The sequence below is a fragment of the Streptosporangium sp. NBC_01469 genome, from assembly GCF_036227305.1.
In the GTDB taxonomy this organism is placed as follows: domain Bacteria; phylum Actinomycetota; class Actinomycetes; order Streptosporangiales; family Streptosporangiaceae; genus Streptosporangium.
In genome coordinates, this window is record NZ_CP109465.1 from 9,134,092 (window position 1) to 9,364,091 (window position 230,000).

Below are 230,000 nucleotides of genomic sequence, written 5' to 3' on the forward strand. Positions count from 1 at the left end.
TCCGCCAACAGGGACGTGGTGCCCCTGCTCGACAAGGTCGTGCAGTCCGGCAGGCCGCTGCTGGTCATCGCCGAGGACGTCGAGGGCGAGGCCCTGGCCACCCTGGTCGTCAACAAGATGAAGGCCGTCTTCCGGTCGGTCGCGGTCAAGGCGCCGGGCTTCGGTGACCGCCGCAAGGCGATGCTGGGCGACATCGCGATCCTGACCGGCGGTCAGGTCATCGCCGAGGAGGTCGGTCTCAAGCTGGAGAACGCCACCCTCGACCTGCTCGGCCGGGCCCGCAAGGTCGTGGTCACCAAGGACGAGACCACCATCGTCGACGGTGCCGGTGACCCCGAGCAGATCGCCGGCCGGGTCAACCAGATCCGCGCCGAGATCGAGAACACCGACTCCGACTACGACCGCGAGAAGCTCCAGGAGCGTCTGGCCAAGCTGGCCGGCGGCGTGGCCGTCATCAAGGCCGGCGCGGCGACCGAGGTCGAGCTCAAGGAGCGCAAGCACCGCATCGAGGACGCCGTTCGCAACGCGAAGGCGGCCGTCGAGGAGGGCATCGTCCCCGGCGGCGGCGTGGCGCTGCTGCAGGCCGGCGCCAAGGCGTTCGACAAGCTGGAGCTCTTCGGCGACGAGGCCACCGGTGCCGCGATCGTCAGGAAGGCTCTGGAGGAGCCGCTGAAGCAGATCGCCGTGAACGCCGGCCTCGAGGGCGGCGTCGTCGTGGAGAAGGTGCGCAACCTTCCCCCGGGTGAGGGCCTCAACGCCGCCACCGGCGAGTACGTCAACCTGTTCGAGACGGGCATCATCGACCCGGCCAAGGTGACGCGTTCGGCGCTGCAGAACGCGGCGTCCATCGCGGCGCTGTTCCTCACCACCGAGGCCGTCATCGCCGAGAAGCCCGAGAAGGCCGGAGCCGCCCCCGCCATGCCCGGCGGCGGCGACATGGACTTCTAGTCTCATCTTCGGCCTGTGCGTCGCGAACACGGGCCGGCGGACGTTCCGGTCCCCGGGGCTGGAATCGGCCGGGCGGTAGCGCGGTGACGGGACACCCGGCCGCCCTGTTCGAGCCCGGAACCTCTCAGCCCCGGTGTCCACCCGCACGGTCGACAGACAATTGGCCCATTCCCGGGAGAATCACCTGATTCTCGTCGGGGAATAACGCCCCCATCAGGAAAGCGACGGGGCCGGCCGGGGCGGCGGGATGGAGGCAGGGCATGAATTCTGTCGAAGAACCGGCCGTCGGATTGCAAGAGGATGTGGCCGCGCGGGTAGCCGACAGGAGCGAGCAGCGCCGACGGAAGATCGCCGTACTCGCCGAGCCGGGTGGGATCGTCCGAGCCGATGAGCCGGTGCGGGTGGCCGCCCGCATCGATCGGCTCAGCCGCCACTACCGAGACATCCGCCCGATCGATCCCACAGCGATAGCCGCAGCGCAACCGACGGCCGTGACAGCGGCGGCGGCGGTGCTGGAACGGATCATCCAAACCAACGACCTGCTGCCTGTCGGCTACCTGGAAGGCGGGGCGGCGGCGGCGCGGGCGGTCGGGCGCGTGATCGTCCGTGACGCGCGCGGGCGGCTGGCCGGCTACGGCACCGGATCGCTGGTCTCCCCGGACCTGCTGCTCACCAACCACCACGTGCTCACCGATGCCCACACGGCCGGCCGCAGTGGCGTCGAGTTCGACTACCAGGACGGCATCGACGGACGGCCACTCCCGCTGCAGGGCTTCTCCCTGGATCCGGGCCGGTTCTTCTTCGCCGACCAAGAGCTGGACTTCGCGCTGGTGGCGGTGAAGGCCGGCACAGGCGAGCTGGCCCGGTTCGGGTTCAACCGGCTGGTGGCCGCCGAGGGCAAAGCCATCGTCGGCGACTTCGTCACGATCATCCAGCATCCGGGCGGGGAGAAGAAACAGGTCGCCCTGCGGGAAAACCGGATCGTCGACATCCTGGAGTCGTTCCTGCACTACCAAACCGACACCGAGCCCGGATCCTCCGGCTCCCCGGTCTTCAACGACCAGTGGGAGATCGTGGCTTTGCACCACGCCGGCGTCCCCGCCCCCGACCACGACGCGTTCGGCGGCGTCATCAACGAAGGGGTACGGGTCAGCCGGCTGCTGACCTTCCTGCGCGGCCAGCCGTTCCCATCGGCCCAGCAGACCCTGGTCGACCGGTTGTTCACCGAACGCATCAGCCTCCCGCCCGCCTCGGCGACCCTGACCGCTCCGGCCGACCGGTCGCTCATCCGACCCGTCGAGCCCGCCGAACGGCTGGAGCCGGTGGGGCGGCCGACCGCCGGGCAGGTGACGCTGACGCTGACGGTCCCCTTCGACATCCGACTCCGCAGCGAACCGGTCGACGCCACCGGCCCGGCCGCGGCGGCGCCGGAGGCGATCCAGATCGATCCGGACTACGCCGGCCGCCGCGGCTATGACCCGGACTTCCTGCCGGGCGGGCATCGGGTGCCACTACCCGCCCTTTCCCCCGATCTTGTCCCGCTGGCGGCGCTCAACCGGCACGCCGGCGACGGGCAGGCGCACGTGCTGAACTATCACCACTTCAGCGTGGTGATGAACCGGCAGCGGCGGCTCGCCCTCTTCACCGCGGTCAACATCGACGGCGCGACCAGCCGGCGCATCCGCCGCGACCCCGACCGCTGGATCTTCGACCCCCGCCTGCCCGACAGCGAACAGGCCGGGGAGGAGGTCTACCGCGACAACCCCCTAGACCGCGGCCACCTGGTGCGCCGCCTGGATCCGGCGTGGGGGGCCGGTCAGGCGGTGGCCAAGGCCGGTAACGACGACACCTTCCACTTCACCAACTGCACCCCGCAGCACAAGGACTTCAACCAGAACCAGACCACCTGGGCCGGGCTGGAGGACTACATCCTGGACAACGCCGACACTCGCGACCTGAAAGCCACCGTCTTCACCGGCCCGGTCCTGGCCGACGACGACGACCCCTACCGCGGCGTCCAGTTGCCCCGCCAGTACTGGAAAGTCGTGGCGATGACCAAACAGAACGGTGAGCTGTCGGCCACCGGCTACCTGCTCAGTCAAGACCACCTCATCGACGGCCTGGAGGCCGCCCCCGCCGAGTTCTCCTACGGCGCCTACAAGACCTACCAGGTCCCGATCCGGCGCATCGAAGACCTCACCCGACTGTCGTTCGGCACCCTCGCCGACGCCGACCCCCTGGCCCGTATGGAGGCGGCGGCCACCACGGCCCGGGAGATCACCCGCCCCCGCCAGCTCGCCCTCTGACAACCGTCGAGCGGGCGCTCACGTGTTCAGGCCGGGCGAAATAGCCCCGACAAACGCACCATCCGGCCGAAATATGGAGAACCGGTATCTCCTCAAGCCCGGTAGCCGATGCTCATCTGAAGGTGTTCTCCTTCCCGAATGTGAGGAGTCACCCACGATGAAGATCCGCCGATTACATTCCGCTGTACTCGCCATGGCGCTGGGCGCCGGTGTCCTGGCCGGTACCGCACCCGCCTTCGCCGCCACCCAGACCAGCGCGGCCGTGGCCGCCGGGATGTGGCCGGCACAGGACTGGTACCTGCAGGGCCCCTACCAGACCCTGGCCGCCTGCGACCTCGCCTACGAGGACGCTGCGCAGACCGGTTACTACACCGGGCTCGTCTACTGTCACTGGTTCCGCGGGGGTGGCCCTTGGCTGCCGGGCTTCTACTACGAGGTGTACATCCCCTGAACCTCAACAGGACGGCTACGTCCCGCGACCGAATCGATCGCGGGACGCTTCCGGGATCATGCGTCATGATCTCGGTTTAACAGGGGTGATCATGGGTTTCGACGAAACACCACCTGCCGCGTTTTCCCAGGTAGACGCCTAGACCGTCTCACTGACCAGGTGAGCCACGCACTCCACATGGTGGGTCATCGGGAAGGCGTCGAAGGCGCGCAGGTCGGCGAGGCGGTAGCCCCGCTCGGCGAACCAGGCCAGGTCCCGGGCGAGGGTCGCCGGGTCGCAGGAGACGTACACGATCCGGGTCGCCTGGAGAGTGGCCACCTTGTCGACGACGTCGCGGCCCAGGCCCGCCCTGGGCGGGTCGACGACGACCAGGTCCGCGCGCTCGATGCCGAAGCGGTCGAGGGCGTTCTCCACGCGCCCCCTGGCGAAACGGGCCTGGGGCAGGTCGCGGAGGTTGCGCTCCGCGTCCCTGACCGCCACGGACTCGGACTCGACGCCGAACACGGCTCCCTCGGGACCGACCGCCTCGGCCAGCCCGGCGGCGAACAGGCCGACGCCGCAGTAGAGGTCGAGGGCCCACTCGCCCGGCTGCGGGGCGGCGAACTCCAGGACGGCGTCCAGCAGGGTCGCGGCGGCGCCGGGGTGCACCTGCCAGAAGCCGCTTCCGGTGACCTGGAAGTCACGGTCGGCGACGCGCTCGACGAGATGGTTGCGGCCGTGGACGACGCGGCTGCGGCCCTTGCCCTCGTCGACGAAGACGGCCACGCTCGCGTCCAGGTCGGGTACGGCCACCGTGCGCCGGGGCTTGGGAGCGACCACGACCGCCTGGTCACCGGTGCTGGAGGCGATGACCTCCACCGAGGAGGCGTTGCGCCAGTTCATGACCTCGGCGCCGACGTTCTCCACCTCGGGGTGGGCGATCAGGCAGGCGTCCACCGGCTCGACGTCGTGGGAGCGGTGGCGGCGCAGGCCCAGGCCGCCCTCGCGGTCGACGGCGAACTGGACGCGGGTGCGCCAGCCGAGCCCGTCCGGGGCTCCGGGGACCTCCTCGACGGTGCCCTTCCAGTCGATCGAGGCCAGGCGCTTGAGCTGCTCGGCCACCACGTCGGCCTTCAGGCGGCGCTGGGCGTCGAGGGAGGCGTGCTGCCAGTCGCAGCCGCCGCAGCGGCCGGGGCCCGCGAACGGGCACGGCGGGGTCACCCGGTCGGCGGAGGGCTCCAGGATCTCGACCGCGTCGGCCCGCAGGAACCGGGTGGTCTCCTCGGTGATCTCGGCGACGACGCGCTCGCCGGGCAGCGCGTGCCGCACGAAGACGACCCGGCCGTCATGGCGGGCGACGCACCAGCCACCGTGTGCAACCGGTCCTACCGTCAGTTCGATGGCCATGGTCGTTGCCCCCAAGGGAAATTCCGTCGTCGGTCGAGCCTCCTCGCGTCAGGAGCGCATACGAAAGGTTATGCCTTGACGTCCTCGTTCCGTGCCGCCTCCTGGCGCGGACGGCGTACGGCGCCCGGCGCGAAGGGCTCGGGGCGGCCCTTGAGCCGGTCGGAGGAGTGCAGCTGCCAGGGCACGCTGATGACCATCACGCCTGGCTGGAACAGTAGGCGGCCCTTCAGGCGCAGCGCGCTCTGGTTGTGCAGGATGTGCTCCCACCAGTGGCCGACGACATATTCGGGAATGTAGACGCTCACCACGTCCCGGGGGGAACGGCGGCGCAGCGACTTGACGTACTCCAGGATCGGCCGGGTGATCTCGCGGTAGGGCGAGTCGAGCATCTTCAGCGGCACCGGGATGCCGCGCCGCTCCCACTCCTCCTGCAGCGCCCTGGCCTCCGGGCCCTCCACCCCCACAGTGATCGCCTCCAGCGTGGAGGGGCGGGTGGCGCGGGCGTAGGCGAGGGCGCGCAGGGTCGGCTTGTGGATCTTGGAGACCAGGACGATGGCGTGGTTGCGCGCGGGCAGCATCGACTCGTCCACCTGGGAGTCCTCGGCGACGGCGAGCTCGGCCGCCACGTTCTCGTAGTGGCGGTGGATGCCCTTCATCATCAGGAACAGCACCGGCATGGCCACGCAGACGATCCACGCCCCGTGGGTGAACTTGGTGAGCAGCACCACCACCAGCACCACGCCTGTCATGACGCCGCCGAAGAAGTTGATGGTCCGCGAGCGGTACATCTGGTGCCGGACCTTCGGGTCGCTCTCGGTTCTCAGGTGCCGGGTCCAGTGCCGGACCATGCCGATCTGGCTCAGCGTGAACGACACGAAGACGCCCACGATGTAAAGGTTGAGCAGGCGGCTGACGTCGGCGTCGAAGCCCCACAGCAGCAGGCAGGCCGCGGCGGCGAGGATCACGATGCCGTTGGAGAAGGCGAGCCGGTCGCCCCGGGTGTGCAGCTGGCGGGGCAGGTAGCGGTCCTGGGCCAGGATCGAGCCGAGCACCGGAAAGCCGTTGAAGGCGGTGTTGGCGGCCAGGAACAGGATCAGCGCGGTGACGGCGGCGATGAAGAAGAAGGGGAGCGAGTTGTTCCCGAAGACCGCGTCGGCCACCTGGGCGATGATCGGCTGCTGGTAGTAGCCGGGGCCCGCCGGACTGCCGTTGATGAGGACGTCGCGGTGGGCGACGGCGGGGTCGGCGACCTTGACGCCCGAGGCCAGGCCGAGGGTGATGATGCCGACGAACATGGTCACCGAGACCAGGCCCATCATCAGCAGGGTGTTCGCGGCGTTCTTGCTCTTGGGCTTGCGGAAGGCGGGCACGCCGTTGCTGATCGCCTCGACGCCGGTGAGCGCGGCGCAGCCGGAGGAGAAGGCGCGCAGGATCAGGAAGGCCGCCGCGAAGGAGGTCAGGTTGGACTGCTCGGCGACGATCTGGTATCCGGAGGTGGGGGCGTGCAGCTCGTCGCCGAGGACGAGGACGCGGAAGCCGCCCCACGCGACCAGGCCGAGGACGGCGAACATGAAGGCGTAGGTGGGGATCGCGAAGGCCGCGCCCGACTCGCGGATGCCGCGCAGGTTCACCAGGGTGAGCAGCACGACGATGACGATCGCGACCAGCGGCTTGTGCTCGGCGACGTACGGGATGGTGGCACCCACGTAGTCGACGCCGTTGGCGACCGACACCGCGACGGTCAGCACGTAGTCGACCATCAGGGCGCTGGCGACGGTCAGACCGGCGTTCGGGCCGAGGTTGACGGTGGCGACCTCGTAGTCGCCGCCCCCGCTGGGGTAGGCGTGCACGTTCTGCCGGTACGACGCCACGACGGTGAGCATCACCACGACGACGGCGAGGGCGACCCAGGGGCTGAAGTGGTAGAAGGAGACTCCCGCGAGCGAGAGGATGACCAGGATCTCCTGCGGGGCGTAGGCCACGGAGGAGAGGGCGTCACTCGCGAAAACGGGCAGCGCGATGCGCTTGGGGAGCAGCTGCTCGTGCAGCTGCGTGCTGCGCAGCGCCCGCCCGATGAACAGGCGTTTGACAAGGTCCGTCACCTTCGACACGTCTGCAGATGCTAGTCGTTATTACTCGGCCCCACTCACGCGGCACTCCTGGGGCGGTCCATACTGGCTGAATACATCGGGAACAAGATCCGCCTCACAGCGACCGGCGGGGGAGCATGCATATCGTGATCATGGGGTGTGGCCGGGTCGGTTCGACCCTGGCGCACATCCTTGAGGACAGCGGCCACTCGGTCGCGATCATCGACCGTGACCCGCAGGCGTTCCGCCGTCTGCGGGCGGGTTTCAGGGGTCGCAGGGTGACCGGGATCGGCTTCGACCGGGATGTCCTGGAGGAGGCCGGCATCGAGGCCGCGGGCGCCTACGTGGCGGTGAGCAGCGGCGACAACTCGAACATCATCTCCGCCAGGGTCGCCCGCGAGACATTCGGCGTGGACAACGTCGTGGCCAGGATCTACGACTCCCGGCGTGCCGAGGTCTACCAGCGGCTGGGCATCCCCACCGTGGCCACGGTCCGCTGGACCGCCGACCAGATCCTGCGCCGCGTCCTGCCCGAGGGCGCCGAGCCGCTCTGGCGCGACCCCAGCGGGTGCGTGGTGCTGGCCGAGGTGGCCTACCACCCCGGCTGGGTCGGCACCCCGACGAGGGACCTGGAGGCCGCGGCGGGCACCCGCCTGGCGTTCATCAACCGTATCGGCGACACCCTGCTGCCCAGGAACGACTCGGTGGTGCAGGAGGGCGACGTGCTGCACGTCATGGCGGTCGAGGCCGACATGGACCGCATCAACAAGGTGCTGTCCGGGGCGCCGAGGGAGGAGCACTGATGCGCGTCACCATCGCGGGCGCGGGAGCGGTCGGCCGGTCGATCGCCGCCGAGCTCCTGGAGAACGGCCACGAGGTCCTGCTCGTCGACATCGACCCCAAGGCCATCAAGATCGATACCGTGCCGCGGGCGGAGTGGCTGCTCGCCGACGCCTGCGAGATCTCCTCGCTGGACGAGGCCGGCCTGGCCGAGTGCCACGTGGTCGTCGCCGCCAGCGGCGACGACAAGGTCAACCTCGTGGTGTCGCTGCTCGCCAAGACGGAGTACGGCGTGCCGCGCGTGGTCGCCAGGATCAACCACCCCAAGAACGAGTGGCTGTTCAACGAGTCGTGGGGCGTCGACGTGGCCGTCTCGACCCCGCGCCTGCTGAGCGCGCTGGTCGAGGAGGCGGTCAGCGTCGGCGACCTGGTGCGGCTGATGACCTTCCGTCAGGGCCAGGCCAACCTGGTCGAGCTCACCCTGCCCGAGGACGCGCCGGTCGTCGGCCAGCGCGCCGGCTCGGTGCCGTGGCCCAACGACACCGCCCTGGTCGCGATCCTGCGCGAGGGCCGGGTGCTGGTGCCCACCGCCGACGACCCGCTGGAGGCCGGTGACGAGCTGATGTTCGTGGCCAGCCAGGAGGTCGAGGAGGAGCTGGCCGAGCTCCTGTCCCCGCACCGCACGCCCCGCTGAGCCGGTTCTCCCGCACCGCGCGCCCGGTGGGCCGGCTTCCGGACGGACCGGCCTCCGGGTGAACGGAAAGCCCTCCGCGAAGGCGCGGAGGGCTGCGGGGATGGGCGGGGACCCGGGGCCGGGCCCGCCGGTCAGGAGACCGCGGGCCGCACCGGGGTTCTACCGCGGGCCAGGAGCCACACCATGGCGGCGAGTGCCGCGACCTGGAGCGGCCAGCCCATCGCGATCTTGAGGATGCCCAGCTCGGCGACCGCGTCGTCCCGGCCGATCAGGTAGACGGGGAGCTGCACCACCACCCGGACCACGCACGGGATCATCAGCAGCCAGGTGAGCCTGGTGCACAGCCTCACCACGGCCGGATCCGCGCGCCACGCGGTCGGGTCGCCGGTGACGGATCCGATGAGGAAGCCCACCACCGGCCATCGGGTGACGATCGACAGCAGCATCACCACGGAGTAGCCGGCGTTGTAGAGGATGCCCGGCAGGAAGACGTCCTCCGCCTGGCCGGTACGGGAGGCGAAGAACGCGCCGATGCCGATGCCGATCAGGCTGTTGATCACGAACTGTGGCGTCGAGCGCTGCAGCAGCCGCACGACGAGCAGCAGCACCGCGGCCGAGATGCTGACGATCAGGGACTGCTTCAGGTCCGAGGTGGTGATCCACATGCCGGTGAAGGCGATGGTGGGCACGGCGGCCTCAATGACGCCCCGCACTCCGCCGAAGGCCTTGGCAAGCTGGCTGCGGATCGCGGCCTCGACCGTGTCGTGCGCGGCGGTCTCGCCGGTGGTGGTCATCTTCTCGCTCACCGTCTCGGGATCGTCAATCACTCACGCACCGCCCGCTGGGCGCAGTTCGTAGCGCGGATTGAACATGACTTTGCGGCCATCCTGCACGCTGACGAGCCCTTCCGCCAGCACCAGGCGCCCCGGCTCGATACCCGCGATCTTCCTGCGGCCCAGCCATATCAGGTCGATCACATCGGAACCATCGTAAAGCTCCGCCTCCAGCGCCGGAGCGCCCCCGCGAGGACGCAGCGTCACCGTCCGCAGGGTGCCGGTCACGCAGAAGCGACGACGCGCGCCACACGAGACGATGGGCGTGGCGCCGTGACGATCGAGATCCTGTTGGAGCTCGTCGGCCTCCAGCTCGGCCTGACCGGCGGTCAGCCGGCGGAAGAATCCCCGCAAACCGCCTTGTTTATGCGGCTCCTGAGAACCCACGGACCTCTCCTTCACACCCGAGTCGAACCAGCGTACGCGATCCGGTCCGTCAGCGAATCTCGGCGATCTCCGGACCCCGGTCGAACGGGTTGAGATCGGGCACCTCGCCCCCGGCGGCCTGCTGCTCCGCGGCCTGCTTGGCCTCGGGCGGCAGCCGGAGTTCGATCGCCTCCTTGGGGGCCATCGGCTCGTCGCCGCGTACCACGACTATGTCCCGGACGACACCCTCCAGCGTCGCGGCGACCTCGGCGTCCTCCGCGGCCTTGCCGCTGATCACCGCGCGCAGGAACCAGCGCGGCCCGTCCACCCCGATGTAGCGGACCGGCTGCTCGCCGCCCTCGGCCGGGATCCTGGCGGCCAGCTCGACGCCGAACGTCCCCTCCCGCTCCTCGGCGGTGCCCCCGGCGCTCTTGACCCCCTCGGCCAGCTCGGCCCTGACCTCGTCCCAGATCCCGCTCCGCTTGGGCGCCGCGAAGGCGTGCATCTGCAGGGCGCTCCCGTCCAACAGGATCACGGCGCCGACGATCTGGTCGCCGGCCAGGTTGAGCTGCACCTCGAAACCGGCGTCGACCGGCAGGCGCATGCCTCCGAGGTCGACCCGCTCCCGCTCGGGGTGGGGCTCGTCCGCGTCCCACGGGCCCGACTCCCGGGACGGGACCCGCTCGACCTCTTCCACCACGGCCTTGGCGGCCGGGGACTTCTCACGACGGCTACGTCCGAACACTTTCCTCACGCTCCTTGAAGATTCACTGGTCACTCGTTCCCCACCGGGCGGGGCGGGCGGGCCGTGGGGCCGGAGGCGCGCTCCGGTCCCGGGTCACCGCCGGCCACCCCGTCCACCTCGCCGGGGTCACTCCCTGTCAGCGGCCGGTGGACCCGAACCCGCCGGCGCCCCGCGCCGAACCCGGCAACCGGTCCACCTCGTGGAACGCCGCCTTCTCCACCTTCTGGATCACCAGCTGCGCGATGCGGTCTCCCCTGCGCAACCGTACGGCGCTCTTGGTGTCGGTGTTGATCAGCGTCACCTTGATCTCGCCCCGGTATCCCGCGTCGACGGTGCCGGGCGCGTTGACGAGCGTCACGCCGTGCCTGACGGCCAGGCCCGAGCGCGGGTGGACGAACGCGGCGTACCCGTCGGGCAGGGCGATCGCCAGCCCGGTGCCGACCACGGCCCGCTCTCCGGGGAGGAGCTCGACGTCCTCGGCGGCGTGGAGATCCGCGCCCGCGTCGCCCGGGTGGGCGTACGAAGGCGGCGGCAGGTCGGCGTCGAGCCGGTGGATCAACACCTCGACGGTGTGGGTCACGGGTTCACCTCGTACTCGTGGTGCTCGTCGGCGATCTTCTGGATGTCGCCGTGCCTGGCGAAATGCTCCATGCCCACCTCGACGAAGAGCGCTGCGGCCCGCACGGCGACCGGGCCGTCCGGGGAACCGATCCGGCCCTCAGCCTCAAGGTACGCCTTCCTGCCGGACATGCCGTTGCACCAGGCGCGCAGGTGCAGGACGGTGCCGACCGGAACCGGCGCGAGATAGTCGGTCTCCAGCCGGCCGGTGACGTAGGGGCGCTGGAAGAGCCACACGGACATGCCGATGACCTCGTCCATCGCCGCGGCGAGCACGCCACCGTGCGCCAGGCCCGGCGCTCCCTGGTGGGTCTCCTCCACGGTGAACTCGGCGACCACCGTGATCCCGTCGGGGGTGAGGGCGGTCAGGCGCAGGCCGGTCGGGTGTTCGTCACCGCAGCCGAAGCAGCGGCTGTAGTGGGGGCCGAGCGGGGTGCCGGGCGCGGGCGCGCCGGGAAGCGGTCCCGGGCGGGTCGCGTCCGGCGGGGGGGTGGTCAGGGCGGAACGGGTCACGGGGCAGAACGTTACCCCCTGGGCTGCGGTGATTCCTCATTCACCGGCTTTCCCGCCGCACCGGCCGGCTCCGGCCCGCCGGGACCGGCGCCCGGACCGCCGGGACCGGGAGGCCCGCCGGGGTCGGGAGGCTCACCGGGATCGGGACCACCTGGGCCGGGGTGCGGTGGAGCCGGTGGCAGGGCCGGATGGACGTCACCCCTGAGCTCCGGCAGCGCACGGTAGATCACCGCGGCCACCGGCACCGCCACGGCGGCCCCGGCGATGCCCGCCAGGATGCCGCCCACCGCCAGCACCAGGATGATCGCCAGCGGGTGGAAGTGCAGCACCCTGCCGACGATCAGCGGCTGGAGCACGTGGTTCTCCAGCTGCTGCTCCACCAGCAGGATGCCGAGGAAGATCAGCGCGTAGATCGGGCCCTTGGCGCCGAGGGTGACCAGGATGGCCACCGCACCGGCGAAGAAGATGCCGACGATGGGGATGAAGCTGGCCAGGAAGATCAGCACCGCGAGCGGCGCCCAGAGCGGCACGCCCATCCCCGCGAGCACGATGCCCATGATCACGCCGTGCACGGCGGCCACCGCGACCGTGCCCTGCACGTAGTGCGAGAGCGTCACCCAGGCGGCCCGGCCGGCCCTGTCGACGCGGGGCGCGACCCCGCCGAAGCCCTTCAGGAACCACGACCAGATCCGGTCGCCGTCCTTGAGCAGGAAGAACGTCACGAACAGCAGCAACACGATGGAGGCCAGCACCTCCAGCGCCACCGTGGCGCCGGTGAGGACCGTCTGGGTGATCTGGTTGCGCTGGGTGGTGATCTGCCGGCCGATCTCGTCGACCCAGCTGGTGATCTGGGTCGGCTTCAGGTGCAGGGGCCCGGTGTAGAGCCAGTTCTCGACGGTCTTGGCCGTCGCGCGCACCTGGTCGACGAGACCGGGGAACTCGTCGTTGGCACGCACCCCGATGATCCAGCCGGTGCCGCCGAGCACGGCGAGCGCGATGATCATCGTGAGCCAGGTCGCGTAGATGGGCCGCATACCCATCTTGCCGAACCGCCGGGTGAGCGGGAACAGCAGCGCGGTCAGCAGGAGCGCGATGGCCACCGGCAGCACCACGATGCGCAACGTCGCGATGAACTGGGCGAAGTAGAAGACCGCCCAGCCGATGATGATCAGGCAGAGGCTCCACATCGCGATGCGCAGCAACGTGCGAGGCACCAGGCTGGTCAGGCGTTCCCGGTCGGAGATCACATATTCAGACTGTCACGCCGGGAAAGGAAATGCGCGGGGGTTGTCGACGGGACACGGAAAGCGGTGGCCCGGTCGTACGGCCGGGCCACCCGGCGTGCCTCGAGGGCCGGCGCCCACTACTTGGAGGCGGTCGCCCACCCACCGGTACGAGCGTTCGCCCCGCCGGGAATCGGCGCCCGCCCGGTCACGGGCCGGCTCTCACCCGGCCGAGGTCAGCGCTCGTCCGGCGGGCGGGAGATCACCCTGTCTTCGAGGTAGCAGCTGCAGTTGCCACATCCTGGCGGCATGCCTGTCCTCCTCTCACCTGTACTGCCTCGACCGTACGGCAGGATCCCCCGACGGGAAGGACAGATTCGCGTGCGCGCCCGGAGTCAGATGAGGGCGACCTCCACGAGCAGGTCTCCCTCGCCCTCGTGGAGCACGAACTCGTCGATGACGCCCGCGCCGCACAGGTCGTCCTGCGCCCGGCGCACGAGGGCGGCCCGAGCCCCGGTGACGGTGAGCCGGGCGACCTCCGCGCGCATGGAGAGGCGGGCGTCGGACTTGGCCTTGCGGACCCGGCCGAGGACGGCGGCCACCACGGGCAGCAGCTCGGGATCGCCGCCGCGCTCGCGCGCCTGGGGCCAGGCGGCCCGGTGCACCGAACCCTCACGCCACCAGGACCAGACCTCCTCGGTGACGAAGGGCAGGAAGGGGGCGAACAGCCGGAGCATGACGTCGAGCGCCTCGCGCAGCGCCGCGTGCGCCGAACGCGCCGCCGCCGTGCTCTCGTCGTTCCCGCCGCCTCCGTTCGCGGCGTTCGCGTCGTCGTAGGCCCTGGCCTTGACCAGCTCCAGGTAGTCGTCGCAGAACTCCCAGAAGAACCGCTCGGTCCGCTCCAGCGCGCGGGTGTAGTCGTAGCCCTCGAACGCCTCGGTGGCCTCGTGGACCACTTCCGACAGCCGGGCCAGCATCGACAGGTCGATCGGCTCGGTGACCTCCCCGCCGCCCTCGCCCAGGCCCAGGACGAACCTGGAGGCGTTCAGGATCTTGATGGCCAGCCGGCGGCCGACCTTGATCTGGCCGGTGTCGAACGCCGTGTCGGTGCCGGGACGGCCGTTGGCCGCCCAGTAGCGGACCGCGTCGGAGCCGTACTGCTCCAGCAGGCCGAGCGGAGTGACCACGTTGCCCTGGGACTTGGACATCTTCTTGCGGTCGGGGTCGAGGATCCACCCGGAGATCGCGACGTCGCTCCAGGGCAGGGTGCCCCCCTCCAGGTGGGCGCGGACCACGGTGGAGAACAGCCAGGTCCGGATGATCTCGTGGGCCTGCGGGCGCAGGTTCATCGGGAAGACCCGCTCGAACAGGTCCCGGTCGCGCTCCCAGCCCCCGGCGATCTGCGGCGTCAGCGAGGAGGTCGCCCAGGTGTCCATGACGTCCTGGTCTCCGATGAAACCGCCAGGCTTGCCGCGCTGGTCCTCGGTGTAGCCGGGCGGGACGTCGGCGGACGGGTCGATCGGCAGCGCGGACTCCGGCGGCGCGATCGGCGCGGAGCGGTCGGGCTCGCCCTCGTCGTCCAGCGGGTACCACACCGGGATGGGCACGCCGAAGAACCTCTGCCGGGAGATCAGCCAGTCGCCCGCCAGGCCCTGCACCCAGCTGTCGTAGCGGACCCGCATGTGCGGCGGGTGCCAGGACAGCTCCGCGCCGCGCGTCAGGAGCGCGTCGCGCAGGGCGAGGTCGCGCCCGCCGTTGCGGATGTACCACTGGCGGGTGGTGACGATCTCCAGGGGCCGGTCGCCCTTCTCGTAGAACTTCACCGCGCGCCTCACCGCCCGCGGCTCGCCCTCCATGCCCCCCGACGCACGCAGCAGCTCCACGATCCGCTCGCGGGCGCCGTGCACGGTCCTGCCCGCCAGCTCCGCGTACGGCTCCCACGGCACGCCCTCGGGGGCGTCCGGCAGCAGCCTGCCGTCCCAGCCGATGACGGCGCGGGTGGGCAGGTCGAGCTCGCGCCACCAGACGACGTCGGTGACGTCGCCGAAGGTGCAGATCATCGCGATGCCCGAGCCCTTGTCGGGCTCGGCCAGGTGGTGGGCCAGCACCGGCACCTCGACGCCGAACAGCGGCGTCCTGACCGTGGTGCCGAACAGTGGCCGGTAACGCTCGTCGTCGGGGTGGGCGACGAGCGCGACGCAGGCGGGCAGCAGCTCGGGGCGGGTCGTCTCGATCCAGACCCGGTCGCCGAACCCCCTGGCCCGCTGCTCCTCCGACAGGCCGAAGCCCAGCCGGTGGAAGGCGCCGGGCCACTCGCGGTCCTCCAGCTCGGCCTGGGCGACGGCGGTGCGGAAGGTGACGTCCCACAGCGTGGGCGCCTGTGCCACGTACGCCTCCCCCCTGGCCAGGTTGCGCAGGAAGGCGCGCTGGGAGGCGGCCCGCGCGGCGTCGCCGATGGTGGCGTACGTCAGCGACCAGTCGACCGACAGGCCCAGGCGGCGCCAGAGCTCCTCGAACACCTTCTCGTCCTCGACGGTGAGCCGCTCGCACAGCTCGATGAAGTTTGCGCGCGAGATCGGGATCTGCCGCTTGGGGTCGGGCCTGGCCGGGGGCTCGAACGAGGGGTCGTAGGCGATGGAGGGGTCGCAGCGCACGCCGAAGTGGTTCTGCACCCGGCGCTCGGTGGGCAGGCCGTTGTCGTCCCAGCCCATGGGGTAGAAGACCTCGCGCCCGCGCATGCGCTGGAAGCGGGCGACGGTGTCGGTGTGGGTATAGGAGAAGACGTGGCCGACGTGGAGGGAACCGGAGACGGTCGGCGGCGGGGTGTCGATCGAGTAGATCTCCTCGCGCGTGCGCGACCTGTCGAAACGGTAGGTCCCCTCGGTCTCCCAGCGGCCCGACCATACGGCTTCCAGGCCATCGAGAGTCGGTTTCTCGGGCATGGGCGCAGGGCGCGGTCGCTGTTGTGTCATGCCTCCCTATGGTATGGCTTCACGCGATGCGACGCTCGGGGAGACTAGTGTTCTTGGGGCGAACCGCAAACGGGAGGACCACATGGCCGACAAGACCGAGAAGCAGGACATGGCGTGGAGGGCCATCGGCGGCCTCCTGGGCCTCGTCACCGCGTGGGGGGCGAAGAAGGCCATCGGGTTCGCCTGGGAGAAGACCACCGGCAGGAAGCCGCCCGTCGACAACGAGTCCCTGGAGATCAGCCTCGGCGAGGCGATCGGCTACGCCGTGGTGATGGGGGTCGGCATGCAGGTGACGCAGATCGTGGTCGCCCGCACCGCCAAGAAGCGCTACAACGCGTGGAAGGCCGTGAAGGACGCGGCCAGGGACGCCACCACCTGACGGCGAGGGTCGCGCCCCGCCGCCGGAACCCCCGCGTCACGTCCGCACGGTGGTCCCGGTCGCACGGGTGGCGCGGAAGACGATGTCCGGCGGGGCTCCCCCGGGACCGCCCCTGACGGGCGGCACCGGGGATGCCGGTGTCAGGAGGACCCTGAGGAACCGGGAGCCTCCAGGGATTCCTGAGATTCCTGGGAACTCTGGGACACCTGGGACATTTGGGACCCCGAGGACTCCAGCGAGGTGAGGAACTCCTTGGCCCAGCGGTCCACGTCGTAGGTGGACACCCTGCGGCGCAGCGACCGCATCCGGCGCGACAGGTCGTGCGGGGTGGCCCGCATCGCGGTGAGCATCGCCCGTTTGAGGCCGTCGACGTCGTAGGGGTTGACCATGAACGCCTGGCGCAGCTCGTCGGCCGCCCCGGCGAACTCGCTGAGCACCAGCGCGCCGCGCAGGTCGTTACGGCAGGCGATGTACTCCTTGGCGACCAGGTTCATCCCGTCGCGCAGCGGCGTCACCACCATCACGTCCGCCGCGAGATAGAGCGCGGCGAGCTCGTCCCTGCCGTACGACTGGTGCATGTACTGCACGGGCTGCTGGCCGAGTTCCCCCTGCTCGCCGTTGATCCGGCCGACCTGGAGCTCGATCGAGTCGCGCAGCCGCATGTACTCCTCGACGCGTTCCCTGCTCGGCGTGGCGATCTGTACGAACGCCGCCTCGCCCGGCTTGATCGCCCCCTCGGAGAGCAGCTCGCCGAACGCCTTCAGGCGCTGGCCGATGCCCTTGGTGTAGTCGAGCCTGTCGACGCCGAGCAGCAGGCACTCCGGGTCACCCAGCTCCGCGCGGATCTCCCTGGCCCTGGAGATGATGTGCGGCTCCCTGACCAGGGAGTCGAGCTCACCGAAGTCGACGGAGATGGGGAACGCCCCGGCGCGCACCACCCGGTCCCCCACGTGGATCTCGTGCTTGTGGTGCTGGAGGCCGAGCAGGCGGCGGCAGAGCCGGATGAAGTTGGACGCGCCACCGGGGCGCTGGAACCCCACCATGTCCGCGCCGAGCAGGCCCTCGACGATCTCGCGCCGCCACGGCAACTGGGAGAACAGCTCGACCGGCGGGAAGGGGATGTGCAGGAAGAAGCCGATGCGCAGGTCGGGGCGGAGCTTGCGCAGCATGGCCGGGACCAGCTGGAGCTGGTAGTCCTGGATCCACACGACGGCGTTCTCCGCGGCCTCCTCCGCGGCGGCCTCGGCGAAGCGCTCGTTGACGGTGCGGTAGGCCTCCCAGGTGACGCGGGAGTAGGCGGGAGCGGCGACCACGTCATGGTAAAGAGGCCAGAGGGTGGCGTTGGAGAAGCCCTCGTAGTAGAGCTCGACCTCGGATTCGGACAGCGGGACGGGGACGAGCTGCATCCCGTCGTGTTCGAAGGGTTCGAGGCTCTCGCCGGGGGCGCCGTGCCAGCCGATCCAGGCTCCCTCCCTGCGCTGCAGGACGGGGGCGATCGCGGTGACGAGGCCGCCGGGGCTACGCCGCCACATGTCCTCCCCGACTCGGTCGACGGGGAGACGGTTGGCGACGATCACAAATGCGCTGCGGCCCAGCACAGATTCCTCCAGGTAGTCGGGGGCTTACTGAATTAACTACCCGTTTGAGAGGTTTCTATGACTTACCAGGCGGGAGGGCACGGTGGACCCTCAGATCGGCCCGTACGACCTCGCCGAGCTTCTTCGTGGCGACCCGGTTGAGGAACCCTCCGGCCACGGCGCCCGTGAGGAACGGGCCGAAGGTGGTGAGGTGGCGCCCGAGGGTGCGCATCAGCCTGTTGCGCAGGGCGGTCTTGGCCGCGGTGCCCAGGGCGACGGTCATCGTCCCGGGGGCCATGGGGTCGACACCGCGCTGCTTGGACCAGGCCATCGCGAAGGCCATGGCCCGCTGGGAGCCGGTGCCCGGCACCTGGATCCCGTACACCTCGTGGAGCTCGGCGATGAGCTTGACCTCGATCGCGGCCACGACGAGGGTCTCGGCCACGAGCTGGGCGGGGGCGGAGAGCAGGAGAGGGGGAGCGGCGAACTCGGCGGCGGCGACGGCCCCGCCGATGGCCCCGACCGCCATGGTCGCCTTGGTCGCGGTGCGCACCAGATCGTCGGCGAGCGCCTCGGAGGTGAGGCCGTGGTGATGCTCGGAAAGGGTCCGCAGGTCGCGGATGGGGATGCGGGGCGCCACGGCCATGAACACGTCGGTCAGCCAGCGGCCCCGGTTCTCTCCCGACGCCCTGGCCCTCTTCGCCCCTCGCGCCAGTGACCGCGTGAGACGGCCGAGCAGCCGTCGCCGCTCGGCCCCGTCCATGTCGCCCGGCTCGGCGAGCCTGCCGACGATCTCGGCCACTTCCCGATCGGACCCGCTCGCGGCCACCTCCCGGCCGGAGCCGCCGTCCACGGCCGCTCCGTGATCGGAGCCACCCCCCGGGGCCACCTTGTGATCAAGACCACCGTCCGGGGCCACCACGCGATCGGAGCCGCCGCCCGCGGCCGTCTCCCGGCCGGACCCGCCGTCGGCGGCCACCTTGTGATCAGGCGCGCCGTCCGACTCCTCGGCCGTGGAGTCGTCCGGCGCGGCACCGGTCCGCCTGTTCTCTGACGTCATGTCTCGGAACCTCCTCAAGGCTGTCCTGAGGCCCTACCCATACCTGGAAGAGCACACCTCGGACAGGCCATCGGAATCATCTCAAGCCGCGCATTCCCGGCAGATCTGCTGGCCGTTCTTCTCAACGGCGAGTTGACTGCGGTGGTGCACCAGGAAGCAGCGCGCACAGGTGAACTCGTCGGCCTGACGAGGAATCACCCGGAGCGAGAGCTCCTCATTTGACAGGTCCGCGCCCGGCAGTTCGAGCGACTCGGCGAGATCCGTCTCGTCGATGTCGATGCTGCCCGAGGACTTGTCGGTACGGCGGGCCTGCAGTTCCTGAAGACTGTCCTCGCTGAGGTCGTCGTCGGTCTTGCGTGGGCTGTCGTAATCGGTAGCCATCGGTCTGCTCCATCCCCCTCATCTATCTGTCTGCGCTAACTTGCGCGTGTGTAACGTTCGAGAGGCACGACTTGTGCCCGATCCGCCAGAGAGATTCCTGCTTCGGTACCCCGCCGGAATGGTCACTGAACCTCCCTACACGTGAGGGACGTACTGCCAATGGCCACGGTTAGCCAAATATGGCGTAAACCACAGCATCGGCGGCATGCACCACCGTGTTCGACGGCACATCCAACCACATGTACGGCGTGAACGAGACGCCCCCCGCCGGATCAGCGTGACTGAAGTCGCACGGTGACCACCAGACCTCCTCCGTCCCTGGGTATGGCGGTCACGTTGCCCCCGTGGGCACGCACGACCGCGCGGACGATGGACAGGCCGAGCCCCGCCCCCTTGTCGGAGTCGACCCGGTCGGCGTTGAGCCGCCGGAACGGCTCGAAAAGACTGTTCACCTCGTACGCGGGCACATGCGGCCCCGTGTTGGCCACCTGAACAACCAACGCACCCTCCACCATTCCCGTCCTGACCCATAGACGTCCGGAATCGGAGAGATTGTGTTTTATAGCGTTCTCCACCAGGTTGGCCACGCACCGCTCGAGCAGCACCGGATCGCCGACGGTCTCGGCACCGCGGAGCTCGGGAATCACGGTGACCCCGGCCTCCTCGGCCCGTGCGGCGAGCTGGTCGACGACGGTCTCGGCCACGTCCTTCATGTCCACCGGCTTGCGCACGCTCAGCTCGCGCTCGCTGCGGGCCAGCAGCAGCAGGCCCTCGATCAGACGCTCGTTGCGGGCGTTGACCTCCAGGAGCGTGCGGCCCAGCGCCTTCAGGTCACCCGACGCCTCCGGATCGCCCAGGGCGATCTCCAGGACCGTCCGGTTGATCGTCAGGGGGGTGCGGAGCTCGTGCGAGGCGTTGGCCACGAATCTTCGTTGTGTGTCGAAGGCCACATTGAGCCTGGTGAGCATCGCGTCGAAGGTGTCGGCCAGCTCCTTCAGCTCGTCGTCGGGCCCCTTGAGGTCGATCCGCTCGTGGGCGAGCGTGGTGCCCGACAGCTTGCGGGCCGTGGCGGTCATCTGCTGGATCGGCTTGAGCGCCCGGTCGGCGACGATGTAGCCGATGATGACGGCCAGGATGCCGACCCCCAGCAGGGCCAGCAGGGCGCGGGCCAGCAGTTCCCGCTGCGCACCGGAGATCGCGGTGTGCTGCTGCCAGTACCACTGCTGCTTGAAGATGGCCGCCGCCTCGGGCCCCACGAGCTCCCTCAGCTCGTCGTACGGGAAAGGCGGCCACGCCGCGTAGAGCGCCCAGCCCACCATCAGGTAGATCACGGCCATCAGCAGGGCACCGGCCATGAAGAACAGCACGGCGTAGGTGATGGTCAGCCGCCACCGGATGCTGAGCCGGTCCATGATCGCCCGCAGCCGGTCCAGCGGGGTCCGCGGGACCGGGGCGGCGCCCACCGGAGGCGGGCCGTCCCACGCGGGCGGGCCGGTCGGCGGCGGGGGCCGCTCGCCCGGTTTCCCCTCATCGGCGGGCCCGGACTCCAGCCGCTCGCTCTTCCAGGCGCCCCGCTCGGAGTGGGGGCTGATCATCGGGTGGGTCGGCACGGACTCGCGGTTCTCCCCCACCGGGACGAACGTCGGGCGTTCCTCCCCCCCGCCTGCCGGACTGCTCACAACTTGTACCCGACCCCTGGCACCGTCTCGATCACCTGAGGCTCGCCCAGTTTCTTCCTCAGCGTCATCATGGTGACGCGCACCACGTTGGTGAACGGGTCGATGTTCTCGTCCCACGCCTTGTCCAGCAGGTCCTCCTGGCTGACGACCGCGCCCTCGGCGCGCATCAGCTCCTCCAGGACCGCGAACTCCTTCTTGGTGAGCGCGATCTCCCCGCCGTCCCTGGTCACCAGCCGCTTGCCCGGATCGAGACGGACCCCAGAGCGCTCCAGCACCGGCGGCAGCGCCGGGGCGGACCGGCGGCCGAGCGCCCGGACCCGCGCCACCAGCTCGATGAACACGAAGGGTTTGGCCAGGTAGTCGTCGGCGCCCAGCCCGAGCCCCTCCACCTTGTCGTCGACGTCGCCGGACGCGGTCAGCATGAGGATCCTGGACGCGGTGCGGGAGGCCACCAGGCGGCGGCAGACCTCGTCGCCGTGGACCTTGGGCAGGTCCCGGTCCAGAACGATCACGTCGTAGTCGATGTAACCCGTCCGCTCCAGCGCCCCCGCGCCGTCGTAGGCCACGTCCACGGCCATCGCCTCGCGCCGGAGCCCGGTCGCGATCGCGTCGGCGAGCACCCGCTCATCCTCAACCACAAGCACTCGCACGGCCTATGGCACCTCCCGTCACATTCTCTGAGCAGCCGCTTGGACGGCTCCCCATTCTCCCCTCACCACCTGTAAGCACACGGTAAGGCCCTCACGAGAGCGGGCACTCCGTGTGATGTCGGAAACACACAGGTTTAGCTCCTGGTTCACCCTGGGTACAGCCGGTTCCAGTCTCTATCGCGGTATCTTCCGTCCCCACGAGCCCGTGAGAAAGAAGGTGATGATGGGCGAGTTCACCGCCACAATCGAACACCGCCTCGACCAGGCATACCGGAACTTGCAGGAGGCCAGGTCCTCCGGCGACGACTACCTCGCCGACACCTTCACCGCCGAGATCGAGGATCTCCACCGTCTAGCCACAGACAACGGCGTTCCCATTCAGCGCTGATGGGAAGGAGCCCCCCGGCCGACCGCCGGGGGGCTCCTTCGTGCCGGGGCCACGCACGGCCGAACGCGTGGCGCGGCCCCCGGCTCCTTCGTGCCCGCGCCCCCGTCCCCCTCGTGCGAGGGGGACGGGGGCGCGGGGGGACGGGCTCCGCGAAGGTCAGGCGTCGCGTTCCGGGTCGAGCGGGAGCAGCAGGTCGTGCAGCTCCTCGAACAGGCCGGGGGCCGCGCACAGGACGAGGCCCGGATTGGCCGGCCTGCCCTCCAGCCCGCCGACCCTGGCCCCGGCCTCCGCGGCGACGAGGCCACCGGCCCCGTAGTCCCAGTACTGGGGACCGCGCTCGTAGTAGCCGTCCACCCGCCCCGCCGCCACCGCGCACAGGTCGGAGGCCGCCGAGCCGCCCCTGCGGATGTCGCGTACGCGCGGCAGCACATGGCGGAGCACCTCCGCCTGTACCGCGCGCCGCCCGCTCTCGTAGCCGAACCCGGTGGCGATCAGTGCCCGCTCCAGCGGTACGCCGGTGTTGCAGCTCAGCCGTTCCCCGGCCAGCCACGCTCCCCCGCCCCTGACCGCGGTGAACACCTCGCCGCGAGGCACGACGTTGACCACTCCCGCGATCACCTCGCCGTCCACCTCGACCGCGATGCTGACCGCCCACTCGGGCACCCCGTACAGGAAGTTGACCGTCCCGTCGATCGGGTCGACGATCCAGCGGACCCTGCCCTCGCCGGTGGAGCCGCCCTCCTCGCCGAGGATCGCGTCGTCGGGCCTGACCGCCTTGATCCTGTCGCGGATGAGCTCCTCCGAGGCCCGGTCGAGGGCGGTCACCACGTCGGTGGGGCTGGACTTGGTGACCAGCACCTCGGGCCGGGCCGGCCGCTTGGCCAGCAGCATCTCACCGGCCTCCCTGGCGATCTCCTCCGCCAGCCGCCCGAAGGTCACGGCGCTGTCCACGATCCCCTCACCACTCCTCGCTCGTTCCGGCGGGCCCACGACGGCGCCCGCCCTCCCCCATGCCCGGCCGGACGTACGGCGGTCCCCGCCCGTCCCACCGGCCCTCGGGTCCTTCCTCTCCGCTCCCGGCCCACGGCGATTCCCGCTCGCCGCGCCGGGCTCACGACAGCGACTCCGGACGCTTCCACTCGCGCCCGAGGACATGCTGGTCGAGGAAGGCCAGAACGGTCTCGTACCAGACGACCGCGTTGCCCGGCTTGAGCACCCAGTGGTTCTCGTCGGGGAAGTACAGGAACTTCGACTCCACCTCCGAGCGCTGCAGGTCCCACCACAGGCGCAGCGCCTCCCCGATGGGGACCCGGTAGTCCTTGTCGCCGTGGACGACCAGCATCGGGGTGGAGATGTTCTCCAGCGACAGGTGCGGGGAGAGCTTCGAGTACAGGACGGTGCCCGGGGAGCCGAACTCGCGCTGCCAGTACATGGACGCGTCGGTGGTCCCGGCGAACTGGTCGAGGTTCCAGAGCGAGGCGTGGGTGACGATCGCACTGAACCTGCCGGTGTGCCCGGCGACCCAGTTGGCCATGTAGCCGCCGAACGAGCCGCCCATGGCGGCGGTCCTGGCGGGGTCGACCTCGGGTAGCTCCAGGGCGGCGTCGGTGATCGCCATCAGGTCGGCGTGGGTACGCGGGCCCCAGTCGGCCCAGCCGCGCCGGATCATGTCCGGCCCGTAACCGGTGGACATGCACGGATCCGGCAGCAGCACGGCGTAACCGTGCTGGGCCATGATCCACGGGTTCCAGCGCCAGGACCAGTCGTTCCAGCTGGACAGCGGGCCGCCGTGGATCCACAGCAGGAGCGGGGCGGGGTTCGCCGCGGAGGCCCCCTCCGGCAGCGCCAGCCAGGCCCTGATCTCCGCGCCGTCGTCGGCGGTCACGGTGACCTCGGTGAGCGTGCCTGGCAGTTCCAGGTCGGGGACGGGAGAGATCAGCTTCTCCACCGTACCGTCCGGTGCCACCCTGACCGGGGCCGCGGGCGCGTCCACGGCGCTGCGCAGCGCGTAGACGGCGCCGTCGGGCGCGACGTTGAGCGAGCCGTACGCGGCGTCGTCGGGGGTGAGCCGCTCCGGCGCGGACCCGTCGGCCGGGACCCGGAAGATCGGGCGGCGGCCGTGGTCGTCGGCGACCACGAACAGCGAGCGGGAGTCGGGCGCCCAGACGATGTCGGACGGCCAGAGCCCGCCGCCCGCCGGGTGGCCCGCTCCGGTGTCCAGGTCGACGATCCACAGGGTGCTCTCGGGGATCAGGTCGATGTCGGCGTGGTTGTTCCTGACGCACGCGACCAGGCGCCCGTCGGGGGAGATCCTGACCGGTCCGTCGAAGTCGTGGTCGTCGGCGGCGGCCAGGACGCGCCGGGCGCCGCCGTCGGCCGTGTCGATGGCGACCAGCTCGAAGCGGAGCTCGCCCTGCGGCATCGACACACCCCAGGTGGTCACGACCGTGGAGCCGTCCGGCGTCACGTCGCACGCGCTGTGGCTCGACAGCGCCTTGCCCGGCTGCGGGGTGAGATCCCTGACCTCGGTCAGCCGCTCGCCGTCGCCCAGGGTGCCCGCGAACAGCCGGGGCTCTCCGGGACCGAGGTCGTGATCCCAGTAGCGCACCGGGTAACTCTCGTGCAGGATCGCGCTGATCCCCGCGTCCTTGCGCGTCCTGCGCCGCTCGGCCTCGCCCGCCTCGTCGCCGGGGAGCACGTCGGAGCAGAAGACCACGGTCCTGCCGCCGGTCACGAATCCGGCGATGCCCCCCGGTCTGGAGGCGATCTGCCGGGCCTCGCCTCCCGTCGCGGGCAGCAGCCAGAGCGCGGGAACCTCCTCGTCCGCCTCCTTGACGGTCGGGTCGGGGCGGCGCGAGCCGAAGAGCAGGTCGCCGTCTTGCGTGAACTCGGCCCCGGCCTCGCCCTTGACGGATCTGGTCAGCCGGTACGGCCGGCGGCCGTCGAGAGGGATCTCCCACAGGGAGGTCCCGTAGGATCTTCCGTCGGGATTAAGCGCCTGCACCACGCTGACCAGGCGCGCTCCATCGGGGGATAGCCGCAGGGATGCCACCCGCGGCACGCCGACATAATCGCGGATGTCGTTAAATGGGGTCACGGTTTCGAACTTACCCCGGCGATCGTCTCCGAACATGCATCCGAACATGCATCCACAAACCTTGTTGATAACGAACTACTCAAGGTGGCCGTGCGAGAGGACACCCGGGCATGCGGTTTGATAAATGTCATGGGGAATTACGACGCACTTCTCGTCGTCTCGTTCGGGGGACCGGAGAAACCAGACGACGTGATGCCGTTCCTGGAGAACGTGGTCCGGGGCAGGGGGATCCCGCGCGAGCGGCTGCTGGAGGTCGAGGCGCACTACCAGCGCTTCGGCGGGGCCAGCCCGATCAACCGGCAGTGCCGCGACCTGATCGCGGCCGTGGAGCCGACCATCGACCTCCCGGTCTACTGGGGCAACCGCAACTGGCACCCCTACCTGGAGGACACGCTCCACCGGATGGCGTCGGACGGCGTGCGCAGGGCCGCCGCCTTCGTCACCTCCGCCTACAGCTCGTACTCGGCCTGCCGCCAGTACATCGACGACATCGCGTTCGCCAGGGCCGCGGTCGAGGGTGCCCCGGAGGTCGTCAAGCTCCGGCACTACTTCGACCACCCCGGGTTCGTCGCGGCGATGGCCGACCACACCCGCGAGGCCCTGGGCCGGCTGCCCGCCGGGCTCGGAGACTCCGCGCGGCTGGTCTTCACCGCTCACAGCATCCCGACCTCGATGGCCGCGACGGCCGGCCCCGGCGGCGGCGCGTACGAGGCGCAGCTGCGCCGGGCGGCGGCGCTGGTCACCGCCGAGGTGGGTGGCGACGGCGACAGGGCGTGGGACCTGGTCTGGCAGAGCCGGAGCGGCGCCCCGCACATCCCTTGGCTGGAGCCCGACGTCTGCGACCACCTGCTCGAGGTCGACGCCCCGGCGGTGGTCCTGGTGCCGATCGGCTTCGTCTCCGACCACATGGAGGTCGTCTACGACCTCGACGTGGAGGCCGCGGAGACGGCTAAGAAGATCGGCCTGCCGCTGGTCAGGGCCGCCACGGCCGGGACCCACCCGCGGTTCGTCTCGATGGTCGGGGAGCTGCTCGCCGAGCCGGAGCCCGTCGCGTGTGCGGCCACCTGCTGCCCGGCACCGCCGCGCCGTCGCGGGTGATCACGGGTCCGCGACCGGCCTCGAGGTCACGGGTGATCACAGGTGCGGGCGGCCTCGGGGGATCACGGGTGCCTCAGGGGTAGGTGGCGGCGTAGCCGCGGGAGATGCCCATGACCTTGGCGACGTACGACCAGGAGTGGTTGTAGAACCAGATGGCCTTCTCCAGCTTCTTGCCGCCCCGGCCCGCCCCGTTGGCGCACAGGTAGTTGGCCGCGCCGGGGACCGCGTCGTACGGGTTCCAGATGTCGGCGACGCCGTCGCCGTCGCCGTCCACGCCGTAGGCCTTCCAGGTGGCGGGCATGAACTGCATCGGTCCCAGCGCTCCCGCGGAGGACGGGCCGTTGTTGCGCCCGTGCGAGCTCTCCACCTGGCCGATCGCGGCCAGGACCGTCCAGGAGAGCCCCGGGCAGACCTCGGCCGCCTTTCGGTAGAGCTCCAGATAGCTGCCGGGCCTGCCGACCGTGACCCGCCGCACCCGGCCGGTCCCCGTCGTCCCGCCGGTGGTGGCCTTCACCGTGGGCTTCAGGGTGGGCTTCGCCGTACGGGCACCGACGGCGACCACCTGGGAACCCGGGCTCAGCAGCCTGCCCACCCGTGTCCTGAGGACCGTGGCGGCCTTCTCCGGGCTGTGCACGAGCAGCGCCACCCCCGGCAGCAGGCCCAGCCTGCGGCCGGTCTCCTCCCCCACGACGCCGTCCACGCCGGGCAGGCCGAACGCGGCGGAGGCCGCGGCCCGCAGCCGGGGGCCGCCGTCCACCTGGTACTCCGAGCCGAGAACCAGCCCGAGGCGGCGTGCCGCCGAGTTGTCGGCGACGAACTCCCCCCTGTCGAGGGCGTCCCAGATTCTCTGCTGGTCGGCGACGGCCCTGGGGGCCCACGCGCGGAAGCGATCCGGGTCGACCGCGATGAGGTTGAGCCCGACCCCGGACACCTTGACCGCCCCGCCGTCGAAGGAGTCGATCTTCTGGACGTACTTGAGCCGGGAGATGTCCTCCTTGGTCTGCTCGGTCAGCGTCGAGGGGGAGATGACCAGCAGCCGGGGCGGGGTGGAGGTGAGCCCGGGAGTGCCCGTCGCCCCCGGCCCGGGGGTCGGCCCCTGGGAGGCGGGGTCGTGCGAACCCGAATCCCGCGGGACCTGGGCGTCTCCGGCCGGGGCGTCCGGGTTCGGGTCGGGGTTCGCCGAGCCCACCGGGACCGCGGGAGGGCTGGCCACCGGCGCGATCGCCGACAGGTCCCGGATCCGGGACTCCACGACGGCGCTCCCGCCGGGGGCCGCGGGAGCGGCGGGGCGGCCGGCGTTGATCATCGCGAGGGCGACGCCGCCGAGGGCGAGGAGAGCGGTCAGGGCAACCATCACTGGGACGAACAACCGCAACCCGGGAAGACGTGACACCGCGCTCACGTTAGCTCCAACGGACCGCGCCGTGAGCCGTTGGCTGGAAAATCACTTGCCGATCGGCGGTTCTGTGCGAAATCGCCGGCGCGTTCCACCCGCGCGGAGCGGCAAGGGGATCATCGGTGGTCGGGCCGTACCGGGGGCTGTTCGGCACGCCCGGCGTCAGGGGTTTCGTCATCGCGGGATTCTTCGGGCGGATGCCCGTGTCGATGCTCGGCATCGGCGTCGTGGTGCTCGTCAAAGAACTCACCGGCTCCTACGCGACGGCGGGCGCGGTCGCGGCCACCGTCGGCGTCTCCTACGCCGTCGCGGCCCCGCTGTCGGGACGCCTGGTGGACAGGTTCGGCCAGGCCAGAATAGTCATCCCGCTCACGCCGGCGCACGGCGCCACGCTGACCGGCCCGATGCTCAGCGCCCTGCTCGCCGTGGCGATCGGCGTCGGCGGCTCCGCCTGGCCGCGGCCCCCTGTTGCCCGGCAGCAATCGTGAGTATCGTTCATATTCGCTGGCCAGGCACGCGAACGCGAACCGGCGGTGGCCCACCTGACCGTGGGCGGGACTCCCCCGCGAGCGGGACGTCGGCGCCCCCGGACGGCCGGGTGCCGCCCGCGGGGCAGGAGTGAACATGGGCGAGACCTTCCGCAACTGGGCCCGGAACCAGTCCGCCACCCCGGCGGAGGTCCGCGCGCCCTCCTCCGCCGAGGAGGTCTCCCGGGCCGTGCGGGACGCCGTCGCGGCGGGCCGCCGGGTCCGCATGACCGGCACCGGTCACTCGTTCACCGCGGTGGCGCTGACCGACGGCCTCCTGCTGCGGCCCGACGCGCTGACCGGGATCCGCGAGGCCGGGGACGGCTGGGTGACGGCCGAGGCCGGTACGACGATCGGCGCGCTCAACCGGGAGCTGCACCGGATGGGCCTGGCCCTGGCCAACATGGGCGACATCGACGCCCAGACCGTGGCCGGGGCCATCCAGACCGGCACCCACGGCACCGGCAGGGACGTCGGCGGGATGGCCGACCAGGTGCTGGCGCTGGAGATGGTGCTCGCCAACGGTGAGATCGTCACGGTCCGCGGCGACGGCGAGGGCAAGATCCGAGGGGTGGCCGAGCGGGACCTGTTCGACGCCGCCAGGGTGAGCCTGGGTGCGCTCGGCGTGGTGACCGCGGTGACCTTCCGGGTGGAGCCGGCCTTCCTGCTGCACAGCGTCCGGCGGCCGATGACGCTGACCGCGATCCTCGACTCCCTCGACACGCTCGTCACCGGCAACGAGCACCTCGATTTCTTCTGGCTGCCGCACACCGACACCTGCCTGACCAAGCGCAACAACCGCAGCCCGGGACCGGCCCGGCCCGGGAGCGCGCTGAAGTACTGGCTCGACAACCACTTCATGGAGAACACCCTGTTCGGCGCGCTGTGCGGCGTCGGCGGACGCCACCCGGGCGCCATCCCCCGGCTCAACGCGCTCTCGGCCGCGACGCTGTCGGCCTCGGCCCGCACCGACGCCTCGTACCGGATCTTCACGAGCGTGCGGGAGGTGCGCTTCCTGGAGATGGAGTACGCCATCCCGCGCGAGCACCTCGGCCAGGCCCTCCGCGAGGTCCGCGACCTGCTGGAGCGGCGAGACTGGAAGATCAGTTTCCCGGTCGAGGTGCGGGTCACCCCGGCCTCGGACGCCTGGCTGTCCACCGCCTACGGCAGGGACTCGGCCTATCTCGCCTGCCACGTCTACCGGCCGACCCCGAACCCCGCCTATTTCGAGGGCGTCGAAGAGATCATGACGAGACTCGGAGGCCGGCCGCACTGGGGCAAGCTGCACACCCGCGACGCGTCCTACCTGGCGAGGGTCTATCCCCGTTTCGAGGACTTCCTGGCGGTACGGGACGCCCTCGACCCGGGGCGCGCCTTCGCCAACGACCATCTCGACACGGTCCTGGGCTGAGGGACGGCGCCCCCCTGCCGCGCGCGCCCCGTTCCCCCGAATCGGCCGCTTCTCACCAGCTTTCGGTAAAGGGTGGCGCAAAGGCTCGCTCGAAGAGTGACGCGTCCGCGTGTCCCGTCGTTCCCCGGGCGCGTACGAGGGGCAGATTCGCAGACGCCCGCGCCGCTCGACCCCGAGGGAGTCCGCTGGAGATGACCTTCTCCCGCCGTCCATGCCAGCCGCCACCGCGCCCCGTCGTCACGGACCGCGACGACCGGCCCCCGCACAACGCCGCGATCGCGGCATATCCTCCCCGGACCGGCGGACCGGCCTCACCGCCATCTCCCGGTTCTTGGTGGAAGTCCGCAGCGGTTCCCGGAGTTATCCGTGAGAATCCCTTGAGGACCCCGAAGTTGCTGCTCCAGCCCGGTGCCCTGTAATTAGATGAATGGAGCAAATGTGACCGGCGTCACATCGCTGCGAGCCCCATCCAGGAAGGCGATGTTCGGACATGCCGGGTACGGTGCTGGCAGGCAACCGGCACACGCGAGAGACTCAAGGGTCCGGGGGAAGATTGAGCACGACGACGAAGGGACTCGCATGCAGGAGCTCCGACTCGTCGCGGTGAGTGAGGACGGGACCTATCTCGTGCTGGCGACAGCCGGCCGGGGTACCCGGTTCACGCTGCCCGTCGACGACCGGCTCCGTGCTGCCGTCCGCGGCAACTTCTCCCGTCTCGGCCAGTACGAGATCGAAGTGGAGAGTCCGTTGCGCCCCAAGGAGATCCAGGCCCGGATCCGTGCCGGCGAGACCGCGGAGGAGATCGCCAACACGGCGGGAATCCCGGTCGAGCGCGTGCGGTGGTTCGAGGGCCCCGTGCTCCAGGAACGTGAGTACATGGCACAGCAGGCGCAGCGCTGCGCCGTACGCCTGCCCGGCGACTCCGCTCCCGGTCCCACCCTCGGCGACCTGGTCGCCGAGCGGCTGACCCGCCGTGGCGTCCCCGCCGACGAGATCGAGTGGGACTCCGCCAAGCGGGACGACAACATGTGGCGCATCAAGCTCGGGTTCGTGTGGAACGGTCACACGCGCAACGCCGAGTGGCTCTTCGACCCGCGCCGGCGCCACATCACGCCCCACGACGACGAGGCCCTGCGACTGTCCAGCGGCGAGGACGTCGAGCCGTTCGAGGACACCACGGTCACGCCGTTCGTGCCGCGCGTGGCCAAGCTCGCGCCGGTGCCGCCGCTGGCACCCGAGCCGCTGAACCAGCCTCCGGTGGCCTTCCCCTCGGTCCTGCGGCATGAGACCCCGGCGCAGCCCCGGCCCGCCTACGCGCAGGCCGAGCCCGCCGCGCCCCCGGCACCGACCGTGCCCTCGGCGCCCTCGATGCCCTCGATGCCCCCGGCGCCCCCGGCCGCTTATCAGCAGCCGCCCATGCCCCCGCTCCCCGCCGGATACGAGGCGCCGAGGGTGTCGGTGCCGCCGCTGCGCGCTCCCGACCCCGCCGGTTACCAGCAGGAAAGGGCGCCGGAGCCCGTCGCCCCCGCGGCCCAGGGCTACGATCCCGTCACGCGGGTCAGGCCTCCCGAGCCCGTGCTGCCCGAGCCCCTCGCTCCGTACCCGCCCCCGTACGAGCCGGTCACACCGGCGGCGCACGAGCCCGTCACGTATGAGCCGGCCGCGTACGAACCGGTCACACCGGCCGCGTACGAACCGCCTCCCTCCCCGGAGCCGGAGCCCCCGGCACCCGTCGCGCCACGGCCCGTCCCCGCACCGCAGCCCGCCGCGACGGCGGCCGAGCCGCCCGCGGTGACCACGCCGGAGCCGGCACCCGCCGCGCGGGAATCCGCCACCGCCCGGGAGGAGCTCCTGCCGCGCGGGCCGTCTCCCGCGCACGGACCGGCCACTCCCCCCGAGGGAGCGGTCACCGAGCCGGAGACCTTGGCCGAGCCCGCCGTGGTGAGTGCCCCGGAGACCGGGAAGGCTCCGGAGGCAGCAAAGATCCCGGAGGTCGTGAAGGCCGAGGAGATCGTGAAGGTTCCGGAGGTCGCCGAGAGCACAGAGCCTTCACTGCCCTCGCCGCCTCCCGCCACGACCACACCGGAGCCGGCCGCGGCCGCTCCGGCAGCCGTCCTGTCCGACCCCGCCGACCAGCGGTCCCCTGCGGCTGGAAAGGCCACCGAGCAGGCCCCCGCTGGGGCGGAGAAGACCGTCGCGACGAAGGAGACCCCCGCCTCCGAACCCGCGCCGGAGACCGGAGCGGCCCAGGAGGGTTCGATAGCTGTACCGGCGGCGCGCGTCAGCGTGGACGAGCGGGCCAAGGCCGAGCCGGGCAGGCAAGAGACACAGGGGGACACGGGGGCAATGCAGGAGACCAAGGTCGACAAGCCCGCGGCGGAGAAGCCCGCGGAGCCGCCGAAGCCGGCACCGGCTCCGGCCCGGCCTGCCAAGAAGTCCCGGGGACGGCGCGCGTCCGTGCCCACCTGGGACGAGATCATGTTCGGCGCTCGCCGCCAGGACTGACCGCACCGCGCCAGGCGGGGGTGACCGGGACACCGGCCGTCCCCGCCTCGTCGCATGCCGACCGCTCCCCGCCCGCGTGCGACCCGCCCCACCGGGACGGCTCGCGCGCGGACGGCCGTCAGAGCGGGAGCGGCCCGCCGGACGTGGGGGTCTCCCGGGTTCCGGAGGTGTCCGGAACGAGGAACGGGATGAGCCAGACGGGGGTGACCTCGGCGGCGAAGGCCGGACCCTCCGCCTCGCCGACATCGAGGGCGGCGTACCCGCCGGTGCCCGCGCCCACGCCCGCGGTCACGGTCAGCAGACCGGCGCGACGCTGGAACCAGGTCTGGCTCAGGGTCCAGCCGACCACGGCCCGCTGCTCCACCACCGCCTGGGAGCGCCGCAGCGACCCCGACCTGACCGACAGGCGGCTCCCGTCGTACGTGTGACCGAGGGAGCGGTAGCGGTCGAGGCCGAGCGGGACGCCCAGCAGCGCGAGGAGCAGGGCGGGCGCCGCGAGCACCCACCAGAACCCGGACCACAGCAGGGCGGCCGTCACCGCGCAGGCGGCGATCACCAGCCACGGGAAGATCGCCCGGAACAGCCTGCGCCTGCGCGCCGCCGGAGGGTGTGGCCGCAGCCCAGCGGCGATCGGGCCGATCGCCTCGCCCACCACGTCGAGCACGATGTCCCTCGGGGCCACGGGCATCAGCTGGCCCCGGGTCTCCGAGTCGCCGAGACCGGTCACGATCGCCCAGGCGCGGCCGAGCCCCGCCCGGCGCTCCGCCGGTCCCTCGACGAACTCGAACCCCCGCACCCTGCGCCGCTCCAGCGACACGCTCCTGCGCGTGATCAGACCGCGCCCGGCGATCAGGTATCCCTCGCTGGCGCGGAGGGTGAAGTCCCAGTTGAACACCGCGTACATGATCACAGCGATCACCGGCATGGCCAGGACCAGCAGGATCAGGGCCGCGACGAGCAGGGGCGGATGCTCCCAGATCCACTCCCCCGCGCCCACCACGACCCGCCTGTCGATCCTGAACTCGCTGCCCCACTGGAACGCCAGGCCCACGGCACCGGCCACCAGCGCGAACGGGGTCAGCAGGTAGGCGCCGGAGAGGGGGCCGTACGCGAGCCACTTCCTCGGCATCACGAAGAACACCCGCTCGGGGGTCGTGTCGCCCACCTCGTGGCGGGTGGAGGATCCGGCGGCCTCCTCCCGCGCCCCGGCGGGCACACCGGACGCGCCGGACACGAGCTCATCGGAACCGGAGGCGACCCCGGCCGCCGAAACCGCGCCGCGCGCCTGGACACGTCTCGCCGTCCGGGCGCGGGCGTGCCAGAGCAGCACGGCCTTGAGCCGCTCCCCCTCCTCGACGGTGACCCCGTCGAGCTCGCCCTCCTGCTTTTCGTCGCCGCCCGCGCCGGTGTCGATCCGCAGGACGGCGATGCCGAGCAGGCGGTGCAGCGGCGGCGCGCTGATGTCGACGCCGCGGATCCGCTCCAGCGGGATCGTCCGCACGGACCTGCTGATCAGCGACCGGGTGAGTTCCAGCCGGTCGCCGACGATCTGGTAGGTGAAGGTGAGCCAGCGCACGGCCGCGAACACGACGGAGCCGGCGACGGCCGTCGCCGCCCACACGAACGATCCGGGGGAGAAGCCACCGAGGAACAGGACACCGGCCAGCGGCAGGAGGAGTGAGGGCAGCATCCGGATCGGATCGGTCAGCAGCACCTTCGGGCTGAGCCTCAGGGGCCTCTCCGTCGGCGTCCTCTCGACGGGTGCGCCTTCCAGCCCCCGCGCACCCGGCAGGCCCCCTCCCGGTACGGCTCCCGCACCGGCCACGTCATCGCCCGGCACGCGCGGGAACCCGGGCCCGGCACCACCTTGGACGTACGGGAGGACCGGCCCGCCACCGGCCTGGCCGTGCGAGGCGCCCGGTCCGCCACCGTCGGGCACGCGCGGAGGACCCGATGATCCGTCACCGACCTGGCCGTGCGGGGCATCCGATCCGCCACCGGCCTGGGCGCGCGGCGAGTCCGGCGTGCCTCCGTCGGGCGCGGCCCAGGCGCCCCCCTCGAAGCCGCCCGGCCCGGCCTGCGGATCGGATCCGGCCGGGGGGTGCTCGTCGGATATGTGTCCGGCCGCTGGACGGCCGACCGGCGGCTGGCCGACAGGTGGAGGATCGGCGGACGGCCGACCGGTCGGCGGAAGATCGGCGGACGGCCGGTCGGTCGGCGGTTGGCCGGTCGGCGGTTGGCCGGTCGGCGGTTGGCCGGTCGGCGGTTGGCCGGTCGATGGACGGTCGGGGGAGGATTCGGTCACGTCGCGTCGTCCCTGAGCTCTTCCGCGCGGCGGGCGAGGCCCTCGGCCAGCTCGGCGGCGACCTCGTACTCAAGACCCTTGATCGTGGACGAACCCGCGTGGGAGGCGGTGCGGATCTCGACCGTGGCCAGGCCCAGCATGCGCTCGAACCAGCCCTGCGCCTTGTCGACCGTCTGGATCCTGCTGACGGGGACGAACACCCATTCCCTGCTGAGCCACCCGGAACGGGCGTAGACGACGTCCCCGCTGAACTCCCAGCGATGCACGGCGTACCGCCAGAACGGCTCGATGAGCGTGCCCGGAATCAGGAGCAGCACCATCAGCCACGGCAGCCACCAGATGTTGTCGAGCGCCCAGCCGGGCAACCAGGACCACCGGTCCTCGTCGATCCACCTGGCGAGGAAGAAGGAGCCCCCGGCCAGGAGAACGGACCAGAACAGCCCCTCCAGCAGCCACAACGTGATGGCCTTGCGGGAGACCGGGTTGGCGGGGGCGCGCAGGGAGACACCGGCGCGCCCGGGAACGTCTGCGCGGCGTCCACCCGGCAGACCGGCCGCCCCGGCCTCATCGGGGGCTGCGCTGTGCTCATCGGCTCGGTCGCTCACGCTGTCAGCCTAAACGCTCTTGTCCCGGCGGGCGCTCCGGCCTCGTCACGGAAGGGACTCCTCCGGGCACCGGGGGCACCGGGGGCGGCGGCGCGGCGGGCCCGGAGACGGGCGCTCCGGGCGGGCGCCTCGACGGCACGGCCCCGCGCGGGCCGAGTCAGCCGCGATTCTTCACCTACGCCCCAGCTGGAGGTCGAAAAAATGTCGGTGGCGCAGTACATGCTGGAGATCCGATGATTACGGAAAGGCGTGAACGATGACGTATGCGATCCAGGCCGAGGGTCTGGTGAAGCGCTACGGGGAGACCCGCGCGCTGGACGGGGTGGATCTCGTCGTGCCGCAGGGGCGGCTGCTGGGCGTGCTCGGCCCCAACGGGGCGGGCAAGACCACCGCGGTGCGCGTCCTGGCGACGTTGCTGCGCCCCGACGCGGGCACCGCCAGCGTCGGCGGCTACGACGTGACGCGCCAGGCCCACCAGGTGCGCTCGCTGATCGGCCTGACGGGGCAGTACGCCGCCGTCGACGAGATGCTCACCGGTGTCGAGAACCTGATGATGATCGGCCGCCTGCTGGGCATGACGCGTGCCGACTCCCGGGCACGCGCGGGCGAGCTGCTGAAGCGCTTCGACCTGTCCGACGCGGGCGGGCGTGCCACCAAGACCTACTCCGGCGGCATGCGCCGCCGCCTTGACCTGGCCGCCAGCCTGGTCGGCCGTCCCCAGGTGCTCTTCCTCGACGAGCCCACCACCGGGCTCGACCCGCGCAGCCGCACCGAGCTGTGGAGCGTGGTGCGCGGCCTGATGGCCGACGGCGTCACGGTGCTGCTCACCACCCAGTATCTGGAGGAGGCCGACCAGCTCGCCGACGACATCGTCGTCTTCGACCACGGCAAGGTCATCGCCTCCGGCACCTCCGACCAGCTCAAGGCGACCACCGGCGCCCAGGTCCTGGAGGTGCGCCCCCTGCGGGCCGAGCACCTCGAGCTGGTCGGCAAGATCATGGCCGACGTGCTGGGCGAGACGCCCGACCTCAACGGGGGCAGGGCCACCGCCTCCGTCCACGACCCCGCCGTCGTCCCCGCGATCGTGCGCCTCCTCGACGACCAGGGCGTCATCGCCTCGGAGCTCGCGCTGCGCAAGTCCAGCCTCGACGAGGTGTTCCTGTCCCTCACCGGCCGCCTGCCGGACGACGAGGGCGCCCCCGACAACGAGGGCACCCCCCGGAAAGAAGAGGCCTTCGCATGACCACGCTGACGACGACCATCCCGCAGGTGGCCGCCAAGCGCGTCACCCCCCTGGCCACGCTGCAGCAGACCATGACACTGGCCTGGCGCAGTCTGGTGCAGATCAAGCACAACCCGTGGGAGCTGCTGGATCTGAGCATCCAGCCCATCATGTTCCTGCTGCTGTTCACCTACGTCTTCGGCGGCGCGATCTCCGGATCGACCGGCGACTACCTGCAGTTCGCCCTGCCCGGCCTGCTCGTGCAGAACGCCCTGTTCTACACGCTGTCCACCGCCATCGGCCTCAACACCGACATCACCAAGGGCGTCTTCGACCGGCTGCGCAGCCTGCCCATCGCCCGCACCGCGCCCCTGTCGGGGCGCATCATCGCCGACACCGTCAAGCAGGTGTGGGCGTTCGCCCTGCTGATCGGTTTCGGCATGGTGCTGGGCTTCCGGGTGACCACCAGCGTCTTCGGCCTGCTGGGTGCCCTCGCCCTGCTGGTCGTGGTCGCCCTGGCCATGTCCTGGATGTCGGTGCTGATCGGTCTGAAGGCCTCAAGTCCCGAGAAGGTACAGATGATCTCCTTCTCCACGATGATGCCGCTGACCTTCACCAGCAGCGCGCTGGTGCCCTCCGCCACCTTCCCGCCCTGGCTGAAGACCTGGTCGGACATCAACCCCGTCACTCACCTGGCGGACGCCATCCGCGGCCTTCTCATCGGCGGCGACGTCGGCCAGGCCACCTTCTTCTCGCTGCTCTGGGCCGTGGGTTTCGCCGTGGTCTTCGCCCCTCTGGCGATCCGCGCATTCCGCAGCCACGTCTAGTCTGTCGGCAGGCCGGGCCCAGGGGCGGCGCCCGCCACATGACGAAGAACGCGGGGGTGGTCAGGTGCTCGTGGTCCATGGCGCTTGGGTGGATGGATTCGTGGGGGTCTGGGCGGAGGACACCGCCCGGGTCCCCCCGTCCGTTTCCCGCGCCGCCCTCCGCCCGCACCCCTTCGCGGCGTCCACGGCCGCGCTGGGCGCCGCGCTGGGCGGAATTTTTGATGATTCTCCCAGAGAAGCCCTAAAACAGATGCTGAGCGAAGTTTCGGGTGGGACCCTCCCCCGAGATGCGGGCGGGACCCGCGAGCCCGGGGCGACCCCTCAGGGGGCCGTCCCGGGTATCCCGGCCGTCGCGGGCGTCCCCGCCGTCGCACATGTCCCGGGCGTCACGAGCACCGGGACCGTCGCGACCCTGCCGAACACCACAGCCGTCGAGGGAGAGCTGGTCGTCCTGCTCCCCGGCTCGGCCTCGGGCCCGCTGCCCTCCCCCGAGTCCGGCCTGGCGAGCCGGGCGCGGAGCCCGAGGATCTCCGCCTGGCGGGTCCCGGCCCTGCTGTTCCGTCCGACCGGTGCGCTCCGCCTGCTCGGCTCGCTGTCGGATCTCGGACCCGTCCCTCCCGGTCTCACCGCCGGGAGCGGACACGGCGCGGAGGACCTCACGTGGGAGCCCGCCCTCTCCCTCCGCTACCTCGCCGTGGTCGCCGAGCACGCTCGCGGCCTGGTCAGGCGCGGCCGGATCCTGCCCCAGCTCGTCCTGGAGGGTGGCGTCCACACGGCCCGGTGGCGCCCGGTGCTGACCGGCGCCGACCTCGCCGCGCTGCCCGGCCTCGCCGGCGCGATGCCGCCGGTGTGCAGGGCGGTGACGCACGAGAGACCACCGGGGGAGGTGCTGGGCGAGGCGCTGGACGGCCTGGTCGACGGCGCGGCGCGGCTCTCACTGCCCGACCGGCTGATCCTCGGCAACCGCCCCGGCCCCAAGACCGCCCTGCCCGACCGCTGGCTGTACGCGCTGACCGGCGAGGAAGCCTCGCTCCCCGGCGCGAGACCGGACGAGGCGGCGGCGCTCGGCGAGGCCCTGACCGGCTGGTTCGACGCGGCACACGAGCTGGGCGGGCCGGTCAGGGTCTGCTTCCGGCTGATCGAGCCCGCCGGCGACGGCGACTCCTGGAGGGTCGAGTTCGGCCTCACCCCGGCGGACGACCTGAACGGCGTCTCCGGCGGTGGACACGAAGACGACGGGGAGCACCGGGAAGACCGGGGGCACGAAGGCGGCGGGAGGGACAAGGACGGCGAGGACGACGAGGACGACGAGGACGTGCGGGAGCGCGGGGACCGCGAGCCCGCCCGCTACCTGTCGGCCGAGCGGATCCGGGCCGGTGAGCGGGCGCCGTGGCTGCCCGAGCGGCCCGAGGAGCTGATCCGCGCCGACCTCGGCCGGGCCGTACGCCTCCATCCCGACCTCTACGTCGCACTGCGCGCCCCCGAGCCGGTCGCCCTGACGGTCGAGACGGCGTGGGCGTTCTCGTTCCTCCGCAACGGCGCGCCCATGCTCAGGGCGGCGGGATACGGCGTGCTGCTGCCGGCCTGGGCCGGACGCCAGGGGCTGGGCCTGAGGCTGACCACCCGCGCGCTCCCCGGCGGCGAGGACGGGGGCGAGGCCAGGGGCGGGGGGTTCGGCCTCGGCGGGCGGGTGAGCGTCCGGCTGGACGTCGCCGTCGGCGACCACACGATCAGCGCGGAGGAGCTGGCCGGGCTGGCCGGGCTCCGCATCCCCCTGGTGCGGGTCAAGGGCCGGTGGGTCGAGCTGGACGACCAGCAGGTCAAGGCGGCCCTGAAGGTGATCGAGCAGCGCGGCGACGGCGAGAGGACCGTCGGCGAGGTGATCCGCGAGGTCGTGGAGGGCGGTGACGAGAGGCTGCCGCTGATCGCGGTCGACGCCGACGGCCTGCTGGGCGACCTCCTCTCCGGCGAGGCCGACCGCCGTCTCACCCCGGTCGCCACGCCCCGGGCGCTGCGCGGGTCTCTCCGCCCCTACCAGGAGCGCGGCCTGTCCTGGCTGAGCTTCCTGTCCGGGCTCGGCCTGGGGGGCGTCCTGGCCGACGACATGGGGCTCGGAAAGACCATCTCGACCCTCTCGCTCCTGCTGTCCGAGCGCGAGACCGGCACGCCCGCCCCGACGCTGCTGGTCTGCCCGATGTCGCTGATCGGCAACTGGCAGAAGGAGGCGTCCAGATTCGCCCCGTCGCTCCGCGTCCACGTCCACCACGGCGGCACGCGCAGGCGCGACGAGGAGCTGGCCGCCGCCGTGCGGGAGGCCGACCTGGTCGTCACCACGTACGGCACCGCGCTGCGGGACCTGGGGGCGCTCGCGGGACTCCGGTGGGAGCGGGTGGTCTGCGACGAGGCGCAGGCGATCAAGAACAGCTCGGCGCAGCAGTCCAGGGCGGTGCGGTCCATTCCCGCCCGCACCCGGCTGGCGCTGACCGGCACGCCGGTGGAGAACCATCTGGCGGAGCTCTGGTCGATCATGGAGTTCTGCAACCCCGGCCTGCTCGGCCCGGCCAAGCGGTTCAGGACCCGCTACCAGGAGCCGATCGAGACGCGGCGCGACCCTGACGCCACCGCGGCGCTGAAGCGGGCCACCGGCCCGTTCGTGCTGCGGCGGCTCAAGACCGACCGCTCGATCATCTCCGACCTGCCGGACAAGCAGGAGATGAAGGTCTGGTGCACGCTCACCCCGGAGCAGGCGGAGCTGTACAGGGCGGTGACCGCCGAGATGCTGGGCAGGATCGACGCCTCCACGGGCATCGAGCGGCGTGGCAACGTGCTCGCGACCATGACGAAGCTCAAACAGGTCTGCAACCACCCCGCCCAGCTGCTCAAAGACGGCTCACGACTGGCGGGCCGGTCGGGGAAACTCGCCCGGCTGGAGGAACTCGCCGAGGAGATCGTCGCAGAGGGCGACAAGGCCCTGGTCTTCACCCAGTACACCGCGTTCGGCACCCTGCTGCAGCCCTACCTCGCCGCCCACCTCGACCGGCCGGTCCTCTGGCTGCACGGCGGACTCCCCAAACGCAAACGCGACGAACTCGTCGAGCGCTTCCAAAGCGACGACGAACCCATGCTGTTCCTGCTCTCCCTCAAAGCGGCCGGCACCGGCCTGAACCTGACCGCCGCCACCCACGTCGTCCACGTGGACCGCTGGTGGAACCCCGCCGTCGAAGACCAGGCCACCGACCGGGCCTTCCGAATCGGCCAGACCAGAAACGTCCAGGTCAGAAAATTCATCTGCCTTGACACGCTGGAGGAGCGGATCGACGAGATGATCGAACGCAAGAAGACCCTCGCCCAGAGCGTGGTCGGCACCGGCGAGGACTGGATCACCAACCTGTCCACCGACCAACTGCGCGAGCTGTTCCGGCTCGGTCCCGGGGCGGTGAGCTGACATGGACGACACCGGATCCGGCGACAGGCCGTCCGAGGGGCGAGGCCTTGAGGAGCGGACCTTCGACGAGCGAATCGGGGACTTCTACTCCCCCGCCGTCTCCCTGAACCGCCTGCGGCCCCGGCCCGACGTCACCGGAGCCCCCGCCGACCTGCTACTGCGGGCCCTTGAGCCGCCCGCGGTCAAGGTGCGGCACATCCCGCTGGTCGACCTGCTCAGGAAGCCCTACCGGGAGCTGGGCGGCGACTGAGCCCTCGGATCCGCCGGTCCCCGCACGGTCCGGCGAAACTCGTTTTGAAAGTCACTCCAGCCCCTTCCGCCCCTCGATTTCCCCTGATTTCCGGCTTTTTTCCCACTGCGGAACCTCGCGATCCGGTCTGCGCATCTTCCAGACACGCGTAGCATCATCGGGCATGGGGCAGCCGAAAACGTCTACGCGCCGCCCGCGGCACACCTCAAAAATGGCGGTGGCCGCGGCGCTTGTCGTCATGTCCTCAGGCTGCGGCATGGCGAACGGCATGGCCTCGACGGAACGGTTGCAGCTGGAGCCGATCAGCGTCTCCAGCCCCCGGGTCAGAGACGGCGGCCCCCTGCCGTCCGACTATTCATGCAAGGGTTCGGCCGGTAACCCGTCGCTGCGCTGGTCTCGCGTGCCGGAGGGCACGAAGTCCGTCGCGATCGTGGTGGACAACAACTCCCGGACGGGCGGCGAGGTGAACTGGGTCGTTTTCGACATCGATCCGCGCACCAACGAGCTACCGGAGGGTAGCGTTCCGGTGGGAGCCGTCGAAGGAAGCACGACGAACGGCAAGGTGGGCTATAGCCCTCCGTGCGACGCCCAGGAGAACTATCGTTTCACTGTCTACGCGCTCGGCGGCAAGGTCGATCTGCCTAAGGGATCCCTCCTTAACGAGACCTTGAAGAGCATCGCGGACAAGACGATCGCCTGGGGACGGCTCACCGCGGCGCACATCGAGTGACTGGCCAAACACCGGAGGTAGTAATGGTTACCAATTCTTCACTTAGGGTGTGACAACGCTCATAGTGGTCCGACACAATCAGATCCAATGTCCAAGCGCAGGTGATGCATGGGGGCAGGTCGCGTCGATGGCCGCGCGATCTCACCGGCGCCGCTGTAAGGCCATGGCCTTGAGGGTGGTGCAATGATCGCGGTCGTAGTAAGCCTGGTCGCCGTCGTGCTCCTCGTGCTCGTCGTCGTGGCACTGGGAATGCGGTCGATGAACCGCAGGGAGAGCGCGCTCCCCGCGGAACGTCTGCGGGAGATGGCGGAGAAGGAGGCGCTGACTCCGACCATGTCCAGCGACGACTTCGCCACCAGAGAACCGAAGATGAACCATTTCACCCCCGATCTGACCCCGTTCGACGAGCCGAAGCCACCACGCCAGCCGCGCCCGCCGAGTTCCCGGGGCAAGCGCGGGCTGAACGAGTTCGGCCAGGTGGACGACTACGACGACGACTACTGGACGCGGCTCCAGGCCGACGAGGGCGGTTTCGGAGGGTCCTTGGCGGCTCGGATGGGCGCGAGCCGTCCCGTCGAGCAGGAAGGCCAGAAGGCCGACGCCGACGCGGTGACCGTGCAGGCCCCGCTGCCGACCAGACCCCAGCCCTCCCGCAACACCCCACAGCGGCCCCCGGCCCCGCCGGCCAGGCCCGCTCCCGAACCGGCCATCGCCTCCGCCTCGCTACCCTCCGGTCTCTCCGACCTGGTCGCCCCGGTCCAGCCGAACCCGGCTCCCACGGCCGCCTCGCTCGCCGACCAGAAGACCGTGACGTTCGCGGCCCCCACTCCCGGCGCCTTCGGTGAGTCCCGCCCCTCCCGGGCGAGTTCCCGTCGCGGCGGCAACAGGGCGTCCTCGCAGCCGGCGGCCCAGTCCGCCCAGGGCGGCGGCTCACCCAGGCCCGCCCAGGGCGGCCCGTCCCGGCCCGACCCGCTGAACGACCCGCTCGGCGGCTCCTACCCCCGCCGCGGCGCGAGCTCCGCGCCGAACGGCGCGAACTCCCGGCCCAACGGCGCCGGTTCCCCGGCGAACGGCAACGGCACCCCCGGCGCCCGCCCCGGCCCGGCCGTCGGCCGTCCCGGCGGCGGCGGGGCCCCGATGCCGCCCATGGGCCCCACGACCAGCGGTGGCTTCCCCGCCGCGGCCGACCCGCTCGCCGCCTCCCATCGCAACCCGCAGCAGCCGCCCAAGGCCGGCAGCAACCCGGCGGACAACCCGTGGGCCCAGGCCACGAGTCCTTCGTCGGGGGGCTGGCCGGCGGCGAACACCGCCGACATCCTCGACGACCCCGGCCCGTCCTACTCCTCGTACCAGACACCGGTCTACGGCGCTCCGCCCGCGGGCTCGTACGAGGTCAGCTCGGGCTGGGCCACCATCGAGGACGACGCGATCACCGGTCCGAGCCAGGCGGTCTCCACCTCGACCGGCCCCTCCCGGACCGTCCCCCCCACCCCGGACCGTCCCGCCGACCCGCGGGGCGGGGCGGCGACGGGCGGATACGGCTACGAGCCCCGGCAGGCCAGCCCGGCCAGCCCGGCCGCGTGGCCCGAGCCCGGCACTCCCAACGGGAGTGACGCGACGAGCTGGCCGAGCTACGGCGAGCTCTACGGCACGGCACCGGCGGCCCCCGAGACCGCGGCCACCGGCGCCGAGGCACGGGGCCGGGAAAACCGGGGCAACCACCACCGGGCCCAGGAGCCCGACTACCCCGACTATTACCGCTGATTCTTTCCGTCCTCCGTAAAAGCCTCCGGTAAACGCCCGGGTGGCGAGGGGCAGCACCGTAGGGTCTGCCCCATGGAGACGGACACGAAGAGCGACGGTGTTCTGACAGCGGGTGGCATTGCCCCCGTGCTGCGGCATGACCTGCCCGCCTCCCTGGTGGTCTTCCTGGTGGCCCTGCCCCTCTCACTGGGCATCGCGGTCGCCTCGGGAGCGCCACTGGCGGCGGGCCTCATCGCCGGCGTGGTGGGCGGCGTGGTGGCGGGCCTCCTGGGCGGCTCCGTCGTCCAGGTGAGCGGACCGGCGGCGGGGCTCTCCCTGGTGGTGGCCGACCTCGTGGTGACGTACGGCTGGCGGGCCACCTGCATGATCACTTTGCTCGCGGGGGTGCTGCAGCTACTGCTGGGCGTCTGCCGGGTCGCCCGCTCGGCGCTCGCGGTCTCCCCCGCCGTGGTCCACGGCATGCTGGCCGGGGTGGGTGTGGTGATCGCCCTCGCACAGCTGCACGTGGTGCTCGGCGGGAGCCCGCAGCGCTCCGCGATAGAGAACCTGGTCGAGCTGCCCCAGCAGATCATCCACAACCACACGCACGCGGTCTTCGTCGGCCTGCTGACCATCGCGGTCCTGGTCGCCTGGACCCGCCTGCCGCAGCAGTTGCGGACCATCCCCGCGCCGCTGGCGGCCCTGCTCGCCTCCTCGGTGACCGCCTGGGCGCTCGGCTGGGAGGTCACCCGGATCGACCTGTCGGCCAGCCTGGACTCCTGGGCCGGCCCCGTCTGGCCCCAGGGCGACTGGCACGGGATCATCGGGGCGGTGCTGCTCGTGGCCCTGCTGGCCGGGGTGGAGTCGTTGCTCTGCTCGGTGGCCGTCGACAAGCTGCACGACGGCAGGCGCTCCGACCTCGACAGGGAGCTCACCGGCCAGGGCGTGGCCAACGTGGTGACCGGCGCGCTGGGCGGGCTGCCGGTGGCCGGGGTCATCGTCCGCAGCACCACCAACGTCCGCGCCGGGGCCCGCAGCCGCTGGTCCACGGTCCTGCACGGGATCTGGATCCTGCTGTTCGCGGTCGGGCTGGGGTGGATGATCGCGCTGATCCCGATGGAGGCGCTGGCCGCGCTGCTGGTCTTCATCGGCGTGCAGATGGTCAACATGGGGCATCTGCGCAACCTGCGCGGCCACAGCGAGGTCCCGGTGTACGTCGTCACGATGGCCGGGGTGGTGCTGCTCGGCCTCGCCGAGGGCGTGCTGGTCGGTCTCGGCCTCGCCGCGGTGTTCGCGCTGCGCCGCCTCACCCGGGTGACCGTGCGGGCCATGGCCGAGCCCGACGGCCGCTGGCACGTGGTGATCGGCGGCTCGCTGACCTTCCTGGGGGTGCCCACGCTCACCTCGGAGCTGCGGGCCATCCCCGCCGGAGCCGCGGTCGACCTCGACCTGAACATCGACTTCATGGACAACGCGGCTTTCGAGGCGATCCACGACTGGCGCAACGAGCACGAGCGCTCCGGCGGGACCGTGGACATCGACGAGATCCACGACGAGTGGTACTCCATGGCGGCCAGCGGGGTCCGGATGTTCCCCGCCAAGACCCCGCCCCGCGCTCCCGACCGGTGGTGGCTGCCCTGGTCCCACCGGCGGAACGGGCAGCGGGCGGGCCGCCGGCCGCTGGTCACCGCCCGGCACGCGCCCCGCGACGACAGTCCCGCCGTGCCCGACCTGCTGGCCGGGGCGCGGGAGTTCCACCGGCGTACGGCGCCGCTGGTCCGTCCCCTCCTGCACGACATGGCCCGCGGGCAGGAGCCCTCGCATCTCTTCATCACCTGCGCCGACTCCCGCATCGTGCCGAACCTGATCACCGCCAGCGGTCCCGGCGACCTGTTCACCGTCCGCAACATCGGCAACCTGGTGCCCCGGCTGGGTTCGGTACCGGCGGACGACTCGGTGGCGGCGGCGATCGAGTACGCGACGGGCTCGCTCAACGTCCGCACCATCACGGTCTGCGGGCACTCGGGCTGCGGGGCGATGGCCGCGTTGCTCAGCGGGGGTGAGCAGGCGGCGGGCCTGCCCGCGTTCGGGCGCTGGATGCGCCACGGCAACCACACCCTGGCGCGGTTCATCGCGGGTGAGAGCGCCGGTGAGGACGACGGGCCGCTGGACCGCCTCTGCCGGGTCAACGTGATCCAGCAACTGGAGAACCTGCGGACCTACCCGCAGGTGGACCGGCTGTTCCGCGCCGGGCACCTGGAGCTGGTCGGCCTGTACTTCGACATCGGCACCGCCCGGGTGCACCTGCTGGAGCATCCCCCGATCGCGAGCCGTCCGCTCTGAGCGGATGACTTGCGCCACGGGTGAAAGCCCGTAGCCACGCACCGGCCCGGTGCCGAGGATGGGGCGCTATGAGAATCCTGATCATCGGTGGTTCGGTCTTCGTCGGCCGGGCGATCACCCAAGAGGCGCTGCGGCGCGGGCACGAGGTCACGACGTTCAACCGGGGCCGCAGCGGGGTGGACCTGCCGGGCGTGGAGGCGGTCAGGGGCGACCGCGAGGTGCCGGCCGACCTGGACCGCCTGGCGGAGGGCCGGGAGTGGGACGCCGTCATCGACGTCTTCGGCAGGATCCCGAGGGTGGTCGGCGAGTCGGTGCGCCGGCTCAGCGGCCGGGCGGGCGTCTACACGTACATCTCGAGCATCTCGGCGCTCGCCGACTTCCCCGTGAAGAAGTGCGACGAGAGCTCGCCACGATACGAGTGCGCCCCGGACGCGGGGCCGGAGGACGGCGACTACGGCGTGCTCAAGGCGGGGTGCGAGCGGGCGGTGGAGGAGGGCTTCGAGGGCGAGGCTCTGATCATCCAGCCGGGTCTCATCCTCGGCCCGTACGAGAACGTGGGCCGCCTGCCGTGGTGGCTGGACCGGATCTCCCGGGGCGGGCGGGTCCTGGCACCGGGCGACCCGGACCGCGCGATGCAGGTCATCGACGTGCGCGACCTCGCCGCGTTCGTCCTCGACCGCACCGAGGCGGGGAAGGCCGACCGGTTCCTCGCCAGCGGGGTGCCGGGCAACGTCACCTACGGCGACTGGCTCGCCGAGTGCCGCGCGGTGACCGGCTCGGACGCCGAGTTCGTCTGGGCCGACGACCGGTTCCTGCTCGACCGGGAGGTGCAGCCGTGGACGGAGTTCCCGATCTGGGCCCCGGACGGTCCCGAGTTCGCCGGTGTCTGGCTGGCGTCGTCGGCGAAGGCCTTCGCGGCCGGGCTGACCTGCCGCCCGGTCGCCGAGACCGTACGCGACACCTGGGCGTGGCTCCGCGACGTCCCCCCGGCGGAGCGGTCGTTCCGCGGGCACGGCATCGATCCCGAGAAGGAGGCCAGAATCCTCGCCGAGTGGGCATAGGGGCTCCATGGAGATCCATATCACTTTCGACGCCAACGACCCGCCGTCGCTCGCCGCCCTGGGCGCCGTCGAGGTCCGCACGGCGGAGGAGAACGGCGAGTGCTGGACCGTCATGACCGACCCGGAGGGCAACGAGTTCTGCCTGCAGTAAGCATGCATTTCTACGCATACATCGTTCTGGTGGACCCATAGATTCATGGCTGTCCGGCTCCGTCCCCCGAATGCCGGACGGCGGCCCACGCTCCCAGGGCCGGAGGTGGAGGGCGGCCGATTCCGCCCTCCACCCACCCGGACCCGCCGATCCCCCCGCCGGAAACGCGGTGCGGCACGGCCCCGCGTTCCCGGAACCCGCCGCCCGGTCCGCTGCCGCCCTCGGTCCCCCGCGGGGGCGCCTCACGGAGGTCCGTCTCCGGCGCACTCCGGCCGCGTCGCCGCCGGGTCCCGGCGGGGCCGGCCTGTCAGGCGCGGCGGGTGTGGGCCATCGTCCAGTTGGTCTCCCAGGTCTCCTCCCCGTCGGTGGAGAAGGCCTGCTCCCACAGGGCCGATACCGGCGTGATCTGCGACCACACGTACCGCACCCTGATGGGCGCGCCCTCGTGGGTGTCGTCGCCGTAGAACACGCCCCTGCCGTCGGCGAACGCGCCGAAGACGGGCTCCTGGAGCGTGCCGAACCTGCTGTTGACCCAGTAGATCCCCCACAGCTCGCGCTCGGTGTCGAAGATCCGCAGCGTCGCCCCGCTGAACCCCTTCGTGGGGAAGACGATCTCGTCGAAGATGCCGGCCCCGCCGAAGAAACCGTGACAGACGGACGTGCCGGGAAACTCCTCCCACTCGTCGCTCCCGCTCAGAGGCTTGAGGAGCCTGCGGTTGACCACGTCCCAGCTGCCGTGCAGGAAGTCGAAATCGCTGTTCATACCGGCAGGTTAGAGCCGTCCCCCTGACATCTTCTGTCAGTGGGGGCCGGGAATTCCGGGCCGTGCCGGACGTTGCGCGACACTCGTATGAGGGGTACCGTCACGGCCCCCGGGACCCGCGCGCTTTCCCGCCCGATTCCGGCACGGAGCGTCGGGCGAGGGCGCGCCACGGGGACGTTCGACATGTGCGGGGGCATATAACTCAGGGCACTACGCATACGGCGCGGAGGTCGGCGATGACTGAGTGGCACGCGTTACGGGAAGAGCTGGTCTCGCAGGTACGCACGAGGGGGATCAGCGAGGCCGTGGCCGGCGCGATGCGGGCGGTGCCGCGCCACGTGTTCCTGCCGGAACTGGCGGCGGAGGACGTCTACCAGGACGACGCGATCGTGACCAAGCGCGACGCGGACGGCCGTCCGATCAGCTCCTCCTCCCAGCCGGCCATCATGGCTCTGATGCTCGACCAGCTCGGCGTGGAGCCGGGACAGCGGGTGCTGGAGATCGGGACGGGGACGGGCTACAACGCCGCCCTGCTCGCCCATCTGGTGGGCCCCGGGGGCCTGGTCGTGAGCGTCGACATCGACTCCGACCTGATGGCACCGGCCAGGGAGCACCTGGCGGTCGCGGGTCACCCCGAGGTGAGGCTGGTGTGCGCCGACGGCGCCGAGGGGTTCTCACCGGAGGCGCCCTACGACCGGGTGATCGCCACCGTCGGCGTGTGGGATCTCGCCCCGGCGTGGCTGGAGCAGCTCGCGCCCGGCGGGCGCCTCGTCGCCCCGCTGGACCTGCGGGGGGTGCAACGCTCGGTGGCGATGGAACGGGACAACGGGCACTGGACGAGCCGCTCGGTGCTGCCCTGCGGGTTCATGCGGATGCGCGGCCCCTTCGCGGGACCGGAGACGACCCTGGTGCTGGACCGGGAGTCCGATCTGGCGATCTCGCTGCCCGAGCCGAGCGAGATCGGCGACGTGCTGGGGGCGCTCGACGGGCCGGTGATCGAGCTGTCCACCGAGATCAGCGTCAGCCTCTCCCAGCTCCTCGACGGGTTGAGCCTGTGGCTGGCGGTGCACGAGCCCCGCTGGTGCACGATCTCGGAGGCGCGGCCCGGGTGGCTGGCCTCGCCCCCGCTCGACATGACGGGGTTCAGGATGGCCGTCGGCATCGTCGAGCGCGACAACCTCTGCCTGCTGGAGCCGTCACCGGACGGGACGCTCATCGCGCGCGGTCACGGGCCGGACAGGGTACGGCTGGCGCGCGAGATGGTCGCCCACATCCAGGCGTGGGACATGGCGGACCGGCCCATGACGACGGGGCTCCGCATCGACGCCTATCGGGGTGACCCGCCTGACGGCGGCCTGCTCATCCGCAAGCGCCACACCACGCTCGCGCTGTCCTGGAAAGACCTCTGACCGACGGATCCCGCAAGCACCGCCCCCCACCTCGGAAACCCCCCGGAAAGAGCCCTGACCGACGGATCCCGCGAGCGCCACCCCACGTCCGTCCTTCCGGGAGAACCTCCGGCCCGAGCGTCACCCCCCGCCCGGTCCGGGAGAGCCTCCGCCCTCCCGTGCCGGGTGCCCCGCGCGACGCCAAATCTTGACAGGGGATCACCAGGAGGCGCGCGGGGCCGCGTTCACGGGCCGGGGCGATGCGAGGCTGAGGTGGGACCCGGCCTCGCATCGTGAAACCAGGGGGATTCCATGAAGATCGACCGATTCGACGGGCCGGTGCTCTCGCTCTTCCGCATGGTGACGGGTTTCCTCTTCCTCTGCCACGGCGTGGCGTCGATGTTCGGTGTGTTCGGTGGCAACCCCGCCACCGGCCAGGCCGTCGACTTCGCGGCCTGGCCCGGCTGGTGGGCCTCGCTCGTCCAGGTGCTATGCGGCGGTCTCGTTCTCGCCGGGCTCCTCACCCGTCCCGCGGCGATCCTCGCGTCCGGTTCGATGGCGTACGCGTTCTTCGTGGTGCACCTGCCGCAGGATCTCCTGCCGCTGCGCAACGGTGGCGAGCCGTCGGCGATGTTCTGCTGGTCGTTCCTGCTCATCGCCGTACTGGGCGCGGGCCCGTGGGCGCTCGACAGCCTGCTCCAGCGCCGTCGCGACGCCTCCGGGGAGCCCGGCCAGATCGACGTCCCCGTGCGTTCCGGGGGGAACTGAGCACCGGCCGCCCCGGGCACGGCGGGCTCACGGCGGAAAATCCGCACTTTTTCCATCCCTTCCGCGAGATCCGGGGAAAGCCCACGTCAGCGCGGGTGGACCGGTTGCGGGCGTAGGCCGGCGGGGTCGTACGGCACGGCACGCGAGAGCACGTTTCCGCAGGTCAGGCGAAACATGAATGTACGTTTCACGTTTGCCAAACCCGGATTACGTGGTCAAAGATGAACCATCTCCAACCGAGCCCCCGACCAGGGGTTTCTTCGGCATGCCGCCAACCGCCCACGCCCACCCCGAGGAGGGGACGATGATCCATGCCCGAGGGCTGACCCGGCGATTCAAGGTGAGAAAGGGAAGCGTCGACGCCGTACGCGGCCTCGACATCGATGTGGAGGCGGGCCAGTTGGTGGCCTTCCTCGGCCCCAACGGTGCCGGGAAGTCCACCAGCCTGCGCATGCTGACCTCCCTGCTTCCGCCGACGTCGGGAACCGCGATCGTCGCGGGCCGCGACATCGTGTCGGATCCGGCGGGGGTCCGCGCCCGCATCGGGTACGTCGGCCAGAAGAACGGCTCGGGCGAGAACTTCCGCGTCCGCGACGAGCTGGTGACCCAGGCGCGCTGCTACGGCCTCCGCCGGGCCGAGGCGCGCCGGCGGGCCGACGAGATCCTCGGCCTGCTGGACCTGGAGTCGCTGGCCACCCGCAAGCCCGGCACCCTGTCGGGCGGCCAGCGCCGCCGCCTCGACATCGCCCTGGGACTCATCCACCGGCCCGAGCTGCTGTTCCTGGACGAGCCCTCGACCGGCCTCGACCCGCAGAGTCGCGCCAACATCTGGGAACACATCCTGCGGCTGCGCGAGCTGCACGGCACGACCCTCTTCCTCACCACCCACTACCTGGAGGAGGCCGACAGCATGGCCGAGCGGGTAGTGATCATCGACCACGGCCGGATCATCGCCGACGGAACGGCCGAGCGGCTGAAGAGCGACCTCGCCGGTGACCGCGTCACGGTCACCGTCCACGACGAGCCGGGGGCGGCGAGGGCCGCCGGGATCGCCGAGCGGCTCGCCGGTCCCGGCGCGGTCACCGTCGACGGGACGACGGTGCGGCTGCGGGTGCCCCACGCGGGCGCGGCACTGCCGGAGTATCTCCGGTCGCTGGAGTCGTCCGGCGTGAAGGTCGAGACCGCCGAGACCGCCCGTCCCACGCTGGACGACGTGTTCCTCGCGCTGACCGGCCGCAGCCTGCGCGAGAGCGAAGAGACCGGCGGGGCCGGCGAGCCCTCGAACGACATGAACGGTGCCTGACCACCCCCGTCCCCCCACCGGCCGGAAAGGCCAGAAAGGTCGTACCGTGAGCGTGCAGTTCTTCCGTGACACCGGAACCGTCTTCTCCCGCGAGTTCGCCCCTGTGCTGCGCGAACCCCTCGGCCTCCTCTTCACCATGGGCCAGCCGCTGCTCTTCCTGTTCCTGTTCGGCCCGCTGCTCGGGGGAACGGGGAGTTTCGAGGGCGAGGGCTCGCCGTGGCAGTGGTTCGTGCCCGGCATCCTGATCATGATGTGCCTGTCCGGGCCGATGATGGCCGGATACTCCCTGCTGGTGGATCTGATCGGCGGTTCGATGGAGCGCATGCTGGTCACCCCGCTGAACCGCACGGCGATGCTGGTCGGCCGGGCGATGAAGGAGTTCGCCATCCTGCTGGCCCAGGCCGTGCTCATCATCGTCCTCGCGGTGCCGCTGGGTTTTCGCCCGCACCTCACGGGCGTGCTGGCCGGGCTGGCGGTGCTGACGCTGTTCGGGATCGGCCTGGGCGCGCTCTCCTTCGCCCTCGCGATCGCGTCCAGTCCGGGTGGTGACCTGTTCTACGGGGTCACCCAGCTGGTGATGTTCCCGCTGATGCTGCTGTCGGGGGTGCTGCTGCCGATGGACTCGGGGCCGGGATGGCTCCAGGTGGCCGCCGCGCTGAATCCGGTCTCCTACGTCGTCGAGGCGGAGCGGGCGCTGTTCTCCGGTCTCTTCACGGACATGTCAGTGCTGTACGGGACGCTCTGCGCCTGCGCCGTCGCCGCGGTGGGCCTGGCGACGGGCACCAGGGCGATGCGCCGCGGCGTCTGACGTCCCGGCCGCCGGTCACCGGCGAGCGCGTCCCGTTCGTACGTCCTGCCTTGCGCGTCCCTGCCGTGCGCGTCCCGTTCGTGGGCGGTCACGCTGATGGGGGGTCAGCCCATACAAGCCCAAAACCCACATTGGGATGATCTTGAAGCGGAGAGCGGCAGGCGTTCACGCTGGTTGAGGTCGAGTGCTGGCACAGATAATGCCCTATTATCTGTGCCAGCGGGATTCGCCACCTGCGGTGACATCTCCCGTCCGCGACGTGAAGCGGACCTGTTATCTGCGGTAAGGGGAAGCGGTGCCCGCCGTCGTTCGCCTACCGGTCGGGAAGGCGCTCACCGTCCGGGCCGCGGCCGACGTCTTCCTCGACTCGCTCGGCAATCCGAACACGATCCGCACCTACGGGATCGGGGTGGGCAAGACCGCGATGCGGCTGGGCGAGGACCGGCCGTTGGCCTCGGTCGCCGACGACGAGGTCGGCGAGGCTCTGGAACTGCTGTGGGGCACCGCGGCGGTCAACACCTGGAACGCCCGCCGCGCGTCGGTGCTGTCCTGGCTGGGCTGGTGCCGCGAGCGCGGCCACGAGGCGCCGGCGGTTCCGGCCTGGACCAAGCGGCTGGCGGTGCCGGACTCCGACACCCCGGTCCGCTCGCGTGCGGCCATCGACCGATTGATCGCCCGCCGGGAGGTGCACCTTAGGGAGAAGACGCTGTATCGGATGCTGTATGAGAGCGCCGGGCGGGCGGAGGAGGTCTTGGGCGTGAACGTCGAGGACCTGGATTTTGCGGGGCGCCGGTGTCAGGTCAAGGCCAAAGGTGCGCGGGCCAAGGCCCGCCGCCGGGGCCAGGTGCGTGAAGACTTCGTGCTGGAGAGCCTCTACTGGGACGCCGGCACCGCCCGGCTACTGCCCCGCCTGCTCAAGGGCCGCACCCGCGGCCCGGTGTTCGTCGCCCATCGCCGCCCCGGGGCCGGGAAAGTGGTCAGCGCCCGGGACGTGTGCCCCGACACCGGCTTGGCCCGGCTGTCGTATGGGCAGGCCCGTGCCCTGCTGGACGAACACACCGCCACGAGCGGGCCGGGCACAGGCTGGGACCTGCACGAGTTCCGCCACTCGGCCCTGACGCACCTCGGGCAGGCAGGAGCGAGCCTGCTGATGCTGATGGCCAAGTCGCGGCATAAGAAGCCGGAGAATCTGCGCCGCTACTTCAAGCCCTCTCCAGAAGCGATCGCCGAACTCACCAGCTTGCTTGCGCCCGGCAACAGCAGGCGCTGACATCAGCTCGGTTAACGGTCGTGGTCGGCGTTGCGCCACCACGCGAGGGTTGCTGCCACGCCGGCCGCGCCGGTGGCCAGGACGAGCAGGATGCTGATGGGTCCGGGTGGGTCGTGGCCGGGCCCAGCGATGCCCGCGTACAGGCCGGGTACCGAGTAGGGGAACCAAGCGCCGAAGCCGAGCGCGGCGATGATCTGGGCGGCGAACGCCAGCACGAACAGCACACCGACCGCGGCCAGGTAGCCGCGGCCGATGCTGGCGGCCAGCGCCAGCGGTGAGGTCAGCACCGCCGACAGCGCGGCGGCGACCAGGATCTTCGCGACACCGGACGCGACGGCCTGCGCCGACCAGCCGGGCAGGGCCAGCAGCGCGCCGAGCAGCAGGCCGCCAGCGATCGTGCCCGCGGCGAGCAGCACGGCCCAGGTAGCGGTGAGGGTGAACTTGGCGGCCACGATGATGGTGCGGGAGGTGGGCAGGGCGAACAGGTCCTTGGCGGTGTGGTCGCTGAACTCGCGGCCGAACACCCAGATGGCGATCATGCTGTAGATCAGCAGGCCGCCCACGGCGACCGCTTGGGCCAGCAGGGTCAGGTAGCCGGGCCAGTCGGCGACGGCGCCGGACAGCTGGGCCTTGTCGCCGAGCAGTCCCAGCGCGCGGGCGCGGGCGGGGTCGGCCAGGATGAACATGAACAGGCCGCACACGAGGGTGACGAGGGTGAAGGCAAGCGCGGTGAGGGTGGGCAGGCGGCTGCGCCGGGCCTTGAGCAGTTCGCTCCACAGCGCCTCACGCATGGTCGGCTCCGACGATGCGCAGGAAGTAGGCTTCCAGGTCTTCTTTCACCAGGCGGAGTTCGGTGGGCGGCACGCCCGCTTCGACCAGGATGGTGGCCACCTCCTCGGGCCGTGCCAGGGCGCGTTCGTCGGTCAGCAGCAGGCCGGGGCCGGGGTGGTAGCCGTGATCGCGCAGTATCCGGTCGGCTGTCGCGTTGTCGCGGGTGGAAATGTTCACGTGGCGGCGCCGGTGTTGGTCCAGGCTGGTGGCGTCGTGTTCGGCCAGCAGCCGGCCTTGGTGCAGGATGGCGATGCGGCCGTTCAGACGGGCGACTTCGGCCAGCAGGTGGCTGGAGATCAGCACGGTGGTGCCTTGCTGGTGAGCCAGATCGGTCAGCAGGGTGCGGATCTCCACCACGCCGACGGGGTCCAGTCCATTGACCGGCTCGTCGAGGATGAGCAGGTCCGGGGTGTGGATGAGGGCTTTGGCCAGGGCCAGGCGCTGCAGGTTGCCCATCGACAGGGTGCGAGCGCGCCGAGCGGCATAGGGGGTCAGGGCCAGCCGTTCGATGATGTCTTCCACGTGCCGGCCGGGGTGCTTGAGGCGGCGCAGGCGGGCGTACAGGTGCAGGTTTTCGCGCACGGTCAGTTCCGGGTAGGCGGCCGGAGCTTCGACCAGGTAGCCGGTGCGGGCCCAGGCCGAACGCTGCCCGGTCGTGACGGCTGCCCCGAGCACCTTCGCTGATCCGCCAGTGGGGGCGATCATGCCGAGCAGCATGCGGATCAGCGTGGTCTTGCCGGCCCCGTTGAGTCCGAGCAAGGCGTAGATCTGGCCCGCGTGCACGCTCAGGTCGACGTCGTCGACCGCCAGGGCGCCGGGATAGCGCTTGGTCAGGCCGGCCACCTCGATGACCGGGACCCGTGCGCTGTTCGTCGGCATCATTGCTGGGTGACGAACTTGATCAGCGCTTGCAGGATGTACAGGCCGAGCAGGATCTTCAGTGTGACCTCCATCGCTCACCCCTGCACGACGGTGTTGGGGCTGCGCAGGCGCAGGCCAGCGGCGATGATCCAGGCGAAGCCGACCAGCAGGGCGGCGTGTTCGAGCAGCCCGGCGGGCGCAGGGCGGAGCACGCCCTGCACATCCAGGCGGAAGGCGACCCCTGCGGCGATGGCGAAGGCGATGACCAGGGCGCCCGACCACCGCGAGTAGGCCACCCACCCTTGGTTGCTGCCGCGCAGGGGCCTGGCCAGCACGAACGGCGTGGCCGCCAGGGTGGCGAACAGCCCCAGGCCGGCCAGGCCGTGGACGCGTCCGGTGGCGGTGATCACCTCGGGCCGGCCGGGCGGGTAGCCGAGGGCGGGATCGGTGGGCACGATCCCGGCCACGGCCAGCGCGAGGCCGGCCGCCGCGAGGAGGATCGGCCCCCATATGGCGGCGCGGCCGGGCTGCGGCGCGCGGCATAGCACGCGGCGTAGCCCGGCCGCGAAGGCGAGCAATAGCAGCCCGCCGATCACGAAGTTGACCGTCTGCAGCCAGCCGCGCTGGCCGGTGCCGAGTTGGCTGGCGCCGTGGTGCCACAGGCTGTAGCCGGGCCTGGTGGCTCCGTCGGTGAGGATCAGGGCCGGGACGAGCACGCCGGCGGCGACGCCGCAGGTGAGCAGGATGGTGGTCGGGCGCATCGGGCAGTGGCCTCCTAGCTCCGCGATCGTTGATCGCGGGCCGACCAGGCTTCCCGGCTCACCGACACCCGCGCCCCACAGGAGGGGCGCGACCTTTTCAGTTGCCTAGAATGTAACACCTGGCCGCCCGCCCGGACAGGTGCCCCACAATCCTTAGCCCTTGATGAAGCGGCGGGTCATGTACCGGCGGACCGGCGGCAAAGAGGCCAAGCGCAGCGGTAGCAGGCTCAGCCACAGCAACACCGGGTTGGCGGGGGCGTAGACGCCTTTAACGCGGCGGCCGAGTTTCTGCTTGCGTTCGGCTTCGGGCCGGATGGCCGCCTCCCAGGCTGCCAGCGCCGCGGGGATGTCGCCGGGGTGGGCGTCCAGTTCGGTGCCGAGACGGTCGGCGCCGCCGACAGCCAGTGAGGAGCCGTACCCGGCGAACAGCGTGACGCACCAGGCGGCATCGCCCAGCAGGACCACCCGGCCTTTACTCCAGGACGGTGCGACGACCTGGCTGATGGTGTCGAAGTAGACCGAATCGGCCCGCGCCAGTCCGGCCAGGGCTTCGGGGATGACCCAGCCGAGGTCGCCGTAGACGCGCTGCAGTTCGGTGGCCACGTCCTCGCCTGGCCGGGCGTGGCTGGCGCGGTAACCGAAGAAGGCGACATTGCGCCCGTCGGGGATGCTGATGACCGCCGCGGTGCGGCCGCCGGACGACAGGGTGCCGGTGGCACCGGGCGCGATGCTGTCGGGCCGCCGGTCGAGCATGTAGACGGCCACCTTGTGCTCCAGGTCGAGCAGGAAGTCCTCTTCCGGGCCGAACAGCAGGGCGCGGGTGGCCGAGTGCAGGCCGTCGGCGCCGATCAGCAGGTCAGCCTCCTCGATGGTGCCGTCGGTCAAGGTCACGCGGACGGAGTGCTCGTCCTGGTCGACGGCGGTGAGGGTGGCGCCGAAGCGGATCTCGGTGTGATCGCGTACCTCCTCATACAGGACGGCTTCGAGGTCGCCGCGCAGGATGGTGATCGAGCGCGCGCCCGTGGTGGCGGCGATGGTGGCGCGGTCGAGGGCGAAGCGGCGTTCGCCGTTCGGCTTGTGGTAGACGAGTTCGTCGGTGATGAAGCCCTTCTTGAGCAGGCCGGGCAGGATGCCCATGTGTTCGGCGGCGTCGTAGCCGATGCCGCCGAAGGTGACCGCGTAGCCGCCGCCGCGGCGGGCGGGCGCGCGTTCGACGATGAGGGTGTCCCAGCCGATCTGGTGCAGGCGCAGGGCGGTGGCCAGGCCGGCGATGCCGGCTCCGATGATGATGGCGCGCATAACAGGTGGTGCCTTCTTTAGTGGGAGAGCTGGTCGAGCAGCCGCTGTTCCGCAGCAGCGTCGAGCCAGGTGTCGGGTGAGGGTGCGTCTGCGCGGGGTGCCGGGTCGCCTTCGGCCTGGAGCCAGGTCCAGGTGTCGGCGAGGGTGTCGCGCAGCGGGCGCGCGGTCAGACCTTCGGCGCGGGCGGCGCTGACGTCGGCGTCGTGCATGCCGCTCGGCGCGCTGCCGTCGGGCAGCCGTAGCCCGAGCTCCATGCCGAGCGGCAGGCCGTGCCGCATGAGCAGCTCCGGCGGCGCCCACACCAGTTCGGTGTCGAAGCCGGTGACCTCCAGCATCGTGGTGAGCAGGTCGCCGAGGGTGATCGCGCCAGGCGGGCCGGTCGTGGTGAACGTACCGCTCAGGCCGCGTTCGGCCGCACGGAGCATCCAGGCGGCCAGGTCCCGCACATCGAGGTATTGCAGAGGTGTCCCGGCAGGAGCGGGGGCGAGGACGCGGCTGCCCTTCCCCAGGCGGCGCAGCCACCAGGGGATGCGACCGACGTCCTCGTACGGGCCGAGGATCATCCCGGCCCTGGCCAGCAGCGCCCGGCCGGCGAAGGACTCCAGAACGGCGAGCTCTCCGCCGCGCTTGGCGGCGGCGTAGTCGGCGGCTTCCCCGCTGGCGGGGTCGCCGTCGACCAGCGGCGCCCGCTCGTCGGCGTGCGCGGGCCACGGCCAGCGGTGCACGCCGCGGCTGGAGACGTAGCCGTAGTGGCCGGCCCGGCCGGACAGCAGGCGGGCGCTGTCGCGCACCACCCGCGGCGCCCAGGCCCAGGTGTCGATGACGGCGTCCCATTCGGCTGAGCCCAGCGCCCGCCGTACGGACTCGGGGTCGGTGCGGTCGGCGATCAGCGCCCGCACCCCGGGGGCTGGGTCGCGGCTGAGGCCACGGTTGAGCGTGCTCACCTCATCGCCGCGCTGCAGCGCGGTCTCCACGATGGCGCGGCCCACGTGGTGGGTGCCGCCGAGAACAAGCAGTTTCATGACGCTCCTGGAGTGAGGGGTAGCCAGAGGGCTGACGGGTGGCTGTGGTCGTGGAAGATCTCGTGCTCGGACACGCGCAGGCCCGTCCCGGTCGCAAGCGGCTGGCCGGTGCCGGGGTTACGGCCGAAGCGCGGGTGAGCGCCGCTGGAGACCTGCACCCGGATCCGGTGGCCACGCTTGAATCGGTGGGCCATCGGCCACAGGGCGATGTCGGCGACCCGGATGTCACCGGGGTCGCGCAGGCGGACGATGCCGTCGCACACGTTGATCGACCGGCCGCGCGCGTCCACGTCGCACAGCCGGGCGAAGTAGTCGACGTGCGGGTTGGCCGAGCGCGTGTGCAACCGCACCTGGACCGGGCCGACGGCCTCGATGTCTTCGGCCAGGGGTGCGGTGGTGAAGGTGAGCACGTCGGCTCTGGCCTCGATGGCGCGGTTGTCCTTCGCCCCCGCCGACAGGCCCACCTGCGTGCCGCCCACGGTAGGTGTCGGGTCGGCGGGGTCGTAGCGGTAGCGGCTGGGAGAGCTCCGGCCGTCGTGCGGGGTACGGCTGAGACCGCCGTCCGGGCGCAGGAACCACGGGGCCGGTTCGTGCGCGGGCGGCCAGGCGGGCGCGTCGATCCAGCGGCCGGCGCCGGTGATGAACAGCCGCAAGCCCGATGGCGCCTGCCGCCCGAGCAGCGCGGCATCCAGCATGGCGAGCGCGTCGGCCAGCCCTTCGCGGGTGTAGAGCCCGCGCCCGTGGCTCCACGGGCCGACCAGCAGCCGCACCTGACGCCCGGCGGCGAGCAGGGCGGCGTAGTCCGCCAGCATCCCCGGCAGGAAGAAGTCGTGCCAGCCGCCCTGCAGGTGCACCAGCGGCGGCATGCGGGCGACGTTGGCGCGGTGGTCGCTGCTCTCCCAGTACGGCTCGCCGGGACCGTGCCGGACCCAGTCTCGGAACCAGGGCACCGGGTGACCGGTGAGCACCTGATCGGCCTCCTGCAGCGGGAGGGCGAGCGTGGCACGCGACAGCCGCCGCGCGGCGCCGACCAGGCCGGCCATCTGGCGGGTGATGCCGTATCCGCCGGTGACCATCCGCTCCACCAGCTGCACCCAGCCGAGCGCGTTACCGGTGGCGAAGGCCCCTCCGGGGTACATGAAGCCTTCGGCGAAGGAGGACGGCGCGTCCTGAATCAGTGCGATCTTCCATTCCGGGATGTCGCGGGCGGCCAGCTCCCACTGGACGTAGCCGAGGTAGCTGGCGCCCCAGGTGGCCAGCTCGCCGCCGAACCACGGCTGGGCGCGCAGCCAGCTCAGCGTGCCGTCGCCGTCGGCCGGGTCGATGACGAAGCCGTCGAAGCGGCCATCGGATCCGGCTGTGCCGCGCAGGCTCTGGTACAGCACCTGGTAGCCGCGCTCGGCCAGCAGCGCCGGGAGCCGGTCCAGGGCGTTGCCGCGGCCGTACGGGCTGCGCAGCAGCACCAGCGGCGGCTGGTGCTGGCCGGCCGGGTAGTAGTGCGTGGCCAGCAGCCGCACACCGTCGGCGGCCGGGATCTCCACGTTCCGCCGGACGCGCACCCGGTGATGCAGGGCGGGCCGCACGCCGTACAAACGGCTGAGCAGGGTCATGACCGGGATCTACTTCCTGTCGAGGCTGATGAGAGATCACATCGCCGACCAGGCTTCCCGGCACACCATCGAACCTCCCGCGAGAGGCCGATACGAGGACTATACCGACTTTTCAGAAATTTCTGAAGAGTCGGGGTGTTCGGTATCCTGATTCTTCTCAAGGAGGCGAGCACGTGGACGATCGGTATGAGCAGTGGCAGGCGGCCGAACGGCTGGCCCTCACATTGATCGAGGGCGGCATGCAGCGCATGGCCGCGCGCACCCTGGCGGTCTTTCTGTTCACCGACCAGGAAAGCGTCACCGCCGGCGAGATCGCCGACCGGCTGGAAGCCAGCGCCGGCTCGGTCTCCGGCGCCATCAAATCCCTGCTCACGGTCGGCCTGATCGAACGCCTGCCCGCCCCCGGCAGCCGCCGCGAGCACTACCGGCTCCGCGACGATGCCTGGGCCACCCTGTTCACCAGCCAGAACACCGTCATCCAGGCCATGCTCCAGGCCGCGGCCGCCGGAATCGCCGCCACCGAGAACGGCGACCCCGCCCACCGGCGCCTGGCGCAGATGCACGCCTTCTATGAATTCCTGCTCGGCGAGCTTCCCGCCCTACTGCACCGCTGGCACCAGCAGAGCGGCTGACCCCAGCCCGAGACTCGGGAAGCGGTCGCCGCGCTCAGTCCGTGGCGAGGAATTCGCGGATCTTGGTGGCGATGCGCGGGTAGTCGGGGCCGAACCAGATCATGTGGCTGTCGGCCCTGCTGTCCACCAGTTCGGCGTTCGGCAGGACCGATGCCAGGGACTCGGCGTGGGCGAAGGGCACCGACCGGTCGTGGCGGGTGGCGATGACCAGCGCGCTCTGGCCGACCTGGGCGGCGCAGTCGGGCACGGAGAGCATGTCGGCAACGAAGCCGTGGCCCGAGCGCATCCTGGTGAACAGCCCCGCCAGCATGGCGCGTTCGGCGGCGGACAGGCCCGCCAGGACCTGGCGTGCGGGCAGGGCCGACAGGCTACGCAGCAGCAGGCGCAGCCCCACCGGCGGTGCCAGGCGGATCAGGGACCGCATGATCGCCCAGGTGCCGGCCTCGGTCCGGGCGTTGAACACCGCCCGGCCGCCCAGTCGGGTCAGCCGGTCGGGCCAGGGCAGGAAGGCGACCGCGCTTTGCAGGATGACGCGCTCGACCAGCTGCGGGTGGCGGGCGGCCATGGTCAGCGTCGTTCGGCCGCCGGCCGAGATGCCCACGACCGCGGCCAGGCGTTCGATGCCCAAACTCCGGCACAGCTCGGCGGTGGCGTCGGCGAAACCGGCCGGGGTGGTTCCTGTGCTCAGCGGCGTACGCCCGTAACCGGGGCGCGAGGGTGTCAGTACCGTGAAACCGGCCTCAGTGAAGACCTCCTCGCCCAGCGCCAGCCCTGCCCGCATGTGTCCGCCGTGGAACACCAGGACCGTCCTGTGGCCCTCGCCCTCCTGCCGGTACTCCACCGGGCCGGCCGGCGTGCGCGCGATGGCGGTAGCGCGCTCGGAAAAGGCCGCGCGGGATGTGGACACCATGGCACCTCCATGCTGAGAAAAGCAGATCACGACCTGGTCCGCACTGGGTGGCGGGCTTTCATGGACATCTCGGCGGCGGCCAGCTGAGCCACGACGAAGGCGGGCAGGGTGCGCTCATCGGCGAACCGTGGCCTGTTCATCGTCACAGGAGGTAGCGCAGCCACAGGTACGGGGTGACCAGCGCCACGGTGACCACGGCGACGATCAAGCCGTATTTGGTGAAGGTCCAAAAGCTGATCGGGGTGCCGTTGCGGGCGGCGATGCCGATGACGACCACGTTGGCCGCCGCGCCGACGGCGGTGGCGTTGCCGCCCAGGTCGGCGCCGAAGGCCAGCGCCCACCACAGCACCTGCCCCGCACCGTTGCCGCCACTCGCCTGCGCCAGCTCGGCCACGATCGGACTCATGGTGGCCACGTAGGGGATGTTGTCCACGATCGCCGACAACCCGGCCGAAGCCCACAACAACACCATCGTGGCCGACCCGAGCTGGCCGGCGGTGGCCTCGACCGCCAGGCGGGAGATCTGGCCGATCACGCCGGTTTCGACCAGGGCACCGACCATGACGAACAGGCCCATGAAGAACACCAGGGTGGGCCATTCGACCTCGGCGATGGCCTGCTCGGTGCTCACCTTGGTGGCCGCGACCAGCAGGCCGGCGCCCAGGATCGCCACCACCGACGGCTCGTAATGCAGCACCGGATGCAGCACGAACGCCGCCATCACCAGGCCCAGCACGGTCAGGCTCTGCCACAGCAGCCGAGGGTCGGCGATCGCCTCGCGCTCGTTCAGCCGCATGATCTCGGCGGCGCGTTCGAGATCGTAGACGAACGCCTTGCGGAACAAGATGCGGCACAGCCCGACGAAGGTCACCATCAGCACGATGACCATCGGTGCCATGTGCACGAGGAAGTCGTTGAACGACAATCCGCCGCGGCTCGCGATGATGATGTTGGGCGGATCGCCGACCAGGGTGGCGGTGCCGCCGATGTTGGAGGCCAGCGCTTCGGCGATCAGGTACGGCACAATCGGCAGTGTCAGCCGTTCACACACCAGGAAGGTGACCGGCGCGATCAGCAGCACCGTGGTCACGTTGTCCAGCAGCGCCGAGGCCGAGGCGGTGATGACGACCAGCAACACCATCAACCGGTACGGCCGGCCGCGGGCTCGTTTGGCCGCCCAGATCGCCAGGTACTCGAACACGCCGGTCTGCTTGAGCACGCCGACGATCACCATCATGCCCAGCAGCAGGAAGATGACGTTCCAGTCGATGCCGGTCTCTTCACTGAAGAACGCCGCCCCGGCGTCGCTGGCGTGGATCAGCAGCATGATCCCGGCGCCGCCGAGCGCGGCGGCGACCCGGTGGATGCGTTCGGTGGCGATCAGCGCGTAGGCGCCGAGAAAGACCGCCACCGACAGCCAAGCCAGTGCTGTCACTGGCCCAGCAGCCCGTCCATGAGCGCCTGCAGGGTGACCGCCCCCAGCAACCGGCCGCCCTCGACCACCGCGACCAGCGGGCTGTGCGTGCGTGCCATCAGCGCGGCCAGCTCCAGCGCGGTGGCCTGCGGGTCGGTGACCGGCAGTTCGCGGGGCTGGGCGAGCAGTGCCTCGCGTACGGTCCGGCCGGTCACGGAGGTGAGCAGGGCGTCGGCGTGCGCTTCGTCCGCCACCCGTGCCAAGGCCGGATCGTCTTGGCAGTAGCCGGGTACGGCCAGTCGCAGCACCTGGGTGCCGGGCAGGATGCTGGAGGGCAGCCCGCGCTCGTCGACGACGATCAGGCCGGGCAGGTCCTGGTCGGCCAGCAGCCGAGCAGCTTCGATCACCGCGGTGTCCAAGGTGACCGTGGGGAAGGCGGTGAGCAGGTCGCGAGCGCGCATGGCGGGCGCCTTTCCGGGATGGACGGCAGAATTGCCGACCAGACTTCCCGGCGCACCTGTAGGAAACCTATCAATGAGTGTCAAGATCGACGAGAGCACCGTGCCTTGTTCAAGCCTCGGCCTGCCGCCCGAAACGCCTCACTACGATCCCCAGCTCTCGTCTCTGGCCCACTTGCCGTCTACGCCGCCTCGGCCAAGGCGGTGAAGTCGATCGCGGGTAGGTCGGGGTCGAAGTCGTCAGGGCGCAGGCGCAGCACGTCGGTGGCATACAGGCCGAACCGGCTGATGTGCGCGGTCAGGTAGGGCGACAGCTGCGCGATGTCGGCGGCGGTAATGTCGGAGCCCTGCTCGGGCTGCCAGCCCTCGGCCAGCAGTTGGCGCAGCACGTCGGTCATGTCCAGCGCGGTGTGAAAGATCACGCAGTTGGCCAGCAAAGAGTTGAATTTGATCATCTTCTCCTGCTCGGCCGGGTCGTTGGCGGCGATGACGCCGTCGTTGCCGAAGCGCAGCCAGCCAGAAAAGCCGTTGAAGCCCTCGACCTTGTCGGTAACCGCGGTGATGCGCCTGCGCAGTGCCGGGTCGGCGAGAAAACGCAGCAGCGCCACGGTGCGCACGCTACGCCCGACCTCGCGAAAGGCCCGGTAGATCTCGTTCTTGCGGGAGTGGGAGCCCAGCCGGCGCAGCAGGGTGACGGAGTTGAGGCGGCCCTCGCGGATGGAGATCGCCACCCGCATGAGGTCGGGCCACATCTTCTCCACCAGCTCCCAGTCGATCACATTGCGGTTCCCACCTTCCCCGCGGAACAGGGAGTCGATGTGGCGGTAGGTCACCTGGTTGCTGTGCTGGAAGAAGGTCAGGCCCTTCCAGTTGCGGATGCGCGGCATCAGATCGAACCCGAACAAATGCGCGAGCGTGAAGACAGGAAACGACTGGCCTTGCGTGTCAGCATGGACGGTCTTGGGCTGAACTTCGGAGGCGTTGGCCAGCAGCCCGTCGATGATGTAGATCGCCTCCCACGCCCCACACGGCACGAACCGGGAGAACAGGGCGATGTAGTTGTCGGAGACGTAGTGGTAGGCGATCCCGCCGAACCCTCCGTACCGAAGGCGCGGGTCTTGCCCCAGTAGGTCAGAGCGTGCTCCAGCGCGTCCAGCACGCTGCGATCGGCCGAGGTCGCCTTGAACCTCAGCACCGCGGCCAAAGCGAGCATGATGGAGCGGTCGGCCTTGAAGAACTGCTGGATGAGCAGCTCGTGGTTGTCATGCTGATAGGCCGTCACCTCCTCGATATCGGCCGGCTGCGCGGCCGCGCCACCGGCCCGCTCCACCACCTGCCGGACCGAACCCACCCCGGCGGCCTGCATCCGCACCGCCTTGACCAGTACTTCGACCGCGACCCCTAAATCAGCCCCGAGCCCGTCCCGCTGCTCTGACTCCGCGACATCCGAGCCGATCTCGGGATCTACTCCTGTGTCCCCGCCTGGGCACCTCAGCGCGGCCAGCGCCATCATCACCATCTGCGCGGCCGCGATCTCAGCCGTCTCGACCGGCCCGCCCGGCACCAAGCCCTGCAGCACGCCCCGGTAGGTTCCGATCAGGTTCTCCACCACCTGCCGCTGCCGCTGATGGATCTCCTCCAGCTTGGCCTTGGCCTTCTTGGCGGTGGCCGCCATCCGCTTGCACATCATCGCGGCCAGGTCGTCGCGCGCCCGCGCCCGCGCGGTGTGCACCAGGCACACCAGCAGCGCGATCCGCTTGGCCTCCACGCTGTAGCTACGGGCCAGCACATCGGCATCGGCCGCATCCGCTTCACCGGCGAAGTCGGCGATCTTCGAGGCGGCGATGCCCTCCAGCACCGCCCCGGTGTCACACAATCCCTCCACCCAGGCCAGGTGCGCGGCCTGCTCCTTGAACTTCGACCAGCTCGCCCGCCGCGCCGGCTTCTTCAACCGATCCAGATCGCTCTTGCCACCCGGCCCGACCACCAGCAACGCCGCGAGCCGCACGCGATCCCCGGCGCTCAGCCGCCGCCAGATCGTCTCGAAGATCTGTCCGTTGACCTGGCCACGGATCGTCGACTCCATGCTGTCCAGCGTGGAAAACGCCGGCGGCTCCAACCGGGCCTGCGCCAGCCGCTCCAACGCAACGTTGATCAGGTCCGCCGGGTGATTCTTCACCCACGCCGCCCGGGTCATCGCCTTGGCCGCGACCTTGCGCGCCTTACCCGGCGCGTAGCCCACCCCTCCCGGCGGCGCACCAGCACCCGATGCGACTCAGCCGTACGCGACGAGGCATACACCGGCATGACATCCTCGCCGAGTTCCAGGCACCGCCGCATGTGCTCCACCACCACCGGCGGCACCTCACGGGCCTTGGCAAAACGGCCCAGCCGCTGAAAACACTTCAGCGCGAGCGTCAACGCCAGCAGGTGCTCATCGGTGTCGGTCTTCTCCCGCGCCCACGCTGTCTCCTCGGCCGAAGGGGAGTAGAAGAGGTACAGCTCACGCGTCATCACCAACCGCGGGAACACCCGGTAGGCGGTCCGTTCGACCGACGTCACCGCACACGCCTCCCGGCTCACCCCGCCAACGAATGGGACACACCGTAGCGAGACGAACACGTACACAACAGGCGAAGAAGATCACAGCTTCATCAACCTCGCCATTCAACCCTTCAAGATCATCCCAATGTGGGTTTCGGGCTTATGCGGGCCGACCCCCTGATGGACCGTCACGCCCGAGGCCGGTCACGTGTCGGACGTGCGGTTCCCTTCACGAGCGGGCGAGCACGGCGGTGAGTACGCGGTCGAGCACGTCCTCGGGATCGGCGACGGCCTCGGACGCCCGCCAGGCGACGTAGCCGTCGGGGCGCACGAGCACCGCGCCGTCGTCGCCCACGCCGTACCGTCGCTGCCACGCCCCGGCCGGATCCTCCAGCTCCCCGCCGATCCGGTACGACGTGAGCCGCACGCCCAGCCAGTCCGCCGCCACCTGGGCGGCCCGCGCCCAGACCTCCCCGCGCGGTCCGGCGAGCAGCACGAAACCGGGTCCGAACAGGTCGACGGTGGAGACCGGCCGGTCGTCCCTGCGCAGTACGACGTGCGGGGCGCGACTGCCGGGGCGGCCGGTCGGGTCGCGGGGGTCCTCCAGGAGCGAGCCGTCGTCGCCGGTCTCGGCCAGGATCGCGGCCGAGTGGTAGCGGTAACCGATGATGGCGGCGATGGGGTCGTCAAGCGGTTCCGGGTAGCCGACCCGCATCGCCGGGGGCATCCGGACCCCGAGGTTGGCGAGCTGGGCGTCGGCCGTCAGCTCGCCGATCGGGCGCCGCTCGGCGTCGTAGCTGTCCAGGAAGCCCGCACCGGCCTGCCCGGAGATCACCAGCCAGAGCCGCCAGGCGAGGTCGCAGCCGTCCTGGAGGGCCGCGCTGCCGCCCTGGCCTCCGGTCGGCGGCATCGTGTGCGCCGCGTCCCCGGCGAGGAACACCCGGCCCTGCCGGTAGCGGGCGGCGAGGATGTGAGCCATCCCGTAGCTCGTCCGGTCGAGCAGGCGCACGTCGAGCGCGGGCAGGCCGGTCGCGACCCGTACGAGGTCGCGGCAGCGTTCCTCGGTGAAGTCGGCCTCGCTCTCCCCCGCGCCGAGGTCGTAGTTCACGCTCAGCACGTGCGAGTCCACACCGGTTCCGGTGATGATCGCGCCGGTGAAGGTCTCGTTCCGCAGGTACCAGAGGGTGACCTCGCGGTCGCGCACCAGATCGCCGAGGTCGGCGTCGAACATGATCACGCAGGCGTGGCCCAGATCGCCCTTGCCCGTGGTGGGGATGCCCAGGCGGTCGCGGACAGGGCTGCGGTAACCGTCGGCGGCGACCAGATAGTCGGCGCGCACGCTCGTCTCCTCGCCGGTCACGCGATCGACGACCAGCGCGGTCACGCCGTCGGCGTCCTGTTCCAGGGAGACCAGTTCGGTGGAGAAGCGCAGGTCGGCGCCGAGTTTCTCCGCCCTGTCCCGCAGCAGCCCCTCCACCCGCGACTGGGGCGCGCCCACGCTGGGCACCGGGGTGATCTCGGTCATGAAGCCGAAGTCGTCCTGGCGGCCGTCGACGATCATGTTCGGTTCCGGGTCGCTCAGGCTGGAGGCGATGGCGATGCGCATCCCGTCGCCGATGCCCTCCCAGATCTGGCCGAGCGACTCCTCTATCCCGGGGACGGGGCGCAGCAGCTCCAGCGCCCGCCAGTTGACCCCGAACGCCTTGGGCTGGACGGACGTGCTCGCGTGCCGCTCGACCAGCGTCACCGGCACGCCGCGCCAGGCCAGGAGCGCCGCGGCGCTGAGCCCGGCGTACCCCGCGCCGACGACCAGCACCGGCACGCGCTCCTCGCGCCGTGCGCCGCCGCCCGTCCCCGCAGGGCTGTCAGAGTGTGTTTCCCGCATGGAGACCTCCACCACGTTCGTCGGTGCGGAGGCGTCGATGAAGACCTCCGCGTTCGTCGGCGCGGAGGCGTCAACCGGCAGCGTGAGCTCCGCCGTGTGACGGGGTCGGCTTTCGCCTCCGCGGGGGACCTGCCCGCCTCCGGCGCGATGTCGCCGCATCGCCCGGGGGCCGTTTTCGAGACCGGCCACCGATCGCCTCCGGGCCGCCGAGCTCGGAAGCGCTCCCGCGTGACCGCCCCCGTGTGCCGGGCCACGCCGGATTCCTCCCGAACCCCCGTCCGCGAAGGCTCGTACATAACGCGATGTATCGCGTTATGTACGAGCTTGCCGCCAAATGAGATATATCGCAAGTCAGTTCAGGAAGAATCATGTTCCGGGATCGCGGTACGACCGGGAGCCACTGAGCCGTCTCGGGCCGTCTCGGGCCGTCCCGGGCCGTCCCTCGTGGAGACGCGCACCTCACCGGGCACGAGATCGGCCGGCCGCCCGGGGATTTCCCCGGACGGCCGGCCGATCGGATCAACGACGCGGGACCGCGCCGTGGCGGAGGATCACCACGGGGACGGCGCCGGCGGCGCGACCACCGGCGGGCGGTCGTCGCAGGTGATGGTGTTCGGCAGCATCCACGGGGCGAGCCAGGCTCCGGTGGTGCCGCCTCCGTCGTTGCCGCCGAGGTCCGTCAGCGAGAACTCCGAGCCGGTGGGCGGGAAGTTGAACGAACCGCAGTTGTTGACGCCGACCGCGCCGACGTTGCGGGCGTCCACGTTCTCGAAGGAGGCGGATCCCTTCACTCGGGCGCTGACCACGGAGGTGCCGGTGCCGTCGACCCTGATGTCCTTGAAGTGGACGTTCGTGATCGAGTACAGGTCCTTCACGCCCCAGTCGCTGACCAGCATGATCGCGTTGTAGGTGTTGTCGAGGAAGTGGTTCCCGACCACCTGGATGTCCGCCTCGATGTTCTTGTCGAGCGCGTAGAGCCAGATGGCCCCCAGGCCGATGTTCCAGTTCAGCTCGTACGTGCCGGCCCGGACCGTGGTGTTGTCCTTGATCGACAGTTTCCCGGCGAACGCCTCGGCGCCGAAGCGGGAGCCGACGTGGATGCCGCTGCCCTCGCGGATCGGGTCGGCGACGAGGTTGTTCGAGATGGTGTTGTCCGTGCCGCCGTAGACGGCGATGCCGTTCGCGAGGGTCGGCGTCTGCACGGTGTTGTGGTCGAACGTGTTGCCCGCGTTGGCGATCTTCTCGGACCACAGGGCGAGGCCGTCGTCACCGGTGTTGCGGGTGAAGTTGTTCGACACCACCGAGTTCGTGACGCCGCCGTGGAAGTTGAGGGCGTCGGCGATCTGGTCGACGATGATGTTGTTCGTGACCTTCAGGTTCCTCATCGGCCCGTCGAACCACATGCCCACCTTGGTGCGGTGGATGTAGAGGCCGTCGACGGTCGAGTCGCTCAGCGCCCCGCCGATGCCGTTCACCTGGTCGGTGTCGATGCGCTCGCGGACGTCGCCCTCGATCGCGAAGCCGGACAGGTGCACGTTCCTGCTGCCGCCCGCCGACGCGTCCTTGCCGTAGAAGCCGACGCCGGTGTGCACCGAGCCGTCGGGGGCCGGGGCCGGGAGGGCGACCTCCTTGCCCTTGATGATCGTGTGCCAGTTGCCGGCGCCCTCGATCGTCACGTTGTCGACGATGATGTGGCGGTTCACCTGGTAGACGCCCGGCGGGATGTAGACCTTGAGGCGGCTGCGCTTCGCGAAGGCGATCGCCCTGTCGATCGCGTCGGCGGAGTCGCGCCTGCCGAGCGGGTCGGCGCCGAACGCCAGCACGTTCGCCGCGACGACCCTGACGTGCGGCGCGCCCACGAGCTCGGAGTCGAGCAGGTCGATGACCGTCCACGCCGCGTTGCTTCCGGCCGGGACCGTGAGCCGCACCTTGTCACCCGCGCGGTACGTCTTGCCGAGCAGGAGACGCTGCTCGTCGTAGAAGTGGGTCGGGCGGAACGGCTTCGTGATCGTCGGGGCGGGCGTCGTGGCGTTGGGCACGCAGGCGCACTCGGTGATCCACCAGTCGGGGTGCAGCAGGTCGGCGTTCGGGTCGTTCGTGAACGGATACTGGTTGTACAGCCACGCGTACTGCGACGTGAGGGTCATCACCTTCCTGCCCCCGCCGTTCACCGTGACGTTCAGCGGCGCGGTGATGCCGCCGCCGTTGGGAGCGTCGGGGATGCTGTAACGCACGGTGATCGCGTTGGCCGTCTTCGGCAGCGTGAACTCGACGTGCTGCCCCGGCGTCAGCCTCACCGCCTTACGGCCGGACGCCTCCCCCGCCAGCGTGTACGCGGCGCGGTCCGGACCTACGGCCGTGCCGTTCGTCGTGGCGTTCTCCGCCTCCTGCTCGGCGAAGGCGACGGTGGCGCCCCGCCCCGCGACGAGCGACGGGTCGAGGGCGGCGCGCGTCACCACGGGGGCCGGGGCCCCGCCCGTGCCGGCGAGGGCCGGGGCGCCGGGCACGACGCCGAGGCCGACGGAGGCCGCGACCACCGCCGCGACCGCCACCGATGCCCTTCGCGACGGCCTGCCGGTCCATCTCGCCACAGCTCCTGTGATGCTCCGTGACATCGGATGCTCGTTTCTCTCGGGGGGTGAACACCTGAAGCACTCGGGGCGGGGCGAACGCCACGAGGGTGAGGTGACAGTAGGACTCCGATGCCTCGCTCCACAAGGTTCCTGCGAAATAGTTTCGTAATCTTGCTCTATAGCTGCGGTTACCTCTTAGGTTCTTGCAGCGCCTGTCATGAGTCATTGCGGTGTTTCGCAACGCACGACCTGCCCCGATACGAAGTGAAGCACGATCCGGAACGCCGCCGAAGATCGTGAACCTTGACTCCGCCCCGAATGGGGCCTCGCCGGCGCCCGGGAAGGCGGGACCGGAGAACCCGCCGGGCCGGACCCGCGGCCACCGGGGGCGGACGCGACGGACCTCGCGCACCCGCCCCCTCCGGATGTCCGGCAACGGACACCCAGGGTTGCCTTCCGATCACCCTGGGTACGCCGTCGTGGCATGCCTCACAAACCCCCGCGAAAGAGCTCCTATGACATCCCCCCGTATGACCGTCGTCCGCGTCGCCACACTCCTCGCGGCCCTCGCCGTGCCGCTGCTCCTCCCCACAGCGGCCCACGCGGACAGCCATTACGTCTGCGCGGACGGGACCCGCTTCCAGCTCTCACAGATGCTGGGTCATCACGTCCTCGCGACCGGCTGCACGGGCAGCGGTGAGGAGAGCCCGGTCACCATCGTCATCTCTTCGGGCTACCACGCGGGCGAGCACTTCTGCGAGCAACTGCTGGCCCAGGGGCCGACCCTGGTCAGCGGCATGCGGTGCACCTGACGTCCTCACGCCCTCCCCCTCTCCCGGTCGCCGTGACCGAGAGCGGTGGTCGCCAGCAGCCCCGCGGCCAGGACGCTGGAGAAGATCAGGGGAAGGTGGTTCGCTCCGTCCGCGAAGGCTCCGCGCGTGATGTACGTGCAGAGCGACACCGTCCAGACGGCCGCCGCCCAGGCGAAGGCGAATATCATCGCCGGCACGGCGAACCGCCCCCGCAGGGCCGCCGAGGCAGGAAGAAGCACGGTGAGGATGACATCGGGCACCAGGAACGGGTTCCCGGAACGTATCGCGTTCGAGGTGACGAAGTAGTAGATCATCACCACCGTCAGCGCGACGATTGTCCACCGGGCGATTCTCATCGCGTTTCCGGTCGTCATAGTGGGCGTCGTCATGGTGGGCATCGCCCTCCGCTCCGTTCGATCCGACGTCGTTTCGTCTGACGTTCGAAGTGTGCGACGGCGGCACCGGCACCGGAAGCCGGGCAGCACCCGTCAGGGACCGTGCTCGCCGCACCCCCGGGGGGCGGTTAACCGTCCCCCTGCGCGGCCGGCTAGGTGTTGAGGTAGCGCAGGACGGCGAGGACCCGGCGGTGGTCGTCCGCGCTCGCCGGCAGCCCGAGCTTGGCAAAGATGCTCGTGCAGTGCTTCTCGACGGTCCGTTCCGCGATGCCGATCCGTTCCGCGACGGCCTGGTTGGTGCGGCCCTCGGCCATCAGCGCGAGGACCTCGCGCTCGCGGCCGGTGAGCGCGCGCAACGGGTCGTCGGCGCGGTCGTGGCGGCCGACCAGCTGGTCGATGACGATCGGGTCGAACGCCGAGCCGCCGCCGCCCACCTGCCGCACCGCCGCCGCGAACCCCGCCAGGTCGGACACCCTGTCCTTGAGCAGGTACCCGACGCCGCGGGCGCCGTCGTCGAGCAGCTCGACCGTGTAGCTGACCCGGACGTACTGGGACAGGACGAGCACCCCGGTGCCGGGATGGCGTCGGCGGATCTCCCGGGCCGCCCGCAGTCCCTCGTCGGTCTGGGTGGGGGGCAGGCGGATGTCGACGATGGCCACGTCCGGGCGGTGCCGTGCCACCTCGGTCAGCAGCGCCACGGAGTCCGCGACGGCCGACACGACGTCGAAGCCGCCCTCGGCCAGCAGCCGGGCGAGCCCCTCGCGCAGCAGCATGTTGTCCTCGGCGATGACTACTCGCACGGCAGTACCGCCTCGATCAGGGTGCCGTCGCCGGCGGGGCTGTGTATCCGGAGGGTTCCGCCGGCGGCCGTCACCCGGTCGGCGAGCCCGCGCAGGCCGGATCCGAGGGCCGGATCCGCCCCGCCCCGGCCGTCGTCGGACACCTCGACCAGCAACCGCCCGCCCCGGTGCTCGGCGCGCACCCGTGCCCGCCGAGCGTCGGCGTGCTTGGTGATGTTGGCCACCGCCTCGGCGACCACGTAGTACGCCGTCGTCTCGACCTCCACCGGCAACGGCGCGGGGAGCTCGAACGACAGCCGCAGGGGCACCGGTGCGAGCGCGGCCAGCTCCCGGACGGCACCGCGCAGGCCGCGTTCGGTCAGCACCGGCGGGTGGATGCCCTGCGACAGGGCCCGCAACTCGTCGAGCACGGCCAGCGTGGTGATCCTCGCCTCGCCGACGAGCGCCCGAGCCTGGTCGGGATGGGTGGACAGCCTCGACTCGGCCAGGCTGAGCGTCATGGGGATGGACAGCAGCCGTTGCTGCACGCCGTCGTGAAGGTCTCGTTCCAGCCGCCGGCGTTCCGTCTCGGCCGCGCGCAGGACCCGGCCGCGCGACTCGGCGAGCTGGTGCAGCCGCGCCCTCAGGTCGGCGGTCAGCCGCTCGTTCGAGAGGGCCAGCGCGGCGGCGGCACAGGTGGCCTCGACCAGCTCGGGGTTGTCCAGCAGCGCCGGATCGTGCACCAGCAGCGCGAGCGGGGCGCCGTCGTGGTCGACGCGTGTCGCCACGCGGTCGTCGCCCTCCGGCAGCGGCACGACCCGGCCGTCGACGTCCACGTACCGGCCCGGCTCCGGCGCCCAGTACCCGATCTCCAGGGTCGGATCGTGGAGGACCCCGGCCAGGGCCCGCTGAAGGCTCACCGGCCGCGAGACGCCACGGAGGTGGACGACCAGCTCGGCGACCCGGCCACGGTCGATGCGCCGCCGCAGGAGGCCGCCCACGTACGCCAGCGGGACGGCGGCCAGTGCCGCCTGCATCACCGGCGTCAGACCCTGCACCGCGACACCGGCGATCATCACCGGCTTCAGCGTCACGAACAGCGCCGTCGCCACCACGGCGGCGGCGAGCACGGGATTGAGCGACCGGCGCCGCGTCACGGTGCTGCCCCGCCAGCGGCTCACCTGCAGGCCCAGCACGGCCAGGCCGCTCAGCACGGCCCCGGACATCGCCGCGCCCCGGACCACCTCACCCGGCGCGAGCCCGCTCATCCCCAGCACCGCGACACCGGCCACGCTCAGGTACGCCGTCCCGACGACGGCTCGCGCCACCGGCACGGTGAGGCGCCCGGTGGGGAACGCCACCACCAGATGCGCGAGCACCGCCGCCCACGCGCCCGCCAGCGCCGTGCGGACATCACCCGCCGCCACCGGCAGGGGCGCGAACTTGGCGACGAGCCACAGCAGGCCGATGACGATCATCAGCGGTCCGACCCGGTTGCGGGGACGTACGCGGACGGCGATCAGCCCCGCGCAGACGAAGGCCGCGGCGACACCGGCCGCCGTGAGGGTGGCCGTCCCACTCGCGGGAACGGCGGGGACGGGTTCCGTGAGACCGGAGACAGATCCCGTGAGAACGGGGCCAGGTTCCATGAAACCGGAGACAGGTTCGGTGAGGCCGATGACAGCGACGATCTCCACGAGGCCGGTGACAGCGACGATCAGGACCTCCGATCCGTGGTCGACGCCGGGAACGGGCCGGAGGCGCGACCACCGAGGGCTGCGGGGCTGCTATCCCCTCCACGATATCCCCCGGCCCGTCCTCAAGATCGCCTTCGGGCGCCCCGCCGCCTCGTCTCGCCCGGCCTCCGCCGCCTCTTCCTGCCCGGTCCCCGCCGTCGCCCGCCGTCGCCCGCCGATGCCGGGCATGCCCGGAGCACGGGAGCCGGACCGGGTCGGGTTCACCCGGTTCTCCGGGGTGTGGGGGTCACCCGGAATCACTGCGATCGGTTCGGCTACGAGGAGATGCGGGCCTGTTCCCGGCCGTTGTTACTTGAGGTGGCCAGGGGGAGGCGGAGGACGAAGCGCGCGCCGCCGACGGAGGAGGCCGTGACCTCGATCGTCCCGTGGTGGGCCTGGGCGATGCCACGGGCGATGGCGAGACCGAGGCCCGTGCCGCCGCGGTCGCGGCTGCGGGCCGCGTCCAGCCGGGTGAACCGTTCGAAGATCCGTTCCCGGTCGGCTTCGGCGATCCCCTCCCCGTCGTCGTCGACGATGAGCTCGGCGCTGTCACCGTTCGGCCGCACCTCGACGACCACCGTTTGCCTGGCGTGCCGCTCGGCGTTGTCCAGCAGGTTGGTGATGAGGCGGTCGATCTGGCCGTGTACGACATCGACGGACACTTCCGGAGCGAGCAGGAGTCGTACCTTCCGCGGGTCCATCCGCCGCGAGACCTCCGCCCGTACCACCGTCGCCAGATCGACCCTCTCGTCGGGCTTGGGGGCGCCGCCCTCAAGCCGGGCCAGCAGGAGCAGGTCGGTGATGATCGCCTGCAGCCGGTCGAGGTCGGCCAGCGAGTGGGCGAGCAGGTCACCCAGGTCGGTATCGCCGGGGTGCAGCTGAGCCTCCTCCAACTGGGCGCGGAGCCCGGCTACGGGGGTCCGGAGTTCGTGGGAGGCGTCGGCGGTGAACTGCCGCTGACGTTCCATGGCGGTCTCCAGGCGGGTCAGCGTGCGGTTGACGCTGCTGGCGAGATCGTGGATCTCGTCGTCGCTGTCCGACACGGGCACCCGGCGATCGAGGGAGGCCGCGTTGATCTCGTCGAGCTCGGCCCGGATGGCGACCACCGGCCTGAGGGAGGCTATGACGACCCGCCGGCCGAGGTAGGTGATGGCCACGGCGAGCAGCATCACGCTGCCCCCCGCCACCGTGGCCACCCGCGGATCGACCAGCGGAGGGATCATCGGGGAGGCGCTGTAGACGATCCATTTCTCACCCGCCCGCTGGGCCCGCTGCGCGACCACGACGTCGCACTCGCCACGGGGGAACACCCCGTGGCACACGACGGAGGTGGCGGCCATCGTGCCCTCGGGCGGGAACGTCGCCATGCGCGGCTTACCACGCAGTTGCGGGGTCGAGGCGACGACCCGGCCCTGCCCGTCGACGACCTGGATCTTGCGGGACTGAAGCCCGGCCAGGGGGTACTCCAGGTTGCCCTGCTCCATCTGCGCGGCCACGCGGCCACCGGCCGCGGTGATCTCCTCGATGAGAGACTTGGTGACGAAACGGTTCAGGGCGAACATGAGCACCGCGGTCGTCAGTGAGCACAGCAGCACCGCCACCACACCGGTGAACAGGGTGATGCGGGTCGTCATCGAGATTCCGCGTCTCGCGCTCATCCTCCAGTTCCCCCTGGCCAGTGGACCACATGAGCTGCGCAACTCTGTGCGGGGGGTGGGTGCCGGCTTCGGACGACGTGAGCGCACCGAGGACCGCCGGCCGCCCCGGGTGGCCGCCGACCGGGGTCACCGAGGCGCCGGTCGCCTCCGTACCCGCCATGAACGATCAAGAAGCGGGCGATCATCCAAGGCATTTTGCACCGTTTAAGCGGGCTAAGAGCGGATGAATCGGCCCATAGACCGGATTCTAATTTCGCAGAGTCGTCACCCGCGCCGGAACCGCAGACATGGATCCCGCTTTGCGAAAACACCGCCGTCGCTTGGACATCGCCCGCCGCTCCCCGCTGACGCGATACGCCCTCGATGCGCCTTCATTGCCGGTATATCGACCATTGCCGGCATGTCGACGCCTGCGGAGACCACCGCCGTCGGAAGAAGCGGGCCGGTGATGTCGGTCCGGACCGTGACGACGATCTTTCCCGCCTGGGTCCGGACTCCATGTGGCGGTGAGCCTCGGCGATCTCCGTCAGCTCCCGCCGGCCTGCCCGTGGTCGGGCGCGGTGAAGGCCAGGTGGGCGGGATCGAGCGCCCGCAGGAAGTCCGAGGCGTCGAATTCCGGCGGAGTCAGCCGGAACGATCGTGGTCGGCCAGGACCTCGTCGATGACGCGGCGGTTCTCTCCGGCTTTCCCCTCGTCCCCGTCGATCTCCGCGACCAGGCTGATCAGGGCCTTCCACAGGGCCCAGCCGCGAGCCCGCGCCCACATGGCGGGATCCTGACCGACAGCGTCGCGGAAGGCCTCCCGGCTGTCGCCTGAGAACATCGTCCACGCGATCACCAGATCGCAGGCGGGATCACCGACGCCCGATGTCCCGAAATCGATGACGGCGGCCAGCTTTCCGTCCCTGACCAGCAGGTTGCCGCTCGCGATGTCGCCGTGGAACCACACCGGCGGCCCGGACCAGGCCGCCTCGAGGGCGGCGTCCCACACAGCCGACGCCCGGGTGGTGTCGACGTGGCCGTCCAGCGCGGCGAGGGAGCGGCGTGTCTCATCGTCGTAGTGAGCCGGCGGCGCGCCCCGGTAGAAGCTGTGCTCGCCCGCCTGCGGCCCGCCCATCGCGTCGACGCGCTGCAGGGCGAGAATGAAGTCGGCGACCGAGGCCGCGAATCCGGACAGGTCGTCGATGCGGTCAGGGCGCGCGGTCTCGCCGTCCAGCCAGCCGCGGATCGACCAGTCGAACGGGTATCCCTCGCCCGGAGCCCCCTTCGCCAGAGGCGTGGGAACCGCGACCGGCAACGAAGAGGCGAGAACCGGCAGCCATCGATGCTCCTTGTCGACCGCCGGGACATAACCGGCGGCGGTGGGAAGACGCACCGTCATCTCGTCACCGAGACGGTAGGTGCGGTTGTCCCACCCGTCGACCTCGACCGGGGTCACCGGAAGGGCGCCCCACCGCGGGAACTGGGTCGCGACCAGTCGCCTCACCAGCCCCGCGTCGATGCCGGCGCGCCCATCGATGTGCATGCTCTCGACCACCCCGAGAGTGTGTCGGCCATCCCCTCCGCCGCGCAAAAGGTTTTCGGCGCCCACCGCGCGTGGACGTCGTCGTCGGCCGGGTGGCCGCGGCCTCCCCCTGTCCGGCGCGTCGTACACGATGAGCTACCGTCCCACGTCCGGCGCGTACACGATGGGCTACCGCCCCCTGTCCGGCACGTACACCATGAGCTACCGCCCCACGTCCGGCACGTACACGATGAGCTGCCGTACCCGGACGGCTGGAGCTGCCGTACCCGGACGACCTGGCCGCCGGCACCGGTGATCGGCGCATTGCCCAACGGGCGAATAAATACTAAGTTTTCCTACTGGAAATACAGGTAATTATGGAGGGCGCCGCATGGCCGATCACCCGGTGAAGTCGCCTGAGCGCGTGGCCGGGCCGAGCGAGCGGAGGTCCACCGGCCGGGCCGGTCCAGGAGATCGCATGGGCCGCCGGCCGATCCCGGAGGACGCCGTCGAAGAGCACCCGTGGAAGTACTGACGGCCTCCACCCGCGCCCGGAGCCGCCCTCGGACCGGGCGAGGCGAGGCGACCGGCGAGCACGGCACCCTGGCCACGGAGCTTCCCGGGGAGGGCTCGTGACCGCCGGCTTCGATGCCGCCGGGCGCCGCGTGCTCGTGGTCTGCGCGCTCGGCGGGTTCACCACGCTGCTCGACAACTCCGTTCTGAACGTCGCCATACCGGCGCTGCGCGGTTCGTTGCGCGCGGACGCCACCCAGATGCAGTGGATGGTGGCCGGATACTCCCTGGCCTTCGGCCTCGCCCTCATCCCCGGCGGCCGGCTCGGAGACGTCCGGGGCCGCAAGCCGTTCTTCCTCGCGGGAATGGCGATCTTCACCGTGGGTGCCGCGCTGGCCGGGTCATCCCCTCACCCTTGGGCGCTCGTCGCGGCGCGCCTGCTCCAGGGGCTCGGCGGCGGTCTGGTCAACTCCCAGATGATCGGCACGATGCAGGACACGTTCACCGGGTACGCCAGGACGCGGGCACTCGGCCTGTACGCGGTGACGGGCGGCGTGGCGGGCGGGCTCGGGCCGCCACTGGGCGGCGCCGTCATCGGGGCCGTCGGCCCCGACGCCGGATGGCGGCTCGTCCTCCTCCTCGCCGTGCCGTGCGGCGTGATCACGCTCGTGCTCGCGGCGCGCCACCTGCCTCCCGCGCGAGCTCAGGCGGGCTCTCCCGACCTCGACGTGGTGGGGCTGCTGCTGATGGGCGGCCTGACCCTGTCGCTGATGCTGCCGTTCGTCCAGCCCTCGATCGGTACGGCCGGGCTCCTCTGGCTTCCCGTCGTGGGCGCCCTGGCCGTCTCGTTCTTCCTGTGGCAGCACCACTACGCGCGATCGGGACGCCGCCCGCTGGTGCATCCGGCGCTGGCACGGTCGGCTCCGTTCGCGGCGGGCACCGTGGTGGCGATGGGGTACTTCGGCTCCGGGCTGGCGTTCTCGCTGGTCCTGGTCATGTTCCTGCAGGAGGGCCTCGGGTTGTCGGCCCTCGCGGCCGCCGCCGTCACGCTGCCCTCGGCGCTGTCGATAGTGGCCAGTTCCGCACTGGCCTGGCGCGCGGCGCGCCGGTTCGGCCGGTACACCGTCTCGGTGGGGCTCGCGCTGTCGGCGGGCTTCATGCTGGCGAGCGGCCTGGCCGGCCTGCTGGCCTCGCGATCCCACCTGCCCGTCCTGCTGGCACTGTGCGGCATGTGCGCGAGCGCCGCCTCGGGGCTCGTCATCCCCCCTCTCCAGGCGTCGGTCCTCCAGCACGCGCCCGCGGAGGCGGCCGGGGTGGCGGGGAGCATCCTGCAGATGTCCCAGCGCATCGCGGCCGCGGTGTGCATCTCGGCGGTGTCGGGGATCTACCTGCACGGCTCCTCCGCGGGCGCGTCCGGACACCGCCTGGCCTACTGGCACGCGGTCCTCACCTGCGCCGGCGTCGCCGCCTTCGCGCTGCTCGTCTCGCTCCTGAGGACGCACGGGCGGCCGGGGCTCCCGTCCCACGGCACCCGGACCGTGGCGGAGACGTCCGCGGGCCAGGGCTCCGGCGCGCGAGGCGGGAACAGACTGGCTTTTTATAGTATTCCTACCAATAATGTGGATAATTGTCCTCGCGTGCCTTCGGGGGCGTGCCGTACGAGAGAGGGGAGAGCCGACCGATGAGCGACCACCGCACCCTGCTGCTCGCCGTCGACCTGGACGGAGACGGCGCCCACCCGGCCGCCTGGCGCCGTACCGGCCGCCGGCCCGGGGACGTCCTGACCGCCGCCGCGTTGCGCGAGGCCGTCGGCGCGGCGGAGGCCGCGGGCTTCACGCTGGCGACCTTCGCCGACGCGCCGGTGCCGCCGAGCCGTGGGCTGGACGCGGCCGGACGGCTGGAGGCGGGCACCCGGGCCGCGTTCTCCGCGCCGCTGACCGACCGGATCGGGCTGGCGCCCACGCTGCACGTGACCACGACCGAGCCGTTCCACCTCGCCACCCAGCTGGCGAGCCTCGATCACGCCAGCCGGGGCCGCGCGGGCTGGGTGGTCGGCGCGGCGAACGGCACCGACGACCTCGCGACGATCGGCGCGGACGCGCTGACCGGCGATGCCGCGCGGCGCGAGACCGCCGACGTCGTCGACGTCGCGCGCCTGCTGTGGGACTCGTGGCAGGACGACGCGGTGATCAGGGACGTCGCCACCGGCCGCTACCTCGACCCCGATCGCGTTCACCACGTGAACTTCACCGGGGCCGCCTTCTCGGTGACCGGACCGCTCATCACCCCTCGGCCACCGCAGGGACAGATCGTCGTGCTCGCCCCGGCCGAGCTGGAGATCGACGCTCACGCCGACATCGTGCTCGTCGGCGAGGCCGACACCGACGCGCTCACCCGGCGGGCCGGGCGGGCCAGGAGTTCCGGCGCGGCGCTCGCCTTCGCCGAGGTCGAGGTGGTCCTCGACGCCGACGAGCCCGGGGCGCGGCGGCTCGCCGCCCTGGACGCGGCCACCCCGTGGCCGGACTCGGGACGGCTGCGATACGCCGGGCCGGCGCGCGGGCTCGTGGAGCTGCTCCGGTCACTGGCGCCGAACGTCGACGGGGTGCGCCTGCACCCCGCGGTGCTCGCCACCGACCTGCCGGTGCTCGCCGGGCAGGTGCTGCCTGAGCTCGTGGCGGCCGGGCTGTACCGGGCACCCGAGCCCGGCTCCACGCTGCGTTCGACGCTGGGGCTGCCCCGCTCCGCCAACCGCTTCGCCGCTCCGGCGAACACGACCGCGTGAGGTGACACGACCATGACCGCCACGACATCGTCCGGCCCGACCGGCGCCCCGTACGACCCGGACGCCCAGGTGCACCTCGGCGTGTTCTACACCGGGGTCGGCCCGCAACTCATCTGGACCGGCCCGTCCGCCGCGCCGCACGTCGCCATCGAGACCTTCGTGGGGCTGGCACAGCTGCTGGAGCGAGGGCTCTTCGACGCCTTCTTCCTCGGCGAGGGCCTGCGCCTACGAGAGAACCGCGGCCGCGTCTACGACCTCGACATCGCCGGACGCCCCGACGCGATCACGCAGTTGTCCGCGCTCGCCGCCGTCACCGAGCGCATCGGGTTGGTCGCCACCCAGAACACCACGTACAACTTCCCGGCGGACCTCGCGCGCCGCCTGGCCGGCCTCGACCTGCTCTCCGGCGGGCGGGCCGGCTGGAACATCGTCACCACCGACAACGCCTGGACCGGTGCCAACTTCCGCCATGGCGGCTGGCTCGCGCACGAGCGGCGCTACGAACGGGCCACCCAGTTCGTCGAGGCCGCGAAGGCGCTGTGGGCGTCCTGGGAGCCGGACGCCGTCGCCGAGTCGGCCGAGGCCAAGTCCTGGGCCCGGCCCGGAGCGATCCATGACGTCGAGTGGGACACCGACCTGGTCCGGCTGCGCGCACGTGCCACCGTGCCGGCCAGCGGACAGGGCTGCCCGGTGCTGTTCCAGGCCGGAGACTCGGCCGGCGGGCGCGAGCTCGCGGCGCGGCACGCCGACGTCGTGTTCTCCGCCAACACCGAGTACGACAAGGCCGTCGCCTACGCCGCCGACCTGCGAGCCAGGCTGGCGCGCCACGGCCGCTCGCCGGACTCGCTGCGGATCCTGCCCGGCGCCTCGGTGATCCTCGGCGACACGCCCGAGGAGGCCCGGGAGCGCGCGGAGTGGGTGCGAGACGAGCAGATCTCGCCACCGCGGGCGATCGCGTTCCTCGAGCAGTACTGGGGCACCGACCTGTCCGCCTACGACCCGCACGGCCCGCTGCCCGACATCGAGCCCAGCGAGGCGGAGCTCGACCCGTCGCGCGGCACGATCCCGATCGAGCGGCGCACCGGCAAGCTCGCGCTCATCGCCCAGTGGCGCGAGCTGGCCGCGGCGCAGAACCTGTCGATCCTGCAGCTCGTACGCCGCGTCACACCCGAGCACCGTTCGTTCGTGGGCACGCCGTCGCAGGTCGCCGACGAGTGGGTGCACTACGTCCGCACCCGCGCGGTCGACGGTTTCAACATCACCCCGCACCTGGTCCCGTCGTCCCTGGAGGACATCGTCGACAAGCTGGTACCGGAGTTGCAGGAGCGCGGCGCCTACCGCACCGCGTACGAGGGAACGACGCTCCGCGAGCACCTCGCCCTGCCCGCGCCGGCGTCGTGACGGAGCTGCCCGCTCCAGGGTGACGACGATCGTGGGGAGCGCGTCCTCGTCGCCGGCCCGGTGGCGGGCCGTTCGGGGTAGGAGAAAAGGAGAAGCGCTTGGACTCGGAGGTGCTGGCGCACTACGGCCGGTTGGTGGAGGAGACGCTGACCGCGCCGCTGTGCATCACCTGGGTCGAGGACCTGCCCGCCGCCGACGCGCTCGCCGCGGCGGGTCGGCGGGAGGACGGGGTGGGCAACCGGACGTACGCGGAGACGGTCCAGGCCGCGTACGACGCGATCCCCGTCCATGCCGGCGCGGCGCTGGCCGGAGCCCTGGGAGAGTGGATCGTACTGGTAGAGCCGAACGGCTTCCAGGGGTCGCGGCCGGATGTCCTGACCGGCCTGTCCCGCAGGGGGCGGGCACTCAGCGTGTTCTGGAACGCCAACGGAGACGGGCAGCTGGCCTACGCCGAGCACGGTCGGCTGCTGGCCGTGCTCGACCTGTTCGATCCCGAAGAGCCCGAAAAGCTTCCCGACGCTCTGTCAGCCTGGACGGAGCTTGCCGAGCAGGATGATCCCCGCGTGGCCGGGCTGGCGCTGGGGGAGGCCGTCACCCACCGACGACTGGAGCCCGGGTGGCTGGCGGGCGAGCACCTGAGCGCTGTCCCGGACGCGCCGCAGGACACCGCGGGTATGTCGGCGGCCGACCAGGACAGGATCGACCACCTGGCCTATATCGCCGAGGACCCGCGCGTGGCCGACCTCGTCACCGATCCCGACCCCGGCAGAGCCCGCGAGATCGCCGCCCTGGTGGCGGAGACCGCCTGTGAACTGAGCGGCCTGGACGTGCCTCTGACCAGACGCGTCGCAACCTCGCTGGCACAGACGCCCGGCTCGGCCGTGCTCGTCGAGCTGCGCGACGAGGTGCGTCGCCTCAGCGAGGACCTGCGGGCCCAGAGCCCGGCCGTCGACGCGCCGCCCTTGACAATCGAACACTGGCACGCACGCTTCATGGCGGTCCAGGTCCTGGAAGCGGCACTCGGGGAGGATGCGAAGGCCGCGGCACAGGATGCCATCTGGCGGATCGGCATGCTGCGGCTCGGCGATCCGCCAGATGGCAGGGGGTGGGGAAGCGGCTCATATCGGTGCCGATCTCGGCGAGGATCACCGCGGCCGCAATCGGGCCGATGCCGGGAATCTCATCCAAGCGCGCCGCCGCTGAGGCGAAAGGGACCAGGAGTTCCTCGATCTTGGCGTCGACCTCGGCGATTTCGCTGCTGATCGCGTCGACCCGGCCCAGCATCTTGCCCAGCAAAAAGGCGTGATGATCGGTGAAGTGACCGGTGAAGGCCTCTTCCAGCAGGGGAATCTTCTTGCGCAGGCTGGTACGGGCCAGCTGCGCCAGCCCCGCCGGGGTGCGTTCCCCGGCGATGAGGGCGGCCATCATCGCCCGCCCGGAGGCCCCGAAGATGTCGGAGGCCACTACCGACAGTTTGATCTGCGCGTCTTCCAGCAGCTTTTCCGCCCGCTGCTTTTCGGCGGTCCGTGCACCGACCAGGTCGATCCGATACCGGGTCAGGTCCCGGAGCCGGCGGATCTGCGGTGGGGGGACGAAGCTGGCGCGCAGCATCTGCCGCTCGGCGACCTTGGCCAGCCAGACCGCGTCCAGCCGGCCGGTCTTGGGACGGCCGGGCAGATGCTTGACGTCACGGGCGTTGACCAGCCAGGTCTCGAATCCGGCCGCCTCCAGCAGATAGAAGATCGGCTTCCAATAGTCGCTGGTGGCCTCCATCACGACCCGGGTCACGCCCAGGATGCGCAGATGATCGGCCATCTGCAGCAGCGCGCCGGTCATCGTCGTATACGTCTGCACCTCCTGCAGGCGACGCCCTGGCCGGTCCTCGTCCGGCACCCGCGCGCAGCAGACCAGGAAGGCCTTCCCGATGTCCAGCGCCGCGACCCGCTCGATGATCTCCTCGTGGTCCTTGGCTTCCTCCAGCATGCCGCCTCTCCTGCCGCCGTTGCTTACGAGCACCCTGCACAGGCTGCCCGCAAGAGCCGCAAGGACGAAGCGAATCTAATCCGCGTGCTCAAAGCACAGTGAAGGGCCCACGGCGCGGCTCCCGGCGTCCGACTAACAAACGGCCTCAACCAGACCAAGCACCTACGACGTCGGCGAGCAACCACCCCGATTTTCACCCCGGAACGGGCATCCCGCCAGGGATATCGAGAACTAACAACGGTCCTGGACGACACTGGACACGCATGGATTCCCGGACCCCGTAGACCCGCTCGACCAGGCGCGCGAGACAGCGGTGGACGGTCCTGGACGGTTTTCATTCGACTTGTAAACAGAAGGTCAGGAGTTCGATTCCCCTCGTCGGCTCGCAGTTCAAAGGCCACTTCTGATCACCGGGAGTGGTCTTTGCGACCGGCAGCTTCCGGCGCCCCCTACGGAGATCCTGACCAGGGGAAACGTCCTTACTTCGCATTCCATCGCGCGAACCCGAGCGCCGGACCTGGCTCTCAGGGTGGAGTCGGCCTCGGACGCTACCTTCCCGGGTTGAGCGGAAGATCGTGCCAGCGCCCGAGGCCGCGGCTGGTCATGGCCGACATCGTGAAAGGTATGAAACGAGCTCTCCTTCTGGCGTTCGCGCTGGTCCTGCCGATTTCCGCCTGTGGCGCCCCGGTAACCGTCCAGGCACAGCGCCTGATGATCCCCTCACCGACAGGGCCGCATCCCGTGGGAACCGTATCCGTACACCTGACCGATCAATCGCGCCAGGACCCCTGGACCACGTCGGGCGCCAAGCGCGAACTGATGGTCAGCCTGTGGTATCCGGCGAAGGATGCGCAGAACCACAAAGTCGCTCCTTGGCTGCCCAAGGCGGCCGCCGACCGATACCTGGAGGACAACGGGCTGAAGCCGGGTTCTGTTCTGCTGGACACGACCGACGGTCACGAGGGAGCCCCCATCGATCAAGGCCTCGGCAAGTTGCCGGTGATCCTTTACTCACCCGGCGCCAACGCCTCACGCGCGTACGGCACCGGCGTCGTGGAGGAACTGGCCAGCCGAGGCTACGTGGTGGTCACCATCGACCACACCTACGACGCGGCGGTGGTCGAGTTCCCCGACGGCAGGGTGGAGACCGGGCCCGAGGTGACCGACTTCGCCAAGGCGGTCGAGGTCCGGGTGGCGGACGTGCGGTTCGTCCTGGACCAGTTGCCCACGCTGGACAAGGCACACGTCTTCGATCTTCAGCGGATCGGCATGTTCGGCCACTCGCTCGGCGGCGCGGCGACCTCCTCGGCGATGTACGCCGACAAACGCATCAGGGCCGGGCTGGGCCTGGACGGCGCCGTGTTCGGCAAGGTGGCGCAGTCGGGGCTCGACCGGCCCTACCTGGTGGTCGACACCGAAGGAAAGGGCAGCATGTCGACCAACCCGGCGTTGCGCACGTTCTGGGATGGCCTGCGCGGCTGGCGGCTCAACCTCACACTCAAGGGGGCGGCCCACAACTCCTTCGGCGACGACGTCCTACTGATCCCGATGTCGGCCAAGCCGCTGGGCCTCAGCAAGGCAGAGGTCGAGGAGATCGTCGGCACGATCCCGGCCGAGCGGGCGCTGGCCTTCCAGAAGGCCTACCCGCTGGCCTTCTTCGACCTGCACCTGCGCAAGCAGAAGGAGCCGCTGCTGGACGGTCCCTCACCCGCCTTCCCCGAGGTCGCCTACCGGCGCTGAACCGGCCGTGACCACGCCGCCCTCGTAGGCGGCGATGACCAGCTGGGCCCGGTCGTGGACGTCGAGCTTGGCCAGCAGGCTGCGGATGTGCGTCTTGACCGTGGCCAGGCCGAGGCCGAGCCGCTCGGCGATCCGCGGGTTGGCCAGCCCCCTGGCCACCAGCACGAGCACCTCCCGCTCCCGGCCGGAGACCCGGGCGAGCCTGGCCGCCAACGCCCCCGGAACACCGGCCGGCTCGCGCCTGGCGAACTCCCCGATGAGCCGCATGGTGACGGAGGGAGCCAGCAGCGCCTGGCCCGCCGCCACCACCCGCAACGCTTCCAGCAGGTCGCCCGGTCTGGCGTCCTTCAGCAGGAATCCGCTGGCACCCGCGCGCAACGCGGCGTAGACGTACTCGTCGAGGTCGAAGGTGGTCAGCATCACCACCTTGACCGCGGCGGTGACCGGGTCGGCCCTTATCAGCTCGGTGGCCTTGATCCCGTCGAGGTCGGGCATCCGTACGTCCATGAGCACGAGGTCGGGGCGGAGGCGCCTGGCCAGTTCCACCGCCTCCCGCCCGGTGCCCACCTCGCCCACAGCCTCCAGGTCGGGCGCCGTGTCAATGAGCATGCGCAGCCCGGCCCGCAGCAGCGCTTGGTCATCGGCGACCAGCACCGTGGACACGCTCACCGCTCACCTTCCAAGGGCAGCCGAGCACGCACGGCGAAGCCGCCCCCGGGCTCCGACCCCGCTGAGAAGGTTCCGCCGTACATGGTCACCCGCTCCCTCATTCCGGCCAACCCGTGACCGCCGCCCCAGCCGGGCGCCTCCCCCCGACCGTCGTCGATCACCTCAACCACGAGCTCCCGCCGGTCGTACGTGCTGACGGCGACCCGGCAGCGCGTCGGGCCCGCGTGCCTGATCACGTTGGTGAGCGACTCCTGGACGACGCGGTAGACGACGAAGGCGAGCCCGTCGGTGACCGTCAGGCCAGGTTCGACGTACAGGTCCACCTCCACCTCGGCCGTGGCGGCTCCGACAACGAGCCCGGGTAGTGCGGCCAGGCCGTAGCACGCCTCGCGGTCGGCCGGGTCGTCGCGGAGCAGGCCGAGCAGCCGCCGCAGGTCGGCCTGCGCGCTCCTGCTGGTGTCCTCGATGAGCGTCAGCGCTTCGCGCGCCTCGGCGGGGTGGGTGTCGGCGACGTGGTTGGCGATGCCGGCGCGCATGGAGATCAGGCTCATGCTGTGCGCGACGACGTCGTGCAGCTCGCGAGCCATCCGCAGCCGCTCCGCTGTGGCCGCGGTCTGGGCGGACTGGACGACCGCACGCGCCGCGTGCGCGCGCTGCTCCCGGACCGCGACGCCGATGATCCAGGCGAGGCCGAGCACCAACCAGGCGAAACCGCACGCCGACAGCGCCAAGGCCCACGAGACCGAGGCGACGGCCTGACCCACCGCGGTGAGCGTCAGGGCGGCTATCAACGCGACCGCCGCGGGCCGTCGCGGTTCGAGGAGGGCCACGGCATGCAAAGCCACCGCCAGCGCCGGGTACGCCTCCTCCCACCCGGCGAGCGGCGCGACCGCCGTCGCCGCCAGGACCACCGAGAACACCGGCAACGGCCACAGTCGCCGCACCGCGAGTGGCAGGCAGGCGACGGCGATCAGCGGGATCGTCGCGTACTGCGACGCCAGCCAGGCCGCCGCGCAGAAGGCGACGGCGAGCACGACAGCGGCGATCGCGTCGACGGCCACCCAGTGGCCGGGCCGGAGCCTGCGCACGATCAAGGGACGCCGCTCGACCATGGGATCAACATTAGCCGTGCTGGTCATCATCCATCTCCGCCATAGGGATGAGGCCAGGCCGTCATGGACCGCGTCTTCGAGCAGTAGCCGACCATGCTCATGCCTCATGATCTTGCAGAGCAGCCTCGCTTACCGCGTCTGGCCGGCGGAGTGGGGAGACACAGCCGGGGGGCAAGGCCCGTGTTGACATGAGCGCGTCTGTTGACAAAATGATGACGCAGGAGCAGACCACTTGATCATGTAAGGTCTGTTTTAGCAGGTAGATGCCACGTGGGGCGGACGAGTCGGCCTGTAGGCCGGGTTTTGTCCTTCACTTGCGTGAAGGGGCGACCATCCATCTAGGACCGACGTTGCCGTCGGCCTCAAGCGGTCTACCCGCGCGGCTCGGGCGAGCAGCCCTCAAGCGTCGCGCGCGGGACGCTCCGGAGAGCGCCCCTTCTTGACCTTGCTCCGGGTGGGGTTTACCGAGCCGCCCACGTCACCGTGGGCGCTGGTGGTCTCTTACACCACCGTTTCACCCTTACCTCGTCCTGCGACGAGGCGGTCTGTTCTCTGTGGCACTTTCCCGCGGGTCACCCCGGGTCGGCGTTACCGACCACCCTGCCCTGTGGAGCCCGGACCTTCCTCGGCGGGCCTCAGAAGAGACCCGACGCGGCCGCCCGGCCGGCTCGTCCGCCGTGTTCCAAGCCTAACGGCTCCCAAGCGGACTCCAACCGAACGGCAAGTCGGCTGCGCTGGAATAGGGATCAAGCGAGACGAAACAGACGAGCACCGGGGGAACCGATGAGAGCACCGACAACCGGCGGGACGGCCGGTTCCGCACGCTGTGAGGGGTTCGGCCGTCGTGGAGAGCGGGTGTTTCACCGCCCCCACAGCCGAGGTCTGTCGTGGACGTGAGACCGCCGGTTCAGCGCAGGTGCGAGGTGTCGTTGAACGCCTTCACCACCGCCGGGCCGTCGGCGTAATACTCGATCAGGGACAGGGCTGACAGGTCGAGATGCATGCGGTACAGCGCACCGAGGGGAGCGAGCAGCGCGAACCGTAGCAGCATCTTGATCGGCGTGACGTGGGAGACGGCGAGAACCGTCTTCCCCTCGTAACGCTCGACCAGCAGGTCCCCGGTCGCCTGGACCCGCCGCGCCGCCATCCCGAAACTCTCCCCACCCGGCGGCGCGGCGGACGGGTCCGCCAGCCACGCGGCGAGCTCGTCGGGCCAGCGACGCTGGATCTCGGTGAACGTGTGGCCTTCCCAGTCTCCGAAGTCGGTCTCCCGCAGACCCTCCTCGACGAGGACCTCAAGCCCGGCCCTGGCCGCGATGATCTCCGCGGTGGCGCGGGCGCGCCTGAGCGGCGAACTGACGATCACCTGGATGCCGTACGGCTTCCCGGCCAGTTTGGCCGCAGCGGCCTCGGCCTGGGCGATGCCGTTGGGCGTGAGCTCGGGGTCTCCGAGCCCGGAGAACCTGCGCTCGACGGAGAGCGGCGTCTCACCGTGCCGGAGCAGGTACAGCGAGGTCGCGACGGAGGTGGCAGGGCGCCAGCCGGTACCCAGACCCGTGGCGGTGGCCGTCTGGCCCGCCTCGCCGGGCTGTTCTGTCCGCTCCGCCCGTGTCGCCCGCTCCGGTGTCTCCACCGGCCGGTCCCGCGTGACCGCACCGGCCGCCCGCCTCGGAGCGGTGATCCCGCCGCTTCCTTCTCCGCCGGAACCGCCGGAACGGCCCGATCCGCCGGAATCACCGGCGCCGAGGTCATCGGCGTCAGAGTCACGATCGCCGAGGTCACCGGTGTCGAAGAGAAGGAGGTCCTCGGCGGGAGCGGTGCGAGTGGCGGGGGAATCGCCGCTGAGGGCACCTCTTCCGGAGGCCCGGCCACCGGAGGCGCCACTTCCGGAACCTCGGCCACCAGGGGCGTCACTCCTGGAGACTCGACCACCGGAGGCGCCGCTTCCGGAGCCTCGGTCACCGGGGGCGCCGCTCTCGGTGGCACCGCCTCCGGAGGTACGGCCGCCAGGGGTTCCCGATCCCGCGACAGACGTGACAGAGGAGGCCGAGAGGGTCCAGGGGCGGCCCTTGGCGGCGGCGTCCATGGCCTCGTTGGCCAGGCGGTCGGCGTCCTTGTTCTTCTCCCGGGGGATCCAGCGCCAGGTCACCTTGAGACGCCTGGCGAGGGCCGCGGCCTCCAGGGCGAGCGGGCGCAGACCCTCGTTCTTGATCTTCCAACGCCCGGCCATCTGCTCGACGACCAGCTTGGAGTCCATCCGGACCTCGACCTTCGCACCGTCGCCGGCGAGGGCGAGGAGGGAGGTCAGGCCCGCGATGAGCCCGCGGTACTCGGCGACGTTGTTGGTCTGGGTGCCGATCGACTCGGCGGTCTCGACCAGCACCTGGCCATCGGCGGCGTCCTTGACGACGGCGCCGTAGCCGGCCGGGCCCGGGTTGCCCCGCGAGCCGCCGTCGGCCTCGATGACGTACGAGGTCACAGAGGTCACAGGGGTCACAGACCGGACTCGGCGGTACGGACGAGGATCCGGCGGCACTCCTCGCAGCGGATGACCTCTTCGTGGGAGGCGGCCTTGATGCGGTTGATCTCGGCGATGGACAGGCTCGTGCGGCAGCCGAGGCAGCGGGCTCCCTGGAGCATCGCGGCGCCCACCCCGAACTGCTCTTTGAGCTTCCCGTAGAGGGCGAGCAGGTCGGCCGGGATGTCCTCGACGACCTCGGCGCGCCTCCCCTGGAGCTCGCCCTTCTCCTTGTCGATCTCGGCGAAGGCGGCGTCCCTGCGGTCCTCGGCGGTGCCGCGGGTGCCGGCGAGTTCGTCGCGCTCGGCCACGAGCCTGGTGGCCTGCCCGTCGGCCGACTCGCGGCGCTCCATGATCTCCAGCACGACCTCTTCCAGATCGCCCTGCCTGCGCTTCAGGGAGACGATCTCGGACTGGAGGCTGGCCAGGTCCTTGGGCGAGGACACCTGGCCGGAGTCGAGGCGCTTCTGGTCGCGCTCGGCGCGGATACGGACCGAGTCGACGTCGGCCTCGGCCTTGGTCTGCTCGCGGGCGAGGTCGCCGGACTCGGTCTCGGCGGCGATCACCTGGGTCGCGATGCGGGCGATGCGCCCGGAGAGCTCGTCGATCTGGGCCAGTTCGGGAAGGGTGCGGCGGCGATGGGCCAGCCGGTCGATCGCGGAGTCGAGTTCGGCCAGGTCAAGCAGACGCTTCTGGGCCGCAGGGGCTGCTTTCACGTGAAATCCTCGCACTTTGCTGTTGTGTTCCAGGCGTCCGTGACCGTCTCGGATACGCGCGTCTCAACAGTAATCCCCCTGGCGGCCGATGCGGACGCGAGATGGTGTGCCGCGTCGGCGAGCCAGGGCCATTCGGTGGCCCAGTGGGCCGCGTCGATCAGCGCGGGGCCGCCGGAGGCCTCCATGAACTCGCTGGCCGGGTGGTGGCGCAGATCGGCGGTGAGGAAGACGTCCACCCCGGCGGCGCGGGCCGTCCCGAGGAGGGAGTCTCCGGATCCGCCGCTGACCGCGATCCGCTGGACGGGACGGCCGGGGTCCCCGGCGACCCGCAGGCCGCCCGCCGTGGCGGGGAGCCCGCGGGCGGCCTGCCGGGCGAACTCGGCGAGGGGGACGGGGGCGGGCAGCGAGCCGACGCGGCCCAGGCCACGCCGGGGGTCGTCGGCGGCGGGGCTGAGGGGGACGAGCGGGCCGGTCAGGCCGACGGCGCGGGCGAGCGCGTCGGAGACGCCGGGGTCGGCGACGTCGGCGTTGGTGTGGGCGGTGAAGAGCCCGATGTCGTTCCTGATCAGCGTGTGGATCAGGCGACCCTTGAAGGTGGTGGCCGCGACGCTCGTGGTGCCGCGCAGGTAGAGCGGGTGGTGGGTGACAACGAGGTCGGCGCCCCAGTCGAGGGCCTCCTCGGCGACGGCGGCCACCGGGTCGACCGCGAACAGGATCTTGCGCACCTCGGCGGCGGGATCCCCGCAGACGAGCCCGACCGCGTCCCACGACTCCGCCCATCGCGGATCGTAGCGGGACTCCAGCTCTGTGACGATGTCGGCAAGCGTAGGCACTTGCGCAGACTACCGGCCCGCCCCGGACGTCTCGTCACAGCGACTTCCGGTGGCTCCCCCGGTGGCTTTCACAGGACTTTCTCGGTGGCTTCCACTGCGACTTCCGGCATGGCTTTCACAGGACTTCCCGGCAACTTCCACTGCGACCTTTGTCATGGCTTTCACAGGGCTTCCCCGGTGGCTTCCGGCATGGCTTCCCCGGTGGCTTCCGGCATGGCTTTCACAGGGCCTCCCCGGTGGCTTCCCCGGCGCGGGCGGATCGCCTAGCGTAAGTGGGTGCTGACATCCGGAGGGCGTGCGTATGAGGCCTAATGTCGCGATCATCGGTGCCGGATTCGGCGGGCTGTGCATGGCCATCCAGTTGGAGAAGGCCGGCATCCGCTCGTACACGATCTTCGAAAAGGGGGCCGACGTCGGGGGAACCTGGCGCGACAACACCTATCCGGGGGCGGGCTGCGACATCCCCTCGCATCTCTACTCCTTCTCCTTCGAGAGATACTCCAGCTGGACGCGCCGCTATCCCGGGCAGCCGGAGATCCTGCGCTACCTGGAGGGGTGCGCCGACAGGTACGGCCTGCGTTCCCGCATCCGGTTGAACACCGCGGTCGTCGCCGCCACCTTCGACGAGTCGCTGGGCAGGTGGCGGGTCCGCACCTCGGCCGGGGACGAGCTGTTCGACGTGGTGGTGTCGGCCGTGGGACAGCTCAGTCGGCCCCGGATGCCCGATATTCCGGGAATATCGACATTCAACGGGGCGGCCTTCCACTCCGCGCGCTGGGACCACTCCGTCGACCTGGCCGGCAGGCGGGTGGCCGTGATCGGGAACGGGTCGTCGGCGGCGCAGCTCATCCCGAGGGTGGCCGAGGTCGCCGGTCACCTGGACGTCTTCCAGCGGACCCCCAACTGGGTGATCCCCAAGGCGGACGCCGTCTTCGGTCCCCGCGTGCGGACGGCCTTCCGCCGCGTGCCGTTCCTGCAGCGCGCCTACCGCGAATGGGTCTACCGGTACGCGGAGAACGCCCTCCACCCGGCCCTGGCCGGGGGCTGGAGCACGGGCCTGCTGCGCGAGCGGGCCCTGCGGCACCTGCGCGAGCAGGTCCCCGACCCGCTGCTGCGGGCCAGGCTGACCCCCGACTACCCGGTCGGCTGCAGGCGGGTCGTCATCGACAGCGGCTTCTATCCCGCGCTGACCCGCCCCGACGTGGACGTCGTCACCGACGGGATCACCCGGATCGTCCCCGGCGGCGTGGAGACCGCCGCAGGGCTCCGCGAGACCGACGTGATCGTCTACGCGACCGGTTTCGAGACCTCGGAATTCCTGGGTTCCATCCAGGTCACCGGGCGCGGGGGACGGCATCTGGCCGAGGAGTGGAAGGACGGTGCGGAGGCGTACCTGGGCATCGCCGTGCCACACTTCCCCAACCTGTTCCTGCTGTACGGCCCCAACACCAACCTCGGCCACAACTCGATCGTCTTCATGATCGAGTGCCAGGTCCGGTACGTCATGGGCTGCCTGCCGCACCTGGCCGCCCGCGGGCCGATGGAGGTCAGGCCGGAGGCGATGGCCACCTGGCGGCGGAGCCTCGACCGGGCGATGGGCGCCATGGTCTGGCAGGCGGGCTGCACAAGCTGGTACAAGAACGCGGCGGGCCGGGTGACCAACAACTGGCCGGGCACGACGACCACCTACCGCCGCATCACCAGGACCCCGCGCCCGGAGTCCTTCCACTTCGCGCGCTGACCCGCCCCGCGCCCTCGTACGGAGGCGCGGCGGTGGGAGAGGCGGGAGACGGGCCGGGGGGCCGATACCGTCGTGGCGAACGAGAGCCGTCCACGCAGAAGGGCCCGCCCATGTCAGCCGACCTCCACAGCGACTCCGTGGTCGCCGATACCCACAACGACCTGCTGATGGCCGTCACCGCCAGGCCCCCTCGGCGGTGGGCGTCCTTCTTCCGCGAACGCTGGCTGCCCCAGTTGCGCGAGGGAGGGGTGAACCTTCAGGTGCTGCCGGTCTTCATCGACGGCCAGTACCGCCCCGAGGGCTCGCTCCGGCAGACCCTGCGCATGATCGAGTGCGCGCACGTGCTGGCCGAGGGCAACGCCGACGCCGTACGCCTCTGCCTGGACGGCACGCAGGTCGACGAGGCGCTCGCCGAGGGCAGGATCGCCCTGGTCCTGGCGCTGGAGAGCATGCCCGGCCTGGACGCCGCCGTCGAACTGGTGCCGACGCTGCACCGGCTCGGCGTGCGGGTCGCCTCGATCGCGCACTGGGGCCGTACCGCGCTGGCCGACGGCAGCGGCGAGGACGCCACCGGCAGCAGGCTCACCGCGGCGGGGGTGGAGACGGTACGGGAGATGGAACGGCTCGGCATGATCTTCGACATCTCCCACCTGGGCGCCTCCGGGGTGGAGCACGTGCTGGAGCTCGCGACCCGGCCGGTGATGGCCACCCACTCCTCGGCCCGCGCGCTGCGCGACCACCACCGCAACCTCACCGACGACCAGATCCGCGCGGTCACCGCGACCGGCGGCGTGGTGTGCGTCAACTTCCTGGCGGCCTTCCTCTCGGAGGATCCGGCCGAGTACACCCTGGACCGGCTGGTCGACCACATCGAGCACATCGCGAGCGTCGGCGGGATCGACCACGTGGGACTCGGTCCCGACTTCGTCCGCGAGGTCATGCACGACGTGACTCCCCCGTGCTGCGAGATGGACTACGGCGTCGACCCCTTCGCGGCCCTGCCGGGGCTGTCGGGCCCGAGCGGGCTGCCCCTGGTCACCGACGCCCTGCTCAAGCACGGCTTCGCCGACGAGGAGATCGTGAAGATCATCGGAGGGAACGTGCACCGGCTGTTCCGTGCCGAGCTGGGCAGGCCCGCTTGAGCGAGCCCGGTGGAGGCGGGACGGCATCCCCGTCAGGCCACCCGGACGACACTCCTCCGAATTGACCGGAGTTTGCCTTCGAGACATTAGCCAAACTCATTAGATATCCTTTTTTGGGATATCACAAATACGCCAATCATTCGCTATACCAAAAGGCGAAAAGTCATCACGACACGCCGGGCCGGCCTCCAGTGGAGCCCCGGCCCCGCGTCGGCTCCCCGAAGGCCCGCAGCCATTCGAACCGCTGCCCGCCTGCGCGACCAGCTCCGGATTGACCGTACAGAGCGGTGCTCCACAAGCGAAGGTATGTGGATATCTACGCCTTCTTGGCGATTAATCATCTTGAAACGGTAATTAATCTGCCTAGTACCGCTACCGAATGTCTGGAGAGTGAAGTGTCCACGGGGAGCAGGTGGCCGGTACGGCTTCGGCTCACGCTGGCCGCCGTCGCCATGACCATCGCGTCGGGGGCAGCCCTCATCGCGATCGCGACATTCTCCGTTTACGGTCTGGCGGGCGGTTACAAGACCGAGGAGGCGGCGGGCGCCGCACTGCAAACCGTCCACCTGGCCAAACGCGGGCAACTGCCCGCGGTGGTACCGCTGGGGAAGACCGACGGCATGCAGCTGCTGAACGCGGACGGCAAGGTCATGGCCGCGACCCCCAACCTGGTCGGCACCCCCCGGATGGCGCACTTCGCCCCTTCCTCGACGAGCGTCAGGAAGGACGAGGAGGTCTGCGACATCCCCCAGTACCCCGGCAGGTGCATGGATGTCGTGGCCTTCCGGATCTACCAGGACGAAGGTGACTGGATCCTCTACGCCGCCGCCGGCCAGATTCCCTGGTACGTCCACCCGGAGCTGTTCGCCCTCCTCGTCGGCGCCTCCCTGACGATCGTGGCGATGACGGCGGCCGGCACCTACCGGACGGTGACGGGAGCCCTCACACCGGTGAGGGCGATCAGGCGTGAGCTGAAGGAGATCACCGCGACCGACATCGGCCGCCGGGTACCGGTCCCGGCCGCGCGGGACGAGATCAAAGAGCTGGCCGAGACGATCAACCAGACGCTGGACAGGCTGGAGGCGTCGGCCGAACAGCAGCGCAGGTTCACCTCCGACGCCTCCCACGACCTGCGCAGCCCGCTCACCGCCATGCGCGCCCAGCTGGAGGAGGCGCTGCGCTATCCCGACGACGTCGACTGGAAGCCGAAGACCCGCGCGCTGCTCGACAGCCTGGACCGGCTCCAGGCGATCGTCGCGGACCTGCTGACACTGGCCAGACTCGACTCCGGCGTTCCCGCCCGGTACGAGCGGATCGACCTGGGCACGCTGGTCGGCGAGGAGCTGGAGGGGCGCGAGCGCCGCGTCCCGGTCGACAGGGACCTGAAGGCCGGGGTGGCGATCACCGGTGACCGGCTCCGCCTGGCCAGGCTGCTGACGAACCTGATGGACAACGCGGAGCGGCACGCCGCCTCCCGGATCTGGGTGAGGGTGGCCCAGGAGGGTGAGGCGGCCGTCCTGGAGGTGATCGACGACGGTGCCGGGATCGCGCCCGAGCAGTGGGAGCTGGTCTTCCAGCGGTTCACCCGGCTGGACGCCGCCCGCAGCAGGGACACCGGCGGCACGGGATTGGGGCTTCCCATCGCCAGGGAGATCGCCCTCGCGCACGGCGGCGTCCTGGGGCTGGAGAACAGCGCGCGGGGCGCCCGGTTCGTCCTGCGCATCCCCCTGCACCCCGGCCCGGACGGCGCCCCCCGCCCTCCCGCGCCCAGCGCCTGACCGCGTTCCCCGTTCGCCACATCCCGCCCAGGACGGCGACCCCACCCTCCACGCATGGGCCCGGACCGCGGGCCCATCCTCCACACGTGGCTCCGGACGGTGATCCCACCCTCCACGCGTAGGCCCGGACGGCGGTCGCCGACCCCTGCCCCTGACCCGGACGACGATCCCCGACCCGCTAGGGTTCCCTTGTGGCAAGGGGATTTGGGCGATTACGTCGTGAAGATCTGCTCCGGACCGCCTGCGATGTCATCGCGGCCCAGGGGTTCGGTCACACGCGGACCGCGGACATCGCCCAGGCGGCCGGGGTCAGCCAGGCGCTGCTCTTCTACCATTTCGAGACCAAGGAGAAGCTGTTCGCCCAGGCCTTCTCCTACGCCGCCCAGCTCAACCTGGACGCGCTCGGCAAAGTGGAGGAGTCGGGCGGCTCCCCCCTCGATCGGCTGCGAGCCCTGCTCAGGTTCTACCCGCCCAGCGGGAAGTCCAAGTCGTGGGCCCTGTGGATCGACGCCTGGGCGGAGTCGATACGCAACGCCGAGCTTGAGGAGACGTCCCGCAGGATCGACATGCGGTGGAAGGAGGCACTCCGCGCGATCATCGACGACGGCGTCGAGGCCGGGATCTTCACCTGCGCGGACCCCGAGGGCGTGACCTGGCGGGTCATGTCCCTCATCGACGGCCTTTCCACGCAGGTGACGGTGCACCGGCGGGTGCTCTCGCGGGCGCGGATGACCGAGTTCATCCGGACGGCCGCGGCGGCGGAACTGGGTCTCTCCCCCGCCGAACTGAGCTGAGCACTCCCCCGGGCAGCACGACCAGGAGCATGGCGAGGGCGAGCAGCCCCCCGCCGAGGTAGACGCTCATGGTGAGCGGCTCCCCGTACAGCGCCACGGCGAGGGCGGTCACCCAGAGTGGCTGGGCCGACAGGATCACCGCGGCGGACACCGGCGAGACGTGGAGCTGACCCCAGGAGCGGGCCAGGAAGCCCAGGGCGCAGGCCACGATCGACAGGTGGCCGAGGATCGCCCAGTCACCCGGCGTCGAGGGCAGGGTCAGGCCGTCCGGCGCGGCGAGGACACCCGTCATGACGGCGATGGTGCCAAGCTGGATCACCGTGACCGCGTAGGCGTTCTGCCGCGCCTCGGCGGAGTTGCCGAGCACCAGCGTGTGGGCCGCGTACAGGACCGCCGACAACAGGGTGGCGGCCAGCGCGGGCAGGGCGATGTCACCCTCCGAACCCCTCAGCAGGGTGAACGTGGTCATCGCGCCCATGGCCAGCACCACCGCGGCCCAGACGCGGGCCGGGGTCCTGGCCCCGAGCAGGAACAGCCCGAGAACCGGGGTGATCACCACGTACGAGCCGACCGTGAACCCCGAGACCGACGAGGGCAGATCGTGCAGCGAGACCGCCGAGGCCGTCTGGCCCACGCCGAACAGCAGGCCGAGCAGGATGCCGGTCAGCCAGGTGCTCTCCGACAGCCCCCTCAGGCGTTTCGGACGGAGCGCGAGCAGTACGAGTGTGGCGATGCCGTACCGCTCGGTGAGAAGGTCCGCCACGGGCATGCGGACGATGAGGTCCTTCATCAGCGGGAAAGCCGATCCCCAGGCGGCGCTGACGAAGATCAGGAGCACGATTCCCAGGATGGGCCGGGGAGCTACCACTGCCATAACCGAAGGGTTCCATCACCCCCAGCGACCAAAGGGTCACCGACCGAATCGGGAGTGGCATGGATACAACGCTGAGTAAAGGACGCCACACCGGCACGAGGGACCTCATACCTCCACTGACCTTTCCGCCGGGGTGGGCGACGGAAGCCCGATCTCAGGGGACCGAGCGGATCTTCCAGACGAGTACGGCGCCGAGGAGGGCGAGGACCGCCGAGGTCATGTAGAGGACGGGGTAGCCGCCGAGACCGGCCACGATGGGACCGGCGATGACGGGGCCGAGCACCTGGGGGCCCGAGTTGGCGATGTTGATGACCCCGAGATCCTTGGCTCGCCCCTCGGCGGCGGGCAGGACCTGGGTGACCAGGGCGTTGTCGACCGAGAGGTAGATGCCGAAGCCGACCCCCATGATCGCGGCGCCGACCGTCGCCACCGGCCACTGCGGCCAGAACGCGAGCATCACCGCGGGGATCACGCTGATCAGGCCGGAGACCGTGACGAGCGCCCTGCGTCGGCCGATCCTGTCGGAGACGACACCCGCGATGACGGTGGTGAGCACGACGGCCGCGGTGTAGATCAGGATCAGCACGAGCAGGCCGTCCTCGGCCTTCTCGCCGGGGAAGAGCCTCTCGTAGCCGACCGCGTCGGTGAGGAAGTACAGCAGGTAGAGCGTGGCGACGGCGTTGCCCAGCTGCATCAGGAAACGTGTCAGCCAGGCCCAGAAGAAGTCGGGGTGGGTGCGGGGGCTGATCCAGAACCCCCGCAGGAAGGCACCGGCTTCGAAGGGCGGTCTGGCCGCCGGCCGGGGGTCGGGGGTGGTGAGGACGAAGGGGAGCACGCAGAGCGGGATCAGCGCCGCTATCAAGAAATATCCGGATTCGGTGGTGGTGGCGACCATGGTGACCAGGACCACGGCGAGCACCACCCCGAGTGACTGGGGAATCCCGATCCAGCCCGAGACCTCACCTCGCTGGCCGACCGGGACGTGGTCGGGCACCCCGGCGCCGAGCGCGGCCTGCATCGCGTTGAGCCCGGCCTGCGCGAGACACCACCCGGCCATCACGCCGAGGATCGAGCCCTGACCCGCCAGCAGGACCAGCGCCCCGGCACCGACCAGCGCCCCGCCCAGCGACCACGGGTGCCTGCGCCCGAAGCGCCCGGCCGTACGGTCGGACAGCGCTCCGGCGACGGGGTTGAACAGCATCGCGACGGCGGCCCCCACCCCGGTGACCAGCGCCAGCGACCCTTCCTTGTCCACCGGGTCGATCGACGCCACCTGCGAGGGCAGCAGCACCTGGAGCGGCCCGAAGTAGGCCATCCAGAGCGCCAGATTGGCCAGCGAGATGCCGGCCACCCACCAGGGTCCCACCCTGCGTGTCGGCTCGGCGAGCGCCGCCCGCGGGTCGGGGACGGGCTGGACGACGCTCATGGGACCTCGCATCTCCGTGGCTCGGCGTCTTCGTGGTTCGACATCTTCACGATCTTCACGGCTCGGTGCCTTCACGGTCCGGCGCTTCCCGGCTCGGCGTCTCCTCGGCTCGCCGTCGCGAGGACGAGCGGGCGCCCGATCACGTGAGGCGTGCGATGCTACGCCGTTCCCCGCCCCGCCGACAGCCCCCGCCCGCCACCGGATCACCACCGCGAGCCCGCCGGCTCCCGGTCGGAGACGCCGGCGCCGGCGGGGAGTGCCCGCCCGGCGCGAAGAAGTCGTCGAGGACGCCGACCGGGCCTGTGCCGGGGGGAGCCGGGCCAGCCGTTCGAGCAGCGCCGCGCGGCCGTCCGGCACGACGCGGTCAGACGTGGTCAGACGTGGTCAGACGTGGTCATCGGCCACCTCCCTCGGTCCCGGCACCCCGGGATCCCCCGCGACCTTCGTCGGGCCGGTGCCGGGTGAACCGGCGGAGGACCCGTTCTGGGCGGCGGGGCGCTCGACCGGGACGATGCCGCACAGCCCGGCGACCTCGTCGAGCGGGACGTCCCCGGCCACGGAGGCGACCAGCAGGGTCTCCAGCCCGCGCAGCAGCGCGTAGGCCGTGGGGCGCGGCAGGTAGGAGGTGTCGGCCATCAGGTACAGCTCGCAGGTGTTGGTGGCGGTGCCGGTGGCGAACAGGGCCGTGGCGTCCACCTCGGGCCAGGATCCGACGTGGAAGGTCCTGGTCCGCCCGGTGAGGGCGGCGATCGCGGCGGGGTCGCCCGGTGGCTCCACCGCGGGCAGGTGGGGCCAGTGGCCGACGGTCCGCGTGTCGTTGAAGTAGGCCGACAGGTCGACGGGCCTCCCTCGCTCGCGGCCGACCTCCTCGCGCAGCGCCATCATCCGGTACGGGTCGTAGTGCGCGTTCCGGTAGGCGGTCAGCGCCTGCCGGTGTCCGGCGCGGGCGGCGTCGGCGAACGTCCCCTCCGGCAGGGCGAGAACGAAGATCCCGTCCTGCACGGCACTGCCCGCCATGGCGGCGACCCGGGGATCGTGCCGGTTGGCCACGACGAGCTGCATGACCAGCTCGCGGTGGCCGGTGAGCGCGCCCAGCAGCACCGCGCTCGCCGCGGTCAGCACGCTGGCCGTGCTGACCGACCAGCGCGCCGCCAGCACCTCGGCCGCCGCCGCGACGGCGGCCGACTCCATGCCGACCTTGACGAACCGCGGCTCCTCCGGCGCCGTGCGGGGGAAGTCGAACATGGTCAGGGGCGCCCTCTCCAGGACCGCGCGCCAGTGACGCAGCGTCCGCTCGCCACGGGCGGCGCCCGCTCCCTCACGCTCGAAGGCGGCCTGGTCCATCGGCTGCCAGGCGGGGGCGGGCATCTCGCCACCGGCGAGCAGGTCCCGCCAGTCGCGCGCCAGCACGTCCAGGGCCCCGCCGTCCACGGCCAGGTGGGACAGGGTGAGGGCCATCGTCCTGGGACGGCCGTCGACGGTCACGACGGCGCAGCGGAACGGCAGCTCGGTCGCGTAGTCGAACGCGGTGGCGGCCAGCCGGGCGGAGAGCTCCCTGGCGGCGGCGATCGGCCTGGCCTCCCCCGCGTCGTACACCTCGACGGCGAACCGGCCCTGGCGCGCCACGCGCTGGACCAGCCCGCCGGGAGTCTCCTCGTACGTCGTCCTCAGCGTCTCGTGCCGCTCGACGAGCACGCGCAGTGCCCGCAGGACGGTGTCGAGGTCGCGCTTGCCGTAGACGGGCAGCACCCAGGGCATGTTGAAGTACGGGTCGTCGTCGTCCAGCCACCGGGTGAGCCGCCAGATGGCCAGCTGACCCCAGCTGAGCGGCGACTCGCCGCCCCGCGCGCCGGTGAACTCCACGGACGTCGCGCTCAGCCGCGCGAGACCGGCCGTCATCGGGTCCGGCCGATCTCTTCGATGACGCCCCCGAGGCTCGGGGAGCCGGCGAACACCCCGCGGGAGAGCTCGGTGCCTGTTCTTTCCCGGACGCGGGTGACGGCCAAGGACGCCCCTTCCCATCGGTCTGTCAGCGACATTTCAGGTGCCTTCCGTCCGGCCTGTCGCGGCGGCCTCGAACAGGCCCCGTGACTCCCTTTTGATGACTTTTCCCGACTGATTCCTGGGCAGGGCACCAACGACGCCCCGTTCGGGGATCTCGTGCCCGGCCAGGCGTTCCATCAGGAAGGCTCGTGGCTCGATCACCGATGCCACCGGCGTCCCTCGCGAACTCAGCGAACCCGGCGGGCCGGCGGATTCGGCGGGCCCGGCCGCGAACGCCACGGTGCGGGCGGAGGCGCCGGAGGCGTGCCGCTCCGAGAACCGCGGCCGTTCCCACGCGCGTTCCCGTGCGCCCCGCACGCGTTCCCGTGCGCCCTGTGCGCGTCCCCGCGCGTCCCCGTGTGGAGGAGGGGGCCGCCGCACGTCCGGCGGGGGCGGCGGGATCGCCGCCGCGACGACACGGCCGCCCAGGCTCTGGGCGAGCGGTGCCCTCCTGGCCGGTGAGAGGCCGGTTCGCGTCACGACGCCTCCGTACTGACGGGAGGGGAACCCAGCTGCGTTCCCTTACGGCGGAGAATGGAACCGCCCGAATGAGCGGCTCCATGACGACCGACCGGATCGGCTCGGCCCCGAGAGGACGCGGAGATCCGATGACGTTGAGGACGTACGCGGCGCGGAATGGCTCCGGCGCCGAGATATGCGAACGCCCCGGCGTGACGTGTCCCGACCACACGTCCGCCTTCACACCGCGCACGGGCACGGCGACCTCTCCACCGCGCGTGAGCTCGGCGAATCGGTGACGCTGCTTGAAGCGAGGCTAAGGATCACGCGCCGAATTCGTCAAGGTTTCGCGCTTGTTTTCCAGCGCGATAAAACCAAATAAACTATCCCTTAGCGCCTCTTACCAGATAAATCGGCATATTCTTCATTTTTTGAATGTTTGTCATCCTTCTAGTCATTGACTCCGCCCCGTGGGCTCCCGCCCCCCGCCGGGCGCCTCGTCCTCCCCGACGCGTCCCGTCCGCGAGCACGATTCCCGGGCGGAAGGCCGAGGTGGGAGCATGTCATTCGTCATGACGATCCCAAAGGAAGGCCACGACCGGTGAGGCGGCTACTCACGGTCCTGCTGCTCGCGTCCGCCGCGCTGCTCGGCGCGGTCGCCCCGGCACAGGCCCACAACGTGCTGATCAGCAGCGACCCCAAGAACGGTGCCGAGCTGGCCATCGGGCCCGAGAAGATCACACTCACCTTCGACCAGCCCGTCCGGCAGGGCTTCGCGCAGATCAGCGTGATCGGCCCGGACGGCGCGCGGTGGGAGGAGGGGAAGACGACCGTCGACAGGACGAAGGTCAGCGTCGGCGTGAAGCCCCTCGGCCCCGCCGGGGTGTACGCGGTGGGCTACCGGATCCTCTCCTCCGACGGTCATCCGGTCTCCAAAAAGATCACCTTCACCCTGACCGTCCCCGGCCGGGGCACCTCCGCCCAGGCTCCCGCCACCTCCGCCCCCGTGGTCTCCGCCGCCGCGCCGCAGGGCCCCGATCTGGGCGCCCAGGCCGCCGAGGCCGCGCAGAACGGCGGGGCCGGGATGGCCGTGCTGTGGATCGCGGGCTCCATCGTCCTGCTGGGCGGGGCCACCATCGTGGCGATGCGCCGTACGAGGGAGCAGGGAGGCGCGGGATGACCGTGACCACCGAGCGGGTCGCCGAGGCCGGCACCACCGGAAGACTGGTCGTCGGCGGACTCGTGTCCGGGGCCCTGGTGGCCGTGCTGACCGCGACGGCACTCTCCCGCCAGGAGGCGGTGCCGGGGATCGCCATCCCCGGGCCGCCGGTGGAGTACGGGCTGCCGGTGCTGCGGGTGCTGCTCGACCTGGCGGCGGTGGCGGTGGTCGGGCTCAGCCTGCTGCCGAAGCTGCTCGGCTTCGACGACCCCGACCGCACGGAGCCGGTGATGCGCCGGGCCCGGCCGATGGCCGTGACCTTCGCCTGGGCGTGGGCGCTGCTGGCGCTGGTCGTCATCGTGTTCCAGACGGCCGAGCTGAACCCCGGGCTGATCCCCACCCCCGGCATGATCGCCGAGTACGTCGACAGCGTCGGCGCCGGGCAGGGCATGCTCTTCAGCGCCGCCTGCGCGCTGTCCTACGCCGGGATCGGGCTGCTGGCCGTGCGGTACGGCGAGAAGGTCCCAGCCGAGCTGCGGATCGTGATCGCCCTCTTCGGGCTGCTGCCGATCCCGGTCACCGGCCACGCGGTCGACTCGGTCTGGCACGACCCCATCATGATCTCGATGGAGCTGCACGTGATGGGCGCGGCGGCGTGGACCGGCGGCCTGCTCACGATCGTCCTGCTGGTCGCCGGAGACCGCGAGCTGCTGGCCAGGGTGCTTCCGGCGTTCTCCAGGCTGGCGACCCTGGCGCTCGTCGTGGTCGGCGTCTCAGGCCTGGTGAACGGCCTGGCCACGATGGCCCTCACCCCCGGAGTGGAGCTGCCGGGGGCTCTCCTGACCAACGAGTACGGCCTGCTGGTGCTGGCCAAGGTCGCGTGCGTGGCGCTGCTGATCCCGTTCGCCGCCCACATCCGCTTCCGCCTGCTGCCGCACATCGCGGAGCGGCGGGCGACGGCGGTCGTCGCGTGGGCGGCGGCCGAGATCACCGTGATGGGGCTGGCCTACGGGGTCGCGGTGGCTCTGACCAGCGCCTCCCTGTCCTGAGCCCGCAGTGTGTGACGGCTGAACGACCATTCGGCGGCCAGCCACAGGACGGCGAGCCCGGCCCCCCCGACCAGCATGGTCGCGGGGGGCACCAGCGGCGGCGCCATGAACGTCGAGTGCTGGAAGCGCAGCGCCTGGTCGACGAGGAGGGTGGCGCCGAGAGAGCCGACCAGGGCCCTGACCACGGGCATCCTGATCAGGAACGCCAGGTCGACGGCGAGAGCCCCGGCGATCAGGAAGACCGGGATCGCCGAGCGCGGGAAGTCGGCCACGGCGAGGAGCGGCCAGATCAGGGTGCGGAAGACGACGTAGACTCCGACCACGGCGGTGGCGGAGAACATCCGGCCGATCATCGCGCGGGCGTAGACGGCCACCATGACGGCGGCCATCGCGGCGTAGAGCGGGTAGAGCTGGTCGGGCACGGGCAGCGCGAAGTGGAGCGCCACGGCCCTGTCGTCCACCGGCAGGCCGATCTGGTCGGCGGCGAATTTGATCAGGATCGGCTCCGCGTCCGGCTCCCCCCGGTCCCAGGCGGCGATGCCGTACACGCCGTACTCCTGGTGCTGGGCCGGGAACCAGACGTTCTCGAAGAGGAACACGAAGAGCCCGCCGAGGACCAGCGTGCGCGTCCGCCCCGGGACCGCCCGCACGAACCAGCCCCGGATGACGCCGCAGACCATGAAGAACGTGCCGATGTAGAGCATCAGGTGGGACGGGCTCCACGAGGTGATGTCGAGCCCGTTGATCCGGTGGTTGATCAGGTCCAGCGGGACCGCGACCAGGAAGATGCCCGTGCCCCAGGTGATGAGGCGCTGCGCGAGTTTGTCCACGCCGTAGCCGGTGTAGACGTGGATGATCGTGAGTGCGAGGGCGATGGCGGTGCCGACGCTGTTGAGCAGGTGCGGCGGCGCGAGGTCGTCGCGGAGCCACTTGAAGTGCCAGGAGACGTCCCAGGACGCCCCGAGCACCTTGAACGAGAAAGCCACCAGCCACCCGAGGTAGAGGAGCCTGAACAGATCCTCCGGGGTCTCCCTGCCGGCCTTCCCGCGCGTCCAATACGGCAGAGCCCACTCAATGACGGGAGTGGCTCTTCTTCGGAGGCTCTCTACTGGCTTCACGCGTCGAAATGATGCCGCTCCTTTACCTCGCTCCGCAATCGGGGACAACCCTGAGCATCGGGACGGCTCCTCCCGTCCTCCCCCGCAGGTGATCAATCGCGCCCTGTTCCGGCCGGCCACGACGACCGACCGGCGGCCTGGCCGGCAGCTGGCCGGCGGGGACGCTCCTGAGAGCGGTCTCAGGAGCCTCTCAGCTCGAATCAGTAGGCTCTCGTCATGCAACGTGGGGGAAAACGGGCCGCCTGGGTCCCGGGGATCGCTGTGGCCGCCGTGCTGGTCGTCGGTGTCGCGGCCTGGCTGGTGTGGCCGTCCGATCCGGACGTACGTGCCCAGAACCAGATGATCACGGTGGTCGACGGGCCCGGCGACGACCAGCGGGTCACGCTGGACACGAGCTTCTTCCCCCCGGCCGGGGGCGGCAGGGCCCCCGCGGTGCTGCTCGCGCACGGCTTCGGCGGCAGCAAGCAGAGCGTCAGGGACGCCGCCGTACGGCTGGCCCAGGACGGCTACGCCGTGCTGACCTGGTCCGCGCGGGGCTTCGGCCGCTCCTCGGGACAGATCGCGCTGAACTCCCCCGACTACGAGGTCAAGGACGTGCGCCAGCTGGTCGACTGGGTCGCCAGGCGGCCCGAGGTCCGGCTCGACGCGGCGGGCGACCCGCGGGTGGGCGTCGCGGGCGGCTCCTACGGCGGGGCCATCTCGCTGATGGCCGCCGCCCACGATCCCAGGATCGACGCGATCGCCCCGCAGATCACCTGGTACGATCTGGCCGACGCGCTGTTCCCCAACGCCACCGGGCAGGGCCCGGAGAGCGGGGTGTTCAAGCGCATGTGGGCCGGGCTGTTCTTCAGCCGGGGCGGTCCCACGCCGGACGCGGCCGCTCTGGCCGCCCTCGGCGGGGGCGCGGGAGACGCGGGGGACGGGGACGAGTCGCCGCCCGCCCAGCCCCGGCCGCTCACCGCGGAGGAGGTCCGGTGCGGCCGGTTCCTGCCGGAGATCTGTGACATGTACCAGAAGGTGGCGGAGAGCGGCCGGGCGACGGCGGACGCGGTGGAGACGCTGCGCAGATCCAGCCCGATCTCGGTGCCCGGGAAGATCAAAGTTCCGACGCTGCTGCTCCAGGGACAGCGCGACTCGCTGTTCACCCTGGGCCAGGCGGACGCCAACGCCAGGGCGATCGCCGCCACCGGCGCCCCGGTGGAGGTCGCCTGGTTCGACGGCGGCCACGACGGCGGCAACGGCGAGGTCGACTGGCTGCACGAGAAGACGCTCGGCTGGTTCGACCGCTACCTGGAGAACGACGAGGGGGCCGGGCAGGCCGGCGGTTCCTTCACCGTCACCCGCGACGGCGGGCGCGACCCCGGGACCCGGCGCCCGGTCCAGCTGCACGCCGTCGCCGGTCGCTATCCGGGGCTGTCTGGCACCGGTCAGACCTCCGTGCCGCTCAGCGGGTCCGGCCAGCAGGTGGCCAACCCGCCCGGCGGATCCCCCTCCTCGATCTCCGCGGTCCCCGGCTTCGGCGGTCTCGGCGGCGGAGCCACCGCGAACCTGTCGATCGACATGGCGGGCCAGAGCGCCACCTTCGACTCCGCCCCGCTGGCCGCCCCGCTCCAGGTCACCGGCAGCTCGACCGTGCGGGTGCGGGTGACGCCCGAACGGTCCGGGTCCCCCTCGGCGGGTGACGTCGCGCCGGGTGACGAAGCGGAGAGCGGCACGCGGCCGGACACCGGCGAGGCGGAGGCCGGATCCGCCGGGACGCGGGCGGCGGGCGAGGTGACGCTGTTCGCCAAGCTCTACGACGTCGCGGGCGCGACCCAGGCACCGATCCTGCCCGAGGGGCTCGTCGCCCCGATCAGGATCGCGATCCCCGAGAGCGGCTCGGGCGAGGCCACGGTGACCCTGCCGGCCATCGACCACAGGTTCGACGTCGGGCACCGGCTGCGCGTCGCGTTCACCACCACCGACCTGGGCTACAGCACCCCCGCGACCCCGGCCGTCTACCAGGTCGCCCTGGTCTCACCGGCCGTGACCGTCCCCACCTACGCCACCCTGCGCACCCCCTCGACCGGCCCGGCCTGGTGGATCTGGGCACTGCCGCTGCTCTCCCTCGTCGTCGCGGCGGCCCTGCTGCTCGCCGGGCGCCGCCGCCCCGCCGACGAGCACGACCCAGAGCTCGACTCCGTACCGCTGCGGATCCACGGCCTGACCAAGGCGTACCGGAACGGCGAGCTCGCGGTGAACGACCTGTCGTTCACCGTCGAGCACGGCCAGGTGCTCGGCCTGCTCGGCCCCAACGGGGCGGGCAAGACCACCACCCTGCGCATGCTGATGGGCCTGATCAGACCCGACGGCGGCGAGGTGCGGATCTTCGGTCACCGGGTGGCGCCCGGTGCCCCGGTCCTGTCCAGGCTCGGCTCGTTCGTCGAGGGCCCGGGTTTCCTGCCGCACCTCAACGGCCGCGACAACCTGGAGCTGTACTGGAAGGCGACCGGCCGGCCCGCCGAGGACGCCCGGTTCGCCGAGGCCCTGGAGATCGCCGGGCTCGGCAAGGCCCTGGAGCGCGCCGTCCGCACCTACTCGCAGGGCATGCGCCAGCGCCTGGCCATCGCGCAGGCCATGCTCGGCCTGCCCGACCTGCTCGTCCTGGACGAACCCACCAACGGTCTCGACCCGCCCCAGATCCGCGAGATGCGCGAGGTCCTGATCCGCTACGCCAGGGGGGGCCGCACGGTCATCGTCTCCAGCCACCTGCTCGCCGAGGTGGAGCAGACCTGCAGTCACGTGGTGGTCATGCACCGCGGGCGTCTCGTCACAGCCGGGACCGTGGCCGAGCTGCTGAGCAGTCGCACCCCGGTCAACGGCTCCGGCACCCGCCTGGAAGACGTCTTCCTGGACCTGATCGGAGAGAAGGCGTGAGCGACACCGACGGTGCTCGTGGCACCATGACCGGCGCGACGGGCGACGGCCCCGCGCGGCACGACCCCGCACGAAACCGGGGCGCGGAGAACGGCGTCCCCGGCGAGGGCGTCGCGGAGAACGGTTCGGCGCGCGGTTACGCGCCCGGCCGCACGCTGCCGCTCGCCGTGGAGATCGTCCGGCAGTTCAAGCGGCGCCGCACGCTGGTGATGTTCGGCCTGCTGCTCGCGCTGCCGTGGATCCTGGTGATCGCCTTCAAGGTCGGCGCCGGGTCCGGGCAGCCGACCACCACGCTGCGCATCTCCGACCTGGCCACCGAGGGCGGGCTGAACTTCGCGGCGTTCGCCCTGTCGGTGTCGGCGAGCTTCCTGCTGGTCGTCGCGGTGGCGCTGTTCTGCGGCGACACGGTGGCCAGCGAGGCCAGCTGGTCGTCGCTGCGCTACCTGCTGGCCGCCCCGATCCCGCGCGACCGCCTGCTGCGGCAGAAGCTGGTCGTCGCGATGGGCTACTCGGCGGCGGCGGTGATCTGCCTGCCGGTGATGGCCCTGCTGGCCGGGACCCTCGCCTTCGGATGGAACGACGTCCGGGTGCCGGGGACCGGCGAGACGATCGCCGCCCTGGACGTGCTGCCCCGGTTCGGGGTGGTGATCGGCTACGCCCTGGTCAGCCAGTTCGTGGTCGCGGCCCTGGCCTTCCTGCTCTCCGTCAGCACCGACTCCCCGCTGGGGGCGGTCGGCGGGGCGGTCGGCCTGGTGATCGTCAGCAACATCCTGCAGGCGGTCGAGGCGCTCGGCTGGCTCAGGGAGTTCTTGCCGACGTTCTGGAACACCGCGTGGCTGGACGCCCTCGCCCCTCAGCCGGAGTATGACGGCATGCTCAAGGGGGTGGCCGTCTCCGTCACCTACTCGGCGATCCTGATCGCGTTCGCCTTCCGCCGCTTCCGCGTCAAGGACGTGGTCTCCTAGCGGGACGCGCCCGGCCACGCGAAAGCTCTCCCGGCCACGCGAAAGCTCTGGCCACGCGGGGTCCCTCCCCGCGGGACATCCGGCCATGCGAAGGCTCTCCCGGCGGGGCGCCCTCCGGCGGGGTCCTCACGGAGGGCCCCGCCGGAGGGGTCCGGCCTCCGGGGGTCACCCCCAGTGGGGAGGACGATCCTCGATCAGGCGGGCGTCGTCGTCGGCCTCGCGCCACTCGTTCCAGCCGAGGTCGGTGTCGTCGGCGGTCTGGTCGGGCAGGATGGGCAGCCCGTCGTCGGCGAGATCGACGGGACGCAGGTCATCGGGTTCGCGCACTGTCACGCGTCCCATGCTAGCCACCCTCGCGGCCCGCGCCTCCCCCTCCCGGGAAAGGTCGCCCTCGCCTCAGGAGGAAAACCCGCCGGGGAGAAAACCCGCCGCGAGAAGACCCGGGAGAAGCCCGCTCCCACCCCCGAGAGAAAGCCCGTTTCCTCCGTGAAAGCCCGCCTTCGTGCCTTGCGACGCCAGGGACAGGCGGGAGCCCAGACGGTACGATGCGGTGGCAGGTTCCGGCTATCCCCCCGTGAGGCGCCATGACAACGCCAGCAGGATGGCGGCGAGACGGCAATCTGCCCAACGAGCTGACCAGCTTCGTGGGGCGCACCAGGTTGCTCACCACACTCCGGCAGCGGCTGGGCGAGCACCGCCTGGTCACGGTGACCGGCATCGGGGGCGTCGGTAAGTCCCGCACCGCCCTGCGGATCGCGCACCAGATGCGGAGCGACTTCAAGGACGGCGTCTGGTTCGCCGACCTGGCCCGCCTCCAGGACTCGGGGATGGTCCGTCACACGATCACCTCGGCCCTCGGGATCGCCGACCAGTCCGCCCGCTCGGCGGACGAGACGCTGGTCGAGTGGCTGGGCGACCGCGAGATCCTCCTGATCATCGACACGTGCGAGCACCTGGTCGACGCGTGCGGTGCCCTGTTCGAAGACCTGCTCGACAACGCCGCGGGGCTGACCATCCTGGCGACCAGCCGCCAGTCGCTGAACGCCAGGGGCGAGCACACGGTCACCATCCCGCCGCTGGCCGTCCCCGGTGACTCCCCCGGCGAAGACGTCTTCACCAACGAGGCGGTGCAGCTCTTCGTCGCGCGGGCGAGCGCGGTGGTGCCCAACTTCATGCTGGACGAGCACAACATCGGCCCGGTGGCCGAGCTCTGCCGCCGCCTCGACGGCATACCGCTCGCCATCGAGCTGGCCGCGGTCCGGATGCGCGCCCTGTCGGTGGAGCAGATCCTCGGCCTGCTGGCCGACCGGTTCAGCCTGCTCGCGGGGGCCAGCCGCACGGCGCTGCCCAGGCACCAGACGCTGCGGGCCGCGATCGGCTGGAGCCACGAGCTGTGCGAGCCGGCCGAGCGGCTGCTGTGGGCGCGGCTGGCGGTCTTCGCCGGAGACTTCGAGCTCGACGCCGCCCGCTACGTCTGCTCGGGCGACAGCCTCCCCTCCGAGGACATCATGGAGCTCATCTCCAGCCTGGTGGAGAAGTCGATCCTGCTGAGCGACGGCACGCCCTCCGGGCACCGCTACCGGCTGATCGACACGCTGCGGCAGTACGGCGAGGAGTGGCTGGACAAGCTCGGCGAGACCGCCGGGATCAGGAAGAGGCACCGCGACTACTACCTGCAGCTGGCCAAGCGGAGCGAGGACGCCTGGTCGGGCGCCCGCCAGGTCTACTGGTACGTCAGGATGCGCCACGAGCACGACAACATCCGCGTCGCGCTCGACCACTGCCTGCGCAACCCCGGCGAGGTGCAGGAGGGGCTGAAACTGCTGTCCTCCCTGTGGTTCATGTGGGTGGCCTGCGGTCTGGCCCGCGAGGGCAGGCTCTACCTGGAGAAGACCCTGGAGCTGGCGCGCCAGCCGAGCCCCGACCGGTGCAAGGCGCTGTGGGTGCTGTCCTACATCAACAGCGCGCAGGGAAACATCACCGGCGCGATCGAGGCCGCGGAGCAGTGCAGCTCCGACGCCGTCAGGGTCGGCGACTCGGGCGCGGTCATCCTGGCCACCAAGATGCTCGGCACGGCCGCGTTCCTCCAGAACGACCTGCAGAAGGCGAGCGCGCTGCTGGGCGTGGCGATCGAGTTCCACAAGAGCGGGCGCGAGCTCAACCCGGGCCTGCTGCCCTCGATCGTCGAGCTGTCCATGGTGCTGCTCATCCAGAACGAGCCGGCCGAGGCCGAGGTGCTGCTGCGCGACTGCATCGCGGTCTGCACCCAGCGCGGCGAGCTGTGGCTGCGCTCGTACGCCATCTACGCGCTCGCCAGCGTGTACCAGGCGATGGGCCGTTCCCCCGAGGCCATGTCGAACGCGCGCGAGGCGCTCCGGCTCAAGCGCTACTTCCACGACGTGCTCGGCATCGGCCTGGCGATCGAGGTGGTGGCCAAGCAGGCGCTGGAGGACGGCCAGGCGGCGCTCGCGGCCCGGCTGATGGGTGGCGGCCAGGCCAACTGGCGCACCTTCGGGATGCCGCAGCTGGGCTCCCCGTTCTTCAACTCCGAGCACGACCGCTGCATCAAGGAGTGCAGGCGCGTGCTCGGTGAGGAGGCTCACGAGAAGGCGTTCGCCCAGGGCAGGAAGCTCAACCTGGAGGAGCTGATCGTCCTCGCGCTCGGAGACCACGAGGACGGCCAGGTCGTTCAGGGGTGAGTCATCCGGTGGGGGGCCCGGGTGCCTCGGACTGCCAGGCGGCCGTGTAGCGGGAGCTGGTCAGCGAGTAGTCGACGCTGCCGCTGATCCAGAACTCCAGGCCGCGCACGTAGGCGAGCACCGCCTCGGAGCCGAGCGCCTCCAGCGAGGGACGCAGGGCCACCATGTCGGCGATGGCCCGGTTGCGCATGGCGCCGATCGCCTCCATGGCCTGCTGCCGCGAGTAGCCCCGGTGCCTGGCGAGCACGCTCACCAGGTTGTTGCGTGAGTTGGCGCCGTCGCTCTCCTTGGCGTACGAGATGAGGTCGTTGTCCCAGACGACGACGTCGTTGGCGCTCTCGGTGATCGCCTTGACGTCGGGGTGGCGCCACTCCTCGGGGGTGAGGCTGCGTCCGCTGGCGACGTCGATGAGGGCGAAGACGGTGAGCATCGCGCCGGTGCGCCGCCGCATGAAGATGTAGTCGTCCACCTGCGGCACGACGTCGGCCTCGCGGTTGGCGGCCTCCCACACCTGGGCGAAGAGGTAGTCCTTGGTGACGGTGCGCCAGCGGTCGAGCTGGTCGTCGTCGCCGTACCTGGAGATCCTGGTCTTGATCTCCAGGAGCGTCCTGGCGAAGACGTCGTCGACCTCCTGCCCGGCCTCCAGGTCGTCCAGGACGGTGAACAGCCGGGGCAGGGCGCGGGTTATCTCACCGGCGCCGCGGCCCGACTCGCAGAAGGCGTCGTCGAAGGCGAACAGCCACACGCACCAGTCGGTCGCCAGGCGAAGCGTGTGGTGTTCGGCATAGGGATACGTGCGGGCTCCCAGCCAGCCGTACTTGGCCTGGCGGTAGCGCTCGACGGTCTCGTCATCCTCCAGGATGCCCGTGTCCACGAGCCAGTCGAGGGTCTCGGTGTTGACCCGCTCGACGTGGGGGTTGACCTCGCTGGGGAAGGGACAGGGTAACGGGGGGATGCGGAGAGGTAGGCCTGACCTACGCGTAGTAGTAGTTCCCACTCCCCAAGGATGGCCGAAGGACGCCTGTTTTCCTATACGTCAGGAAACACCTGGATATCGCGGTTTCTGACTTATCTCTCGAACCATTTCAGGTATTCGTCCTGGCCGAACATCCGGGCCGCGTCCGCCGCCGAGGGGGTTCCGGCGTTCGGATCGGCCCCGGCCTCCAGAAGTGCCCTGATCACACCGGGTTCCTTCTTGAACACCGCGCCCGCCAGCGGCGTCTGCCCCCGGTCGTTGGCCCTGCCGGGGTCGGCGCCCAGCTCGGCCAGCGCCCGGACCGTCCCGGCGTGGCCGTGGTAGGCGGCGAGCATCAGCAGGGTGTCGCCCCTGTCGTTGGTGAGATCGGCCGGAACCCCGGCCTCGACGTAGGCGCGGAGCCGCTCCGTCTCGCCGGTTCTCGCCAGATCGAACAGACGGGTTGCGAACTCCTCAAGCTCAGGGTCAGGCTGCATGTGACCCATTGTGCCCCGGTAGGGTGCCGTGTGATCGCCGAGGGCAGGCGGAATTCAGCGGACCCCACACGGGTTGAGCTGAAGAGACGACCGACGAAAGGCTGGAAAACGGTGTTCGACCCGACGGATCTCTACCGGCTCAGCGGAGACGTCCCTGAGCTGACCGATCCGGTGCTGCTCTACCACTTCGACGGGTTCGTGGACGCGGGCGGCGCCGGACGACTCGCCATCACCCACCTGCTCGACGAGCTGGAGCACCGGGTCGTGGCGACCTTTGACGTGGACCGTCTGCTGGACTATCGCTCCCGGCGGCCCACCATGACCTTCGACACCGACCGCTGGGTGGCCCTGGAGAGTCCCGAGCTCCTGCTGCACCTGGCCCACGACACCACGGGAACCCCGTTCCTGCTGCTCAGCGGCCCCGAGCCCGACCGCGAGTGGGAGCTGTTCACCGCCGCCGTCGACACGCTGGCCACCCGGCTGAACGTCGGCAGGCTGGTGACCACCCACGGCATCCCGATGGCCGTCCCGCACACCCGCCCGCTGGGCGTCACCGGCCACGCCAGCCGCCCCGAGCTGGTCACCGGCCAGAGCAGCGCCTTCGGCAAGGTCCAGGTGCCCGGCAGCGTGGCCGCGCTGATCGAGTTCCGGCTCGGCGGCAAGGGGCGCGACGCCCTCGGCTACGCCGTGCACGTCCCGCACTACCTGGCCCAGGCCGAATACCCGTCGGCCGCGGTGACCGCGCTGGAGGCGGTCACCAAGAGCACCGGGCTGGTGTTCCCGCTGGAGAGCCTGCGCGAGGCCGCGGAGAAGACCGACGCCGAGATCGCCGAGCAGATCCAGGCCTCCCAGGAGCTTTCCACCGCCATCACCGGCCTGGAGCAGCAGTACGACGCGTTCGCGGCGGGCTCCGAGCGCGAGAGCCTGATGGCCGAGCCCTCGGAGATGCCGACCGGCGACGAGCTCGCCGCCCAGTTCGAGGCGTTCCTGGCCGAGCGTGACGAGCAGCGCGGTGACTGATCTCGGCGTCGGTCCCGTCCGGCACATCGGTCCCGCCGGACACGGAGTCGGGCACGGAGTCGAGCACGGAGTCGAGCACGTCCGCGGCGCCCTGGACGCGCGATGACCGACCTGCGCGTCGGTCTCGTCGGGTACGGGGTGGCCGGGGCGTTCTTCCACGCCCCGCTGATCTCCGCGACGCCGGGGCTGAGGCTGTCGGCGGTGGTCACCGGTGATTCGGAGCGGGCCGCCGAGGTCTCGGGCAAGTACGGCGCGCGGGTGGCCGGGGACGCCGCCGAGCTGTGGGACTCCGTCGACCTGGTCGTGATCGCCTCCCCCAACCGTACGCACGTCCCGCTGGCGGAGGCCGCGCTGAAGGCGGGCCTGCCGGTGGTGGTGGACAAGCCGCTGGCCGCGACCGCCGCGGAGGCGCGCGGTCTGGTGGACCTGGCGCGCGATCTCGGCCTGATGCTGACTGTGTTCCAGAACCGGCGCTGGGACGGCGACTTCCTGACGCTCGGGCGCCTGGTCGCGGAGGGCGAGCTGGGCGAGGTCAACCGGTTCGAGTCGCGTTTCGAACGCTGGCGGCCGGTGCCGAAGGGCGGCTGGCGCGAGACGGGCGGGACCGAGGAGGTCGCCGGGCTGCTGTACGACCTCGGCAGCCACCTGGTCGACCAGGCCCTGCGGCTGCTCGGCCCGGCCGTCGACGTCTACGCCGAGTCGGACGTGCGCCGTTCCGGGGTGAACGCCGACGACGACACCTTCATCGCCGTCTCCCACGCGGGCGGGGCCCGCTCCCACCTGTGGGCGAGTTCGGTCGCCTCCCGGCCGGGCCCCCGCTTCCGGGTGCTGGGCTCGCGGGCGGGATACCTGAAGTACGGCCTGGACGTGCAGGAGGAGCAGCTGCGCGCCGGTCTGACGCCCGCCTCCCCCGGCTTCGGCGAGGAGCCGCCCGAGCGCTGGGGCACCCTCGGCGCGGACGGCGGCGGTTCCGGCGATGTCGGCGACGGTGTCCGCATCGTTCCCACGGAGCGCGGCGCCTACGCCGGCTTCTACCGGGCCGTGCTGGCGTGCCTGCACGAGGGCGCCCCGCCACCGGTCGCCCCGGAGGAGGTCGTCGAGGCTCTCACCGTGCTGGAGGCCGCCCGGCGCTCGGCCGCCGAGCGCCGGGTCGTCGTCCTGGAGAACCCCTAGTCGCGCAGCCGGGCGCGGAGGATCCGCGAGTCGGTCTCGCTCCAGCCGTGCGAGGCGAGCCACTCCAGCGGTCCGCCGAACCGGTCGTCGAGGACGCCCAGGAACTGCTCGATGTACTCGGACCTCGGGCGGTGGTCCTCGGCCGGGCGGGTGTCGAGGTCGTCGCGGTAGGTGTCGCTGGAGCGCAGCCGCGCCAGGATGCCCTCCAGGCGGTCGCCCGTGGCGACGTAGTCGGTGACGATCGCCTCGCGGGTGGCGCCGGCGACCTCGAGCGCGAGGGCGCACACGACACCGGTGCGGTCCTTGCCCGCCGCGCAGTGGACGATGGCGGCCCCCTCGTCGAGGGCCATGGCGCGCAGGGCGGCCAGGACCGAGTCGGGGCGGTCGCGGAGGTAGCCGTAGTAGAAGCCGGTCACCCGGAGCTCGGCGAGGTCCTCCTCGATCCGCTCCTCGGTCCAGGGCAGCACCTTGTCGGCCTCGATGGTGTCGGCGTCGACGTCGGTGTACACGCCGCCCTCGGCGAACAGGGTGAGGTGGTGGATGTTCACCTCCGGCACCTCGGTGAGCGGCCCCGGCCCCTCCAGGCGTACCTCGGGCCCCGAGCGCAGGTCGACGACGTTGCGGAGCTTCAGCTCGGCGACGAGCCGCCGGACATCCCGTCCGGTCAGTCCCTGCAGGTTGTCCGACCGGTAGATCCGGCCGAAGCGTGTGGTCCCGCCGTCCACCGTGGCGAGCCCGCCGAGGTCGCGGACGTTGACGGCACCTTCAAGATCGATCCAACGCGTGAAGTCGTTCATCACCTTGGAGTTTATACGTCCCTTTACGCGTGGGCAGTTAACACCCGACACCGGTTTCCGTAATTACCGATGTCCTCATACGGCATCCGTAAATGCGTCATTTCTCCCTCCATGAGAGACAGTGGAAGGACCCGCCGGTACCCCATCACAAGGAGATCGCGTGGATCCGAGGAGACGTCCCCCGCACCTGCTGATCGATCCGGCCCTGCCCGCCCCGATCTCCTCGGTCTTACGCGCCAGCCCGCAGGCGCTGCGCGCGGCCCGGCTGGGGCAGGTCCCCGGCCGCAGGGGGCCCGATCCCGTCAAGGTGGTGGCGATCGCCGGACTCCTGCTGCTCATGGCGAGTCTGAGCCCCACGGGAGGCTTCATCGCCGTCCTCGTCCTGATCTCCTTCTCCGCGCTGCGCGGCCTGAGCGACGACCCCGAGGGCCGACGGGAGCGGCGGCGCGTCCGGGTCGCCATGGAGCACAAGGACCGGTTCATCCTGCCAGAGGACCTCGACGGCGACTGCGGTGACCTGCTCCGCCGCACGCAGGACGCCACCGAGACGATCCTCGACTCCGAGATCAACCGGGCGCGCCTGCTCGACACGATCGACAACGCGGTGACCCTGCCCGACCAGACCTGGCGGATCGCCAGGAAGCTGGTGCGGCTGTCGGACATGAGGGCCGAGCACAACCGGCTCGTACCGGGCGCGCCCCCGCCCGAGGTGGCCGAGGCCTTCACCCCCTACGTCAAGGCCCTGGAGACCGCCGAGATCTCGCTGACCAGGCGGATCCGCGCGCTGGAGGAGTACGCCAGGCAGGTCCGCAAGGCCGACGGCGTCTACCGCGCCTACCGGCAGCTCCAGGTGCTCGCGGAACGGACCCCCCGGTACGAGGCCCTGGTCGCCGAGACCGCGGAGGACTCTCTGGCCCTCCCCGGGCTGGAGCACCTGACCGAGCAGGCCCAGCAGGTCAAGAAGCTGTTCCACGAGAGCATCGACGAGGCGCGCGACGCCGCCCGGCACCTGATGACGGCCACCGACTCCTGAACACCTCGGCCTCCGCCCCCGGCACGGCACAGGCAGGGCACAGGCAGGGCACAGGCAGGGCACAGGCAGGGCACAGGCAGGGCACCGGCACCGGCACCGGCACGGACACGGACACGGCGCGCGGATTCCGTGTCTCGGCCACGGCGCGGTGTGCGGATCCCGCACCCGGCCACGGACCGGCCCGGGGACGTCCCGGATCCCGCGGCGACTTCCCCGCACACCGCCCGCCTCCCGGACCGGCGTGCGACCGGAGCCGGCGTACGCTCTCAGCCCTCCGCGCGGCGCAGGAGTTCCAGGGTGCGGCCCATCCCCGCCTGGTTGCCGAGGCTGCGGTAGATGTCCTGGGCCTGCCGCAGTGCCGCGACCGAGGCCTGCCGGTCGCCCGCATCCAGGTGGGCCTCCCCCAGGTAGCGCAGGCTCCTGGCCATCCACCACCGGTCGCCCAGCTCCCCGAAGTCGCGCACCGCCCGCAGCAGCGACTCCTGCGCCTCGCGCGTACGGCCGAGCCGCCCGTGGGCGCGTCCCGCCGACAGCTCGGACCTGGCCACGCCCCACGAGTCGCCGAGCGCGGTGAGCATCTCGGTGGCCCGGCGCACGTAGGTGAGCTCGCGCAGCGCGTTGGCCGGGTTGCCGACCTCCCCCGCCGCGCGCAGGCACCTGGCCTCCTCCCACAGTTCCCCGCGGAGCCGGAACATCTCGGCGGCCCGGTCCAGGCTGAAACCGGCCCGCGCGAAGTCCTCACTCGCGGCGCGGGCGTCGCCGGCGGCGTGCAGTCCCCTGGCGGTCGCGCCGAGCACCTCGCCGTACGCGCGCAGCGTCTGCGCCTCCGAGTAGCGGTTGCGGTCGCGCTCGAACACCCCCAGGGCGTCCTCCAGCAACTCCCGCGCCTCCTCGGGCCTGCGCTGGGCGAGCCGGAGTTCGGCGAGGTTGCGCTGGGTCCTGGCCGCCCACCAGCGGTCGTCCTCGCCCTTGAAGGCGGTGATGGCGCCGATCAGGTAGCCCTGCCCTCGGTCGAGGTGGCCGTCGTTGAACAGGGACATGCCGACCGCGCGCATCGCCCGCGCCGCCCACCAGGTCTCGCCGAGGTCGGTGAAGATCTCCAGTGCCCGCTCCGCGTCCGCCGTGGCGCTGTGGTGGCCGCCCTGCCCGCCCGCCACCGCCGACCGGTCCAGCAGCGCGATGCCCAGCGCCCGCGGGTCGCCCATCCGGTCCGCGGCCTCGCACAGGATCTCGGCGACCGCCCGCCAGTCGGACCAGTAGGCCCGCAGGGAGTGGCAGAGCGAGCAGAAGGCCCGGCCGAGCCCCCAGGCCAGCTCCCACATCTCCATGCTCCTGGCCTGGCCGATCGCGGCGACCAGGGTGAGCCGCTCGGCGTTGAGCCAGTCGGCCGCCGAGGTCTGCGCCCGCGTCACCGTCACCGGGGCGGACTCCGTGCCGGCGGGCCTGACCCTGCGCCCCCAGTCCTGGGGCCAGCGGGCCACGGCCGCGGCCTCCGCGCGGCGGCGGTAGCCGGACAGGACCCGCTCGACGGCCGCCCTGCGGTGGCTCTCGTCGTCGTCGGAGAGCGCCAGCTCACGGGCGAAGATCTTGACGAGGTCGTGCAGCCGGTAGCGCATCACCCCGGAGAGGTCGATGCCCGAGCACTCCGCGAGCTGGGCGTCGATGAGCGCCTCCAGCTGGTCGGCGCCCTCGGGCTCGGAGGTGGCGAGCAGTTCCCCCGCCACCCAGCCGGGCACGTCGGGGGCGCTGACCATGCTGAGCAGGCGCAGCAGGCGGCGCTGGAGGCCGGTGCAGTCGTCGTAGCTCAGCTGCAGGGAGGCACGTACGCTCTTGTCGAGCCTGCGGCCGATCTCCAGCTGGTCGAGGCGGCGGCGCTCGTCCCTCAGCCCGTCGGCGAGGCGGCGCAGGGTCCAGTTCTCCCGGGTGGCCAGGCGACCGCCGCAGATGCTGATGGCCAGCGGCAGGTGGTCGCACATCCGTACGATCTCCTGGGCCGACTCCAGGTCGGCGGCGACCCTGTCGTCCCCGGCCAGCCGCGCCAGCAGCTCGACGCCCTGCGCCTCGCTGAACACCGACAGCCGCTTGTCGTAGGTGTTGAGCAGGAACAGCGGCTGCCTCGACGTGACCATGACCGCGCACCCGGCCTCGGCCGGGATCAGGTCCTTGACCTGGTCGCCGTCGTGGGCGTTGTCCAGGCAGATCAGGATGCGCCTGCCCTTGGTCCAGGTCAGCCAGAGCGTGCGCAGCTCGGCCAGGCCGCCCGGGTCGGTGGTGAGCCGAACGCCGAGCGCGCGCAGGAAGCCGATCAGCACCTCCTCGGGGCCGACCGGGGCCTCCACCTCGCCGCGCAGGTCGGCGTAGAGGCGTCCGTCGGGGAAGCTTCCGGCGATCTCGTGCCCGAACCTGGCGATGAGCACGGACTTGCCCACCCCGCCCCTGCCGTACACCGAGACGACCAGCGGCGAGGCGCTCCCCGCGTGGTCCCGGGAGCGGCGGCGCTCGGCGAAGACCTCGCGCAGCTCGGCCAGCGACTCGGTGCGGCCGGTGAAGTGCGAGGAGACCGGCGGCCACTGGTCGGGCGGGCGCCACGACGTTCCGGCGCCACCGACGCCCCGCTCCTCGGACCGCGAGCCGGTCGTCGCCCAGGTGAGCAGGCCGACCAGGAGACCGGCGAGCGCGGTGACGCCGACCTTGGCCTCGGTGGGCAGCTCCCACACGTCCAGCGAGGTCGCCAGGACGCTGGCCACGGCCGCGGCGATCCCGGCCGCGGCGGGCGCCGCCAGCGGTATCCGGCGTCTCGGCGGCTTCGAACCACGCTGATCAGGCACGTTCGACGGCCCGGCCATTCACACCCCTCGGAGAAGCCCACGGCACGCCCGCGGTCCCCGCCCGGCCGGCGCGTTCTCTCAAGATTGATTCAACCAGACGCAATGCCGGTGGCCGCGTGCTCTCACGGCCAACAGCCGGTGAACCCGTTTTTACGGACACCCTTTTCACGGGAGACCCGTTCGCGGACCCCGTTCGCGTCACCTGGGCGCTTCGTGGCGCCCGGGTGACGCGAACGGTTCTCCTACCGCCCTGCGGCGTTAGCGCCCCAGCACGAGGCAGGTCGCCTTGGCCTTCTTGGACGGGTCGCTCTCCGAGGTGGCGGTGAGGGTCACCTTGGCGAGGTGGCTGCCTCCTGCCCCGCGTCGCGCGTTCACGGTGACCAGGGTGTTCTTGCCGGAGTCGGCGGTCGCGAGCTCGTTGGGCAGCGAGGCCGTCCAGCCGCGTCCGTCGACGGTCGCCGACAGCCGGTAGACGTCACCCTTGAGGTAGGCGCTCACGTCCTCCGGGTGCTGCCCCAGTGCCTGGGCGGCCCTGCCTGTGTTGAACAGCGGGAAGCCGCAGGACGTCAGGTCCTTTCCTGAGGGGACGCCGACGGACGGGAGCAGCTTCACGCCACGCTTGTTCGGCCCGGCGCCGTCCAGGGAGCGGATCGCCACCGTGTACGACAGGATGCCCTTGCTGTCGCGCTTGAGGTCGAGGACGTAGAAGTGGAGCCGGTTGGCCTGGTCCACGTACTCGAACTCCGAGCCCGAGTCGGTGCCCGCGTGGAACAGCGCGTCCGACAGCTGGCGGTAGTCGCCGACCGTGATGGGCACGGCGGTGCCGTCCGGCAGCACGTAGTCGGTCATGCCGATGTCCTGCGGGTTGGCGTCGACGACCCACTCGAAGGGCGCCCGGTCCTCGTTCTTGGTCTTGGCCAGCAGCACGCCGGAGTCGGGGGTGAAGGAGTCCGCGCCCATCCTGTCCACGACCTCGACGGTGTAGTTGTTGTAGCCGCCGCCGTCGCAGAACGGATCGGTGTTCACGCCACAGGCCGGGCTGCGGTCACCGTCCCCGAAGGCGATGTTGACCCCCGACAGGCCGGTGGGTCCCGGCTGGGCCACCCGGGCGGTCACCTTGGCCACGACGAGCCCCGACTCGGCCAGCGCCTCCCTGGACAGGCGCAGCACGTTGGCCTCGTCCACCATCTCCAGCTTGATCTTGTTGCGGAGCATGTGCTGGGCGCCCATCGAGCCGCCCGAGGTGGGCGGGATCAGCCAGCGGCTGTGCGGGCCGCCGGGGCCGTTGAAGCTGCCCCGGCTGAGCATCTCCCAGACGCCGGTGTACGCCCGGCGCGCCGGCACCCCGAACGGGTTGTTGTAGTTGTCGCCGATGCCGAGGATGTGGCTGAGCTCGTGGGCGTAGACGCCCTGCCCTGAACTCTCGGCCTGGGTGGAGGATCCGCCCCCGGCGTTGGGCCAGATGGACGAGGCCGAGGCCCAGGACGTCCACTCCACGTAGCGGGTCTCGGCCCAGTTGGGCAGGGCCGGGTCCGGCGGGCCGAAGTCGTCGGTCACCGCCTCCTTGGTCGGGAACTTGATCGGACCGAACTCCTGCCAGGTGGCCGACTCGTCCTGCCCCGCACTCAGGTAGAAGACGAAGTCGAAGCCCGCGGGGACCTCCTGGCCGACGGCGCCGACCCACGCGGCCCGCGCGTCGGTCCTGATGTTCTTGGTGCAGGTGTCGCCGGACGGGCAGGCCGTGCCACCCTGGAACTCCATCGCGTACTCGTGCGACTTGCCCGGCATCTGGTACGGGCCGAACGAGGTCAGCTCCACGCCGTAGCGGCCTCCCGAGTCCTCCATCCAGTACTCGTGGATGGTGTGCCCCCGGTTGAGCTCGTTGGGGGTGTTGAGGAAGTCCTTGTAGAACTGGGCGACCTGGTCGCGGGGGATGTCGTGGGCCTCGGCGCTGGGGTTCCTGAAAACGGTCGAGCCCTTGGGCTGGGTGACCACGAACGGCTGGTTGGGATAGTCGGCCAGGACGAGCGCGCCGCGGAAGGTCCGCTTGGACCCCTTGGCCGCGGGGTCGGCCCAGTTGGTGCCGGGAGGCTTGCGGTAGTCGGCCCACGTCATGTGGTCCGGGTTCTTCCAGTTCTGCGGGTCGATCGGTGCCGGGCCACCCGGGTCGGCGCGCCGCGCGGTCCCGGCCTCGGGAGCGTCCTGCTGCCAGGGCTGGGTCCGGGGCCAGTGGTCCAGACGCCAGGGGTGTTCGGGCTCGGGGACGGGGTCGGCGGAGGCGGGAACGGCGGTGAGGCCGATGGGGATCAGTACGATCGCGGCAAGCAGTACTTTCAGCAACCGGGGGGGTCGTATCACGTTAAAAGACGGTATCGACCGTTTTCAGATAGATCAACAATCTTCTGTCAGGAAGGTGGGAAGACGTTTACCGGAGATGCATTTGAGATCTCCGGCCCATCCCCTTAACCTCTCCAAAAGGGACGAACATACAGGAGCGCCTATGTCGACGCGGGCCGGTCGGACCATCGGCACGCGTGCTCGGGCAGTCGTCTCCATCCACTGCGCACCCCTGGTGCTGCCCGTCGCGAGCCCTCCCGTCAGGGACGGGGCGATCGTCGTCAGGGGCGACCGGATCGTGCGGGTCGGGCCGCGCGCCGAGATCGAGGCCGCCCATCCCCTCCTGTCCCCGGTCCACTGGCCGGGCATGATCGTGCCGGGACTGATCGACGCGCATCTCCGGCTCGACAGGACCTCCGCCCCGGCGCCCGTCCACGGCGTCACGGCGGCGGGAGGCGTCGCCGCGGACCTCGACGCCGCCTCCACCCTCGGCGAGGCCGGACTGGGCGGCGTGACCTATCTGGAGACCCGCTGCGAGGACGAGGAGCAGTGGGAGGACGAGGGGCGCGACCGGCTGATCACCGCGATCCGCGAGGTCGACCACCCGGGCGTCATCGGCATCGCCGCCCACTCCCCCGACCCCCTCGTCATGGAGGACCTGGCCGTCCTGTCCCAGACGTTCGGGCTCCGGCTCCACGCCGAGCCCGGCCGCCACCCGGTCGGCTTCCTCGACGAGGTGGGGGTGCTCACCGCGGGCTGCCACGTCGCGATCTCCGGCCCGCTCGCCGAGGCCGACCGCAAGCTCCTCGGGATCCGCGGCACGGTGATCGCCATCTCGTCGCCGTTCGCCGCGGAAGGCCTCCTCGACGGCGAGAGCGCGATCTCCGTCGGCACCCGTACGGGCGGCGACCCGCTGTCGGTCGCCCGCGCGCTCTCCTACGCCCCGGGCCACGACCGGCTCCTGGTCGAGGCGGTGACGCTGGGCGGCGCGCGGGCGCTGGGCATGGCCGAGGGCCCCGGCCGCCTGGGCTCCCTGGGACGGGGCGGCCGGGCCGACTTCGCCGTCTTCGCCGTGGAGGCCGACGAGCGGACCGCCTACACCGCCCTGCTCCACGAGGGGCCGGGACGGTGCGTGGCCACCTTCGTGGGCGGCAGCCCCCGCTGGCGCCTCGACGAGAGCGACGCCGAGACCGGCGACGCGGAGGCCAGGCGCCTGGCCTGACCACGGTCCTCTTGGACCGACGCGATCCTCTCGGACCGATGCGGTCCTCTTAGGACTATGCGGTCCAAGAGGACCGATTGGACGTCCGGACCGACCGGGTATCCGGATTCATTGGATGTCCAGACCAACCGGACGTCCGAACCGGGCCTCCGAACCGGGCCTCCAGACCGGGCGTCCGGACCTACTGGGCGTCGACCGCGCCCAGCAGTTCCCTGAGCCGGTCCTGCTGCTCGGAGGTGAGCACCGAGAACAGTTCCTCGGCCACCCGCCTGCGCGCCTCGCGCACCCGCTCGTACCGCTCGCGGCCCTCGTCGGTCACCACGAGCAGCGTGGAGCGGCGGTTGGCCGGATCGACCTCGCGGCGGACCAGTCCGGCCTCCTCCAGGGCGTCGATCACCGGGGTCACCGAGCGGGGCACGATCCGCAGCCTCTCGGCGAGCTGCACCATCTTCAGCGGCGGCTCGGAGTCGACGATGACCCTGAGCGCCCGTGCCTGGCCGGGGCTCAGGCCGAGCGGGCCGAGCCGCTCGCCGTACCCCTGCCGCAGTCGACGGCCGACACCGTGCACCAGGTCGGCCAGTTCCGTCTCCACAGCGCCGAACTTATCCCAGTGCCACGGGGAATGAATGTGAGGTAACCTCTGTTTGAGTAAACATCAGAAAGGAGTTCCGTGGAGGAACGAACCAAGAGTGCCATGCGGCACGAAACACCTGACGTGAACGACGAACCCCGCGCCCCCCTGCGGCGCGTCATCGGTCTGTTCCGTCCCTACCGGGGCCGCCTCTCCATCGTGGGCGCCCTCATCGGACTGTCCTCGCTCGTCTCGCTGGCCTCGCCGTTCATGCTCCGCTCGGTGCTCGACGACGCCATCCCGCACGGCAGGACCGGCCTGCTCACCCTGCTCGCGCTCGGCATGGTCGCGGTCGCCGTCGTCACCAGCGTGCTCGACGTCGTCCAGACGCTGATCTCCACCGGGGTCGGCCAGCGCGTCATGCACGACCTGCGTACCGGCGTCTACGGCCACCTGCAGCGCATGTCCATGGCCTTCTTCACCCGCACCAGGACCGGCGAGGTGCAGTCGCGCATCGCCAGCGACATCGGCGGCATGCAGCTGGTGGTCACCTCCACCGCGGCCTCGATGGTCTCCAACCTGACCACCGTGGTGGCGACGATCATCGCGATGCTCGTGCTGGACTGGCGGCTGACCGTGGTGTCGCTGCTGCTGCTCCCCCTCTTCGTCGGGATCAGCCGCAAGGTCGGCCGGGAACGCAGGAAGATCACCTCCGAGCGGCAGCGGAAGATGGCCGCCATGTCGTCGATGGTCCAGGAGTCGCTGTCGATCAGCGGCATCCTGCTGGGCCGGACGATGGGCCGCGGCCCCGAGCTGGCCGGGCGGTTCTCGGCGGCCTCGGACGAGCTGGCCGACCTGGAGGTCCGCTCCAGCATGGCCGGACGCTGGCGGCAGTCCACCATCCAGATCATCATGGCGGCCATGCCTGCGGTGATCTACTGGGCCACCGGGCTGACCTCGACCGTCTCCATCGGCACCGTCGTCGCCTTCACCACGCTCCAGATGAACCTGTTCCGGCCCGCCGTGTCGCTGCTGCGGCTCGGCGTCGACGTGCAGAGCTCCCTGGCGCTGTTCGGCCGGATCTTCGAGTATCTGGACCTGGCCGTGGACATCCACCCCGGCACCCGCACGCCGGAGACCGTACGCGGCGAGATCCGCTTCGAGCACGTCGACTTCTCCTACGGCGAGGCCCCGACCCTCTCGGACGTCGACCTCACCGTCCCCGCGGGCACCGCCCTGGCCGTGGTCGGCGAGACCGGCTCGGGCAAGACCACGCTGAGCTACCTACTACCCCGTCTGTACGACGTGACGGGCGGCCGGGTCACGATCGACGGGGTGGACGTGCGCGACCTGACCTTCGAGGCCCTGGCCGACACGGTCGGCGTGGTCTCGCAGGAGACCTACCTGTTCCACTCCTCGATCGCCGACAACCTCCGGTTCGCCAAGCCCTCCGCCACCGACGAGGAGATCGTCGCGGCCGCGCGGGCCGCCCGGATCCACGACCACATCGCGTCACTTCCCGACGGGTACGACACCGTGGTCGGCGAGCGCGGCTACCGCTTCTCCGGCGGCGAGAAGCAGCGTCTGGCCATCGCCAGGACGCTGCTGCGCGACCCGCCCGTGCTCATCCTCGACGAGGCCACCAGCTCCCTCGACACCCAGACCGAGCGCGCCGTCCAGGAAGCCCTGGACACCCTGTCGCACGGCCGTACCACCATCACGATCGCCCACCGCCTGTCGACGATCCGCGACGCGGACCAGATCGTGGTCCTCGACCACGGCCACGTCGTCGAACGCGGCACCCACGACGAGCTCCTCGCGGCCGACGGCCCCTACGCCGCCCTCGTCAACCGCGACCGCTCCCTCACCTCCGCCTGACCGGAACCGCATCCCGCGACCACGGCGGAACCCACCGGGAACCTCATCCCGACCACCGCCCGCAGCCGCGCATCCGGGCGAACGCGAAGTCCAAACCCGGGGAACCCGCGGGCTCCACGGCCTTCACCGGGCGGTCGGGTCCCGGCCACCGCTCCCTCACCGCCGCCCGGCCCGGACCGTGTCACCCCCGGCGGACGGAACGCGATCAAGCGTGATCCCGAAGTGGTCGAGGTAGGCGGGAAGAAGCTCGGTCTCGTCCAGGACGCGTTCGGTGCGCTCGCCGTCCACGGTCTGGATCAGCTTGCGGCCGCGGAGCGTGGTCCTGCCCCGGGCCGTACGCATCGAGCAGACCGGTGACCTGGTGAAGTGCGACTTCGGGGAGGTCGCCTGCCACCAGCACGTCGGGACGAAGTCCGCCAGCTCGTACGGCCGGGCGGTCAGCCGGTAGGCCGGGTCGCCGTCGTGCGCGATGTCGAGGTCGCCGAAGTAACCGGGACCGCCGTGGCCACCGAGGCCGCCATGACCGTCAGGGGTGCCGGGAGCGCCATGACCGTCAGGAACGCCGGGAGCGAGCCCGATCTGGAACACGCCCCCGCCGTCCCGCTGCTCCGCGCGCCCGTCCAGCCGCAGCGGCCCGTCGGAGAAGTCGCCGAATCCGACGTCGACCAGCCACGGCCCGTCGTCGAGATCGACGCGCAGCGCCAGGTGGTCGAAGAGCGGCCCCGGCGTCGCGCCGTTGAAGACCCGGGCGGCCAGCAGCGTCACCCGGTAACCGAGCGCGGTCAGCAGCTCCGCGAACAACCCGTTCAACTCGTAGCAGAAGCCGCCGCGACGACGGCCGACGACCTTGTCGAACAGCGCGTCCGGTTCGAGCGAGATCACCTCGCCGAGATGGATGCTCAGATTCTCGAACGGCACCGCTCTCAGGTGCGCGAGCTGCAGGGCTCGCAGGCCCTGGACATCCGGCTTCGCGGGCCGGGTCGCGTCCAGCCTGTCCAAGTAGCGAATGATCCGCGATTCATCCATGAGGCAAGCCAACACCACGCGCCACCCATGAATGACGCGGGGCGGAGTTCGCCGTCAGGAGTTCGCCGCCAGAGGTGTCTCCAACCTCTCCCCCATTCCTGGCGAGAGACCTCAGCGCGGCGCCGGCACCACGGACAGCTCGCAGACGTAGGCGTCGGCCGGTGCGCCGAGCACCCAGACGATCATCGCGGCCAGCGTCTGCGGCCGTATGCACGACTCGGGGTCGTACGGGCGCCCGAAGGCACTCCTGACCTCACCTAGCAGGTCGGTCGCCGTCGCCGCGGGATAGACCGTGGTGACGCGTATGCCGTGAGCCGCCTCCTCCTCGCGCAGCGAGTCGGCCAACTCCCGCAGCGCCGCCTTGCTGGCGACGAATGCCGACCAGCGGGGAACACCGGTCATCCCGGGCGAGGCGTTGACGAAGATCACATGGCCCCTGGAGCGCCGCAGCGCGGGCAGCGTCAGCCGTACCAGTTCGGCGGCGGAGGCCACGTTCACCGCCAGTGTCCGCCGCCATGTCTCGGGGCCGGCATCAGCGACGGCCCCGACGGGGGAGATGCCCGCGCAGTGCACCAGCGCCTGCACATCCCCCAGTTCCCCGGCGTCCTCCAGGGCTCCCACGGCGGCGGCCAGCGTTCCGGGTTCGGCCAGATCCGCCTCGATCCCCCGCACCTCCAGCCGCCCGACGTCGCGCCCCACGGCGGTCACCCGATGCCCGGCCTCCACCAGCGCGCTGACCAGCGCCGTCCCGATCCCTCCGGTGGCCCCGGTCACCAGCACGTTCCCCATGACGACTCCCTTCCTCGGCGCGCGATACCTGATCATCGCCGCCGGGAACGAGGCGCACAACATCGTGCGCTTCTGGTCGTTGAACGGAAGAGACCGTCATTCAGCACGAAAAGGGCTCCTTGCCGCGGGACACCTCGCGTGCCCTGCGATATACATAATCACTTATCCGGCGCTAGCATGGCATCTCACCATGAAGTAGCGTTCCGGGCATGGGCGACACTCACCCGGCCAAAAAAATGATCCTGCTGTGCGTCGCGATTATGTTCGTGTCGGCCAGTGCCGGACAGGCGGGAGCGGTCGGTGATTCTCGCGCGGCAGCGGATCAATGGCGCGATTTTCCGTACGCACGCGATCCACGCCCGATAGTCATTGTTGACGATCTCCCCAAAAGGTCGGGAAACGCCAAGCCGGGAACGCGCTTCGCTGTGCGGGAGAAGCTGTCCGACGATCCACCGAAGAGCCAGGAGATCCTCCTCCACGGAGACAGGATGAGCCTTGCTCAGATATCGGCCGCGGACGCTTTCGATCGTCTTTCCGAGCAGCTTCGGCCGATACCCGGCGAGACCATGACCGTCGTCGAAGTGGGCCTGAACCCATTGGTGTGGATGACGGACAGGGGCTCACTGTCACTTCCCTCATGGAGCTTCCACACGGACAACGGAGGGTCGGTAAGCTGGCCGGCGGTGACCCCTGACGCGTTTTGGCGCCTGGGTCGGACAAGACAATCATCGGCGATCACCGGCGTTTCTCTGGACGCGTCGAAAACCTCGCTCTCCTTCGAAACCATCACCGGCCCGGATTCCTGCGGCGGCTCAATGAGTGACGATGATTTCGAAGTCGCCCAACTCCAGTCCATCGTGGTGATCTTTGCCGATGAGTTGAGTGCCCCGGACTCCGGATGTGATGGGCCGGCTTTCGCGATACTGAGGAGGAAAACCGTACGAATCGATCGACCACTGGAGGGAAGGGCCGTTGTCGATCAGCACGGTAATCCCGTGCCGGTTGAAATGCCGTGAAATCATCGTTTCCGGCGGAGTTCCATTCCCGGTCACACACTCTCGGATCGTCAGCAGGTTCGCATCCGTATCGGGAAGCCCGCCGACGTGGCGTATATCCGGGACCGCGACAGCCGTTCCAGCGGGGTGGTCCCGGCGGCACCCACTCGGCCGCGAGGCACCGGGCGGCGACGCGTGGACGACAGGGTGGTCCTCCCATCGATCGCGACGCCTTCCTAGTACTGCGGCCGCCATTCGCTATGTGACCTGGGATGAAAGCATCGGGGCGTTGTCGACCGCGGCCACCAGTTCGAACCCGTGCGCGGACAGCAGCCGCACCAGGCCGTCCCGCAACAGGGCGAAATCTTCGGCTATTACAACACGCACGGCAGCTCCGTGGTCAGCTCGGTGGGTCCGCCGGGAGGGCTGCACGTCGAGCGCGCCGTCGAAGGGGGACAGCCATCGCCGGACACCGGCCAGCCCGCTCCCTGCCGCTGGGTCGGCGCCGCCCCGGCCGTCGTCGCGCACGGTCCAGGCGTAGGACCTCGGCCGTCGCAAGAGGGAGTCGGAGGGCGGTCGGCCGCCGACCTTCGACCCGAAGGTCTACAAGCAGCGCCTCGCTGTGGAGTGCGGCATCAACCGGCTCAAACGCCACCGCGCTGTGGCCACTCGGTTCGACAAGCTTGCCGTGCGCTACGAAGCCACCGTCCTCACCGCCGCAATCAACGAATGGCTCTGACCGACTTTGATGAAGGCCCTAACAGTCCGGCGCTTTGTCTGGAGCGGTGTCGCCGACCAGCGCCAACACGTCTCGCGTGTAGAAGACCCCGGTTCGAACGTGGTATCACATGGTGGAGGTGAGCCCTTCTCCGATCTTCTTCAGCTCGGCGCTAACGGCCTCGGCGCCGGAGAACTCCTCCGCGTACACAGGGCTGAACATGATCTCGGCCCACTGCCTGTCGCCCATTTTGAGGAAGAGGGTCGGGTTGCCCTTCATGCCATCCTCACCGACGTTCTGCACGACCAGGTAGCCGCTCCGGCCTCCGACGGTCACCTCCTCGCCGCCCTTTTCGCCGCGATAGGCCTGGATCTGGTCCTCCACCTCCTGGACGGTCTTCTCCTCGTGCATACGGATCTGGACCTGGTAGTAGCCCTTGTCGTCGCCATCGTAGTTGTACGAGGTCGAGTAGGTGTCGCCGAAGTCCGACGACCATCGGGACCACTGCAGCCCTTCGGGCAGGTATCCCACCCTGACATGCCCGAACTCCCTCCCGTCGCCCAGGTCCCCGAGGTCCGGCGGATCGGTCGGCACGGGCGGGGTGTCGTCGATGGCAGGCGGTTCCTGTACCGCGGAGAACGTGCTCCGCTCGCCGATCGTGGGCACCGAATCGACGGTCCAGTAGGCGATGGACGGGGCGACGACCACGAATGCGGCCACGGACGCGGCCACCGCCGCGGCTCTGGCCCTCCTCCTCTTGGCCCGGTGGGAGCGCATCACCCGCCCCAGCAGGTCAGGCGCGGCGTGCAGCCTCGCCGTCCCGTCCGCCATGAGCCGGCGGATCTCGTCCTCAAGCATGGGCATCCTTGATCGCTCCTTCCAGTGTTTCCCGGCCAAGCGCCGAACGGAGCTTGGCCATGGCCTTCGACGCCTGGCTCTTGACCGTGCCGACCGCGCATCCGAGCACCTCGGCGGTCTGCGTCTCGCTAAGGTCCTCCCAGTACCGCAGAACGATCACCGCCCGCTGCCGGGGCGGCAGAGTGCGCAGCGCGTCCATGAGCACATGGAACAGGTCAGGGTCACTTGCACGGACCGACGTCTCCGGCGGGCTGTGCATGGGGATGATGTTGAGGATCGCCCGGCGGCGGGCGCGGTTGATGGCGGCGTTGATGATGACGCGCCGCACGTAGGCATCGGGGTTGTCGTAGCAGGCCACCCGCTCCCAGTTCTTGTAGGTACGCTCGAGCGCCGTCTGCAGCAGGTCCTCGGCCTCCGTCTCGTCGCCACAGGCGAGATAGGCGACCCGCAGCAGGCTCGTGGCACGCGCGGCCACGAAAGCACCGAAGTCATATTCCACACCGCTCACGGCTGTCCGTCCGATTTCACACCTCCTAACACACTTCGGCCTTCGCGACGGTTGCCCGCTCGCGCAGAACACTTTTGCGGGCAACCCTTCGAGCGACCCAGGTGTGTAGATAGTTGTGACTTCGAATCGATGGAGCAACCTGATGACGTTCGCGACCGTGCCGACCCGGCGGTTGATCACTCTCGGCGTCGCCCTGGCCGTGGGCGCCACCGTCCTTGGCGCGCCGGCGGCCGTCGCGGCTACTCCCCCCGAGGGGGCCTACTGGCACACCAAGACCATGACGACATCCACCCATCCCCGGCAGTTCGGCAGCAAGTCGGACCCCTATTCGCTGGTCCAGCGGGAGATCTCCGAACGGTGGAGCGCCCCCGACGGCAGAAACTGGTTCGGGTACCGGGAGCTCGGGACGCTGCCGGGGACCGTGGCGGACAAGAAGGCGTGGCGGCGCGACGGCTCCCCCTCCACGTGGAACGAATCGATCGACGGCAAGACGGTGAAGCTGTCCGCCGAGCCCGCCAAGGGCCGCCTGGCACCTGCAGGGAGGGAACGGAAGTTTTGGGTCGCGGAGCAGTGGCTGACGTACGACGAGGTTCAGCGCCTGCCCGCCGACCCGAGCCGGCTGAAGGACTGGCTCACGAAGGCGGGCCAGGTCGGCAGGGAGGACGACATACCCGGATGGCTCGAGTACACCCTGCCCGAGTTCCTGCACGATTTTCCCGCCCCGAAGGAGGTCCGCACCGCGGCCTACCAGGCCCTGCTGACGCTGCCGGGCGTCCGCGCCGGCGGCGCCGCGAAGGACGGCCTGGGCAGGCCGGGCGCCGCGGTCGTGCTCGATAGTTCGAGCGGGAAGGGGAAGAAGGCGACCGTGGTCAAGGTAAGTCTGATCGTCGACACCGGCAGGATGGTGCTACTGTCACGGGACCAGAAGGCCACGCTCGACGGCAAGGCGTTCCCGGAGATGTCCTCCAATAAGACGCTGATCCAGGTCGGCTGGACCGACTCCCCGCCTGCCGTACCGGCTCTGTCCTGACGCGCCGCGACCGGCCATATCCACGCGGTAGTCCGGCGACAAGAAGACCGGATCCCCGGCCCGGACATCCATCCCACCCCTGGGAGTTCCGGTAGTAATCGCCGAATATCCAGCGAAGTTCGATATTGTGCCTGGTGAGGCCGTTTTCTAGTACGAAAGCCGCTATTCCTTAGTTGAGCTGGATATATGCGGTGCTCAGGCGGGCTCGGTGGTGGAACCAGCGGGCGCGTGCTTGATGGCGGCGTCGCCAGGCTGACCAGTGAGCAGCCTGTTCCAGGGTCGGTGTGTGGCCGGTGACGGCGTTGAACAGGCGCTTGACCTCGGCGACCGTCAGCGGGATCAGGCCGGGGTCCCCAGGCGGTGCTTCGTCGGGACGGGTGGGGCGGGTGGCCTGGGAGTCGGTGCGGTGCCGGGCCGCGGCGGCGGTGACCGCGCAGACGGCCAGGGCGGCCATGACCAGCACGAGGTGCCGCAGCAGTGCCTCGTGGAGGCGGACCTGGGACTGGTCCAGGCCAAACAGGTCCTTGCCGGCCTGGAAACTCTCCTCCACCGGCCACCGCAGCCCGGCGGCGGTGATCAGGCGGGTCAGGGTGGCCGGCTGACCGACGGGCACGAAGCAGTAGTGAAAAGCCAGTTCGCCACTCTTGCAGTGCTTTCGGACCAGCAGATAGCGGGCAGGGCTGGCAGTGGCGATCCAGGCCCAGGCGTAGGTGCGTTCGCCCTTGGAGCCGGTCCCGGCCGAGCGGATGGTCCATGTGCGTTTCTGCCTCAGGTGCTTGGCCACGGCCTGCTCGCAGGTCAGGCAGGTGCCCCCGCCGAGGGTGAGGGTGAAGGTGGCGCGGATGCGCAGCACGTAGGCCTGGCCTTGTTCTTCCAGGAAGGTGCGCAGCCGGGTGCAGGCGCCGTAGACCTCGTCCCCGGCCACGAAGTCCAGGCGCACATCGTCGGCGTAGGCCTCGCCGAGCAGGTCGATGGCCAGTTCGCCCTTGGTCGCGAAGGTCAGCTGCAGCGGCAGGCCGGTGGTGATCGCGGTGACGGGGTCGCTGATCTGCTCGGCGGGAATCCATTGCCGTGCACCGATCAGCGCGTGCCCGGCATCGGCGCGGACGTAGGCGAGATAGACGGTATTGATGCCGTTGTCGATGCCGCCGGCGCAGCCCATGTGCCGGCGCTTGACGCCCGCCGTGGCCACGCCCTTCTTCTCCTGCCCAGACTCGTCCAGCACACCGATGGTCAGGTTGCCCGGCCGGGCGGCGGTATCGAGCCGGGTGACGGCGAACCGGCGGATGGTGCTCATCGCGCCCGCGGTGTCCCACCGGGCACGGTTCAGCAGGCGCTGGGTGGCGTCCGGGTGGCGGTCGCCGATCCATTCGGCGATCGTCCAGCCGTTGCGTCTGGGCAGCTCAGACATGACAGCTCGGACGTACTTGGCAGCCTGCAGCCGAACCGGTCACCGGCCGGGTTCTCCACGCAGTCGAACGTGAGGCCCTGCTCCCGCACCCACTCGATCAGAGCGCGGTTCGCCCGGCGACCGTGGTTGACGTAGGTCAGCGTCGCGTACCGGCCCGCCGGCAGCACGCCGGGGGAAACCCGGCCGTCACCCTATCTCCCACGCGACTTCGGCCGTTCGCCCGCTGCTCCCGAGCGGCATCACTATGCCGCATCGGGCGGGGTCGGGTCGATATTCCGGGGGCGCGTGGACGCACTTCCTCGATCGAACCTTCCGCCGGGCATGAACGCGAGCCGCGCGGGCAGCGCCGTAGTCCTGCTTCACTCTTGCCCGTACCACGACGAGCTCAGGCCGCCGTCGCGTATCTCACACCGCGGAGAAGTCGAACTCCCCGTCCTTCACCCCACCGATGAACGCCTCCCACTCGGCGCGGGTATAGACGATCACCTCACCGCCGGGCCGGTGGCTGTGCCGCACGGCGACCCGCCCACTACCGTCGCCCAGCGGCCCGGCTTCGACGCAATTCCCTCCGCCGTTCTCACTCCGCGCACTGATATGCCAGGCGACACCGGCCAGTTCGTCGGGGCCGAGCACCTCGTGCCCTTCCATCGCGTTCATCTCAACAACTCCTCTGCCGTCGCGGAGATCAGCCTGACCGACTCCTCACGCGTAAGGGTGAGCTTCCGCAATTCATCGTATGTCTGCACCAAACGTTCTGTATCTGGTGATTCGATATAGATGGCACCCTTCGCGGTATCCGCGTAAGCGACCTCGGGAAAAGGATCCTCCACCTTGAGGATCCGGAACGCGCCGGTTGGACTGGCATGCGCTCCGGCGCTGAACGGGAGGACACGAACCTCGATGTTCGACTGGACGGCACACTCGGCCAGATGCCGGAGTTGCGTCGCCATGCATTCCGAGCCGCCGACCCGGCGCCGAAGCACCCCCTCGTCGACGATCGCCGACAGTCGCGGCGGAACGTCGCCCTTGAGGATCCCCTGACGGGACATGCGAAGTTCGAGCCAGCGCGTTCTCTGCTCGACGTCCACGTCAAAATCGGCCGCAGCGATCACCGCACGCGCATAAGCCTCGGTTTGCAACAATCCCGGTAGCAACGTGTTGTCGAATGTGTGAATCTCCCTGGCCCGCGACTCCAGCCAGACGTAGTCGATGAGCCAGCCGACGACCTCTCCGGCATAGCCGTCCCACCAGCCCTTCTGCCAGACCTCCTGGCTCAGCTTCAGTAGCGCCTCACGACGATGACCGTCCGCGACGCCGTACAGGTCGAGAAGCGCGAACAGGTCGGGTCTCCGAATGGGATATCCGCCGGACTCGAAGCGGCTGATGGTGCCCGGATCACGTTGCAGATACTCGGCCACGTCCTTGAGGAGAAGATCGTTGGTCTCCCTCAGTTCCCGAAGTTGCTGACCAAGCCACTGGGAACGCAACGTGATCCACTTCGGAGCGGCCATACCCAATTCCTTCCGAGCTGGTCGCGCACATCGAGGCGCGGTCCAATCGATGAGGCCGGACAACTTGTCGAGCCCTCGCAGTTGTGTCAGTATACCGAAAGTAATCAAGCGATCACAGCAAGTACACAAAAGCGGCAATTGACGACCAGCTATGGGTTATGGGGTCACGTCAACATTAAGAAGTAGGAAAGGGGCCGGGGCGGGCTCGCTTGGAGGCCACGCCCGTCCCGGTCCCGGCGGCCGGAAAGGAAGCACCCGAGATGGAGCACTTCAACGGTTCCGACCACTCGACTGTCTACCACGGCACGAGCTCATCGGAGGCGGCAAACGGAAGCGAGGGAGACACCTTTCCCGAGAACGCCGGTCCCACCAGAGAGGACGTGCGGGCGCTGGCCGGTGGTCTGCCTCGCGTGTTCGCGCTGGTCCAGGAGTTCGGCGACCACGACGGAGAGGGCATCGCGGAGGTGGTGGCGTACGGGCTGGCGCTGCCGGGTGGAGAGGCGGCCACCGTCGGCGTGACCGCCCGGGGGTTCGGCAGCTGGCGGAGCGCCGACAGCGCCGCGTACCGGCTCCACTCCGACCTCGTCTGGCTGGGAGAAACCGACAGATGATCAGGAAAATGAGCGGACAGCGAGCAAAACCCGTCTGTCTTAGGCGCCGAGGGCTGTGCGGGTTTCACGGGTACGTCATCCCGCGACCGGTGTACGTGATTTTCCAGACGTACTACGGCCCCGGCTCGGCGCGTGCACAGCCCCGGTGTTGAGCCCCCTGGCTGCTCGCTCTCTCGCCCCTCGCCCTCCGCGAGGGCGGGAGAGGGTGGCGTGGGGACGCACCGAGCAACCAGGGGGTTAGCCCCCGACAGGGTGGCGGTCAGGTGTGGACCGTCCAGGGAAAGGATTGCCCTGCCGGGGAGTCTCAGGGGTTCGGCGGGAGGAAGCCGTCTGTCCTCAGCCCTGATTCACCAAATACGGCACTGGCTGAAGGTCGTGAACTTGGACGATCAACTGTGTGGCCAGCGCGTAGGGAAGCAGTACCTCGTCTCCCAGGCTGATCTCCACGTTGTGCTCGCCCGTGGGGGTTGCTCGCAGACCTGGGCCGGGGGTGAACATGTCGGCCAGGACGGCGGCGGGTTCGGCACGGGCGACGGTGCAGACAACCTGGGAGATACGAAGCTGAGGGCAGGTGGCCAGCGCCTCGGGAATGCAGGCCCGGCAGGTCGGGGGCGCACTCGTGAGGCCCCCGGCGGGGTCCTCGGGGAGTTCGCGGAACGCGGTGTCGGTCATGATCCAGGGGATGCGCCCGGTGCCGGGGTCGGTCGCGGCCCGCCCGCAGACCTGGCACAGCAGCTTCTCCATGCATCTCCACTGGCGCAGCGTGTTGAGCTTGCGCCACTGCGGCGGCCCCTGCCGGTTGTTCAGGACGCGAACGCGCAGTACCCCGCAGGCCATGTCGCCCCGGCGCGGATCGTCGTAGGCGAGCCGCAGTCCACCAAGCGGGCGCCGGGCGAACCGCAGGCGTTGCGGCGCGACCTCGTCAGCGTGGGCGATGACATAGGGGACACGAAGCTGTGTCGGCGCGGCGCTCGTCATTCCGTCCTCCCGTCCGGCTCAAGTGACCACGCCACCCGCGCGGCCGGGCACCCCAGCTGAAGATCTCGGAACGTCGCCGCGCTCACCTCCTCCGGGGCGCTCGCGGAACTGCCCGTGCGGCGTGCTTCGAGGGAGTCGTCCGGGTTCTTCGTGCCGTCGCACTCCGGGATCTCCCGCCTCACGCGACATCCTTCGGGAGCGCGGCGAGGATCAGGTCCACGACCGCGTGAGGCTGGTCGGCGTTCACCATCTGGGCCGTGACCCCCACCGAAGACAGCGAGACCACGAAGCAGCCGGAACGATCTCCCACGGTCACGCTCGCCACCTCCCAGCCACCACGGCTGTGCGCGATCAACTCGAAGCGGTCTTCTCGCGGAAACGGGAGCGGCCGATGGCTGTGAAGGTGGAGCCCCACATAGTGAATGATCGACGTTCGAACACCTTGCGCACTGACCAGCCGTGCGAGGTCACTCAACCCCTCGGGGATTTCTTGCCCGGCAGGGCTCGCCGTCTCGTCGCCCTCGTGCCCCCCGGCATGGGCCTCTGTCACTGTCTGTCCGGATGCCATAACCCAGACGGTAGGAGTCCAGTCAGAGCCGGGGCTAGGAAATTTCCCGGGATTGCAGCAACCTCCGTGCGGCGTCTATCTCCCCCCGTGCAGAGTCGCCATAAACGGCCTGGGACTGCAACAGCTTGAAAATCCGTAGGTACGTCTCTATCTCGCTGGGACGCTTGGTGCGGTAACCCCCGGTCCAGTGCTCGCTGCGAACCAGCGACTCGTCATAGACATAGAACCCTTCCCCCGGCCAGATGGTCCGAAGTCGGCCGAGAGGGATGATGCCTAGCGCCACATTCGCGAAGCCGGCTGCACGTTCGACGTAGTCGAGCTGATCCAACATCACGGCGACACTGCCACGTTGGGCATAGAGCGCCCCAGCCTCGACGACCAACGAGAACATGCACTTGCCGGACTCAAGGACGCGCAAGCGGTTCAGCCGTCCCTCGACGGCCTGGTCTATGTCGTCGGTCAGCCCGTGGAATCGGGTCACATCTTCGATGACGGCCCGTGTGTATCCCGGCCTCTGCAGGAAGCCGGGAACGGTCTGAGGATCGTAGGCGCGTATCAGCTTGGTCTGCTCATAGAGCGGTTTGATTCGCTCGCTCTGCTGCTTGAGCCCGGCACGCATCGCTTGCCGGTGCTCCTCCCACATCTCGTCGATCTGCCGATGTGCGGCTATCAGCTCGGGAACCTGGTCCTCCGCATCGCACGCACGGCACCAAACCCGTATGTCGTCTTCCGTGGGATTCTGCCGTCCCAGCTCGATCCGGGAAATCTTGGAGTCGCGCATCCCGGATCGTGCTGAGAGCTGACGGCCGTTGAGGTTGGCGTCCAGGCGCAGGCCGCGAAGCCTCTGCCCGAACGCCTTGCGGGTAGCCTGTACTTGATCTTGTTCGGACAAGGCCGGGACGCCGTCAAGCGGGCCGGTAGTCGCGGTGCGGCATGGCCAGGCCCCGCAGAGCCGAAAAGGCGTCAGCGCAGTGCTTCACGATGGCGGGGTCTCGGTAGAGCTGAATCTCAGCGCGCTTGTCCGTTCCGTCAAAGACGTTGAACACGACCGTCTCACCGTCGAGCAACCAGAAGTCATTCCCCGGCATGCTCAATGTTGAGGTCAGCCGTCGCGGCACCCACCGCAGGTCTTCCCCGGCCTCGACCTTGAGGCCATTCGTCGCCTCGAAGCACCACCGCTGGTAGGCCGAGAGAGGTTCCGACACCACGCACACGCGACGGCACGTCTTCCCCTCCGCAACCCCAGTCTTGACCCGGTCACACCACGGCTTGAGGACGCGAGGGACTTCCTCACGGTCACCTGCCTGCCAGTTGACGAACAGATCAGCGTCTATGCCGTAGTTGTCTCGCATCTCGACGTGGCGTGCTTCCCGGCTGATGCCATTGACCAGATCAGCCCGCTCCTTCGGGGAGATCGACTCCATAGTGCTCCCTCACGTACTTCCGAACGAACACGTTCGTGGTGCGCTCGGAGAGTTCCCCGAACGTCTCGTCTTTCCCGAGGCCGATGAGCTGCGCCCCTACCTTGGGCCGCGCTTCTTGACCTGTGCGAGCCAAGACCCCCGATCCGTCCGATAGAACGTCTCGCACTCGTTGTCCTGATTGGAGTTGGGGTCTTTGCAGTAGAAGGTAAGAGAGAGATCGTCTCCATCACCGTAGGATTGCGCGAGATTTCGCCCTCCTGGTCTACGCCGTGAGCCCCAAGGGTCACGCGGTGGAGGGGCAGAGTCAAGGTTCTGCCGCTCACGACCTGACCTGGGCTTCTGGCGTACGGCGAAGGTACGGCAGCTCCAGGTGACCATTCGGCGCCGTGCGACTCGATCCTCGATCAGAGCGCGTCGGTGCCGAATGCCTCACAGCGTGACCGCTATGACCAGTGGGCAGCGGGAGAGCGTCCGGGAGCGGACTCCAGAGCGGGCGGATCGCGTCAGCGGGTCTCACCCAGGCTCGCGCGGAGACCGGCCAGGATCGTCCTCAGCCCGTACTCGAAGTCGGCGTCCGCCGCGTCGCGGGACTCCTCGGTCACCGGGCGGCCGGCGCCGGCCTGCTCCTCGACGGCCCACCCGACGGTGTAGCGGCTGATGACCAGGTCGGCCCGCCGCGCGTCCGCCGGGGGGAACCCCGCCTCGCCGAGCACCTCGACCACCGAGTTGGAGATCGCGATCTGGCTCCCGACCGGCCGGGTGCCGACGTGCAGACGTGCGCCGTCGCGGTGGGTCAGCAGGCTCCGGCGCAGCGCCCGTCCTCGCTCGGCGAGCCAGTCGGCCCAGTCCTGATCCGGCCCCGGGCGGGCCAGGTGCGCGAACGCGTCCTCGACCATGGTCGCGGCCATGTGGTCGAGCAGCTCCTGCTTGCTGCCGAAGTGGCGGTACAGCGCGGGTGACTGCACGTCGAGCTCCTGCGCGAGCCTGCGCGTGGTCAGGCCGTCGAGCCCGACCTCGTTGAGCAGCCGCAGCGCCGTACGCATCACCGTGGCGCGTGTGTGTCGCATCCGTTGCCTCCCCACGTCCCGTTATCGACGATAACTTCCCGTGGCCCGAGGCGCTCGGCTCGCCGATCCATCCGGGCGGGCCCAGAAGGTCACCTCCCGTTCATCCGGGGGGTGGCGAAGGCCGTCGACCGGCAGCGGCGGCATCACCTACGAGGTGACCGGCCCCTTCCGCGCCCAGCCCTGACGGTTCCCCGAGCGGCGCCCGGTACCCGGTGTCCGGGCCGGGCGCCGTGTTCCTCCCGTGCCAGGGTCACCCGCCGAGCCGGGCCTTCACCGCCTCGCCGCGACCTCCCGGGCAGCGAGCGCCGTGTTCTCCGCACGCCGGGGTCACCCCACCTCGGCCGTTCCTCGCGTGCCGGACGCCCCGCGCACGGTACGGCGGGCCGCGAGGAAGATGGCGAGCGTGCCGAGGACGAGGACCGTCTGGCCGATCAGGTTGACGGTGTTCGCGGTGCCGTGGAGGAGGAGCAGGATGAAGCCGCCGAACGCGTAGGTCAGCAGCGCGCCGCCCGCCAGCGCGAGCCGGTGCGCGGCGCCCCAGCCGGCACCTCGCGACCACCGGCTGATCACGACCGCCATCACGGCGAGCAGCGCGACGCCCACGGCGGTCCCCCACCAGTCCTCGGGGCGGACGAAGAACGCCGCGGACGCGACGAAGCACACCGCTCCCACCAGCCAGGGTCTCGGCGACCGCCCGTCCGTCACCGGGCGGGGACGTCGCCCGACGAGGAACGCGGCGACGACCAGGAACGCGACCACGACGGCGGCGCCGATCCTCTGCGGCGGCGAGGCCATGAATCCGCTGTCGTCGTATATGCCGTTGAAGAGAACGAGGGAGCCAAGGACGAACACGACGCAGGTGACGATCAGGCCGGGTATGCCCAGCCAGGGGGTCGTGGCGCGACGGGGCACCAGGATTTCCACGACGGCGATCGGGACGCCGATGCTCCAGATGGCGTGTCCGGCGGTGAACCCCACGGCGTTGCCCGCGCTGAAGCCCAGTGCCGGGATGAGGGTGGCGCCCCGGGAGACGTCCTCCTCGAACAGCGGGGCGGGGTTGAAGAGGGTCTGGTCGATCAGGGCCGCCTCAAGCACGCCGTACGCGCACGCCAGCAGGAGGAGCGTCGGCCAGCCGCGCCCGGTGCGCCGGACCACCTCGCGGATGATGATCGCGCCGCCGCCGTACATCGGCGCGAGGATCACCAGGCCCCCTATCTCGGACGAGGGGACGTTGCCAAGCAGATACTCGGCGACCAGCGGGGAGAGAAGGAACAGCCCGAGGGCGGGCGCGACGCGACGCGGCATCCCCGGACGCCCGCCGGGAGCCGTCTGGGGCATCCCGGTCGTCTGAGTCGTCTGAGTCGTCCGGACCGCGTGTCGCCGGTCGTCGGGAGGGTTTCCGGTCATGGCGGTGACGCTAGGTCCGAACGACCCGCGAGCACATCGAACGCGAGAGCGGCCTTCACCCCCCTCTCAGGACGGATCCTGATCGCGCCTCTCCCCCCTCGGACGGAGATGGCAGCACGTACCGGGTCGTTTATCCACGGACAGGTGATCCCTGGATAGGCGCGACATGGACCCGCCCCGTGGCGTTTGCGACGCTTGATCCGACCGGAAAGTCCCGCTGACCAGGGAGTTACCATGAAAGACGTGTCCGTCCCCGATCTGACCGGGAAGCTCGCCGTGGTGACCGGCGCGAGCGACGGTGTCGGCCTCGGTCTGGCCGTGCGCCTGGCTCGGGCGGGCGCCGAGCTCGTGCTGCCGGTCCGCAACCCCGTCAAGGGCGAGGCGGCCGTCACGCGTGTCCGCTCGGCGGCTCCCGGCGCGACGGTCTCCCTCCGTGAGCTCGACCTGGCCTCGCTGGGCTCCGTGGCGGCGCTCGCGGAGAGGCTGAACGCCGAGGGCCGACCGATCGACATCCTGGTCAACAACGCGGGCGTCATGTCGCCGGCCACCCGGCACACCACGGCCGACGGCCTGGAGCTGCAGTTCGGCACGAACCACATCGGGCACGTGGCGCTGGTCGGAGGGCTCCTGCCGCTGCTGCGCGCCGGCCGGGCCCGGGTCACCACCATGTCGAGCAGCGCCGCCCGCACCGCCAGGATCGACTGGGACGATCTGCAGAGCGAGCGGAAATACTCACCGATACGTTCGTACGGGCTGTCGAAGCTGGCCAACCTGATGTTCGGCCTCGAACTCGACCGGCGCAGCCGGGCCGGTGGCTGGGGCGTCGTCAGCAACGTCGCGCACCCCGGCACGACCCTGACGAACCTCTACGCGTCCGGCCCCAACCTGGGCCGCGAGCGCCCCTCGCCGCTTGAGGCGATTATGACGCGGCTCTCCCGCCTGGGCCTGTTCGTGCAGACCGTCGACAGGGGCGCGCTCCCCGCCCTGTACGCGGCCACCGACCCGCGGGCGCGGGGTGGTCGCCTCTACGGCCCCGACGGCATCGGCCAGTTCACCGGAGACCCGACCGAGCTGACCGTCTACAAGCCGGCCCGTGACGAGGCCGGCGCGGCTCGGCTCTGGGACGTCTCCGAGCGGCTGGCCGGGGTCGGATTCGCCGCCGCCTGAGGTCTTCACGGCGGCCGTTCTCTGGAAGGGAGAACTCACCTGATGGACAGGGCCCAGCTGGCCGATTTCCTGCGCACCCGGCGGGAGGCGCTGCAGCCCGAGGACGTCGGGCTGCCTCGCGGGCAGCGGCGGCGCACCGGCGGGCTGCGGCGCGAGGAGGTCGCCGCGCTGTGCGGCATGTCCGCCGACTACTACAGCCGGATCGAGCAGCGGCGCGGACCCAACCCGTCCGAGCAGATGCTCGCCGCGATCGCCCGGGGCCTGCACCTCTCCCTCGAGGAACGCGACCACCTGTTCCGCCTCGCCGGCCACGCCACCCCGCGGCGGGTCTTTCGCGGCGACCACATCAACCCCGGGATGATGCGCATCTTCGACCGGCTGGAGGACACCCCCGCGCAGGTGATGAGCCACCTCGGCGAGACGCTCAGGCAGACCCGGCTCGCGGTGGCGCTGATGGGTGACGAGAGCGTCCACACCGGGATGGCGCGCAGCATGCACTACCGCTGGTTCACCGACCCGGCCTCGCGGCTGATCTATCCCGAGGACGACCACCCGACGCACGACCGCCTCTTCACGGCCAGCCTGCGCGACGCGTACACGCGGGACGGCAAGGGCTCGCGCGCGGCCGCGCTGGTCGACGCGCTGCTGGCGGCCAGCCCGGACTTCGCCGCGCTCTGGGACGAGCATCCCGTCCTGGGCCCGTTCTGCGGGCCGAAGCGCATCCGGCATCCGCGACTCGGCCTGCTGGAGTTGCACTGCCAGACCCTGGTCGATCCCGACCAGTCCCAGATGCTGCTGGTCTTCACCGCCGTACCGGGCAGCGAGAGCCACGAGAAGCTCCAATTACTCCCCGCCGTCGGCGAGCGGAACGCCTGAACCCGTCCCCGTGGGGGCTGTCCGGAAGGACCGGGTCCTCGTTCAGCTGGAGCGGGGCCGCACGAGTCCCACGTCGTAGGCCAGCACGACGGCCTGGACCCGGTCGCGCAGGCCGAGCTTGCGCAGCATCGAGGACACGTGCGTCTTGACGGTGGCTTCGGTGAGTACGAGCCGCTCGGCGATCTCGGCGTTGGACAGCGCGAGCGCGACCAGCCGCAGCACCTCGACCTCCCGTCCGGTCAGCGAGCCGAGGCCGGGCGGCGGCGAGGCGACAGGGGAGAACGCAGAACGACACGAGACGACACAGGGCGACACGGTCGACGGCGAAAACTCACGGAGTTCTTTTTCGGATTTCTGTTGTCCCCGGCCCGCCCGCCGGTCTCCTGTACAGGAGCGAATATGTCCGGCACCGGACCCGACCGACAGCAGATCTGCGATCCGGCCCCCCGGCACGCCTCCGATACGCCGACAATGTCCGATCTCTACTTCCCGTACGAAGGACCTCATCCATATGAGTGAGACTGTTCCGCGCGGTACCGCAGCAGGTCGCACGGCAGGTCGTCAGGTACGTCGCGCCGCGCTCGTCGGCGCCCTCGTGGCCGTCATGGGCGCCTCCGTGGTGAACGGAGCCCTCCCCGCGGGCGCGGCCGAGGCCCCCCTTTCGCAGGGCCGGGCCGCCGCCGCCTCCTCGATCGAGCGAGGTGACCTGTCCGCCGCGGCCGCGGTCGACGGCAAGAGCGGCACCCGCTGGTCCAGCAAGTTCAGTGACCCTCAGTGGCTGCAGGTGGACCTGGGCAAGTCCACCGCGATCGACAAGATCGTGCTGAACTGGGAGCGCGCCTACGCCACCGCGTTCCGGATCCAGACGTCCTCCGGCGGCGGCCAGTGGAAGACGATCCACAGCACGACCGCGGGCAAGGGCGGCGTGCAGACCCTCAACGTGTCGGCCACCGGCCGGTACGTGCGGCTCTACGCCACCCAGCGCTCCAGCCAGTACGGTGTCTCGCTCTGGGAGTTCCAGGTCTTCGGCAAGGGCTCGGTCACCCCCGTGCCCAGCGCCACCCCGACCAGGCCGACGCCGAGTTCGAGCCCGAGCCGTACCCCGAGCGCCACCCCCAGCGCCACGCCGACCAGGCCGACGCCGAGTTCCACCCCCAGTTCCACCCCCAGTTCCACCCCGAGCTCCACTCCCAGCAAGACCCCGACCACGCCGGTCCCCGAGGTGCCCCCTGCGGAAACCTCCGCCAAGAAGGGCGTGGGCGTGTGGCAGGCGCCCAACGTCAGCGCGGCCCTTGAGGCCTCGGGCGCGAGCTGGTACTACACGTGGTCCACGAACCACAACGGCGTCACCACCCCCAAGGGGGCGGAGTTCGTCCCGATGATCTGGGGAGCCGCCAGCGTCACCGACCAGAACCTCGCCCAGGCGAAGAACTCCGGTTCTCCCTACCTGCTCGGTTTCAACGAGCCGGACTTCGCCGAGCAGTCCAACATGACCGTGGACCAGGCGCTGTCGCTGTGGCCGAGGCTCACCGCGACCGGCCTGAAGGTCGGCAGCCCCGCCGTCGCCTGGGGCGGTGACCGGGCGGGCGGCTGGCTGGACCGGTTCATGACCGGAGCGGCCCAGAAGAACCTCCGCGTCGACTTCATCACGCTGCACTGGTACGGCGGCGACTTCCGCGCCGAGGCGGCGGCCGGCCAGCTCAAGTCGTACATCCAGGCCGTGTACGAGCGCTACCGCAAGCCGATCTGGCTCACCGAGTACGCCCTGATCGACTTCTCCAACGGCGTTCGCTTCCCCACGGACGCGCAGCAGGCCGCCTTCGTCACCGAGTCCACCAAGATGCTGAACTCCCTGCCGTACCTGCAGCGCTACGCCTGGTTCGGCCTGCCCTCCTCCGACACCGAGCCCAACAGTGGCCTGTTCCGGAACAACGGCGTCGCCACCCCGGCGGGCCGCGCCTTCCAGGCGGCCGAGTGAGCTAAAACCGCCGAGGGACCCGGGCATGGGTCCACGGCGTTCCCCCGGCCCGGCTCGCGCGAGTCCTGTATCGCGCGGGCCGGGCCTTTTTCACGCTCCTACCCGGGGGCCGAAGTCGCGGGGTGCCTCCTGCGGCCCCGGCGCCCGGCCGTTTCCCGGCAGTCCGATCAGGGGGTACCGCCGCGTCCTCAACCCGGCATGGAAAATCAGGATAAAAGGCCTATTTGACTATGATTCACAGGATCAGGCGACTCGATATCCGCACGCGTCTCACCGCCTGTTGAGAGGATCAGCCCCATGAACAGCCCCTCCCGGACCACCCGGCCGACCTTCCGCGTGGCCACCGTCGCGGACGTGCCCGCCCTGGTACCCCTGATCGATTCGGCGTACCGGGGGGAGTCGAGCCGGGCCGGATGGACGACCGAGGCGGACCTGTTGAGCGGGCGGCGGACGAACGCCGAGAACGTCACCGCCGAGCTGGGCAGGCCGGAAAACCGCATGATCGTCATGGAGGTGGACGACGAGATCGTCGCCTGCTGCCAGGTGGAGCACCGGGGCGAGTACGCGTACTTCGGGATGTTCGCCGTACGCCCCACCCTCCAGGGCGGCGGCTTCGGCAGGGCGGTCCTCGCCGAGGCCGAGCGCTTCGCCCGTGAGACCTGGGGCGTGGGCGAGATGCGCATGACGGTGATCTCGGTACGCGAGGAACTCCTGGCCTGGTACGTGCGCCGCGGCTACACCCGCACCGGCGAGACGATCCCCTTCCCCTACGACGACGAGAGCGTCGGCGCGCCGCACCGGGACGACCTGGAAATGGAACTCCTGGTCAAGAAACTCGGCTGAGCGAGGAACGGCACCAACAGCCGACGGCCGGTAAACCCCGCCGGGCAGGGAACGAATCCTCCGCCGGGATCGTCTCACGGGCCCGGCGGAGAAGATCTCCCGCCGGGGACGCGTCGGCGGGTCCCACCCGCGACCGGCCGCCCGCGAAGGTAGCGTGACGGGAATGAGCGAGCCCTACTCCGACCCCGCCGACTGGTACGCCACCCTGCCCACCGCGTTCGTCTCGGCCTGCATGCTGCTCACCGACGCGGAGGACCGTGTCCTGCTGGTCAAGCCCAACTACCGGCCCGGCTGGAACTTCCCCGGCGGGATCGTCGAGGAGGGCGAGGCTCCCCACGACGGCGCCATGCGCGAGGTGGCCGAGGAACTCGGCGTCTCCGTCAAGGCGGGCGAGCTGCTCGTGGTCCACTGGATACCGCCGGAGGGGGACCGCCCCCGCGCACTGATCAACTTCATGTTCGACGGCGGCGTCTTGGAGGATCCGGCCCGCATCCGGCCACAGGTCGAGGAGCTCGACGAGGTGGCGTTCCTCCCCTGGGAGACCGCGGCCCCTCTCCTGCCCGCGTACATCGCGCCGCGCCTCGCCGCGGGGCGCCTGGCCCGCGGGAACCAGCGCCCCGTCTACCTGCCGGGCGGCCTCCCGGGCACCGGCGGCTGAGAAACCCGGTCACGGGGCCGTGCCGGGTGCGAGACGAACACCTGACCCGGGATTTAAGGCGATAAAACGGGTAGGGCCGCGGTATGACCGAAACACCCCCGGACCGCAAGGGTCTGAGCGACGAGCAGGCGGTCGAGGTCGAGGAGTGGACCGACGACCTCGGTCTCAACCACGAGATCGTCGAGCACGACGACGAGCACCGGGACACCCTCGACGAGCGCCTCCGGCGCGAGGCACCGGACCGCGAGCGGGCCCCGCGCGAGGATACCCGCCTGGTGGCGCCGGACGAGGGGCTGAGCCCCGACGAGACGTCCGAGGAGTACGCCTGGGACGTGGGCCCCGACGACGGCGACCTGTCCGCCGAGGAGCGCGCCGTCCACATCGAGCCCGACATCGAGTATCGCGACGTCTGAGCCCCCTCCGGGATCCCGGCAGCTCGCGAACTCACCGGGCGACGCCCCCGGCTCTCCGGGGATCCCGGCGGCCCGTGAACCGATCATGAACCACCGGACGCGGCCCCGGCCGGCGTCCCCTCCGCGGTCCGCACCGGCGCCGGCATCGGCGCGCGGTGAGGGACTCCCTGACCTTCGCCGTACGCCGATCAGCGGAACCACGGCCGTACGACAGTCAGCGGAACCTTCACCGCACAACGGTCGGCGGACCTTGGTCGTACGACGGCCGGCGGAACCTCGCCGTACGGCGGTCAGCGGGCGAGGGCGGCGACCAGGGCGTGCAGGTCGTCGACCACGTGGTCCGCCCCGGCGGCCTGGGGGCGCTCCGCGTGCAGGTGCCCCCAGGGACCCCGGCGGATCAGCGCGGTCCGCATGCCCGCCGCCCGCGCGGGGAGCACGTCGTTGTCCAGCCGGTCACCCACGTAGAGGATCTCTCCGGGCTCGCGTCCCGACACCGCGACGACCTTGGCGAAGAACTCCGGGGCCGGCTTGGAGACGCCCCAGCCGTCGGAGGTGTGTATCGCGTCGACGGGCAGGTCCATCGCGACGAGCGCGTCGCGCGCCTGCGGCGGCTGGTTGCCCGCGATGATCAGCTCGTGGCCGAGGTCGCGCAGCGCCGCCAGGGCGGGCCGCACGTCCGGGTAGAGGTCGTCGGCGTCGAAGTTGACGCGGAGCCCGTCCGGGTCGTCGCGCCTCCACGCCTCCTGCTCGGCCTCGACGTCGAAGCCGGGCCGCAGGAGCCGGAAGGCGTCCTCGAACGACCTGTCGAGTGCGGCCATGCCGCCGAGCACGCCGAGCATGGTGAACCGGGTCACGCCCAGCCGGTCGGCCCAGCGCGACCAGATGCGCGTCTCGTCGATCAGCGTCTCGCCCACGTCGAACACCAGCGCCCGGACCACGGTGCCTCCCCTTCCGTCCAAGCTCACGATCGTAGCCCGACCGGCCGAGGCGGCCCCGGGCGGGACCACCGCGGGGCGCGCCTCTCGTACGAGTGCGCCGGGCGTCACAGGAAGTGATCGGGCACTCGCGAGAATCGGCGCGCGCACGAATACCGCACCGGCCGACGCCTCTCCACCTGGCCGCCCCATAACCGCGGGGCATGCGCCTCGCGTCCGGACCGGCTCGCGTGCGACACTCAGAGTGCCTGTTCGAACACGAAGGGATACAGGCCGATGGTAATGACAGCGTCTCAGCGATCCGCCCGGCGCACCGCGCCGCAGCCACCCGCCCAGCCCGCCGTTCCAGAAGACCAGCCACTACCTCGCACCCCGAGGGAGATCTTCGAGTCCCTTCCCCCTACCCGCGGCCTCCGGGCCGAAGTCATCGACGGGAACCTGATCGTGAGTCCTTCCGCGACCCCCCGGCACGCACGCATAGCCAGATCCCTCAGCAGGGCGCTGATTCCCGTGGAGGATGAGAACGGCTGGGAAAGCTTCTCCGGCGACGTCGACATCTGTGTCGAAGCTCCCCGTGACACCATCGTCCCCGACTACTGCCTGGTCCCCGTGGACGCCCCGCTCTGGGGTGAGCGCGAGATCCTCTCCTCGGGGCTCGTCCTGGTGGCGGAGATCGTCTCGCCGGGGAGCATGGAGATGGACCGCGCGACGAAGCCCAGGATCTACGCGGGCTGCGGCATCCCGATCATGCTGATCGTCGATCCGGTCGCCTCCCCGCCGACGGTCACGGCCCTCAGCGACCCCGAGGAGGGCAGCTACCGGACCATGACCCACACCGAGATGGGCAAGCCGCTGCGGATCCCCTCCCCCGTCGACTTCGACCTCGACACCTCGATCTTCCTGTAATCCCCCGGAGTGCGGGCCCAGAAGGCCCCGCCCGCGCGCCCGGGTCGGGGCCCGTGAGACTCAGAGCTTCTCCATTGCCTTGCGGATGCGCTTGTCGGAGATCGAGTACGGGGTGCCGAGGGTCTGGGCGAAGTAGCTGACCCTGAGCTCCTCGATCATCCAGCGGATCTGGCGGACGTCGTCGTCGGAGCGGCGGGCCGGGGGGAGCTTCTCGACCAGCTCGTGATAGTCGTCCTCGATGTCGTGCACCTTGTCCATCCGCTCCCCGTCGCGGAACGCGTCGTCGTGGACCTTCTCCAGCCGCCGCTCGGCCCCCTTGAGATAGCGAAGCAAATCGGGCAGGCGCTTGTAGCCGGTGTCGGTGACGAAACCCGGATAGACGAGGTTGGCCACCTGGTCGCGGATGTCCTCGATCGCGGGGGTGGAGCGAGATCCGGGCAACAGGGTGGAGACGGTGTGCCAGACCTTGAGGATGCCCTCGACCCTGGCGACCACCTCGGCGGTGGTGTCGAACAGCTCGGCCCGGACCCTGTCGTGCAGGGCGGCGAAGGCGGACTGGTCCCAGACCGGACCGCCGTGCTCGATCATGAGGTGGTCGGCGGCGCAGGCGATGCAGTCGTCGAACAGCGCGGTGGCCCCGGCGTGCGGGCTGCGGCTCAGGGCGAGCTTGGACTGGTTGCCGAGGCGGCCGAGCACCCATTTGGCCGGTGAGGGGGTGTTGAGCAGCAGCAGCCTGCGGGTGCCCTCCCACATGGCCCGGCGCTGCTCGGCCTCGGTCTCGAACATCCGTACGGCCACGGTGGCGCCCTCGTCGGCGAGCGCCGGGTAGGCCTTCATCCTGCGCTGCTCGAATGTTTTGGGCAGCGCGCCCACGGTCCATCCCGTCAGGCCGGACTTCTCCAGGCCGTCGGCGGCCTTGGACAGGGTCTGGCGGAGCTTGGGAGCGAGCCGCCGTTTCAGCCCGGCCAGGTCCTTGCTCTCGGCCAGCTTCTGCTTGCGTCCGTCGATCACCCGAAAAGTGATCTTGAGGTGGTCGGGGACCAGGTCGGGCTGCCATGCCTCGCGCGAGACCTGGACGCCGGTCAGGTTCAGCAGCTCGCGTTCCAGCACCGCGAGCAGCGGCTCCTGGGTGGGCTCGGCCCGCTCCAGGGCCTTCTTGGCGTAGTTGGGGGCGGGGACGAAGTTGCGCCGGATGGGCTTGGGCAGGCTCCGGATGAGCGCGGTGAGCAGCTCCTCGCGCAGCCCGGGGATCTGCCAGTCGAAGCCCTCGACGTTGACCTGGTTGAGCAGCGCGAGCGGTATGTGCGCGGTGACGCCGTCGGCGTCGGTGCCGGGCTCGAACTGGTACGTCAGGGGGAAGCGCAGGCCGCCCTGACGCCACACGTCGGGGTAGTCGCGCCGGCTGATGTCGCCCGCCGCCTCGCTGATCAGCATCGACTTCTCGAAGCTGAGCAGGTCGGGCTGGTCGGTCCTGGCCTTCTTCCACCAGGAGTCGAAGTGGCGCCCGGAGACGACGTCGGCGGGGACACGCTGGTCGTAGAAGTCGAACAGCGTCTCGTCGTCGACGAGGATGTCGCGGCGCCGGGCCCGCTCCTCCAGCTCCTCGACCTCTTCGAGCAGCCTGCGGTTCTCCCTGAAGAAGGCGTGGTGGGTCTCCCAGTCGCCCTCGACCAGGGCGTGCCGGATGAACAGCTCCCGGCTCAGCTCGGGGTCGATCCGGCCGTAGTTGACCTTGCGCTGGGCCACGATCGGGACGCCGTACAGGGTGACCTTCTCGTAGGCCATCACCGAGCCCTGCTTCTTCTCCCAGTGCGGCTCGGAGTAGGTGCGCTTGATCAGGTGCTGGGCGAGCGGCTCGACCCACTCGGGCTCGATCTTGGCGTTGACCCTGGCCCACAGCCGGGAGGTCTCCACCAGCTCGGCGGACATCACCCAGAGCGGCTGTTTCTTGGCGAGAGCGGATCCCGGGAAGATCGCGAACCGGGCGTTGCGGGCGCCGACATATTCCGTCATCGGCCTGCGCGGCTCGTTCGGGGGACGACGGCCGCCACCGGCGTCGGCGGTCTTCTTGTCGATGTCCTTGACACCGACGTGGGAGAGCAGACCCGACAGCAGGGAGACGTGGATCTTCTGCTCGTCACCGGGGGTGCCGTTGAGGGTGATCCCCAGGGTCTTCGACATCTGGCGGAGCTGGCTGTAGACGTCCTGCCACTCGCGGACGCGCAGGTAGTTGAGGAACTCGGCCTTGCACAGCCGCCGGAACGCGCTGGACGACAGCTCTTTCTGCTGCTCCTGGAGGTATTCCCACAGGTTCAGGTACGAGACGAAGTCGGACTCCTTGTCCGCGAAGCGGCGGTGCTTCTCGTCGGCGGCCTGCTGCTTGTCGGCCGGTCGCTCGCGCGGGTCCTGGATCGACAGGGCGGAGGCGATGACCATGACCTCGCGGACGCAGCCGTTGTGGTCGGCCTCCAGCACCATGCGGGCCAGGCGTGGGTCGACCGGGAGCCCGGCCAGCTTGCGGCCGAGCGGGGTCATCTGCCTGGCCTGGTCGAAGGCGCCCAGCTCGAGCAGCAGGTCGTAGCCGTCCTTGACCTGGCGCTGGTCGGGCGGCTCGACGAACGGGAAGGCCCCGATGTCGCCCAGGCCGATCGAGGTCATCTGCAGGATGACCGAGGCGAGGTTGGTGCGCAGGATCTCCGGGTCGGTGAACTCCGGCCGGGTGACGAAGTCGTCCTCCTCGTACAGCCGGATGCAGACGCCCTCGGAGACGCGGCCGCAGCGGCCCTTGCGCTGGTTGGCCGAGGCCTGGGAGATCGCCTCGATGGGCAGGCGCTGGACCTTGGTACGGTGGCTGTAGCGGGAGATCCTGGCGAATCCGGGGTCGACCACGTATTTGATGCCCGGCACGGTCAGCGAGGTCTCGGCCACATTGGTGGCCAGCACGACCCGGCGGTTGGTGTGCCGCTGGAAGACCCGGTGCTGCTCGGCGGCGGACAGCCTGGCGTACAGCGGCAGGATCTCGGCGTCCTTGCGCTTCGACAGCGCCTCGGCGGTGTCGCGGATCTCCCGTTCGCCGCTGAGGAAGACCAGGATGTCGCCGGGTCCCTCCGCGCACAGCTCGTCGACGGCGTTGCCGATCGCCTGGATCTGGTCGTCGTCCTCGGCGATCGGCCGGTAACGCACCTCGACGGGGTAGGTCCGGCCGGAAACCTCCACGATCGGCGCGCCGCCGAAGTGCTTGGAGAAGCGCTCGGGGTCGATGGTCGCCGAGGTGATGATCACCTTCAGGTCGGGGCGGCGAGGCAGCAGCTGTTTGAGATAGCCCAGGATGAAGTCGATGTTGAGGCTGCGCTCGTGCGCCTCGTCGATGATCAGCGTGTCGTACTGGTCGAGGTCGCGGTCGCTCTGCAGCTCGGCCAGCAGGATGCCGTCCGTCATGACCTTGACGAGGGTGCCGTCGCTCACCTGGTCGGTGAAGCGCACCTTGTAGCCCACGGCGTCGCCGAGCGGGGTGTCGAGCTCCTCGGCGACGCGCTCGGCCACGGTACGGGCCGCGATGCGGCGTGGCTGGGTGTGCCCGATCAGGCCCCTGACGCCCCGGCCCAGCTCGAGGCAGATCTTCGGCAGCTGGGTGGTCTTGCCGGAACCGGTCTCCCCGGCGACGATCACGACCTGGTTGTCGCGGATCGCCTCCAGGATGTCGTCCCTGCGCTGGCTGACCGGCAGCGCCTCCGGATAGGTGATCGCGGGGACACCGGCGCGGCGCTGGGCGACGCGCCGCTCGGCCCGCTCGATGTCGGAGGTGATCTCCGCGGCGATCTTCTGCTGCGCGGCGCGGTTTCTGACCCTGCGGGCCCCGTCGAGCCGACGGCGAAGTCGCCGCTGGTCACGCAGAGTGAGCTCGGGCAGACGCGCGTGCAGATCGGAGAGGGGCGATGTCAAAGGAGGCGTTCCCATACTGAACCCAGGATACTTTCGGCCCGCGGGTGAAGGCTCACCCGCGGTCGTGAAGGCGCGTGTGAGGCTCCACACCTGAAGGCCCCTGTGTGAAGGCCCAACCGCCCATGCTGCCCGAGTCGGCGTGCCGCCGCATCCCAATATCCGGCCGTACGGCGGCCCACTTTCGCCCCTCGCTCCCGGCTCTCGCTCCCGGTCCCCACGGCGGGGACGGGCGCACGGCGGGGAACCGGGAGGAGAAAGGAGCGGCCCCGCCCCCCGGGATCGGGGTGACGGGGCCGTCGCGTCGGGGCTCACCCGGGCCCCGCGGGAGCGGGACCTGAGGATCAGCGGGTTACGGGAGCGCCGGGTAGGCGTTCTGGAGCAGCTGGCGGAACTGGGCGGAGAACCACTGGCCGGAGATCGGCGCGTCCGCCAGGGCGCCACTCGCGTTGTTGCCGTTGCGCTCGTTGCCGGTGTAGGTCGGGTCGCACATCCGGTCGAAGCCCTTGCCCTCGTTGTTCGGGATCTCCCTGCTGGAGCCGTCGGACTCACCCGGGGGCTTGATCCACACGTAGGCGTCCAGACCCGTGGCGGGGCTGGCCTGCGGACGCTCGCCCAGTCCGGCACCGCTCTGGTTGCACCAGTTGCCGGCGTGGATCCTGCGGTCGACGCGCGACTGGTTGACGAAGGTGTTCAGCACGGTGGAGGTGCTGGGAGCGGCCGGGCGGGCCGAGCCTCCCCAGCCGTTGCGGGAGGTGTCGATCAGCATGCCGATGTTGGACCTGAAGCCCTTCTGGATCAGCGTGTTCCTGAAGGCCTGGGCGAAGGAGAGCTCGTCGACGTAGAAGTTCCAGTCGAGCCAGGTGGACTGGCGGACGGTCTGGCCGTTGACGGTGGTGTTGATGGTGAAGTGCGGCTCACGCAGCGCCGAGTAGTTGGCGGTGTTGGTGATGAAGCCGTCCACGCTGTCGAAGCCGGCGGTGGTGCCGGAGACGGTGCTCGCGAACAGGTCGGCGGACGGGCCGAAGTTGGTGTCCCAGCCGAGCCAGCCGTGGTGCGCGGCGTCGATGTAGGTGTAGACGTTCTGGATCGCGTGCAGCTTGTTCAGGGCGTAGCGGACGCCGTCGACGTAGGCGCCGCTGTCCTTGGCCTCCTGGCACTTCGCCACGTTGAGGTTGGTGACCAGGTTCGGCAGCGAGTCGATCTCGATGATCGTCGAGATCCGCAGGCCCGCGTACTTCGACTCGGCCATGATCGCGGCGATCGGGTCGATGTACTCGGTCTTGTAGCGGTTCAGACCGTTCTGAGCGATGAGCAGCTCACCGTTGGAGGCCAGCGCCGAGCAGTCGCGGTTGGGCAGGTTGTAGATGACGAACTGGATCGTCAGCGGCCTGCTGCCGTTGGCCGCGTCCTGCTCCAGGGCCTCGTCCAGGTGGGCGCGCAGGCCCATCGCCGAGGAGGATCCCGCGATCGCGGCGATGCGGTCCAGCCACACGCCGGTGGAGATGCTGGCGACCGCGCTGCCGCCCGGCTCGGCGGCGGCCTTGGCCGACCAGTCGGGGTTCACGTAGCCGTCGGCTCCGGCGTACGGGTTGTCGACGTGCCCGCCGACCGGCGGGGTGCCGTCGTCGTCGGCCTCGGTCACGGCGACGGAGGCGGCGGTGTGACCGGTGGCGGCGGCCGCGACGGTGGCGGTGCCGTTGGCCTGGTCGGCGTCCTGGGCCGCCGAGACCGTCACGTTCTGCGCCGTGTTCCAGTTGGCGGTGGTGAACGTCAGCGTGGAGGGCGCGATGGTGATGTCGGTGTCACCCGTCTTGGTCAGGTTGACCGTGACGTTGCCGCTCGGCGCCTGGCTGAGCCTGAAACCGGCCGTCCTGGAGGCACCCTCGGGGACGCTGAGGGAGGTCGGGGAGGCGACGATCGACGGCGTCGAGGTGCCGCCGCCCACGGTGAAGGGAACCGCGGCGGTCTCGGTGGAGAGCGCCGGTGAGGCGTTGTCGAAGGCCTTGGCCCTGGCGGTGTGGGAGCCCGACGCCAGGCCGGTGGCGGAGTAGGAGTAGGGGGCGCTGGTGTCGGTGTTGACCAGCGCGCCGTCGACGTAGAACTCCACCTTGCTGACGGAGCCGTCGTCGCTCGCGGTCGCCGCGAGCGGCACGGCGGCACCGGCCTGGTGGGAGGAGCCGGAGGCGGGGCTGGTCAGGCTGACCGTGGGGGGCTGGTTGCCCGGCTGCTGCCCGCCGCAGGTCACGCCGTTGACCGTGAAGGCGGTGGGCTTGGGGTTGCTCCCGGTCCACGATCCGTTGAAGCCGAGGCTGGTGGAGGCGCCGGTGGCGAGGGCGCCGTTCCAGGCGAGGTTCCTCGCGGTGACCTGGGTGCCCGACTGGGCCCAGGTGGCCGACCAGCCCTGCTGGAGGGTCTGCCCACCGGTGAAGGCGAAGCCCAGGGTCCAGCTTGTGAGCGCGTCACCGAGGTTCTTGAGGGTGACGCTGGCGGTGAATCCGCCCTGCCAGTCGTTGGTGGAGTAGGCGACGTCGCAGGCGACTGCGGCGTGCGCCGTGGCGGCTTGCCCGGTGGCGAGACCGGCGGCGGCCACAAACATGGCCGCCATGGTCGCCACCCGGTTGCGCCAGGCGTGGCGGCGCGGATTAGCTGTCATTCGTAATCATCTCCAGGACGATGGTGGGAGCGCTCCCATAGTCCGGATGTTTCACGGATGTGTACAGCTTGTTGCACGTCGGAGGCCTCCGAATGGGACCGTCCCAGCCCCCTGACCTCACCGAACAGATTTCCAGCGGAATGAAAGTTTCAGACTCCTCTCCGAAGTCACTCCCGGACGGTGCGTGGTAGCCGCCGGTGAGTGCCCCGGGAGCCTTCCGGCGGCACCGTTCGCGCCGGGCGTGGGACCGGCCTCCGGGCCACCCGTGGAAAGCGCGCCCCCGGGCAGGGGCGCCCCTCCTCGCTCGCGCCGGCCTCCCGGGCCGCCCGCGTGAAAGCGCGTACCCGGGCGGGGCCGCCGCTACTTCATGACCGCCATGGCGGCGCCCACGATGCCCGCCTCGTTCTGGAGACCGGCGGGGACGATCGGGGTGCGTAGCTTGATCAGGGGCAGAAACCTGTCGGCCTTCTTGCTCACCCCTCCGCCGATGATGAACAGCGACGGGGAGAAGAGCGCCTCGACGTGTTCCAGATACTCCTGCACCTTCTCCGCCCACTCGTCCCAGTCAAGGTTGTGCGCCTCGCGCGCGTGGTCGGAGGCGCGCTTCTCGGCCTCCTTGCCCCTGATCTCCAGGTGGCCGAGCTCGGTGTTGGGCACCAGGCGGCCGTCGACAAGCAGGGCACTGCCGATTCCGGTGCCGAAGGTCAGCAGCATCACCACACCCGTCCTGCCTTTGGCGGCGCCCGCCGCCACCTCGGCCAGGCCGGCCGCGTCGGCGTCGTTGAGCACGGTCGTCGGCAGCCCCGTCGCCCTGGAGAACAGCTTCCGCGCGTCCGTGCCGATCCAGTCCTTGTCCACGTTCGCGGCCGACCTGGCGACCCCGTCGACCACGATCCCGGGAAAGGTCACCCCCACCGGCCCGTCCCAGGCGAAGTGCTTGACGATCTCCGCCACCACCTCGGCCACCGCCTCGGGCTTGGCGGGATCCGGCGTGGGGATGCGCAGCCGTTCCCTCGTCAGCCGCCCCCTCGCGACGTCCACCGGCGCACCCTTGATCCCCGACCCACCGATGTCGATTCCCAGCGCTTCCATGTGCTTACCTCCTGTTGACTCCCCTTTCCCCCTGATAGGCGGCTGATACTCGTTTGCAGTGAGCGGTCAACCCGGTTGAAAGCGGCTCATCACACACTGTGGTCAACGCAGCCGGAAAGGAACCCCTCCCATGACGATCAGCCGCCTCCTCACAGGATTCGCCATCACCGCCGCCCTCGTCTCCATCGCCCCGGCGACCGCCCAGGCGGCGACTGGCCCGGTGACCGCCGGCACGACGGCGGCGCAGGGCACCGGCCCGTGGGGCACCTACTACGCCCCGGGCAGGAAGGCCAAGACGAACGGTTCGCTCACCGTCTCCGGTGAGGACCACGCGGTCATCCCCGCCGCCGAGACGGGCAGGATCTCCGGCAGGGTCTACGACCTGACCAGGGGCCCCTCCTGTGGCTGGGCGGTCTTCCGCCTCACCTACCGGACCCCCGACGGCAAGAACCTGCCGTTCAGGCACCGCAGCATCGTCGACTGCTCGTACGGCACCCCGAAGCCGTTCACGTTCACCCAGCACGATCTGTACCAGGTCGAGCTCAAGGTCTGCTCCGAGGCCAAGGCTTCCAAGCCCTCCCTGAACTGCCTGTACGCGGGCAGCTGGAAGGTCCTCTACGTCTCGAAGTGAGCGGCGGACGGGGTCTGCCCGCCCGGCACGGCCACCGGGACGCCGCCTCGACGGGAGCGTCAGCTCGTCGGGGTGGCGGCCCGGTGCCTGCGGCGCACCACGATGCCGAGGGCGGTGGCGGGCACGACCAGCCCGGCCACCAGCCCCACCAGGGGCAGGTAGTCCTCGTCGGGCTCGACGGAAGGGCCCTCGCCCTTGGCCGGGAAGGTGAGGGTGGCGGTGACCGCCCGTTTCACCATGCCGCTCATCAGGGCCAGCCTGCCCTTCCACGGGCCGTCGGGCATCCGCCGGTCCATGGTCACGGTCACCGGGGCGACGGCACCCGGAAGCAGTGTGACCCCCAGGTCGGCGGGGAAAGGCCCGGCCTGCAGGCCGCCGGGGCCGTCCGTCAGCGACAACGCCCCGTTCATGTCCAGGGTCCGCCCGCCGGTGTTACGGATCAGTGCCCGCAGTTGCAGGCTGCCGTCCGGGATGCGCACGGGTGTCAGGTTCTCGATGCGGAAGTCCGACGGCGGCTCCCCGCCCGGCCCGACATCGAGGTAGACGCGGATCCCGACCCGGTTGACGACACGCACGGGGTGGAAGTCGTCGGGTTCGGCGGCGACCTCCGCCCAGACGACGCCGAACCGCTCGCCGCGCGAGGCGACGGGCGGCACCTTGATCGTCACCTGGGCGGTCGACGTGCCGCCGGGCGGCACCTCGATCGAGTCGCGGTCGAGCGACATCCAGCTCACCAGTTCGTTCCGAGGGCGACCCTCCGGCGCGTTGAACCTGTTCCGGACGACGTCGGCGGCGGCCGGATACAGGCTGACGTGCTGGGGTTTCCTGGATGTGTTGGAGATCTCCATCTTTCGATGGATGGTGGTGCCGGGATTGAGATGGTCGACGATGTAGGAGAGCGCGCGGGGATCGCCGCGGTGACTGACCGGTGCTTCGAGAAGGCGAACGCCGATCATGCCCCGACGATCGTCGGCGACCGGACTCGCGCCGGCCGACGCGCCGGCCACGCCTGAACACAGCGCGGCCAGCAGCGTCAGCGGTCCGGCGATCCGGCTACGCCACCTGATGTGTCACCGTCCCGGTGTAGTCGCCGACCTGAGCCGTGATGGGGATGTTGACGATCAGCGTGGGGTTCCACGTCGCCGTGCTGCCTCCCGTGCCTCCCGTGTGGGCCATGGCCGGGATGGCGGTCAGCGTCGTACCGGTCAGGGGGACGGCGTCGCCCGCCGTGAGCTGGCCGGGGATGAAGACGGGACCGCCGCTGGTGGCGGTCGTCGGCCCCGACCAATATTCCACGGAGGCGAAGGGGATCGTCAGCGCGGCGGCGGTGAAGTCCGTCGCGAACACCGTCGCGGTCCAGGCCGAGTCGGCCCCACCGCGGGTGTCGGAGACCGACACGGGGCCGATCTGCCCGGTGAGCGTGCCACCGGGGGGAGCCGAGCCGAGATCGATCGGGCCGGCCGGCGCGACGATGTCCAGGCTTCCCGCTTCCACGGAGAACGTGACGACGGTGTCGGCGGTGGGGGCGGCGACCGCGGGTGCCGCCAGGATGAACATCAAAGCGCCTACGCCCGCCGAGGTGAGCACGACGAATCTCTTACGCAAGATCTCTTCCTTCCGAATGACGAAACATGTCTTCGGGGGGCGGCAAGTGATTGATCTTCCACACTTGTCGCGATAACTCTAAGAGATCCACAACTACCCAGAGTGACGAAAACGGCAAACGGGAGACCCGGAGATGTTCCGGTGACGACCAAAGCCCCAGAAAGGGGCGGAGGCGGCATGTGGCGCGATTCCGGCGAGTTCCCGGAAGACTCGGGCCCGTCACGGAAACCGGTTCGAGGCCGTCGCGAAGCCTCCCTGGGGGCGTCCCCTCAGGAAGCCAAGGACACACTGGCTTCTTATTTACGACATATATTGGCAACAGTCGAATGCAAAGCCGGAAGATAACGACGTCGCGATGTCAGATCATCCGTGAACGCGACCGGCGGCGTGGCGGCCGTCGCCTCGGGTCCAGCGCGCCCGGAGCGCCGGGACGACCGGCGAGGGGGCAGGGCGACACCGGCCACGCCACACCGGCGAAGGACACGCCTCCCGCCTCCCGGCCAGGGCTCCTCAGCGCTTGACCGGGCCCGTCGAGGCCCTGACCACCAGCTCGGGTTCGAAGAGCAGCTCGTCGGCCGGGACCAGGGCCTTGTCTATCTGGGCCGCGAGGAGGTCGACGACCGCACGGCCCATCGCATCGATCGGCTGGCGCAGCGTCGTCAGCGGCGGGTCGGTGCAGTTCATCAGCGCGGAGTCGTCGTAACCGATCACCGAGACGTCGTCGGGCACCGAGAGCCCCGCCCTGCGGGCCGCCCTGATCGCGCCCAGGGCCATCACGTCGCTGGCGCAGATGACGCCGGTCACGCCCCTGCGTATCAGCCGCGCGGCCGCCGCGTGCCCCCCTTCCAGGGAGAACATGGTGTGCTCCACGAACTCGGGGTCGAGATCCGCCGCGTCCAGTTTGCGCCGCGAGGGCACGTGGTCGGGGGGGCCGAGCACCATGCCGATCCGCTCGTGGCCCAGCGACCGCAGGTGGCCGAGCGCCATCTCGGCGGCGGCCACGTCGTCACACGAGACCTGCGGGAAGGCGAGGTGCGCGACCGCGGCGTTCACCAGCACGGTCGGCAGGCGCCGCTCCCGCAGCAGCTCGTAGTGCTCGTGGGAGGCGTCGGCCTGGGCGAACAGGCCTCCGGCGAAGACGACGCCGGACACCTGCTGCTGGAGCAACAGGTCGACGTACTCCGCCTCGGAGACGCCGCCCAGGGTCCGGGTGCACAGCACGGAGGTGAACCCCTGCTGGGCCAGCGCACCCCCGACCACCTCGGCGAAAGCGGGAAAGATGGGATTCTGCAGCTCGGGGAGGACGAGCCCGACCAGCCGCGCCCTGTCACCCCGCAGCTGGGTCGGCCGCTCGTAGCCGAGCACGTCGAGCGCCGTGAGGACAGCCTCACGGGTCGCCTCGGACACTCCGGGCTTCCCGTTGAGCACACGACTGACCGTCGCCTCGCTCATCCCGACCTTCTTGGCCACTTCTGCAAGCCGTCGTGTCATGATGAAACTATAAGGCAAGAGAAGTAATTACTTGCAGCGACTTGCGAAAGTTACGTCAACAGTCAGATCCGGGTGGCCGTCCCGTTCAACTTTCGGTGATCCGGCCGCCGTCGACATGGACCCGCCGGGTGGTGTGCACCGCGTCCAGCATCCGGCGATCGTGGGTGACCAGCAGCAGCGTACCGGGGTAGGAGTCGAGCGCGGACTCCAGCTGCTCGATCGCGGCCAGGTCCAGGTGGTTGGTCGGCTCGTCGAGCACAAGCAGGTTCACCCCGCGCGCCTGGAGCAGTGCCAGCGCGGCCCGGGTCCGCTCCCCCGGCGACAGGGTGGCGGCCGGGCGCGGCACGTGCGCGGCACGCAGCCCGAACTTGGCGAGCAGCGTGCGGACGTCGCCGGGAACCATGTCGGGCACGGCGGCGGCGAAGGCGTCCACCAGGGGCTCGTCGCCGAGGAACAGCTCGCGCGCCTGGTCCACCTCGCCGACGACCACGCCGGGACCGAGCGAGGCGTTGCCCTCCCGCAGCGGGAGCCGGCCCAGGAGCGCGGCCAGCAGGGTGGACTTCCCGGAGCCGTTGGCACCGGTGACCGCCACCCGCTCGGCCCAGCCGACCTGCAGGTTCACCGGGCCGAGGGTGAACGCGCCGCGCTGGACCACGGCGTCGCGCAGCGTCGCGACGACGGCTCCCGACCTCGGGGCCACCGCGATCTCCAAGCGGAGCTCCCACTCCTTGCGGGGCTCCTCGACCTCGTCCAGCCGCTCGATCAGCCGCTCGGTCTGACGGGCCTTGGCGGCCTGCTTCTCGGTCGCCTCGGTACGGAAGTTACGGCCGATCTTGTCGTTGTCGGACGCCTTGCGCCGCGCGTTCTTGACGCCCTTCTCCATCCAGGCGCGCTGCATCCCCGCGCGCTGCTTGAGGGAGGCGACGGTGCCGGCGTACTCCTCGTACTCGTCGCGGGCGTGCCTGCGGGCGACCTCGCGCTCGGCGAGGTAGGCCTCGTAGCCGCCGCCGTGCACCCTGACCAGCTGCTGGGCGAGGTCGAGCTCGACGACCCGGTTCACGGTCCTGGCCAGGAACTCGCGGTCGTGGCTGACCAGGACGGTCCCGGCGCGCAGACCGGTGACGAAGCGTTCGAGCCGCTCCAGCCCCTCCAGGTCGAGGTCGTTGGTGGGCTCGTCCAGCAGGAAGACGTCGTAGCGGCTGAGCAGCAGGGAGGCCATGCCCGCCCGCGCGGCCTGGCCTCCGGAGAGCGCCGTCATCGGCCGGTCGAGCTCCACCGCGAGGCCGAGCTCGGCGACGACCTCCCCGGCCCGGTCCTCCAGGTCGGCACCGCCCAGGGCGAGCCAGCGCTCCAGGCCGACGGCGTAGTCGTCGTCGGCACCCGGGGTGCCCTCCACCAGCCCCTGGGTCGCGGCGTCCAGCGCGCGCTGCGCGGCGGCCACCCCGGTACGGCGGGCCAGGAAGTCCGCGATCGTCTCCCCCGCGCGGCGCTCGCGCTCCTGAGGAAGGTGGCCGACCGACGCCGAGGGCGGGCTGAGCCGCACGGAGCCGTGCTCGGGAGGGAGCAGCCCCGCGAGGATCCGCATCAGGGTGGACTTGCCCGCGCCGTTCACCCCGACCAGGCCGACGACGTCGCCGGGGGCGACCACCAGGTCGAGCCCGGTGAAAAGCGCTCGGTCGCCGTGTCCGGCGGCCAGATCCTTGACGACGATGGTGGCACTCATACACGAACGCTATCCGCCCGCGGACACCACGGCGTCACGTGCCACATGTCCGTTAGGTCCGATTAACGACTCCAGCCCGCCGCGAACCGGGGACGCCGCCACACACCCCCCACCCCCAAATCTCTATTCCCGACAAATCAGACATATCGTATTTATCGGAGAAAAATTTCCAGGACTCGATGATTGGCGGCTGACCTGGCCGTTCCCGCTGGAAAACGTTACCTTACGGAAACTTAAACCCGCTTTTTTGGGGACTTCAGGCAACATCAGTCGCTTCTGTGTCGTCTTATGGAGTGGGAACGGTCAACCCTGGCCGTCTCCGAGAACGGGGAGAAGAGGAAAGCGTCTTGATGAAACGAATCGCCATCGGTCTGCTGTCAGCGGCGGTGAGCAGCTCGCTGCTCCTGTCCGCGGGAACGGCCTCCGCGGAGCGAGTCGCTCTCAGTGTGCGCATCGACAACGTCAGCCCGAACCCGGTCGTTGTGCAGGGAGACGACGACACGAGGGTCACCATCGAGGTCCGCACCACCGAGGCCACCCGCGTCGAACTTCGCCTCAGGCCGGTCTCCGACCAGGCCCGCACCCAGGCCGCCCAGGAGCCCAGGCTCCTGCACCAGGGTGACCTGTGGCGCTTCACGACCAGCTTCGACGAGAACGACTTCGAGGGTCGCTGGGTCGCGATCGCCGACGCGTACGACAAGGACGGCAAGAAGGTGACCGACGAGGTCAACTTCTCCGTCGCTCACGAGAAGGCCGAGAAGGCCGAGACCCGCGTCTACCGGTTCTCCGCGAGCCCCGAGAGGGTCCGCAAGGGGCGCTGGGTCTACTTCACCGGTCGTCTCCAGGTCGACGACGACCGCTGGAAGGGCGTGCGGGGCGAGGAAGTGGAGATCTACTTCCGCAAGCGCGGCTCCAACACCTGGAAGTTCGTGACCTCCCCCGACACCGGCTGGAACGGCACCTTCCGCGCCAAGGCCCGCGCGTACAGCAGCGGTGAGTACCGTGCGGTCTTCGACGGCACCGACGAGCTCGCCGAGAGCCGCAGCCGGTCCGACGGGGTGCGCGTGTACACCCGCCGGTAGTCCCGCCTGAGGCCGCAGCGCGGCCGGACGGTGCCGGACGGCAACCGACGCGGAGGCCCGGGGTGACCCGGGCCTCCGTCGTTTCCGGCGTGCCCCGCTTGATCCCCCGGCTTTCGGGCAGCGAAGGGGTGCGACGACCGGAGGGAAACCGCGCCGATGACGACGGGTGATTCCCACATCAGGGAGGCGAGCACGACGGGCGGCACGAGCGCCCTCGTCTGAACGCCCCGCCGGGGGACGAGCACCGCGGGCGGCGACGGCGTACGGCGGCGACGGTCAGTGGTCGCGGCGGGTGACGAGCCGGGCGAGTGCGGCCAGCTCGGCGGCGGGCCGGGGCGGCGCGCCCGCGGCCCCCAGGTGGCGCAGGGCCCGCGCGAGCAGCTCGTCGGCCTCCACCTGGGTCCAGTCCCGCCCGCCCGCGGCCTCGACGAGCTTGGCCGCGTGGATCAGCTCGGTGTCGGAGAGCGACTGTTCGCGGTGGTAGAGCCCGGCCAGCTCCCGTCCGGCCGGGGTACCCGAGGTCAGGGCGGCGACGACCGGGATGGACTTCTTACGGCTGCGCAGATCCGAGTGGACCGGCTTGCCGGTCGCCGCGGGATCCCCCCAGATGCCGAGCAGGTCGTCGACGAGCTGGAACGCCAGCCCCAGGTCCCTGCCGAAGGCGACGAGGTGCTCGACCTGCTCGGGGTCGCCACCGCCGAACAGGGCGCCGAGCCCGCAGGCGCACCCCAGCAGGGCCCCGGTTTTCCCGACCGCCATGCTCAGGCACTCGGCCGGCCCGACGTCCCGGCGTTCCTCGAAGGCGACGTCCGCGCTCTGGCCGTCCAGCAGCTCCTGGACCGCGGTGCTGAAAATCCGGGTCGCCTCGGCGGTGACCGGGTGCCCTCCGGTCGCGAGCACGTCGAAGGCGAGCGTCAGCAGCGCGTCGCCGGCCAGGATGGCCGGGCTGACGCCGAAGACGGTCCAGGCCGTGGGGCGGTGGCGGCGGGTCCGGTCACCGTCCATCACGTCGTCGTGCAGGAGGGAGAAGTCGTGCACCAGCTCGACGGCCGCCGCCGGCCGGAGCGCCGCGACGGCGGGGCCCCCGACGGCCTCGGCCGACAGCAGGGCCAGCGCGGGACGGATCGCCTTGCCCCCGCCGGTCGCGGACGGCCTGCCCTTCTCGTCCCACCAGCCGAAGTGGTATCCGGCGATGCGCCTCATCGAGGCGGGCAGCGTGTCGGCCGCCGGGCGCAGGGTCGCCTCGACCATGTCCCGGCTCCAGGCCAGCACCTCACCCGCGGACCGCCCGCCCGTCGACGTCTCGATGGTCGTCATGCTTGCTCTCCCTCGCTCAGCGGCCGGTCCGAAGGTGGTGGATCGCTCGCCCCGTTCTCAGTGGCCGATCTCGACGTCTTCCAGGATGCCGAGCGCGTCGGGCACCAGGACGGCCGCGGAGTAGTAGGCGCTGACCAGGTAGGAGATGATCGCCTTCTCGCTGATGCCCATGAAGCGGACCGAGAGGCTGGGCTGGTATTCGTCGGGGATGCCGGTCTGGTGCAGGCCGATGACCCCCTGGTTGTCCTCGCCGACGCGCAGGGCCAGGATCGAGGTGGTCCGGGTGTCGGTGATGGGGATCTTGCTGCAGGAGAAGATGGGGACGCCGCGCCAGGCGGGCACCCCGCTACCGCCGACGTCGACGCCTTGCGGGTAGAGCCCGCGCGCGTTGCACTCGCGGCCGAAGGCGGCGATGGCGTGCGGGTGCGCGAGGAAGAAACTCGTGCTCCTGCGGCGGCTGAGCAGCTCGTCGAGGTCGTCGGGGGTGGGCGGGCCGGTGCGGGTGTGGATCCGCTGCTTGAGGTCGGCGTTGTGCAGCAGCCCGAACTCGCGGTTGTTGACCAGCTCGTGCTCCTGCCGCTCGCGCAGCACCTCGATCGTCAGCCGGAGCTGCTGCTCGATCTGGTCCATCGGGTCGTTGTAGAGGTCGGCCACCCGGCTGTGCACCCGCAGGACCGTCTGCGCGACGCTCAGCTGGTATTCGCGCGGGGTGAGCTCGTAGTCGACGAACGTGCCCGGCAGGTCGGCCTCTCCCGCGTGCCCGGCGGCCACCTCGACGGCGGCCTCGCCGTACTTGTTCTGCGGTCCGCGGGAGGCCGTCTCGCGCTGCCGCAGATGGGCCTGGAGCGCCTCCGCCTGCCCGGCCAGCTCCAGGAAGGCCTGCCGGGGCAGGACCATCGCCGTGCCGCTGGTGACCGCCCTGGCGGTGAACGGCCACTCGACCCCCTCGCCGACCAGGGCGTCGTCGCCGAAGTGGTCGCCCGCGGCCAGCACGGTCAGCACGATCTCGTCGCCGTACGGGCCGGTGCCGACCTTGTTGACCTTGCCGTGTGCGATGAGCACGACCTCGTCGGCCGGCCGCCCCGCCTCCGCGAGCACGTCACCGGCGCTGAAATCCCGCTGGACGAACCGGCCCACCAGCGCGTCGAGGACGTCGGAGTCGTCGAACCCGCGCAGCAGGGGCAGCTCGCACAGCTCGGCCGGGATGACCGCCACCTGCGCCCCGGAGTTGGTGAAGCTCACCCGCCCGTCGCCGATCGTGTAGGTCAGCCGCCGGTTGACGCGGTAGGTGCCGCCCGAGACCTGCGTCCAGGGGAGCATCCGCAGCAGCCACCGTGAGGTGATCTCCTGCATCTGGGGAGTCGACTTGGTCGTCGTCGCCAGGTTACGCGCGGCGTCCGTACTCAAACTCAGCTGCGACCGGCCAGCCTCGAACTCCGTCACAACACACCACCGATCCGTACTCGTACTGACAGGGGAGAAAAGACATGAAACAACCAGGGGGGAAACGCCAATTACCCGCGACAGAAACGGCAGAATCGTTGACCCCCCGATGCGCGGAGCCGGATACGGCCCGCCACCGTGGACGGCTCAATTTTGGGTCGCCCTTAAATATCCTGTCAAGCATTGGATACGACCTGGCCAATAATTACCAGAGCCGCCATCGCCAAATGCCCGAAAAAGATTGAATGTCTTATTCATATCAGTGACCCATACATATGACAGGCTTTGTGAGCTGGGGATATCCGTCATTCCAGACATCGCATCGCGTATCCCCAGCGGACGACATCGCGACGCGGGAAACCCCGTCGCACGGCACGGAGAATCCACGGCCGCCTCGGGCGTGCCCCGGCTCCGCGTGAAGACACGACGGGACAACTCCACGCGAAGGCGCGACGGGGCCACAGCGAAAGCGATATTTCCCGTAAAAAACGGAAAGTCCGACAGAACCGGTCAGCGTGCCCGTTCCGGCGCGCGGCCCAGGAGCTCGGCGAACAGGTTCTCCCAGAGCGGCATGATCACGTCGGGCGTGTAGTCGCGCGCGGTGACGGCCGCGGCGGCCCCCATCCGCTCCCGCAGCCCCCGGTCCTCGATGAGCCGGATCATCGCCGCCGCCAGGGCGCCGACGTCCCGGGGAGGGACGAGCAGCCCGTCGACCTCGGGGGTGAGCACGTCGGCCGGGCCGGTCGGGCAGTCGAAGGCGACGACGGGCAGCGCCTGGGTCATCGCCTCGATCATCACCATCGGCAGCCCCTCGAACCGCGAGCTGAGCACGTAGAAGGAGGCCTTGGCCAGCTCCTCGTCGAGGCGGTCGGTCCGTCCCATCAGGGTGACGTTGTCGCGCAGCCCGTGCTCCTTCAGGAGCCCGCGCAGCGCGTCCTTCTTCGGGCCGGTGCCGTAGATGCGCAGCCGCCAGTCGGGGTGGTGGTCGACGACCTGCCGGAACGCGGGGATCAGCAGGTCGAAGCCCTTCTGCCCGACGAGCCGCCCGGCCGCGACCACGAGCCTGTCCTCCTGCCAGGCGAGCGGCTGCCGCACGGGGCCGACCGCGTTGGGGATGCGTACGACGGGTGTATCGGGCAGGAGCGCCTGGTACTCCCTCCTGTCGGTCCCGGTGAGCACGGCCACCGCGTCCAGGCCGCCGTAGTGGCGGGCGATCGCCGACCGGACCGCCTCGGGGTGGGTGGCCAGGTTCATGTGTTCCTGGGCGACCCTGACGACGCTCGCGGGAGTGCGCCGGGCGGAGATGAGGTTCAGCGCGGGACGGGTGGTGACCAGGATGCCGTCCTGGAGCGCGGAGACGTAGTCGATGACGGCCCGCTCCACGCGCTCGGTGAAGTAGGAGGCCGCGAACTCCCCCGCGGGCACGATCTTGCCGCGGATCCGCCGCCAGGCCCTGCGCCCCACCGAGTCGGCCGGCCTGCCGTCGCGCTGGTCCGACAGCGCCAGGAGGCGGACGCGCGCGTCGATCGGGAACTGGGGTCTCTCCCTCCGGCGCACCACGCTGACGATCTCGACCTCGTGCCCGGCGGCGGCCATCGCGTTCGCCTGGTTGATCACCGTGCGGATCGTGCCGCCCATGCCGTACGCGTGCAGCAGCATGTAGCGGATCTTCATCGCACCGGGAGCCCCGGGCGCTCCGGGCGCCGTCACGCGGGCTCCGCGGCGTGCGGCAGGTATCCCCAGCGCTCGCACATCGGCCTGAGCGACTCGGGGATCTCCCTCTCCCCCGGCAGGTCGCGCGCGGGCTGCACACTCCCCGAGCGGATCTTGTCCTTCCAGTCGCCGAGCCCCTTCTCCAGCACGGCCTGCTCCCCGTACGCCAGCATCTCCGGCTCCCAGGGGATGCCGAGGAAGTCGCAGAGGCGGCGCGCCTCGGCCTCGGGATCGGCGGTCAGGTCCTCGTAGCGCACGGTGCACCCGCTGAGCGCCCCCCGCGCCCGCTGCACGGCCTTCATGTAGCGCAGGGCGTCGAGCGCCGCCTCCTCGGGCGTCCTCTTGCCCACGCCCGCCTCATACCACGAGCTCGCGACGGACGCCGGGTGGCGCAGCAGGAAGACGAACCGGGCGTCCGGCCAGCACGCGGCGATGCGCCGGTACGCGAAGGCGTTGGCCGGAGTCTTGTCCACGACGAACGTCTTGCCGCTCCTGACCAGCTCGCGGTGGAGCACCCGGTCCCACAGCAGGTGTTCCAGGTCGGCCCGGTCGTGCCCGAGGGCTCCCATCGCCTTCTCCGCCAGCGAGGTGCCGAAGTCCACCCGGAGCCTCCGCACGTGCAGCTCGTGCGGGGCGTGCAGCATGGAGTGGGCGTTGAGCAGTGCCCTCAGGAGCGTGGAGCCGGACCTCACCGGCGAGAGGATGAAGATCGGGGCGACCAGCAGCCGGTCGACCTTCGGGTCCGCGGGCGGCCTGAACGACTCCTCCACGGCCTCGGGTGTCCTCGCGGTCGCCGGTGGACCAACTTTCCCTACTCGGTTAAGCTGGAATCCGGTAAGCCTGACAAGGGCGTCGTTTGCCTTGCGCTGCCAGTCCATGCCCAGGGAGGGTAGTCACCTTTCCTGGCATTTAACTGTGTGTTCACTTAAGAACACCTCTCCGTCCACGGCCGCGCCCCCTCCCCTCGGCGGTAAGAGCGGGGCAGAGCCGGTGATTCACCCCCTCCGCGCGGGGTAGGACACGTTCCCACAGCTCAGACGGCATGCGACCGGCAGCGATCAGGCTCCGGCGCGCCGCTCCGAGCCCGCCGCGCCCTTGAGGAGGGGATCGAGTGACCCGCGACGTACGGCCGGAGACGGCCTCCTCCCAGACCTCGCCCGGCACCTCGCCCCGAGCCCCGTCCCACGACGTCGACGACGCCACCGCCGAGGCCCTGGGCAAGCTCTCCGAGGCGTTGGAGACGACCGAGAGGGCTCGCGGGCACCTTTACTCCTTCCACCAGCTGACCGGCCACGCCGACCTGCAACTCGACGAGGCCGTGGGACTGCTGCGCGCCGCGGGCCACCCGGAGATGGCCGACCTGGTGACCCGTGAGCTGATCGGCCTCGACGTCATCCCCGGCCGGTGGACCTTCCAGATCGTGGAGGAGTACGAGGACGGCTATCACAGCGCCTTCACCGGCGTGGAGAGACAGGTCAGGGAGCGACTGGCGGGCGGGCGCCGCCACCTCCACGAGGCACGGATGAAGGAACGGCGCCAGGGCTGATCATCCGCCCTTCGCCCCCGCCACGCCCGGAATTCCGGCGTACGGACCCCGGTGACGCGCCCCGTACAGTGTGGGGCATGGGGATGGTCAAGACCGTGGGGCTGGTTCTGCACCCGCAGCGCGATTCGAAGGTGGCCATCGACACGATCGTGGAGTGGGCCCGCGCCCGCGACGTCACGGTGCTGGGACTGCCCGACGAGGTCGGGCGCATCGACTGCAGCGCGGTGTCGGTCGACAGCGCCACCCTGGTCGACCGCGCCGACCTGCTCGTCAGTCTCGGCGGAGACGGCACGATGCTGCGCACCATGCGGCTCATCTCGGGGCGGCGGACCCCGGTCCTCGGCGTCAACCTCGGCAAGCTGGGGTTCCTCGCGGAGATCGACGTCGACGAGCTGCCCCCCGCGCTGTCGGCCATCGACAACCACGACTACACGGTCGAGCCGCGCATGGCGGTGCGGGCGACCCTGCCCGACGGCACGGCGGTGACCGCTTTCAACGACATCGCCCTGGTGCGGATACCGGGTGACGGGCTGTCGGCGGTGTCGATCACCGTGGAAGGCCACCCCTTCGTGCGCTACGCGGCCGACGCGGTGATCGTGGCGACCCCCACCGGGTCGACCGCCTACAGCTTCTCCGCGGGCGGTCCCATCGTCTCGCCGACGGTCGAGGGATTCCTCGTGGTCCCCGCCGCGGCGCACTCGTCGTTCAACCGGGCCATCGTGCTGTCGGCCGACGAGCGGGTCGTGCTCGACCTGCTGCCGACGAGCGGGCGGCTGGCCGTGGAGGTGGACGGCGCGGTCGCCGCGCACCTGAGTCGCGGGGACGGGCTCAGCGTCACCGCGATACGCGCCGCCGCCTGGGTGGTCCGGCTCGGCCCGAAGAGCTTCTACGACCGCGCCCGCCGCAAGCTCCGCGTCAACGGCAGCGCCGAGGTCGACTAGCTGACCTGAGAGGTCGGGTACGCGGCCGCTCGTATCGATCGTCCTGCCGTCGTCTATTCTGTGATCAGCGTTTTGACGGCGAGTTGTTCCTCGCCCGTGGGGCCGTCGAGGCGAATCGACAGTTCCCAGACGCCGCTCATCGGGAACAGCTCGCCTACGGCCACGAAGCGGCCGGGCTCGCGCTCGGTGGCGGAGATCTCGGGTGTGGAGTGTCCCATCTCGGCCATGACTGCCGACAGGGCCACGGTGTCGGCGTCGCCCTTGCTCACCTTGATCTCCGCGGTGACCTGGCCGGGAGCCGGGTCCGCGATGAGGATGGTGGCGGCGTAGCGGGTGCCCGTGGTGGTCAGGTTGACCGGTTGGGCGGCCGTGCTTCTGCCCACGACGAACAGCGCCACTGCCGTGGTCGCGAGCGTGGCCGCGGCCACCGCGTGCCGCCTCGTGATCACTGGGTCTCCGAGGCGGTCACGTTCACGGTGAAGGGTACGGTCACGATGCGGTCGGCGGTGGCGTACTGGATCCAGGCGAGGTAGCGGCCTGGTTCGGGGAAGCCGAAGGTGAAGCGCACCCGGGATCCCGGGGCGCCCATCTCGTGCACGTGGCCGAAGAATTCGCCGTTCTGGCTGCGTATGAGCAGGTGGCCGGTCATGCCGAGCCAGGCCCGGATGCCGGCGGGGGCGTCCAGTTCGATGGTCGTGGGGCGGCCCGCGACGGGCACGGCGGGTTGTAGTCGCGGTGTGACGGTCGCGCCTACCTGTGTGGCGGGTGCGCCGGTTTGACCGGACCGCGTTACCGTATCGGCCTTTTGCGATGTTTTGGCTGTTCCTCCGACGGTGAAGTCCGCGGCGAGGAGTTGCCCGCCTGAGTCCTCCCGTTCGAGCTCGGCGTGGGCCAGGTACCGGCCGGGGCGGTCGGCGCTCAGTCTGACCTCCAGGTGCCCGGGCGCCGTGCGCAGGGGGTGCACGTGGCGGAAGTAGCGTCCGTCCTCGCTGGTGACGATCACGTGCGCGAGCGCCTCGTGGTGCGCGGTGAGGTCGTCGACGGGCCGCCCGGTGGAGCCGTCGATGAGATCGACTCGCAGAGTGAACTCCTCTCCCGCCGCCGGCCGGGCTGGGACCGTATCCATGCGGACCTGCGCGTACGGCCGCCCTTGCGCGGTTGATGTCGTGGGGGTGGGTGCGGCGCCGTCAGGTGGGGGCGCCGGTACGTGCGGTGCGAACACGATGACCATGGCGGCGACCGTCACCCCGGCGGCGGCGCCCGCGGCCAGCGCCATCGCCGTGCCGGGCCGGGCGGGTGCCCTGGTGAGCAGGCCGCCCACCAGTAGGAGCGCGGCCACGAACAGGCCGCCGTAGATGAGGAGATCTCCGGCCGATTCGCGTTCGACGAGGACGCGGAACGGGATGACGGCGGTCTCGTTCCCGGTCCTCAGTTTCAGCTCGTGCGGCCCGGTCCGCTCCACCTGGAGCTGCGTGTACTGCGGGTTTGCCGCCGCCTGGGCGGTGCCGGTCGTCGTGTGGCCGTCCTCGACCGAGTGGACCTCGATGCCGATGGGCAGCGCGGACACCGGCTGGTAGGCGATGACGCCGATCCGCAGCGGCCCCGGCACCCGGGTTGTTCCTTTGACCACCACGGTCACCTCGGCGCCGGCGATTGTCTGGGCGATGCGCAGGTCCGCTCCTGCTGTGACGTTGTGCGCCGCGGCGGGGGCGGCCATCGCCAGCACGAGGGCGGCGGCGAGGTACAGGACTCGGATCATGCCCGCCCGGCGCCGGGCGCGACCGGCTCGGCAGCGGCTGCGTTGGGCAGGAACAGCGCCCCGAGCGCCAGGCCGATCAGCCCGGCGACGATCGGCGCGCCGGTCCACAGCTCGGGCACTGCGGGCAGGTCGCCGCCGGTGGCCGAGGCGATCCCGATGTACAGCGACCAGGTGACGAAGGCAGACAGCCCGGCGAAGGCCCAGTAGGCGGCGCGCCGCTCACCCGACGGTCGCAGCCAGCGGATCAGCAGGTCGCTCACGACCCCGGCGGCCACGAACGACAGCAGGATCGGCAGGTTGCGGAACGCCGTCTGGGCGCCCGGCATGAGCGCCATGACCGTGTACATGACGGTCACCGAGCCGAACGGCAACAGCCAGCGGCGCACCAGGAGCAGCACCGGGCTGAGCATGATGACGTTGGTGACGACCATCGCGACGGCCACCCGATCGGCGCCCACGGCGACAGGTCTGGGGCCGGCGCCTCGTGGCGCGGCGCCCGAGTCCTGCGCCATGGAGAACGCCTGGACGATTGCCTGGGGCCGGTACTGCAAGGCGTCGCCGTACGACAGGAACAGCGACACCAGCGTGGTGGCGAACGCGAGCCCGATCAGCGCAGGCAGCAGGCGGCCGAGCGAGGGCCGGGCGCCGACATGGGGGGCGTTCCAGGCCGAGCGCAGTGGTGTCATGATGATGAGCATCATCGTCACGACGAGGCCGAGGTGTGACGGGCTGAAAAAGATGTCAATGGTCGTCTCGATGCCGAGGATGGTGTGCCACATCATGTCGGCGAAGCCGAAGGCGGCGAACGCGGGAATCGCCACCAGCCCGGCGAGGTAACCGATGGGGACGGCCGCCAGCCCCTGCCGGCCGGCGCGCACGTTGCGCCACACCTGCCAGATGATCCAGCCGGAGATCACGGTGAACCCGGAGTAGAACACCGCGTGCCATGGGGTGAAGAACGTCTCCAGCTCCGTCAGGTTGCTGTGCGCCCAGGCGTCGATCATCAGTCCGACCCCGAACCAGATTCCGAGCAGCGCCGTCACCAGGTCTGTCCTGGGGGCCACCCATCCGCGGGGCTCCCCGGTGTCCGCGATGAATCGCCGAGTGCCGGCGGCGTCAGATGCCATCGGGGTTCCTTTCCGTCGATCAAATCGATTCATCTGGACACCGGTGGGCCGGGCGCCCGTCGGCGAACGCGGGTGAGGCGGATGAGGTCTCTGCGGGGTTGTGCGGGCCTCGGTCCGCTGAGCGCCGCTGCTGCCGGCACCTGCTGAGCGGGGCCGGTCACGCTGTTTCGGCGCTGAGGGTATGCGCCACGGGTCGGCGGGCCGCCAGGCGTGCGGGCAGGGCGGTGAGTGCCGCCGTCGCCAGGAGGACCGCGAGTGCGGCGCCGAGCAGCCAGGAGGAGGGGGGTTCCGCCGAATTCCTGGCGGCGAAGAGCGAGAGCAGGCCGATGCCCAGAGGGACGCCGATGATGGCGCTGGGCAGGCTGGGCAGGAGCTGGGCGGTGGACAGTCCCGCGGCGATCTGTCCGGGGGTGGCTCCGAGGGTGCGCGCGATGGCCATGTTCGCCCGGGCTTCCACGGCAGTGGCCCAGGTGAGCGTGATGGTGTTCACGGTGGCGAGGGCGATCAGCAGGACGGTGACCGCCAGCAGCAGCCGGCTGTTGTGATCGGCTCGCAGGTCGGGCACGCCGGAGAGACCCGGGCCCCAGCCATCACGGTGCTGGGCGAAGCCCCAGCCGGGCGGCTGGGCGTAGTAGGTCAGCAGGGCGGTGATCGCGATCATTGTGGCGGCGGTGGAGCACGCCTGCAGCACCGCGCGGCCCGGTCGCCGGGCGGTCAGCCGCAACCCGAGCAGCAGCGGGGTGGGCAGCAGCGCGGACAGTGCGGTCAGCCGGGGGCGGTGGCGGGGCCGGTGGGCGCTGACGGTCAGGGCGGTGACGGTCGCGGTGCGCAGGGCCCGCAGCGTGGGACGCAGGGCCGACAGCACCGCCACCGCCACGGCGAGGGCGGTGGTCACGGCGATGACGGTGCCTGTCGGTCCGACGACACCGCCGATCCGGCTGGCGGTGGGGCTGGCGATGGCGGGCTCGGCCAGGCGGGCGAGCCCCAGCCCCAGCGCGTCGCCCAGCAGCGCCAGGACCAGGTATTCGGTGAGCAGAACGGCGGCGATCAGGCCGGGGGTGGCGCCCACTGCCTTGAGTAGTCCCGCCCGGCGCGTCTGCTCGGCGGTGCGTCCCGCGGCCAGCGCGGCCACTCCGGTGATGGCCAGGAAGCTGAGCAGCCAGCCGCCGACGACCAGGATCGGCTGGGTGTTCCTGAGCATGACGGCGTCCTGGTCGGCCTTGGACTGCCAACTGGAGAAGGTCACCTCGGTGGTGGAGCTGTTGACGAAGCTCCGAGGGGCGTCGATGAAGGCCTGGGTGGCGTCGGGGTCGCGCAGCTTGAGATCCATGGCCATGGTCACCGGAAGATCCTGGGCTGCCAGCGCCCGGGCGTCCGATGGGGTCAGCCAGACCAGTCCGCCCCCGTCGCTGGGGCCGCCGTACGGGCCGATCTGCGGCGCCCAGGGGAAGATGGAGGTGGCCGCGGTCACGGCGATCCCGACGACGGGGTACGTCCGGCCGGAGATGGTGACGTGGTCGCCGACGCGGGCGCCCAGGGCGGTGGCGAAGCCTCGTTCGAGGACCGCGTCGCCGGGGCGGACCCAGTGGCCCGAGGTCACCAGCGGACGGTTGATCGCGCCGGGTGTCTCGGGGGCGCCGTGCACCACCACGAGGGAGGTGGTGCCGTGCGCGGTGAGGGTGGCGTGGACGATGCGGTAGGGACCGTTGTGGGCGACGACCTCGGGGGCGTTCACCAGCGAGGTCAGCGCCGGGGTCACCGGGGTGCCCAGCTCGGGGGCGAGGGCCACGATGTCCGGCCCGGCGGTGGCCGCCCGGGTCTGCTCGTACAGCGTCCGGGTCGCCCCGCCCAGGGACAGGCCCAGGGCCAAGGTGGCGGTGGCCGCGGTCACCGCGAGCAGGAGCATCGCGGCCTGAGCCGTATGCCGGCGGACGTCGGCCAGCACAAGGCGGGCGATAAGCACTATGCGGCCCATGGCGTTCAGCCCTCCAGCCCGATCAGGCCGCCGAGCCACCCGGTGCCGGTGTCGGTGCCGGCCAGCCAGGTGTCGTCGACGAACATCCCGTCGCGCATCGAGACCAGCCGGTCGGCGATGGCCGCGACCCGCTCGTCGTGCGTGACGATCACGAGGGTCTGCCCCACCAAGCGCAGATCTTCGAAGATTCTCAGCACGTCGAGGGTCGCCGCGGTGTCGAGGTTGCCGGTCGGCTCATCGGCCAGGACGACCAGCGGCTCGTTGACCAGCGCGCGGGCGATGGCGACCCGCTGACGTTGCCCGCCCGACAGCTGCGACGGCAGATGCCGGGCGCGGTCGGCGAGCCCGAGCCGCTCCAGCAGGAAGCTCGCGCGCCGTCTGGCCTGGCGGCGCGAGCGCCCGGCCAGCAGCGCGGGCAGCTCCACGTTCTCGGCCGCCGACAACTCCTCCACCAGATGGAAGGCCTGGAAGATGAACCCCACCGATCGGCGCCGCATGCGCGCCAGAGCTCGCTCGCTCAGCGTGTCGACGCGCCGCCCGGCTATCCAAACCTCTCCATCGGTAGGCCGCTCCAGGCCACCGAGCAGGTGCAGCAGGGTCGATTTCCCGCAGCCGCTGGGCCCCATCACCGCCAGCATCTGTCCCTGAGGCACCTCCAGGTCGACCTCGTCGACCGCGCGGACCCGGCTCTGCCCCTGACCATGCTTCTTTACCAGGCCGCAGGCTCGAACCGCGGCACTTGACACGTTCATGCACCCTCTGCTTCGTCATCGACCTTGGACCAGGCCCGCTCACAGGCATCCAGCCAGCGCAGGTCCGCCTGCAGCCGTAGCACGACCCCTTCCAGCAGCAGGCCGGCGCCCAACCCCGTCGGCTCGGCCAGCGCCGCCTGCTGCACCTCACGCAAGCGGCGTAGCAGCTCCCGGCGCTGCGCCGCCACCAGCTCGACCGGGTCGGCCAGCCGGGCCGCGGCGGCAGCGGCGAGCTTGAGATGGAACTCCGCCAGGTCCGGTTTCGGCCAGCCCACCTCGGCCAGCCAGGCGGCCACCCGCTGCTGCCCGGCCGGCGTCAGCGCGTAGACCTTGCGCTCCGGCCGGTCGGGAAGACCCTCCGCCCGCTCGCAGACAACGAGCCCCGCCTTTTCCAGCCGGGCCAACGTCACATAGATCTGACCGGGGTTCATCGACTCGCCTAGCGGACCAAGACTCTGACGTAACCGAGCGCGCAGGTCGTACCCGTGCGAGGGCTCTTTGGCGAGCATCGCCAGCACTGCGTCTTGCACCTCAATCCCCTAACGGTTAGCCAATAGATATCGGTTATCTATACAGGGTGTCAAAACGCTGCACCTGGCGATCTCCTGGACCGGCCCACCGCCAACTGAGGGATGGGGGGAAAGGCAGAGGTAATGGAACGGACCGGTCGGCCCGTCCCGGCCGACCACCTCACCGCGCACGGCCTGGTCCTGGAGATGCTCGCCGGGCCGCTCGCCGGGATCTACGACCCGGCCGGGCCCGGCCGGATACTGTTCGCGTTCTTCGCCGCGATGGCCGAGACCGAGCGAGAGGCGATTCGCGAGGCGACGCTGGAGGGGCTGGACGCCGCGGCCCGCCTTCCGCCTCGGTGCGCAACACCACGTCACCACAGGTCAGGGCAGGTTCGCTGGATTCCGCTCCGTTGCTACCGGGACCCCACCGAGCGTGACGGGGAACGGCCGGGAGACAGTGATCGTCATGAAAGTTTCACCGCCCGCTTGACAGCTGGAAAGCGCTTACCTAACTTGTGGATTGTTCGCTCACATGTACGCGGATCGCATATGTGAACGGCGAGTGCTCGCTGGGGGGATTCCGAAACGCAGGCCGCACCGGCCTGCCGGACCAGCAAGGAGCTCGACTGTGCTGTACAGAATCAACGGGAAGGCGGCCGGTGCGGTCATAGCCGTCGCCGCCCTCGCCCTGTCGGGAACGGTGGCCGGCGTCTCCGCCGCCTCCGCCGCCGCGCCCGCCGCGGGAAACTACAACCTGGTGAACAACGGCAGCGGCCTGTGCCTGACCGTTCCCGGTGGCGGCTCGTCCGCCGGCGTCCAGCTCACCCAGAGCGGCTGCGGCGGCGCGGGGCAGACGTGGGCCGTGACCGGGAGCGGCACCCAGCTCAGGGCCACCCACAGCGGGATGTGCGCGGGCGTCAAGGACGCGAGCACGTCGGCGGGTAAGGCTGTGCAGCAGGAGAGCTGCTCCGGCGCGGCCTCCCAGACGTGGAACCTGACCGAGTCCGGCTCCAACTACCGGGTGGTCAACGCAGGCGGCGGCAAGTGTCTCAACACCAAGGACAACTCCACCTCCTCCGGCGCCCTCGTCCAGCAGAACTCCTGCGACTCGGTCGCGACCAAACAGTGGCGCCTCGTCCCCGCCGGAGGCCCACAGCCCACCCCGACCATCACCCCCACCCCCGGCCCCACACCCACGATCACCCCCACCCCCGGTAACCCGGGCGGCCTCGTCGGCTGGGCGACCCAGGGCGGCGGCACCACCGGCGGCGGCAACACCTCGCCCACCACGGTGAGTAACGCCTCCGCGCTGACCAGCGCGCTCTCGGCGAGCGGCGCGGCCGTCATCCGGGTGTCGGGCACGATCTCCTGCTCCGGGATGCTCAGGGTCGGCTCCGACAAGACGGTCATCGGCAACTCGGGCGCCACCATCGCGGGCTGCGGATTCAACATCTCCGAGGCGTCCAACGTCATCGTCCGCAACCTGTCCTTCCGCGACTGGAACGACGACGGCATCCAGGTCCAGTACTCGACCCGGGTCTGGATCGACCACAACACCTTCAGCAACGGCTACGACGGCGCCGTGGACGTCAAGCGGGCCAGCGACTACGTCACCATCTCCTGGAACAAGGTCACCAACCACGACAAGTCCATGCTGCTCGGCCACGACGACGGCAACGGCAGCGAGGACCGCGGGCACCTGCGCGTGACGTACCACCACAACTGGTTCGACGGCAGCACCCAGCGCCACCCGCGCGTGCGCTTCGGCAACCCGGTGCACGTCTACAACAACTACTACGGGAGCGTCGGCGGCTACGGCGTGGCCTCCACCGAGGGCGCGGGCGTCCTGGTCGAGGGCAACTACTTCGAGAACACCGACGACCCGTACCACCTCGGCGAGGGAGACTCGGGACCGGGCACCCTGGTCGCCCGCAACAACCACTTCGTCAACTCCGGCAGCGGCCAGGCCGGCGGCAGCGTGGCCTCCATCCCCTACTCCTACTCCCTCGACACCGCCTCCAGCGTCAAGTCGATCGTGACCGGCGGTGCCGGCGCCGGCCGGATCTCCATCTGACGCGAAGCCCCCGCTCCATGTCCGACCCGCACCTGACCCGGGTCCGGCGAGGCACCGTTCCCGAGTGACCGGGCTCCCCCGCGGAGCCCGGTCACAGGCGTTCCGGCCATCACGGGCCCGGAACGCCTGTGACCGGGTCAGCGACCGGACGAGGAGCCGTTCACGGTCAGGACGTGCTCGGTCTCGATCGCGGGGAAGGTGCCGGTGTCGATGATCCCGTGCTCGTGGAAGGCGGCCTCCAGCAGCGCGTGAGCCTTGGGCTCCAGCTTCCACAGGGCCCGGTACTCACGGGCGGTGGCCAGGGAGACGCCGGTCTCGTGGGCGATGTCGGCCGCGCGGGGCACGAACTTCCGCTCGATCTGCTTGTCCCAGTATTCCCGCGCGGCGCGGATCAGGGCCGCGCGCTGCGCCGTGTCGACGACCGGCGGCGGGACGTCCAGCACCTGGAGCTCGTCGTCGTCATCGTCGATCGGAGGCCGCAGCGCCGACGGGCCCGCGGCCACCGCGGGGCGCGCGGGCGGCTCCTCGGGTTCCGAGGCCCACGGCACGGGCGGGGTCAGGTCGATCAGTGCGGAGGTGTTGTAGAGGGCTCCGATCTGGGAGAGCAGGGCCTCCTGGCGCGCGGAGTCGACCGCCAGGCCGCTGTGCTCCACCGCCCGGTCCATGGCACGGTCCAGCTTGCCGAGGGCCGCGCGCATCTTCCTGTCGGACGCGCCCGAGGCGCGGAGCGCGCGGGCGCGCTTGGCCGCCAGCGCGACCCGGGTCAGCCTGCGGTGGGCGTCCACCTCGCTGGCCGTACGGTCGCTGACCTCGGCCAGCCCGACGCGGACCAGCGCCCGCTCCGGGGTGATCCGCCAGTTGATGCGAGAACGCCCCGTGATGCGGTGGCGTTCGATCGCCATGCCGCGCTCCCACAGCCACGCCGCCACCAGGGGGGCGGCGAGCCGGAAGATGGCCTCGGCGGCGCTGCGGGCGTCCATGCTCGACAGCACGGCGGTCAGGCCGGTGAGCGCCCACACGGCGACGCCGTCGATGCCCGCGGAGAAGTTCTCCCGCATGTTGCGGCGCGCCCGGACGGCGCTGGTGATGACGGCGACCTCGATGAAGGCGAAGAGCAGCAGCCGCAGGGGGCCGTCGAAGCCGAGCACGTCACCGGAGAAACGCCACATGCCCTGGGCGGAGACACCCGTCGCGATGCTGGCGGCGACGATGGTGAGGATGTCCTCCGCCGGACGGGGTGCGATATGACGATGGTAGAAGCGGACCGCCACGCGCTGGGTCGCGCGGAGCGCGAAATACGCCACGACCAGGAGGCCGAGGGCGAACACTCCGATGATGACCGTCAGAACCGGCTGGTCCGATGCGAAGGTGGTGATTTGATCGATGGGGGGCATCAGTCACTGTCCGTCAGTCTCGATGTCCGACAGGATATCTAGCGATCATTCCAGAATGTCGGCGGCTTGTTTGCGAAACGGGCGCTCACGGGCGTGACAGAAGTGAACACAGTTGCGATAAGGACGAGTAAAGATCACAAAACCCACCCGGCCGGGCGGTCTCCCACCCGGCCGGCATCCGACCGGCATCCGACCGTCCCGCCGGAGCGGCCCGGCCGGGACGCGGTAGCGGCCGGAACACCCCTTGGCGCGGCGGCCGGAACCGGCCGGCGACAGCGGGTCAGCGGGTCAGCGGGTCAGCGGGTCAGCGGGTCAGCGGGTCAGCCGATCAGCCGGGAACGGCCGGGACGTACCGGCCGGACACCCCTGCCGGATGCCCCGGCCGGACGGGGTCAGAACGGCCAGCTCGCGTCGCGGCCCGTCTCCAGCAGCGGGATCAGCCGGAACGACGCGTCGGAGAAGCCGCCGAACTCGTGACGGTTTCCCGAGCCGGTCGGCATCGCCGCCCGCCGGTAACCCTGCAGGTTGAAGCCGTACATCGGAACGCGCTCCGGCACCGCGCCGGTGACCTCGGCGCCGTCGTGGCCGCCCATGGTCTGCATGTCGGACAGGATGACGACCCGGTCGTGCCCGCGGTAGACGCGCCGGAGCGAGGCGGCGATCCGCGTGCCGTGGCCGACCTCGCCGACACGTCCGCAGAACCGGTCCATCTCCTTCAGGACCGACGCGCCCCGGCCCATCCCGTGCCGGAACACGCCGTCGGCGAAGCCGTACAGGTCCACCCGCTCGCCGCGAGCGGCGAGCGTCACCCCGAACAGCGCCGCCGCCTGGACGGGCGTGACGGTCGACCGCTCCGAGACCGCGCCGGAGGTCATCGACGCCGACGTGTCCACGAGAACGAGGGTGCGCCCGCCGAACGACGGCACGTTGCCCGTGGCGAGCGTGAGCGCCCTGTCCAGGGCGTGGCCCCAGCGCGTGCTCGGGGCGTTGCGGTACGCGGAGTAGAACCGGAACGGCAGCTGCCGCGACCCGGCGACCTCACCGGGATCGGTGAGCTTCGCGGCGACCCGCCCGGCCACCTCGTCGGAGACACCCGCCTCGTCGAAGTTCCTCAGGTTACGGATGAGCGACATGTAGCCCATCGACGGGATGACCGCCTCCCAGGCCTGGCGGTCCATCGGGCCCTGGAGCCATCCGGCGAGTGCCTCCCAGGTCATGCCCGCGGCCCGCAGTCGGCCGGGGTCGGCCAGGACCGCGCGTCGCGACTCGACCGGCAGCTCCGCCAGCCCGGCGCGGGCGCGCAGCATCGCCAGCGAGTCGTGGATCGGCCGGTCGCGGTCGTGCCTGCGATCCAGGGCGTGCGCGAACAGCTCGCCCTGCCACGCCTTGTCCACCCCCGGGGAGGGGTGGACGAGGTCGATGACGTCGGCGAAGCGGAAACCCCTGGTGCCGGTGTCGTACTTGAGCAGGCCACGCTCGGTGTACAGGCGCCGGACGGCGTCGGCGACCCCGCGCTTGACCGGCTTGGGGATCGCCCGCCCGTACGTGGACGTCCAGTAGGCGAGGGCCTCGCCGGGCTCGTCCGCGCGCTGCAGGACGCCGTCCACCAGCTGCCGGTTGAGGCCGTGCAGGCCCGCGGCGAGCCGTGCCCTGACGGACTCCAGCGCGGCGACGACCGGGGCGGTCCGCATGTTCGCCGCACCGCGCAGCCAGGGAAGGAAACGGGCCATCCACTCGCCGTCCTCGACCGCGACCCGGTGGACGAGGTTGCGGAAACGCTCGTCGCGGTCACCCGCCTTCTCGTAGAAGGTGTTCTCGCCGACCATGTTCGACACCGCGAGGAGGAAAAGCTCGCCCTTGGCGTCGCGGGCGTATCCGGGAGCGCCCTCGTGGGTGAGACCGGACGGCGTGCGCTCGGTCCTGACCGGGCTGGAGACGGCCGGCCGGTTGGTCGCGGTGTTGAACTTGGACATGGACGGGCCTTTCTCTGCGAATTCCGTACGAGCGCTCCGTCTTCACGTGGGCGTGCCCGAGGTCGAAGCGAGGAAGGTACAGGCGCTCTTCCTGACTGAGCTACGCGGCCGGAACCGCGACCGGACTCGAACCGGCGACAACCCCATTAACAGTGGAAGTAACCCTCCCCTGCGCACCGGGCACGCACGTGAAGCCGTGCTCCTCCCGAGATCGAGGTGACCGCGGTGTGCCCGGCCTGCCGGGCGGCGGCCCCGCTGAGTGGAGCCGCCAGGAGTCGAACCTGGAAGTAACCGCGATCGGCGCACCGGGAGGTGCGTGGACGTTTTATCTGACCTTCCCGAGATCGGAGTCGGCGACGGAACGAAAGCGTGCTGCCTTTACACCACGCGCCGCACGGGTTTGGGCGGCGCGCCGGGAATCGAACCCGGTCCGCTCGATCTCGAATCGAAGTAACCGTTGCCTTCGCACCGGGAAGGTCTCTGTGAATGTGTGGACTTCCCCGAGGTCAAGGTCGGCCGCGGGCCTGACGTGCTGCCGTTACACCACACCGGCCCTGAGCCGGAGCCGGGAGTCGAACCCGGACCCTCGCTTTGGAAGAGCGAAGTATCCGCGGCCTTCGCACCGGGGAAGCGTGTTATCCAGTTGTCGGAGCCTCGCATTCCGGAGACGGCTCCGGCGCGCCCTTCCCGCGATGGACGGCCGGTTTCGTTTCCGAACTCCGAGGCGTTTCCAACGGTAGCCGCCACCGCCGCGCGTCACATCTCATTATTCGCCGGAAAATAGGGGTGGAAGGGGTCGGTGACGGGGGGAAAATGTCGGTCCCCGGAGGGATGATGGAGGGGTGAACGACTGACGGGGACGCGGCGGGAATCCCACAGGCCCTCCCCCGCCTCCCAGGAAAGGATCACATGATGACGACCCCGATGAATGTGTCCGATCTGGCACAGGTTCTCTTCGTCTCCGCGCTGCAGGCCTCGGACCACCCCTCTCCGGACCAGGTGCGCATGATCATCGAAGGTCAGCTCCGTGCCCGCCACGCGGATCTCTCCGGTTGCGCGGCCCTCGTCGCCCAGGAGGCCGGGGACCATCCCGAGGCGTACGCGAGCCGGATGCGCTGGGCGCTGGGCGAGGCCGTCCGGGTCCGCCCGTCCATCTCCTTCGTGAGCTGACGTCCGTGAGCCGACGTTCCTGAGCAGATGTCTGTGAGCTCACGTCCATGGGCTCACCGTCCCTCGCGGGAGCGGGAATCGCGGCGCGTCCAGCCCTGAGACCGCCCTCCGGGATGCGGCGGGTGCGCCCAGGAGTCGCGGGCGGCGGCCCCTCCAGGCCTGATGGCCGGCCTGAGCCGCCCGACGACCCGACGACCCGGCCGAGGGTCTCGGCGGGGGCGGTGCGGGGCTCGGGCACTGATCCGGTTTGCCGTGATTGGACGATGACCAGCAGGACCGTCCCGTAACGTCGAAGAATGGACGCCAGACACGACGCGGGCACTCCGCACACCCACGAACCGTCACACACCGGCGGCGGCCACCGGTCGCTCGAGGCCGACCGCGACCGCGTCCCCGAGCTGCTGGAGACCACCCGCGCGTACGCCGTGCGCCTCCTCGCCGGGCTCGGCGACCGGCCGGTGGCGCGGACGCCGGTGAGACCCGCGCCCACGTCCCTGCCGGAGACGGGGATCGGCGTGGAAGGGGCGATGGAGGAGTTCTCGCGCCGGTGGGAGCCGGGCTTCGCGGCCGGTTCCGGCCGTTACCTGGGCTTCGTCACGGGTGGCGTGACGCCCGCCGCGCTAGCGGGCGACTGGCTGACCGGCACCCTCGACCAGAACCCCACCTCGGGTATGGACTCGCTCGCCCCGGACCTCGAACGGGAGACGGCCGCCTGGCTGCGCGACCTCTTCGGACTGCCGCCCGAGCACGAGGGGACGTTCGTCAGCGGCGCGACCATGTCCAACTTCGCGGGCCTGGCGGTCGCCAGGGAGTGGCTGGGCGAGCTGCGCGGCGTGTCGCCGGCCGAGGAGGGCGCCGCCGCGCTCGGGCCGGTGACGGTGCTGTCGGGAAGCCCTCACTCCAGCGTCGTCAAGTCGCTGTCCATGCTCGGCCTGGGACGGTCGGCGATCCGGCGGGTCGGCCTCCTGCCAGGCCGGGAGGCGGTGGACGTGGACCGGCTCGCCGAGGAGCTCGACCGGCTGGACGGCGCGCCGGCGATCGTGGTCGCCAACTCCGGCACGGTGAACACCGTCGACTACGACGACCTGCGCGCCATCGCGGCCCTGCGCAAGCATCACCGGTTCTGGCTGCACGTGGATGCCGCGTTCGGTGCCTTCGCCGTGCTCTCCCCCGAGCACGCCCACCTCGTCGCGGGCCTCGGGGAGGCCGACTCGGTCTGCGTGGACCTGCACAAGTGGCTGAACGTGCCCTACGACAGCGCGATCCACTTCACCCGCCGCCGCGATCTGCAGGCCCGCGTCTTCCAGAACTCCGCCGCCTATCTCACCCCGGTGGGCGACGACCCCGACTTCGTGCACCTGACGCCGGAGAACTCACGGCGCCTGCGTGCGCTGCCGGCCTGGTTCACCCTGGCCGCGTACGGGCGCGAGGGGCACGCGGAGATCGTCCGGCGCTGCGTCGCCCTCGCCGCCGGGCTCGGCGAGCGGATCTCCGCGATGCCCGCCTACCGGCTGCTCGCCCCCGTCCGGCTCAACGTGGTCTGCTTCACCCTCGCCTCCTCCCCGACCCCGGCCCGGATCGGTGAGGTGGCCGAGGCGATCACCGAGTCCGGTGAGGCCTTCCTCACGCCGACCGTCCACGAGGGGGTGCCCGCGTTGCGCGCCGCGTTCAGCAACTGGCGCACCACCGAGGCCGACGTGGAGCGGGTCGCGAAACTCCTGGAATCGCTCGCCCTGCGGCCGGTTGCCTCCGTACGCGATAGGAAGGATCATTGATACTTGAAAGTTCAACACAATGGTCGCGTCGCCCTTCAGGTCATCTTCAGCGGCGGACACCGTAGGTGCGACGCTTCGCCGCACCGTTGCAGACAAGGGGAAGAAACCATGTCTACTTTCAAGGTCAAGATCGCACTGGGCCTCGCGAGCGCCGCCTCGCTCTGCGCCGTGCTCGCCACCGCCGCCCCCGCCGCCGCGAACTCGTCGCCTTCGGGCGTCACCTTCTGGTCCGGCGCCTTCACCGGCCAGTCCGTGACCTACGCGAACCCGGGGACCGGTTGCACGACGCTGCCGTTCACGGTGCACTCCGAGTTCAACAACACCGACACGTCCATCCTGGTCTACCGGACGACGGACTGCACGGGTCAGGCACTCACCTTCCCCGCCAACGACATCCACAGCTTCATCGGCTTCGACGGCCGGAGCTTCCGCACGACCGGCTGACGCGTCTCTCACAGGATCGAAAGCGGCCGGTTCCCGCGTCCGCCCCCATCCGATCCGGCCACTGAGGTGTCCGGATCGGATGGGACGGATGACGGCGTTGCCCTGATCCGCTCATACAGGTCGCTACGACTCCCTGTTGTCTCTGCAGAGCAGACCGAGGAAGCCGTGCAACGTTCTGCCGATCTCGTGGATCTCGCCTGGGTCGAGGCGGTCCGCGAAGTCTCCAAGCCGGGAGAGGTCGGTGGATCTCATCTGGTCGACGAGCACGCGAGTCGCCTTGCCGTTCAGTTCGATCTCAGGACGGAAAATCGCAGGACCCGCGCTGGTCGAGGTGGGGGCGACAACCAGGGTGGAGAGTGTGGCGAAGGCATCCGACTGCAACACCACCGCGAATCGTTCGCCTCGCTGCTCGTGACCGACCGTGTCGCGGAGAGCGCGTAACCGGTAGACGTCACCCCGCATCCGCGTCACCGAACTCACGGTGGATCGCCCGGATCTCGGCCAGATCATCCGGGTCATTGGCCAGTCTTTCCGCGTCGGCGCGCGCCTGTTCCAGCCAGCGGAGTCGTCCCGCCACCTGGATCGCCTCACGGATCACATCGGTGGTGGACCTGCCCTCGGAGGTCAGCTCGGAGAGAATCCTCTCCGTGTCCGAGTCGATCTCAACAGTCAACATGGCCATATCTTCACTGTACGACGAGGCGTCTCGCAGGTCTTCGATCTAATTCCGTGAGCACTTGGATACTCCAAGTGACTGGGATGCGTCGAAGGAACCAATGGTTGCCGCCCTCACGGATGATGGAACACCATTTCCAGCGTTGTCGGGCAGAGCACGTGGCGAGGGGGTCGACGGCACGTTCCTGGACGTTGCGTCGGGGGTGCGACTCGGTACGGTCCGATCGGCCTCGCAGGACGACGTGAAGGGGATCCATTGAGCGGCAACCACCAGAAGTACGCGGACTTCATCTGGTCGGTCGCCGACCCGCTACGCGGTGATTACCGGCGGTCGGAGTACGGCAAGGCCATCCTGCCCTTCACCGTGCCGCGGCGGATCGACTGCGTGCTTGAGCCCACGAAGAAGGACGTCCTGGCCGAGGCCGAGCGGCTCAAGGGCGAACTCCTGCCGCTCCGCAAGCAGGCCCAACCTGCTTCTCCACCTATGGCCAGGCCAGCAGTTGAAACCAGACCGACTTGCCGTAGGGGTTGAGGGTCCAGCCCCAGTTGCGGGAGAGGTTCTGGACGATGGCGAGGCCCCGGCCGGTTGTTTCCAGGTCGTCGGCTCGCCTCAGGCGAGGGATCGCGATGCAGGAATCGTAGACGTCCACGGTGAGCAGTTGTTTTTCTCCGCTGACCGTGATGCGAATGGGAGTCTCGACAGAGGTGTCCGTTGAGCCATACGCGATGGCGTTGGTGACGAGTTCCGAGGCCAGGAGTTCGGCGATTTCCGGAATGTCTCCCGTCGCGTTCCAGTCGGCGGCGACGTCGTGTACGAACCGGCGGGCGGAGGCGACGGCTCTCGGTTCGCGCGGTATCCACTTCTCTCCCAGCGGGGAGAGACCGGGATTCATCGTGTAGCGATATTCGGTCAGGGCCGCGCTCGCCTTGAGGACCTCTTCCATGGTTTCTCTCTCCGTCTCGGATTTCGTATGTTCAGCGTGCCGAGACGTGACTACTCTTGGTAGCGAAATGATTACGAAGGTCGCGGGTTGGAGTTCACAAGCCTTTTGTTGAACTCCGGCAAGGAGGGCATCATGGCCGACCTCTACTCACCTCAGGCAATCTGGGGCAGGGAGCTGCGTCACTACCGGAAGGCGGCGGGCCTCACCCAGGGCCAGCTCGCTGAAAAGATCCATTTCAGCGAATCCCTGATCAGCGGGGTTGAGACGGGGCAACTCCCGGCCAGCCCTGAGTTCGCCGAGACCTGCGACACGATCCTCGGCACCGGCAGTGCGCTGTCCAGGCTGCTTGATTGGCGGAAGGGGCAGGTCTTCCCCGCCTGGTTCGGGAAGTGGCCGGACAAGGAGCAGGCGGCGACGGTGCTGCGCACCTACGAACCGATCCTGATCCCCGGGCTGCTCCAAACCTCTGATTATGCCTTCGAAGTCCTCTATGGCGATGAGGCCGCCGTACAGGCTCGCCTGGCGCGGCAGGAGGTGTTCAAACGAGAAGACCCCGCGCCACCACTGCTCCGCTGTGTGATCGACGAGGCGGTGTTGCATCGTCTGATCGGAACCCCCAAGACCATGCGTGAACAGCTAGAACATCTGGCGTCGATCATCACCCCTCGCTTCAGCGTGCAGGTCGTCCCTCTCGGAGGTATGCGAGCGGGCCTCGAAGCGGGGTTCGTAATCGCTACGCTGGAAGGCGGAAGCGAGATAGCTTATTTCGATACGGCTGTTCGCGGACTGGTTACCAGCGATCAGGAAGATGTAGCGACAGCCGTAGAAAAATTCGAGGCAATTCGCATAGAGGCGTTGCCCTTGCGCATGTCGATCGACCTCATCAGAAGAACAGCAGAGGAAAAATGGACCTGAGTAACGCCAAGTGGCAAAAGTCAAGCTTTACCGGCAGCAACGGCGGAAACTGTGTCGAGGTCGCGGAGCTCAGAAACACCACCGACGGCCCCACCCACAAGGCCGACCACCCCGACCTGATCGCCGTACGCGATTCCAAGGACCCCGAAGGCCCCAAGCTCTTCTTCACCCCCGCGGAGTGGGACGCCTTCGTCAACGGCGTGAAGGCCGACGAGTTCGACCTCGGCTGAACGGTCTCACCCACCGGCCGCCCGACCACGCGCGAGGGCGGCCGGTAGGTGCTTTCCGACTTCGTGTCCTGCCATCCATGGGTGATGGCCTGCCGGGATGATTGACTGCCCGCGTCGAGGTCCAGGGCACCAAACCACCCGGCAGGATTCCCGGTTCTCGGCGATCTTGCCGAATCGGTGCCCTGGGAGCGGGAAAGATGGTTCATGAGGCTCGGGAGGCGGCTCGCCGGACGGCTCTCGTCGGCGCCGGGCAGGAAGAGGTGGGGTTGATGGCTGGGCGGTTGGTTGAGCTGGAAGTGGAGAACTTCCGGAGCCTGCGGAAGGTGTCGCTGCCGCTGGGACCGGTCAACGTGCTGGTCGGGCCCAACGGCGCGGGCAAGACGAACGTGCTGAGGGTGTTCGACTTCCTGGCCGACATCGTCCGGACCGACCTGGGACCGGCGCTTGAGGACCGAGGCGGCTTTGACGAGCTGGTGTTCCGGGGCGGCGAACCGAGGCCGGACCACATCCGGATCGGCTTGAAAGGGCACTGGTCCGTAGCCGAGACATCCGGGTCCCCGCTTGATGTGTATCGCTTGAGGATCAACGGTAGTCCGCCGGCACGGGAGGAGATCTTCCACCTCAGCCGGGCTGGCGGCTGGCGGAACCGGATCGAGGTGTCGGGTGAGCGAGCCGCGAGTTCACAGTACGGGGCCGACGAGGTGATCTCGGACGACGAGTCCGAGCGGCGCACCGCGGTGATGGAGGTCGGAATCCAGCCGTTCAGCACCGGCCTGTCCACTCTGCCCCGGCTGTCGGAGAATTTCGGCGGGCGAGAGGTGGTGGCCCTGGCCGATTTCCTCACCACCTTCCGCGTCTTCGACGTCTACGTCCACCGTGCACGCATGCCGTCGCGTGTTTCCCGGAGCGGGTACGAGGCCATCGCAGACGACGCCTCCAATCTGGCGAGGTTCCTGCTGACTCTGCGGAGCACCGACGAGGAGGCGTGGGAGCGGCTCCAGGCCGACGCTGTGGAGGTGCTCCCCCAGCTCGAAGCACTCGATTTCGACTACCCGTCCGGGGGCGCTCGTTCCGTCGTGGTGGTTCTCAGGGAGCGCGGGCTGCGCGAACCCACCTCGCTGCTCGACGCCTCCTACGGCACGATCCGCCTGCTGGGTCTTCTCGCGATGCTCTACGACCCCAGTCCGCCCGCGCTCACCTGCGTCGAGGAGATCGATCACGGCCTGCATCCGCAGGCGTTGGAGATCCTCGTCGAGCGGGTCCGGGAGGCGAGCGACAGGACGCAGTTCATCATCGCCACGCATTCGCCGGCTCTCGCCGACCGGCTCAAACCCGAGGAACTCATCGTGTGTGAACGAGCGGAGGACGGTTCCTCTGTAATCCCGGCGGTTTCGACCGCCCAGGTCGAGAAGATCGTACGAGCCAGCGAGGGAATGCCCCTGGGAGAGCTGTGGTTCTCCGGTGCGCTGGGGGGCGATCTGTGAGCAGGCGCGGGGGAACCCGCATCCGGCCGACCAGGAAACCGATCGTGGTCGTCGCCGGTGAGGATCGGAACGACCGGCTCGGTCTCCGGATCCTCCTGGAGGAGTTCTGTCCGGAGATGCGCGGGCGGATCGTGGAGATCGGCGATCCGGTGCGACTGCACCAGGCCACCGGGGCGAACCTCGCCGCTCGCGCGGAGACCCTCGCCCGCAAGGTCCGCGCGAGGGCCGTACGCGATGACACGACGGTGGCGTGCGTGTTCGTTCACGAGGATCTCGACGCGGTCGACGACGACCGCTACCCGGCAATTCGCCTACGGGTGGAGAAGGCGTTGGAGGCCGCCCTGGGTACGGCGCACTATGCCCTGGCCGTGGCGGAGATCGAGTCCTGGCTGCTGCTGTTTCCCGACGCGCTCACCGCCGTATGCGGCTCGTGGTCGGTACCCGCCCGACATCGTGGCAGGGACACCGGGCGACTGGCCGATCCCAAGCGGGTGCTCATGCGAGAGGTCAGCGGATCGGGCCGCCGCTACCGGGAGGCCGACGCGCCGGAGGTCCTCAGCCAGGCCGTGACAATGGGCTTGACCGCGAACCCCTCGGGCCGAAACCGCTCCTACGAGCAACTCCGAGAAGACGCCGCCCGCTGCTGCGCCGATCACGTGGGCCCGGCCTCAAAGTGATCCCTTGGCTCTCCCCTCGTACCGGGGAGAACCCGAAGCCCAAGCCCATGATCAACGTGTTGGGTGTCCTCCTCATCGATGAGATCGCCAGGTCGCTGCCCGACCAGCCCTTCGCCGACGTCCTCCACGCCATGCTCCGCTACCGTCACCTCCCCGGCCTAGAACATGTCCTGCGAGATCGGGACGTCGTCGACGCCCTCGACGACCCGGCGCTCCACCTCTGGCCCTGACTTCGCCTACGGCCTGGCTCGGGCGGGAGAGGAAGGCATGCGGCGATCCCGTACGGGACACGGCACGGGAGCCGTACGATCTTCCCCTCATGGCCGGAGAGCACGGCAGGCGTCCGCCCGGTAAAGGCGTCCCACACCCGGCCGGTTCCGTCACGCGAGGCGGTGACGACGCGTGTCCCGGCCGGGGACCATGAAAGGTTGCAGACCGCATCCATGTGCTCGGACATGGACAGGGTGGAGTGGCTGATTGACCAAGAAAAGGAACCTGGAATGGAGGGTGGCAGCACCGGGGGCCACGTTGGTGCGCTCGCGCACGCCCTTGCGCCGCGCGTTGTCCCGTTGCGGGATCGTCAATCGGTCCGGGTGCGGAGGCTCCTCGCCAGGGTGGGGATCATCACCGCCGCAGGGACGAGGTGTAGCCCGAGGAGGGCGGTGATGGTGGCGGTGTTTGCCCCGGAGAGGAGGGGCGGGACCAGCGAGATCGCGGTCAGCGACACTGCCGTCCACACGAATCGCTTGGCGGGGCGAGCGCTCCAACGAAGAAGAGCGACGGCAATGACGATGCCCACGACCGAGAAGAAGCCGGTCACCACGGCGAACCCGGGCAACGGGATCGTCTCGCCACCATCGGGAACCTCGAAGTCGACGCCGACCACCTGGGCAAGCGCAGCGGCGAGGGTGGTGGCCACCATCGCTGCGAGCGTGGCAACGAAGCCGATGCCGGCGAGCCCGCGGAGCCGGTGGGGGCGGCCGGCCCGGCCCGGTGCCGGGCCTGCGACGACCCCGGTGTCATTCATGCTGTTCATGTCATCCTCCATCATTCGGTGACTGGCGTAGGGGTGTGTTGACTGGCATGTGACGGTCCTGGCCCCGGGGGTGACGATGCGCACCCTCGCCGTGCGACGGCCGGGGTTCCGCAGGGCGCGGACGCCGGTGCCGCGGAGCCAGAACCCGGCGTCGCGTCCGAGGACCGGTCCGGGCTCGCCGTCGCGCAGCTCCAGCTGCACCCGCCCGCGGGTGACGACGCCGAACGCGTCGCACCACTCGGCCGCGACCACCGCGACACGCGCGCCACCGCGCAGCGCGAGCGTCCGCACGGGACTACTCCGTGCCGTCCGCCGGCAGGCGCTCCGGCAGCCCGAGCCGCGGGAACCGGTCGTCGTGGAACGTGACGATCTCGGTGATCGCCCCGCCGGTGACGCGCAGGACGTCGATCGTCAGCGGCAGGTACGCACCCTCCTGCTTCCGCCAGAGATAGAAGGCGACGGCGGGCTGCCGGTTCACGGAGGTGAGGACGGCACGCAGGTTCTTCATGCCCTCGAAGCCGCTCTCGACCCAGTCGTTCACCACCGTGTCGCGGCCGACGTACAGGCCCGGCGTGGGCGGCATCGAGCAGCGGACGTCGTCCCGCAGTAGTGCGGCGAGCCCGTCGACGTCCGTGGCCACGCTGGCGTCGGTATAGCGGCGCACCAGCTCGCGCGTCCCGGCGTCCTCCTCGCCGCCGGTCCAGTCCTGCCGCTCGGCGGGCAGGTGTTCCCGCATGCCGGCGTGGGCCCGCTGCAGCGCGCTGTTCACGGAGTTGACGGAGTCCCCGAGGAGCTCCGCGACGTCCTTCGCCGGCCAGCCGAGCACGTCCCGCAGGATCAGCACGGCCCGCGGGCGCGGCGCGAGGTGCTGGACTGCGACCAGGTACGCCAGCTCGATCGTCTCCCGCGCGACGGCGACGGTCTCCGGCTCGTCCGCGCCGCCCGCGGGCAGCTCGTCGAGCAGCCGGTCCGGGTAGGGCTGCAGCCACAGCACCTCGCCGCCGGTCGCAGGCTCCGGGCGGCACTTGGCGAGCAGGTCCAGGCAGGCGTTGGTGGCGATCCGGTACAGCCAGGCCCGGAACGTCGACCGCCCCTCGAAGGTCTCCCGCCGCCGCCAGGCACGGAGGAACGTCTCCTGCACGGTGTCCTCGGCGTCCTCGAACGACCCGAGCATCCGGTAGCAGTGCACGTGCAGCTCCCGCCGGTGCCGCTCCGCCAGCCCCGAGAACGCCGGCTCGTCGACCTCGCCCAGACCGCTCACGCCCAGCTCCTCCAGCCGCGTGTCCACACTCATCACGTCATCCTTCCGCCTCGTCGTGTCCCGTCATAGGTATGACGGATGCGGGCGCGACAACTCATCACCAGGGTCGGTCGGCATGGCTGATCTGTGGCCTGCGTTCCGGATCCCCCAGCGAGTGCGCACCGCTCACATGAGTGAACACGTCCGTGTCGGCGGGCAATGAACACCACAGGAAAGCACTTTCCAAGTGTCAACGGATCGGGGAACTTTCACCTCGTCCCAGCCGCGGTCGAGCTTCCAGCTCCTGGTGAGGGCACGCCGCCCCCATCCCGCTCCCTCGGCTTGGCAGATCTGGCCGTCACGGTCCTGGCGGGTGTGCTTCTACCGTGCTGCCATGGACACTCCGGATCTCCTCATCAGGAACGCCACCCTGCGCGGCCGTCCCGGCAGGTGGTCGCTGGCCGCCACGGGCGGGCTCATCAGCCTCGTCGCCGAGGACGATCCCGGCCTGGCCCCGGCGACCGGCGTGACCCTCGACGCGGACGGCGCCCTGGTCACCGAGCCCTTCGTGGACGCGCACCTGCACCTGTGCAAGGTCCACACCCTCGACCGGGCCGGGCCCGCCGCGCTCTCGGAGTACACCGGGGGCGCGATGGGGGCCGCGATGGGCGCCATCGAGACGGCCGCCGCCGTCAAGACCGGCCAGACCGCGAAATCCGTCCTCGAACGCGCCAGACCGGTGCTCCTGGAGTCCGTACGACACGGTGTCCGGGCGGTGCAGGCCTTCGCCGACATCGACCCGAAGGCGGGACTCACCGGGCTGGAGGCCCTGCTGGCACTGCGCGAGGAGTTTCGCGGCGTGGTCGACGTGCGGGTGGTGGCGTTCCCGCAGGACGGGCTGCTCCGCGAACCCGGAACCGAGGAACTCGTCGCCGAGGCCGTACGGCGCGGCGCCGACGTGGTGGGCGGCATCCCCTGGATCGAGTGGACCGACGCCGACGCCGCCGAGCACGTGCGGCGCATGGTCGGCCTCGCCCAGCGGCACGGCCTGCGCGTCGCCATGCTGGTCGACGACGCGGGAGATCCGGGGCTGCGCACGGCCGAGATGCTGGCGCGGGAACTGCTGGCGCGGAACATGATCGGACGCGGCAGCGCCCAGCACGCCAGGGCGATGGCACTCTACCCGGAGCCGTATCTGCGCCGCCTGGCGGGGCTGTGCCGCGCCGCGGGGCTCGGTTTCGTCAGCGATCCGCACACCGGACCGCTCCACCTGCCGGTCTTCCAGCTGGCCGACGCCGGTGTCCCGGTCGCGCTCGGCCAGGACGACATCGAGGACGCCTACTACCCCTTCGGGCGGCACAACCTCCTGGAGGTGGCCTTCCTGGCCGCACACCTGCTCGACGCCCGCACCGACGGCGCCCTGGAACGGCTGTACGACATGGTGACCGTCGACGCCGCGCGGGTCGTCGGCCTGCCCGTCCACCGCCTGGAGCCCGGGGCCCCCGCCGATCTCGTCGTCCTCGAAGGACGGACCCTCCGCGAAGCCCTGACCCGGCACGCGCCGCCCCGTCACGTCGTCGTCGCGGGCCGAGTCGTGGCCTCGTCCACCTGGCATACCTCCTTCGGACCCGGAGTTCCTCGCTGACGGGCGCGGGCGCCACACCGTCCGTGGCGGAAGACCCGGCACGGTGACGAACGGGCGAGGCCGGGAAATCAGCACGGCGGTCAACGGGCGAGACCGGGGAAAGCAGTACGGCCGTGAACGGGGAAACCGGCGTTCGGGCAGCTGCGGCGGCCCCGGATCGGCGGGATTTCCCCGGAAAAACAGGCCTCCGGGCCGAGATGATCTACTGAACTCTGGCAGTCCGGCCGCGGATGGCATCCTTTCGGGGCACGAGCCTCCGACGGAAACCGGTAGCCGAGCGTTACCGATCGCCTCTTTTCCGCTCCTTTCCGCTACCTCCGGGTAATCTGACCGCCCCAAGGCTTTGAGTTCCACTAGCAGACTCCTGCGGCTCCCTCCACTTACCGTGAGGGTAGGTTACGCATCGTGTCGGCGTCGTTCTCGACGCCACACGGCGCTCCGCCAGCCCGGGGCATCACCCAGGGCTCGACCGATTCGACACCGATTCGACGTGGAGTGATCTGCCATGACCAAAATCAGGAACGCTCTCGCAGCCGGAGCCATGATGGCCTCCGCTCTCATCGTCCCCGCGGCGATGCCGGCCTCGTTCGCCGCCGCGGACACCATGGCCCTGACCACCCCGGCAACCCTCAACTCCGCCCTGAAGCCCTGCAGCGAGTACAAGAACCCCGACAGGTGCCGTGCCCGGCGCGAGCACGGACGCGACTACAGGCGCGAGCACGGACGCGACTACAGAGGCGAACGCGAATACAGGGGCGAGCGCAGGCGCGAGCACATGAGCGAGCGCGGAAGCGAGCACAGAGGCGAACGCGGACGCGACATGAGCGAACGCAGGCGCGAGCACATGAGCGAACGCGGAAGCGAGCACAGAGGCGAACGCGGACGCGACATGAGCGAACGCGGACGCGACATGAGCGAACGCGGACGCGACATGAGCGAACGCGGAAGCGAGCACAGAGGCGAACGCGGACGCGACATGAGCGAACGCGGACGCGAGCGTATCGGCAGGGGCGCCGGTGTCGGCGGCCGCATCAGCGACAGCATCGGCGGCACCGGTACCGGCCGCGGGATCAACAACTGACAGGTGATCGACGGGCGACTGACACGGCCACCGGTGGTCCGGAGGCCGGAAGAGCGCCACTGTGAGCGCGAGCCACGCTCCTCTCCCCGTGGAGCAGGCCCCGGCCAGGCTCGCGAAGGATCCGTCTCACGACGGGCGGCCCGACCCACCCAGCATCCGGGTCGGGCCGCTCGTCGCCCGGCGAGCTCTCCCACGTGTGCCCGCCACCGTGGTCGTCCGGCGAGGTCTCCCACGTGCGTCCACCACCGTACGACGGAACCACCCGCACGCGACCGCCACCGTGAAGCGACATCGGCCGCCGTGGGATCCCCCGCGACTCCCCGTACGCGGGGGACCTAACGCGCGGCTTCGTGAGCGTCGACGAGCCGTTTGGGAGCCGTCAGGCACCACGCCTCGGTGACCAGCTCGAACAACTCCTCCGCGTCGATCTTCGCGAGGTGCACCACGACCCAGCCGAACCGGCCCGCGGTGAACTGGACCTCGAACACCTCCGGCCGCTCCGCCACCAGCGCGATCTGCTCGTCGATCGTCGACTTGAGCCCCACGGTCTCCGTCTTCTCCCACAGGTAGCCGAAGCCCTTGTCACGCACCTTCAACGAGACCCACTCGCCGCCGTCACTCTGCTTGACCTCCGGCAGCTTCTTCAGCATCTCCAGGAACTCATCCACGCTCACACCCATGGGTCACCTTTACCAGAGCGCACCGACATTTCTCCACGGCGGCCGTCAGCCCGTGACACCGGGCTCGCCGTTCTCGATGTGTCCCATCAGGCGGCGGGCGAAGGCGGCGTCCCCGGCTACGGTGATCCACAGGTCGTACCATCCGGTCGCGGCCCGCCACGGCACCCGCGCGGTGCCCCGGGACGCGACCCGCAGTGTCCGCGCCGTCCCGCCGTAGGCCAGGGGCGAGATCGTCACGTCGGCCGGTTCGTCACCGGTGTTGACGACGGCGATCTCGATCGTCCGCGCGACCGCGTCGATCACGCTGGACGTCTCCACCGGGTCGTCCGTCCCGCCCCGGAACTCCCGGCGGAAGCCGTTCGGCCCGGTGAGGACGAGGGCGTACGTGGGGCACGGGAAGTAGACCACCTCGCGGGCGTGGCCGAGCACGTCGAAGTGCATCGGCCGGACGAGTTCCCCCATGTAGCCGTACAGCGCCAGGTGCGCGCTCTCCGTACCGGTGTTGCTCATCGTGATCTCGACGGCGCGGCCACTGGTCCGCGCCGAGGCGTCGGGCCGGTACGGCAGCGCGCGGGCGGGCCTGACCCCCGGTTCCCTGTCGGGCATCCGCTGCTCGGCGGGGACGTCTGGGTACCAGCGGCCGGCCGGGGCGCCTTGGGCGGCCGGAACGCCCCCGCCGATGGGGGCACCCCGGACGGCCGGGACGCTCCGGAGGACCGGCACGTCCCGGCCTGTCGAGCCGTCCTGGCCGGCCGGGGTGCCCTGGGTGAGCGAGATGCCTTGGATGGGTGGGGCACCCTGGCCGGACGAGACGTCCCTGACGGGTGGGGCGCCCTGGCCGGGCGGGACGCCTCGGGCGGACGAGGCGCTCTCCGGGACGCCGGGAACCGGTGTTTCCGGTGCGGGCCACGCCGCCGGGCGGCCGAAGTCGAAGGCGGAGGTGAGATCTCCGGCGACGGTCCGCCGCCAGGCGCTGATGTCGGGGGCCCTGATGCCGAGCCAGGTCTCCAGGAACCGGACCGTCGAGCTGTGGTCGAACGTCTGCGAGCAGACGTGGCCCCCCACGCTCCACGGCGACACGACGATCATCGGGACGCGCATGCCCAGCCCGACAGGCCGCCCGCCGACGAACTCCCCCGGGGTTCCGTCGGGCGGGACGGGCGGGGGGACGTGGTCGAAGAAGCCGTCGTTCTCGTCGTAGGTGACGAAGACCGCGGTGCTCGCCCACACCTCCGGACTCGACGCCAGCGCGTCGAGAATCCGATAGACGACCCTCCCGCTCTCCACCGCCGAGGACCCCTCCGGGTGTTCGGAGTCGGCGAGCGAGGTCACGACGTAGGAGACCTCGGGCAGGCGTCCCGCCGCCACGTCGGCGGCGAACCACTCCCCCAGCCCGCCCGTCCGGGTGCGGCGCAGCGCCCGGTCGTAGAGCACGCGGTCGGCCGGGCCGAGTCGTGCCGCCCTCTCCGCCAGCTCGGCGAGCATCGGCGCGGGATCCTCGGAGGCGCGCACCTTCTCGTAGAAGGAGTGCATGCTGCTCTGCCCCAGTTTCGCCATGACCGCCTTGAACGCGGCGAAGAACTCCAGGTTGTTGCACTGGTAGTTGTCCCACTCCTGGTAGACCTGCCAGGAGTGCCCGGCCCGGGTCAGCAGCTCGGGCACCGTGGTCCAGGAGTAGCCCGGGTGCCCGTCCTCCTCGCAGGCGCCGTTGTCGACGGCCCGCTGTTCGGTACCGGGCTCATGACCCGTGTGTCCGGAGACGTGATAGTTGCGGTTCGGCGTCGTGGAGCTCAGCACCGAGCAGTGATAGGCGTCGCAGATCGTGAACGCGTCCGCCAGCTCGTAGTGGAACGGAAGGTCCTCACGGTCGTAGTACGCCATGGTGGACGGGCCCTTGTTGGGCACCCAGGCGTCGTTCCAGCCCATCGCCCAGGCGTTCTGCGTGCCGAGCCAGCTGTGGTCGTGGGTGTCGAGCAGCATCGGGTCGGCTCCCGCGCGCTCAGCAGCCTCCCTTACCGGAAAGGGCAGGATCCCGTCCTGCTCGAAGACCGGCCGGAGGGCCCGGGTGGACACCGCGTTGCGGTCCCCGTAGCCGCGCACCCCGCGCATCCGGCCGAAATAGTGGTCGAACGACCTGTTCTCCTGCATGACGAAGACGACGTGCCTGACGTCGGAGAGGGTTCCGGGAGGGGCGGGCCGCGCCAGCAGGCGCACCAGAGAAGGGGGGAGGGCGGACGGTGCCGACATTGACGCATCCCTTTAACGGCATTTCGAGCAAGCCTCAACCTAACAACCCGGCTCCGCCCGTCCCGCACCCGGGATCCGACCTCGCGGCCCTGCCACGGTCCGGCCGACGTCGTCCGGCAGGGCGGTCGTTCCCGGCGACGGCCGGAATCCCGAGACCGTGAGGCTGCCGTCGGCGAACGGGGTGACGCCGGCGGTCCTGCGGGAACCCATGATCCGCCCGGAGGCGTCACGGCTCCTGGACAGGAGTGTCCGGACGCTCTCGCCGGTCTGCGCCCGCAGGAGCTCTCCACGCACCTCGCCAACGCCGGCCGGCTGGGCAGCGATGTCACGGCCGCTCCCGAATCTGGCTCCTGGACGACACGAACACACGGACGGGGAGTTCGAGGCCTCCTTCCCGGCGGTACGGGGACGCGCGACGACTCGCGACAGGTGAACAGGCGAGCCCACCACTATCAGCCCCGCGAATTCTTTTCAAGATTTCTCTGTTCGGAGGGGGAGATTCGGGGGTCATCCCGCACCTGTAGGCGAGTGGTGCCAGAAACGGCACCGTGGTCGAGTCGGAGGCCTCGCCATGCGGGTGTTCGTGGTGTTCAAGTGGATAGTGGGAATCGCGCTTCTGGGTGTTTCATTCATGGTCTCGGGGATCATTCCCCTGCCACCGGGCGACCCCGGGCCGCCGAGCGACGCCAGGCCGTCGATCGACGCCGGGTCACCGGCCAACGCCGGGCTGAGCGCCTGCCCGTTCATGCGGGCAGGCCAGGTCGACCCGATCGGCAAGAAGAAGTGCGTGCATATGCTCCAGCGGAGACTCCGCGACAGCGGCTATCCGGACCAGCCGGTGAACGGCAGGTTCGGGCCGCTCACCAAGGCGAACGTGATGGCCTTCCAAAAGGCCTCCGGGCTGCAGCCGGACGGCGAGGTCGGCCCGCAGACCCTCGCGGCGTTGACCGGCGGCTCCACGCCCACCAGGCTGGACCTGGGCCGACCGTACTGCCCGAATAAGGTCTGCCATTTCGTCGTACCTCAGGGTGCCGCCCATCGGGTGGGAACCTGGCTGGCGAACCATCCCGAGCGTGCCGTGGACGTTTCCATCGGCCTGCTCGCACGCGGAGTGTGTGGCGCGGCCAGGATCACGGCGATCGCCAAGTTCGGCTGCGAGAACCTGGTGGAGAAGGAGATCAGTGATTTCATCGCGACGCTCAAGTCGGCCGCCAGAGATAACCTCTGCGTGCGGATCTCCGTCGGTCTTCCCGGTGGCGGGAACTCGGAATTCCTCAAGTTCACCTCCGTGAAATGCCAGAACTGACCGAAGGCACTTTCGCGCCTGCCGACCGGCCGCCCCCGGACAGGGGCAGCCGGTCATGGTCAGCGTGGGCCAGGCTCACGGTCAGCGCGGGCCAGGCGGGGAACGTACCGTGACCTCGGTCTTCACTGAGACATCTGGCCCCGTGGCCGTGATCGTGTAGGTGCCCGGGGTGGTGAGCGGGGGCGAGTTCACCGTGAAGTTGCCGGAGCAGCAGTTGGTGCCGGGCTGCCTCGGCTCGGCGTACGGGGTGAACGTGAGCGTGATCGGCGTGTTCACCGGGAAGCCCAAACCGGTGATCGTGACGCTCCCCCCGGAAACGACCTCTTCCGGCGAGGTCTTCAGGACGGGGACGACGGAGACGGTCCGCGTCGTGACCGTGCCCGAGGTCTTCCCCGTGGCGGTGACGCGGTACTTGCCTCTGGCGACCAACCGCCCCACGGCCAGATACGCAACGGTTCTGTCTCCGTCCGGGTTCGCCCGCACCGGTTCCGTATCGGGGAAGGGCTCGCCTTGGATCTCGATGTCCTCACCTGGGCTGAACCCCGTCAGGATGACGCGGTACCCCCGGCCCGGGACAAGTGTCGATTGCGTGAACGTCATCGTGCCGACGGGCTGCGCCGGAATCGGGATCGGGGTCAAGGTCGGGGTTGGGATCGGGGTCAGGGTCGGGATCGGGATCGGGATCGGGGTCAGAGTGGAAGGCACGACGGCAACGGTGTCCGTCGCGGTGATGCGCGAACTCCGGCCGGTGGCGGTGACCCTGTACTTCTTCGCTGCGACGTCTGATCCGACGACAAGACGGACGACACCCCTGCCTGTCCGGTCGGCTGTCACGTCGTCGGCGGTGACGCGGTACGGGTCACCCTTGATGGAGATCTTTTCCCCCGGACGGAACCCGGTCAGCGTTATGGCATAGGTCTGGCCCCGGCTGAGCTGACTCGGCGTGATCTCCAGTTCCCCTTGCCCGGTCGTCGACAGGTCATCGGACGGGGCGGGGTTCGTCCTCGTGCTCCTGCTGGACGTGGCGGTCGGATCGGTGGGGACCAGGTCATCGGTGGGGACCAGGTCATCGGTGGGGGCCGGATCGGTGACAGTCGGATCGGGGGAAACTGGGGCATCGGTGGGGGCCGGATCATCGGTGACGGCCGGATCGGGGGAAGCCGGGTCGTCAGTGGAGGCAGGGACAAAGACGCGTGTCCCGTTCACGGTCGACGGCACACCGGCAGGGGGCCTTGATCTCTCCCACACGTACACGCCGCCGGCCAGCAGGGCCAGGATGAGAGCCACGGACAAGCTGTTGCCGAGCATCCGGTACGACCGTCGCGGCCGGGGTGCGCGCCGCCCCGGTGCGGGAGAGGCCGCCGGCGCGGGAGAGGCCGCCAGTGCAGGGGAGGCCTCCGGCGCCGTGACGTGCTTCTCAAGGCGGGACAGGGTTTTCGCCGATGGACGCGGATCGGCATACCCAAGATCCTCCTTGGCCGAGACCCGCGCGAACCTCTCCCACATGCGTTCGGAGAACGCCGGGAGGAACAGCACCGGAATGAGACCGGGCAGGTACGGCCTGATCCTGCGCCGGCGCTCGCCCGAACAGTCCGCGCAGTCGCGCACGTGCTGGGAGACCTGGTGCCGCAGCGTGACGGGGAACGTCTTCGCGGTCCACAGGCCGTGCTCCCGGTTCCACTCCCGGATGATCTTCAAGAGACTCTGGCAGACCTCGGCGCCCCGGCCGGCCCGCCACTGGAACTGGATGTGGTCCGCGAGCAGGAAACCGCCGAACCCATCGGTCATGATTTTCCTGACCTCGTTGCTCAACCGGCTGGCCTCGGCGGGGCTGGTCCCCAGGGCGGTCGCGAGCGCCTGGCCGCGCAACCCCTCCCGTACCGTCAACTGGTAGATCCTCCGCTGCCGTTCGGTGAGACCAGACGCCACGATGTCCAGCAAGCGCAGCACCTCCGCGCGCCGGCGCGCCTCGTCGGCCTGGTCGTGGGCCTCGCCCATCCATTCGGGGGACGCGTGCGCCTCCTTGGGCAGGTCGATCGGCGTCTGTCGCTGGTCGCGGTAGGACTCCCGCACCTTGTTGCGCGCCACCCCGTAGAGCCACGGCCCGAGTTTGCCCGATTCCGGCCCGCCACCGCGCACCACGGCGTCCATCAGAACCAGGAACGACTCCTGCGCCGCGTCCTGGGCCCGCTCCGGATCAAGATAGGCGAGACATACTCCCAGCACGCGTTTCCCGTATCGCGCGTAAATACGCTCGTGCGCCTCTCGCCGCGTGCTCGTGGATTTGACCAACTCCACGAGTTCTGTGTCCGAATAGTCCCCTTGCATCGTCATCCAGTCCGCCCTCCCTGGATTGTCAACGAGCATCCTCGCCCGTGCGTGCCGATCCCCCGGACATCGCCGAACGCCTCTTATTTCAAGATCACAAGCGATTCCGACTTCGTCGATGGTCGGACTCGCAATATTTCCGCATTGGCAATTTGTTCTACACATGCCCGCGGAGCGTGACATCCCCTCGTTCCAATGCGGAATCGGGTCTTGACAGTCGCCGGGGAAACCGGATAGATCAATCGCGCCTATGGCAGGCGGGGCCGAGGGCCTGGAAGGCTTCCACGAGGGCGTGAACGACGCCACGCCGGCCGGGTTACAGCACCGGTTGCTCGCTGAAGTCCTCCACGTTCATCGTTCCGGCGTCGGCGAGGGGATGCCGGGCGCCGACCACGCCGATGCGCGCGGTGGTCATGGCCAGGGGGAAGAAGTCCACGTCGAGATGTCTCACAGGCGCGGTGGTCCGCAAAACGTCTACTCGATACTCGGGCAGGCAGCGGGTGAGCGCCGGAAAGGGAACGTCCCGGCACACCAGCCGGGTCTCGGGGAAGTTGAGGCGAACCTCTCGGGCGATGCCGGTCAGGTAGGTGCGGCTCAGGATCGCACTGATGCCGGCGGGGGCGCCGATCCGCAGCGTGTAGCGGGCGGGTGTGGCCCGGGCACTGTCGCGAGCGGCGTTCGCCTGAGCGATCAAAGGTCCAGCCGCGACCGAAAACCGCCGTTCGTGACAGCAGGAACCCCGGCGGCCCCAATCTGCTCTTCGCTCCCGCCGAGTGGAAGTCGTTCATCAGTGGCGTCAAGACCGGCGAGTTCGACTCTCTGATCTGACCATTCGCCCCCTCCGTTCGTCGGCTACCACGCTTCAGGCCGCGGAGCGGTGGCTGGAACGCCCAACCCGGCAACGGTCGTCAGCCCCGCCGGCACTCGCCCCGGCCGTCCTGTGCGGATCACCGCGTGGGTGAAGGACATGGGAGCAGGGCTCCTCGGGAGGACTCAGGGTCTCCTGTCGCGCCGCTGGGCGATCCACAACACGGTCATCGGGATCAGCGCGCCCACGGCCGCGCCGGAGAGCAGGCCCAAGACGGTGCTCAGGTCGCCGTCCAGCGCGCCGAACCGGAGCAGGGCCGCCCCTGCCAGCGCCAGCACGACGAGGACGCCGGCGACGAAGGCGTAGAACCCGGGGCTGAGGAAGATGCCGCGGTCGGGAGCCCGAGGAGGGGCGGTCAGCTCGGCGGCGGGCCCCAGGCTGGCGGCCTTGGGGCGCTTGAAGTACTCGAAACCCACCCAGGTGCCGCACGGTTCCCAGCCATCCGGGACGAGCCGGTCGAGCACGCTCCGGCGGCGGCCGGCCGCGACCAGCTCCCTGCTGTACTCCCACTGCTGCGGGTGCTCGGGGTCGCGGGCGCAGATGAACAGGCCCCTCGCGTCGACCCTGTCGACCTCCCAGCCCTGCGCGCCGTACTCGTTGAGCATCTTGACGTCGTGGAACAGGTCGGCGGTCCAGCTCCAGGTGCGGGCGTCCGCGGCGGGTTCAGCGGGCGGGGCCGAGGTGGCGGTCAGCCCCTTGGCGAGCTCGGCCGCCTGACCGAACTCCTCCTCGGGGTCGCCGCCGCTCTCGGCGAGGTAGCCGGCGAGCTCTTCGAGCGTGGCCCCGACCCGGTCGGCCGACATGCCCGCCTTGGCCAGGAGTACGGCGAGTTCGTCGAAGTAGGCGCCGGCCGTCTCGCCGGAGTCGGGGTTCATCGAAGCTCGCCTTCCCGTTCCCGTTCGTCTTTTCGTTCGGGTTCTTGTTCGCGCGAGGTCGCGGGGCGGGGCGCCTCGACGCCGCCCCTGACCAGTGCGGCGCGTACCGACTCGTCGAAGCTCAGCCAGAGCCCGCCCTGCTCGGCGAGCGTCTGCCTGCCCAGGTCTGTGAGCTGGTAGTAGCGGCGGCCGGGCCCGCGCTCGGTCACCCGGAACTCCGCGGCGACCAGTCCCGCCTCCTCCAGCCGGTTGAGCACCGGGTAGAGGGTGCCGCCCTTGATCTGACCGAGACCCGACTCGGCGAGATCCTTGACGATCTCGTACCCGTAGTTCTCACCGGCCGTCAGGCTGGCGAGAACCAGCAGGTCCAGCACGCCCTTGAGCCAGCTCGCGCGTCGGTCGCTCATCATGGTAGCGATCCTATCTAGGCCGCGTTCTCGACTAGTTCACGTCGCGGTCGCGGGGACAGCAGCAGGCCGCGAAGGTCGATCAGGGCGTGCAGCAGGATCGGTATGAGCAGGCTGCCGGTCTTCAGGTAGAGCGCGGTCAGGGTTAAGCCGATCAGGGCGACCGTGATCATGCCGCGCCGGCCCTGGTAGAGGTGGCCGACGACGAACACCGCCAGCGCGGCGAAGGCGGCGGCGTTCTCGCTCAGGCCGAGCGCGCCCATGCCGACCGCGATGAGCAGGCCCCGGTAAACGATCTCTTCGGTGATACCGGCGGTCACCGCCAAGCCCGCCGCGTACCAGCGCTCGGCCTTAGTACGCGGCAGCAGGTGGACGACGGCCTGCTGGCCGGGGACAGACTTTCCCCTGGCCGCCAACCATCCGAAGACGAGCACGCCGACCGCACCGGCGACCAGGAAGCCGAGGATCGCCCCGAGGAGTTCGTCCGGCAGCTCCTTGATCACCAGACCGATGCCCGCGGCGTCGAGTCCCGGCTCCACCGCGACGATGAGCAGCGCCAGGGTGGCCAGCACCCACAACTCGGCGCACCAGAACGCGCACATCCGGCGATAGACCATGGGGTCCCGGTCGCGCGAGCGAGCCAGCCCGTCATAGGCGCGCTTACCGAGCAGGGGGCTGACGACAGCCAGATAGCCGACGAGGACGGCCGACAGGACGAGCGTCAAGGGGGTGAACGACATCGGGGACTCCTTAGGGGCTGTGCTATCTAGACGGTAGAGCAAGCTAGTTAGATATACAACCTAGCTCGCGATCCAGATCACAGCAGCCTCAAGCCGATCCGGACGGAGGTGCGGGTTCCCCGTTGGAAAAAGGGTTGAACCGGATCAAGGACCGCAGACATGCTCACCCCATGGATCTCGTCGCCTCCCTCCCCGCCTTCGTCGTCGCCGTCGTGCTGATCTCAGCGTCCCCGGGGCCCGCGATGGCCTTGATCCTGCGCCGTGCCGCGCTGCACGGTTTCAGGGGAGCGGTACCGACGGTGCTGGGCCTGGAGGCCGGCCTGTACGCCTGGGCGCTCTTCGCCGCCGCCGGCCTGGCCGCCCTGGTGGCCGCCTCGGAAGTGGCCTTCGTCGTCCTGCGGGTGATCGGCGCGGGCTTCCTGCTCTACCTCGGGCTGAAGGCGTGGCGTACCGCGTGGCGAATCCGGACGGCCGGTCCCGCGCGGGAGCTCGCCGAGGACACGCCGCCCAGCCCGAAGCGGGGCTGGTGGAAGGCCTTCGGCGAGGGCACTCTCGTGATGCTCGCCAACCCGAAGATCGCGGCCTTCATGATCGCTTTCTATCCCCAGTTCGTACCGGCCGACCAGCCGCTTTTCTCCACCACCGCGCTTCTCGCGCTGCTGCAGGTGGCCGTCGAGATCGCCCTGTACCTCGCCCTGGCGGCTGTGGTGGGGCGCGCGGGCGCGTGGTTCCGCAGGCCCGTGATCCGTCGCCGCCTGGAGGCCGTCAGCGGCACCGTTCTCATCGTCCTGGGCCTGCGCATGGCCGTCGCGACCCGCTGACGCCGCGCGGGCGAAAGGGGTCGCACCTCCTGTGAGGACTTGCACCTCCTGTAGAGGGAGGCGCCAGGCTGGGGGCATGAACGGCGATACGCTCCACTCGATCGGTGACCTGGCCCGGCGGACCGGGCTCACGGTCAAGACCGTCCGGTTCTACTCCGACCGCGGGATCGTGCCGCCGACCGATCGCAGCCCGGCCGGCCACCGCCTCTACGGCATCGACGCCGTCGCACGCCTTGACCTCGTACGGACGCTGCGCGACCTGGGAGTGGACCTTCCCACGATCCGCAGGGTCGTGGACCGGGAGATCTCGCTTCCCGAGGTCGCCGCGGCGCACGCCGAGGCACTGGCGGTGCAGATCCGGACGCTGCGCCTGCGGCGCGCGGTGCTGACGGCGGTGACCAGGCGCGGGTCCACCCCCGAGGAGATGGATCTCATGCACAAACTGGCCAAGCTCTCCGAGGACGAGCGCCGACGTCTGATCGGCGACTTCCTCGACACCGCCTTCGGCGGCCTGGACGCCAATCCCGAATTCGCGGGGATCAGGCGCTCGATGACCCCCGAACTGCCCGACGACCCCGAACCCGAGCAGGTCGAGGCATGGGTGGAGTTGGCCGAGCTGTCGCGGGACCCGGACTTTCGCGCCGTCATGCACCGTCTGGCCGGGCAACACGCGGCCGAGCGCGCCGAGGGCGACATCACCGGCCCGCGCCGCGATCCCGTCGCGATGGTCCGCGACCAGGCCGGTCCGGCCCTGGTGGCCGGCATCGACCCGGCCTCGCCCCGGACCGATCCGGTCGTCGCGGCGGTCACGGCCCGGTACGCGCACGCCGTCGGCCGCCCCGACGACGCCGACCTCCGGCGCCGGTTGCTGATCCGGCTGGAGAGCGCGAACGATCCCCGCAGGGAGTCGTATCTCCGGCTGCTCGCAGTGATCAACGGCTGGTCGGCCCCGGAAAGCCTGACGCCGGTGCTCGACTGGTTCATCCAGGCCCTGCGTGCCCGGACACCGGCGTAGCGGGCCGCTCACGGCGACGACGCCGTGCATGGTCACCAGCCGGCTGCTGGAGCGGGGCAGCAGGGCCAGATCGCGTCCGCGCCACCGAACCGGACACCCCCAAGGTGTTCCATCCGGTTCCACCGTCTGTTCCATCTCCGATCCGCCCGCACGGCTGGACCGACATCGCCAGGGCCGTACGCCACGGCGCCTGTCGACCCGTGTCGCGTTCGCCGGGCAGGCTCATGTGGGCCGCCCCCTAAATGCTTTGCCCGTGGACGGCGCGCACTGAGATGCTCGGCCGAGCCGGCACGGAGAGGAAACCGCGAAATGGCCGTCACCGCATCCAGCAAGCCGTCCGAGTCCGAGCCGGAAGTCCGCACCGCGGCCGGCGTCCTTCGCGGCGGCCGGGAGGCGGGCCTGGCGGTCTTCCGCGGCATCCCGTTCGCCGAGCCGCCGGTCGGCCCCCTGCGTTTCGCCGCGCCGCGGCCGGTGCGCGGCTGGGACGGTGTGCGCCCGGCGCTCACATACGGCCCGCCGCCCCCGCAGTCGGGCGTGCTCGGGGTGTCTCAGGACACCGTCGGCGACGACTGGCTGACGCTCAACGTCTGGACACCCGGACCGGATCCGGCGGCGGGGCTCCCGGTGATGGTGTGGATCCCCGGTGGCGGTTACGCCATGGGCGACTCCAGCCTCCCGGAGTACGACGCCGGGCACCTGGCCGGGAGCGGGGCCGTGGTCGTGACCCTCAACTACCGTCTCGGTATCGAGGGTTTCGCGCAGATCGACGGAGCCCCGGCCAACCGGGGACTGCTCGACCAGGTCGCGGCCCTGCAGTGGGTGCGCGACAACATCCGGGGGTTCGGCGGCGACCCGGACCGGGTCACGGTCTTCGGCCAGTCGGCGGGCGGCGGATCGGTCGCCGCGCTGCTCGCCATGCCGCGCGCCGCAGGGCTCTTCCACCGGGCGGTCGCGCAGAGCGTGCCGGGGACGTTCTTCTCCCCCGAGCTGGCCGCCGACATCGCCGCCGCCTTCGCCGCCGAGCTGGGGGTACGGCCCACGGTGTCCGGCCTGTCGGCGGTGACCCCGGCCCGGCTGCCCGCCGCGGGCGACGCGATCTTCGCCAAGACGGTCCAGTGGCGAGAGCGGTGGGGGCAGATCACCCACCGGCCGATCCCGTTCGCGCCGGTTGTCGACGGTGACGTCCTGCCGGTGACCCCTTGGCAGGCGCTGGCCGACGGCGCAGCCCGGGACGTCGGACTTCTCGTCGGGCACACCCGTGACGAGCACCGGTTGTTCAGCCTGATCGACGGCGTGCTCGGCCAGGTCACGCACGAGCAGACCGAGACCGCCCTGCACATGCTCGCCCCCGGCCCGGACGGTGCGCGCCGATACCGGCAGGCGTTCCCGGCCGCGACCGAGGAGGAGCTGTACGAGCTGGTCAACGCGGACTGGTTGTTCCGCATGCCGAGCCTCCACCTCGCCGGCGCGCAGATCGCCGGCGGCGGCCGGGCCCACCTCTACGAACTGACCTGGCCCGCCCCGGGACTGGACGGCGCCCTCGGCGCCTGCCACGGCCTGGACGTGCCGCTCGTCTTCGGCAACCTGAGCAGCGGCCAGACCGCCACGCTGATCGGCGACCCGCCCTCCCCGGTGGCCGAGGAGCTGTCCGCGCGGATCCGCGGGGCGTGGACGGCGTTCGCCTCTCACGGCGACCCGGGCTGGCCCCCGTACGACGCCGTCCACCGCCTCGCGCAGCTCTTCGACACGCCGTCGACGGTCACCGCCTACCCGGAAGAGACCTCGCGGCTGCTGTGGCAGGACCACACCTTCCCGGCGCTCCCGCTGCTCCCCCTGCTCCCCCTGCTCCCCCTGCTCACGCGGTGAAGCGGATCCACGTGCCCCGGTCCCGCGCCGCTGTTCCGACCGGCCGGGTCCTGGTCACGCGACCACACCGCGAGACCTCTCCGAGGTCATGTCACGAGGGGAGCCAGGACGGCCACCAGGGCGGGTCGCAGTCACCCGTGATTCCCTCGGTGGCGACGTCATAAACGATTGTCACCATTGGCCCGGTAATCGAGACAATGGCGGCGAGAACCGTGAGGATCGCCTTGAGCCAACCATGGTCCGCGAACCACGGCAGGTGGGCGACGAGAATGACAGGAAACGAGGCGAGCAGCGAGAGGCCTGAAATGACGGGAAATATGATGAGCCGACTTGCCACCCAGACCAGGCCGGCGAAACTCTCCCCAGCACTTGGACCACCAAGGCAGTAGCATTGCGTTCTGGCCACCAGAAAAGCGTCCAGAAAAGTCCCCAAAGCCGCGCTCGTCGACGCGACAACCGCCGACGCCCCACACCCCATGGCCCAGAGCGCATCACTCTCCCCTGACGCATTCCGCTCAGTCACGGCGCAATCAAAACAGATCCCTGTGATCGTTGAGCGCAGGGGATGTGAGAATATGGTGCAGACACCCCGGCGTGCGGGAGCCGAGTGCTCGCGTGGTTATGCCTTGGGCGCCTGCGAGATGCGCACCATGTTGCCCGAGGGGTCCCGGAAGGCGCAGTCGCGCGGGCCCCAGGGCTGGTCGATGGGCTCCTGCAGCACCTCGGCGCCGAAGGCCCGCACTTTCTCGAAGGCCACGTCGACGTCGTCGGTGCGGAACACGGTCATCGGCAGGACTCCCTTGGTCAGCAGCTCCTGCAGGGCGTCGCCGTCGGCCTGGGACCGGCCGGCGTGCGGCTCGGAGAGCACGATCTCAAGCCCCGGCTGGGACGCGCTGCCGAGGGTGACCCAGCGGAAGCCGTCCGAGGCGACGTCGTTGCGTACTTCGAGGCCGAGCGCGTCGCGGTAGAAGGCGAGCGACGCGTCCAGGTCGTTGACGGTGATTTGGCAGTAGTGGAGAGAGATGTTCATGTGGCCAACGCTAGACGGCGGCGGCGCGGGTTACTTCTCCGATCCTGACCGGTTGTTCCCTGGTCGGCCGGGTGTGGATCTTGGCCACGCACGCGGGCATCGCCAGCACGGCGGGGTGCTCCCGGGCCCGGTACGCGCTCGGCGTCATCCCCACGAGCTCGGTGAATCGCGAGCTGAACGAGCCGAGGGAGGTACAGCCGACCGCCATGCACGCGTCGGTCACGCTCATGCCCCCGCGCAGCAGCGCCATCGCCCGCTCGACCCGCCGGGTCATGAGGTAGTTGTACGGCGACTCTCCGTAGGCCGCCCGGAACTCCCGGGAGAAGTGCCCCGGCGACATCAGCGCGTGGCGAGCCATGGTCGGCACGTCGAGCGGACGCGCGTACTCCCTGTCGATCAGATCCCGCGCCCGGCGCAGGTGCGCGAGGTTGGCGAGGTGGGGCCGGTCCATGGGACGAGGGTACCTCCCGCTCCGACCAAAGTCCCGCCGACCTGCACGGATGCGGAAGTGGCCCACCCCCTGAGCGGCGCGAACGGCTGCTCCGGCGTCCGGGCCGGTGTTGTCTCGTCCGATCCGGCGAGGAGAGCCACGTCGGGATCTCGACCGATCGTGCGCCGCCGGGGCCTCGAACCCCGGACCCGCCTACTCCTCCTCGGTGAACACGATCTCGCGGCGCCTGCGGATCGCCGGGAGGACGGTGACGACGAGTGCCGCCACGGCCAGGGCCAGGAGCACCGCGGAGATCGGCCGGGTCAGGAAGACCGACGCGTCGCCACGGGAGATGATGAGCGCCCGTCGCAGGTTCTCCTCGAGCAGGGGGCCGAGGACGAAGCCGAGCAGCAGTGGCGCCGGCTCGCAGCCGCACTTGATCAGGATGTAGCCCAGCACCCCGAAGAAGACGATCGCGTAGACGTCGTACGCGTTGAACTCCAGGGAGTAGGTGCCGATCGCGGCGAACAGGATGATCATGGGGAACAACACCTGGTACGGGATGCGCAGCATGCGCACCCAGAGGCCGATCAGCGGCAGGTTCAGCAGCACGAGCAGCACGTTGCCGATCCACATCGACGCGATCAGGCCCCAGAACAGCGCCGGTTCCTCGGTGATGACGTTCGGGCCCGGGGTTATGCCGTGAACGATGAACGCGCCGACCATCAGTGCCATCACCGGGTGGGCGGGCAGCCCCAGGGTGAGCAGCGGGATGAACGACGTCTGCGCGGCGGCGTTGTTCGCCGACTCGGGGCCGGCGACGCCCTCGATCGCGCCGCGCCCGAACTCCCCCTGCCGCTTCGAGATCCGCTTCTCGACGGCGTACGAGGTGAACGAGGCCAGCACGTGGCCACCGCCGGGCAGGACGCCGAGCGCGGCGCCTAGGCCGGTACCCCGCAGGATCGGGCCGACGATCCGGCGCCGGTCCTCGCGGGTCGGCCAGAGGTTCCGCACCTTGCCGACGATCGCCGTGCGGGTCCGCTCGTTCTCCAGGTTGCGCAGGATCTCGGCCACCCCGAACATGCCGACGGCGACCGAGACGAAGTCGATGCCGCCGTACAGCTCGCGCTGGTCGAAGACGAACCGGGGCGTGCCGGTGTAGAGATCCTGGCCGACCGTGCCGAACAGGACGCCAAGCGCGATCATCGCCAGTGCCTTGAGCGCCGTGCCGCGCGCCAGCGCGATCGACACGACCAGGCCGAGCAGCACCAGCGAGAAGTATTCGGCCGGGCCGAACCTCAACGCGACGCGGGCCAGCGGTGGGGCCGCGACGGCCAGCACGACGGTGGCCACCGTACCCGCGAAGAAGGACCCGACCGCGGCGGCGGCCAGCGCCGCGCCGGCCCGGCCCTGCCTGGCCATCTCGTGCCCGTCCAGCGCGGTGACCGCCGCCGACGACTCACCGGGCAGGTTGATCAGGATGGCGGTCGTCGAGCCGCCGTACTGCGCGCCGTAGTAGATGCCGGCCAGCATGATCAGCGCCGTCACCGGCTCGAAGCCGAACGTGATCGGCAGCAGCATCGCCACCGTCGCCGTCGGCCCGATGCCGGGCAGCACACCGACCGCCGTCCCGAGCAGCACTCCCACGAAGCAGTAGAGGACGTTCTGGATCAGGAGGGCGGTCGAGAATCCCAGCGCGAGGTTGTCGAGAAGTTCCATGCCTCAATCCGGATGCCGCGTCAGAATCCCAGCCACGGGCCCCACAGCGGGATTCGCAGCTGAAGTCCGACGACGAAGATGAGCGTGCCGGCCACGGTCAGCCCGGCGGCCACGGCGACGGCCGTGAGCAGCCGTACGCGCGAGCCGGCCAGCGCGGTGAGCAGGGCGGTCACCGCGGACGTCGGTACGAACCCGAGGCCCCGGACGGTGAATCCGAAGAACAGGACCGCGAGCACGATGGCGGCGACCGCGCGCCAGGGGACCGGCCCGAACGAGATCACCTCGCCGGCGACGAGTCCCTTGACGACGATCGCCAGCCCCAGGGCGGCCACGGTCGCGCCGACCAGCAGCGGGAAGGCGCCGGGGCCCATCCGCAGCGGGGTGCCCAGCTCGTAGCCGAGCGCCCCCACCGCGAACGCGCCACCGATCAGGACGAAGACTCCCCCGGCGAGGACGTCCGGGAGGGACCGGCGGCGCTCCACCTCAGGAGGCCTTGACGCCGGCGTCGGCGATGACCTTCGCCCAGGTGCCGAGCTGTTCTTCGAGCTTGGCCCGGAGCGCCTGCGGGGTCGCGTCCCCGGCCGGGACCGGCGCGGTGCCGAGCTTGGCCATCTGGTCGACGACCCCCTGGTCGGCCAGGGCCACCTTCAGAGCCTCGGACAGCTTCTGGACCGCCTCCGGCGGCGTGCCGGCCGGGACGTAGAGACCGTGCCACACGCTGACCTGGAGCTGGGGCAGCCCGGCCTCGGCCGTGGTGGGCAGGTCGGGCAGGCTCTTCACCCGCTCCGGCGTGGTGACCGCGTACGCCTTCACCTCGCCCGCGGAGATCTGGCCGCTGGTGTTGGTCGTCTGGTCGCACATGAAGTCGACCTGGCCGCCGACGAGATCGGTCAGCGCGGGGCCGGTGCCCTCGTACGGGACCTCCTGGAGCTTGACACCGGCGGCGGTCTGGAACAGCAGGCCGCACAGATGGGACGCGGCTCCGATGCCGGCGTTGGCCAGCGTGACCTTGCCGGCGTTCGCCTTCACGTGGGTAACGAGGTCCTGGAGCGTCGCGGGCGCGAAATCCTTACGGGCGACGACCGTCATCGGCACCTCGGTGACGAGCCCGACCATCTCGAAGTCCTCGAGCGGCTTGTAGCCCAGGTTCTGGTACAGGGCGGGCGCCGTCGACATGCCGATGTGGTGCATGAGCACGGTGTGGCCGTCGGGCTCGGCCCGCGCGACCTCCCCGGCGCCGACCGTGCCGCCCGCGCCCTCGACGTTCTGGACGACGATCTTGGCGCCGAGCCTGGCGGCCATCGGCTCGGCGATCATGCGGGTGACGGTGTCCGTCGGGCCGCCCGCGCTGAACGGCACGACGAACGTGATGTTCTTGTCCGGGTAGCCCCCGGCGGCGCTCGCGCCGGTGGCGCCTCCGCCGGGAGCGCCCCCGTTACCGGAACAGGCGGCGACAATCGAGACGACGCCGATCGCGGCGACCATCCGCACGATGGCCCGGCACCTGCTGGTCGTTCTCATATCGCGACCTCCTCCTCGGCGCACGCGCGTTTGTCGGTGGGTGCGCGGCCTCAGTCTCGGCTGGCAGGGGCGCGGATGGTGTCAGAGAAATCCCAAGAATGCGCTGGATGTCAGAGAAATCCCAAGAACTAAAGGGCTAACAAAAGCAGCGATTCGGACCGTACAATCCGGTATGCGGATCACCATCATCGAGGATGACGACCGCGTGGCGCGGGGTCTGGTGACCGTCCTGGCTCAGGCGGGCTTCGAGGTCCACCGCATCGCCACCGCCGCGGAGGCCGTGCACGCCGCCCCGTCCGATGTGGTCCTCGTCGACCTGGGTCTGCCCGACGGCGACGGACTCGACGTGATCCGCAGGCTGCGTGACCGCCCGGAGACCGCCGTCATCGCCGTGACAGCACGCTCTGAGGAGCACGAGCGGGTCCGCGGCCTGCGCGCCGGCGCGGACGACTACATCGTGAAACCGTTCGGCGTCCCGGAGCTGCTGGCCCGGATCGACGCCGTCCTGCGGCGCACCCGGGTGGCCCGTGCCCTGAGCCACCCGGACGAGCCACTCGTCCTCGGCCCGATGCGGATCGGCGTCGGCACCCGCGAGGTCGTCATCGGCGGCACGCCCCTGACGCTGACCCGCAAGGAGTTCGAGCTGCTCCTGCTGCTGGCCCGGCGGGCGCCGAACGTGGTGAGCCGCGACGTCATCCTCGACCAGATCTGGGGCGCGACCTGGGAGTCCTCAAGCCGCACCCTGGACACCCACATCGCGGCGTTGCGGCACAAACTCGGACCGGCCGTGCTCATCCGCACGATCCACGGGGTCGGCTATCGGCTCCTGGCCGACCAGCCGGAGCTGATCGGCTGACGCGCCGTGCATCGCCGGCTGCTCGTCGTCCTGGTGCCCCTCGCGGTGCTGCTCGTCGCTGCGCTCGGGGTGCCGCTCAGCGTCACCGTGGCCGAACGGGAGATGCAGGAGACCTACGTCGACCGGCTCAACGACGTCGGCCGGTTCGCGTCGCTGGCCGAGACCGCGCTGTCGACCGGGCGGACCGAGGCGCTCCACCAGGAGCTCGCGCGCTACCACGAGCTGTACGGCATCCCGGTCGCGGTGATCGACATCTCGGGCACGGTGCTGCTCGGGCCGACCGGCGCGTACCGGGAGGCGGCGCGGGCCGAGCCGGCGTTGCCCCGGATCGTGACCGCGGCGCTGGCCGGGGCGAGATCCGAACCATCCGGGGCATGGGCGCCGTGGGACGACTCCGCGCTCGTGGTCGCGGAGCCGGTGGGCCGGGACAGCGAGGTCGTCGGCACCGTCGTGACGATCTCCGACCTGTCGAGGACGCGCTATCGCATCCTCGTGCGATGGACCCAGCTCGCCGGGCTCGGGCTGCTGCCGTTGGTCGCGCTGGTGGCCGTCGCCTGGCCGGTGTCGGCGTGGGTGCTGCGGCCGGTACGGGAGCTGGACGCGGCGAGCTCGCGGATCTCGCGGGGCGACCTCACGATCCGGGCGGACGCCGAGGCCGGCCCGGTCGAGCTGCGGCGGCTGGCGGGGTCGTTCAACACCATGATGGACGCGGTCGAGAACGCCGTGCAGCGGCAGCGGGCGTTCGTGTCCGACGCGTCGCACCAGTTGCGCAATCCGCTGACCAGTCTCCGGCTCGCCGTGGAGAGTCTGGAACCGCATCTGCGCGCGGACGGCGACGGACGGCAGGTCTACGACGTCGCCGTCGACGAGCTGAAGGCGATGCAGCGGATGCTGAACTCGCTGCAGGCCAGTGCGCGAATGGAGAGCATCCGGACGGCGTCGCCGGTGGACCTCGACGCGGTGCTGGCGACCCGGGTGGACCGGTGGCGGGCGTTGACGGCGACGGCGGGGCAGACGCTGACGGTCGACGTGCCGCCGGGGCTGCGGCTGCTGGAGCCACCGGGCGGGCTGGGCAGCATCCTGGACGAGCTGATCAGCAACGCGTTACGGCTGTCGGACGCGCGGGTGGTGGAGGTGACCGCCCGAGTCGTCCCCGGTGACTCCTCCGCGGGCATCGGACACGGCAGCTCCTCCGCGGGCACCGGGCACGGCAACCCCTCCGCGGCCGGCGGCGTGGTCACGATCGCCGTCCGCGACGACGGCCAGGGGATCGACGCGTCCGAGCGAGCCCAGGCGCTACAACGGTTCTGGCGGTCACCGCGGCACCAGAACGTACCCGGCACCGGCCTGGGACTGGCGATCTGCGCCGACCTGGCCGGGGCGGCCGGGGGCGAGCTGCGGCTGGAGGAGGGCCTGCCGCGTCCGGACGGCTCCGGGCACGGATTCGCCGCGGTGGTCGCGTTGCCGGTCGTTCCGCCGGTCGTTCCGCCGGTGGTGTCGTCGTCCGGTGTCCCGGCTCCGCCGCGGGTCTGAGAAGCCGGGTTCCGCCACAGGTCCGGGAAGCCCGGCTCCGCCGCAGGCCTGAAAAGCCGGGTTCGGCCGCAGGCCTGGGAAACCCGGCTCCTTCGCAGGTCTGCGGCTGTCCCGAGTCAGCAGACCTGTCGCTGTCCCGAGTCAGCAGACCTGTCGCTGTCCCGAGTCAGCAGACCTGCGGCTGTCCCGAGTCAGCGGGACTGTCGCTGTCCCGAGTCAGCGCTTACGGTCGCGGAACCAGGCCGCCGCGCCCGGATGGAGCGGGATCGACGCGGTGGAGATCCCGGTGCGCACGTTGATCTGCCACGCTTCGGGAACGGCTTCGGGAACGGCTTCGGCGTCGCGGCTGGCGGAGATGATCGCGCCGGTGTGCGTGAAGATCGTGTCGGTGATGGCGTAGACCAGGTCGTCGGGCAGGTCGTTGCGCACGAGGAGCACGTTCGGCACAGCGACGGTGCGGGTGGCCGGGACGCCCGCGTAGGCGGTCGCGGGGATCATGGCCGGAGCGTAGGGACCTGGGAACGCCGTGAAGAGCGCGTCCGCCTGCGCTTCCAACGGGATCAGCCGGATCGGGTGCCGCTGCGCCAGCTCCGTGATGGCGGGTGTCGGGACACCGGTCAGGGAGAACATCGCGTCGATCTCGCCGTCGCGCAGTGCCGCCGCCGATTCGGCCTGGCTGAGATACCGGCCGTCGGCGTTCACCAGGCCGAGCTCCAGCACCCGCAGCGACGTGAACTCCGTGCCCGAGTCGCGGGCACCGAGGGATACGCGCCTGCCCTTGAGATCCCGGAACCCGTCGATCGCCGAACCGGCCATGACCACGAGATGCAGGTGGCTGTCGTAGAGCCGGCATATCGCCGAGAGCCCTTCGGGCGCGCTGCCGTCGGCCGTGATCAGCGCGTCCAGGCTCGTCAGCCCGAGGTGCACCTCGCCGGCCCGCAGCATCCGGATGTTGTCGGTGGACGCCCCGCTCGGCACGGTGACCAGGGTGGCACCCGGAACCTGCTCGGAGACGTGTTCGGCCAGCGCGCCGCCGATGCGCCGGTACACCGCCCCCGCCGGCCCGGTGGCCAGTCGCAGGTGGACCTTGTCGGCCTCGGGCTGCCGGGAGCAACCGGCGAGCAGCCCTCCGGCGGCCAGGAGCACCACCCGCCGGCTGAGCCTCGGCTCCGGGTTCGGCACCATGCCGAGATGATACGGACGGCGACCGCCGATCGCCGATGACATCGGCGTCTTATCAACGCACCGCATCCGCGCCACCCTCCGGCAGGGTTTCGTCGACATCACCCCTGCCCGTCCACGGACGGACATCGGGCGGATCGAACAGGAGTCGAAACCTCCGGTCGTTCAGCCAGGTGAACGAGCCGTCGTCAAACGCGTCGATCATCCCGGCGGGGTGTCGTGAACGGCTTCGCGCGGGCTGAGCAGGGCGGCGAGCTGGTCTCGGCACAGTCGGCGATAGTCCGCGGAGCCGGGGGCGACGCCCAGAACACCCCACACCATCTGCGGCATGGCGACCGGGGCGAAGGCGGCCATGTGCGCGAGCAGCACGATGAACTCGGCGCTGACCGAGTCGGTGAGCTCGCCCGCGCGCTGGCGATCACGGATGCGGCGCACACCGTCCTCGATTCGCCGCCCCTGCTCGCGACCGGCCTCCTCGGCCCCTTGGCCGGGATCGTCGCCGAGGGCCTGCCACACGACCAGCCGCGCCCAGTCCAGGTGATCGAGGGTCACGTCGAGGTATGCCTCCAGCGACTCGGCGAAGGTGGCCTCCGGAGGCACCAGCGTCTCCTGCCGGGTGGACCAGCGCCGTCTGAGCTCATCGAGCAGGCCCTGCTTCCCGCCGAAGTAGTAGGCGATCAGTTGCTGATTGACACCGGCTCGGGCCGCGATGCCCGCGGTCCGGGCGCCGGAGTAGCCCTTGGCGCCGAACTCGACCACGGCCGCGTCGAGGATCTTCTGCCGTGTTCGCTCGGCCATCCGGTCGCGCTCTCCCGGAGTGCGGTGCCGGCGGGGCGCGCGTGGCTGTTCGTTGGCTCCTTCTTGCGCGGTCACCGCCCCAGTACAGCAGTTAATCATTTGATTGACAACTATCAATCAGGTGATTGATACTTCCCTCACTGCCTGGACCACACGAAGGGGTACGACATGGCGAGGATCGTGGTGTTTGCCGAGTACGGCGAGCCGGAGGTGCTGCAGGTGGTCGAAACGGACGATCCGCAGCCCGCGGAAAGAGAGATCCGAGTCCGGGTGAAGGCGGCCGGCGTACAGCCGTTCGACGCCGGCTACCGGCGAGGCGCCTTCGCCCGGTACAACCCCGCCGTGTTCCCCGCGCGCCTTGGAAACGAGGTCGCGGGTGTCGTCGACATGGTCGGGGCCGGGGTCACCGAGTTCACGGCAGGCGAGGCGATCATCGCCTTCGTCGACGCGATCGGCTACGCCGACACCGTCGTGGTACCGGTGGCCGGCGCCGTGCGCAAGCCGTCCGCCATGCCGTGGCCGGAGGCCGGAGTGCTGTCGGCCAGCGGGCAGACGGCCGACACCGCGCTCGACGCGCTGAACGTCACCGTCGACGACGTCCTGCTGATACACGCGGCGGCCGGCGGCGTCGGCTCATTCGCGACACAGCTCGCGGTCGCACGCGGGGCCACCGTGATCGGCACCGCGAGCCGGCACAATCACGCCTACCTGGAAAGCCTCGGCGCCCTGCCGGTGACATACGGGCCGGGACTCGCCGACCGGGTCCGGCAGCTGGCGCCCGGCGGCATCACCGCGGCGCTGGACTGCGTCGGCGGCGAGGCCAACGACGTCTCCGTGCGGCTGCTCGGCACGGCCGAGCGCGCCGTCACCCTGGTCGACTGGCAGGCCGGGCAACGGCTCGGGGTACGCAGGGTCGGAACCGACCGCTCAGCCGCCCGGCTCGCCGGCCTTGTCGCTCTCTACGAGAAAGGCGACCTGACCGTGCCGATATGGAAGCGATTCAGCCTGGAGGAGGCGCCCCTTGCGCATCGCGAGATCGAGACCGGTCACGCCCGCGGGAAAATCGTGCTGGTGACGACGTGAGCCGAATCGACACCACCGTCTTCACCGAAGGTGAGATCGCCTACCTTTCCGCACAGCGACTCGGCCGGCTGGCCACGATCACGCCGGATGGCGGCCCGCAGGTCAACCCGGTGTCCTGCTACTACAATCCGGTGACCAACACGATCGACATCGGCGGTCACAACATGGCCTCCAGCCGCAAGTACCACAATGTGCGGGAGAGGCCACGGGCCGCCGTCGTCGTTGACGACATGCCGGACGGTATGGACAGCATCCGATGCCTGGAGATCCGCGGCACCGCGGAGGCCGTCGACACCCCCTCCGACAGCGCCGCCCGCGCGTCAGGCGCGATCATCCGCATCTATCCGCGACGCGTCATCAGCTGGGGCATCGACCCGCCGCACCGATCCCGCGGTGCCCGATCCATCCCGTAGAACCGAGGTCAGGCGAACCGGCGGAGCGGGCCGCGAACGTTCCGTCGGACAGGCGGAGTTCATAGGGAGGGACTGCCCTGATGGTCGGCTACGGTTTCGAGGTCGCGATGCTCACGCGGCGTCCCCGGCACGACTGATCCGCCGGCCCCCGCGACCACCTCCGAGATCAGCCCTGAGAGATGATCTCCCGCCCTCCGGTCACCCGGATTGCCCGACCGAGGAATCGCGGCTGATCACTCAGCGAGGCGGTGGCGGCAGCCTGAAGACGCGTCCGGGGTCGGAGACGTGCAGGATCTCAGCTGTCTAGCCCTGCTTGAGGCGGAGTGCTTCTTTGCGGGCCTCGGCGTGGCTGGCCTGCTCGCGCTCCAGCCACGCCGGGTTCTCCGCTTTCAGCGCATCGATCTCAGCGGTGGTCAGTGGTCCGGTGATCCCACCTCTGAGCAGGCCGGCAATGGAGACCTTGAGCTTCGCGGCGATGACCTGCTTGGTGTGCGGGCCGTTGCGGCGCAGGTCAGCGAGCCAGGCGGGGGGCGTCGACTGCAACTCGTTCAGCTCGTCCCTGGAGACGACACTCGCCTGAAACTCGGCGGGAGTGGCCAAGAGGGGGACACCCAGCTTCTTGGCCGCGGTCGCCGGCTTCATTGTCTGGATGGTCTTCGGTTTGGACGAGGTCATGGCGTCAAGAGTAGTCAGCCGGAACAGGTTCCCTTGACATCGGTACCCTGAGGAAGTGACTGATGGAGAGACCGGCAGGATGTTTCGACTGGCTTACGTGCCCGGGGTGACACCCGCGAAGTGGGTCAACGTCTGGACCGAGAGAATGCCCGACGTGCCGGTTGCCCTGGTCGCGGTTCCCGCCGCCGAGGCGGTGGGACTCCTGCGGAACGGCGGCGCCGACGCCGGATTCGTCAGGCTGCCGGTCGACCGGGACGGGCTCAGCGTGATTCCCCTCTACGTGGAGACCACGGTGGTCATGATTCCCAAGAACCACGCGGTGGCCGCCGCCGACGAGGTGTCCATCGCCGACCTTGCCGACGACGAGGTGTTCCATCCTCTGGACGACACCATCGAGTGGACGGTCCGGCCTGGGCTGCCCGCGTTCACCCGCCCGGCCACCACGGCGGACGCGGTCGAGCTTGTAGCGGCCGGCACCGGGATCCTCCTGGTTCCGCTGTCGCTGGCACGCCTCCACCACCGCGGGGATCTCACTTACCGGTCGGTCCCGGACGCGCCGCAGTCTCAGGTTGCGCTGACCTGGCTCACGGACGCGACCACTGACCTGGTGGAAGATTTCATCGGCATCGTCCGCGGCCGGACGGTGAACAGCTCGCGGGGCCGTGCCCCCGCCTCCCCCGTACAGAAACCGGCACAGCGGCAAGCACAAAAACCCGCACAGAACGGCTCCGGTCGCCGGGCCGTGCCAGCCGGCCGTAAAAAGAAGGGCAACCGGCCTCGGTGACCTGCGGGGGAGCTCAATGCCGCGCTCGCGCGGGAAGCGGCGCACGCGGAGGGAGTCATAGTCTTTGTCGCCATACTCGAACCTGCGGCCTGATCAGGCAATCACGCCACAGCCCCAACTAAGTGCTCCAGCTGGGGTCCGCTGCCTGCCTGCCTGAGGTGGATCATTTTCCGGTCAGTTAATCACTCGGATACGACACATCCGGCCAGACTGCGCGGCAGCGACGCAAGAGCTCACGCAAGCTCGGTCAAGCCAGGTCAAGAGAGAAGAACACCGGAATAACGGCATCCGTCATGGGCACGATCACCCCGTACGGCGACCGTGAGGTGTGTCAAGCACCATGGCCGAGTCGCCGAAATCGGCCACGATCTTGAGCTGACCTCCGAGCGCCCTCACGTAGGCGGCCGGGGCGGCCACTTCGCTGATCACTCCGCTTTGCCCCCCGAGGGCCGGGACGGAGGAGGCAGGGACGGTTCTGCTCTGCGCGAAGCCGGCAGAACTCGAACGCGTCGTCTACTTATGGTGAGGCATGGCCTCCTCTGTCCCGCCGCTACGTCCGGCGATCGATCGGACCGATCCCAAGCCGTCTCCGACTCGCGAGCCGCTGTGGCGGCACGCGCTCGGCGGGTGCCTCAGAGGTCTTCGTCACGAGCGGGGCGAGAAGTTGAGCGAGACGGCACGTCGCGCCGGCGTCTCGCCGCAGTATCTCTCCGAGATGGAACGAGGCGTCAAAGAGCCATCGAGCGAAATGATCGCCGCGGTCGCCGGCGCGCTGGATGTCACCCTGGTCGATCTGACCCTTGCCGTTGCCGAGAGCCTGCGGTCTGCTCAAAGCAGCACGTCAAGAGGTGCTACCTGCTCGGCGGCGTACACTCTGGCCGCGTAGCGTGACCTGCCGGGATCGTCCACGAGCCTACGAATGCTCCTCGATGATCTCATCGAGGAGCCCGTACTCCAAGGCCGCGGTCGCGGTGAACACGCGGTCGTGATCGGTATCGGCGCGTAGGGTCTCGATGGTCTGGCCCGTGTGCCGTGACAGTATGCGCTCGATGTCTGCTCGGACACGTACGACCTCGTCGGCTTGCAAAATGAGATCGGGGATCGTTCCGCGCCCCTGAGCAGCCGGTTGGTGCAGGATTACTCGTGCGTGCGGGAGAGCGGCACGTTTTCCTTTGGCTCCCGCGGCAAGAAGGACGGCACCCACCGCGATGGCCTGTCCAACGCAGGTTGTCTCAACCCGCGGGCGGATATAGCGCATGGTGTCATATATCGCGAGCATTGCGCTCGGGTCCCCGCCTTCGCAGTTGATATAGAACTGTATGGCGGCATCGGGGTTGTCTGACTCCAGAAAAATAAACTGTGCGACGAGCGCGTTCGCGACGCCCGCATCAATTGCGGTTCCCAGGTAGACGATTCGCTCGGTGAGCAGGTGCGAGTAGACATCCATGGTCCGCTCGCCACGAGAATTCCGGACGATGACGTTAGGGATCGTGTACGTGCTCACTGGCCGGCTCCTTCGGTGACGCCGAATCCGGGCCGTGGGCGATCGTGTGGCGCGATTTCGTTGAAGCTCTGGACGATCGCGTCTATGAAACCGTATTCCAGTGCCTCTTGCGCCGTGTACCAGCGATCATGCAGAGAATCCTCGAATATGCGGTCTACGGGCTGACCCGTGTCCTCGGCGATAAGACCGAGCACCGTGTCGCGAGTATGCCGAAGGTCACCGGCCTGCAGTTCGATGTCGACTGCGGTGCCGCCGATCCCGGCCGAGCCTTGGTGCATCAGGACACGTGCGTGCGGCAGGGCGCGGCGCTTCCCCCGGGCACCCGATGACAGCAAGAACTGCCCGGCGCTGTAAGCGATGCCCAGCACGAGGGTCGACACATCACAGGGAATGAGTCGCATGATGTCACGGATCGCAAGCATCGATGGAACCGAGCCGCCCGGGGAGTGAATCCACAATGCGATGTCGGTCGACGCGTCCTGCGTGGCGAGTGCCATCAATTGCGTGGCGAGTAACGTCCCGTTGTCGTCATTGAGAGGGCCGTCGAGAACGAGAACACGCTGCTCGTAAAGCTGATTTCTCGCCCGCGCGTTGAACAGTGGAAGTTTCGATTCTTCACCCATGCGTCCATCATGTGGGGCGGCCCGGATCGGCGTCGACACGATCCGCCTGGGGCAGATCTGCTCTGAGCAGAGAGAACTCTGTTTCCGGCCCGAGAGTCATCTTCATCTTCGCCCCCGACAAAGAGGCTGTCTGTCAGTAGCTGAACGTCGTCGCTCCATCTCCGATCCAGCGCCACATGGGCACCGTGCCGCCCATCTCCGCGGACTTGATCAGCTGGTTCTCATCGAGGCCCTTCGCGTTGAAGCAGATCGGGCAGACCAGGAACGTCCCGCCCGCGTTCTGGTACCGCTCGACCAGATCGGGCAGCGGCGGGCAGCCGTCGCAGGCCACCCCGATGGCGACGCCGCGCATTGCCAGCCGAACGGCCTCCTTGGTCAGGAACATCAGCGTTGGCCGACCCTCCTCGGCCGCACCGACCGCCACCAGGAACGCCACGGTGACCCGCTCGGGGTCCTCCAGACCGGTGGTCAGACTGATGACTGCTTTTCCAGGCATCTCACTCCTCCTCGGATGTGTTTCCTCACTCCTGAGGCTGCGCGACGCGCAACCGCTGGCCTAGTACATTTTTTGTAGCGGCGAGAGCCGAGCGCCGCGAGGAGGATGGGACCATGAAGCGCTACGGTCAGTACTGTCCGGTCGCTCGGGCTGCCGAGATCCTCGCCGAACGCTGGACACTGCTCGTCATCCGCGAGCTCCTCTGGGGTGAGGACCGGTTCACCGGCATCGCCCGCGGCCTCCCTCGGATGTCGCCGTCGCTGCTGGCAACGCGGCTGCGCGAGTTGCAGCGTGCCGGTCTCGTGCAGCGCCACGTGGTCGACGGTGAACCTCGTTACCGTCTCACCCCGGCCGGGGCGGAGCTGGAGCCACTGCTGCAGCAGATGGCCATGTGGGGCGCGCGCTGGATGCACGAGTTGCGCCCGGACGAGTTCGACCCCGTGCTGCTGATGCTCCAGATCCGCCGGGAATCCCAGTCGGTCCGGATGCCCGAGCAGGCGACCACGGTGCAGGTCCACTTCCGGGACGCGCCGACCGGTCAACAGCGATGGTGGCTCGTCCTATCCCGGTCCGGCGGCGTCGACGTGTGCGACAGCTACCCGGGTTTCCCGGTCAGTGTGTGGCTGGAGACCGAGGTATCGATCCTCACCCGCATCTGGATGGGTGATATGACCTGGTCGGCGGCGCTGCGCGACGAAGTGCTGAGCCTCACCGGCGATCACGCCGCCTGCCGTGCGCTGCCGACCTGGCTCCACGTCAGCCCGTTCGCCACCGTCGAACGAGCGCCGGTGTCGTTGCCCCGGTGGCCTGTCCAGGCGTCATCGTCGGGTGCGCCGCTGTAGGCTCCAAGATCAGATCGCCTGGCCTATCTCACCCCTTGTCCGGCCACGTCCGTGGCTATTGTCACCCAGCTGGTCACTCATGGCCCGGAGATCCCGAAGCTACGGGCAGGGGCGAAGTAGCCAGGAGTAACCGAGAGGTCCTGGAGGAGGTGACATAAAATTTTTCTCAGCCCGGCCTGACCGGGGCAAACGCGCTGTGCTCGCATCCTCGCCATGCAAGCGCCGGACTCATCCCCGGCTGACCGGACCGGAACTCCGCTCCAAAGCAGGTAACGGTAACCGGCGGTGACCTGGGACAACGGCCTACTTTGCGGCCGGCCGTAGCTTCGGGATCTCCGGGCCTTGACAGCTGCCATCGTCGCCATGGACGTCGGCGACCGCGTCACCATCGACAACCAGCCCGCGTGGCTCCCGCCTGACCAGATCTCCCAGCTCGCCTATGGGTTCGCCGAGAGGCTGGACACACACAGCTGGGCCACCACGGTCAACAGCCAGCCGGAGACGCCGTACAAGGTCGGCATCTACGGGACCACGAAGTACGACACCGGCGGCAGCCAGCTCGCCGCCACCGCCGCTGGCGTGGGCCTCTGGCAGTTCAGCCTCCCGGTCACCGCGGCGGAGTCGTTCGCCGCGCCCGTGAGCCTCCGCGACAACGGCGCCCCGGTCAACCAAGGCGCGGTGGCCGACGGCCGCGCCGGAAGCACCGGCGCCTCGCGGCCGTGGTGACGACCCTCCGCTCGGGTCCGTGCGATGAGGCCCGAAGTAGCTGTGAGTGACGTTGCAAATTCGAGAGGGAGCCTGAGCGACATCGCCGCCCGGCTCGTCATCACCCAGGGCAAGAAGAAGGGCCGCCACCCGTCCCCGGCGACCGTCCTGCGCATGCCAACGGTTGACTCCGCGGAGAGCCGATGACTAGTTTGATTGGAGTGTGCGAGGGCGCTGCCAGTCCGCGGGCAGGGATTTTCCCACCTCGAGCAACACTTCAACGCACCGGACAAGACCAACCTCTTTCCGGCCGAGCAAGCGGACCTCGGCGACGAAGGAGGTTGTGATGTCCGATCGTCATTTCGAGCTGCCGGCCCATCCGAGCCTGGAGTATTACCGCAAGCAGGCCAAGCACCTGCATCGCGTGTACGCGACGGGCGATGCGGCAGCCGGCGCCCGGGTTGCCGACGTGCTGGGCGACCGGGCCGCCGAGCGGTTTCTACTCAGCGATGCCCAGTTCGTGCTCGCTCAGGAACACGGATTCCGGACCTGGGCCGAGTTCCGCGCTCACATCGAGAGCCGCAGCACCACTGAAGACCGGCCGGTCTCCCGCCTCTTGGGGATCCGGCCGGGCGCCTACGCCTCGATGGCCGACGCCCTCCTCGCCGAGCTGCGCCGTAACGACCCGGACGCGTTGCAACGGTTGCGGGCCTACGTGTCCCGGCACGCCACCGCCATCTCCGCCGCCACCGCCGAGCTTCGCGATGCGCGGCTGATCATCGCGCGCGAGTTCGGCTTCCCGACCTGGCGCGAGCTCATCTCGTTCACCGAGAAATCCAGGCGCGATCTCGACGAACGCGAAGAGAAGCGGCGGCGGCTGCACCGCGAGGCCGAAGCCCTGCTGGCCGGCGACACCGATCGGTTGGCCGGTCTGACCGCCGAGCAGGCCGACACCCTGCTGCACATGCTTGCGGGCCCCGAGACAATCCCCGGTGTCCGGCTCGAGAAGGAGCTCGGTGTGCCGCGCGCCGCAGTGGATGTCCTGATCGGCAAGGCCACCGACCTGGACGTCCCGCTCATGTGGGCTGCCCGCGCCAATCGGGTCGAATATGTGCGCCTGCTGCTTGAAGCCGGTGCCGACCCTGACACCCGGAAAGGGGGCAGCACCCCGCTGGAGAACGCTATCCTCCTCGACAACACGGAGGTCGCCGACCTGCTCGCCGAGCACGGGATCGTCCCACAGGCGCTCTGGACGTATGCCGCCTGCGGCCGACTGGATCTTGTGCGGGCCTGTTTCGGCGCGGACGGCAGGCTACGTCCGGACGCCGCGTCGGCGCGTCCCAACCTCGCGGACGTCGGCGCAGGCTTTCCGTCCCGGCTGCCGGCGACCGATGATGCGGAGGAGATCGTGGGAGAGGCGTTCGTCCATGCCTGTCAGCACGGCCGGACCGAGGTCGTGCGCTGGCTCCTCGACCGCGGCGTCCACCCCAACATCGCGCCCCATCTCGGGCGGACTGGCCTGCACTGGGCGATTCCGGGCGGTCATGTCGAGGTGATCCGCTTGCTCCTGGAACGCGGTGCCGACCCGTCCATCCGCGACGCTCTCTTCCAGATCGACGCCGACGGCTGGCTGCACATGTTCCACGCCGCTCGCCCGCACGATCCCGTGACTCAGCAGCTCCATGACCTGATCGACTCTCGATCGCGCTGAGTCTCTTCAGGAGAAGAAGTCGGTGCGGCGGTGGGGCCTGCGTACCGGCCGCCCGCCGCACCCCTCTTTCAGGGGGTGAGGTGGCCACCGGCTCGCGCCGGCCCTGGTGGACATCGCGAGCCGGTGGCGGGCAGCGTGCTTACGCACCGATGGAGATGCCGAACCCCGCTTCGATGATCTTGAACATGGGGTCCCAGGTCTTCCATTCGGTGTTGGTGTGGACGGCGATGGTGTGTTGGCCGTCGGGGGTGCCCACCGCGAAGACCCAGGATCCCCAGAGGCTGCCACCCACGCCGCGCAGCGTCCGGCCGCCCGTCGCCTGCTTGTCGAACTCGAACAGGCCGAGGCCGTATCGAGCGTGCGGCATCCAGTAACCACCCTCGATGGAGACCGTGGTCCACATCTGCCGGTGCTGGGCCGGCGGCAGCAGGCTGCCGCTCGCCATCGCGTTGATGAAGCGGATCATGTCGCCGGTGGTGGAGACGACGTTGCCGGCCGACCAGCCCCATGCGGAGTTGAACTCGGTGACGTCCAGGGGCGGGATGCCGGGCTCCTCGATCAGCGATTCCCAGTTCTCCGGGGTGATCGCCGCCGGGTCGGCGCCGTCCTTGAAGAACAGGTTCGAGTACGCTCGCGGGTGCGGATCGGGGTATCCGGTGTCCGTGGAGGGGCGCACGCGGGTGTTGGTCAGGCCGAGCGGCTGGATGACCCTGCGTTCGACCTCCTCGGCATAGCCGTTGCCGGTGACCTTCTCGATGATCGCGCCAGCGAGGTAGAAGCCGCCGTTGGCGTACTCGAAGCGTTCACCGGGCTCACCAACCGGCGGCTGAGACACCGCCACCCTCAGCAGCTCTTCGGTGGTGAAGGTGTCGAAGCGATGCTCGACGAACCCGGAGCGGGTGGCGTAGCGGTGGCTTAGCTCCGGTGCCAGGCCGGTGGCGAACAGCCCGCTGGTGTTGCTGAGCAGGTGCCTGATGGTGATCTTGTTGCCGTCGTAGCCGTTGACGTCCAGCACGCCGGGCAGGTGTGCGTTCACCGGGTCGTCGAGGCTCAGTTGGCCCTCGGCCTCCAGGGCCAGAAGTACGGCGGCGGTGAAGGCCTTGCCGCTGCTGCCGGTGTGCAGGTATTCCCCCGGCTGGCGCCGGGCACCGGTCTTGATGTCGGCCACGCCGGCGGTGCCGAACCAGGTCCGGTCCCCGTCCTTGATGTCGACGACGATGCCGGGGATGCCGGCCTCGGCCACCGCCCAGTCGAGCACCTGCTGCACTTTCTCGTACGCTGCCATTGCACTGCCTTTCGGACGTTTCTCCGGTACGTCCTTCACGATGTCCGGCGGCGCTTACAGGCGTCTTAGAACGCTCTTCCAGCCGGCACCGGCTTGCTGTAAGGGGGTTATCAGGGCGGCGGATGCGGATGGTGGCGGACACGACTCGGTACCGAGCTCCTCTCGGACCAGCTGTAACTCACCGGTGCTTGATCGGTTTCCTTGCCCGTTAGCCTGTTGAGCATGCGGATCGAGGTGCTGGGGCCGGTCCGGGCGTATGCCGACGATGGCGCGCCGATCGACGTCGGCGGCACCCGGGTTCGCGCGCTTCTAGCGAGGCTGGTGCTGGCCGGGGGCGAGATGGTGTCGGTTGATGCACTCGTTGACGGCCTGTGGGGGGAGCATCCGCGCGGGGGCACCGTCAATGCGCTGCATGGGCTGGTGCATCGGCTGCGCAGGGCTCTGGGCGGGGCCGGGGTCGTGGAGACGGTGGCCGGCGGGTACCGCCTGCACGTACGCGCCGAGCACGTCGACGCGGTCCGGTTCGAGGAACTGGCGAAGCGGGGCGGTCGCGAACTGGCCGTGGGTGCGGCGGGGCAGGCGGCCTCGCTGCTGGGCGAGGCGCTGGCGCTGTGGCGGGGAGATGCGCTGGCCGATGTGCGCGATATCCCTTTTGCCGGTACGGCTGGCACGCGCCTGGACGAACTGCGCGTCGCGGCCGCCGAAGACCGATTCGAGGCGGAGTTGCGGCTTGGGCACCATGGCGAGATCCTGGCCGATGTGGAGGCCGCGGCCGCGGACCATCCGCTGCGCGAACGACTGGCCGGGCTGCGGATGCGGACCTTGCATGCGGCGGGCCGCCAATCCGATGCGCTGGTCGTGTTCGAAAAGGTCCGCCGCACGCTCGCTGAGGAGCTGGGCGTCGACCCTTCCGAGGAGCTGCGGAAGACGCATGTCGCCGCGTTACGGGGTGAGCTGGAGATCCCCGAGGCCGCACCGGCTCGGCCGGATGCGCTGCCGGGACGCCTGCCTGCCCAGCTGACCAGCTTCGTCGGCCGGGGGGACGAGCTGAGATTGCTGGCCGGGTTGCTGGAGACCTCGCGGCTGGTCACCGTCGTGGGTCCCGGGGGAGTGGGGAAGACCCGCCTGGCCGTGGAGGCGGTGAGCCGGCATCGGGCCCATCGGCGCGGCCGGGTCTGGCTCGTCCCTCTGGCCGGGGTGGACACCCCGGACGGGCTGCCCGAGGCGGTGCTGGGCACGCTCACCGCCACAGATGCCTTGCCCTCAGGAACGCCGCTGGATCGAGTGGTCACCCTGCTCGCCGGTGAGGAAGGCGTGCTGGTGCTGGACAACTGCGAACAGATCTCCGGACCCGTCGCGGAGTTCGCCCGGCAGCTGCTCGAGCGCCGGCCGTACCTGACCATCCTGGCCACGAGCCGGGAGCCGCTGGAGGTCATGGGTGAGGCGCTGTGCCGTCTGGGTCCGCTCGACCTGCCCCCGGCACACGTGGATCCCGATCGCGCCCGCGAGTCGGGCGCGGTGCGGCTGTTCCTCGATCGGGCGGCCGCCGTACGGCCCGGCTTCGCACTGGACGCGCCGACGGCAGCCCCGGTGGTGGACATCGTGCGCCGGCTGGACGGCCTGCCGCTGGCCCTGGAGCTGGCCGCGGCGCGGCTGCGGACCATGAGCGCCGACGAGGTCGCCCGGCGGCTGGATGACCGCTTCCGGCTGCTCAGCACCGGCAACCGGGCCGCCCAGCCGCGGCAGCAGACGCTGCATGCGGTCATCGAGTGGAGCTGGGACCTCCTCACCGAGGAAGAACGGACACTGGCCCGCCGGATGTCAATATTTCCGGCGAGAACCGGGATCGCGGCGATTGAGGTGGTCTGTTCGGATGAGACGCTTGCCGCGGGCGAGGTCGTCTATCTGCTGGATTCCCTGGTCGACAAGTCCATCGTGGAGCGGGCCGGCGACGGCTACCGGATGCTGGAGACCATCCGAGCCCATTCGGCGGACAAGCTTCGCCTCGCAAGGGAAGTCGAAGCCGTCCTGCGCAGGCTCACGCGGCACTTCTCCGATCTGGCCGAGGAACACGAGCCGCTGCTGCGCTCGGACAAGCAGGCGGAGTCGCTGCGGCTGTTCCAGGCCGAGTACGACAACCTGATGTTCGCCCTGCAAACGGCTATCGACGGCGGCGACGCCGAGACCGCGGCCCGGATTCTCGGGCCGCTGTACTGGTACTGGGTCATGCTCCGCTACGACGCTCGAGCCGATGCCTACGTCGCCAAGGTCGCCGAGTTCGGCGACGCGCTGCCCGCGGACGCCCGGGCCGCGTTCACCGCGATCCACCTGGTAGCCGGCGAGGGCGGGCCGATCAAAGACTCCGAACGGCTGCGCGCGCTCATCAACGACTGCGCGCACACGGGCGCGCTGCGACGTTATCCGATGCTGCTGACGATAGCGCTGATGATGGCGGCGATACTCGGGCTGGACGAGTTGTTCGACCAGGAGATCGCCCGGGTGCGCAGCGGCTCGGACCGCTGGGCGATCGCCTGCACCTTCATGATGGAAGCCATGCGGTATCGCGAACGGGGCGACCGGGAGAGCTCCGCGACCGCGATCGCGGCGGCGCTGCATGCGTTCGAGGAGGCGGGCGATCGGTGGTGGACGGCGAAGACGCTGTACGGCCTGGCGCAGATCCACGCCATCGCCGGTGACCACGACCAGGCGATCACCGCCTACGAGCACAGCATCGCGATCGCCACCGACCTCGGCTCGCAGGACGAGGTCTCAACCCGGCTCGGGCTCGCCACCGAACGCATGCGCGCCGGTGACCTGACCGGCGCCCGGCACGACATCGAAACCGCCGAACGAGCGGCCTGGCAGCGTGGCCAGCCGGTGCTGGAGATCGACGTTCTCGGCTGCCTGGCCGAGCTGTACCGCCGCTCCGGAGAGGTCGAACGCGCCGATCAAGAACTCGACCGGATGGAGGCGATTGCCCGCAAGCTGCCCCTGTCGGCAGAGGCCACCGACAATCGGCTGCTCCCCGCTCGGGTGGCCAACCTTCTCACCGCCGGGGACGCCGTACGCGCCCGCGAACTGCTGCCCCGCGCCGTCCAAGCAGCGCAGGCGAACATGGACGCCCCCTCGGCCGCTCAGCTCCTGGCCAGGCTGCTGCTTCTGCAAGGCGACCCGGCCGGCGCCGCCACCGCGCTCGGCCTGAGCCAGGCCATCCGCGGCACCTTCGACCACGGCGACGCCGAACTGCGCTCCCTTGCGGAGGTGCTCGCGGAACGGCTCGGCCGTACCGACTACGACACCGCCTACCAACGGGGCGCCGACATGACACCGCACGAGGCCACCGACCGGCTGACAAAGCTGTGCATATAGGCCCGGAGATCCCGAAGCTACGGCCGGCCGCAAAGTAGGCCGTTGTCCCAGGTCACCGCCGGTTACCGTTA

The 230,000-nt window shown here is 70.3% G+C and carries 205 protein-coding genes, 2 tRNA genes, 1 other RNA gene and 5 pseudogenes (1 of these 213 running past the window's edge); 89 read left to right on the forward strand and 124 right to left on the reverse strand.

The features are described 5' to 3' along the window. The 3 genes from groL to OG587_RS39740 form a co-directional block, all read left to right on the forward strand. On the forward strand, positions 1-948 hold the 3' portion of the coding sequence (groL, locus tag OG587_RS39730; protein WP_329083994.1) for a chaperonin GroEL. Its footprint begins 678 nt before the window's first position; only the last 948 of its 1,626 coding nucleotides appear in the window; its start codon lies beyond the left edge, outside the window; the stop codon is at positions 946-948. Between the two features lie 260 nt (positions 949-1,208). Then, the gene (locus tag OG587_RS39735) at positions 1,209-3,254 is read left to right on the forward strand and encodes a DNA/RNA non-specific endonuclease (RefSeq protein ID WP_329083995.1); all 2,046 of its coding nucleotides are present in this window, start codon (positions 1,209-1,211) and stop codon (positions 3,252-3,254) included. A 157-nt stretch (positions 3,255-3,411) separates the two neighbouring features. Continuing rightward, positions 3,412-3,705 (forward strand): hypothetical protein, encoded by a 294-nt coding sequence (locus OG587_RS39740; RefSeq protein ID WP_329083996.1) that lies wholly within the window; start codon positions 3,412-3,414, stop codon positions 3,703-3,705. A gap of 138 nt (positions 3,706-3,843) precedes the next feature. Here OG587_RS39740 and OG587_RS39745 read toward each other — a convergent pair whose 3' ends face one another. After that, positions 3,844-5,091: a class I SAM-dependent RNA methyltransferase gene (locus OG587_RS39745; protein WP_329083997.1), complete on the reverse strand. Its 1,248-nt coding sequence runs from the start codon at positions 5,089-5,091 to the stop codon at positions 3,844-3,846. Between the two features lie 68 nt (positions 5,092-5,159). Next, positions 5,160-7,202, reverse strand: a complete 2,043-nt coding sequence (locus OG587_RS39750; RefSeq protein WP_329083998.1) for an APC family permease — start codon at positions 7,200-7,202, stop codon at positions 5,160-5,162. A gap of 116 nt (positions 7,203-7,318) precedes the next feature. Between OG587_RS39750 and OG587_RS39755 the strand changes: the two genes are divergently transcribed. Next, on the forward strand, positions 7,319-7,984 hold the full coding sequence (locus tag OG587_RS39755) for a potassium channel family protein (protein ID WP_329083999.1): 666 nt from the start codon (positions 7,319-7,321) through the stop codon (positions 7,982-7,984). Continuing rightward, positions 7,984-8,655 (forward strand): potassium channel family protein, encoded by a 672-nt coding sequence (locus tag OG587_RS39760; protein ID WP_329084000.1) that lies wholly within the window; start codon positions 7,984-7,986, stop codon positions 8,653-8,655. Before OG587_RS39755 ends, OG587_RS39760 begins: the two co-directional genes overlap by 1 nt. A 131-nt stretch (positions 8,656-8,786) precedes the next feature. Here the strand turns inward: OG587_RS39760 and OG587_RS39765 are convergent, their stop codons facing one another. The 7 genes from OG587_RS39765 to valS form a co-directional block, all read right to left on the reverse strand. Next, positions 8,787-9,449 (reverse strand): DUF3159 domain-containing protein, encoded by a 663-nt coding sequence (locus OG587_RS39765; protein ID WP_329094140.1) that lies wholly within the window; start codon positions 9,447-9,449, stop codon positions 8,787-8,789. A 33-nt stretch (positions 9,450-9,482) separates the two neighbouring features. After that, complete coding sequence (locus OG587_RS39770) at positions 9,483-9,875, reverse strand: OB-fold nucleic acid binding domain-containing protein (protein WP_329084001.1); 393 nt, start codon at positions 9,873-9,875, stop codon at positions 9,483-9,485. A 49-nt stretch (positions 9,876-9,924) separates the two neighbouring features. Beyond that, a complete protein-coding gene (locus tag OG587_RS39775) occupies positions 9,925-10,599 on the reverse strand; it encodes a DUF3710 domain-containing protein (protein ID WP_329084002.1) in 675 nt (224 codons plus the stop codon). 136 nt (positions 10,600-10,735) lie between these two features. Next, positions 10,736-11,179: a dUTP diphosphatase gene (gene dut / locus OG587_RS39780; RefSeq protein WP_329084003.1), complete on the reverse strand. Its 444-nt coding sequence runs from the start codon at positions 11,177-11,179 to the stop codon at positions 10,736-10,738. Next, entirely contained in the window at positions 11,176-11,730 is a 555-nt protein-coding gene (locus tag OG587_RS39785) for a PaaI family thioesterase (RefSeq protein WP_329084004.1), read from the reverse strand. The genes dut and OG587_RS39785 overlap by 4 nt, the downstream gene beginning before the upstream one ends. A gap of 11 nt (positions 11,731-11,741) precedes the next feature. Further along, positions 11,742-12,977 carry an AI-2E family transporter gene (locus OG587_RS39790; RefSeq protein WP_329084005.1) on the reverse strand — a complete coding sequence of 412 codons (1,236 nt, stop codon included), beginning with the start codon at positions 12,975-12,977 and terminating at the stop codon, positions 11,742-11,744. Between the two features lie 371 nt (positions 12,978-13,348). After that, positions 13,349-15,895: a valine--tRNA ligase gene (gene valS / locus OG587_RS39795; protein ID WP_329084006.1), complete on the reverse strand. Its 2,547-nt coding sequence runs from the start codon at positions 15,893-15,895 to the stop codon at positions 13,349-13,351. A gap of 112 nt (positions 15,896-16,007) precedes the next feature. On the opposite strand from valS, the gene OG587_RS39800 reads away from it, so the two are divergent. Next, positions 16,008-16,304: a DUF4235 domain-containing protein gene (locus tag OG587_RS39800; RefSeq protein ID WP_329084007.1), complete on the forward strand. Its 297-nt coding sequence runs from the start codon at positions 16,008-16,010 to the stop codon at positions 16,302-16,304. Positions 16,305-16,444: 140 nt separating this feature from the next. Here OG587_RS39800 and OG587_RS39805 read toward each other — a convergent pair whose 3' ends face one another. The 5 genes from OG587_RS39805 to OG587_RS39825 form a co-directional block, all read right to left on the reverse strand. Further along, complete coding sequence (locus OG587_RS39805; protein ID WP_329084008.1) at positions 16,445-17,902, reverse strand: alpha,alpha-trehalose-phosphate synthase (UDP-forming); 1,458 nt, start codon at positions 17,900-17,902, stop codon at positions 16,445-16,447. A gap of 55 nt (positions 17,903-17,957) precedes the next feature. After that, entirely contained in the window at positions 17,958-18,941 is a 984-nt protein-coding gene (locus OG587_RS39810; protein WP_329084009.1) for a hypothetical protein, read from the reverse strand. An 81-nt stretch (positions 18,942-19,022) separates the two neighbouring features. Then, positions 19,023-19,322: a DUF4193 domain-containing protein gene (locus OG587_RS39815; RefSeq protein WP_030914836.1), complete on the reverse strand. Its 300-nt coding sequence runs from the start codon at positions 19,320-19,322 to the stop codon at positions 19,023-19,025. 272 nt (positions 19,323-19,594) lie between these two features. Continuing rightward, on the reverse strand, positions 19,595-20,917 hold the full coding sequence (locus OG587_RS39820) for a sensor histidine kinase (protein WP_443075647.1): 1,323 nt from the start codon (positions 20,915-20,917) through the stop codon (positions 19,595-19,597). Positions 20,918-20,997: 80 nt separating this feature from the next. Then, positions 20,998-21,651 carry a response regulator transcription factor gene (locus OG587_RS39825; RefSeq protein WP_329084012.1) on the reverse strand — a complete coding sequence of 218 codons (654 nt, stop codon included), beginning with the start codon at positions 21,649-21,651 and terminating at the stop codon, positions 20,998-21,000. Positions 21,652-21,856: 205 nt separating this feature from the next. Here OG587_RS39825 and OG587_RS39830 point away from each other — a divergent pair, with 205 nt between their 5' ends. Next, positions 21,857-22,039, forward strand: a complete 183-nt coding sequence (locus OG587_RS39830; RefSeq protein ID WP_329094242.1) for a hypothetical protein — start codon at positions 21,857-21,859, stop codon at positions 22,037-22,039. A gap of 156 nt (positions 22,040-22,195) precedes the next feature. Here the strand turns inward: OG587_RS39830 and OG587_RS39835 are convergent, their stop codons facing one another. Together OG587_RS39835 and OG587_RS39840 are read right to left on the reverse strand one after the other, a co-directional pair. Beyond that, on the reverse strand, positions 22,196-22,990 hold the full coding sequence (locus tag OG587_RS39835) for an inositol monophosphatase family protein (RefSeq protein WP_329084013.1): 795 nt from the start codon (positions 22,988-22,990) through the stop codon (positions 22,196-22,198). A 160-nt stretch (positions 22,991-23,150) separates the two neighbouring features. Then, on the reverse strand, positions 23,151-25,172 hold the full coding sequence (locus OG587_RS39840) for a S9 family peptidase (protein ID WP_443075331.1): 2,022 nt from the start codon (positions 25,170-25,172) through the stop codon (positions 23,151-23,153). A 93-nt stretch (positions 25,173-25,265) separates the two neighbouring features. Between OG587_RS39840 and OG587_RS39845 the strand changes: the two genes are divergently transcribed. Further along, positions 25,266-26,234, forward strand: coding sequence for a ferrochelatase (locus OG587_RS39845; RefSeq protein WP_329084015.1), 969 nt, complete (start codon positions 25,266-25,268; stop codon positions 26,232-26,234). Positions 26,235-26,307: 73 nt separating this feature from the next. Here OG587_RS39845 and OG587_RS39850 read toward each other — a convergent pair whose 3' ends face one another. After that, positions 26,308-27,627, reverse strand: coding sequence for a lytic transglycosylase domain-containing protein (locus OG587_RS39850; RefSeq protein WP_329084016.1), 1,320 nt, complete (start codon positions 27,625-27,627; stop codon positions 26,308-26,310). A gap of 125 nt (positions 27,628-27,752) precedes the next feature. Between OG587_RS39850 and OG587_RS39855 the strand changes: the two genes are divergently transcribed. From OG587_RS39855 to sepH, 3 genes are all read left to right on the forward strand, one after another. Then, entirely contained in the window at positions 27,753-28,118 is a 366-nt protein-coding gene (locus OG587_RS39855; protein WP_329084017.1) for a hypothetical protein, read from the forward strand. Positions 28,119-28,254: 136 nt separating this feature from the next. Next, on the forward strand, positions 28,255-29,568 hold the full coding sequence (locus tag OG587_RS39860; protein WP_329084018.1) for a D-arabinono-1,4-lactone oxidase: 1,314 nt from the start codon (positions 28,255-28,257) through the stop codon (positions 29,566-29,568). Positions 29,569-30,147: 579 nt separating this feature from the next. Beyond that, positions 30,148-32,073, forward strand: a complete 1,926-nt coding sequence (gene sepH, locus OG587_RS39865) for a septation protein SepH (RefSeq protein WP_329084019.1) — start codon at positions 30,148-30,150, stop codon at positions 32,071-32,073. A gap of 118 nt (positions 32,074-32,191) precedes the next feature. Here sepH and OG587_RS39870 read toward each other — a convergent pair whose 3' ends face one another. After that, on the reverse strand, positions 32,192-34,012 hold the full coding sequence (locus OG587_RS39870; protein ID WP_329084020.1) for a PH domain-containing protein: 1,821 nt from the start codon (positions 34,010-34,012) through the stop codon (positions 32,192-32,194). Positions 34,013-34,374: 362 nt separating this feature from the next. After that, complete coding sequence (locus OG587_RS39875) at positions 34,375-34,983, reverse strand: PH domain-containing protein (RefSeq protein ID WP_329084021.1); 609 nt, start codon at positions 34,981-34,983, stop codon at positions 34,375-34,377. Between the two features lie 256 nt (positions 34,984-35,239). Between OG587_RS39875 and OG587_RS39880 the strand changes: the two genes are divergently transcribed. The 9 genes from OG587_RS39880 (at position 35,240) to OG587_RS39920 (ending at position 46,755) form a co-directional block, all read left to right on the forward strand. After that, positions 35,240-36,226 carry an ATP-binding cassette domain-containing protein gene (locus tag OG587_RS39880; RefSeq protein ID WP_329084022.1) on the forward strand — a complete coding sequence of 329 codons (987 nt, stop codon included), beginning with the start codon at positions 35,240-35,242 and terminating at the stop codon, positions 36,224-36,226. Continuing rightward, positions 36,223-37,032: an ABC transporter permease gene (locus OG587_RS39885; protein ID WP_329084023.1), complete on the forward strand. Its 810-nt coding sequence runs from the start codon at positions 36,223-36,225 to the stop codon at positions 37,030-37,032. The genes OG587_RS39880 and OG587_RS39885 overlap by 4 nt, the downstream gene beginning before the upstream one ends. Before the next feature lie 250 nt (positions 37,033-37,282). Then, positions 37,283-40,477 (forward strand): DEAD/DEAH box helicase, encoded by a 3,195-nt coding sequence (locus OG587_RS39890; protein ID WP_329084024.1) that lies wholly within the window; start codon positions 37,283-37,285, stop codon positions 40,475-40,477. A gap of 1 nt (position 40,478) precedes the next feature. Further along, positions 40,479-40,727, forward strand: coding sequence for a hypothetical protein (locus OG587_RS39895; protein ID WP_329084025.1), 249 nt, complete (start codon positions 40,479-40,481; stop codon positions 40,725-40,727). A gap of 163 nt (positions 40,728-40,890) precedes the next feature. Continuing rightward, positions 40,891-41,457, forward strand: a complete 567-nt coding sequence (locus tag OG587_RS39900; protein ID WP_329084026.1) for a YbhB/YbcL family Raf kinase inhibitor-like protein — start codon at positions 40,891-40,893, stop codon at positions 41,455-41,457. A 183-nt stretch (positions 41,458-41,640) separates the two neighbouring features. Then, entirely contained in the window at positions 41,641-43,221 is a 1,581-nt protein-coding gene (locus OG587_RS39905) for a hypothetical protein (protein WP_329084027.1), read from the forward strand. Positions 43,222-43,293: 72 nt separating this feature from the next. Next, complete coding sequence (locus OG587_RS39910; RefSeq protein ID WP_329084028.1) at positions 43,294-45,543, forward strand: bifunctional SulP family inorganic anion transporter/carbonic anhydrase; 2,250 nt, start codon at positions 43,294-43,296, stop codon at positions 45,541-45,543. 68 nt (positions 45,544-45,611) lie between these two features. Next, positions 45,612-46,604, forward strand: a complete 993-nt coding sequence (locus OG587_RS39915) for an NAD-dependent epimerase/dehydratase family protein (protein ID WP_329084029.1) — start codon at positions 45,612-45,614, stop codon at positions 46,602-46,604. A 7-nt stretch (positions 46,605-46,611) separates the two neighbouring features. Then, positions 46,612-46,755, forward strand: a complete 144-nt coding sequence (locus tag OG587_RS39920) for a VOC family protein (protein WP_329084030.1) — start codon at positions 46,612-46,614, stop codon at positions 46,753-46,755. A gap of 307 nt (positions 46,756-47,062) precedes the next feature. On the opposite strand, the gene OG587_RS39925 is transcribed toward OG587_RS39920, so the two are convergent. Then, complete coding sequence (locus tag OG587_RS39925) at positions 47,063-47,518, reverse strand: hypothetical protein (protein WP_329084032.1); 456 nt, start codon at positions 47,516-47,518, stop codon at positions 47,063-47,065. Between the two features lie 236 nt (positions 47,519-47,754). On the opposite strand from OG587_RS39925, the gene fxlM reads away from it, so the two are divergent. The 5 genes from fxlM to OG587_RS39950 all read left to right on the forward strand — a co-directional run bounded on the left by fxlM (position 47,755) and on the right by OG587_RS39950 (position 53,055). Then, a complete protein-coding gene (fxlM, locus tag OG587_RS39930; RefSeq protein ID WP_329084033.1) occupies positions 47,755-48,927 on the forward strand; it encodes a methyltransferase, FxLD system in 1,173 nt (390 codons plus the stop codon). A 291-nt stretch (positions 48,928-49,218) separates the two neighbouring features. Beyond that, positions 49,219-49,674, forward strand: coding sequence for a DoxX family protein (locus tag OG587_RS39935; RefSeq protein WP_329084034.1), 456 nt, complete (start codon positions 49,219-49,221; stop codon positions 49,672-49,674). Positions 49,675-49,978: 304 nt separating this feature from the next. Continuing rightward, complete coding sequence (locus OG587_RS39940) at positions 49,979-50,977, forward strand: ATP-binding cassette domain-containing protein (protein WP_329084035.1); 999 nt, start codon at positions 49,979-49,981, stop codon at positions 50,975-50,977. A 46-nt stretch (positions 50,978-51,023) separates the two neighbouring features. After that, on the forward strand, positions 51,024-51,785 hold the full coding sequence (locus OG587_RS39945; protein ID WP_329084036.1) for an ABC transporter permease: 762 nt from the start codon (positions 51,024-51,026) through the stop codon (positions 51,783-51,785). Between the two features lie 295 nt (positions 51,786-52,080). Then, positions 52,081-53,055 (forward strand): tyrosine-type recombinase/integrase, encoded by a 975-nt coding sequence (locus OG587_RS39950; protein WP_329084037.1) that lies wholly within the window; start codon positions 52,081-52,083, stop codon positions 53,053-53,055. Between the two features lie 11 nt (positions 53,056-53,066). On the opposite strand, the gene OG587_RS39955 is transcribed toward OG587_RS39950, so the two are convergent. From OG587_RS39955 to OG587_RS39980, 6 genes are all read right to left on the reverse strand, one after another. Beyond that, positions 53,067-53,846, reverse strand: coding sequence for an ABC transporter permease (locus OG587_RS39955; RefSeq protein WP_329084038.1), 780 nt, complete (start codon positions 53,844-53,846; stop codon positions 53,067-53,069). Further along, positions 53,839-54,768, reverse strand: coding sequence for an ABC transporter ATP-binding protein (locus OG587_RS39960; RefSeq protein WP_329084039.1), 930 nt, complete (start codon positions 54,766-54,768; stop codon positions 53,839-53,841). The genes OG587_RS39955 and OG587_RS39960 overlap by 8 nt, the downstream gene beginning before the upstream one ends. A gap of 74 nt (positions 54,769-54,842) precedes the next feature. Beyond that, complete coding sequence (locus tag OG587_RS39965; RefSeq protein ID WP_329084040.1) at positions 54,843-55,508, reverse strand: DUF998 domain-containing protein; 666 nt, start codon at positions 55,506-55,508, stop codon at positions 54,843-54,845. Between the two features lie 153 nt (positions 55,509-55,661). Then, entirely contained in the window at positions 55,662-56,807 is a 1,146-nt protein-coding gene (locus tag OG587_RS39970; RefSeq protein ID WP_329084041.1) for an FAD-dependent monooxygenase, read from the reverse strand. A 17-nt stretch (positions 56,808-56,824) separates the two neighbouring features. Next, on the reverse strand, positions 56,825-57,829 hold the full coding sequence (locus OG587_RS39975; RefSeq protein ID WP_329084042.1) for an NAD-dependent epimerase/dehydratase family protein: 1,005 nt from the start codon (positions 57,827-57,829) through the stop codon (positions 56,825-56,827). Then, a complete protein-coding gene (locus tag OG587_RS39980; protein WP_329084043.1) occupies positions 57,826-59,439 on the reverse strand; it encodes a CocE/NonD family hydrolase in 1,614 nt (537 codons plus the stop codon). Before OG587_RS39980 ends, OG587_RS39975 begins: the two co-directional genes overlap by 4 nt. 173 nt (positions 59,440-59,612) lie before the next feature. On the opposite strand from OG587_RS39980, the gene OG587_RS39985 reads away from it, so the two are divergent. After that, positions 59,613-60,071, forward strand: coding sequence for a GbsR/MarR family transcriptional regulator (locus OG587_RS39985; RefSeq protein WP_329084044.1), 459 nt, complete (start codon positions 59,613-59,615; stop codon positions 60,069-60,071). A gap of 34 nt (positions 60,072-60,105) precedes the next feature. On the opposite strand, the gene OG587_RS39990 is transcribed toward OG587_RS39985, so the two are convergent. From OG587_RS39990 to OG587_RS40020, 7 genes and pseudogenes are all read right to left on the reverse strand, one after another. After that, a complete protein-coding gene (locus OG587_RS39990; protein WP_329084046.1) occupies positions 60,106-60,981 on the reverse strand; it encodes an alpha/beta fold hydrolase in 876 nt (291 codons plus the stop codon). 142 nt (positions 60,982-61,123) lie between these two features. Next, the gene (locus OG587_RS39995; RefSeq protein ID WP_329084047.1) at positions 61,124-62,416 is read right to left on the reverse strand and encodes an ArsB/NhaD family transporter; all 1,293 of its coding nucleotides are present in this window, start codon (positions 62,414-62,416) and stop codon (positions 61,124-61,126) included. Next, positions 62,413-62,856: a CBS domain-containing protein gene (locus OG587_RS40000; protein ID WP_329084048.1), complete on the reverse strand. Its 444-nt coding sequence runs from the start codon at positions 62,854-62,856 to the stop codon at positions 62,413-62,415. Before OG587_RS40000 ends, OG587_RS39995 begins: the two co-directional genes overlap by 4 nt. 179 nt (positions 62,857-63,035) lie before the next feature. Next, positions 63,036-63,986 (reverse strand): annotated as a pseudogene (locus tag OG587_RS40005) (Tn3 family transposase); the annotation flags it as partial. Positions 63,987-65,046: 1,060 nt separating this feature from the next. Further along, a complete protein-coding gene (locus tag OG587_RS40010; RefSeq protein WP_329084049.1) occupies positions 65,047-65,415 on the reverse strand; it encodes a DUF4158 domain-containing protein in 369 nt (122 codons plus the stop codon). Between the two features lie 211 nt (positions 65,416-65,626). Further along, positions 65,627-67,282 carry an FAD-dependent monooxygenase gene (locus OG587_RS40015; protein WP_329084050.1) on the reverse strand — a complete coding sequence of 552 codons (1,656 nt, stop codon included), beginning with the start codon at positions 67,280-67,282 and terminating at the stop codon, positions 65,627-65,629. 551 nt (positions 67,283-67,833) lie between these two features. Further along, entirely contained in the window at positions 67,834-69,873 is a 2,040-nt protein-coding gene (locus OG587_RS40020) for a glycosyl hydrolase family 28-related protein (RefSeq protein WP_329084051.1), read from the reverse strand. A 497-nt stretch (positions 69,874-70,370) separates the two neighbouring features. On the opposite strand from OG587_RS40020, the gene OG587_RS40025 reads away from it, so the two are divergent. Continuing rightward, the gene (locus OG587_RS40025; RefSeq protein WP_329084052.1) at positions 70,371-70,667 is read left to right on the forward strand and encodes a hypothetical protein; all 297 of its coding nucleotides are present in this window, start codon (positions 70,371-70,373) and stop codon (positions 70,665-70,667) included. A gap of 5 nt (positions 70,668-70,672) precedes the next feature. Here OG587_RS40025 and OG587_RS40030 read toward each other — a convergent pair whose 3' ends face one another. The 5 genes from OG587_RS40030 to OG587_RS40050 all read right to left on the reverse strand — a co-directional run bounded on the left by OG587_RS40030 (position 70,673) and on the right by OG587_RS40050 (position 76,759). Then, complete coding sequence (locus OG587_RS40030) at positions 70,673-71,023, reverse strand: hypothetical protein (RefSeq protein WP_329084053.1); 351 nt, start codon at positions 71,021-71,023, stop codon at positions 70,673-70,675. Between the two features lie 191 nt (positions 71,024-71,214). Then, positions 71,215-71,862, reverse strand: a complete 648-nt coding sequence (locus OG587_RS40035; RefSeq protein ID WP_329084054.1) for a response regulator transcription factor — start codon at positions 71,860-71,862, stop codon at positions 71,215-71,217. Then, positions 71,853-73,538, reverse strand: a complete 1,686-nt coding sequence (locus OG587_RS40040; protein WP_329084055.1) for a sensor histidine kinase — start codon at positions 73,536-73,538, stop codon at positions 71,853-71,855. The genes OG587_RS40035 and OG587_RS40040 overlap by 10 nt, the downstream gene beginning before the upstream one ends. A 314-nt stretch (positions 73,539-73,852) precedes the next feature. Beyond that, complete coding sequence (locus OG587_RS40045; RefSeq protein WP_329084056.1) at positions 73,853-75,211, reverse strand: sensor histidine kinase; 1,359 nt, start codon at positions 75,209-75,211, stop codon at positions 73,853-73,855. A 648-nt stretch (positions 75,212-75,859) separates the two neighbouring features. Then, positions 75,860-76,759 (reverse strand): aminoglycoside phosphotransferase family protein, encoded by a 900-nt coding sequence (locus OG587_RS40050; protein ID WP_329084057.1) that lies wholly within the window; start codon positions 76,757-76,759, stop codon positions 75,860-75,862. 611 nt (positions 76,760-77,370) lie between these two features. On the opposite strand from OG587_RS40050, the gene OG587_RS40055 reads away from it, so the two are divergent. The 4 genes and pseudogenes from OG587_RS40055 to OG587_RS47410 form a co-directional block, all read left to right on the forward strand. After that, positions 77,371-78,936 (forward strand): MFS transporter, encoded by a 1,566-nt coding sequence (locus tag OG587_RS40055; RefSeq protein WP_329084058.1) that lies wholly within the window; start codon positions 77,371-77,373, stop codon positions 78,934-78,936. After that, positions 78,933-80,033, forward strand: a complete 1,101-nt coding sequence (locus OG587_RS40060; RefSeq protein WP_329084059.1) for an LLM class flavin-dependent oxidoreductase — start codon at positions 78,933-78,935, stop codon at positions 80,031-80,033. Before OG587_RS40055 ends, OG587_RS40060 begins: the two co-directional genes overlap by 4 nt. Positions 80,034-80,045: 12 nt before the next feature. Further along, positions 80,046-81,434, forward strand: a complete 1,389-nt coding sequence (locus OG587_RS40065) for an NtaA/DmoA family FMN-dependent monooxygenase (RefSeq protein ID WP_329084060.1) — start codon at positions 80,046-80,048, stop codon at positions 81,432-81,434. Between the two features lie 134 nt (positions 81,435-81,568). Then, a pseudogene (locus tag OG587_RS47410) lies at positions 81,569-81,901 on the forward strand (DUF6461 domain-containing protein); the annotation flags it as partial. Between the two features lie 57 nt (positions 81,902-81,958). On the opposite strand, the gene OG587_RS40075 reads toward OG587_RS47410, so the two are convergent. Then, positions 81,959-82,417 carry a hypothetical protein gene (locus OG587_RS40075; RefSeq protein WP_329084062.1) on the reverse strand — a complete coding sequence of 153 codons (459 nt, stop codon included), beginning with the start codon at positions 82,415-82,417 and terminating at the stop codon, positions 81,959-81,961. A gap of 7 nt (positions 82,418-82,424) precedes the next feature. Further along, positions 82,425-83,417 (reverse strand): IS110 family transposase, encoded by a 993-nt coding sequence (locus OG587_RS40080; RefSeq protein ID WP_329084063.1) that lies wholly within the window; start codon positions 83,415-83,417, stop codon positions 82,425-82,427. A gap of 624 nt (positions 83,418-84,041) precedes the next feature. On the opposite strand from OG587_RS40080, the gene OG587_RS40085 reads away from it, so the two are divergent. Continuing rightward, positions 84,042-85,157 (forward strand): alpha/beta hydrolase family protein, encoded by a 1,116-nt coding sequence (locus OG587_RS40085; RefSeq protein ID WP_329084064.1) that lies wholly within the window; start codon positions 84,042-84,044, stop codon positions 85,155-85,157. Here the strand turns inward: OG587_RS40085 and OG587_RS40090 are convergent. The 6 genes from OG587_RS40090 to OG587_RS40115 form a co-directional block, all read right to left on the reverse strand. Then, a complete protein-coding gene (locus tag OG587_RS40090; RefSeq protein ID WP_329094144.1) occupies positions 85,122-85,820 on the reverse strand; it encodes a response regulator transcription factor in 699 nt (232 codons plus the stop codon). The genes OG587_RS40085 and OG587_RS40090 overlap by 36 nt on opposite strands. A gap of 2 nt (positions 85,821-85,822) precedes the next feature. Continuing rightward, a complete protein-coding gene (locus tag OG587_RS40095; RefSeq protein WP_329084065.1) occupies positions 85,823-86,938 on the reverse strand; it encodes a sensor histidine kinase in 1,116 nt (371 codons plus the stop codon). Positions 86,939-87,214: 276 nt separating this feature from the next. After that, positions 87,215-87,609, reverse strand: an RNA gene (gene rnpB / locus OG587_RS40100) — RNase P RNA component class A. 236 nt (positions 87,610-87,845) lie between these two features. Continuing rightward, positions 87,846-89,426: a histidine phosphatase family protein gene (locus OG587_RS40105; protein WP_329084066.1), complete on the reverse strand. Its 1,581-nt coding sequence runs from the start codon at positions 89,424-89,426 to the stop codon at positions 87,846-87,848. A 5-nt stretch (positions 89,427-89,431) separates the two neighbouring features. Next, complete coding sequence (locus OG587_RS40110; RefSeq protein WP_329084067.1) at positions 89,432-90,172, reverse strand: zinc ribbon domain-containing protein; 741 nt, start codon at positions 90,170-90,172, stop codon at positions 89,432-89,434. Beyond that, on the reverse strand, positions 90,169-91,005 hold the full coding sequence (locus tag OG587_RS40115) for a Nif3-like dinuclear metal center hexameric protein (RefSeq protein WP_329084068.1): 837 nt from the start codon (positions 91,003-91,005) through the stop codon (positions 90,169-90,171). The genes OG587_RS40110 and OG587_RS40115 overlap by 4 nt, the downstream gene beginning before the upstream one ends. Positions 91,006-91,306: 301 nt before the next feature. On the opposite strand from OG587_RS40115, the gene OG587_RS40120 reads away from it, so the two are divergent. The 4 genes from OG587_RS40120 (at position 91,307) to OG587_RS40135 (ending at position 96,460) form a co-directional block, all read left to right on the forward strand. Then, the gene (locus OG587_RS40120; RefSeq protein WP_329084069.1) at positions 91,307-92,746 is read left to right on the forward strand and encodes a flavin-containing monooxygenase; all 1,440 of its coding nucleotides are present in this window, start codon (positions 91,307-91,309) and stop codon (positions 92,744-92,746) included. Positions 92,747-92,856: 110 nt separating this feature from the next. After that, positions 92,857-93,888 carry a dipeptidase gene (locus OG587_RS40125; RefSeq protein ID WP_329084070.1) on the forward strand — a complete coding sequence of 344 codons (1,032 nt, stop codon included), beginning with the start codon at positions 92,857-92,859 and terminating at the stop codon, positions 93,886-93,888. A gap of 395 nt (positions 93,889-94,283) precedes the next feature. Further along, on the forward strand, positions 94,284-95,666 hold the full coding sequence (locus OG587_RS40130; RefSeq protein WP_329084071.1) for a sensor histidine kinase: 1,383 nt from the start codon (positions 94,284-94,286) through the stop codon (positions 95,664-95,666). Between the two features lie 191 nt (positions 95,667-95,857). Continuing rightward, positions 95,858-96,460 (forward strand): TetR/AcrR family transcriptional regulator, encoded by a 603-nt coding sequence (locus OG587_RS40135; RefSeq protein WP_329084072.1) that lies wholly within the window; start codon positions 95,858-95,860, stop codon positions 96,458-96,460. Here the strand turns inward: OG587_RS40135 and OG587_RS40140 are convergent. From OG587_RS40140 to OG587_RS40155, 4 genes are all read right to left on the reverse strand, one after another. Beyond that, complete coding sequence (locus tag OG587_RS40140; protein WP_329084073.1) at positions 96,405-97,334, reverse strand: DMT family transporter; 930 nt, start codon at positions 97,332-97,334, stop codon at positions 96,405-96,407. The genes OG587_RS40135 and OG587_RS40140 overlap by 56 nt on opposite strands. A gap of 154 nt (positions 97,335-97,488) precedes the next feature. Continuing rightward, the gene (locus tag OG587_RS40145; RefSeq protein WP_329084074.1) at positions 97,489-98,760 is read right to left on the reverse strand and encodes an MFS transporter; all 1,272 of its coding nucleotides are present in this window, start codon (positions 98,758-98,760) and stop codon (positions 97,489-97,491) included. 384 nt (positions 98,761-99,144) lie between these two features. Continuing rightward, complete coding sequence (locus OG587_RS40150; protein ID WP_329084075.1) at positions 99,145-100,659, reverse strand: condensation domain-containing protein; 1,515 nt, start codon at positions 100,657-100,659, stop codon at positions 99,145-99,147. A gap of 141 nt (positions 100,660-100,800) precedes the next feature. Further along, positions 100,801-101,283 (reverse strand): hypothetical protein, encoded by a 483-nt coding sequence (locus tag OG587_RS40155; RefSeq protein WP_329084076.1) that lies wholly within the window; start codon positions 101,281-101,283, stop codon positions 100,801-100,803. Between the two features lie 580 nt (positions 101,284-101,863). On the opposite strand from OG587_RS40155, the gene OG587_RS40160 reads away from it, so the two are divergent. Both OG587_RS40160 and OG587_RS40165 read left to right on the forward strand, forming a co-directional pair. Next, on the forward strand, positions 101,864-102,442 hold the full coding sequence (locus OG587_RS40160) for a copper resistance CopC family protein (RefSeq protein WP_329084077.1): 579 nt from the start codon (positions 101,864-101,866) through the stop codon (positions 102,440-102,442). Then, positions 102,439-103,470, forward strand: coding sequence for a copper resistance D family protein (locus OG587_RS40165; RefSeq protein WP_329084078.1), 1,032 nt, complete (start codon positions 102,439-102,441; stop codon positions 103,468-103,470). Before OG587_RS40160 ends, OG587_RS40165 begins: the two co-directional genes overlap by 4 nt. Here OG587_RS40165 and OG587_RS40170 read toward each other — a convergent pair. Continuing rightward, the gene (locus tag OG587_RS40170) at positions 103,428-104,456 is read right to left on the reverse strand and encodes a hypothetical protein (protein WP_329084079.1); all 1,029 of its coding nucleotides are present in this window, start codon (positions 104,454-104,456) and stop codon (positions 103,428-103,430) included. The genes OG587_RS40165 and OG587_RS40170 overlap by 43 nt on opposite strands. Before the next feature lie 348 nt (positions 104,457-104,804). On the opposite strand from OG587_RS40170, the gene OG587_RS40175 reads away from it, so the two are divergent. Both OG587_RS40175 and OG587_RS40180 read left to right on the forward strand, forming a co-directional pair. After that, the gene (locus tag OG587_RS40175; RefSeq protein ID WP_329084080.1) at positions 104,805-107,504 is read left to right on the forward strand and encodes a CocE/NonD family hydrolase; all 2,700 of its coding nucleotides are present in this window, start codon (positions 104,805-104,807) and stop codon (positions 107,502-107,504) included. Then, positions 107,501-108,469 (forward strand): ABC transporter permease, encoded by a 969-nt coding sequence (locus OG587_RS40180; RefSeq protein WP_329084081.1) that lies wholly within the window; start codon positions 107,501-107,503, stop codon positions 108,467-108,469. The genes OG587_RS40175 and OG587_RS40180 overlap by 4 nt, the downstream gene beginning before the upstream one ends. A gap of 165 nt (positions 108,470-108,634) precedes the next feature. Here the strand turns inward: OG587_RS40180 and OG587_RS40185 are convergent, their stop codons facing one another. After that, complete coding sequence (locus OG587_RS40185) at positions 108,635-108,802, reverse strand: hypothetical protein (RefSeq protein ID WP_329094244.1); 168 nt, start codon at positions 108,800-108,802, stop codon at positions 108,635-108,637. 251 nt (positions 108,803-109,053) lie between these two features. Here OG587_RS40185 and OG587_RS40190 point away from each other — a divergent pair, with 251 nt between their 5' ends. Next, a complete protein-coding gene (locus OG587_RS40190; RefSeq protein ID WP_329084082.1) occupies positions 109,054-111,168 on the forward strand; it encodes an ATP-binding protein in 2,115 nt (704 codons plus the stop codon). Between the two features lies 1 nt (position 111,169). Here the strand turns inward: OG587_RS40190 and OG587_RS40195 are convergent, their stop codons facing one another. After that, positions 111,170-112,165 carry a 4-epi-cubebol synthase gene (locus tag OG587_RS40195; protein WP_329084083.1) on the reverse strand — a complete coding sequence of 332 codons (996 nt, stop codon included), beginning with the start codon at positions 112,163-112,165 and terminating at the stop codon, positions 111,170-111,172. Positions 112,166-112,236: 71 nt separating this feature from the next. Then, on the reverse strand, positions 112,237-112,629 hold the full coding sequence (locus OG587_RS40200; protein WP_329084085.1) for an ankyrin repeat domain-containing protein: 393 nt from the start codon (positions 112,627-112,629) through the stop codon (positions 112,237-112,239). Positions 112,630-112,731: 102 nt separating this feature from the next. On the opposite strand from OG587_RS40200, the gene OG587_RS40205 reads away from it, so the two are divergent. Both OG587_RS40205 and OG587_RS40210 read left to right on the forward strand, forming a co-directional pair. After that, positions 112,732-113,640, forward strand: a complete 909-nt coding sequence (locus tag OG587_RS40205) for a proteasome assembly chaperone family protein (RefSeq protein ID WP_329084087.1) — start codon at positions 112,732-112,734, stop codon at positions 113,638-113,640. 102 nt (positions 113,641-113,742) lie between these two features. Further along, positions 113,743-114,813 (forward strand): Gfo/Idh/MocA family oxidoreductase, encoded by a 1,071-nt coding sequence (locus OG587_RS40210; RefSeq protein WP_329084088.1) that lies wholly within the window; start codon positions 113,743-113,745, stop codon positions 114,811-114,813. On the opposite strand, the gene OG587_RS40215 is transcribed toward OG587_RS40210, so the two are convergent. Continuing rightward, positions 114,810-115,610, reverse strand: coding sequence for a tyrosine-protein phosphatase (locus tag OG587_RS40215; RefSeq protein WP_329084089.1), 801 nt, complete (start codon positions 115,608-115,610; stop codon positions 114,810-114,812). The two genes, OG587_RS40210 and OG587_RS40215, sit on opposite strands and share 4 nt — an antisense overlap. 160 nt (positions 115,611-115,770) lie before the next feature. Between OG587_RS40215 and OG587_RS40220 the strand changes: the two genes are divergently transcribed. Continuing rightward, the gene (locus OG587_RS40220) at positions 115,771-116,643 is read left to right on the forward strand and encodes a hypothetical protein (protein ID WP_329084090.1); all 873 of its coding nucleotides are present in this window, start codon (positions 115,771-115,773) and stop codon (positions 116,641-116,643) included. A 266-nt stretch (positions 116,644-116,909) separates the two neighbouring features. Here the strand turns inward: OG587_RS40220 and OG587_RS40225 are convergent, their stop codons facing one another. Further along, entirely contained in the window at positions 116,910-119,489 is a 2,580-nt protein-coding gene (locus tag OG587_RS40225) for an NB-ARC domain-containing protein (protein WP_329084091.1), read from the reverse strand. 240 nt (positions 119,490-119,729) lie between these two features. Then, the gene (locus tag OG587_RS40230; RefSeq protein ID WP_329084092.1) at positions 119,730-121,829 is read right to left on the reverse strand and encodes a M6 family metalloprotease domain-containing protein; all 2,100 of its coding nucleotides are present in this window, start codon (positions 121,827-121,829) and stop codon (positions 119,730-119,732) included. A gap of 142 nt (positions 121,830-121,971) precedes the next feature. Between OG587_RS40230 and OG587_RS40235 the strand changes: the two genes are divergently transcribed. Further along, positions 121,972-123,030 carry an amidohydrolase family protein gene (locus OG587_RS40235; protein ID WP_329084093.1) on the forward strand — a complete coding sequence of 353 codons (1,059 nt, stop codon included), beginning with the start codon at positions 121,972-121,974 and terminating at the stop codon, positions 123,028-123,030. Positions 123,031-123,211: 181 nt separating this feature from the next. Here the strand turns inward: OG587_RS40235 and OG587_RS40240 are convergent, their stop codons facing one another. After that, on the reverse strand, positions 123,212-123,622 hold the full coding sequence (locus OG587_RS40240) for a MarR family winged helix-turn-helix transcriptional regulator (protein ID WP_329084094.1): 411 nt from the start codon (positions 123,620-123,622) through the stop codon (positions 123,212-123,214). 123 nt (positions 123,623-123,745) lie between these two features. Here OG587_RS40240 and OG587_RS40245 point away from each other — a divergent pair, with 123 nt between their 5' ends. Beyond that, the gene (locus tag OG587_RS40245) at positions 123,746-125,479 is read left to right on the forward strand and encodes an ABC transporter ATP-binding protein (RefSeq protein WP_329084095.1); all 1,734 of its coding nucleotides are present in this window, start codon (positions 123,746-123,748) and stop codon (positions 125,477-125,479) included. A 156-nt stretch (positions 125,480-125,635) separates the two neighbouring features. Here OG587_RS40245 and OG587_RS40250 read toward each other — a convergent pair whose 3' ends face one another. Together OG587_RS40250 and OG587_RS40255 are read right to left on the reverse strand one after the other, a co-directional pair. Continuing rightward, positions 125,636-126,478, reverse strand: coding sequence for an arylamine N-acetyltransferase family protein (locus tag OG587_RS40250; RefSeq protein WP_329084096.1), 843 nt, complete (start codon positions 126,476-126,478; stop codon positions 125,636-125,638). Between the two features lie 138 nt (positions 126,479-126,616). Beyond that, positions 126,617-127,294: an SDR family NAD(P)-dependent oxidoreductase gene (locus tag OG587_RS40255; protein WP_329084097.1), complete on the reverse strand. Its 678-nt coding sequence runs from the start codon at positions 127,292-127,294 to the stop codon at positions 126,617-126,619. Positions 127,295-127,503: 209 nt separating this feature from the next. On the opposite strand from OG587_RS40255, the gene OG587_RS40260 reads away from it, so the two are divergent. Continuing rightward, entirely contained in the window at positions 127,504-128,310 is an 807-nt protein-coding gene (locus OG587_RS40260; protein ID WP_329084098.1) for a hypothetical protein, read from the forward strand. 255 nt (positions 128,311-128,565) lie between these two features. Here the strand turns inward: OG587_RS40260 and OG587_RS40265 are convergent. The 3 genes and pseudogenes from OG587_RS40265 to OG587_RS40285 form a co-directional block, all read right to left on the reverse strand. Next, positions 128,566-128,676, reverse strand: a pseudogene (locus OG587_RS40265) (DNA-binding response regulator); the annotation flags it as partial. 457 nt (positions 128,677-129,133) lie between these two features. Next, positions 129,134-129,871 carry a hypothetical protein gene (locus tag OG587_RS40280; protein ID WP_329084099.1) on the reverse strand — a complete coding sequence of 246 codons (738 nt, stop codon included), beginning with the start codon at positions 129,869-129,871 and terminating at the stop codon, positions 129,134-129,136. Beyond that, positions 129,858-130,373 (reverse strand): SigE family RNA polymerase sigma factor, encoded by a 516-nt coding sequence (locus OG587_RS40285; RefSeq protein WP_329084100.1) that lies wholly within the window; start codon positions 130,371-130,373, stop codon positions 129,858-129,860. Before OG587_RS40285 ends, OG587_RS40280 begins: the two co-directional genes overlap by 14 nt. A gap of 142 nt (positions 130,374-130,515) precedes the next feature. On the opposite strand from OG587_RS40285, the gene OG587_RS40290 reads away from it, so the two are divergent. Then, positions 130,516-131,403, forward strand: a complete 888-nt coding sequence (locus tag OG587_RS40290; protein WP_329084101.1) for a hypothetical protein — start codon at positions 130,516-130,518, stop codon at positions 131,401-131,403. Positions 131,404-131,572: 169 nt separating this feature from the next. Here the strand turns inward: OG587_RS40290 and OG587_RS40295 are convergent. From OG587_RS40295 to OG587_RS40305, 3 genes and pseudogenes are all read right to left on the reverse strand, one after another. Next, a pseudogene (locus tag OG587_RS40295) lies at positions 131,573-132,844 on the reverse strand (IS701 family transposase); the annotation flags it as partial. A 375-nt stretch (positions 132,845-133,219) separates the two neighbouring features. Further along, entirely contained in the window at positions 133,220-133,471 is a 252-nt protein-coding gene (locus tag OG587_RS40300; protein ID WP_329084102.1) for a DUF397 domain-containing protein, read from the reverse strand. Then, positions 133,468-134,325: a helix-turn-helix domain-containing protein gene (locus OG587_RS40305; RefSeq protein ID WP_329084103.1), complete on the reverse strand. Its 858-nt coding sequence runs from the start codon at positions 134,323-134,325 to the stop codon at positions 133,468-133,470. The genes OG587_RS40300 and OG587_RS40305 overlap by 4 nt, the downstream gene beginning before the upstream one ends. Positions 134,326-134,585: 260 nt before the next feature. Between OG587_RS40305 and OG587_RS40310 the strand changes: the two genes are divergently transcribed. Continuing rightward, positions 134,586-134,936 (forward strand): hypothetical protein, encoded by a 351-nt coding sequence (locus OG587_RS40310; protein WP_329084104.1) that lies wholly within the window; start codon positions 134,586-134,588, stop codon positions 134,934-134,936. Positions 134,937-135,272: 336 nt separating this feature from the next. Here the strand turns inward: OG587_RS40310 and OG587_RS40315 are convergent, their stop codons facing one another. The 7 genes from OG587_RS40315 to OG587_RS40345 form a co-directional block, all read right to left on the reverse strand. Beyond that, complete coding sequence (locus OG587_RS40315; RefSeq protein ID WP_329084105.1) at positions 135,273-135,914, reverse strand: hypothetical protein; 642 nt, start codon at positions 135,912-135,914, stop codon at positions 135,273-135,275. Beyond that, a complete protein-coding gene (locus OG587_RS40320) occupies positions 135,911-136,096 on the reverse strand; it encodes a hypothetical protein (RefSeq protein ID WP_329084106.1) in 186 nt (61 codons plus the stop codon). Before OG587_RS40320 ends, OG587_RS40315 begins: the two co-directional genes overlap by 4 nt. Beyond that, entirely contained in the window at positions 136,093-136,482 is a 390-nt protein-coding gene (locus tag OG587_RS40325; RefSeq protein WP_329084107.1) for a hypothetical protein, read from the reverse strand. The genes OG587_RS40320 and OG587_RS40325 overlap by 4 nt, the downstream gene beginning before the upstream one ends. A gap of 34 nt (positions 136,483-136,516) precedes the next feature. After that, positions 136,517-137,374 carry a helix-turn-helix domain-containing protein gene (locus tag OG587_RS40330; protein WP_329084108.1) on the reverse strand — a complete coding sequence of 286 codons (858 nt, stop codon included), beginning with the start codon at positions 137,372-137,374 and terminating at the stop codon, positions 136,517-136,519. A 13-nt stretch (positions 137,375-137,387) separates the two neighbouring features. Then, positions 137,388-137,906 (reverse strand): DUF6879 family protein, encoded by a 519-nt coding sequence (locus tag OG587_RS40335; RefSeq protein ID WP_329084109.1) that lies wholly within the window; start codon positions 137,904-137,906, stop codon positions 137,388-137,390. 503 nt (positions 137,907-138,409) lie between these two features. Next, positions 138,410-138,973 (reverse strand): TetR/AcrR family transcriptional regulator C-terminal domain-containing protein, encoded by a 564-nt coding sequence (locus OG587_RS40340; RefSeq protein ID WP_329084110.1) that lies wholly within the window; start codon positions 138,971-138,973, stop codon positions 138,410-138,412. Between the two features lie 327 nt (positions 138,974-139,300). Then, on the reverse strand, positions 139,301-140,380 hold the full coding sequence (locus OG587_RS40345) for a hypothetical protein (RefSeq protein WP_329084112.1): 1,080 nt from the start codon (positions 140,378-140,380) through the stop codon (positions 139,301-139,303). Positions 140,381-140,614: 234 nt separating this feature from the next. Between OG587_RS40345 and OG587_RS40350 the strand changes: the two genes are divergently transcribed. Together OG587_RS40350 and OG587_RS40355 are read left to right on the forward strand one after the other, a co-directional pair. Beyond that, complete coding sequence (locus OG587_RS40350; RefSeq protein WP_329084113.1) at positions 140,615-141,547, forward strand: SDR family oxidoreductase; 933 nt, start codon at positions 140,615-140,617, stop codon at positions 141,545-141,547. Positions 141,548-141,589: 42 nt separating this feature from the next. Beyond that, the gene (locus OG587_RS40355) at positions 141,590-142,423 is read left to right on the forward strand and encodes a helix-turn-helix transcriptional regulator (protein ID WP_329084114.1); all 834 of its coding nucleotides are present in this window, start codon (positions 141,590-141,592) and stop codon (positions 142,421-142,423) included. A gap of 42 nt (positions 142,424-142,465) precedes the next feature. Here the strand turns inward: OG587_RS40355 and OG587_RS40360 are convergent. After that, positions 142,466-142,687 (reverse strand): annotated as a pseudogene (locus OG587_RS40360) (response regulator transcription factor); the annotation flags it as partial. Positions 142,688-142,934: 247 nt separating this feature from the next. Here OG587_RS40360 and OG587_RS40365 point away from each other — a divergent pair. From OG587_RS40365 to OG587_RS40380, 4 genes are all read left to right on the forward strand, one after another. Further along, complete coding sequence (locus tag OG587_RS40365) at positions 142,935-144,401, forward strand: glycosyl hydrolase (protein WP_329084115.1); 1,467 nt, start codon at positions 142,935-142,937, stop codon at positions 144,399-144,401. A gap of 297 nt (positions 144,402-144,698) precedes the next feature. Then, complete coding sequence (locus OG587_RS40370) at positions 144,699-145,244, forward strand: GNAT family N-acetyltransferase (protein ID WP_329084117.1); 546 nt, start codon at positions 144,699-144,701, stop codon at positions 145,242-145,244. A gap of 163 nt (positions 145,245-145,407) precedes the next feature. Next, the gene (locus tag OG587_RS40375) at positions 145,408-145,902 is read left to right on the forward strand and encodes an NUDIX hydrolase (RefSeq protein WP_329084118.1); all 495 of its coding nucleotides are present in this window, start codon (positions 145,408-145,410) and stop codon (positions 145,900-145,902) included. 83 nt (positions 145,903-145,985) lie between these two features. After that, positions 145,986-146,315 (forward strand): DUF5709 domain-containing protein, encoded by a 330-nt coding sequence (locus OG587_RS40380; protein ID WP_329084119.1) that lies wholly within the window; start codon positions 145,986-145,988, stop codon positions 146,313-146,315. A gap of 290 nt (positions 146,316-146,605) precedes the next feature. Here OG587_RS40380 and OG587_RS40385 read toward each other — a convergent pair whose 3' ends face one another. Next, positions 146,606-147,253 carry an HAD family hydrolase gene (locus OG587_RS40385; RefSeq protein ID WP_329094147.1) on the reverse strand — a complete coding sequence of 216 codons (648 nt, stop codon included), beginning with the start codon at positions 147,251-147,253 and terminating at the stop codon, positions 146,606-146,608. A gap of 279 nt (positions 147,254-147,532) precedes the next feature. Between OG587_RS40385 and OG587_RS40390 the strand changes: the two genes are divergently transcribed. Beyond that, positions 147,533-148,156: a Uma2 family endonuclease gene (locus OG587_RS40390; RefSeq protein ID WP_329084120.1), complete on the forward strand. Its 624-nt coding sequence runs from the start codon at positions 147,533-147,535 to the stop codon at positions 148,154-148,156. 60 nt (positions 148,157-148,216) lie between these two features. Here OG587_RS40390 and hrpA read toward each other — a convergent pair whose 3' ends face one another. The 3 genes from hrpA to ppgK all read right to left on the reverse strand — a co-directional run bounded on the left by hrpA (position 148,217) and on the right by ppgK (position 155,843). Next, complete coding sequence (gene hrpA / locus OG587_RS40395; protein WP_329084121.1) at positions 148,217-152,113, reverse strand: ATP-dependent RNA helicase HrpA; 3,897 nt, start codon at positions 152,111-152,113, stop codon at positions 148,217-148,219. Positions 152,114-152,447: 334 nt separating this feature from the next. Beyond that, complete coding sequence (locus OG587_RS47415; protein WP_443075335.1) at positions 152,448-154,751, reverse strand: glycoside hydrolase family 6 protein; 2,304 nt, start codon at positions 154,749-154,751, stop codon at positions 152,448-152,450. Positions 154,752-155,111: 360 nt separating this feature from the next. Continuing rightward, positions 155,112-155,843: a polyphosphate--glucose phosphotransferase gene (gene ppgK, locus OG587_RS40410; RefSeq protein WP_329084123.1), complete on the reverse strand. Its 732-nt coding sequence runs from the start codon at positions 155,841-155,843 to the stop codon at positions 155,112-155,114. A 130-nt stretch (positions 155,844-155,973) separates the two neighbouring features. Here ppgK and OG587_RS40415 point away from each other — a divergent pair, with 130 nt between their 5' ends. After that, the gene (locus tag OG587_RS40415) at positions 155,974-156,474 is read left to right on the forward strand and encodes a hypothetical protein (protein WP_329084124.1); all 501 of its coding nucleotides are present in this window, start codon (positions 155,974-155,976) and stop codon (positions 156,472-156,474) included. Between the two features lie 59 nt (positions 156,475-156,533). Here OG587_RS40415 and OG587_RS40420 read toward each other — a convergent pair whose 3' ends face one another. From OG587_RS40420 to OG587_RS40435, 4 genes are all read right to left on the reverse strand, one after another. Beyond that, on the reverse strand, positions 156,534-157,430 hold the full coding sequence (locus OG587_RS40420) for a hypothetical protein (protein ID WP_329084125.1): 897 nt from the start codon (positions 157,428-157,430) through the stop codon (positions 156,534-156,536). Positions 157,431-157,527: 97 nt separating this feature from the next. Beyond that, entirely contained in the window at positions 157,528-158,079 is a 552-nt protein-coding gene (locus tag OG587_RS40425) for a hypothetical protein (RefSeq protein WP_329084126.1), read from the reverse strand. A 510-nt stretch (positions 158,080-158,589) separates the two neighbouring features. After that, positions 158,590-159,570, reverse strand: a complete 981-nt coding sequence (locus OG587_RS40430) for a LacI family DNA-binding transcriptional regulator (RefSeq protein ID WP_329084127.1) — start codon at positions 159,568-159,570, stop codon at positions 158,590-158,592. Between the two features lie 85 nt (positions 159,571-159,655). Next, the gene (locus OG587_RS40435; RefSeq protein WP_329084128.1) at positions 159,656-161,293 is read right to left on the reverse strand and encodes an ABC-F family ATP-binding cassette domain-containing protein; all 1,638 of its coding nucleotides are present in this window, start codon (positions 161,291-161,293) and stop codon (positions 159,656-159,658) included. Between the two features lie 350 nt (positions 161,294-161,643). On the opposite strand from OG587_RS40435, the gene OG587_RS40440 reads away from it, so the two are divergent. Continuing rightward, the gene (locus OG587_RS40440; RefSeq protein ID WP_329084129.1) at positions 161,644-162,375 is read left to right on the forward strand and encodes a hypothetical protein; all 732 of its coding nucleotides are present in this window, start codon (positions 161,644-161,646) and stop codon (positions 162,373-162,375) included. Between the two features lie 276 nt (positions 162,376-162,651). Here the strand turns inward: OG587_RS40440 and OG587_RS40445 are convergent, their stop codons facing one another. The 4 genes from OG587_RS40445 to OG587_RS40460 all read right to left on the reverse strand — a co-directional run bounded on the left by OG587_RS40445 (position 162,652) and on the right by OG587_RS40460 (position 167,618). After that, the gene (locus OG587_RS40445) at positions 162,652-163,692 is read right to left on the reverse strand and encodes a family 2 encapsulin nanocompartment cargo protein polyprenyl transferase (protein ID WP_329084130.1); all 1,041 of its coding nucleotides are present in this window, start codon (positions 163,690-163,692) and stop codon (positions 162,652-162,654) included. A 57-nt stretch (positions 163,693-163,749) separates the two neighbouring features. Beyond that, positions 163,750-165,135: a family 2B encapsulin nanocompartment shell protein gene (locus OG587_RS40450; protein WP_329084131.1), complete on the reverse strand. Its 1,386-nt coding sequence runs from the start codon at positions 165,133-165,135 to the stop codon at positions 163,750-163,752. 510 nt (positions 165,136-165,645) lie between these two features. Then, positions 165,646-166,845, reverse strand: a complete 1,200-nt coding sequence (locus OG587_RS40455; RefSeq protein WP_329084132.1) for a glycosyltransferase family 4 protein — start codon at positions 166,843-166,845, stop codon at positions 165,646-165,648. Then, complete coding sequence (locus tag OG587_RS40460; protein WP_329084133.1) at positions 166,842-167,618, reverse strand: sulfotransferase family protein; 777 nt, start codon at positions 167,616-167,618, stop codon at positions 166,842-166,844. The genes OG587_RS40455 and OG587_RS40460 overlap by 4 nt, the downstream gene beginning before the upstream one ends. Positions 167,619-167,959: 341 nt before the next feature. Between OG587_RS40460 and OG587_RS40465 the strand changes: the two genes are divergently transcribed. Together OG587_RS40465 and OG587_RS40470 are read left to right on the forward strand one after the other, a co-directional pair. Further along, positions 167,960-168,394, forward strand: a complete 435-nt coding sequence (locus OG587_RS40465) for a hypothetical protein (protein WP_329084134.1) — start codon at positions 167,960-167,962, stop codon at positions 168,392-168,394. A gap of 77 nt (positions 168,395-168,471) precedes the next feature. Further along, on the forward strand, positions 168,472-169,335 hold the full coding sequence (locus tag OG587_RS40470) for an NAD(+)/NADH kinase (protein WP_329084135.1): 864 nt from the start codon (positions 168,472-168,474) through the stop codon (positions 169,333-169,335). 53 nt (positions 169,336-169,388) lie between these two features. Here the strand turns inward: OG587_RS40470 and OG587_RS40475 are convergent, their stop codons facing one another. The 6 genes from OG587_RS40475 to OG587_RS40500 form a co-directional block, all read right to left on the reverse strand. Further along, positions 169,389-169,784 carry a hypothetical protein gene (locus OG587_RS40475; RefSeq protein WP_329084136.1) on the reverse strand — a complete coding sequence of 132 codons (396 nt, stop codon included), beginning with the start codon at positions 169,782-169,784 and terminating at the stop codon, positions 169,389-169,391. After that, entirely contained in the window at positions 169,781-171,094 is a 1,314-nt protein-coding gene (locus OG587_RS40480; RefSeq protein ID WP_329084137.1) for a hypothetical protein, read from the reverse strand. The genes OG587_RS40475 and OG587_RS40480 overlap by 4 nt, the downstream gene beginning before the upstream one ends. After that, positions 171,091-172,221, reverse strand: coding sequence for a hypothetical protein (locus OG587_RS40485; protein WP_329084138.1), 1,131 nt, complete (start codon positions 172,219-172,221; stop codon positions 171,091-171,093). The genes OG587_RS40480 and OG587_RS40485 overlap by 4 nt, the downstream gene beginning before the upstream one ends. A 157-nt stretch (positions 172,222-172,378) precedes the next feature. Continuing rightward, positions 172,379-174,196: an ABC transporter permease gene (locus OG587_RS40490; protein WP_329084139.1), complete on the reverse strand. Its 1,818-nt coding sequence runs from the start codon at positions 174,194-174,196 to the stop codon at positions 172,379-172,381. Between the two features lie 5 nt (positions 174,197-174,201). Next, the gene (locus tag OG587_RS40495; RefSeq protein WP_329084140.1) at positions 174,202-174,948 is read right to left on the reverse strand and encodes an ABC transporter ATP-binding protein; all 747 of its coding nucleotides are present in this window, start codon (positions 174,946-174,948) and stop codon (positions 174,202-174,204) included. Further along, positions 174,945-175,457: a PadR family transcriptional regulator gene (locus tag OG587_RS40500; protein ID WP_329094151.1), complete on the reverse strand. Its 513-nt coding sequence runs from the start codon at positions 175,455-175,457 to the stop codon at positions 174,945-174,947. The genes OG587_RS40495 and OG587_RS40500 overlap by 4 nt, the downstream gene beginning before the upstream one ends. Before the next feature lie 144 nt (positions 175,458-175,601). Here OG587_RS40500 and OG587_RS40505 point away from each other — a divergent pair, with 144 nt between their 5' ends. Together OG587_RS40505 and OG587_RS40510 are read left to right on the forward strand one after the other, a co-directional pair. Next, positions 175,602-176,015 (forward strand): recombinase family protein, encoded by a 414-nt coding sequence (locus OG587_RS40505; protein ID WP_329084141.1) that lies wholly within the window; start codon positions 175,602-175,604, stop codon positions 176,013-176,015. A 73-nt stretch (positions 176,016-176,088) separates the two neighbouring features. Further along, positions 176,089-177,534 (forward strand): pectate lyase family protein, encoded by a 1,446-nt coding sequence (locus OG587_RS40510; protein ID WP_329084142.1) that lies wholly within the window; start codon positions 176,089-176,091, stop codon positions 177,532-177,534. A 137-nt stretch (positions 177,535-177,671) separates the two neighbouring features. Here the strand turns inward: OG587_RS40510 and OG587_RS40515 are convergent, their stop codons facing one another. From OG587_RS40515 to OG587_RS40530, 4 genes are all read right to left on the reverse strand, one after another. Then, on the reverse strand, positions 177,672-178,928 hold the full coding sequence (locus OG587_RS40515; RefSeq protein WP_329084143.1) for a hypothetical protein: 1,257 nt from the start codon (positions 178,926-178,928) through the stop codon (positions 177,672-177,674). Between the two features lie 392 nt (positions 178,929-179,320). After that, entirely contained in the window at positions 179,321-180,901 is a 1,581-nt protein-coding gene (locus OG587_RS40520) for a TROVE domain-containing protein (protein ID WP_329084144.1), read from the reverse strand. A 401-nt stretch (positions 180,902-181,302) separates the two neighbouring features. Then, positions 181,303-181,372: transfer RNA gene (locus OG587_RS40525), tRNA-OTHER, on the reverse strand. 86 nt (positions 181,373-181,458) lie between these two features. After that, positions 181,459-181,566 (reverse strand) — tRNA-Ser (locus OG587_RS40530). A gap of 259 nt (positions 181,567-181,825) precedes the next feature. Between OG587_RS40530 and OG587_RS40535 the strand changes: the two genes are divergently transcribed. The 3 genes from OG587_RS40535 (at position 181,826) to OG587_RS40545 (ending at position 184,290) form a co-directional block, all read left to right on the forward strand. Continuing rightward, positions 181,826-182,071, forward strand: coding sequence for a hypothetical protein (locus OG587_RS40535; RefSeq protein ID WP_329084145.1), 246 nt, complete (start codon positions 181,826-181,828; stop codon positions 182,069-182,071). Positions 182,072-182,367: 296 nt separating this feature from the next. Then, positions 182,368-183,846 (forward strand): pyridoxal phosphate-dependent decarboxylase family protein, encoded by a 1,479-nt coding sequence (locus tag OG587_RS40540; RefSeq protein ID WP_329084146.1) that lies wholly within the window; start codon positions 182,368-182,370, stop codon positions 183,844-183,846. Positions 183,847-183,954: 108 nt separating this feature from the next. After that, positions 183,955-184,290: a hypothetical protein gene (locus OG587_RS40545; RefSeq protein WP_329084147.1), complete on the forward strand. Its 336-nt coding sequence runs from the start codon at positions 183,955-183,957 to the stop codon at positions 184,288-184,290. A 123-nt stretch (positions 184,291-184,413) separates the two neighbouring features. On the opposite strand, the gene OG587_RS40550 is transcribed toward OG587_RS40545, so the two are convergent. Next, the gene (locus OG587_RS40550) at positions 184,414-184,752 is read right to left on the reverse strand and encodes a type II toxin-antitoxin system PemK/MazF family toxin (RefSeq protein ID WP_329094153.1); all 339 of its coding nucleotides are present in this window, start codon (positions 184,750-184,752) and stop codon (positions 184,414-184,416) included. Continuing rightward, entirely contained in the window at positions 184,742-184,966 is a 225-nt protein-coding gene (locus tag OG587_RS40555) for a hypothetical protein (RefSeq protein WP_329084148.1), read from the reverse strand. The genes OG587_RS40550 and OG587_RS40555 overlap by 11 nt, the downstream gene beginning before the upstream one ends. Before the next feature lie 255 nt (positions 184,967-185,221). On the opposite strand from OG587_RS40555, the gene OG587_RS40560 reads away from it, so the two are divergent. Continuing rightward, positions 185,222-185,497, forward strand: coding sequence for a type I restriction-modification system subunit M N-terminal domain-containing protein (locus tag OG587_RS40560; protein ID WP_329084149.1), 276 nt, complete (start codon positions 185,222-185,224; stop codon positions 185,495-185,497). Here OG587_RS40560 and OG587_RS40565 read toward each other — a convergent pair. After that, complete coding sequence (locus OG587_RS40565) at positions 185,448-185,909, reverse strand: ATP-binding protein (protein WP_329084150.1); 462 nt, start codon at positions 185,907-185,909, stop codon at positions 185,448-185,450. The two genes, OG587_RS40560 and OG587_RS40565, sit on opposite strands and share 50 nt — an antisense overlap. Before the next feature lie 132 nt (positions 185,910-186,041). On the opposite strand from OG587_RS40565, the gene OG587_RS40570 reads away from it, so the two are divergent. The 5 genes from OG587_RS40570 to OG587_RS40590 all read left to right on the forward strand — a co-directional run bounded on the left by OG587_RS40570 (position 186,042) and on the right by OG587_RS40590 (position 189,445). Further along, complete coding sequence (locus OG587_RS40570; protein WP_329084151.1) at positions 186,042-186,824, forward strand: helix-turn-helix domain-containing protein; 783 nt, start codon at positions 186,042-186,044, stop codon at positions 186,822-186,824. Next, positions 186,815-187,054, forward strand: a complete 240-nt coding sequence (locus OG587_RS40575) for a DUF397 domain-containing protein (protein ID WP_329084152.1) — start codon at positions 186,815-186,817, stop codon at positions 187,052-187,054. Before OG587_RS40570 ends, OG587_RS40575 begins: the two co-directional genes overlap by 10 nt. 269 nt (positions 187,055-187,323) lie before the next feature. Next, a complete protein-coding gene (locus tag OG587_RS40580; RefSeq protein WP_329084153.1) occupies positions 187,324-188,538 on the forward strand; it encodes an AAA family ATPase in 1,215 nt (404 codons plus the stop codon). Continuing rightward, positions 188,535-189,215, forward strand: a complete 681-nt coding sequence (locus OG587_RS40585) for a hypothetical protein (RefSeq protein WP_329084154.1) — start codon at positions 188,535-188,537, stop codon at positions 189,213-189,215. The genes OG587_RS40580 and OG587_RS40585 overlap by 4 nt, the downstream gene beginning before the upstream one ends. A gap of 47 nt (positions 189,216-189,262) precedes the next feature. Continuing rightward, on the forward strand, positions 189,263-189,445 hold the full coding sequence (locus tag OG587_RS40590) for a hypothetical protein (RefSeq protein ID WP_329084155.1): 183 nt from the start codon (positions 189,263-189,265) through the stop codon (positions 189,443-189,445). Here OG587_RS40590 and OG587_RS47420 read toward each other — a convergent pair. The 3 genes from OG587_RS47420 to OG587_RS40600 all read right to left on the reverse strand — a co-directional run bounded on the left by OG587_RS47420 (position 189,361) and on the right by OG587_RS40600 (position 191,545). Continuing rightward, complete coding sequence (locus OG587_RS47420; RefSeq protein WP_443075336.1) at positions 189,361-189,672, reverse strand: hypothetical protein; 312 nt, start codon at positions 189,670-189,672, stop codon at positions 189,361-189,363. The genes OG587_RS40590 and OG587_RS47420 overlap by 85 nt on opposite strands. A 123-nt stretch (positions 189,673-189,795) precedes the next feature. Continuing rightward, the gene (locus tag OG587_RS40595; protein WP_329084156.1) at positions 189,796-190,542 is read right to left on the reverse strand and encodes a DUF6069 family protein; all 747 of its coding nucleotides are present in this window, start codon (positions 190,540-190,542) and stop codon (positions 189,796-189,798) included. Positions 190,543-190,546: 4 nt separating this feature from the next. Further along, the gene (locus OG587_RS40600; protein ID WP_329084157.1) at positions 190,547-191,545 is read right to left on the reverse strand and encodes an RNA polymerase subunit sigma-70; all 999 of its coding nucleotides are present in this window, start codon (positions 191,543-191,545) and stop codon (positions 190,547-190,549) included. 340 nt (positions 191,546-191,885) lie between these two features. Between OG587_RS40600 and OG587_RS40605 the strand changes: the two genes are divergently transcribed. After that, positions 191,886-193,136, forward strand: a complete 1,251-nt coding sequence (locus tag OG587_RS40605; protein ID WP_329084158.1) for an amidohydrolase family protein — start codon at positions 191,886-191,888, stop codon at positions 193,134-193,136. 505 nt (positions 193,137-193,641) lie between these two features. Then, entirely contained in the window at positions 193,642-194,217 is a 576-nt protein-coding gene (locus tag OG587_RS40610) for a hypothetical protein (protein ID WP_329084159.1), read from the forward strand. A gap of 335 nt (positions 194,218-194,552) precedes the next feature. On the opposite strand, the gene OG587_RS40615 is transcribed toward OG587_RS40610, so the two are convergent. From OG587_RS40615 to OG587_RS40625, 3 genes are read right to left on the reverse strand one after another with little or no spacing between them, the layout of a single operon-like run. Further along, positions 194,553-194,897: an MmcQ/YjbR family DNA-binding protein gene (locus tag OG587_RS40615; RefSeq protein ID WP_329084160.1), complete on the reverse strand. Its 345-nt coding sequence runs from the start codon at positions 194,895-194,897 to the stop codon at positions 194,553-194,555. A 45-nt stretch (positions 194,898-194,942) separates the two neighbouring features. Further along, complete coding sequence (locus OG587_RS40620; RefSeq protein WP_329084161.1) at positions 194,943-197,144, reverse strand: alkaline phosphatase family protein; 2,202 nt, start codon at positions 197,142-197,144, stop codon at positions 194,943-194,945. 39 nt (positions 197,145-197,183) lie between these two features. After that, entirely contained in the window at positions 197,184-197,438 is a 255-nt protein-coding gene (locus OG587_RS40625; protein ID WP_329084162.1) for a hypothetical protein, read from the reverse strand. A gap of 277 nt (positions 197,439-197,715) precedes the next feature. Here OG587_RS40625 and OG587_RS40630 point away from each other — a divergent pair, with 277 nt between their 5' ends. After that, positions 197,716-198,450 (forward strand): peptidoglycan-binding domain-containing protein, encoded by a 735-nt coding sequence (locus OG587_RS40630; protein WP_329084163.1) that lies wholly within the window; start codon positions 197,716-197,718, stop codon positions 198,448-198,450. Between the two features lie 81 nt (positions 198,451-198,531). Here the strand turns inward: OG587_RS40630 and OG587_RS40635 are convergent, their stop codons facing one another. Both OG587_RS40635 and OG587_RS40640 read right to left on the reverse strand, forming a co-directional pair. Next, on the reverse strand, positions 198,532-200,961 hold the full coding sequence (locus OG587_RS40635; RefSeq protein ID WP_329084164.1) for an RNA polymerase sigma factor: 2,430 nt from the start codon (positions 200,959-200,961) through the stop codon (positions 198,532-198,534). Positions 200,962-201,094: 133 nt separating this feature from the next. Continuing rightward, the gene (locus OG587_RS40640) at positions 201,095-201,472 is read right to left on the reverse strand and encodes a hypothetical protein (protein WP_329094246.1); all 378 of its coding nucleotides are present in this window, start codon (positions 201,470-201,472) and stop codon (positions 201,095-201,097) included. Here OG587_RS40640 and OG587_RS40645 point away from each other — a divergent pair. Further along, a complete protein-coding gene (locus OG587_RS40645; protein WP_329084165.1) occupies positions 201,427-201,606 on the forward strand; it encodes a DUF397 domain-containing protein in 180 nt (59 codons plus the stop codon). The two genes, OG587_RS40640 and OG587_RS40645, sit on opposite strands and share 46 nt — an antisense overlap. A 165-nt stretch (positions 201,607-201,771) precedes the next feature. Here OG587_RS40645 and OG587_RS40650 read toward each other — a convergent pair whose 3' ends face one another. Genes OG587_RS40650 through OG587_RS40660 form a run of 3 tightly spaced genes read right to left on the reverse strand, consistent with a single transcriptional unit; the run spans position 201,772 to position 203,668 of the window. Then, positions 201,772-202,521, reverse strand: a complete 750-nt coding sequence (locus OG587_RS40650; RefSeq protein WP_329084166.1) for a hypothetical protein — start codon at positions 202,519-202,521, stop codon at positions 201,772-201,774. Then, positions 202,518-202,931, reverse strand: coding sequence for a PadR family transcriptional regulator (locus OG587_RS40655; protein ID WP_329084167.1), 414 nt, complete (start codon positions 202,929-202,931; stop codon positions 202,518-202,520). Before OG587_RS40655 ends, OG587_RS40650 begins: the two co-directional genes overlap by 4 nt. Before the next feature lie 14 nt (positions 202,932-202,945). Continuing rightward, entirely contained in the window at positions 202,946-203,668 is a 723-nt protein-coding gene (locus OG587_RS40660; RefSeq protein WP_329084168.1) for a CPBP family intramembrane glutamic endopeptidase, read from the reverse strand. Positions 203,669-203,838: 170 nt separating this feature from the next. Here OG587_RS40660 and OG587_RS40665 point away from each other — a divergent pair, with 170 nt between their 5' ends. The 3 genes from OG587_RS40665 to OG587_RS40675 all read left to right on the forward strand — a co-directional run bounded on the left by OG587_RS40665 (position 203,839) and on the right by OG587_RS40675 (position 207,370). Beyond that, on the forward strand, positions 203,839-204,489 hold the full coding sequence (locus OG587_RS40665) for a LysE family translocator (RefSeq protein WP_329084169.1): 651 nt from the start codon (positions 203,839-203,841) through the stop codon (positions 204,487-204,489). A gap of 76 nt (positions 204,490-204,565) precedes the next feature. After that, positions 204,566-205,504, forward strand: a complete 939-nt coding sequence (locus OG587_RS40670; RefSeq protein WP_329084170.1) for a MerR family transcriptional regulator — start codon at positions 204,566-204,568, stop codon at positions 205,502-205,504. 309 nt (positions 205,505-205,813) lie between these two features. Further along, a complete protein-coding gene (locus OG587_RS40675) occupies positions 205,814-207,370 on the forward strand; it encodes a carboxylesterase/lipase family protein (RefSeq protein ID WP_329084171.1) in 1,557 nt (518 codons plus the stop codon). A gap of 91 nt (positions 207,371-207,461) precedes the next feature. Here the strand turns inward: OG587_RS40675 and OG587_RS40680 are convergent, their stop codons facing one another. The 6 genes from OG587_RS40680 to OG587_RS40705 all read right to left on the reverse strand — a co-directional run bounded on the left by OG587_RS40680 (position 207,462) and on the right by OG587_RS40705 (position 212,070). Further along, on the reverse strand, positions 207,462-207,893 hold the full coding sequence (locus OG587_RS40680; protein ID WP_329084172.1) for a hypothetical protein: 432 nt from the start codon (positions 207,891-207,893) through the stop codon (positions 207,462-207,464). Positions 207,894-207,989: 96 nt separating this feature from the next. After that, entirely contained in the window at positions 207,990-208,400 is a 411-nt protein-coding gene (locus OG587_RS40685) for a VOC family protein (RefSeq protein ID WP_329084173.1), read from the reverse strand. 10 nt (positions 208,401-208,410) lie between these two features. Next, positions 208,411-208,851 carry a helix-turn-helix transcriptional regulator gene (locus OG587_RS40690; RefSeq protein ID WP_329084174.1) on the reverse strand — a complete coding sequence of 147 codons (441 nt, stop codon included), beginning with the start codon at positions 208,849-208,851 and terminating at the stop codon, positions 208,411-208,413. Between the two features lie 192 nt (positions 208,852-209,043). Then, positions 209,044-210,549 (reverse strand): tripartite tricarboxylate transporter permease, encoded by a 1,506-nt coding sequence (locus tag OG587_RS40695; RefSeq protein ID WP_329084175.1) that lies wholly within the window; start codon positions 210,547-210,549, stop codon positions 209,044-209,046. Positions 210,550-210,569: 20 nt separating this feature from the next. Then, positions 210,570-211,031, reverse strand: coding sequence for a tripartite tricarboxylate transporter TctB family protein (locus tag OG587_RS40700; protein ID WP_329084176.1), 462 nt, complete (start codon positions 211,029-211,031; stop codon positions 210,570-210,572). Position 211,032: 1 nt separating this feature from the next. Continuing rightward, positions 211,033-212,070, reverse strand: coding sequence for a tripartite tricarboxylate transporter substrate-binding protein (locus OG587_RS40705; RefSeq protein WP_329084177.1), 1,038 nt, complete (start codon positions 212,068-212,070; stop codon positions 211,033-211,035). A gap of 172 nt (positions 212,071-212,242) precedes the next feature. On the opposite strand from OG587_RS40705, the gene OG587_RS40710 reads away from it, so the two are divergent. Next, positions 212,243-212,926, forward strand: coding sequence for a response regulator transcription factor (locus OG587_RS40710; RefSeq protein WP_329084178.1), 684 nt, complete (start codon positions 212,243-212,245; stop codon positions 212,924-212,926). Positions 212,927-212,932: 6 nt separating this feature from the next. Beyond that, positions 212,933-214,459 (forward strand): sensor histidine kinase, encoded by a 1,527-nt coding sequence (locus tag OG587_RS40715; RefSeq protein ID WP_329084179.1) that lies wholly within the window; start codon positions 212,933-212,935, stop codon positions 214,457-214,459. A gap of 216 nt (positions 214,460-214,675) precedes the next feature. Here OG587_RS40715 and OG587_RS40720 read toward each other — a convergent pair whose 3' ends face one another. From OG587_RS40720 to OG587_RS40730, 3 genes are read right to left on the reverse strand one after another with little or no spacing between them, the layout of a single operon-like run. Continuing rightward, positions 214,676-215,644: a TAXI family TRAP transporter solute-binding subunit gene (locus tag OG587_RS40720; protein ID WP_329084180.1), complete on the reverse strand. Its 969-nt coding sequence runs from the start codon at positions 215,642-215,644 to the stop codon at positions 214,676-214,678. 52 nt (positions 215,645-215,696) lie between these two features. Continuing rightward, on the reverse strand, positions 215,697-215,846 hold the full coding sequence (locus OG587_RS40725; RefSeq protein ID WP_329084181.1) for a hypothetical protein: 150 nt from the start codon (positions 215,844-215,846) through the stop codon (positions 215,697-215,699). Then, a complete protein-coding gene (locus tag OG587_RS40730; protein WP_329084182.1) occupies positions 215,843-216,439 on the reverse strand; it encodes a TetR/AcrR family transcriptional regulator in 597 nt (198 codons plus the stop codon). Before OG587_RS40730 ends, OG587_RS40725 begins: the two co-directional genes overlap by 4 nt. A 168-nt stretch (positions 216,440-216,607) precedes the next feature. On the opposite strand from OG587_RS40730, the gene OG587_RS40735 reads away from it, so the two are divergent. Together OG587_RS40735 and OG587_RS40740 are read left to right on the forward strand one after the other, a co-directional pair. Then, positions 216,608-217,522 carry an NADP-dependent oxidoreductase gene (locus OG587_RS40735; RefSeq protein WP_329084183.1) on the forward strand — a complete coding sequence of 305 codons (915 nt, stop codon included), beginning with the start codon at positions 216,608-216,610 and terminating at the stop codon, positions 217,520-217,522. Beyond that, positions 217,519-217,935: a PPOX class F420-dependent oxidoreductase gene (locus OG587_RS40740; RefSeq protein WP_329084184.1), complete on the forward strand. Its 417-nt coding sequence runs from the start codon at positions 217,519-217,521 to the stop codon at positions 217,933-217,935. The genes OG587_RS40735 and OG587_RS40740 overlap by 4 nt, the downstream gene beginning before the upstream one ends. A gap of 303 nt (positions 217,936-218,238) precedes the next feature. Here the strand turns inward: OG587_RS40740 and OG587_RS40745 are convergent, their stop codons facing one another. After that, positions 218,239-218,577: a DUF5997 family protein gene (locus OG587_RS40745; RefSeq protein ID WP_329084185.1), complete on the reverse strand. Its 339-nt coding sequence runs from the start codon at positions 218,575-218,577 to the stop codon at positions 218,239-218,241. A 112-nt stretch (positions 218,578-218,689) separates the two neighbouring features. On the opposite strand from OG587_RS40745, the gene OG587_RS40750 reads away from it, so the two are divergent. Beyond that, positions 218,690-219,394, forward strand: a complete 705-nt coding sequence (locus tag OG587_RS40750) for a LysR family substrate-binding domain-containing protein (RefSeq protein ID WP_329084186.1) — start codon at positions 218,690-218,692, stop codon at positions 219,392-219,394. Positions 219,395-219,923: 529 nt separating this feature from the next. Then, positions 219,924-220,280 carry a helix-turn-helix domain-containing protein gene (locus OG587_RS40755; protein WP_329084187.1) on the forward strand — a complete coding sequence of 119 codons (357 nt, stop codon included), beginning with the start codon at positions 219,924-219,926 and terminating at the stop codon, positions 220,278-220,280. Between the two features lie 27 nt (positions 220,281-220,307). Here OG587_RS40755 and OG587_RS40760 read toward each other — a convergent pair whose 3' ends face one another. The 3 genes from OG587_RS40760 to OG587_RS40770 all read right to left on the reverse strand — a co-directional run bounded on the left by OG587_RS40760 (position 220,308) and on the right by OG587_RS40770 (position 222,017). Continuing rightward, positions 220,308-220,898 (reverse strand): ClpP family protease, encoded by a 591-nt coding sequence (locus OG587_RS40760; RefSeq protein ID WP_329084188.1) that lies wholly within the window; start codon positions 220,896-220,898, stop codon positions 220,308-220,310. After that, on the reverse strand, positions 220,895-221,521 hold the full coding sequence (locus tag OG587_RS40765) for a ClpP family protease (protein ID WP_329084189.1): 627 nt from the start codon (positions 221,519-221,521) through the stop codon (positions 220,895-220,897). The genes OG587_RS40760 and OG587_RS40765 overlap by 4 nt, the downstream gene beginning before the upstream one ends. Before the next feature lie 133 nt (positions 221,522-221,654). Further along, on the reverse strand, positions 221,655-222,017 hold the full coding sequence (locus OG587_RS40770) for a DsrE family protein (protein ID WP_329084190.1): 363 nt from the start codon (positions 222,015-222,017) through the stop codon (positions 221,655-221,657). Positions 222,018-222,130: 113 nt separating this feature from the next. On the opposite strand from OG587_RS40770, the gene OG587_RS40775 reads away from it, so the two are divergent. The 4 genes from OG587_RS40775 (at position 222,131) to OG587_RS40790 (ending at position 225,275) form a co-directional block, all read left to right on the forward strand. Beyond that, positions 222,131-222,859: a winged helix-turn-helix transcriptional regulator gene (locus OG587_RS40775; RefSeq protein WP_329084191.1), complete on the forward strand. Its 729-nt coding sequence runs from the start codon at positions 222,131-222,133 to the stop codon at positions 222,857-222,859. 342 nt (positions 222,860-223,201) lie between these two features. Beyond that, the gene (locus OG587_RS40780; protein ID WP_329084192.1) at positions 223,202-223,585 is read left to right on the forward strand and encodes a hypothetical protein; all 384 of its coding nucleotides are present in this window, start codon (positions 223,202-223,204) and stop codon (positions 223,583-223,585) included. A 42-nt stretch (positions 223,586-223,627) separates the two neighbouring features. Continuing rightward, complete coding sequence (locus OG587_RS40785; RefSeq protein ID WP_329084193.1) at positions 223,628-223,771, forward strand: hypothetical protein; 144 nt, start codon at positions 223,628-223,630, stop codon at positions 223,769-223,771. A 139-nt stretch (positions 223,772-223,910) separates the two neighbouring features. Next, on the forward strand, positions 223,911-225,275 hold the full coding sequence (locus OG587_RS40790; RefSeq protein WP_329084194.1) for an ankyrin repeat domain-containing protein: 1,365 nt from the start codon (positions 223,911-223,913) through the stop codon (positions 225,273-225,275). A gap of 139 nt (positions 225,276-225,414) precedes the next feature. On the opposite strand, the gene OG587_RS40795 is transcribed toward OG587_RS40790, so the two are convergent. After that, a complete protein-coding gene (locus tag OG587_RS40795) occupies positions 225,415-226,560 on the reverse strand; it encodes a serine hydrolase domain-containing protein (RefSeq protein WP_329084195.1) in 1,146 nt (381 codons plus the stop codon). A 222-nt stretch (positions 226,561-226,782) separates the two neighbouring features. On the opposite strand from OG587_RS40795, the gene OG587_RS40800 reads away from it, so the two are divergent. After that, on the forward strand, positions 226,783-229,929 hold the full coding sequence (locus OG587_RS40800) for a BTAD domain-containing putative transcriptional regulator (protein ID WP_329084196.1): 3,147 nt from the start codon (positions 226,783-226,785) through the stop codon (positions 229,927-229,929). Positions 229,930-230,000: the final 71 nt, after the last annotated feature.

Bases quoted from the DNA above. Each gene is read 5' to 3' on its own strand.
- OG587_RS40290 (WP_329084101.1), top strand. From the start codon at position 130,516: ATGACGTTCGCGACCGTGCCGACCCGGCGGTTGATCACTCTCGGCGTC.
- OG587_RS39740 (WP_329083996.1), top strand. From the start codon at position 3,412: ATGAAGATCCGCCGATTACATTCCGCTGTACTCGCCATGGCGCTGGGC.
- OG587_RS40515 (WP_329084143.1), bottom strand. From the start codon at position 178,928: ATGCCCCCCATCGATCAAATCACCACCTTCGCATCGGACCAGCCGGTT.
- OG587_RS40520 (WP_329084144.1), bottom strand. From the start codon at position 180,901: ATGTCCAAGTTCAACACCGCGACCAACCGGCCGGCCGTCTCCAGCCCG.
- OG587_RS40200 (WP_329084085.1), bottom strand. From the start codon at position 112,629: ATGGGTCACATGCAGCCTGACCCTGAGCTTGAGGAGTTCGCAACCCGT.
- OG587_RS40260 (WP_329084098.1), top strand. From the start codon at position 127,504: ATGGGCGACACTCACCCGGCCAAAAAAATGATCCTGCTGTGCGTCGCG.
- OG587_RS40355 (WP_329084114.1), top strand. From the start codon at position 141,590: ATGGACAGGGCCCAGCTGGCCGATTTCCTGCGCACCCGGCGGGAGGCG.
- OG587_RS40345 (WP_329084112.1), bottom strand. From the start codon at position 140,380: ATGACCGGAAACCCTCCCGACGACCGGCGACACGCGGTCCGGACGACT.
- OG587_RS40750 (WP_329084186.1), top strand. From the start codon at position 218,690: ATGTTTCGACTGGCTTACGTGCCCGGGGTGACACCCGCGAAGTGGGTC.
- OG587_RS40485 (WP_329084138.1), bottom strand. From the start codon at position 172,221: ATGGCATCTGACGCCGCCGGCACTCGGCGATTCATCGCGGACACCGGG.
- OG587_RS40060 (WP_329084059.1), top strand. From the start codon at position 78,933: ATGAGCGACCACCGCACCCTGCTGCTCGCCGTCGACCTGGACGGAGAC.
- OG587_RS40770 (WP_329084190.1), bottom strand. From the start codon at position 222,017: ATGCCTGGAAAAGCAGTCATCAGTCTGACCACCGGTCTGGAGGACCCC.
- OG587_RS40190 (WP_329084082.1), top strand. From the start codon at position 109,054: ATGACAACGCCAGCAGGATGGCGGCGAGACGGCAATCTGCCCAACGAG.
- OG587_RS39860 (WP_329084018.1), top strand. From the start codon at position 28,255: ATGGGCGAGACCTTCCGCAACTGGGCCCGGAACCAGTCCGCCACCCCG.
- OG587_RS40480 (WP_329084137.1), bottom strand. From the start codon at position 171,094: ATGATCCGAGTCCTGTACCTCGCCGCCGCCCTCGTGCTGGCGATGGCC.
- OG587_RS40535 (WP_329084145.1), top strand. From the start codon at position 181,826: ATGAATGTGTCCGATCTGGCACAGGTTCTCTTCGTCTCCGCGCTGCAG.
- OG587_RS40470 (WP_329084135.1), top strand. From the start codon at position 168,472: ATGGGGATGGTCAAGACCGTGGGGCTGGTTCTGCACCCGCAGCGCGAT.
- OG587_RS40365 (WP_329084115.1), top strand. From the start codon at position 142,935: ATGAGTGAGACTGTTCCGCGCGGTACCGCAGCAGGTCGCACGGCAGGT.
- OG587_RS40415 (WP_329084124.1), top strand. From the start codon at position 155,974: ATGACGATCAGCCGCCTCCTCACAGGATTCGCCATCACCGCCGCCCTC.
- OG587_RS39910 (WP_329084028.1), top strand. From the start codon at position 43,294: ATGGAGACGGACACGAAGAGCGACGGTGTTCTGACAGCGGGTGGCATT.
- OG587_RS40540 (WP_329084146.1), top strand. From the start codon at position 182,368: ATGGACGCCAGACACGACGCGGGCACTCCGCACACCCACGAACCGTCA.
- OG587_RS39845 (WP_329084015.1), top strand. From the start codon at position 25,266: ATGGGGAATTACGACGCACTTCTCGTCGTCTCGTTCGGGGGACCGGAG.
- OG587_RS39935 (WP_329084034.1), top strand. From the start codon at position 49,219: ATGAAGATCGACCGATTCGACGGGCCGGTGCTCTCGCTCTTCCGCATG.
- OG587_RS40720 (WP_329084180.1), bottom strand. From the start codon at position 215,644: ATGGTGCCGAACCCGGAGCCGAGGCTCAGCCGGCGGGTGGTGCTCCTG.
- OG587_RS40565 (WP_329084150.1), bottom strand. From the start codon at position 185,909: ATGGAAGAGGTCCTCAAGGCGAGCGCGGCCCTGACCGAATATCGCTAC.
- OG587_RS40635 (WP_329084164.1), bottom strand. From the start codon at position 200,961: ATGTCACGCTCCGCGGGCATGTGTAGAACAAATTGCCAATGCGGAAAT.
- OG587_RS40350 (WP_329084113.1), top strand. From the start codon at position 140,615: ATGAAAGACGTGTCCGTCCCCGATCTGACCGGGAAGCTCGCCGTGGTG.
- OG587_RS40325 (WP_329084107.1), bottom strand. From the start codon at position 136,482: ATGGCATCCGGACAGACAGTGACAGAGGCCCATGCCGGGGGGCACGAG.
- OG587_RS40165 (WP_329084078.1), top strand. From the start codon at position 102,439: ATGACCGTGACCACCGAGCGGGTCGCCGAGGCCGGCACCACCGGAAGA.
- OG587_RS40690 (WP_329084174.1), bottom strand. From the start codon at position 208,851: ATGGACCGGCCCCACCTCGCCAACCTCGCGCACCTGCGCCGGGCGCGG.
- OG587_RS40735 (WP_329084183.1), top strand. From the start codon at position 216,608: ATGGCGAGGATCGTGGTGTTTGCCGAGTACGGCGAGCCGGAGGTGCTG.
- OG587_RS39925 (WP_329084032.1), bottom strand. From the start codon at position 47,518: ATGAACAGCGATTTCGACTTCCTGCACGGCAGCTGGGACGTGGTCAAC.
- hrpA (WP_329084121.1), bottom strand. From the start codon at position 152,113: ATGGGAACGCCTCCTTTGACATCGCCCCTCTCCGATCTGCACGCGCGT.
- OG587_RS40145 (WP_329084074.1), bottom strand. From the start codon at position 98,760: ATGAGCGTCGTCCAGCCCGTCCCCGACCCGCGGGCGGCGCTCGCCGAG.
- OG587_RS40430 (WP_329084127.1), bottom strand. From the start codon at position 159,570: ATGACACGACGGCTTGCAGAAGTGGCCAAGAAGGTCGGGATGAGCGAG.
- OG587_RS47420 (WP_443075336.1), bottom strand. From the start codon at position 189,672: ATGTCCGAGCACATGGATGCGGTCTGCAACCTTTCATGGTCCCCGGCC.
- OG587_RS40150 (WP_329084075.1), bottom strand. From the start codon at position 100,659: ATGACGGCCGGTCTCGCGCGGCTGAGCGCGACGTCCGTGGAGTTCACC.
- OG587_RS40655 (WP_329084167.1), bottom strand. From the start codon at position 202,931: ATGATGAGCGACCGACGCGCGAGCTGGCTCAAGGGCGTGCTGGACCTG.
- OG587_RS40800 (WP_329084196.1), top strand. From the start codon at position 226,783: ATGCGGATCGAGGTGCTGGGGCCGGTCCGGGCGTATGCCGACGATGGC.
- OG587_RS39965 (WP_329084040.1), bottom strand. From the start codon at position 55,508: ATGCGCCCGACCACCATCCTGCTCACCTGCGGCGTCGCCGCCGGCGTG.
- OG587_RS40255 (WP_329084097.1), bottom strand. From the start codon at position 127,294: ATGGGGAACGTGCTGGTGACCGGGGCCACCGGAGGGATCGGGACGGCG.
- OG587_RS40315 (WP_329084105.1), bottom strand. From the start codon at position 135,914: ATGACGAGCGCCGCGCCGACACAGCTTCGTGTCCCCTATGTCATCGCC.
- OG587_RS40555 (WP_329084148.1), bottom strand. From the start codon at position 184,966: ATGTTGACTGTTGAGATCGACTCGGACACGGAGAGGATTCTCTCCGAG.
- OG587_RS39745 (WP_329083997.1), bottom strand. From the start codon at position 5,091: ATGGCCATCGAACTGACGGTAGGACCGGTTGCACACGGTGGCTGGTGC.
- OG587_RS39800 (WP_329084007.1), top strand. From the start codon at position 16,008: ATGGCCGACAAGACCGAGAAGCAGGACATGGCGTGGAGGGCCATCGGC.
- OG587_RS40435 (WP_329084128.1), bottom strand. From the start codon at position 161,293: ATGAGTGCCACCATCGTCGTCAAGGATCTGGCCGCCGGACACGGCGAC.
- OG587_RS39735 (WP_329083995.1), top strand. From the start codon at position 1,209: ATGAATTCTGTCGAAGAACCGGCCGTCGGATTGCAAGAGGATGTGGCC.
- OG587_RS40025 (WP_329084052.1), top strand. From the start codon at position 70,371: ATGACATCCCCCCGTATGACCGTCGTCCGCGTCGCCACACTCCTCGCG.
- OG587_RS39885 (WP_329084023.1), top strand. From the start codon at position 36,223: ATGACCACGCTGACGACGACCATCCCGCAGGTGGCCGCCAAGCGCGTC.
- OG587_RS39880 (WP_329084022.1), top strand. From the start codon at position 35,240: ATGACGTATGCGATCCAGGCCGAGGGTCTGGTGAAGCGCTACGGGGAG.
- OG587_RS40505 (WP_329084141.1), top strand. From the start codon at position 175,602: ATGGAACGGACCGGTCGGCCCGTCCCGGCCGACCACCTCACCGCGCAC.
- OG587_RS40650 (WP_329084166.1), bottom strand. From the start codon at position 202,521: ATGAACCCCGACTCCGGCGAGACGGCCGGCGCCTACTTCGACGAACTC.
- OG587_RS39990 (WP_329084046.1), bottom strand. From the start codon at position 60,981: ATGGTGTCCACATCCCGCGCGGCCTTTTCCGAGCGCGCTACCGCCATC.
- OG587_RS40120 (WP_329084069.1), top strand. From the start codon at position 91,307: ATGAGGCCTAATGTCGCGATCATCGGTGCCGGATTCGGCGGGCTGTGC.
- OG587_RS39915 (WP_329084029.1), top strand. From the start codon at position 45,612: ATGAGAATCCTGATCATCGGTGGTTCGGTCTTCGTCGGCCGGGCGATC.
- OG587_RS40745 (WP_329084185.1), bottom strand. From the start codon at position 218,577: ATGAAGCCGGCGACCGCGGCCAAGAAGCTGGGTGTCCCCCTCTTGGCC.
- OG587_RS40575 (WP_329084152.1), top strand. From the start codon at position 186,815: ATGGACCTGAGTAACGCCAAGTGGCAAAAGTCAAGCTTTACCGGCAGC.
- OG587_RS40600 (WP_329084157.1), bottom strand. From the start codon at position 191,545: ATGAGTGTGGACACGCGGCTGGAGGAGCTGGGCGTGAGCGGTCTGGGC.
- OG587_RS40580 (WP_329084153.1), top strand. From the start codon at position 187,324: ATGGCTGGGCGGTTGGTTGAGCTGGAAGTGGAGAACTTCCGGAGCCTG.
- OG587_RS40125 (WP_329084070.1), top strand. From the start codon at position 92,857: ATGTCAGCCGACCTCCACAGCGACTCCGTGGTCGCCGATACCCACAAC.
- OG587_RS40545 (WP_329084147.1), top strand. From the start codon at position 183,955: ATGTCTACTTTCAAGGTCAAGATCGCACTGGGCCTCGCGAGCGCCGCC.
- OG587_RS47415 (WP_443075335.1), bottom strand. From the start codon at position 154,751: ATGACAGCTAATCCGCGCCGCCACGCCTGGCGCAACCGGGTGGCGACC.
- OG587_RS40300 (WP_329084102.1), bottom strand. From the start codon at position 133,471: ATGAACGCGATGGAAGGGCACGAGGTGCTCGGCCCCGACGAACTGGCC.
- OG587_RS40225 (WP_329084091.1), bottom strand. From the start codon at position 119,489: ATGGCCGGGCCGTCGAACGTGCCTGATCAGCGTGGTTCGAAGCCGCCG.
- OG587_RS39765 (WP_329094140.1), bottom strand. From the start codon at position 9,449: ATGACCACCACCGGCGAGACCGCCGCGCACGACACGGTCGAGGCCGCG.
- OG587_RS40030 (WP_329084053.1), bottom strand. From the start codon at position 71,023: ATGAGAATCGCCCGGTGGACAATCGTCGCGCTGACGGTGGTGATGATC.
- OG587_RS40550 (WP_329094153.1), bottom strand. From the start codon at position 184,752: ATGCGGGGTGACGTCTACCGGTTACGCGCTCTCCGCGACACGGTCGGT.
- OG587_RS40755 (WP_329084187.1), top strand. From the start codon at position 219,924: ATGGCCTCCTCTGTCCCGCCGCTACGTCCGGCGATCGATCGGACCGAT.
- OG587_RS39960 (WP_329084039.1), bottom strand. From the start codon at position 54,768: ATGATGCCGACGAACAGCGCACGGGTCCCGGTCATCGAGGTGGCCGGC.
- OG587_RS39890 (WP_329084024.1), top strand. From the start codon at position 37,283: ATGCTGAGCGAAGTTTCGGGTGGGACCCTCCCCCGAGATGCGGGCGGG.
- OG587_RS40065 (WP_329084060.1), top strand. From the start codon at position 80,046: ATGACCGCCACGACATCGTCCGGCCCGACCGGCGCCCCGTACGACCCG.
- OG587_RS39815 (WP_030914836.1), bottom strand. From the start codon at position 19,322: ATGGCTACCGATTACGACAGCCCACGCAAGACCGACGACGACCTCAGC.
- OG587_RS40730 (WP_329084182.1), bottom strand. From the start codon at position 216,439: ATGGCCGAGCGAACACGGCAGAAGATCCTCGACGCGGCCGTGGTCGAG.
- OG587_RS39980 (WP_329084043.1), bottom strand. From the start codon at position 59,439: ATGACCCTGCTCAGCCGTTTGTACGGCGTGCGGCCCGCCCTGCATCAC.
- OG587_RS40795 (WP_329084195.1), bottom strand. From the start codon at position 226,560: ATGGCAGCGTACGAGAAAGTGCAGCAGGTGCTCGACTGGGCGGTGGCC.
- OG587_RS40305 (WP_329084103.1), bottom strand. From the start codon at position 134,325: ATGGCCGCTCCGAAGTGGATCACGTTGCGTTCCCAGTGGCTTGGTCAG.
- OG587_RS40235 (WP_329084093.1), top strand. From the start codon at position 121,972: ATGTCGACGCGGGCCGGTCGGACCATCGGCACGCGTGCTCGGGCAGTC.
- OG587_RS40380 (WP_329084119.1), top strand. From the start codon at position 145,986: ATGACCGAAACACCCCCGGACCGCAAGGGTCTGAGCGACGAGCAGGCG.
- OG587_RS39970 (WP_329084041.1), bottom strand. From the start codon at position 56,807: ATGCGCGCCATCATCATCGGAGCCGGCATCGCCGGCCTGGCCACCGCC.
- OG587_RS40095 (WP_329084065.1), bottom strand. From the start codon at position 86,938: ATGGTCGAGCGGCGTCCCTTGATCGTGCGCAGGCTCCGGCCCGGCCAC.
- OG587_RS40725 (WP_329084181.1), bottom strand. From the start codon at position 215,846: ATGATCGACGCGTTTGACGACGGCTCGTTCACCTGGCTGAACGACCGG.
- OG587_RS40670 (WP_329084170.1), top strand. From the start codon at position 204,566: ATGAACGGCGATACGCTCCACTCGATCGGTGACCTGGCCCGGCGGACC.
- OG587_RS40050 (WP_329084057.1), bottom strand. From the start codon at position 76,759: ATGCACATCGATGGGCGCGCCGGCATCGACGCGGGGCTGGTGAGGCGA.
- OG587_RS40310 (WP_329084104.1), top strand. From the start codon at position 134,586: ATGGAGCACTTCAACGGTTCCGACCACTCGACTGTCTACCACGGCACG.
- OG587_RS39760 (WP_329084000.1), top strand. From the start codon at position 7,984: ATGCGCGTCACCATCGCGGGCGCGGGAGCGGTCGGCCGGTCGATCGCC.
- valS (WP_329084006.1), bottom strand. From the start codon at position 15,895: ATGCCCGAGAAACCGACTCTCGATGGCCTGGAAGCCGTATGGTCGGGC.
- OG587_RS40570 (WP_329084151.1), top strand. From the start codon at position 186,042: ATGGCCGACCTCTACTCACCTCAGGCAATCTGGGGCAGGGAGCTGCGT.
- OG587_RS40675 (WP_329084171.1), top strand. From the start codon at position 205,814: ATGGCCGTCACCGCATCCAGCAAGCCGTCCGAGTCCGAGCCGGAAGTC.
- OG587_RS40790 (WP_329084194.1), top strand. From the start codon at position 223,911: ATGTCCGATCGTCATTTCGAGCTGCCGGCCCATCCGAGCCTGGAGTAT.
- OG587_RS40140 (WP_329084073.1), bottom strand. From the start codon at position 97,334: ATGGCAGTGGTAGCTCCCCGGCCCATCCTGGGAATCGTGCTCCTGATC.
- OG587_RS40335 (WP_329084109.1), bottom strand. From the start codon at position 137,906: ATGGAGTCGATCTCCCCGAAGGAGCGGGCTGATCTGGTCAATGGCATC.
- ppgK (WP_329084123.1), bottom strand. From the start codon at position 155,843: ATGGAAGCGCTGGGAATCGACATCGGTGGGTCGGGGATCAAGGGTGCG.
- OG587_RS40420 (WP_329084125.1), bottom strand. From the start codon at position 157,430: ATGATCGGCGTTCGCCTTCTCGAAGCACCGGTCAGTCACCGCGGCGAT.
- OG587_RS40615 (WP_329084160.1), bottom strand. From the start codon at position 194,897: ATGGGTGTGAGCGTGGATGAGTTCCTGGAGATGCTGAAGAAGCTGCCG.
- OG587_RS40085 (WP_329084064.1), top strand. From the start codon at position 84,042: ATGAAACGAGCTCTCCTTCTGGCGTTCGCGCTGGTCCTGCCGATTTCC.
- OG587_RS40495 (WP_329084140.1), bottom strand. From the start codon at position 174,948: ATGAACGTGTCAAGTGCCGCGGTTCGAGCCTGCGGCCTGGTAAAGAAG.
- OG587_RS40620 (WP_329084161.1), bottom strand. From the start codon at position 197,144: ATGTCGGCACCGTCCGCCCTCCCCCCTTCTCTGGTGCGCCTGCTGGCG.
- OG587_RS40440 (WP_329084129.1), top strand. From the start codon at position 161,644: ATGAAACGAATCGCCATCGGTCTGCTGTCAGCGGCGGTGAGCAGCTCG.
- OG587_RS40280 (WP_329084099.1), bottom strand. From the start codon at position 129,871: ATGCCCATGCTTGAGGACGAGATCCGCCGGCTCATGGCGGACGGGACG.
- OG587_RS40705 (WP_329084177.1), bottom strand. From the start codon at position 212,070: ATGAGAACGACCAGCAGGTGCCGGGCCATCGTGCGGATGGTCGCCGCG.
- OG587_RS40665 (WP_329084169.1), top strand. From the start codon at position 203,839: ATGGATCTCGTCGCCTCCCTCCCCGCCTTCGTCGTCGCCGTCGTGCTG.
- OG587_RS40015 (WP_329084050.1), bottom strand. From the start codon at position 67,282: ATGCGGGAAACACACTCTGACAGCCCTGCGGGGACGGGCGGCGGCGCA.
- OG587_RS39920 (WP_329084030.1), top strand. From the start codon at position 46,612: ATGGAGATCCATATCACTTTCGACGCCAACGACCCGCCGTCGCTCGCC.
- OG587_RS40390 (WP_329084120.1), top strand. From the start codon at position 147,533: ATGACAGCGTCTCAGCGATCCGCCCGGCGCACCGCGCCGCAGCCACCC.
- OG587_RS39895 (WP_329084025.1), top strand. From the start codon at position 40,479: ATGGACGACACCGGATCCGGCGACAGGCCGTCCGAGGGGCGAGGCCTT.
- OG587_RS39755 (WP_329083999.1), top strand. From the start codon at position 7,319: ATGCATATCGTGATCATGGGGTGTGGCCGGGTCGGTTCGACCCTGGCG.
- OG587_RS39955 (WP_329084038.1), bottom strand. From the start codon at position 53,846: ATGCGTGAGGCGCTGTGGAGCGAACTGCTCAAGGCCCGGCGCAGCCGC.
- OG587_RS39840 (WP_443075331.1), bottom strand. From the start codon at position 25,172: ATGTTCGGAGACGATCGCCGGGGTAAGTTCGAAACCGTGACCCCATTT.
- OG587_RS40685 (WP_329084173.1), bottom strand. From the start codon at position 208,400: ATGAACATCTCTCTCCACTACTGCCAAATCACCGTCAACGACCTGGAC.
- OG587_RS40710 (WP_329084178.1), top strand. From the start codon at position 212,243: ATGCGGATCACCATCATCGAGGATGACGACCGCGTGGCGCGGGGTCTG.
- OG587_RS40175 (WP_329084080.1), top strand. From the start codon at position 104,805: ATGCAACGTGGGGGAAAACGGGCCGCCTGGGTCCCGGGGATCGCTGTG.
- OG587_RS39940 (WP_329084035.1), top strand. From the start codon at position 49,979: ATGATCCATGCCCGAGGGCTGACCCGGCGATTCAAGGTGAGAAAGGGA.
- OG587_RS40045 (WP_329084056.1), bottom strand. From the start codon at position 75,211: ATGACGACCCGCATCACCCTGTTCACCGGTGTGGTGGCGGTGCTGCTG.
- OG587_RS40215 (WP_329084089.1), bottom strand. From the start codon at position 115,610: ATGAACGACTTCACGCGTTGGATCGATCTTGAAGGTGCCGTCAACGTC.
- OG587_RS40490 (WP_329084139.1), bottom strand. From the start codon at position 174,196: ATGGGCCGCATAGTGCTTATCGCCCGCCTTGTGCTGGCCGACGTCCGC.
- OG587_RS40630 (WP_329084163.1), top strand. From the start codon at position 197,716: ATGCGGGTGTTCGTGGTGTTCAAGTGGATAGTGGGAATCGCGCTTCTG.
- OG587_RS40080 (WP_329084063.1), bottom strand. From the start codon at position 83,417: ATGCTGGAGGAAGCCAAGGACCACGAGGAGATCATCGAGCGGGTCGCG.
- OG587_RS40590 (WP_329084155.1), top strand. From the start codon at position 189,263: ATGATCAACGTGTTGGGTGTCCTCCTCATCGATGAGATCGCCAGGTCG.
- OG587_RS39900 (WP_329084026.1), top strand. From the start codon at position 40,891: ATGGGGCAGCCGAAAACGTCTACGCGCCGCCCGCGGCACACCTCAAAA.
- OG587_RS40210 (WP_329084088.1), top strand. From the start codon at position 113,743: ATGACCGACCTGCGCGTCGGTCTCGTCGGGTACGGGGTGGCCGGGGCG.
- OG587_RS40370 (WP_329084117.1), top strand. From the start codon at position 144,699: ATGAACAGCCCCTCCCGGACCACCCGGCCGACCTTCCGCGTGGCCACC.
- OG587_RS40340 (WP_329084110.1), bottom strand. From the start codon at position 138,973: ATGCGACACACACGCGCCACGGTGATGCGTACGGCGCTGCGGCTGCTC.
- OG587_RS40695 (WP_329084175.1), bottom strand. From the start codon at position 210,549: ATGGAACTTCTCGACAACCTCGCGCTGGGATTCTCGACCGCCCTCCTG.
- OG587_RS40605 (WP_329084158.1), top strand. From the start codon at position 191,886: ATGGACACTCCGGATCTCCTCATCAGGAACGCCACCCTGCGCGGCCGT.
- OG587_RS40000 (WP_329084048.1), bottom strand. From the start codon at position 62,856: ATGCGCGCTCGCGACCTGCTCACCGCCTTCCCCACGGTCACCTTGGAC.
- OG587_RS39810 (WP_329084009.1), bottom strand. From the start codon at position 18,941: ATGACGTCAGAGAACAGGCGGACCGGTGCCGCGCCGGACGACTCCACG.
- OG587_RS39975 (WP_329084042.1), bottom strand. From the start codon at position 57,829: ATGAAACTGCTTGTTCTCGGCGGCACCCACCACGTGGGCCGCGCCATC.
- OG587_RS39905 (WP_329084027.1), top strand. From the start codon at position 41,641: ATGATCGCGGTCGTAGTAAGCCTGGTCGCCGTCGTGCTCCTCGTGCTC.
- OG587_RS40375 (WP_329084118.1), top strand. From the start codon at position 145,408: ATGAGCGAGCCCTACTCCGACCCCGCCGACTGGTACGCCACCCTGCCC.
- OG587_RS39820 (WP_443075647.1), bottom strand. From the start codon at position 20,917: ATGATCAGCCCCCACTCCGAGCGGGGCGCCTGGAAGAGCGAGCGGCTG.
- OG587_RS40765 (WP_329084189.1), bottom strand. From the start codon at position 221,521: ATGGGTGAAGAATCGAAACTTCCACTGTTCAACGCGCGGGCGAGAAAT.
- OG587_RS40445 (WP_329084130.1), bottom strand. From the start codon at position 163,692: ATGACGACCATCGAGACGTCGACGGGCGGGCGGTCCGCGGGTGAGGTG.
- sepH (WP_329084019.1), top strand. From the start codon at position 30,148: ATGCAGGAGCTCCGACTCGTCGCGGTGAGTGAGGACGGGACCTATCTC.
- fxlM (WP_329084033.1), top strand. From the start codon at position 47,755: ATGACTGAGTGGCACGCGTTACGGGAAGAGCTGGTCTCGCAGGTACGC.
- OG587_RS40500 (WP_329094151.1), bottom strand. From the start codon at position 175,457: ATGCTCGCCAAAGAGCCCTCGCACGGGTACGACCTGCGCGCTCGGTTA.
- OG587_RS40775 (WP_329084191.1), top strand. From the start codon at position 222,131: ATGAAGCGCTACGGTCAGTACTGTCCGGTCGCTCGGGCTGCCGAGATC.
- OG587_RS40660 (WP_329084168.1), bottom strand. From the start codon at position 203,668: ATGTCGTTCACCCCCTTGACGCTCGTCCTGTCGGCCGTCCTCGTCGGC.
- OG587_RS40610 (WP_329084159.1), top strand. From the start codon at position 193,642: ATGACCAAAATCAGGAACGCTCTCGCAGCCGGAGCCATGATGGCCTCC.